Origin of the sequence: Rhodococcus sp. IEGM 27, from assembly GCF_033142305.1 — a bacterium.
Classification (GTDB): Bacteria; Actinomycetota; Actinomycetes; order Mycobacteriales; family Mycobacteriaceae; genus Rhodococcus_F; species Rhodococcus_F oxybenzonivorans.
This window is the reverse complement of record NZ_JAWLSG010000004.1, coordinates 404,597-631,555: the sequence shown is the minus strand read 5'-3', so window position 1 is coordinate 631,555 and position 226,959 is coordinate 404,597. Positions and strand designations below refer to the sequence as shown.

The 226,959-nt window shown below is 65.2% G+C and carries 215 protein-coding genes, 1 tRNA gene and 5 pseudogenes (1 of these 221 running past the window's edge); 112 read left to right on the top strand and 109 right to left on the bottom strand.

Going from position 1 to position 226,959, the window contains the following annotated elements; translation table 11 throughout:
* Positions 1-127: 127 nt before the first annotated feature.
* Positions 128-364: a hypothetical protein gene (locus R4P95_RS17755; protein ID WP_317745747.1), complete on the top strand. Its 237-nt coding sequence runs from the start codon at positions 128-130 to the stop codon at positions 362-364.
* 160 nt (positions 365-524) lie between these two features.
* Complete coding sequence (locus tag R4P95_RS17750) at positions 525-1,010, top strand: hypothetical protein (RefSeq protein WP_317745748.1); 486 nt, start codon at positions 525-527, stop codon at positions 1,008-1,010.
* Here R4P95_RS17750 and R4P95_RS17745 read toward each other — a convergent pair.
* Together R4P95_RS17745 and R4P95_RS17740 are read right to left on the bottom strand one after the other, a co-directional pair.
* On the bottom strand, positions 965-1,294 hold the full coding sequence (locus tag R4P95_RS17745; protein ID WP_213576402.1) for a hypothetical protein: 330 nt from the start codon (positions 1,292-1,294) through the stop codon (positions 965-967). The genes R4P95_RS17750 and R4P95_RS17745 overlap by 46 nt on opposite strands.
* 189 nt (positions 1,295-1,483) lie before the next feature.
* Positions 1,484-2,518, bottom strand: coding sequence for a hypothetical protein (locus R4P95_RS17740; RefSeq protein WP_317745749.1), 1,035 nt, complete (start codon positions 2,516-2,518; stop codon positions 1,484-1,486).
* 503 nt (positions 2,519-3,021) lie between these two features.
* Here R4P95_RS17740 and R4P95_RS17735 point away from each other — a divergent pair.
* Positions 3,022-4,308 carry a lactate 2-monooxygenase gene (locus R4P95_RS17735; RefSeq protein ID WP_317745750.1) on the top strand — a complete coding sequence of 429 codons (1,287 nt, stop codon included), beginning with the start codon at positions 3,022-3,024 and terminating at the stop codon, positions 4,306-4,308.
* A gap of 3 nt (positions 4,309-4,311) precedes the next feature.
* Here R4P95_RS17735 and R4P95_RS17730 read toward each other — a convergent pair whose 3' ends face one another.
* Entirely contained in the window at positions 4,312-4,599 is a 288-nt protein-coding gene (locus tag R4P95_RS17730; RefSeq protein ID WP_201453408.1) for a LuxR C-terminal-related transcriptional regulator, read from the bottom strand.
* A 126-nt stretch (positions 4,600-4,725) separates the two neighbouring features.
* Positions 4,726-5,802 (bottom strand): DUF1524 domain-containing protein, encoded by a 1,077-nt coding sequence (locus R4P95_RS17725; RefSeq protein WP_317745751.1) that lies wholly within the window; start codon positions 5,800-5,802, stop codon positions 4,726-4,728.
* Positions 5,803-5,939: 137 nt separating this feature from the next.
* Between R4P95_RS17725 and arfB the strand changes: the two genes are divergently transcribed.
* Both arfB and R4P95_RS17715 read left to right on the top strand, forming a co-directional pair.
* On the top strand, positions 5,940-6,401 hold the full coding sequence (gene arfB, locus R4P95_RS17720; RefSeq protein ID WP_317745752.1) for an alternative ribosome rescue aminoacyl-tRNA hydrolase ArfB: 462 nt from the start codon (positions 5,940-5,942) through the stop codon (positions 6,399-6,401).
* Positions 6,402-6,472: 71 nt separating this feature from the next.
* Complete coding sequence (locus tag R4P95_RS17715; RefSeq protein WP_213576407.1) at positions 6,473-6,952, top strand: sigma factor-like helix-turn-helix DNA-binding protein; 480 nt, start codon at positions 6,473-6,475, stop codon at positions 6,950-6,952.
* A 7-nt stretch (positions 6,953-6,959) separates the two neighbouring features.
* Here the strand turns inward: R4P95_RS17715 and R4P95_RS17710 are convergent, their stop codons facing one another.
* The 7 genes from R4P95_RS17710 to R4P95_RS17680 all read right to left on the bottom strand — a co-directional run bounded on the left by R4P95_RS17710 (position 6,960) and on the right by R4P95_RS17680 (position 12,460).
* Complete coding sequence (locus R4P95_RS17710) at positions 6,960-7,307, bottom strand: VOC family protein (protein ID WP_109335346.1); 348 nt, start codon at positions 7,305-7,307, stop codon at positions 6,960-6,962.
* 40 nt (positions 7,308-7,347) lie between these two features.
* Positions 7,348-7,911 (bottom strand): SRPBCC family protein, encoded by a 564-nt coding sequence (locus R4P95_RS17705; protein WP_213576408.1) that lies wholly within the window; start codon positions 7,909-7,911, stop codon positions 7,348-7,350.
* Positions 7,908-8,225 carry an ArsR/SmtB family transcription factor gene (locus R4P95_RS17700; RefSeq protein WP_213576409.1) on the bottom strand — a complete coding sequence of 106 codons (318 nt, stop codon included), beginning with the start codon at positions 8,223-8,225 and terminating at the stop codon, positions 7,908-7,910. Before R4P95_RS17700 ends, R4P95_RS17705 begins: the two co-directional genes overlap by 4 nt.
* Before the next feature lie 90 nt (positions 8,226-8,315).
* Positions 8,316-9,287, bottom strand: coding sequence for a non-homologous end-joining DNA ligase (gene ligD / locus R4P95_RS17695; protein ID WP_317745753.1), 972 nt, complete (start codon positions 9,285-9,287; stop codon positions 8,316-8,318).
* 46 nt (positions 9,288-9,333) lie between these two features.
* Positions 9,334-9,729: a DUF1801 domain-containing protein gene (locus tag R4P95_RS17690; RefSeq protein WP_213576411.1), complete on the bottom strand. Its 396-nt coding sequence runs from the start codon at positions 9,727-9,729 to the stop codon at positions 9,334-9,336.
* A gap of 59 nt (positions 9,730-9,788) precedes the next feature.
* A complete protein-coding gene (locus tag R4P95_RS17685) occupies positions 9,789-11,213 on the bottom strand; it encodes an amidohydrolase family protein (protein ID WP_317745754.1) in 1,425 nt (474 codons plus the stop codon).
* On the bottom strand, positions 11,210-12,460 hold the full coding sequence (locus R4P95_RS17680; RefSeq protein ID WP_317745755.1) for a CoA transferase: 1,251 nt from the start codon (positions 12,458-12,460) through the stop codon (positions 11,210-11,212). Before R4P95_RS17680 ends, R4P95_RS17685 begins: the two co-directional genes overlap by 4 nt.
* Before the next feature lie 69 nt (positions 12,461-12,529).
* On the opposite strand from R4P95_RS17680, the gene R4P95_RS17675 reads away from it, so the two are divergent.
* Positions 12,530-13,594: an enoyl-CoA hydratase/isomerase family protein gene (locus tag R4P95_RS17675; protein WP_317745756.1), complete on the top strand. Its 1,065-nt coding sequence runs from the start codon at positions 12,530-12,532 to the stop codon at positions 13,592-13,594.
* A gap of 16 nt (positions 13,595-13,610) precedes the next feature.
* On the opposite strand, the gene R4P95_RS17670 is transcribed toward R4P95_RS17675, so the two are convergent.
* Positions 13,611-14,468 (bottom strand): ABC transporter permease, encoded by an 858-nt coding sequence (locus tag R4P95_RS17670; RefSeq protein WP_109333217.1) that lies wholly within the window; start codon positions 14,466-14,468, stop codon positions 13,611-13,613.
* The gene (locus tag R4P95_RS17665) at positions 14,465-15,451 is read right to left on the bottom strand and encodes an ATP-binding cassette domain-containing protein (protein WP_213576414.1); all 987 of its coding nucleotides are present in this window, start codon (positions 15,449-15,451) and stop codon (positions 14,465-14,467) included. The genes R4P95_RS17670 and R4P95_RS17665 overlap by 4 nt, the downstream gene beginning before the upstream one ends.
* Before the next feature lie 379 nt (positions 15,452-15,830).
* Here R4P95_RS17665 and R4P95_RS17660 point away from each other — a divergent pair, with 379 nt between their 5' ends.
* Together R4P95_RS17660 and R4P95_RS17655 are read left to right on the top strand one after the other, a co-directional pair.
* A complete protein-coding gene (locus tag R4P95_RS17660) occupies positions 15,831-16,508 on the top strand; it encodes a formylglycine-generating enzyme family protein (protein ID WP_249354365.1) in 678 nt (225 codons plus the stop codon).
* Between the two features lie 165 nt (positions 16,509-16,673).
* Positions 16,674-17,834, top strand: a complete 1,161-nt coding sequence (locus R4P95_RS17655) for a glycerate kinase (RefSeq protein ID WP_317745757.1) — start codon at positions 16,674-16,676, stop codon at positions 17,832-17,834.
* Between the two features lie 25 nt (positions 17,835-17,859).
* Here R4P95_RS17655 and R4P95_RS17650 read toward each other — a convergent pair whose 3' ends face one another.
* The 3 genes from R4P95_RS17650 to R4P95_RS17640 form a co-directional block, all read right to left on the bottom strand.
* A complete protein-coding gene (locus tag R4P95_RS17650; protein WP_213576416.1) occupies positions 17,860-18,639 on the bottom strand; it encodes an enoyl-CoA hydratase/isomerase family protein in 780 nt (259 codons plus the stop codon).
* A gap of 63 nt (positions 18,640-18,702) precedes the next feature.
* Positions 18,703-19,731 carry an acyl-CoA dehydrogenase family protein gene (locus R4P95_RS17645; protein WP_317745758.1) on the bottom strand — a complete coding sequence of 343 codons (1,029 nt, stop codon included), beginning with the start codon at positions 19,729-19,731 and terminating at the stop codon, positions 18,703-18,705.
* Entirely contained in the window at positions 19,731-20,882 is a 1,152-nt protein-coding gene (locus R4P95_RS17640) for an acyl-CoA dehydrogenase family protein (RefSeq protein ID WP_317745759.1), read from the bottom strand. Before R4P95_RS17640 ends, R4P95_RS17645 begins: the two co-directional genes overlap by 1 nt.
* A 166-nt stretch (positions 20,883-21,048) precedes the next feature.
* Between R4P95_RS17640 and R4P95_RS17635 the strand changes: the two genes are divergently transcribed.
* Positions 21,049-21,804, top strand: a complete 756-nt coding sequence (locus R4P95_RS17635) for an IclR family transcriptional regulator (RefSeq protein WP_397517733.1) — start codon at positions 21,049-21,051, stop codon at positions 21,802-21,804.
* A gap of 50 nt (positions 21,805-21,854) precedes the next feature.
* On the opposite strand, the gene R4P95_RS17630 is transcribed toward R4P95_RS17635, so the two are convergent.
* From R4P95_RS17630 to R4P95_RS17600, 7 genes are all read right to left on the bottom strand, one after another.
* Positions 21,855-22,811, bottom strand: a complete 957-nt coding sequence (locus R4P95_RS17630; protein ID WP_317745760.1) for a PDR/VanB family oxidoreductase — start codon at positions 22,809-22,811, stop codon at positions 21,855-21,857.
* Positions 22,812-22,815: 4 nt separating this feature from the next.
* Entirely contained in the window at positions 22,816-24,060 is a 1,245-nt protein-coding gene (locus tag R4P95_RS17625) for a cytochrome P450 (RefSeq protein WP_317745761.1), read from the bottom strand.
* Positions 24,061-24,559: 499 nt separating this feature from the next.
* Positions 24,560-25,660, bottom strand: a complete 1,101-nt coding sequence (locus R4P95_RS17620; protein WP_317745762.1) for a hypothetical protein — start codon at positions 25,658-25,660, stop codon at positions 24,560-24,562.
* The gene (locus R4P95_RS17615; protein ID WP_317745763.1) at positions 25,657-27,030 is read right to left on the bottom strand and encodes an MFS transporter; all 1,374 of its coding nucleotides are present in this window, start codon (positions 27,028-27,030) and stop codon (positions 25,657-25,659) included. The genes R4P95_RS17620 and R4P95_RS17615 overlap by 4 nt, the downstream gene beginning before the upstream one ends.
* A 13-nt stretch (positions 27,031-27,043) precedes the next feature.
* On the bottom strand, positions 27,044-28,243 hold the full coding sequence (locus R4P95_RS17610) for an FAD/NAD(P)-binding oxidoreductase (protein WP_317745764.1): 1,200 nt from the start codon (positions 28,241-28,243) through the stop codon (positions 27,044-27,046).
* Between the two features lie 2 nt (positions 28,244-28,245).
* Positions 28,246-28,449, bottom strand: a complete 204-nt coding sequence (locus R4P95_RS17605; protein ID WP_250777964.1) for a ferredoxin — start codon at positions 28,447-28,449, stop codon at positions 28,246-28,248.
* A 6-nt stretch (positions 28,450-28,455) separates the two neighbouring features.
* Complete coding sequence (locus R4P95_RS17600) at positions 28,456-29,637, bottom strand: cytochrome P450 (RefSeq protein ID WP_317745765.1); 1,182 nt, start codon at positions 29,635-29,637, stop codon at positions 28,456-28,458.
* Between the two features lie 277 nt (positions 29,638-29,914).
* Between R4P95_RS17600 and R4P95_RS17595 the strand changes: the two genes are divergently transcribed.
* A complete protein-coding gene (locus R4P95_RS17595) occupies positions 29,915-31,060 on the top strand; it encodes an LLM class flavin-dependent oxidoreductase (protein WP_213576427.1) in 1,146 nt (381 codons plus the stop codon).
* A gap of 16 nt (positions 31,061-31,076) precedes the next feature.
* Here the strand turns inward: R4P95_RS17595 and R4P95_RS17590 are convergent, their stop codons facing one another.
* A complete protein-coding gene (locus tag R4P95_RS17590) occupies positions 31,077-31,985 on the bottom strand; it encodes a LysR family transcriptional regulator (protein WP_213576428.1) in 909 nt (302 codons plus the stop codon).
* Positions 31,986-32,186: 201 nt separating this feature from the next.
* Between R4P95_RS17590 and R4P95_RS17585 the strand changes: the two genes are divergently transcribed.
* The 7 genes from R4P95_RS17585 (at position 32,187) to R4P95_RS17555 (ending at position 39,170) form a co-directional block, all read left to right on the top strand.
* Positions 32,187-33,122 carry an ornithine cyclodeaminase family protein gene (locus R4P95_RS17585; RefSeq protein ID WP_317745766.1) on the top strand — a complete coding sequence of 312 codons (936 nt, stop codon included), beginning with the start codon at positions 32,187-32,189 and terminating at the stop codon, positions 33,120-33,122.
* Positions 33,119-34,048, top strand: a complete 930-nt coding sequence (dapA, locus tag R4P95_RS17580; protein ID WP_317745767.1) for a 4-hydroxy-tetrahydrodipicolinate synthase — start codon at positions 33,119-33,121, stop codon at positions 34,046-34,048. The genes R4P95_RS17585 and dapA overlap by 4 nt, the downstream gene beginning before the upstream one ends.
* The gene (locus R4P95_RS17575; RefSeq protein ID WP_213576431.1) at positions 34,048-34,884 is read left to right on the top strand and encodes a fumarylacetoacetate hydrolase family protein; all 837 of its coding nucleotides are present in this window, start codon (positions 34,048-34,050) and stop codon (positions 34,882-34,884) included. The genes dapA and R4P95_RS17575 overlap by 1 nt, the downstream gene beginning before the upstream one ends.
* 19 nt (positions 34,885-34,903) lie before the next feature.
* The gene (locus R4P95_RS17570) at positions 34,904-35,416 is read left to right on the top strand and encodes a flavin reductase family protein (RefSeq protein WP_213576432.1); all 513 of its coding nucleotides are present in this window, start codon (positions 34,904-34,906) and stop codon (positions 35,414-35,416) included.
* Positions 35,416-36,672 carry a bifunctional 3,4-dihydroxy-2-butanone-4-phosphate synthase/GTP cyclohydrolase II gene (locus tag R4P95_RS17565; protein WP_397517732.1) on the top strand — a complete coding sequence of 419 codons (1,257 nt, stop codon included), beginning with the start codon at positions 35,416-35,418 and terminating at the stop codon, positions 36,670-36,672. Before R4P95_RS17570 ends, R4P95_RS17565 begins: the two co-directional genes overlap by 1 nt.
* The gene (locus tag R4P95_RS17560; protein ID WP_317745769.1) at positions 36,669-38,243 is read left to right on the top strand and encodes an AMP-binding protein; all 1,575 of its coding nucleotides are present in this window, start codon (positions 36,669-36,671) and stop codon (positions 38,241-38,243) included. Before R4P95_RS17565 ends, R4P95_RS17560 begins: the two co-directional genes overlap by 4 nt.
* Before the next feature lie 228 nt (positions 38,244-38,471).
* Positions 38,472-39,170 (top strand): type 1 glutamine amidotransferase domain-containing protein, encoded by a 699-nt coding sequence (locus R4P95_RS17555; RefSeq protein ID WP_317745770.1) that lies wholly within the window; start codon positions 38,472-38,474, stop codon positions 39,168-39,170.
* Positions 39,171-39,321: 151 nt separating this feature from the next.
* Here R4P95_RS17555 and R4P95_RS17550 read toward each other — a convergent pair whose 3' ends face one another.
* On the bottom strand, positions 39,322-40,161 hold the full coding sequence (locus tag R4P95_RS17550) for an alpha/beta hydrolase (RefSeq protein WP_317745771.1): 840 nt from the start codon (positions 40,159-40,161) through the stop codon (positions 39,322-39,324).
* Positions 40,162-40,262: 101 nt separating this feature from the next.
* Between R4P95_RS17550 and R4P95_RS17545 the strand changes: the two genes are divergently transcribed.
* Positions 40,263-40,820 carry a TetR/AcrR family transcriptional regulator gene (locus tag R4P95_RS17545; protein ID WP_213576435.1) on the top strand — a complete coding sequence of 186 codons (558 nt, stop codon included), beginning with the start codon at positions 40,263-40,265 and terminating at the stop codon, positions 40,818-40,820.
* A 53-nt stretch (positions 40,821-40,873) separates the two neighbouring features.
* On the opposite strand, the gene R4P95_RS17540 is transcribed toward R4P95_RS17545, so the two are convergent.
* From R4P95_RS17540 to R4P95_RS17530, 3 genes are all read right to left on the bottom strand, one after another.
* Positions 40,874-42,064 carry a lipase family protein gene (locus tag R4P95_RS17540; protein WP_411567409.1) on the bottom strand — a complete coding sequence of 397 codons (1,191 nt, stop codon included), beginning with the start codon at positions 42,062-42,064 and terminating at the stop codon, positions 40,874-40,876.
* A 211-nt stretch (positions 42,065-42,275) separates the two neighbouring features.
* Positions 42,276-42,782 (bottom strand): hypothetical protein, encoded by a 507-nt coding sequence (locus R4P95_RS17535; RefSeq protein WP_159924251.1) that lies wholly within the window; start codon positions 42,780-42,782, stop codon positions 42,276-42,278.
* Between the two features lie 231 nt (positions 42,783-43,013).
* Positions 43,014-43,154: a hypothetical protein gene (locus R4P95_RS17530; protein ID WP_317745772.1), complete on the bottom strand. Its 141-nt coding sequence runs from the start codon at positions 43,152-43,154 to the stop codon at positions 43,014-43,016.
* 16 nt (positions 43,155-43,170) lie between these two features.
* Between R4P95_RS17530 and R4P95_RS17525 the strand changes: the two genes are divergently transcribed.
* A complete protein-coding gene (locus R4P95_RS17525) occupies positions 43,171-43,629 on the top strand; it encodes an FAD-dependent oxidoreductase (protein ID WP_317745773.1) in 459 nt (152 codons plus the stop codon).
* Here the strand turns inward: R4P95_RS17525 and R4P95_RS17520 are convergent.
* The 3 genes from R4P95_RS17520 to R4P95_RS17515 form a co-directional block, all read right to left on the bottom strand.
* A complete protein-coding gene (locus R4P95_RS17520) occupies positions 43,585-43,860 on the bottom strand; it encodes a DUF3263 domain-containing protein (RefSeq protein WP_213576437.1) in 276 nt (91 codons plus the stop codon). The genes R4P95_RS17525 and R4P95_RS17520 overlap by 45 nt on opposite strands.
* 107 nt (positions 43,861-43,967) lie before the next feature.
* The gene (locus R4P95_RS33605; protein WP_213576438.1) at positions 43,968-44,288 is read right to left on the bottom strand and encodes an MmgE/PrpD family protein; all 321 of its coding nucleotides are present in this window, start codon (positions 44,286-44,288) and stop codon (positions 43,968-43,970) included.
* Positions 44,289-44,426: 138 nt separating this feature from the next.
* The gene (locus tag R4P95_RS17515; RefSeq protein WP_317745775.1) at positions 44,427-45,245 is read right to left on the bottom strand and encodes an SDR family NAD(P)-dependent oxidoreductase; all 819 of its coding nucleotides are present in this window, start codon (positions 45,243-45,245) and stop codon (positions 44,427-44,429) included.
* Between the two features lie 261 nt (positions 45,246-45,506).
* Here R4P95_RS17515 and R4P95_RS17510 point away from each other — a divergent pair, with 261 nt between their 5' ends.
* Positions 45,507-46,850, top strand: coding sequence for an MFS transporter (locus tag R4P95_RS17510; protein WP_317753883.1), 1,344 nt, complete (start codon positions 45,507-45,509; stop codon positions 46,848-46,850).
* Between the two features lie 211 nt (positions 46,851-47,061).
* On the top strand, positions 47,062-47,976 hold the full coding sequence (locus R4P95_RS17505) for an NAD-dependent epimerase/dehydratase family protein (RefSeq protein WP_317746097.1): 915 nt from the start codon (positions 47,062-47,064) through the stop codon (positions 47,974-47,976).
* Between the two features lie 128 nt (positions 47,977-48,104).
* On the opposite strand, the gene R4P95_RS17500 is transcribed toward R4P95_RS17505, so the two are convergent.
* Positions 48,105-49,571 carry an ornithine decarboxylase gene (locus R4P95_RS17500; protein WP_317745776.1) on the bottom strand — a complete coding sequence of 489 codons (1,467 nt, stop codon included), beginning with the start codon at positions 49,569-49,571 and terminating at the stop codon, positions 48,105-48,107.
* Positions 49,572-49,786: 215 nt separating this feature from the next.
* Between R4P95_RS17500 and R4P95_RS17495 the strand changes: the two genes are divergently transcribed.
* The 4 genes from R4P95_RS17495 (at position 49,787) to R4P95_RS17480 (ending at position 52,728) form a co-directional block, all read left to right on the top strand.
* The gene (locus R4P95_RS17495; RefSeq protein ID WP_317745777.1) at positions 49,787-50,842 is read left to right on the top strand and encodes a C45 family peptidase; all 1,056 of its coding nucleotides are present in this window, start codon (positions 49,787-49,789) and stop codon (positions 50,840-50,842) included.
* A 137-nt stretch (positions 50,843-50,979) separates the two neighbouring features.
* Positions 50,980-51,231, top strand: a complete 252-nt coding sequence (locus R4P95_RS17490) for a hypothetical protein (RefSeq protein ID WP_317745778.1) — start codon at positions 50,980-50,982, stop codon at positions 51,229-51,231.
* Between the two features lie 169 nt (positions 51,232-51,400).
* Positions 51,401-52,159 carry a ParA family protein gene (locus tag R4P95_RS17485; RefSeq protein WP_213576444.1) on the top strand — a complete coding sequence of 253 codons (759 nt, stop codon included), beginning with the start codon at positions 51,401-51,403 and terminating at the stop codon, positions 52,157-52,159.
* On the top strand, positions 52,159-52,728 hold the full coding sequence (locus R4P95_RS17480) for a hypothetical protein (RefSeq protein WP_213576445.1): 570 nt from the start codon (positions 52,159-52,161) through the stop codon (positions 52,726-52,728). The genes R4P95_RS17485 and R4P95_RS17480 overlap by 1 nt, the downstream gene beginning before the upstream one ends.
* A 127-nt stretch (positions 52,729-52,855) precedes the next feature.
* Here R4P95_RS17480 and R4P95_RS17475 read toward each other — a convergent pair whose 3' ends face one another.
* Entirely contained in the window at positions 52,856-54,289 is a 1,434-nt protein-coding gene (locus tag R4P95_RS17475; RefSeq protein WP_317745779.1) for an MFS transporter, read from the bottom strand.
* 242 nt (positions 54,290-54,531) lie between these two features.
* On the opposite strand from R4P95_RS17475, the gene R4P95_RS17470 reads away from it, so the two are divergent.
* The 3 genes and pseudogenes from R4P95_RS17470 to R4P95_RS17460 all read left to right on the top strand — a co-directional run.
* A complete protein-coding gene (locus R4P95_RS17470; protein ID WP_213576447.1) occupies positions 54,532-54,945 on the top strand; it encodes a hypothetical protein in 414 nt (137 codons plus the stop codon).
* 29 nt (positions 54,946-54,974) lie between these two features.
* The gene (locus R4P95_RS17465) at positions 54,975-56,579 is read left to right on the top strand and encodes an MFS transporter (RefSeq protein ID WP_213576448.1); all 1,605 of its coding nucleotides are present in this window, start codon (positions 54,975-54,977) and stop codon (positions 56,577-56,579) included.
* 231 nt (positions 56,580-56,810) lie between these two features.
* A pseudogene (locus tag R4P95_RS17460) lies at positions 56,811-58,589 on the top strand (glycoside hydrolase family 15 protein); the annotation flags it as partial.
* 36 nt (positions 58,590-58,625) lie between these two features.
* Here R4P95_RS17460 and R4P95_RS17455 read toward each other — a convergent pair.
* The 5 genes from R4P95_RS17455 to R4P95_RS17435 all read right to left on the bottom strand — a co-directional run bounded on the left by R4P95_RS17455 (position 58,626) and on the right by R4P95_RS17435 (position 62,903).
* On the bottom strand, positions 58,626-60,341 hold the full coding sequence (locus R4P95_RS17455) for a SulP family inorganic anion transporter (RefSeq protein WP_317745780.1): 1,716 nt from the start codon (positions 60,339-60,341) through the stop codon (positions 58,626-58,628).
* Positions 60,338-60,505, bottom strand: coding sequence for a hypothetical protein (locus R4P95_RS17450; RefSeq protein ID WP_317745781.1), 168 nt, complete (start codon positions 60,503-60,505; stop codon positions 60,338-60,340). Before R4P95_RS17450 ends, R4P95_RS17455 begins: the two co-directional genes overlap by 4 nt.
* Positions 60,506-60,530: 25 nt before the next feature.
* Positions 60,531-60,929 carry a hypothetical protein gene (locus tag R4P95_RS17445; RefSeq protein ID WP_317745782.1) on the bottom strand — a complete coding sequence of 133 codons (399 nt, stop codon included), beginning with the start codon at positions 60,927-60,929 and terminating at the stop codon, positions 60,531-60,533.
* A gap of 162 nt (positions 60,930-61,091) precedes the next feature.
* Complete coding sequence (locus tag R4P95_RS17440; RefSeq protein WP_317745783.1) at positions 61,092-62,498, bottom strand: hypothetical protein; 1,407 nt, start codon at positions 62,496-62,498, stop codon at positions 61,092-61,094.
* 6 nt (positions 62,499-62,504) lie between these two features.
* Complete coding sequence (locus R4P95_RS17435) at positions 62,505-62,903, bottom strand: hypothetical protein (RefSeq protein ID WP_317746098.1); 399 nt, start codon at positions 62,901-62,903, stop codon at positions 62,505-62,507.
* A 201-nt stretch (positions 62,904-63,104) separates the two neighbouring features.
* On the opposite strand from R4P95_RS17435, the gene R4P95_RS17430 reads away from it, so the two are divergent.
* The 3 genes from R4P95_RS17430 to R4P95_RS17420 all read left to right on the top strand — a co-directional run bounded on the left by R4P95_RS17430 (position 63,105) and on the right by R4P95_RS17420 (position 66,417).
* Positions 63,105-64,535 carry a DUF2252 domain-containing protein gene (locus tag R4P95_RS17430; protein ID WP_317745784.1) on the top strand — a complete coding sequence of 477 codons (1,431 nt, stop codon included), beginning with the start codon at positions 63,105-63,107 and terminating at the stop codon, positions 64,533-64,535.
* On the top strand, positions 64,532-65,881 hold the full coding sequence (locus tag R4P95_RS17425; RefSeq protein ID WP_317745785.1) for a diacylglycerol kinase family protein: 1,350 nt from the start codon (positions 64,532-64,534) through the stop codon (positions 65,879-65,881). Before R4P95_RS17430 ends, R4P95_RS17425 begins: the two co-directional genes overlap by 4 nt.
* Before the next feature lie 131 nt (positions 65,882-66,012).
* Positions 66,013-66,417 carry a hypothetical protein gene (locus R4P95_RS17420; protein WP_317745786.1) on the top strand — a complete coding sequence of 135 codons (405 nt, stop codon included), beginning with the start codon at positions 66,013-66,015 and terminating at the stop codon, positions 66,415-66,417.
* 67 nt (positions 66,418-66,484) lie between these two features.
* Here R4P95_RS17420 and R4P95_RS17415 read toward each other — a convergent pair whose 3' ends face one another.
* Positions 66,485-67,957, bottom strand: coding sequence for a CYTH and CHAD domain-containing protein (locus R4P95_RS17415; protein ID WP_317745787.1), 1,473 nt, complete (start codon positions 67,955-67,957; stop codon positions 66,485-66,487).
* Between the two features lie 196 nt (positions 67,958-68,153).
* Here R4P95_RS17415 and R4P95_RS17410 point away from each other — a divergent pair, with 196 nt between their 5' ends.
* From R4P95_RS17410 to R4P95_RS17400, 3 genes are all read left to right on the top strand, one after another.
* Positions 68,154-68,642 (top strand): hypothetical protein, encoded by a 489-nt coding sequence (locus R4P95_RS17410; protein WP_317745788.1) that lies wholly within the window; start codon positions 68,154-68,156, stop codon positions 68,640-68,642.
* Between the two features lie 158 nt (positions 68,643-68,800).
* A complete protein-coding gene (locus R4P95_RS17405; protein ID WP_317745789.1) occupies positions 68,801-69,133 on the top strand; it encodes a three-helix bundle dimerization domain-containing protein in 333 nt (110 codons plus the stop codon).
* 124 nt (positions 69,134-69,257) lie between these two features.
* The gene (locus tag R4P95_RS17400; RefSeq protein ID WP_397517722.1) at positions 69,258-69,731 is read left to right on the top strand and encodes a hypothetical protein; all 474 of its coding nucleotides are present in this window, start codon (positions 69,258-69,260) and stop codon (positions 69,729-69,731) included.
* Between the two features lie 77 nt (positions 69,732-69,808).
* Here the strand turns inward: R4P95_RS17400 and R4P95_RS17395 are convergent, their stop codons facing one another.
* Positions 69,809-70,630 (bottom strand): MBL fold metallo-hydrolase, encoded by an 822-nt coding sequence (locus R4P95_RS17395; RefSeq protein WP_317745790.1) that lies wholly within the window; start codon positions 70,628-70,630, stop codon positions 69,809-69,811.
* A gap of 34 nt (positions 70,631-70,664) precedes the next feature.
* On the opposite strand from R4P95_RS17395, the gene R4P95_RS17390 reads away from it, so the two are divergent.
* The 5 genes from R4P95_RS17390 to R4P95_RS17370 all read left to right on the top strand — a co-directional run bounded on the left by R4P95_RS17390 (position 70,665) and on the right by R4P95_RS17370 (position 75,821).
* Complete coding sequence (locus R4P95_RS17390; protein WP_317745791.1) at positions 70,665-72,698, top strand: phage holin family protein; 2,034 nt, start codon at positions 70,665-70,667, stop codon at positions 72,696-72,698.
* Positions 72,699-72,778: 80 nt separating this feature from the next.
* A complete protein-coding gene (locus tag R4P95_RS17385; RefSeq protein ID WP_317745792.1) occupies positions 72,779-73,231 on the top strand; it encodes a DUF6325 family protein in 453 nt (150 codons plus the stop codon).
* Between the two features lie 33 nt (positions 73,232-73,264).
* The gene (locus R4P95_RS17380; protein WP_317745793.1) at positions 73,265-73,546 is read left to right on the top strand and encodes an SHOCT domain-containing protein; all 282 of its coding nucleotides are present in this window, start codon (positions 73,265-73,267) and stop codon (positions 73,544-73,546) included.
* 30 nt (positions 73,547-73,576) lie between these two features.
* Positions 73,577-73,954, top strand: coding sequence for an SHOCT domain-containing protein (locus tag R4P95_RS17375; RefSeq protein WP_213576465.1), 378 nt, complete (start codon positions 73,577-73,579; stop codon positions 73,952-73,954).
* A gap of 151 nt (positions 73,955-74,105) precedes the next feature.
* Positions 74,106-75,821 (top strand): alpha/beta hydrolase, encoded by a 1,716-nt coding sequence (locus tag R4P95_RS17370; protein ID WP_317756817.1) that lies wholly within the window; start codon positions 74,106-74,108, stop codon positions 75,819-75,821.
* A gap of 20 nt (positions 75,822-75,841) precedes the next feature.
* On the opposite strand, the gene R4P95_RS17365 is transcribed toward R4P95_RS17370, so the two are convergent.
* The 11 genes from R4P95_RS17365 to R4P95_RS17315 form a co-directional block, all read right to left on the bottom strand.
* The gene (locus R4P95_RS17365; protein WP_317745794.1) at positions 75,842-76,672 is read right to left on the bottom strand and encodes an alpha/beta fold hydrolase; all 831 of its coding nucleotides are present in this window, start codon (positions 76,670-76,672) and stop codon (positions 75,842-75,844) included.
* Positions 76,669-77,121, bottom strand: coding sequence for a MaoC family dehydratase (locus R4P95_RS17360; protein WP_317746101.1), 453 nt, complete (start codon positions 77,119-77,121; stop codon positions 76,669-76,671). The genes R4P95_RS17365 and R4P95_RS17360 overlap by 4 nt, the downstream gene beginning before the upstream one ends.
* Before the next feature lie 26 nt (positions 77,122-77,147).
* Positions 77,148-78,845, bottom strand: a complete 1,698-nt coding sequence (locus R4P95_RS17355; protein WP_317745795.1) for a PHA/PHB synthase family protein — start codon at positions 78,843-78,845, stop codon at positions 77,148-77,150.
* Positions 78,846-78,861: 16 nt separating this feature from the next.
* Positions 78,862-80,433, bottom strand: a complete 1,572-nt coding sequence (locus tag R4P95_RS17350) for a long-chain fatty acid--CoA ligase (protein ID WP_317745796.1) — start codon at positions 80,431-80,433, stop codon at positions 78,862-78,864.
* A 35-nt stretch (positions 80,434-80,468) separates the two neighbouring features.
* Positions 80,469-81,116 (bottom strand): CoA transferase subunit B, encoded by a 648-nt coding sequence (locus R4P95_RS17345; RefSeq protein ID WP_317745797.1) that lies wholly within the window; start codon positions 81,114-81,116, stop codon positions 80,469-80,471.
* Between the two features lies 1 nt (position 81,117).
* On the bottom strand, positions 81,118-81,876 hold the full coding sequence (locus R4P95_RS17340; RefSeq protein ID WP_317745798.1) for a CoA transferase subunit A: 759 nt from the start codon (positions 81,874-81,876) through the stop codon (positions 81,118-81,120).
* Positions 81,873-82,481, bottom strand: coding sequence for an RBBP9/YdeN family alpha/beta hydrolase (locus R4P95_RS17335; RefSeq protein WP_317745799.1), 609 nt, complete (start codon positions 82,479-82,481; stop codon positions 81,873-81,875). The genes R4P95_RS17340 and R4P95_RS17335 overlap by 4 nt, the downstream gene beginning before the upstream one ends.
* A 27-nt stretch (positions 82,482-82,508) precedes the next feature.
* The gene (locus R4P95_RS17330; RefSeq protein WP_317745800.1) at positions 82,509-83,840 is read right to left on the bottom strand and encodes an MFS transporter; all 1,332 of its coding nucleotides are present in this window, start codon (positions 83,838-83,840) and stop codon (positions 82,509-82,511) included.
* A gap of 106 nt (positions 83,841-83,946) precedes the next feature.
* A complete protein-coding gene (locus R4P95_RS17325; RefSeq protein WP_317745801.1) occupies positions 83,947-84,999 on the bottom strand; it encodes a 3-keto-5-aminohexanoate cleavage protein in 1,053 nt (350 codons plus the stop codon).
* Positions 85,000-85,047: 48 nt separating this feature from the next.
* Positions 85,048-85,962, bottom strand: coding sequence for a TauD/TfdA dioxygenase family protein (locus R4P95_RS17320; protein WP_397517721.1), 915 nt, complete (start codon positions 85,960-85,962; stop codon positions 85,048-85,050).
* Positions 85,963-85,996: 34 nt separating this feature from the next.
* Entirely contained in the window at positions 85,997-86,971 is a 975-nt protein-coding gene (locus R4P95_RS17315; protein WP_317745802.1) for a quinone oxidoreductase, read from the bottom strand.
* A gap of 202 nt (positions 86,972-87,173) precedes the next feature.
* Between R4P95_RS17315 and R4P95_RS17310 the strand changes: the two genes are divergently transcribed.
* The 3 genes from R4P95_RS17310 (at position 87,174) to R4P95_RS17300 (ending at position 89,577) form a co-directional block, all read left to right on the top strand.
* Positions 87,174-88,184 carry an AraC family transcriptional regulator gene (locus R4P95_RS17310; protein WP_213576477.1) on the top strand — a complete coding sequence of 337 codons (1,011 nt, stop codon included), beginning with the start codon at positions 87,174-87,176 and terminating at the stop codon, positions 88,182-88,184.
* A gap of 152 nt (positions 88,185-88,336) precedes the next feature.
* Entirely contained in the window at positions 88,337-89,158 is an 822-nt protein-coding gene (locus tag R4P95_RS17305; protein ID WP_317745803.1) for a class II glutamine amidotransferase, read from the top strand.
* A gap of 56 nt (positions 89,159-89,214) precedes the next feature.
* Positions 89,215-89,577, top strand: coding sequence for a PH domain-containing protein (locus R4P95_RS17300; protein WP_317745804.1), 363 nt, complete (start codon positions 89,215-89,217; stop codon positions 89,575-89,577).
* A gap of 92 nt (positions 89,578-89,669) precedes the next feature.
* Here the strand turns inward: R4P95_RS17300 and R4P95_RS17295 are convergent, their stop codons facing one another.
* The 5 genes from R4P95_RS17295 to R4P95_RS17275 form a co-directional block, all read right to left on the bottom strand.
* Positions 89,670-90,050 carry a hypothetical protein gene (locus R4P95_RS17295; RefSeq protein ID WP_317745805.1) on the bottom strand — a complete coding sequence of 127 codons (381 nt, stop codon included), beginning with the start codon at positions 90,048-90,050 and terminating at the stop codon, positions 89,670-89,672.
* A 115-nt stretch (positions 90,051-90,165) separates the two neighbouring features.
* The gene (locus R4P95_RS17290) at positions 90,166-90,540 is read right to left on the bottom strand and encodes a hypothetical protein (protein WP_317745806.1); all 375 of its coding nucleotides are present in this window, start codon (positions 90,538-90,540) and stop codon (positions 90,166-90,168) included.
* A 362-nt stretch (positions 90,541-90,902) separates the two neighbouring features.
* Positions 90,903-91,934 carry a patatin-like phospholipase family protein gene (locus tag R4P95_RS17285; RefSeq protein WP_213576496.1) on the bottom strand — a complete coding sequence of 344 codons (1,032 nt, stop codon included), beginning with the start codon at positions 91,932-91,934 and terminating at the stop codon, positions 90,903-90,905.
* A gap of 435 nt (positions 91,935-92,369) precedes the next feature.
* Complete coding sequence (locus R4P95_RS17280) at positions 92,370-92,777, bottom strand: hypothetical protein (protein WP_317745807.1); 408 nt, start codon at positions 92,775-92,777, stop codon at positions 92,370-92,372.
* Positions 92,777-93,403, bottom strand: coding sequence for a nucleotidyltransferase domain-containing protein (locus R4P95_RS17275; protein ID WP_317745808.1), 627 nt, complete (start codon positions 93,401-93,403; stop codon positions 92,777-92,779). The genes R4P95_RS17280 and R4P95_RS17275 overlap by 1 nt, the downstream gene beginning before the upstream one ends.
* 394 nt (positions 93,404-93,797) lie before the next feature.
* Here R4P95_RS17275 and R4P95_RS17270 point away from each other — a divergent pair, with 394 nt between their 5' ends.
* Positions 93,798-94,157 carry a hypothetical protein gene (locus R4P95_RS17270; RefSeq protein ID WP_317745809.1) on the top strand — a complete coding sequence of 120 codons (360 nt, stop codon included), beginning with the start codon at positions 93,798-93,800 and terminating at the stop codon, positions 94,155-94,157.
* A gap of 704 nt (positions 94,158-94,861) precedes the next feature.
* On the opposite strand, the gene R4P95_RS17265 is transcribed toward R4P95_RS17270, so the two are convergent.
* From R4P95_RS17265 to R4P95_RS17230, 8 genes are all read right to left on the bottom strand, one after another.
* Positions 94,862-95,689 (bottom strand): sugar phosphate isomerase/epimerase family protein, encoded by an 828-nt coding sequence (locus R4P95_RS17265; protein WP_213576500.1) that lies wholly within the window; start codon positions 95,687-95,689, stop codon positions 94,862-94,864.
* A complete protein-coding gene (locus R4P95_RS17260) occupies positions 95,686-97,410 on the bottom strand; it encodes an FAD-dependent oxidoreductase (RefSeq protein ID WP_317745810.1) in 1,725 nt (574 codons plus the stop codon). Before R4P95_RS17260 ends, R4P95_RS17265 begins: the two co-directional genes overlap by 4 nt.
* The gene (locus tag R4P95_RS17255) at positions 97,407-98,504 is read right to left on the bottom strand and encodes a Gfo/Idh/MocA family oxidoreductase (protein ID WP_317745811.1); all 1,098 of its coding nucleotides are present in this window, start codon (positions 98,502-98,504) and stop codon (positions 97,407-97,409) included. The genes R4P95_RS17260 and R4P95_RS17255 overlap by 4 nt, the downstream gene beginning before the upstream one ends.
* A complete protein-coding gene (locus R4P95_RS17250) occupies positions 98,504-99,301 on the bottom strand; it encodes an aldo/keto reductase (protein ID WP_317745812.1) in 798 nt (265 codons plus the stop codon). The genes R4P95_RS17255 and R4P95_RS17250 overlap by 1 nt, the downstream gene beginning before the upstream one ends.
* Positions 99,298-101,247 (bottom strand): FAD-dependent oxidoreductase, encoded by a 1,950-nt coding sequence (locus R4P95_RS17245; RefSeq protein WP_317745813.1) that lies wholly within the window; start codon positions 101,245-101,247, stop codon positions 99,298-99,300. The genes R4P95_RS17250 and R4P95_RS17245 overlap by 4 nt, the downstream gene beginning before the upstream one ends.
* Positions 101,244-102,146 carry a shikimate dehydrogenase gene (locus tag R4P95_RS17240; RefSeq protein WP_317745814.1) on the bottom strand — a complete coding sequence of 301 codons (903 nt, stop codon included), beginning with the start codon at positions 102,144-102,146 and terminating at the stop codon, positions 101,244-101,246. The genes R4P95_RS17245 and R4P95_RS17240 overlap by 4 nt, the downstream gene beginning before the upstream one ends.
* A gap of 29 nt (positions 102,147-102,175) precedes the next feature.
* On the bottom strand, positions 102,176-103,540 hold the full coding sequence (locus R4P95_RS17235; RefSeq protein ID WP_317745815.1) for an MFS transporter: 1,365 nt from the start codon (positions 103,538-103,540) through the stop codon (positions 102,176-102,178).
* Positions 103,541-103,693: 153 nt separating this feature from the next.
* Positions 103,694-104,587 carry a LysR family transcriptional regulator gene (locus R4P95_RS17230; protein ID WP_213576507.1) on the bottom strand — a complete coding sequence of 298 codons (894 nt, stop codon included), beginning with the start codon at positions 104,585-104,587 and terminating at the stop codon, positions 103,694-103,696.
* 132 nt (positions 104,588-104,719) lie between these two features.
* Between R4P95_RS17230 and R4P95_RS17225 the strand changes: the two genes are divergently transcribed.
* Both R4P95_RS17225 and R4P95_RS17220 read left to right on the top strand, forming a co-directional pair.
* Positions 104,720-105,412, top strand: coding sequence for an SDR family NAD(P)-dependent oxidoreductase (locus R4P95_RS17225; protein ID WP_317745816.1), 693 nt, complete (start codon positions 104,720-104,722; stop codon positions 105,410-105,412).
* A gap of 195 nt (positions 105,413-105,607) precedes the next feature.
* A pseudogene (locus R4P95_RS17220) lies at positions 105,608-106,055 on the top strand (aldehyde dehydrogenase family protein); the annotation flags it as partial.
* Between the two features lie 116 nt (positions 106,056-106,171).
* Here R4P95_RS17220 and R4P95_RS17215 read toward each other — a convergent pair.
* Positions 106,172-106,245, bottom strand: a tRNA-Gly gene (locus tag R4P95_RS17215).
* Between the two features lie 96 nt (positions 106,246-106,341).
* Positions 106,342-107,166 (bottom strand): oxygenase MpaB family protein, encoded by an 825-nt coding sequence (locus R4P95_RS17210; protein WP_213576509.1) that lies wholly within the window; start codon positions 107,164-107,166, stop codon positions 106,342-106,344.
* 86 nt (positions 107,167-107,252) lie between these two features.
* Between R4P95_RS17210 and R4P95_RS17205 the strand changes: the two genes are divergently transcribed.
* On the top strand, positions 107,253-107,900 hold the full coding sequence (locus R4P95_RS17205) for a TetR/AcrR family transcriptional regulator (RefSeq protein WP_317745817.1): 648 nt from the start codon (positions 107,253-107,255) through the stop codon (positions 107,898-107,900).
* 17 nt (positions 107,901-107,917) lie between these two features.
* Entirely contained in the window at positions 107,918-108,487 is a 570-nt protein-coding gene (gene dcd / locus R4P95_RS17200; protein WP_109333019.1) for a dCTP deaminase, read from the top strand.
* Between the two features lie 13 nt (positions 108,488-108,500).
* On the opposite strand, the gene R4P95_RS17195 is transcribed toward dcd, so the two are convergent.
* Positions 108,501-108,923 carry a hypothetical protein gene (locus R4P95_RS17195; RefSeq protein ID WP_317745818.1) on the bottom strand — a complete coding sequence of 141 codons (423 nt, stop codon included), beginning with the start codon at positions 108,921-108,923 and terminating at the stop codon, positions 108,501-108,503.
* 198 nt (positions 108,924-109,121) lie between these two features.
* Between R4P95_RS17195 and R4P95_RS17190 the strand changes: the two genes are divergently transcribed.
* The 6 genes from R4P95_RS17190 (at position 109,122) to R4P95_RS17165 (ending at position 124,259) form a co-directional block, all read left to right on the top strand.
* The gene (locus tag R4P95_RS17190; protein WP_317745819.1) at positions 109,122-111,752 is read left to right on the top strand and encodes a helix-turn-helix transcriptional regulator; all 2,631 of its coding nucleotides are present in this window, start codon (positions 109,122-109,124) and stop codon (positions 111,750-111,752) included.
* 83 nt (positions 111,753-111,835) lie between these two features.
* Positions 111,836-113,239, top strand: coding sequence for a lipase/acyltransferase domain-containing protein (locus tag R4P95_RS17185; RefSeq protein ID WP_317745820.1), 1,404 nt, complete (start codon positions 111,836-111,838; stop codon positions 113,237-113,239).
* Between the two features lie 12 nt (positions 113,240-113,251).
* Positions 113,252-116,221, top strand: coding sequence for a CHAT domain-containing protein (locus R4P95_RS17180; protein WP_317745821.1), 2,970 nt, complete (start codon positions 113,252-113,254; stop codon positions 116,219-116,221).
* 71 nt (positions 116,222-116,292) lie between these two features.
* Positions 116,293-118,329 carry a DNA/RNA non-specific endonuclease gene (locus tag R4P95_RS17175; RefSeq protein ID WP_317756818.1) on the top strand — a complete coding sequence of 679 codons (2,037 nt, stop codon included), beginning with the start codon at positions 116,293-116,295 and terminating at the stop codon, positions 118,327-118,329.
* 163 nt (positions 118,330-118,492) lie between these two features.
* A complete protein-coding gene (locus R4P95_RS17170) occupies positions 118,493-121,612 on the top strand; it encodes a DUF4185 domain-containing protein (protein ID WP_317745823.1) in 3,120 nt (1,039 codons plus the stop codon).
* A gap of 79 nt (positions 121,613-121,691) precedes the next feature.
* Positions 121,692-124,259, top strand: coding sequence for a LuxR C-terminal-related transcriptional regulator (locus tag R4P95_RS17165; RefSeq protein ID WP_317745824.1), 2,568 nt, complete (start codon positions 121,692-121,694; stop codon positions 124,257-124,259).
* Here R4P95_RS17165 and R4P95_RS17160 read toward each other — a convergent pair.
* From R4P95_RS17160 to R4P95_RS17145, 4 genes are all read right to left on the bottom strand, one after another.
* Entirely contained in the window at positions 124,256-126,853 is a 2,598-nt protein-coding gene (locus R4P95_RS17160; RefSeq protein ID WP_317745825.1) for a LuxR C-terminal-related transcriptional regulator, read from the bottom strand. The two genes, R4P95_RS17165 and R4P95_RS17160, sit on opposite strands and share 4 nt — an antisense overlap.
* Positions 126,854-126,930: 77 nt before the next feature.
* A complete protein-coding gene (locus tag R4P95_RS17155; protein WP_249354381.1) occupies positions 126,931-127,356 on the bottom strand; it encodes a hypothetical protein in 426 nt (141 codons plus the stop codon).
* 142 nt (positions 127,357-127,498) lie between these two features.
* Positions 127,499-130,369: a TIR domain-containing protein gene (locus R4P95_RS17150; protein WP_317745826.1), complete on the bottom strand. Its 2,871-nt coding sequence runs from the start codon at positions 130,367-130,369 to the stop codon at positions 127,499-127,501.
* A 217-nt stretch (positions 130,370-130,586) separates the two neighbouring features.
* Entirely contained in the window at positions 130,587-130,742 is a 156-nt protein-coding gene (locus R4P95_RS17145; protein ID WP_317745827.1) for a hypothetical protein, read from the bottom strand.
* Between the two features lie 269 nt (positions 130,743-131,011).
* Here R4P95_RS17145 and R4P95_RS17140 point away from each other — a divergent pair, with 269 nt between their 5' ends.
* The 3 genes from R4P95_RS17140 to R4P95_RS17130 all read left to right on the top strand — a co-directional run bounded on the left by R4P95_RS17140 (position 131,012) and on the right by R4P95_RS17130 (position 134,161).
* The gene (locus R4P95_RS17140; protein WP_317745828.1) at positions 131,012-132,487 is read left to right on the top strand and encodes an MFS transporter; all 1,476 of its coding nucleotides are present in this window, start codon (positions 131,012-131,014) and stop codon (positions 132,485-132,487) included.
* Positions 132,484-133,128 carry a TetR/AcrR family transcriptional regulator gene (locus R4P95_RS17135; RefSeq protein WP_317745829.1) on the top strand — a complete coding sequence of 215 codons (645 nt, stop codon included), beginning with the start codon at positions 132,484-132,486 and terminating at the stop codon, positions 133,126-133,128. Before R4P95_RS17140 ends, R4P95_RS17135 begins: the two co-directional genes overlap by 4 nt.
* Before the next feature lie 133 nt (positions 133,129-133,261).
* Positions 133,262-134,161 (top strand): alpha/beta hydrolase, encoded by a 900-nt coding sequence (locus R4P95_RS17130; protein ID WP_317745830.1) that lies wholly within the window; start codon positions 133,262-133,264, stop codon positions 134,159-134,161.
* A 224-nt stretch (positions 134,162-134,385) separates the two neighbouring features.
* Here R4P95_RS17130 and R4P95_RS17125 read toward each other — a convergent pair whose 3' ends face one another.
* Positions 134,386-135,585 carry a Fic family protein gene (locus tag R4P95_RS17125; RefSeq protein WP_317745831.1) on the bottom strand — a complete coding sequence of 400 codons (1,200 nt, stop codon included), beginning with the start codon at positions 135,583-135,585 and terminating at the stop codon, positions 134,386-134,388.
* A 149-nt stretch (positions 135,586-135,734) separates the two neighbouring features.
* Here R4P95_RS17125 and R4P95_RS17120 point away from each other — a divergent pair, with 149 nt between their 5' ends.
* Positions 135,735-136,508: an alpha/beta hydrolase family protein gene (locus R4P95_RS17120; RefSeq protein WP_213576524.1), complete on the top strand. Its 774-nt coding sequence runs from the start codon at positions 135,735-135,737 to the stop codon at positions 136,506-136,508.
* Positions 136,509-136,548: 40 nt separating this feature from the next.
* On the opposite strand, the gene arsA is transcribed toward R4P95_RS17120, so the two are convergent.
* From arsA to R4P95_RS17090, 6 genes are read right to left on the bottom strand one after another with little or no spacing between them, the layout of a single operon-like run.
* Complete coding sequence (gene arsA, locus R4P95_RS17115) at positions 136,549-138,312, bottom strand: arsenical pump-driving ATPase (RefSeq protein WP_317745832.1); 1,764 nt, start codon at positions 138,310-138,312, stop codon at positions 136,549-136,551.
* A gap of 15 nt (positions 138,313-138,327) precedes the next feature.
* On the bottom strand, positions 138,328-138,732 hold the full coding sequence (arsD, locus tag R4P95_RS17110) for an arsenite efflux transporter metallochaperone ArsD (RefSeq protein WP_317745833.1): 405 nt from the start codon (positions 138,730-138,732) through the stop codon (positions 138,328-138,330).
* A 20-nt stretch (positions 138,733-138,752) separates the two neighbouring features.
* Positions 138,753-139,169: a low molecular weight phosphatase family protein gene (locus R4P95_RS17105; protein WP_317745834.1), complete on the bottom strand. Its 417-nt coding sequence runs from the start codon at positions 139,167-139,169 to the stop codon at positions 138,753-138,755.
* Positions 139,170-139,184: 15 nt separating this feature from the next.
* Positions 139,185-139,595 carry an arsenate reductase ArsC gene (locus tag R4P95_RS17100; protein WP_317745835.1) on the bottom strand — a complete coding sequence of 137 codons (411 nt, stop codon included), beginning with the start codon at positions 139,593-139,595 and terminating at the stop codon, positions 139,185-139,187.
* A gap of 29 nt (positions 139,596-139,624) precedes the next feature.
* Entirely contained in the window at positions 139,625-140,737 is a 1,113-nt protein-coding gene (gene arsB / locus R4P95_RS17095) for an ACR3 family arsenite efflux transporter (protein WP_317745836.1), read from the bottom strand.
* Positions 140,734-141,123, bottom strand: a complete 390-nt coding sequence (locus R4P95_RS17090) for an ArsR/SmtB family transcription factor (protein ID WP_213576566.1) — start codon at positions 141,121-141,123, stop codon at positions 140,734-140,736. The genes arsB and R4P95_RS17090 overlap by 4 nt, the downstream gene beginning before the upstream one ends.
* A 115-nt stretch (positions 141,124-141,238) precedes the next feature.
* On the opposite strand from R4P95_RS17090, the gene R4P95_RS17085 reads away from it, so the two are divergent.
* Together R4P95_RS17085 and R4P95_RS17080 are read left to right on the top strand one after the other, a co-directional pair.
* Complete coding sequence (locus R4P95_RS17085; RefSeq protein ID WP_397517731.1) at positions 141,239-141,556, top strand: ArsR/SmtB family transcription factor; 318 nt, start codon at positions 141,239-141,241, stop codon at positions 141,554-141,556.
* Positions 141,556-142,257, top strand: coding sequence for a cation diffusion facilitator family transporter (locus R4P95_RS17080; RefSeq protein ID WP_213576568.1), 702 nt, complete (start codon positions 141,556-141,558; stop codon positions 142,255-142,257). Before R4P95_RS17085 ends, R4P95_RS17080 begins: the two co-directional genes overlap by 1 nt.
* Positions 142,258-142,299: 42 nt before the next feature.
* Here R4P95_RS17080 and R4P95_RS17075 read toward each other — a convergent pair whose 3' ends face one another.
* Both R4P95_RS17075 and R4P95_RS17070 read right to left on the bottom strand, forming a co-directional pair.
* Positions 142,300-143,265: a bile acid:sodium symporter gene (locus R4P95_RS17075; protein ID WP_213577727.1), complete on the bottom strand. Its 966-nt coding sequence runs from the start codon at positions 143,263-143,265 to the stop codon at positions 142,300-142,302.
* Between the two features lie 215 nt (positions 143,266-143,480).
* Positions 143,481-144,344: a helix-turn-helix domain-containing GNAT family N-acetyltransferase gene (locus tag R4P95_RS17070; protein WP_317745837.1), complete on the bottom strand. Its 864-nt coding sequence runs from the start codon at positions 144,342-144,344 to the stop codon at positions 143,481-143,483.
* Between the two features lie 102 nt (positions 144,345-144,446).
* Here R4P95_RS17070 and R4P95_RS17065 point away from each other — a divergent pair, with 102 nt between their 5' ends.
* The 6 genes from R4P95_RS17065 to R4P95_RS17040 all read left to right on the top strand — a co-directional run bounded on the left by R4P95_RS17065 (position 144,447) and on the right by R4P95_RS17040 (position 149,944).
* Positions 144,447-145,778, top strand: a complete 1,332-nt coding sequence (locus R4P95_RS17065; protein WP_317745838.1) for an NAD(P)-binding domain-containing protein — start codon at positions 144,447-144,449, stop codon at positions 145,776-145,778.
* 185 nt (positions 145,779-145,963) lie between these two features.
* A complete protein-coding gene (locus R4P95_RS17060) occupies positions 145,964-146,347 on the top strand; it encodes a TA system antitoxin ParD family protein (RefSeq protein WP_317745839.1) in 384 nt (127 codons plus the stop codon).
* Positions 146,344-146,934 carry a zeta toxin family protein gene (locus R4P95_RS17055; protein ID WP_317745840.1) on the top strand — a complete coding sequence of 197 codons (591 nt, stop codon included), beginning with the start codon at positions 146,344-146,346 and terminating at the stop codon, positions 146,932-146,934. Before R4P95_RS17060 ends, R4P95_RS17055 begins: the two co-directional genes overlap by 4 nt.
* 169 nt (positions 146,935-147,103) lie before the next feature.
* The gene (locus R4P95_RS17050) at positions 147,104-148,033 is read left to right on the top strand and encodes an ATP-binding cassette domain-containing protein (RefSeq protein WP_317745841.1); all 930 of its coding nucleotides are present in this window, start codon (positions 147,104-147,106) and stop codon (positions 148,031-148,033) included.
* The gene (locus tag R4P95_RS17045; RefSeq protein WP_317745842.1) at positions 148,030-148,842 is read left to right on the top strand and encodes an ABC transporter permease; all 813 of its coding nucleotides are present in this window, start codon (positions 148,030-148,032) and stop codon (positions 148,840-148,842) included. The genes R4P95_RS17050 and R4P95_RS17045 overlap by 4 nt, the downstream gene beginning before the upstream one ends.
* 478 nt (positions 148,843-149,320) lie before the next feature.
* Complete coding sequence (locus R4P95_RS17040) at positions 149,321-149,944, top strand: sigma-70 family RNA polymerase sigma factor (RefSeq protein WP_213576575.1); 624 nt, start codon at positions 149,321-149,323, stop codon at positions 149,942-149,944.
* Positions 149,945-150,058: 114 nt separating this feature from the next.
* Here R4P95_RS17040 and R4P95_RS17035 read toward each other — a convergent pair whose 3' ends face one another.
* Entirely contained in the window at positions 150,059-150,235 is a 177-nt protein-coding gene (locus R4P95_RS17035) for a hypothetical protein (RefSeq protein WP_162603283.1), read from the bottom strand.
* Positions 150,236-150,608: 373 nt separating this feature from the next.
* On the opposite strand from R4P95_RS17035, the gene R4P95_RS17030 reads away from it, so the two are divergent.
* The gene (locus R4P95_RS17030; RefSeq protein WP_213576576.1) at positions 150,609-150,905 is read left to right on the top strand and encodes a SelT/SelW/SelH family protein; all 297 of its coding nucleotides are present in this window, start codon (positions 150,609-150,611) and stop codon (positions 150,903-150,905) included.
* Between the two features lie 4 nt (positions 150,906-150,909).
* On the opposite strand, the gene R4P95_RS17025 is transcribed toward R4P95_RS17030, so the two are convergent.
* Positions 150,910-152,304 carry a wax ester/triacylglycerol synthase family O-acyltransferase gene (locus R4P95_RS17025; RefSeq protein ID WP_317745843.1) on the bottom strand — a complete coding sequence of 465 codons (1,395 nt, stop codon included), beginning with the start codon at positions 152,302-152,304 and terminating at the stop codon, positions 150,910-150,912.
* Positions 152,305-152,629: 325 nt separating this feature from the next.
* Between R4P95_RS17025 and R4P95_RS17020 the strand changes: the two genes are divergently transcribed.
* Together R4P95_RS17020 and R4P95_RS17015 are read left to right on the top strand one after the other, a co-directional pair.
* On the top strand, positions 152,630-153,301 hold the full coding sequence (locus R4P95_RS17020; protein ID WP_317745844.1) for a type 1 glutamine amidotransferase: 672 nt from the start codon (positions 152,630-152,632) through the stop codon (positions 153,299-153,301).
* A gap of 96 nt (positions 153,302-153,397) precedes the next feature.
* Entirely contained in the window at positions 153,398-153,802 is a 405-nt protein-coding gene (locus tag R4P95_RS17015; RefSeq protein ID WP_109332955.1) for a VOC family protein, read from the top strand.
* Positions 153,803-153,805: 3 nt separating this feature from the next.
* Here R4P95_RS17015 and R4P95_RS17010 read toward each other — a convergent pair whose 3' ends face one another.
* The 3 genes from R4P95_RS17010 to R4P95_RS17000 form a co-directional block, all read right to left on the bottom strand.
* On the bottom strand, positions 153,806-154,786 hold the full coding sequence (locus tag R4P95_RS17010; protein ID WP_213576579.1) for a sigma-70 family RNA polymerase sigma factor: 981 nt from the start codon (positions 154,784-154,786) through the stop codon (positions 153,806-153,808).
* A 61-nt stretch (positions 154,787-154,847) separates the two neighbouring features.
* Complete coding sequence (locus tag R4P95_RS17005) at positions 154,848-155,342, bottom strand: SRPBCC family protein (RefSeq protein WP_317745845.1); 495 nt, start codon at positions 155,340-155,342, stop codon at positions 154,848-154,850.
* On the bottom strand, positions 155,339-155,656 hold the full coding sequence (locus R4P95_RS17000; protein ID WP_317745846.1) for a metalloregulator ArsR/SmtB family transcription factor: 318 nt from the start codon (positions 155,654-155,656) through the stop codon (positions 155,339-155,341). The genes R4P95_RS17005 and R4P95_RS17000 overlap by 4 nt, the downstream gene beginning before the upstream one ends.
* A 143-nt stretch (positions 155,657-155,799) precedes the next feature.
* Between R4P95_RS17000 and R4P95_RS16995 the strand changes: the two genes are divergently transcribed.
* Positions 155,800-157,215 (top strand): alkaline phosphatase PhoX, encoded by a 1,416-nt coding sequence (locus R4P95_RS16995; RefSeq protein ID WP_317745847.1) that lies wholly within the window; start codon positions 155,800-155,802, stop codon positions 157,213-157,215.
* Between the two features lie 46 nt (positions 157,216-157,261).
* Here the strand turns inward: R4P95_RS16995 and R4P95_RS16990 are convergent, their stop codons facing one another.
* The 3 genes from R4P95_RS16990 to R4P95_RS16980 all read right to left on the bottom strand — a co-directional run bounded on the left by R4P95_RS16990 (position 157,262) and on the right by R4P95_RS16980 (position 160,742).
* The gene (locus tag R4P95_RS16990; RefSeq protein ID WP_397517720.1) at positions 157,262-159,202 is read right to left on the bottom strand and encodes an MDR family MFS transporter; all 1,941 of its coding nucleotides are present in this window, start codon (positions 159,200-159,202) and stop codon (positions 157,262-157,264) included.
* Positions 159,199-159,708, bottom strand: a complete 510-nt coding sequence (locus R4P95_RS16985; protein WP_213576583.1) for a MarR family winged helix-turn-helix transcriptional regulator — start codon at positions 159,706-159,708, stop codon at positions 159,199-159,201. The genes R4P95_RS16990 and R4P95_RS16985 overlap by 4 nt, the downstream gene beginning before the upstream one ends.
* 425 nt (positions 159,709-160,133) lie before the next feature.
* Complete coding sequence (locus R4P95_RS16980) at positions 160,134-160,742, bottom strand: TetR/AcrR family transcriptional regulator (RefSeq protein WP_213576584.1); 609 nt, start codon at positions 160,740-160,742, stop codon at positions 160,134-160,136.
* Between the two features lie 166 nt (positions 160,743-160,908).
* Between R4P95_RS16980 and R4P95_RS16975 the strand changes: the two genes are divergently transcribed.
* The 4 genes from R4P95_RS16975 (at position 160,909) to R4P95_RS16960 (ending at position 165,271) form a co-directional block, all read left to right on the top strand.
* Positions 160,909-162,672 (top strand): CocE/NonD family hydrolase, encoded by a 1,764-nt coding sequence (locus R4P95_RS16975; RefSeq protein WP_249354404.1) that lies wholly within the window; start codon positions 160,909-160,911, stop codon positions 162,670-162,672.
* Between the two features lie 89 nt (positions 162,673-162,761).
* Positions 162,762-163,544 (top strand): cyclase family protein, encoded by a 783-nt coding sequence (locus R4P95_RS16970; protein ID WP_317745848.1) that lies wholly within the window; start codon positions 162,762-162,764, stop codon positions 163,542-163,544.
* On the top strand, positions 163,541-164,485 hold the full coding sequence (locus tag R4P95_RS16965; RefSeq protein ID WP_213576586.1) for a fumarylacetoacetate hydrolase family protein: 945 nt from the start codon (positions 163,541-163,543) through the stop codon (positions 164,483-164,485). The genes R4P95_RS16970 and R4P95_RS16965 overlap by 4 nt, the downstream gene beginning before the upstream one ends.
* Before the next feature lie 147 nt (positions 164,486-164,632).
* Entirely contained in the window at positions 164,633-165,271 is a 639-nt protein-coding gene (locus tag R4P95_RS16960) for a hypothetical protein (RefSeq protein WP_317745849.1), read from the top strand.
* Positions 165,272-165,329: 58 nt separating this feature from the next.
* Here the strand turns inward: R4P95_RS16960 and R4P95_RS16955 are convergent, their stop codons facing one another.
* Positions 165,330-165,521: a hypothetical protein gene (locus R4P95_RS16955; protein ID WP_317745850.1), complete on the bottom strand. Its 192-nt coding sequence runs from the start codon at positions 165,519-165,521 to the stop codon at positions 165,330-165,332.
* Between the two features lie 327 nt (positions 165,522-165,848).
* On the opposite strand from R4P95_RS16955, the gene R4P95_RS16950 reads away from it, so the two are divergent.
* On the top strand, positions 165,849-166,634 hold the full coding sequence (locus tag R4P95_RS16950) for a class I SAM-dependent methyltransferase (RefSeq protein ID WP_317745851.1): 786 nt from the start codon (positions 165,849-165,851) through the stop codon (positions 166,632-166,634).
* Positions 166,635-166,924: 290 nt separating this feature from the next.
* Here R4P95_RS16950 and R4P95_RS16945 read toward each other — a convergent pair whose 3' ends face one another.
* Entirely contained in the window at positions 166,925-167,083 is a 159-nt protein-coding gene (locus tag R4P95_RS16945) for an RGCVC family protein (protein WP_249354601.1), read from the bottom strand.
* Positions 167,084-167,564: 481 nt separating this feature from the next.
* Positions 167,565-168,116 (bottom strand): helix-turn-helix domain-containing protein, encoded by a 552-nt coding sequence (locus tag R4P95_RS16940; RefSeq protein WP_317745853.1) that lies wholly within the window; start codon positions 168,114-168,116, stop codon positions 167,565-167,567.
* Between the two features lie 126 nt (positions 168,117-168,242).
* Here R4P95_RS16940 and R4P95_RS16935 point away from each other — a divergent pair, with 126 nt between their 5' ends.
* On the top strand, positions 168,243-169,172 hold the full coding sequence (locus R4P95_RS16935; protein ID WP_317745854.1) for an alpha/beta hydrolase: 930 nt from the start codon (positions 168,243-168,245) through the stop codon (positions 169,170-169,172).
* A gap of 147 nt (positions 169,173-169,319) precedes the next feature.
* Here the strand turns inward: R4P95_RS16935 and R4P95_RS16930 are convergent, their stop codons facing one another.
* On the bottom strand, positions 169,320-170,333 hold the full coding sequence (locus R4P95_RS16930; RefSeq protein WP_317745855.1) for a hypothetical protein: 1,014 nt from the start codon (positions 170,331-170,333) through the stop codon (positions 169,320-169,322).
* A 154-nt stretch (positions 170,334-170,487) separates the two neighbouring features.
* Between R4P95_RS16930 and R4P95_RS16925 the strand changes: the two genes are divergently transcribed.
* A complete protein-coding gene (locus tag R4P95_RS16925) occupies positions 170,488-170,847 on the top strand; it encodes a hypothetical protein (protein ID WP_317745856.1) in 360 nt (119 codons plus the stop codon).
* Positions 170,848-170,998: 151 nt separating this feature from the next.
* Here the strand turns inward: R4P95_RS16925 and R4P95_RS16920 are convergent, their stop codons facing one another.
* The 4 genes and pseudogenes from R4P95_RS16920 to R4P95_RS16905 all read right to left on the bottom strand — a co-directional run bounded on the left by R4P95_RS16920 (position 170,999) and on the right by R4P95_RS16905 (position 173,708).
* A complete protein-coding gene (locus R4P95_RS16920; RefSeq protein WP_317745857.1) occupies positions 170,999-171,403 on the bottom strand; it encodes a histone-like nucleoid-structuring protein Lsr2 in 405 nt (134 codons plus the stop codon).
* 230 nt (positions 171,404-171,633) lie between these two features.
* Positions 171,634-172,595: pseudogene (locus R4P95_RS16915) on the bottom strand (IS256 family transposase).
* Positions 172,596-172,708: 113 nt separating this feature from the next.
* Positions 172,709-172,855, bottom strand: a pseudogene (locus R4P95_RS16910) (IS256 family transposase); the annotation flags it as partial.
* 511 nt (positions 172,856-173,366) lie between these two features.
* Complete coding sequence (locus R4P95_RS16905) at positions 173,367-173,708, bottom strand: hypothetical protein (protein ID WP_317745858.1); 342 nt, start codon at positions 173,706-173,708, stop codon at positions 173,367-173,369.
* 194 nt (positions 173,709-173,902) lie between these two features.
* Between R4P95_RS16905 and R4P95_RS16900 the strand changes: the two genes are divergently transcribed.
* Entirely contained in the window at positions 173,903-174,184 is a 282-nt protein-coding gene (locus tag R4P95_RS16900) for a hypothetical protein (protein WP_317745859.1), read from the top strand.
* On the opposite strand, the gene R4P95_RS16895 is transcribed toward R4P95_RS16900, so the two are convergent.
* Positions 174,181-174,678, bottom strand: a complete 498-nt coding sequence (locus tag R4P95_RS16895) for a MarR family winged helix-turn-helix transcriptional regulator (RefSeq protein ID WP_213576594.1) — start codon at positions 174,676-174,678, stop codon at positions 174,181-174,183. The two genes, R4P95_RS16900 and R4P95_RS16895, sit on opposite strands and share 4 nt — an antisense overlap.
* 89 nt (positions 174,679-174,767) lie before the next feature.
* On the opposite strand from R4P95_RS16895, the gene R4P95_RS16890 reads away from it, so the two are divergent.
* The 4 genes and pseudogenes from R4P95_RS16890 (at position 174,768) to R4P95_RS16875 (ending at position 178,175) form a co-directional block, all read left to right on the top strand.
* Positions 174,768-175,700, top strand: a complete 933-nt coding sequence (locus R4P95_RS16890) for an NADP-dependent oxidoreductase (RefSeq protein ID WP_317745860.1) — start codon at positions 174,768-174,770, stop codon at positions 175,698-175,700.
* A 295-nt stretch (positions 175,701-175,995) separates the two neighbouring features.
* A pseudogene (locus R4P95_RS16885) lies at positions 175,996-176,853 on the top strand (IS630 family transposase); the annotation flags it as partial.
* Positions 176,854-176,895: 42 nt separating this feature from the next.
* Positions 176,896-177,039, top strand: a complete 144-nt coding sequence (locus R4P95_RS16880; protein WP_213576596.1) for a hypothetical protein — start codon at positions 176,896-176,898, stop codon at positions 177,037-177,039.
* Positions 177,040-177,398: 359 nt separating this feature from the next.
* Complete coding sequence (locus R4P95_RS16875) at positions 177,399-178,175, top strand: VOC family protein (protein WP_317753857.1); 777 nt, start codon at positions 177,399-177,401, stop codon at positions 178,173-178,175.
* Between the two features lie 293 nt (positions 178,176-178,468).
* Here R4P95_RS16875 and R4P95_RS16870 read toward each other — a convergent pair whose 3' ends face one another.
* On the bottom strand, positions 178,469-179,479 hold the full coding sequence (locus R4P95_RS16870; RefSeq protein WP_317745862.1) for an NADP-dependent oxidoreductase: 1,011 nt from the start codon (positions 179,477-179,479) through the stop codon (positions 178,469-178,471).
* Between the two features lie 234 nt (positions 179,480-179,713).
* Here R4P95_RS16870 and R4P95_RS16865 point away from each other — a divergent pair, with 234 nt between their 5' ends.
* The 9 genes from R4P95_RS16865 (at position 179,714) to R4P95_RS16830 (ending at position 187,157) form a co-directional block, all read left to right on the top strand.
* Positions 179,714-180,682, top strand: coding sequence for a polysaccharide deacetylase family protein (locus R4P95_RS16865; protein ID WP_317745863.1), 969 nt, complete (start codon positions 179,714-179,716; stop codon positions 180,680-180,682).
* 44 nt (positions 180,683-180,726) lie between these two features.
* Positions 180,727-182,247: a long-chain fatty acid--CoA ligase gene (locus R4P95_RS16860; protein WP_317745864.1), complete on the top strand. Its 1,521-nt coding sequence runs from the start codon at positions 180,727-180,729 to the stop codon at positions 182,245-182,247.
* An 86-nt stretch (positions 182,248-182,333) separates the two neighbouring features.
* A complete protein-coding gene (locus R4P95_RS16855; RefSeq protein WP_317745865.1) occupies positions 182,334-183,287 on the top strand; it encodes an AraC family transcriptional regulator in 954 nt (317 codons plus the stop codon).
* Positions 183,288-183,421: 134 nt separating this feature from the next.
* Positions 183,422-184,258: an SDR family oxidoreductase gene (locus R4P95_RS16850; protein ID WP_317745866.1), complete on the top strand. Its 837-nt coding sequence runs from the start codon at positions 183,422-183,424 to the stop codon at positions 184,256-184,258.
* A 395-nt stretch (positions 184,259-184,653) separates the two neighbouring features.
* Entirely contained in the window at positions 184,654-185,427 is a 774-nt protein-coding gene (gene fabG / locus R4P95_RS16845; RefSeq protein WP_317745867.1) for a 3-oxoacyl-ACP reductase FabG, read from the top strand.
* Positions 185,424-185,879, top strand: coding sequence for a MaoC family dehydratase (locus R4P95_RS16840; RefSeq protein ID WP_317745868.1), 456 nt, complete (start codon positions 185,424-185,426; stop codon positions 185,877-185,879). Before fabG ends, R4P95_RS16840 begins: the two co-directional genes overlap by 4 nt.
* 252 nt (positions 185,880-186,131) lie before the next feature.
* Entirely contained in the window at positions 186,132-186,656 is a 525-nt protein-coding gene (locus R4P95_RS16835) for a transposase (RefSeq protein WP_317745869.1), read from the top strand.
* A 28-nt stretch (positions 186,657-186,684) separates the two neighbouring features.
* Entirely contained in the window at positions 186,685-186,987 is a 303-nt protein-coding gene (locus R4P95_RS33600; RefSeq protein ID WP_397517719.1) for an integrase core domain-containing protein, read from the top strand.
* Between the two features lie 32 nt (positions 186,988-187,019).
* A complete protein-coding gene (locus tag R4P95_RS16830; RefSeq protein ID WP_317745870.1) occupies positions 187,020-187,157 on the top strand; it encodes a hypothetical protein in 138 nt (45 codons plus the stop codon).
* A gap of 158 nt (positions 187,158-187,315) precedes the next feature.
* Here the strand turns inward: R4P95_RS16830 and R4P95_RS16825 are convergent, their stop codons facing one another.
* From R4P95_RS16825 to R4P95_RS16800, 6 genes are all read right to left on the bottom strand, one after another.
* Positions 187,316-188,359 carry a ferredoxin--NADP reductase gene (locus R4P95_RS16825; protein WP_317745871.1) on the bottom strand — a complete coding sequence of 348 codons (1,044 nt, stop codon included), beginning with the start codon at positions 188,357-188,359 and terminating at the stop codon, positions 187,316-187,318.
* 75 nt (positions 188,360-188,434) lie between these two features.
* Entirely contained in the window at positions 188,435-189,142 is a 708-nt protein-coding gene (locus tag R4P95_RS16820; protein ID WP_317745872.1) for a TetR/AcrR family transcriptional regulator, read from the bottom strand.
* A 77-nt stretch (positions 189,143-189,219) separates the two neighbouring features.
* The gene (locus R4P95_RS16815) at positions 189,220-190,713 is read right to left on the bottom strand and encodes a pyruvate, phosphate dikinase (RefSeq protein WP_317745873.1); all 1,494 of its coding nucleotides are present in this window, start codon (positions 190,711-190,713) and stop codon (positions 189,220-189,222) included.
* Complete coding sequence (locus R4P95_RS16810) at positions 190,710-191,516, bottom strand: coniferyl-alcohol dehydrogenase (RefSeq protein ID WP_317745874.1); 807 nt, start codon at positions 191,514-191,516, stop codon at positions 190,710-190,712. The genes R4P95_RS16815 and R4P95_RS16810 overlap by 4 nt, the downstream gene beginning before the upstream one ends.
* Positions 191,513-192,943 carry an aldehyde dehydrogenase family protein gene (locus R4P95_RS16805; protein ID WP_317745875.1) on the bottom strand — a complete coding sequence of 477 codons (1,431 nt, stop codon included), beginning with the start codon at positions 192,941-192,943 and terminating at the stop codon, positions 191,513-191,515. Before R4P95_RS16805 ends, R4P95_RS16810 begins: the two co-directional genes overlap by 4 nt.
* Complete coding sequence (locus R4P95_RS16800; RefSeq protein WP_317745876.1) at positions 192,936-194,138, bottom strand: cytochrome P450; 1,203 nt, start codon at positions 194,136-194,138, stop codon at positions 192,936-192,938. Before R4P95_RS16800 ends, R4P95_RS16805 begins: the two co-directional genes overlap by 8 nt.
* A 149-nt stretch (positions 194,139-194,287) precedes the next feature.
* Here R4P95_RS16800 and R4P95_RS16795 point away from each other — a divergent pair, with 149 nt between their 5' ends.
* On the top strand, positions 194,288-195,793 hold the full coding sequence (locus R4P95_RS16795; protein WP_317745877.1) for a phage tail assembly chaperone: 1,506 nt from the start codon (positions 194,288-194,290) through the stop codon (positions 195,791-195,793).
* 41 nt (positions 195,794-195,834) lie between these two features.
* Positions 195,835-196,467, top strand: coding sequence for a MarR family transcriptional regulator (locus R4P95_RS16790; RefSeq protein WP_317745878.1), 633 nt, complete (start codon positions 195,835-195,837; stop codon positions 196,465-196,467).
* A 150-nt stretch (positions 196,468-196,617) separates the two neighbouring features.
* Here R4P95_RS16790 and surE read toward each other — a convergent pair whose 3' ends face one another.
* A complete protein-coding gene (gene surE / locus R4P95_RS16785) occupies positions 196,618-197,406 on the bottom strand; it encodes a 5'/3'-nucleotidase SurE (RefSeq protein WP_317745879.1) in 789 nt (262 codons plus the stop codon).
* Between the two features lie 393 nt (positions 197,407-197,799).
* On the opposite strand from surE, the gene R4P95_RS16780 reads away from it, so the two are divergent.
* From R4P95_RS16780 to R4P95_RS16750, 7 genes are all read left to right on the top strand, one after another.
* Positions 197,800-199,542, top strand: coding sequence for a PEP-utilizing enzyme (locus R4P95_RS16780; RefSeq protein ID WP_317745880.1), 1,743 nt, complete (start codon positions 197,800-197,802; stop codon positions 199,540-199,542).
* A gap of 301 nt (positions 199,543-199,843) precedes the next feature.
* A complete protein-coding gene (locus tag R4P95_RS16775) occupies positions 199,844-200,863 on the top strand; it encodes a porin PorA family protein (protein WP_317745881.1) in 1,020 nt (339 codons plus the stop codon).
* 74 nt (positions 200,864-200,937) lie between these two features.
* Positions 200,938-201,258 carry a hypothetical protein gene (locus tag R4P95_RS16770; RefSeq protein WP_317745882.1) on the top strand — a complete coding sequence of 107 codons (321 nt, stop codon included), beginning with the start codon at positions 200,938-200,940 and terminating at the stop codon, positions 201,256-201,258.
* On the top strand, positions 201,251-202,333 hold the full coding sequence (locus tag R4P95_RS16765; protein ID WP_317745883.1) for a TIGR03857 family LLM class F420-dependent oxidoreductase: 1,083 nt from the start codon (positions 201,251-201,253) through the stop codon (positions 202,331-202,333). Before R4P95_RS16770 ends, R4P95_RS16765 begins: the two co-directional genes overlap by 8 nt.
* Before the next feature lie 211 nt (positions 202,334-202,544).
* Complete coding sequence (locus R4P95_RS16760) at positions 202,545-203,066, top strand: hypothetical protein (protein WP_317745884.1); 522 nt, start codon at positions 202,545-202,547, stop codon at positions 203,064-203,066.
* Entirely contained in the window at positions 203,063-204,232 is a 1,170-nt protein-coding gene (locus tag R4P95_RS16755) for an acyl-CoA dehydrogenase family protein (RefSeq protein WP_317745885.1), read from the top strand. Before R4P95_RS16760 ends, R4P95_RS16755 begins: the two co-directional genes overlap by 4 nt.
* Positions 204,233-204,234: 2 nt before the next feature.
* Entirely contained in the window at positions 204,235-205,374 is a 1,140-nt protein-coding gene (locus R4P95_RS16750) for an acyl-CoA dehydrogenase family protein (RefSeq protein WP_317745886.1), read from the top strand.
* 62 nt (positions 205,375-205,436) lie between these two features.
* Here R4P95_RS16750 and R4P95_RS16745 read toward each other — a convergent pair whose 3' ends face one another.
* Together R4P95_RS16745 and R4P95_RS16740 are read right to left on the bottom strand one after the other, a co-directional pair.
* Positions 205,437-206,588 (bottom strand): CaiB/BaiF CoA-transferase family protein, encoded by a 1,152-nt coding sequence (locus R4P95_RS16745; protein WP_317745887.1) that lies wholly within the window; start codon positions 206,586-206,588, stop codon positions 205,437-205,439.
* A gap of 1 nt (position 206,589) precedes the next feature.
* Positions 206,590-207,903, bottom strand: a complete 1,314-nt coding sequence (locus R4P95_RS16740; RefSeq protein ID WP_213576616.1) for an oxygenase MpaB family protein — start codon at positions 207,901-207,903, stop codon at positions 206,590-206,592.
* A 215-nt stretch (positions 207,904-208,118) separates the two neighbouring features.
* Here R4P95_RS16740 and R4P95_RS16735 point away from each other — a divergent pair, with 215 nt between their 5' ends.
* Positions 208,119-208,823: a nitroreductase gene (locus tag R4P95_RS16735; protein ID WP_213576617.1), complete on the top strand. Its 705-nt coding sequence runs from the start codon at positions 208,119-208,121 to the stop codon at positions 208,821-208,823.
* A gap of 5 nt (positions 208,824-208,828) precedes the next feature.
* Here the strand turns inward: R4P95_RS16735 and R4P95_RS16730 are convergent, their stop codons facing one another.
* Both R4P95_RS16730 and R4P95_RS16725 read right to left on the bottom strand, forming a co-directional pair.
* The gene (locus tag R4P95_RS16730; RefSeq protein ID WP_317745888.1) at positions 208,829-210,157 is read right to left on the bottom strand and encodes an NlpC/P60 family protein; all 1,329 of its coding nucleotides are present in this window, start codon (positions 210,155-210,157) and stop codon (positions 208,829-208,831) included.
* Entirely contained in the window at positions 210,147-211,187 is a 1,041-nt protein-coding gene (locus R4P95_RS16725; protein WP_317745889.1) for an ABC transporter ATP-binding protein, read from the bottom strand. The genes R4P95_RS16730 and R4P95_RS16725 overlap by 11 nt, the downstream gene beginning before the upstream one ends.
* Before the next feature lie 352 nt (positions 211,188-211,539).
* Between R4P95_RS16725 and R4P95_RS16720 the strand changes: the two genes are divergently transcribed.
* From R4P95_RS16720 to R4P95_RS16665, 12 genes are all read left to right on the top strand, one after another.
* The gene (locus R4P95_RS16720) at positions 211,540-212,766 is read left to right on the top strand and encodes an acetyl-CoA C-acetyltransferase (protein WP_317745890.1); all 1,227 of its coding nucleotides are present in this window, start codon (positions 211,540-211,542) and stop codon (positions 212,764-212,766) included.
* A 22-nt stretch (positions 212,767-212,788) separates the two neighbouring features.
* Entirely contained in the window at positions 212,789-214,996 is a 2,208-nt protein-coding gene (locus R4P95_RS16715; RefSeq protein ID WP_317745891.1) for a 3-hydroxyacyl-CoA dehydrogenase NAD-binding domain-containing protein, read from the top strand.
* A 113-nt stretch (positions 214,997-215,109) separates the two neighbouring features.
* On the top strand, positions 215,110-215,970 hold the full coding sequence (locus tag R4P95_RS16710) for an alpha/beta hydrolase (protein WP_317745892.1): 861 nt from the start codon (positions 215,110-215,112) through the stop codon (positions 215,968-215,970).
* Positions 215,971-215,985: 15 nt separating this feature from the next.
* On the top strand, positions 215,986-217,287 hold the full coding sequence (locus tag R4P95_RS16705; RefSeq protein WP_317745893.1) for a TetR/AcrR family transcriptional regulator: 1,302 nt from the start codon (positions 215,986-215,988) through the stop codon (positions 217,285-217,287).
* Between the two features lie 791 nt (positions 217,288-218,078).
* The gene (locus R4P95_RS16700; RefSeq protein WP_317745894.1) at positions 218,079-218,492 is read left to right on the top strand and encodes an oxidoreductase family protein; all 414 of its coding nucleotides are present in this window, start codon (positions 218,079-218,081) and stop codon (positions 218,490-218,492) included.
* A 178-nt stretch (positions 218,493-218,670) separates the two neighbouring features.
* A complete protein-coding gene (locus R4P95_RS16695; protein WP_317745895.1) occupies positions 218,671-220,641 on the top strand; it encodes an NAD(P)/FAD-dependent oxidoreductase in 1,971 nt (656 codons plus the stop codon).
* Positions 220,638-222,047 carry an aldehyde dehydrogenase family protein gene (locus R4P95_RS16690; protein ID WP_317745896.1) on the top strand — a complete coding sequence of 470 codons (1,410 nt, stop codon included), beginning with the start codon at positions 220,638-220,640 and terminating at the stop codon, positions 222,045-222,047. Before R4P95_RS16695 ends, R4P95_RS16690 begins: the two co-directional genes overlap by 4 nt.
* Positions 222,048-222,159: 112 nt before the next feature.
* On the top strand, positions 222,160-222,951 hold the full coding sequence (locus R4P95_RS16685; RefSeq protein ID WP_317745897.1) for an ABC transporter permease: 792 nt from the start codon (positions 222,160-222,162) through the stop codon (positions 222,949-222,951).
* Positions 222,952-222,956: 5 nt separating this feature from the next.
* Entirely contained in the window at positions 222,957-223,817 is an 861-nt protein-coding gene (locus R4P95_RS16680) for an MlaE family ABC transporter permease (protein ID WP_213576628.1), read from the top strand.
* Between the two features lie 11 nt (positions 223,818-223,828).
* On the top strand, positions 223,829-225,037 hold the full coding sequence (locus R4P95_RS16675; RefSeq protein ID WP_317745898.1) for an MCE family protein: 1,209 nt from the start codon (positions 223,829-223,831) through the stop codon (positions 225,035-225,037).
* On the top strand, positions 225,034-226,056 hold the full coding sequence (locus R4P95_RS16670) for an MCE family protein (RefSeq protein WP_317745899.1): 1,023 nt from the start codon (positions 225,034-225,036) through the stop codon (positions 226,054-226,056). Before R4P95_RS16675 ends, R4P95_RS16670 begins: the two co-directional genes overlap by 4 nt.
* Positions 226,053-226,959, top strand: partial view of an MCE family protein gene (locus tag R4P95_RS16665; protein ID WP_317745900.1) — the 5' portion only. The gene runs 317 nt beyond the window's last position; the window shows 907 of its 1,224 coding nt (coding positions 1-907); its start codon is at positions 226,053-226,055; the stop codon falls past the right edge of the window. Before R4P95_RS16670 ends, R4P95_RS16665 begins: the two co-directional genes overlap by 4 nt.

Below are 226,959 nucleotides of genomic sequence, written 5' to 3'. Positions count from 1 at the left end.
AATCCGGCGTTGATCTCATAGCTACCGCGGATGCCGTCACACGGGGATGACAGCGCACCGCCTCACTGCGCAACGCTCAGAACAGGCATTATTTGAAGCGGAGAACCCGCACGGCACCATCACCGGCATGTTGGAGATGTTGCCGTGGTCCCTGTATGTGATGGCGGGGTGCGTGCTTCTGCTGCTCATGGCACCCGCGCGCGCGGTTCTGTCCGAGTCCCGCGCGAGGGCCCTCGAACGTCATCACACCGCGCGTTCGCGTGTCGTGGCCCGGCGATGGCAGCAGGCAGCGCTCGTGTGTTGGTCGGCTTGCGTGATCTTGTCGGCCGCGATGCCGCTGTGCTTGGTGCTGTTGGCCCTATGAAAATCCTGCGGCTACTGTTCATCCGCGACCCGCTCCTCGAACGACGCCGGACCGTCATGTTGGTCCTTTGGGGCTTCGCCGCCGTAACCCGCGACCCCTACTTCCAGAGCTGGATCGCACCGCATCTGACCGATCTGTCGTTGATCCGCCAGGTCACGCATTGCTTCGCGATGCTCGCCAGTGGAGCAATGCTCGGTGTTGTCATCGTCTGGGCACTGGAAGCGAAGACGACACCTGGACCACGGAGCCGACGAGTAGAGCGCGGCTCGACCCGCAACCCTTCATCTATGCCGCGATCGTCGTCTTCGGATTGGCACTCTTCTGGCTGTCCGAGCCTTCCCGCGCGGCAGGACAAACACTCGAGCAGTACGGAGGATGGCAGGTCATCGCCTACATGCTGCTGTACACCTTGCCGACCATCGTGGCGGTGACCGCTGCCGGCCTGCTGGTGTTCGAATCGTTCCATGGGGCGGCATCGCCAGTCCTGAAGGTCGGCACGATGGCGATCGCGCTGGCATGCCTGTTCTCGCTTGCCGATGCCATCACCCGCGTAGACAACGCCATGTTCGTCGCCGGGCACCACGTCTACTTCCTCACTGATTACAGGCCGTCAGGTGGGTCAGAATCGGATTCGAGTTCACGATAGAACGCGTTCAGGTCGATCTCCCGCAATAGGTAGCGGGTGTCGACCTCACCGGTCTTGAAGTATCGATGGAAAATTTCGGCAGCTTCCTCGGCGACGAACACCTCATCCGGATACACCTGAAGAGTGCGGTTGCCGTGCTGGAACGGTATCGCGACACCCGGTTTACCTCGCCGCACCCCCGGGCGTCCCACCGTATACAGGTGATATGCCCCAGCGGCCTTCTGACGGAGTTCGATGGACAATGCGTTTGCGGATCCGGCGCACTGCAGATAGGTTTCCGCCATCTCTCGTCTCTCCGCCTCAGACAAGTCCTCGAGCCACTTCCCCCTGGGGATTTTCATGAGATTGAGCGAAAAGCGCTCCTCTCCATTGAGTCGACGCAACGGCCGAAGAAAGTCCTCGGGCCCATTGTCTGCCGAGAATGCGGTCTGGAAACTGCCGCTATAGGTCAATAAGTGTGTCGGTCGCATTGCTCACCCAGGTATCTCGAGGACTTCGGTGATCTTGATGATTTGGTCGCCGATCCTCGCCGTAGCTGGATAGTCGGCACTGACAGATTCGTCGAAGCTTCGTTGGCTCCTACTCTTGGTGGCGGTTCCACTTTTCACTTCTATCCCTACGTATGTTCCATCCGCCTTCTCGACGAGGCCGTCATAGTAGCGACCGCTGGGGCGGTCGGGAGTTGTTGCTCGTACTTGTTGTCGTTCCACACTCAGGCCAGTCTGGTCTTCGTAACGGTCAAGCGCCGCTTGCTCCTCTGCTTTACCGCTGATACCGGGATTTCCATCCGCGTAGTGCCCGAGTTCGTCGCGGCCGTCTCCCCGGTCGGCGGCCATTCCGTAAATGAGTGCACCGGCCGCCAGAATTCCCAGGGCCACGGCAACTGGTATCCCTACTCCGGTTTCTGCTGTACCCGCTGAGGCCATGGCAAGCCCTGCCGCCGCCGACGTTGCCGCATTTCCTGGCGGCGTGGGGTTCGGCTCGGCATCACTCGCAGCGGAGTCAGAGGATGAGGCCATTCCAAGGTCGATTTGGCCGTTTCCGTCGTGTTGCACGGCGGCAGCACCGTCGAAGGGTAGGGGAATGTCGGCCTCTTCGGCTTCCGTGGCATGGGGGTCGCGGTTGAGGTTGTCCAACGCCCGCTGCGGGTACCCGCCTTCGGTGTCGGAATCGGATGTACTCCGCGTCTTGCCAAACCTACTTTTGCTCGCCGCCACGTCTTGCCGTTCGCCGGTCGGTGGCGGGTCGGTGAGGATGGGGTATGCGGTGTCTGCGTCGGCGTGCACCTGCTGGATCAGTTGCCCGTCGCGGACCACATAGTGGGTGGGGATCGGGTGTCCGTTCGCGTCGTAACCCCAGGGCGCGGCCATCTGTGAGACTTCGTTGCCGGTGGCGTCGAGGATTGATGCGGTGCCGTCCTGATTGGTTCGGATGGATCCGCCCGGTGGAACGTCGGGGGTCTCGATCACGGCCTCGTGGAGTGAGGTGGGATCGTTGATCAGAAACACCGTCCGGTCTCCGCCGTGGCCGTTCCGGGATCACCACCCGTTCCGTGCCGCCGGGGGCGTACCGCATGAGCGGGGTGACCGCGGTGCCCACAATCTGGGAGAGGGCCGACTCCGGTGTACGGGCGGCACTTTCTTCCGAAGGCGAGGAGATTCCGTCGGCCACGCGCTCCCGCGCCGCCGGGCGTGGGCGCGGATCTTCGCCGTGAGGGGCATTACGCGCTCATACGAGGCAGTGCGGAGAACCAGAAGATGATCGAGGCGATTCGTATGAAGGGTGAGGTGGACCGCTACGGAATGACCTGTGCGGGGTCGGAACTGGTGAGGTCGATCCAACAGGGTGCGCCGGTGAGGGACTGTCGATCGGGCATCTCGGACTCCTGGAACGTCGGTGGTGGTGGACGCGGCAGTGCTGTGGTGAGACAGGTCTGCAGGAGGTGGTGCCGGTACTGAACATACGCGTCCGATCGACTCTGCGCCCTCGTGCTCTGTGCAAGACTCGGCGCATGGCTGTGAGCGAGAACCAGGACAACCCGGGCCGGGCCCGCCAGAACGTGATCTACCGTGACGGTGTTCTGGGACGCACACCCACTGTCCCGACGGACTTCGCGACGCTCGAACGCCGTGCCCGCAGGAAGATGAGTCCCAAGGCCTGGGCGTACGTTCACGGCGGCGCCGGGCTGGGCCGGACCATGCAGGCCAACCGTGAGGCGTTCGACTCATGGCAGATCGTTCCGCGCGTGCTGCGTGACGTCTCCCGCCGCGACATCGGCGTCGAAGTGTTCGGACGACGGCTACCCGCACCGGTCCTGCTGGCACCGGTGGGCGCCGCGGAACTGGCGCACTCCGAGGGTGACGTCGCGATCGCGGCGGCGGCGGCCGAACTGGGTGTCCCGTACATCTTCTCGAACCAGGGCTGCGCGCCCATGGAAGACAGCGCCGCGGTGATGGGTGATGCGCCCCGCTGGTTCCAGTTGTACTGGAGCACCGACGACGAGCTGGTCGACAGCCTTCTGCACCGTGCCGAGAAGATCGGGGCGGATGCTGTGGTGGTCACCCTGGACACGACGATGCTCGGCTGGCGGCCGGAGGACCTCAATCTCGGTTCGCTTCCGTTCGCGCAGGGGCAAGGCATCGCGCAGTACACCTCGGACCCCGTATTCCGCCGCATCGTGCGTGATCGAATCGCGGCGGCAGCGGCCAAGCCCGACGTCGAGGTGACACTCGGCGCGATCCGATCCCTCGTGTCGATGACCCGGCGATTCCCGGGCCGGTTCCTCGACAATCTCCGATCACCGGAGCCCCGTGCGGCCGTCGAGACCTTCCTCGACATCTACTCTCGGCCGTCGTTGAGCTGGAGCGACATCGAGACGCTGCGTGAGCGGACCAGCCTTCCCGTCCTCCTCAAGGGTGTGCTTCATCCGGACGACGCCCGGCGCGCTCTGGACACGGGTGTCGACGGCATCGTGGTGTCCAATCACGGTGGGCGGCAGGTGGACGGCAGCGTCTCGGCGCTCGACGCTCTCGCAGACATCGCGCCTGTTGTGGACGGCAGGATGACGGTGCTCCTCGACAGCGGTATCCGTACGGGGGCCGACGTCTTCAAGTCGTTGGCTCTGGGGGCGGACGCGGTCACCCTGGGCCGGCCACACCTCTACGGTCTGGCCCTCGCAGGCCGGGACGGCGTCCGCGACGCCACCGCGAACGTGATCGCCGAATTCGACCTCACGCTGGGGCTGAGCGGCCTCACCTCGGTCGGTGAGATCAATCGGGACGCTCTGCGGAGGGCGTAGGCCTCAGAGTTCGGCGATGGTGATGATGTCGTCCTGAAGCGCCCGGACCAGCAACGCCGTCTTGGTGGTCGCGTCACGCCCCACCAGCGCGTACTTCTCGCGGATGCGGCTCAGGTGCGTGTTGACCGTGCCGAGAGCGATGTGCAGGTCACCGGCGACGGCTAGCTTGGAATCGCTGCGCAACCAGTGGCGCAGGACTTCCACCTCACGAGCCGACAGAGCAGGCCTGGTCAGCGCGGCGGGGGCCGTCGGGGGAGAGGGGGTGCCGACTTCGTCGGGTGCAGCGGTCATGCCGATCTCATCTTTCTGACATGTACAACAGATCTACAGGTACCCGACGTCCCTGCAGGCCACTTCACGATAACGGGTGCCGTGGACGCGTGCCTCGTCAGGCTCGGGTCGCAGGCGTATTTCGGGTCAGTTCTCGCAGCCGACGCCGTCGCCGTCACGATCGAGGTGTGACGCATAGCCGGGGTCACCCGTGCGCACCGGAGCGGCGCCCGCGGCCCGGGCCGCCGAGCAGTTCTTGTAATACACCGCGCTGGGGGGTGCGGGTTCGGCGAAGGGGACGGGCGCTGGAGCCGGCACAGGGGCGGGGGCTGGCGCAGGGGCGGGTGCGGGGGCTGGCACAGTCGCTGGAGTCGGCGCGACGACGGGAGAGGTTCCGCCGCAATCTTGGAGGACCCGCGCTATCGCGTCGTGCTCCGCCTGGGTGACCCACAGCCCGTAGGCCGCTTTGACTTCCACCTGGTCGGCCACGTACGTGCAGCGGAAACCTCGGTTCGGCGGCAGCCACGTCGCGGCGTCGCCATCGGACTTCTGCTGGTTGGTGGGTCCGTCGACCGCTCTGAGGTTCCGGGGGTCGTTCGCGAAGTTGCGACGTGTGGCGGTGTCGAGCTGCTGGGCGCCCTTCTGCCACGCGTCGGAGAGCGCGACGACGTGGTCGATCTGCACGGCGCTCGAGGTGGTCTCGCCACGCACGAAGAAGAGGGTGTTCCCGGTGTACGGGTCGTGCAAGGTCCCGCTCTGCACCGCACAGTCGCGGGATCCGGGTTTGAATACGATGTTCCGAAGGTCGCGCCGGAGGATGTCGTTGCGTGTGTCGCAACCGTTGTGGCCGCCCTCCACCGTCACGTCGTCCGTCCACGACTGTCCGAAGAGTTCGCGGTCGTAACCCGTTTTCGGGGCGCGGCCCTTGATCGCCAGGGTATCGAGCAGGCGAAGCGCATCGCTCGCTCGAGTTCCGTCGACCATCCGGGGTTCGACGGCGGACAGATCAGGATCCGACGGCAGCGCCGCCTGCGGGGAGGCCGGTGCAGTCGTGGTCGGCGACGCTACCGAAGTTTCGGAGGCGGATACCGCCGCGGCGCCGGCCGAGTGGTCGTCCTCGGTCGGACTGAGGAAGGTGATCGCGGCGATCACCGCGACGATCGCGCCGGTGATCCATGGCCACTTCCGCCGGGTCGCGGATACGGGTGGTGGAACGTGAGTCATTCGGTCCTTCGGAGATATTGGAAGTCCGGGGGATATCGCGGCTCGGGGCTTCTCTGTTACGTCGGTGTGCCGCTACCGGCACTCGTGCGCGGGTTCTGGGATGTGTGCGTTGTCGTCCCCTCGGGCACACTGTGATCATGAGCGACGGACCCCGGGCACTTCCAGGGAGTGACGTCACCGACGACCTCGAGATCACTCGATCGCTGATCGTTCCTGCCGTAGAGTTGCAGTGGCGGTTCTCTCGCTCGGGGGGTCCCGGTGGGCAGGGCGTCAATACGACGGATTCGCGGGTGGAGCTGTCGATCGACGTGCGTGCGTTGTCGATTCTCACGGCGGAGCAGTACGAGCGATTGCAGATCGGTCTGGGGCACCGACTCGTCGACGGGGTGGTGACGGTGACTGCCTCCGACACTCGGTCTCAGTTGCGAAACCGCCGAGCGGCACGGGCTCGGATGTCGGCCCTGTTGCGGGCGGCACTCTTGGCCGAACCCCGCCGGCGGCGTCCGACAACCGCGACCAAGGGCTCCCATCGGCGCAGGCTCGAGGCCAAGAAGCAACGCGGACACGTGAAGAACCTGCGACGCAAGCCCGAATTATAGGGACTTCTACGCATCTCGAGATGGGGATAATCCCTGATGTGTCGTCGTCGGACGTATCGGAGGATGGACGTATGTTCGGTGACGATGTGCGTTCCGCGGCAACTGCCGCTACATCAGGGGATCGTGCCGGCGTCGAACGGTTGACCACGTTGCTGTGGCCGTACGTGGTGCGGTACTGCCGTGCCAGGTTGGGGAACGGTCGTGAGGCATCGCGTCGGGTCGGCGAGGTGGCGCAGGAGGCGTTGCTCGTCGTCGCCCGCGACGTATCTTCGCTTGCTGCTCACGAGTTTCCGGTGCGCGAGGTGTATCGACGGATGGCCGGGACGGTGAACCGTGCGCGCGCCGACGCCGAATTCGGCATTGTCGACGCACCTCGGGAGGTATCGCAGCTCCTGCAGCGCCTACACCCCGTTGCTCGGGAGATCATGCTGCTGAGAGTGATCGACGGACTGTCCGTTCACGACACGGCGGGGGTCGTCGGCGTCCCGGTGGGCCGGGTACTCGTCGTTCAACACGAGGCTCTCCGGGATCTGCGCGGGGCGACTGTGTGAGTGAGCGTTACCGACTTCGGAGAACACAGAATTCGTTGCCCTCCGGATCGGCGAGCACGACCCAACTCTCCTGTCCCTGACCGACGTCTGCGTGTCTTGCGCCCAGGGCGAGGAGTCGCTCGACCTCGGCCTGTTGATCGTCGGGCCGAAAGTCGAGATGCAGCCTGTTCTGTATCTGCTTGGGTTCCGGAACGGCGACGAACAGGATTTCCGGATGGCTCTCCGGTGTCGGCCGGATATGGACATCCCCTTCGATGTCGGTAACCAGCCCCCAGCCCAGGGCGGCTGCCCACCACTGTCCGAGAGCGGCCGGATTCACCGCGTTGACGACAACAGATTCCCATTGCAGTCTCATGGTTTCGACCGTACTGGCGCAGTCGGGCACTGTCAGCGGTTCACTCGAGTGTCGGGTCGATCGGCTCGACTCCGAGCAGTGCGGAGTACTGCTCGTTGAGTTCGCGCCAGCCGTAGTTCATCGCGTCACCGCCGACAATGGGCCCGATCGGGCTGCCACCCAAGAGTGCTTCGGCCACGTCGAAGCACATGTGCCAGCCGGCGGCCGTCATTGCAGTGGTGCGTTTGTCGTCGAGCGTGTGGCGGAGTGTCAGTCGCGTTCCCGACTCGGTTTCGTCGATCTGCCAATGCAGGACGTCGTCGCCCCACGCGTGTTCGAGGACGTGCGGGGCGTCCGCGCGTGTGACGTTGCCGTCGAGTTCGGTTCGCTCTTCCCCATCGACCATGACGAGCGTGGCAGGGCCGAGTGTTCCGAGGTTGCGGCTCGCCGTGTACGGCGCCCATTGCGGCAGTTCCGCCGGATCGGTCAGCGCTGTCCACAGCGCTGACGGGGAATGTGGGAATTCGCGAACGAACGTCAGCGTCCACCGGTCGCCCTCCGGTGTGGTCTCGACTCGACCGAGTGGTCCGGGGCGGTACGCGCTCCGGCGATTGGTCTCTGTCATGTCCTGTTCTCCTTCGAATCGAGGTGATGTCCGAGTGCGTCGAGGTGGCGATCCCACTGTTGGCGGTACGGCCGGAGCCACGCCTCGAGTTCGTCGAACGGGTCGCGGTGCAAGCTGTAGATACGGTGCTGCGCCGCCGTGCGGCACGTGACGAACCCCGCCTGGCGCAGTACCCGTAGATGCTTCGACACCGTGGGCTGCGAGAGGTCGAGCACGTCGACCAACTCTCCGACGCTCGCCTGGCCGCGGCGCAACTGTTCCAGAATCCGGCGGCGCTGCGGCTCGGCTACCACGGTAAACACATCGAGCGCCATGATTCGAGTATGCCTCTTTGGGTATATACGCGTCAAGGCATATGAGTGCGCCTCGCGACCATCGCGCCGGATGGCTGATGGCGTCGGCGATCAGTCCTCGGCGCCACCGGGATCGGGTTGGCCGGCGGCTTCGTCCCGCTCCGCCCATTCCAGCAGGGGCGCCAGCGAAAACACCGCATCGTCGATTCCGGCGTGTAGGTCACCGAGTTCCTCGAAGCGGGCGGGAACCGTGGCGATGGTGAATTCCCTCGGGTCGACATCGTCGATCTCGTCCCAGGACACCGGCGTCGAAACCGTTGCCTCGGCCACACCCCGCACCGAATACGCACTGGCGATGGTGTGGTCGCGGGCGTTCTGGTTGTAGTCCACGAAGACCTTCTCGGGGTCGCGGTCCTTACGCCACCACGTCGTGGTCACATCTTTCGGCGCCCTCCGCTCGACTTCACGGGCGAAGGCCAGCGCCGCCCGGCGCACGTCGTCGAATCCGTAGTCGGGCTGAATGCGCACGTACACATGCACGCCGGATCCGCCGGAGGTCTTCGGCCAGCCCGTCGCCCCCAGTTCGTCGAGCACCTCGTGCACGACACCGGCGACGCGCTGCACCCTGTCGAAACCGCAGTCGGGCATCGGATCGAGATCGATCCTCCACTCGTCGGGTTTCTCCACGTCCGCTCGGCGGGAGTTCCACGGGTGGAACTCCACTGCGGACATCTGCACCGACCAGATCACGTCGGCCAGATGCGTCACGCACAACTCGTCGGCGTGACGCCCATAGCGGGGGAACGTCACCCGCACCGTCTGGACCCAATCCGGTGCGCCGCGCGGCAACCGTTTCTGATGAACTTTCTCCCCGCTCAGTCCGTCCGGGAAGCGATGGGTCATGCAGGGCCGCTCCCGGAGCGCGCGCACGATGCCGTCGCCGACGCTCAGGTAATAGTTCGCGAGATCGAGTTTCGTCGCCCCCGTGGCCGGAAAATACACGCGTTCCGGATGAGAAATTCGCACGGTGCGATCACCGACCGCCAGCTCGACAGCGGGAGACTTGCTCTTGCCGGTCGCCATGCAGCCAACCTAACCCGCAGAAGGCACCACTCGCGCACTTTCCGCGCTACATCTCCCGCTTCAACTTCCGCCACCCGCCCGCACGGTTATTAGCGATGATCTGCTGAAACATCGCCAGCAGCGGCGGTGCATCGATCTTCTCGCCTTCCCGGAAGGCCACCGTGCGCGCGGTCTTGTTGTCGTGGCCGGCGGTGATGATTCCGTCCGGATCGGGGACGATACCGCCGTCGTACAGGAACACGTTGACATGATCTTTCGCCGCCAGCAGTGCGCACACATTGCCCTGCAGCACGAAGTACGGCTGGACGGTGCGCTTGATTGTTTCGGTGACCTCCGGATCCGCCTCGTGTACGAGCTCCCGGACTTCGCTGCAGATCGTCTGCTGCCACTCCGGCAAGGCATCGATGTAGGCGTCGACACGCGGATCGGGTGTGTACGTCATCGAAAACACGATAGCGCCGAAATGCTCGATCGGCGGCGAATCCGGATCGACTCCTCGACTTAATGGGAATTGCCCACGGACGCAGCGTAAGTGACGATTCCGTCCAGCACGGTGTTCCGAACGACCTCGGAGCTGAGTACTCGCAACGCTTCCTCGAGCGGAACGTGCAACAGCACCACGTCGGCGGGTTCTCCCACGGTGAGTCCGCGGGGCCGGCCACCCGGGTCCCCGGCGGGCGTGAGGTAGCGGTCCAGGGCTTCGGCAGCGGTGATGCGCTCGTCGATGCCCACGATGTCGCCGGTGGGTGCGCGGCGGTCGACGGCTGCTGCGATCACTTGCCATGGGTCGAGGGGACCGTAGGGGGCGTCACTCGACAGCGCGAGGGGGACGCCGGCGTCGATCAGCGAGCGACAGCGGTAGAGATCCGAGAGGTCCCGTGGGTCGACGTCGCGCAGGTAGTCGTCGCCGCGGTGGGCGAGGAAGCCCGGCTGAGTGACCACCCGCAATCCCCGTCGGCGAACGTCGTCGAGGCTCTCGCGGGGGATGAGTGCGCCGTGTTCGATCCGGTCACCCGGAACTGTGCCGACCTCCTCGAACACGCTGAGAAGAATGAGCAGCGCTTCCCGGCTCACGCAGTGGACGGCGACGGCGCGGCCGAGCGCGTGAACGTCGCGGATGAGGTCGGCCAACTCCGTGAGGTCCGGAAAACCCGAATCGGCCAGCACGATCTTGTACGGGCCCACGCTGACGCGTCCCGCCACGGTGTCCGGGTCGCCTCGAAGCGGCGCGCCGAGCAGATACACCCGCTGGGGAAGTTCGCGAGAGCGGACGGCCGATCCGATGGCCTGCTGCGACTCGGCGGAAAGGTCGGGGGTGGCGTCGGTGACGGTCGTGATCCCGAAACGGGCCAGCGCCGCACCGATGTTTGCCAACCGGGGCGGTTGTGAGCGTGGCAGGCGTTCGCGCAGCCAGGTATCGGCGCGCCAGACGCGCCCGGTCGGGGTTCCGGAGCGGTCGCGCTCGACTCCTGGGTGGTCGGCCTCTGCGAGGCGCGCGGCCGCCGTAGCGGCGCCGTTCAGCACCCACATCGCCCCGCTCCGATGTTGAATCCGCACCGGCCGTTGCCCGTGCAGGGCGTCGAGAACAGAGGAATCCAGATCGCCGGCAACGGTTTCGATGTATCCGACGCCGCGCACCCACCCGTTGTCGTCGGCCTGGGCACGTTCGAGTGCGCGAATGAGATCCCCGCGATCGCGAACGTGGGGAGGCCCGCACCGAACCGAGACGGCGTCGGCGGCCATGGCGTGCAGGTGCAGGTGATGGTCGGTGAGTCCGGGCAGCACAGCGCCACCGTCGGCGTCGATCACCTCGGCTCCTGCCGGGGTGATTCCGTGGCCGATCTCGGTGACCGTTCCGCCGGAGATACGTATGTCGACACCGGACACGCCGCCCAGTTCCGCGTTGCGAATGACGAGGTCGCTCATGGCACCGGAATTCCGAGGTTGCGGAGAGCGTCGACAGTGTTCTCTCCGACATTCGCGACCCGCCCTCGCGGTGTCCGGCGGTGCGGATGCGCGACCTCGGCCACACCCGACTCCGTCACGAGGACCCAATGACCGCTTCGCCGTTCGGACTGCACCTCGGGCTCGCCGGTCAACGTGGCCGCCACGACCGCGGACATCGAGATGTCCCACAGGTACCCCGATCCGTCGGCGGGAGCCGACATCGCCAGTGCGGCGGCGGTGAGACCAGTGAGGGGGTCGGCGATCGCGTCACCGACGAACAACGGGGAACCGTCGGTATCGTGCGCGACCAGGCCGGCGGACGCCGCGAGGTCGTCGCCGAAGCCGATCCGATCCGACCCGCGCCCGGCCGCGGTGATCGACACCCACGTGGTTCCCCGCGCCACCGCTTCGTCGGCATCGAGGCCGAAGCGCCGGAGCGCGCGCGGCCGGGATGCCTCGATGACGATGTCGGCCGCCTCGACCAACAGGGCCAACGACCGCCTGCCCTCGACGGTATCCGGGTCGAGAACCACCGCCTCGTGCCCGCCGTGCAGGAGGGCGTAGAAGTCGGCGTTGCCACGGCGGGCGCCGTCCGCGCGGGTCGGTGTCTCGACCTTGACGACGCGGGCGCCGGCCAACCCGAGGAGATGAGCACACAGCGGTCCCGCCCACAGGGCGCTGAAGTCCACGACCAGCAATCCCTGCACCGAACGAGGTGCCAGCGGCACGAGAGGACCAGGGATCGTGTCCGTGGACCGGAGCGAACCCGCCGCGACGCCCAGCAGTTCCGCCCGCTCGTCCAACTCCGATCCGGTGTGGGTCGTCAGCCACTCGGCAACAGCGGGCCACGGATCGGACTCGTCGACGGCGCGGCTGATCAGCGCCCCCAACAGGCTGGGATCATCGGGTCGCGCACAGGACACCGCCGCCCACCCGTCGGACGTGGGCAGGAGGCGACAACTGCCGCCGACCGAGATGTCTCCACTCCGGCTGTGTCCGGTGAACGCGGCCCGTTCGGACAGGAGTCGCGGACCGTCGACAAGCACGGGATGCGAGCTGTGTTCCGTGACCTCGGCGATCCACGAGGCCCTTTCCTGCGCCACCGTCGCGGCTCGCCCCGGCGGCACGATCGGGGGACCGCCGTGGCGGCCGGTGAGTGCGACCACGCCACTGTCGGCCCAGTCTCGCACCGGGTCCGAGGGATCCGTCGTCGAGGGGGAAGGCACGGCGTCGATGCTACGCGGTCGACGAAACCCGGCTGCACGCAACCGATATGGAGCTGGCAGGCTGTATTCATGGGTAACGACGTCCGAACGATCACGCTCGAGCAGTTGGCCGACGGTGCTGCGGACCGCCCGCTGCTGTCCGTGGGCGCCGAAATCGACAGCCCGATGCTCACGGTGAACCTCGACGGCGCCGCCGAGTCGGTCACCTGCGTGCGCGCCGCGGACAGGGCACGCGTCAGTGACCGGATACTCGTCGGCCTGCACCACGGCGGCCAGGAGTTGTCACCAGATGTGCAGAAGGTGGCGTCCGCCCTCGATGCGACGATCGTCGCGGAGTCGGCGCCGGGCAACCGCGTCGCGGTGTCCGTGCCGGACCCGGATGTGGCAGTCGGAGAATTGCACCGCAAGGTCGCCGACAACCCGCACTCGACGCTGGTACTGGCCCAGGTGCTGAAGCTCTCCGAGCACCTGACGGTGCCTGCCGCGATCGACGTCGAATCGCTCGCGTATTCCACCTTGCTCGGGGGCCCGGAGTTTCGTCGATGGCTCGAGCAGCGCGGGCCGCGCCCGTTGCCGCCGCCCTCGCCGCAGGAACCGGTGCTCGTCCGGCGGGAAGACGACGCGCTTCTTGTCACATTGAATCGGCCCGAACGCCGCAACGCTTACGGCGCCGAGGTCCGTGACGGTCTGGTCGAGGCGCTGCGGCTCGCACTCGTGGACACCACCATCACGAAAATCGTGCTCGACGGCTCCGGACCTTCCTTCTCCGCGGGGGGTGACCTCGACGAATTCGGCACGACACCCGACCTGGCCACCGCCCATCTGATCCGCACCCGGGCGGGCGCCGGCCGGCTTGTCGCGCAGCTCGCCGACCGGATCGAGGTCCGCGTGCACGGTAGCTGCGTGGGGGCAGGAATCGAGGTTCCCGCGTTCGCCGACCGAATCGTCGCCCGGCCGGACTCCCTTTTCCGGCTTCCCGAGGTGGCGATGGGGCTGATCCCCGGTGCCGGCGGCACCGTCAGCGTGCCGCGGCGGATCGGACGCTGGCGTGCCTTCTGGCTGTGCGTGACCGGCGTTGCCCTCGACGCGCAGACCGCGATGGTGTGGGAGCTGGTGGACGAGGTGTCGGGCTAGCTGCCGTCCGTATCGGTCAGTCACGGGTCCTGTTCAGGAAGGCTCGCACCGCGAGGGGCGCGAAGATCGCGATCAGTAGCAGTGACCAGCCGATCGTGACCGGAACCGCGTGATGCAGCGGCCACGCCGCGCCGGCGGGTGCTGCGGGAGCGTTGCCCCAGAGCTGGCGCATGGCCTGCACGAGCGCGGAGATCGGGTTCCATTCCGCGATGGTCCGCAGCCAGGTCGGCATCTGCTCGGTGGGTGCGAAGGTGTTGGCCAGGAACGTGATGGGGAACATCGAGGTGAACATGAACCCCTGGACCGCCTCGACCGAGCGCATCAACGATCCGACGAGGATGCCGAACCAGATCATCGCGAAGCCGAACAGCAACAGCAGCGCGAACGCGAGTACCGCCTCACCGAAGCCGTTGTGGATGCGCCAGCCGATGAGGAGGCCGGTCAGCGACATGACGACGACGCCGATGCTGGAGTGGATGATGCTGGACACGCTCCGGCCGATGAGGATCGACGACCGCGAGATCGGTAGTGACCGGAAGCGGTCGACGATGCCCTTGTCGAGGTCCGAATTCAATCCCACGGCGACCACGAAGCAGGAGAACACCATGGTCTGAGCCATGATGCCCGGGAGCAACCATTCGCGGTAGTTCGCGCCCGACGTCATGATCGACCCACCGAAGACGTAGGCGAACAGCAGAACGAACATCACCGGCTGGATGGTGACATCCAGCAGCATCTCCGGCATTCGTTTGATGTGGGTGAGGTTCCGCCGCACCACGATCCACGATTGACGTGCCAGTCCCGCAGGCTTGATGTCGGGACGAGTCAGCCGGGTACCGATCGCGGTGGGGTTCAGTGTGGATGTGGTGGTCATCTGGCTGTCTCCAGGTCATCTGAGGTACGTGCGGTTTCGACCGTCTCGGCGCGGTGACCGGTCAGGCTCAGGAAGACATCGTCGAGGCTCGGACGTTTGAGACCGATGTCATCGAGAAGGATGGTGCTGTCGTCGAAAAGATTCGCGATACGCGTCATGTCGCGTAGGCCGTCGGTCGGCGCAGACAGTTGCCGGGCCGACCTGTCGACCCGCACGTCTGAGACGTGCTGGCGGAGCATGCGCTCGGCCTCGTCGAGATCGGCCACGTGCGACACCGTCAGAACGAGACTGGCCTTGCCGGATTGGTCCTTCAGTTGCACCGGGGTGCCCGAGGCGATGACCTTGCCCTTGTCGATGACGACGATCTTGTCGGCAAGTTGGTCGGCTTCCTCGAGGTACTGCGTCGTCAGCAGTAGTGTCGTGCCGTCCTCGACCAGTTCCCGGAGTACATCCCACAATTCGATCCGACTGGCCGGATCGAGTCCGGTGGTGGGTTCGTCGAGGAACAGCACCGGTGGTGTGGCAACGAGGCTCACGGCGAGGTCGAGGCGCCTGCGCATTCCACCCGAATAGGTTCGAGCGATCCGGTCACCGGCGGCGGTGAGGGAGAACCGTTCGAGAAGTTCGTCGCTGGCACGGCGTGCTGCCTTGCCCGACAGCCCGTAGAGCTCGCCGATCATCCGGATGTTCTCACGTCCGGTCAGCAGTTCGTCGATGGTCGCTGCCTGGCCGGTCAGTCCCATGCTCAGCCGCACGGCCCCGGGGTCGGTGACGACGTCGTGACCGGCCACCCGCGCAGTTCCGCTGGTGGGGATACTCAGGGTGGTCATCATCCGCACTGTCGTGGTCTTGCCCGCGCCGTTGGGGCCGAGCAATCCGAGAACGGATCCCTGCGGAACCGTGAAGCTCACCCCATCGACGGCCACGTTGTCGCCGAATCGTTTGACCAGCTCTATTGCCTCGATCGCCGCTTCGGATGTCATGAGAATCTCCCTGCCTGAAGTGACGGCGAACCGTCACAGTGTTGTGCGCCTGAATGTGTGTGCCGCAGCGCAGCGGCGGCGCACGGTGAAGCCCGCACGCTTCGATGTTTGTTACGAATCACGTCGTCCCCCGTCGATCGCAGACCAACTTACAGGTTGTCCGGACGATGTCGCTTGTATATTTCGGACGGCTGAACACCTGATGATCATGCTCGGACGCTAATACCTCGAGTTCACTCGAGGTCAAGGGAACGGCGGCCTTCCTGTACCGGTGACGGACAGGTCGGCCGAGTAGAAGCCTTGACCGCGTGATGCCCGCTGGGTCTAATGCCTTGAAGAATGTTGCACGGTAATCCAGCTGATTGCGAAGGGTCGTTTCATGTCGAATCCGAGGGTCGGCCTCGACGTCGCGATGGCCCGAATCCCTGCCGGCGAAGTTGCGTTGAGAGACGACCGAAGGAAGACGGGGTGGACGGTGGAACTCGAGAGCTTCCTCCTCGCGCGTAGTCCCGTCACCGCTTCGCTGTATTCCCGCATCATGAACGATTCCGCGAAGTCTTCCTCCAATGGCGCCGCGCCGGTGGTCGACGTCTCCTGGCACGACGCCGTCGATTTCTGCAATGTGCTGTCGCGGGAATCGGGGCTGACGGAGTACTACTCGGTGACCGACGGCGGCCGGCAGGTTTCGTGCACTCCCGAGTCCGACGGATACCGCCTGCCCACGGAAGCGGAGTGGCAGTACGCCTGCAAAGCGGGAACATCCGGATACCGATACGGCGAGCTCGACGACATCGCTTGGTACAGCCGCAATTCCGGCGGACACATCCATGGGGTGGGCGGAAAAGCGCCCAACGCGTGGGGCCTCCATGACATGTTGGGGAACGCGTGGGAGTGGTGCTGGGATGTCTATGACGCCGAGGTGTACGGCTCGTACCGAACCTTCCGCGGCGGGAGCTGGGCCGAGGAAGCCCGAGGTTGTGGGGCGACGTGCCGTCGTCGTAGTCACCCGTCGTTCTCCATCGACGATCTCGGATTTCGAGTGGCACGGTCGCTCTGACCTGCGCGGAGCGAGCGTCATCGGATCTCCTTTCATTCGGTTGGCATCAGGCTATGAGCCATTCAGGACAGCTACTGTCCTCGATGCCTCGAGCCTCGTCCGGCCGGATGAAATCTGGTTCCTCTGCCCCTGCGAAGGTTCCGATAGTGACCTAGGCTCCGTCGCATGCTTCGTCGTCACCCCACGGTCGTCATCGCGCCCGACTCCTTCAAGGGGAGTCTGACGGCTGCCGAGGTGGCCGCAGCGATGGCCGAAGGTGTGCGAAGTGCGCTCGGTCCGGACGCGGTCATCATCGAGTGCCCCCTCGCCGACGGCGGCGAGGGCACCCTGGATGCACTGCTCGCCAACTGGCACGCCGTTCCTCGTTTTCTCGATACGATCGACGCGGTGGGGCGGGCACGGACGGCTCGATACGGGATTTCGAATGACGGAGTGGTCGGCATCATCGAAGCCGCCGAAGCGAATGGTCTTCCGCAGGTGTCCGATATTCCCCTGCAGCCCATGCGCGCAGACAGCTACGGCGTCGGTGTCATCGCGCATACGCTGCTGGACCAGGATGTCGGCGAAATCGTGCTGTGCATCGGCGGATCGGCGAGCACCGACGGCGGGACGGGGTTTCTCCGAGCACTCGGGATGCGGTTCCTCGATTCCGACGGTCGTGAGGTGGAACCCGGTGGAGCCGGCCTTGCGGGTATCGCGTCTGTCGATGATTCCCAGCTTCATCCGCGCGCCCGTCACGTCCGGTGGCGCGTCGCCACAGACGTCGACAACCCATTGTGCGGATCATCCGGCGCGGCAGCGGTGTTCGGTCCGCAGAAGGGGGCGACACCACAGAACGTGATCGACCTCGACGCCGGGCTGGAGCACCTTGCGCGGATCATCCGAGCCGAGACCGGTATCGACATCGCCCAGCATCCAGGAGCGGGCGCCGCTGGTGGAATGCCGGCCTGCCTGGTGCCACTTCTGGGAGCCGAACTCACACCCGGAGCCCGGTTGGTCACCGACGTCGTCGGCCTGCGTGACCTCTGCTCTAATGCAGACGTGGTTCTGACGGGCGAGGGTTCGTTCGACTCGCAATCGCTGCGCGGGAAGGTCGTCCGCGGCGTCCTCGACGTCACCCCACCGAGTTGCCCGGTCGTCGTGATCGCGGGAACGGTTCAGCTGTCGGCTGCCGAAATTGCCTCGTCTGGAGTCCTTTCGGCGTTCTCCATCGCCAAGGGGCCTTCGAGCCTCGCGGACATGGTCGCGAACAGCGCCCACCTCGTTCGCGAAGTTTCGGCGCAGATCGGTGGTCTCCTCGGTGCCGCTCTGGGCGCTCGTGAGTGACTGCCGATGCGTTCGGTGACTTCTGTTACTCGCCGACGAAGGCGGGTGCGCGCTTCTCACGGAAGGCCGCGACTGCCTCTGCGGAGTCCTGGGTCGACTGCACGACGGCTTGCTCGGCGGCCACCATCGACAGCGACGTTCTGAAGTCGACGTTCTCCCCATTCCGCACGAGACGCTTGATGGCGCGGATCGCGACCGGGGGACCGTCGGCAAGGCGTCGGCACAGATCGTGCGCGGCTTCGGGCAGTTCCTCCGTGGAGTGTACTGACAGGACGATTCCCAGGTCGAGGGCTTCTTGGGCCTCGACGAAGCGTCCGGTCCACAGCAGCTCGAGAGCGCGTGCCTGACCGACGATGCGGGGCAGCAGGTGGGCACCACCGTCACCGGGGATCAGCCCGACCCGTACATACGCCTCCGAGAAGCGCGCCCGAGTCGAGGCGAGACGGATGTCGCAGGCCAGGGCCATATCCATGCCTGCGCCGACCGCGACACCGTCGACGGCGGCGATCAGTGGTTTGTCGAGGTCGAGGGCAGCCGCGGCTACGCGGTGAACGCGGTCCTGCAGTACTTGCTGACGACCGAGTGTGGAGGTGATCTCCGAGAAGTCGTCGAGATCGACTCCGGCGCAGAACGATCCTCCGGCACCCGTGACGAGCACGACGCGCACGTCCGGGTCGGTGCGTGCCGACCGCAGCGCCTCGGCCCAGGCATCCAACATGTCGAAGGTGAAGGCGTTCTTACGGTGTGGGCGATTGAGCACGATGGTGCCGACGCCGCCGGTAACGGTGTATTCCAGGTCAGCCATGTTGTATTCCTTGTCAGAGTCGAGCGTCGACGCGCAGGGTGTCGGCGAGGCGGAGCCAGGTGTTCAGGCGGTGACGAGGGCCCAGAGGCCCTCGCGCCCTGCTTCGAGGGCGGCCGCGGTCAATTTTTCGTCCCAGTAGTGGACCGAGCCGAACTCCGAACGCCAGGCGAGAGCGGGTGTGGTGAATTCGTGCAGTCGGTGCTCGCGAGTGGTGCCGATCGCGCCATGCACCTGGTGGGCGTTGCGTACCACCACGGAGGTGGCGTGGCCTGCGCAAGATCGGGCAGCGGCGACGAGGAACTCGAGGTTGGGTCCGGACCAGTCGGTGCGGACAGCTTCGATGAGGGCGGCGTCGGTAGCGGCGCGGGCAAGGGCGACTTCGGCGGCGATGTCGGCGACCAGGTTCTGGACGGCCTGGAACTTGGCGAGTGGACGCCCGAACTGGGTGCGTTCGGTCGTGTGGGTGATCGAGAGGTCCAGGATGCGTGCGAGTGCGGCGCACGTTTGCAGTCCGCGTGCCAGTGCGCCGCGCAGCAGTAACTGGTCGACGACGGCATCCGCGACCGGGGTGCCCGACAGAACGGTGGTGTCGGTGGTGACGGTGTCGCGCGGTTCGCCGGCAACGTTGGTGCCGGGAGCGATGTCCAGCGTCGAGGTTTCGACGTCGGCGACGTGGTAGGTGTCGCCATTCCGCCAGACGAGAACGACCTTGTCGGACTGGGCTGCCCAGGGCACGCCGGAGGCCATTCCTTCGTTGTCGAGCACGCATACCGTGCGGCGCGCTGCATCGACAGGAGAGTCGGTGACCTCGAGAAGCCACCCGGCCAGCAAATCGTGTTCGACCAATGGAATTCGGACGCCGTTCGAGGCGGACGCGCGGATCAGCTCGGCGGCCTCGAACCAGCCCGCGCCGCTGCCCCCGTTTTCTTCCCGGCCGGTGAGCCGGACCAAACCCAGCTCGTCCAGCCGGCTCCACAAGCCCATATCCCAGGGGGTGGTGCCGCTCTCCGGCTCGTTCTGTTCGCGGTGGTTCGCGAAGACCGCAGACATCATCTCGACGAGGTCGTGGTCGACCGTCAACGGTGCAGTCATCAGCGCATCCCCAATCCTCGCGCGATCACGCCGCGCAGAACTTCGTTGGTTCCGCCACGGAGAGTGAATCCGGGGCGTTGCACGACGGCGTCGTCGAGCATGTCGTGGTATTCGGCCCGGTCCGGCGAGTAGTCACCGGTGAGCAGGTCGGCGAAATCGGCGATGTCGCCCTCGGTGGACGTGCCCAGGACCTTGACGACGGCGGCAGCTGTATCGGCCGGTTCGCGGCGTTCGAGCGCGCCGGCGACGGCGGTCGACATCTGATGCAGACCGGCGATGCGGGCGACATAACGGCCGAGGTCGGTATGCCGGGGGATCGCATTGCCGCGCATCTGCTCGGCGGTTTCTGCCAGCAAGGTGAACGTGGACAGGAATCGCTCGGGACCGCTGCGTTCGAAGCTCAGTTCGGAGGTCACCTGTTGCCAGCCGTCGCCGATGGTGCCGAACACCATGTCGTCGGCGACGAAGACGTCGTCGAGTATGACCTCGTTGAAGTGGTGCTCGCCGTTCATCGACACAATGGGCCGAATGTCGACACCCGGGGAATGAAGATCGACGATGAACTGGCTCAGTCCGTCGTGCCGGTGCGCGGGATCGACCGCGGTGGTGCGGGCAAGGCAAAAGAATGCGTGAGCACGGTGTGCGCCCGAGGTCCATACCTTGGTGCCGGCGATCGACCAGCCGCCGTCGACCCGGGTGGCCTTGGTGCGAACGCTCGCCAGATCGGAACCGGAATCCGGTTCGCTCATACCGATACCGAAATAGCACTCACCACTCGCAATGGCCGGCAGGTATTGATGCTTCTGATTTTCGGTGCCGTACTTCAGAAGTGACGGAACGATCTGCCGATCGGCAATCCAGTGCGCTGCGACGGGTGCCCCGGCAGCCAGCAATTCCTCGGTGACGACGAACCGCTCGAGGTGGCTGCGGCCGTGTCCGCCGTACTCGACGGGCACAGTCATGCCGAGCCAGCCGCGGGCGGCCAGGGCGCGGGAGAAGTCCTCGTCCCATCCGGTGAGCCAGCAGTCGACGTCCCGGCCGATCTTGCCCTCGGCGCGTTGGCCGGCGAGGAATTCGCGAACCTCGGCGCGCAGGGCGTCCGCGGCGTGGGGATCGGCGGAGACCGGGGGAACCAGTCTGAGGGTGGTCATGGTGGTGGTCTTTCCGTTCAAGCCGACATGGGTTCGTTCGAGGTGGCTTCAACGACTATGGCACCTCGAGCCACGTCTACGCAATACTGGAGTTGATTACGTATATACGTAGATGATAGGGTGGGCCGCAGTCGCGCCGGGCGACTACCGAGGAGGAATTGTCGTGGTGCAACCGGAGGGCGCAACAGGGGCGCGGGCCCGCGCTCGTCATCGCACCGTGGATCGCATCGCCTCGATCCTCGAATGCGTTGCGCGGGCTCGTGGCGGAATCACCCTCAGCGAGATAGCAAAAGAGCTGTCAGCCCCGATCAGTTCGGTTCAGGGCTTGGTCAACGGTCTCGTCGCCACCGGATATCTGGGCGAACACGACCGGCGCTACTCCCTGGGCAGTGCGCCGTATCTGCTCAACCGATTGGCAGGGCGGCAGCCCGTCTCGACGGTGACGCATGCCGACCTCGAAGAGGTGCACCAACGGGCCGGCCTGACGACCGTGCTGTCCATTGCAGTCGGACCGGACATCTTCTACGTCGACTACTGCTCGTCCGACCCCCGGTTCGCCTACCTCGCCGAGAACTACGTGCGGCGTTCCCTCATCCGCACGTCCGGCGGTTGGGTATTGCTCGCGGGCATGGAGAAGCGGGATCTCTGGGCGTACCTCAAAAATGTCAGCGAGGATGAGCAACCCCTCGTCGACAGGTTTTTCGCGGCGTTGCCCGAGATCGAACAAACCGGGATCTGCGCTTCCCCCAATGCCTCCGAGCAAGGTGACGGTGTCTCCATTGCAGTACGAGACAATGGAAAGACCGTTGCTGCCGTGGGCGTCATCGCGTCGCACGAAGTGATCACTCAGCAGCGCGACACGCTGGTGGACGTTCTCACGGAGTGTTCCCGGAGCTGGGATCAACGCAGCGTTCAGTGGTGAACCTTGCATCGGACTGAGCCGGCCATTGCGTGACGGCTTGAATTCCTCGCTCACAAATCCAAGACGAGGGTGTCGGAGAGGCACCGGGAAACACAGAGCATCATGTATTGCCCTTCCTTACGCTCCTGTGGGGTCAGCACCGAGTCGCGATGGTCGGGTACACCCTCGAGCACGGTCGCCTCGCAGGTGCCGCAGGTGCCCACCTCGCAGGATGAAACCACGTCGACGCCCGCGTCTGTGAGAACCTCGAGGATCGTGCGGTCACGTGGCACGTGATATGTGCCGCCGCTGCTTGCGAGACGTACGTCGAAGCCACGCTCGGTGTCTGTGTCGAGCGCAACGCGGCTGAACCGCTCGACGTGCAAGGAGCCGTCGGGCCAGTGCTCGCTGGCGCCCGCCACCGCGTCGAGTAACGGCGTCGGACCGCAGCAGTAGATCTTGGCGTCGCGGTCTGGTTTCCCGAGGGCGTCGGCCAGCGGGATTCGTCCCACCTCGTCCTGGGGGTGAATCCTGACCCGGTTGCCGTGACGGCCAAGTTCCGCCACGAAGGCCATGCCGGCGCGGGTGCGGCCGCCATAGTGCAACATCCAGTCGGCGCCGCGGCGTTCGGCCCCGGCCAGCATCGGCAGGATGGGCGTGATCCCGATGCCTCCGGCGATGAAGACGTAGCGCGATGCCGGCTCCAATGCGAAGGTGTTGCGCGGTCGCGAGACCCACAGAATGTCGCTCGGTTCCAGTGTGTCGTGCAGGTACGTCGACCCGCCGCGGCCGTCCGGCTCTCGGAGCACGGCGATCTGGTAGCGCTGCCGGTCGTCCGGGTCTCCACACAGCGAGTACTGGCGTCGGAGATCACCGCACTGGACATCGATGTGTGCGCCTGCCTCCCACTGCGGCAGCGGCTCGGCGCCGGCGCCGGCGAGGATGATCCCGACGACATCGGTGGACAGTCGAATCTTGGAAACGACGGTGAGTGGGAGGTCGGTAGCTTCGTCCTGCACAGTAGTCATGGCGTCACCGGGTCTTCAGCGGATGCAGCGTCACGGGAAGTGAAATCAGTGCCGGGAAGATCAGATCTGGGAAGCGCTGCCCGGGTTTCCGCAACTCGATGGATTCGAAGGTGTTGATCAAGCCGCGAATCGTCTCCTGCAGTTGGATGCGGGCAATCGGGGCACCGAGGCAATGGTGCATCCCGCCACCAAAGGCTACGTGCGCCTTCGCGTTTACTCGTTGGAGATCGAGAATGTCAGGTTCGACGAATGTGTCGGGGTCCCGATTCGCGGCAGAAAGCAGAACGAGCGCCCGAGCACCGGCGGGTAGGACCGTCCCATCGGAGGTCCGAAACTCCTCGACGAGGTAGCGCTCCCGGACATGTAACGGTGTGCGGAACCGCAGCAACTCCTCCACCGCGCCCGGCACCAGGTCCGGGTCGGCTCGAAGTTGGTCGAGCACATCGGGTTGCTGTGCCAATATCTCCACGAGGTTGGAAATTGACGTGCGGGTCGTTTCATAGCCTGCGTCCAGGATCGTGTGCATCAAAGAGAGCACCTCGAGGTGGCTCAGATCCCCCGACCGCTCCGCCTCGAGCAACAGTTGCACGAACGGGCTGTGCTGCTCGGCCGGGCGGCTGGTCAGAAACTCGTCGAAGTAGTCGAGGTAGAACCGGGTGATGTGGTTCAGGGCAGCGAGCTGAGCACTGTCGAGAGGCGTCGGCGAAAAGATCTGCAGAAAGGTGTGCTGGTTGGCTGTCAGCCGTTCCCAGTCGTCCTCCGCGATGCCGAGGAGCCGGCAGATCACACCCCTGGGGATGGCGACCGCGAGGCTCTGCACTGCGTCGACCGAGCAGTCCTGACTCATGACATCCGCAATCGCGCGGCGCACGGATTCTGTCGCGAACTGGCGGAACTGCTCGACGCGACGTGGGATGAACATCGGTCCCACCACAGTGCGCAACCGACTATGGTCAGGCTCGTCGATCTGAACCAGATTGGCTCGAAACCGGTCCAGTGCCGGACCTTCGAGCCACGGCGGACTTGCCGTGCCCAGGGGCTGCATCCGTCCCTCGGGCAGGCGCAGAATCTCACGTACGTCGGAGTAACGGCTCACCACCCAGGTGGGATAGCCGGGCCCCAGATCGAGCGGTAGGGCGGCACCGGCGTCCCTGATCTCCCGGTACTGCTCTGTGCGGTCTCCAGTGAGGAAATCAATATCGGAAAGGTCGATCGGAAAGGTCGCCGGGTGGGCTTCCGCGTGTGACATTTTCTCATTCACTCTCGTATAGGGCGGATAGTGGAGCGTTCCTGACGCGGTGCACGTGGCCGACGTGGGTGTCAGGTCGGGACAATGCCGACCGTCGCGCACACCCCACACGCGCAGCGCTGTTGTGGCTCGCTCTGACAGAGCACGAACTGTGGGTTCATCGAGCAACCACGTCCATCGTCGATAGCCGAGCAAACTCGAGATGCGTTCCCAGAACTGTGTTCCATCCATGCCGAATCGAACCCAGATGTCCTCTGACGAGGGTCCGTTGAACGGCAACCATTCAATGGCGAGTTCGATGATCAGTCGATCCTCGCAAAGGCGAGCGGCAGCCTTCGAATCTCTGCCACTGCTGCCCTTGTTTTGATGTTTACTACTCATACGGATGTTCAATCTGTGAGGCGTCCACGGGGGATCGACGACCACGAAGTCGAAGGCCGGCGCGGCTACTACGAGCGGGTCGCGTCGGAATGACTTTTGCGTTGGCGCGAACTCGGGCCTATTGCTGTGTGGCGTACTCGGCGAGGTTGGTCTCGAAGCCGGTTTGTGTTCCGAGAGCCAAGACTTCACCGTTGTCGATGTCTTCTTGCCAGACGAGCGATCCCGTCGAGGCGTGTAGAGGATGGTCTTGAACGGTGAGGATGCGGGCTCCTTCCCCGCTGATGGTGTGTGCATGCGCCGCCCATCCGGGTGCGGACAGCATCAGGTCGCCTGCGGCCCAGTCGAAGCGCTGGCCTTCGACGATGCTGTATCCGCTGCCGGCGAAGTGGTAGTTGATGGCGGAGCTCATGTGCCGGTGGGTTCCGCCGGCGAAATCGCCGCCGATCGCGGTGATGGTGGCGAAGAATGACGGTGTGGTGCCGTTGAGGCGTCCGGTCGCGGGGTTGTACAGACAATACAGTGGCCGACCCGTGTATCCGGTCTTGAGGCCAAGGACCCCGGTGAGGTGTTGGCTGACCTCCGACCAGGCGAAGAGGAGGGGTGAGTCCGTGATCGGGTCTGGGTCGATGATGTGTTCGTAGGGGAGAAGTTGGCTGCCGTCATCGCCTAGTGCGATGGCGGGTGCCAGGTCTTTCGCGCGGCGCCCCGATGCAGGAGCGGCTTCGTGGGCATGAGTGTCGACCGTGCTGCCGAAGTCTTCGTAGTAGGCAGAAATCGATTCCAGCAGGGCGGCATTGGTGTAACGCAGATACCGGAAGGCGGTTGTGCCGTTGTTGGTCAACGCCTCGAGATTCATCGACGGCTTGGTCCACACGTCTTGCTGGACCACGTGCATCGTGCGGGCTCCGATGTGAACCGTGCCGCTGCCCGCCAGGCACATCGTCAGGCCAGTGGTATTGGCGCGGACAGGGACGGTGGATTCTCCGGGCAGCAGCATACCGAGGCTGACCTGTGTGGCGGGGGCAAGGCCACGGGCACCTTTCGGCGCCTGCGGATGCACGATCAGCATTTCGCGGCGGCCGCGGTCATCGGGTTCGCCTGCCTCGAGTGCGGCGAAGGCGGTGTCGATCTCGGTGGCGCTGATCATCAGCGGAGACCACTGTTCCCGCTGGTATCGGGGTGTCTGGCGACTGTCGAGCAGGTGGGCGTGCGGGCTCATTTCTTCTCCTGGATCTGATCGGTAGTGTCGGGTGTGGTGGGTTCGAGCGATATGCCGGCGGTCTCGGGGGTGAACCGCATGACGAGGGCGCCGAGGAGAGCGGCCGACGCGAGGTAGCCGACGAACAAGAAGGCAACGTTGTGCTGTGCGGTCCATTGCTGCAGATAAGGGGCGGTGCCGCCGAACACGACGGCGGAGAGCGCGTAGGGCATGGCGATGCCTGAGGCGCGTACGCCGGTGGGGAACAGTTCGGACAGGACAGCGGGCAGGATCGAGGCGACGAAGGCGAACAGCACGAGCGCGATCGTCATGGCGATACCGAATTGCCATGCGCCTTGTCGGGCGAGGTGGTCGAGGGGGAATGCAGTCACGGCGACGCCGAAGCCGTAGATGTAAAAACTCCGGCGTCGACCGATACGGTCCGACAGGGAACCGAGGAGCGGCAGGACCGACGCACTGACGGCGAGCGCGATCACTCCGCCCCACAACGCTGCCGTGGGGTCGATGTGGGCGACGGAGATTGCCCAGGTCGGTCCGCTCACTGCCCAGGCGTAGAACATCGCGGTGACCGACGCCATGAGAAGGAACACCCGTGTCCCGGCGGCGCGGTAGGTCCACAGATTCGCAATGAGAGAGGATGACGAGACAGCCTTCGCCGCAGCGGATGTGAAGGCGTGGGTCTCTTCCATGCCGCGGCGGAGATAGAGGGTGATCAGGCCGAGGGCAGCACCGATGAGGAAGGGCAGGCGCCAACCCCACGTGGCCATCTGGTGGTCACTGAGTGCGGTGGTCAGAAGGGCGCCCATGGTGGTGGCGGCCATGATCGCGAGGAAGCCGGATACGTAAATCGAGGAGGACCAGAGGCCTCGCCGGGCGGGAGGCGCTTCTTCGGCGATGTAGGTGTAGGCAGCGGCGACTTCCCCGGTATGTGCGAGGCCCTGCAGCAGTCGAGCGGCGAGAAGGATTGCGCCGGACAGCACACCGACGGAGGCGTAGGTCGGGGTGAGACCGATGAGAAGCATTCCGGTCGAGGCACAAGCGATGGCTACGAGCAGTGAGTGCTTGCGGCCGAATCGATCAGCCATCCATCCGAAAAGGAGCCCGCCGAAGGGGCGGATTGCAAATCCGACGCCGAATACCACCAGGGTGGAGAGCAGTGCCGAGGTGGCGTTCGCCGGGTTGAACAGTGCCTTGGCGAAGAAGGGCGCGAACACGGCATAGCAGGTCCAGTCGAATACCTCGAGACCGTTCCCGAGTGTGACGCCGATCAGGCTGCGCCGTCGCCGCAGTGCACTTTCAGGCGTCTCGGCGGGGTGTCCGGGCACCTGAGTCGTACTCGGGTCAGGACGATCGGTGGGCGGTGCAGTCATGGCACGTCCTCGTTCAGTGATGGGTGTGGTCGCGGTGCAGCGAAGGTGCGCGCTGGTCGACAAGTTGTTTGCGAATCTTCGCCAGGGCGCCTTGTGCATTGAAGCCGGTGGCTCCCACTGTGATTCCGCCGCGCGAGTAGGTGAACACACGAGTGGAGTGGGAAAGTTCGACCGCGTCGATGTCCACGGCGGTCAGGTCTGGGTCGCCTATGTGCTGAATTCGGGTGCCGTGCTGATCGGACCAGACGAACGGCACCGTCGACGCGTGGCGTGGCGCGTGCGGATGCACGATGTTGTGCGCGGCGACCGCGGCGTGCTCGCGGGCGTTGGTCCAATGCTCCACCCGCATCTCGTCGCCGTAACGGGGGTTGAACCAGCGCGCGACGTCACCGATGGCGTAGAGATTCGATGTGCCCTTTACCCGCAGGTCGGGGCCGCACACGAAGCCGTCCCGGATGGGGAGCGAGGAGTCGGCTGCCCAGTCGGTGCAGGGCGTGGTCCCGATCCCCACCACCACTACGTCGCCGACGACGGTGTCCCCGTCGTCGAGGTTCAACTCGACGGCTCGCCGGTCTGCGTCATAGGACGCACCGTGCACGACCGTTCGGCATCGCACGGTCACGCCATGGAGTGCGTGTAGTGCCGCCAGCGCGTGGGAGACCGGTTCCGGCAGCACCCGGGCGGCCATCCGTGCTCCGGCTTCGATGATGGTGACGTCGAGGCCGAGTTCGCGCGCACTGGAGGCGACTTCGGAGCCGATGAATCCGCCGCCGACGACGATGACGCGTGGGCGGCGACGCAGGTCGTTGCGGAGCGCAGTTGCGTCGGCAAAGGTTCGCAGATAGTGCACGCAAGGTATGCCCTCGAGTGCGGGCAGATGGCGTGGTGCGGAGCCGGTGGCGAGGATGGCGTTGTCGTAGCGGATGACGCTCCCGTCACCGAGGGACAGTGTCGACGCCGCGGTGTCCACGGCGACGGCTGGTGTTCCCTTGCGGTAGTCGATGCCGTGTCCGAAGTGGTCGGTCAGATGCGGTGACGGGAGGTCGGTGTTCGACAACACTGCCTTCGACAGTGGCGGCTTGTCATACGGCTCTTCGTTTTCACCGTCGACGAGGATGATGCGGTGGTGAGGGTCGTTGTGTCGTAACGCCGCCGCCGCTCGGATTCCGGCAACGGAGGCACCGACGATGACAGTGGTGGCCGCGGCGTGCATGGTCAGGACTCGGAGATCCGGATCGCCCGGACGGGGCAGTCGGCTTCGGCTTCTCGAAGGGTGTCCTGGTCTGCGTCCGTGGGGTGGCCGGGCCGGGTGAAGGCGATGTTGGTGTCGGGGTCGAGGTCGAACACGTCGGGTGCGGCGACCAAGCAGTTCCCGTAACCGTTGCAGGCCGCAGTGTCGATGTGGATGCGCGGTGTCATAGTGTTTCAGCTCCTGGGTGCAGAGTCGGCGAAAGACAGCGGGAGCTTTCGTAATCCGAAATGTGTCCCGGCCTCGATGGCCGTGAAGGTGGGGTCGGCCGCCAGCGTGATCGGCGGATACTGGCAAAGGGTTTCGAGGAGGATGCGCAGTTCGGATCGGGCAAGTGCAGATCCGACACATTGATGAATGCCCCACCCGAACGCCAAGTGGCCTCTTGCGGAACGGTGGATATCGAACTCGTTCGGGTGCTCGAATTGCCGGAAGTCACGATTGGCTGCGGCATTGAGAAGCAGCACCCATGAGCCTTCCGGGATGGTGGTACCGCCGACCTCGACCTCGCGAGTGGTGCGGCGAGCAAACATCTGTGCAGGAGTGCGGAGTCGCAGCATCTCCTCGACGTACAGTGGCGCCACACCGGGGTCCGCGCGAAGGCGCTGCTGCAACGATGAATCCGAAGCCAGTAAATACAGCAGTGTGCTCACCGAATTCAACGTCGTCTCATGGCCGGCGACGGCAAGAGTCAACAGCACCGAGTGTATTTCTCCGATGTCGATCGGGCGTCCGTCGACTTCGGCATCGAGTAGCCAGGTGAGGTAGTCGTCGGGCCGACGGGCGCGGTGCTCGTCGATGTCGCGGTCGACGGCCTCGACAAGCGCTGCGCGGCCTCGAAGTTGGGACTCGGCCGTCCCGTGCCTCCAAATATCCTCGGTCAGTTCACGAAAGCGTGCCACGGTCGCAGGGGAGAAACCGACGATCTTGGTGAGCACGCGTAGCGGAATCGACAGCGCAACGTCGGCCACCGCGTCGCCTCCACCGGACTGGTGGAACGATGCGAGCACCTCGGAGATCATCGAGGTGAGCCACGGCTGTAAATCCCGTATCGAGTCGGGAGTCAACGCCCGCGTCAGCAACGACCGGTAATGGGTGTGTAGCGGGGGGTCATAGTCGATCGGTATCGATGACATGCCGTCCACCATCGGGATCCGGTGTCCGGAGGCCGAGGAGAAGGTCTGATGATCGCGAAGCGCCGCCTTGACGTCCGAGTAGCGACTGATGATCCAGTATCCGCCGTGGAGTGGCGAGTAGATCGCAGGGCCGGCCGACAACAAGCGCTCGTACGCGTCCCAGAGCGTCGAGTCATTCCAGCTCGGGCTCAGGTGATCGAATCTTTCGATCGGCGAGGCCATTTGCTCGCCTTCGGTGGTGTTTGTTGTAATGACGACCCCTCCTCGAAATCAGTGCTTCACGTCACAGTAAGAGGGCGCCGTTATATAAACAATTACCGAATTGGAGATAGGAACATAACCCTCTGCTTATTCCGCAGCAGTCACCTAAATAACGGCTCGCTTATGCGCACATCAGGAACATCGTCTTTGCCTTATGGGGAAGGGGCGATAGTGTGATTGCTATCACTGTCAATCGCTGTGCGGGGAGTTCCGTGCAGCAGTCTTCGAAGGGGACCCCATGAAGCCGAGAACCGAAGACCCTTCGCAGCTGAGCCTCGGGTACTTCTTTCCCAGCGGAAAGACCAATTTCCTGTATTCGGACGAAGCTGCTCGGCGAACACCGGCGATGACGAAAGCGAACCTGGTCGCCCTCGCGCAGGCAGCCGAACGGGTTGGCTTCGATTCCCTGTTCATCGCCGACAACTGGTCCGGGCACCAGCGGGTCGCCGAGGAGTTCGGGCACCAGTCGCCGGCATTCCATGCGCCACTACTGGCTATGGCACTGCTGGCCACGACAGAACACATCGGCGTCATTTCGACGTTCCACACTACTCACCACAAGCCCGCCCACGTCGCCCGGATGGGCGCCACACTCGATGCGTTCAGCGACGGGCGGTGGGGCTGGAACGTGGTGACGGGATTCAGTGCCGACGAGGCGGCACTGTTCGGTGAGCCGTTCATCGATCACGACGAGCGTTACGTCATGGCAGCGGAATTCGTCGACATCGTCAAGAGGTTGTGGACCGAGCAGGAACCTATCGACGTCGACGGGAAGTACTACCGGGTGACCGGACGGATCAAAACCCCTCGGCCCGTGCAGGACCCGCACCCCTTGCTGGTCAGCGCGGGTGCATCCCCGGCGGGCGCAGAGTTCGCGGCAAGGTTCTGCGATCAGTTGGTGACGTTGGCCAACACCGAGGAGCTGGTGCGTGAAGTCGATCGTCGATTGGCTGCGCTGACCGAAAAGAGTAAACGAGTGGTGGGAACGTGTCCGTTCTCGATGGCTATCGTGCGCCCGAACGAGGGCGAGGCCGAGGAGGAATATGCGCGACTGTTGCAGTCTCTCAACGTCGAGGCCACCAAGGAGATCGCCGCCGATGTGCTCGGATCGATCGAATCCTCCCGGTCGATGTACGAGAAGATGGGGGAGGAAGAAGCAACCCGCGCGTTCGGCGGCGCCGGATCGGTCTTGCAGCTGATCGGAACCCCTGAACAGGTTGCGGAGAAAATCATTTCCCTGAAGAGCACCACGGCGACAACGAATGTGCTGATCAACTTCCCGCTGTGGAGCCCGCACGAGCTGGAATCATTCTCCTCCGTGCTGCCGTATCTGCGTGAAGCGGGGGTCTGGTCGCCACCGCAGGACCGCAACTGGTCGTGGTGAAGTGCGTTCGGTGGCGTCACCGGGAGCGAAGTGCGGCACGAATTTCGTCGACGGCCGCTTGCTGGAGTGGGGAGAAATACTTGTCTCGCCGCCACAGCAACGCAATACGCTCGGAAAGTTCGAGGCCGGGAACGATCAGCTCCTGTAGTCGACCTGTAGCAAGGTCGGATTCGACGACGTAACGCGGAGCGAAAATCGCCCAGGCGTTGTCGGCGGCTGCCTGCTTCATCGGCTCGGCATGTCCGAAGCGGATGACGAAATTTGGTTCGATGTCACTCAGTCGGGTGAGCTGTTCCATCAGGTTTCGTTGGTAGATCACCTCGCGTGGCGCGCCGACGAAAGGCAATGCCAAGGCCCCGTCGAGGGACAGCGTTGTGGAGGGGGCGACGAGGCCCGGTCCGGCGCAGAGGGTGATCGGCTCGGTGCGAACGACTTCGGAGGACATGGTGTCCGGTAGGTGCCGCTGGTCCCAGGTCACCACCGCGAAGTCCGCCTCACCGGTTTCGACCGCGCGCAACGCTTCGTTGGGTTGCGAGCTGGACAGGGTGAGGTCCGCACCGGGTCGGCCACGCTGGAACCGGCTCAGAATCGGGGGTAGAAGGTAGCTCCCCACCGCCATGCTCGACGCGATGGACGCGGCGCCACCGCGCCCCGAGCCGAGTTCGTCGACGTCGCGCCTGATCTGCGCCGCCGAGGCCAGCATTTCCTTGGCCCATTGATTCGCGCGTTCCCCCGCTTCTGTCAGCAGCATGCGGTTTCCGCGGCGGACGAAGAGCTTGGCGCCGAGCCATGATTCGAGAGCGCGCAACTGCCCCGAGACGGCCGGCTGGGCCACCATCAGCACTTCTGCGGCCCTAGTGACACTGCCCTCTTCGACGACGAGGCGAAAGACTTCCAGACGCTTGAGTGAGAGCTGTGCTTCCATAACTCCTAATATAAGCAATAGGTGATGCGTATATCGAAATCTTGATATTTGCTTTATATCACGGAATCTCTATCGTTAACTGCATCACAGCCGCAGTGGTTTGGATCGCGATCCGTTCCGCGGGAACGAGGACCCAGCGCCGTGAGTCCACGGGCGCGCATCGGTGCAGCCCCCTCGAACACACAACTGGCAAGGACGACGATGAACGTACCGTGGATAACGGAACAGCAAGTGCAAGAAAAGGTCTCGATATCCGATGCGATCGAAGCGATCGCCGGATCGCTTACCCGTGAGGTCGACGGGACCGCCCGAAACATCCCCAAGACGATGACGACCTGGGAGCCGGCCAGCAGCGCCCACGCGCTCGGCGCCTATGACGAGGGAGGCGGTCTCGTCGCTTTCAAAACCTGGGTCAATACCCCTGAGGGTGCATCGGCGCTGCTGACGCTGTTCGACGCCACTACCGGTACCCCCCGCGCGGTACTCGAGGCCGGCGCGCTCGGTGCACTGCGTACCGCGGCGGTTTCCGGGTTGGCGACACGCCTGATGAGTGCTCCCGATGCCGCTGAGCTGGCTGTGATCGGCAGCGGTCGTCAGGCGTTGGGCCAGGTTGCCGCGGTATGTGCAGTGCGCCCGATCGCCCGGGTCCGGGTGTGGAGTCGGTCCGAAAGCAGCCGGATCGGATTCGCCGCCACCGTGCGCGACACACTGGGGGTGGATGCCGTCACGGCCCCGACACTCGCGGAGGCGGTCGACGGGGCGCCGATCGTCACCCTTGTCACGCGGGCGACGGAACCGTTCCTCAGCCCAGGAGTGTTGTCTGCGGGAACACACCTCAATGCGGTCGGGGCGATTCTGCCGCACACAGCCGAGTTCGATCCTGCGCTGCTGGCCGATTCCGATCTGACGGTCGTCGACAGCCTCGCCAACGCGCGTCGATCGTCTCGCGAGTTGACCGAGTACTACGGCGAAGACTGGGCTCCGGTGAAGACGCTCGGTGATCTTCTCACCGGTGCGGTGGTGAGGCCGCTGAACCCTGCTTTGACGATCTTCAAAGGACTCGGGATGGGGCTGGCCGATCTGGCTGTCGCTGCAACGGTGCTCGAGTCGACCCACCGCGAAGGAGCACTGGCATGAGATTCCGTACCGACACCGCACTGATCACCGGATCGATCGCGCCCTTGATCACCCCATTCACCGATAGCGGAGCCTTGGACACAGCAAGCCTACGTCGGCTGGTCCGGTGGCAGATCGCCGCCGGATCGCACGGCCTGTCGATCGGTGGCTCCACCGGAGAGCCCAGCGCTCAGACGGTCGCCGAGCGGATCGAGGCGATCGAGACCGTTGCCGACGAGAACAATGATCGAGTTCCGTTCATCCCCGGAACCGGCTCGGCCAAGCTGGACGAAACCCTCGAGATCACCGCGGCCGCGCGGGCCGCCGGCGCCGACGCGGCGCTGATCATCACCCCCTACTACGCGCGCCCCACCCAAGAGGCGCTCTACCGGTGGTACGGCACCATCGCAGGGGAGTTCCCGGACCTGCCGATCATCATGTACAACGTCCCGTCGCGGACCGCCGTCGACCTGGATCCGTCCACGGTCGCCCGCCTCCACCGGGACTTCGACAACATCGTCGGTATCAAGGAAACGACGAAGGACTTCGAACACTTCTCCCGGGTAATTTGCGAAGCGGGAGAGAGTATCTCGGTGTGGTCCGGCATCGAACTGCTCTGTCTGCCGCTGCTGGCACTCGGCGGTGTCGGGTTCGTCAGTGCCGCCAGCAACATCGCACCCCACACGGTCGCTCGGATGTACGAGCTGTGGACAGCAGGTGATCACGACGGGGCCCGCGCACTGCATTATGCGCTGCATCCGCTGGTCGACCTGCTGTTCGTCGAGACCAATCCGGCGCCGGTCAAGTGGGTCCTGCACCAGCAGGGGCGGATCGCCTCACCGCACGTGCGGTCTCCGCTGATCACGCCCACACCGGCGGGCATCGACAAGATCGAGACCCTGCTCGGTCAGGCCTCGACCATCCTGACCGAAGAGAAGGCTTTCTGATGCGCGTGGCAACGGTCGAACACGGCGGCGATCGGCGGACAGTCGTCCTCGACGCAGACGGCCGCTCACGGGACGTCACCGGGCTCACCGGTGTGGTGGCCGCGGACGTCGACATCGAGAAATTCGCTTCTCTGACCGAGCAGGATCTCCGTGGATGCCCGTTGATCGATCTGGACGAGATCACCCGTTGGTTACCACCGGTCACCGATCCGCGGCGGATACTCTGCGTCGGCTTCAATTACCACAACCACGCCGTCGAGATGGACAAGGAACCCCCTCGGTACCCCACCTTCTTCGTCCGTTTCCCCTCGTCGCTCGTCGGGCACGGAGAGCCGATCGAACGATCCCCGATGTCCGACAGTTTGGACTGGGAAGGGGAGATCGCGATCGTCATCGGCCGCGGTGGCCGCAACATCCGCGCCGAGGATGCGGCGGATCATATTTGGGGTTACACGGCCTTCGCGGACAACAGTGTTCGGGAATACCAGCTTCATGGAACCCAGGCCACGGCGGGGAAAAACTTCGACCGGTCCGGGTCGATCGGCCCGTGGCTGGTCACCTCGGATGAGATCGCCGACCCGAAAGCCCTGAGAGTGCAGACCTATCTCGGTGACAGCCGAGTGCAGTCCGGAGTTCTCGCGGATCTGGTTTTCGACGTTCCCACCGTCATCGAGTACGTGAGTACATGGACGACACTGACCCCCGGAGACATCATTGCCACCGGCACGCCCGCGGGGATCGGTTTCCGACAGGACCCACCCCGGTACCTACAGCCCGGGGAAGTGTTGACCATCGACATCCCCGGCGTCACTCGACTCGTCAACCACGTCAGATGACGTAGCGAGGAGGAAGAAAATGGCAACAAGCTCGATCGCTCAGCACGAGGACATCGCAGCATCGCTGAAGGAGGTCATGGCTGCTGTCTGTACCCCGGTCTCGGTCGTGACGGCCATGGACGGAGACCGACCCCACGGGACTACTGTCAGTGCTTTCACGTCTCTGTCGATGGCGCCTCCCATGGTCCTGGTTTCTCTCGATCGCTCCTCGGCGCTTCTCGGAATCATCCGACGCAGCGGACGATTCGGCGTCAACATCCTCGGTAGCGCCCAGTCGGCGGCGGCCACGGCCTTCGCCTGCAAAGGGGCCGACAAATTCGCCGACACACCGTGGACACGGGTCAGTGGTGTTCCCCGCTTGGACGGGGCTCCGGGATGGGTGGTGTGTGACGCGTCCTCCTTCGTCGAGGGCGGAGACCACATTCTCATATTGGGTGAGGTTCGTGAGGCGGTAGCTCACGACGGACCACCACTCACCTATTTCCGCCGCGATTTCGGCACGCACATGCTGCTCGCCCAGGAGCACCGGTGATTCCGTCACGCTCCGGTGATCACGCGGTAGACCGGGCCGTCACGGCCTTGAGGGCCGGCGGCATGGTCGTCGTGGTCGATAGCGAGGACCGCGAGAACGAGGGCGACCTCGTGGCCGGTGCCGACACCGTCAGCGCCGACCAGATGGCCTTCATGGTCCGCCACACCACCGGCATCATCTGCGTCCCGATGACGACCGAACGAGCTGATCAGCTAGGGCTTGCACCGATGGTGCCGATGAATACCGACCCCCACCAGACCGCCTTCACCGTCACAGTCGACCACACAGGCGCCGGAACCGGTGTGTCGGCCGGCGACCGCGCGATGACCGTGCGGGCCCTCGCCTGCTCGACCAGTGTGCCCGGTGCTTTCCGTCGCCCCGGACACGTTTTCCCGCTTCGCTCGCGACCGGGAGGGGTCCGCGAGCGGCCCGGGCACACCGAGGCCACAATCGACTTACTCACACTCGCTGACCGTGCTCCTGTCGGCGTGATCGGGGAAATCGTGGCAGAGGACGGTTCGATGCGCCGGGGGTCGGATCTGCGCAAATTCGCGAACAACCACGGATTGCCCTTGGTCACGATCGCCGATCTCGCAGAGTTCCTGCGACCGAAAGCAACACCCGTGGAGAGACTCTCCACCTCACGAATGCCTACCGCCTTCGGCGAATTCCAAGCAATCGCCTACCGCGCGAGCGACGACGGAGTCGAGCATCTGGCGTTGGTCATGGGCGACGTGGCCGCGGCCGCCGATAGCGAACCCGGTGCCCTCGTTCGCCTACACAGTGAATGCCTGACAGGGGACATTCTCGCCTCCACCAGGTGTGACTGCGGTAGCCAACTCGAGCAGGCACTGGTGGCGGTCAGTCAGGAGCACTGTGGCGCGGTGATCTACCTACGGGGGCACGAGGGTCGTGGCATCGGGTTGGCACACAAGATCAACGCCTACGCGCTCCAAGACAGTGGTCTGGACACCGTCGACGCCAACCTGGCGCAAGGTCTCTCCGCCGATGCCCGCTCGTACGCGGTCGGAGCCCATATTCTCGAAGACCTCGGCATAGGCAGAGTTCGCGTCTTGACCAACAATCCGGCCAAATGCGCGGCTTTGACCAGCTATGGGCTCGAGGTCGTCGACCGCGTCGGACTCTCGAGTAACGCAACCACCGACAACGTGCGTTATCTCCGCACCAAACGTGACCGTATGGGCCATCTCCTCGACATCCCCGATGTCATCGACTCTGAAAGAAGTGTGCTGTGACCGCAGATCTCGGCGATCAGGTTCTGACACCCCTGAACTTTCTCGAACGTGCGGAGGCCATCCACGCCGATCGCACCGCCATGACCTACCGCTCCCGGTCGTGGTCGTACGGTGAGTTCGCGGTCACTGCCCGCCGCATGGCCGGCACCCTCGCAGGCCACGGAGTCACACCCGGTGACCGCGTCGCCGTCCTGGCATCGAACACCCCACTGATGCTGCTCGCACACTTCGCCGTTCCCTTGGCAGGCGGTGTGCTCGTCACCCTGAACCACCGCCTGGCTGGACCGGAACTCGCGTACATCGTTCAGCATTCCGGCGCATCTCTCGTCCTATTCGACGACGAATTTCGTTCCCTCGCAGACTCCTTCGGGATCCGGACCCTTGCGGTGGGCGAGGTGCTGGAAGCCGGCGGACCCGAATACGCCCGCTCGGTTGATGACGAGCGCAGCCTCATTTCGCTGAACTACACCAGCGGCACGACCGGCCGGCCCAAGGGCGTCATGTATCACCACCGCGGCGCCTACCTGCAGGCGCTTGCCATGATCCACCACGCCCGACTCGGTCTCGACACCGTCTACCTGTGGACGCTGCCGATGTTTCACTGCAACGGTTGGTGTTTTCCTTGGGCGCTCAGCGCCGCCGCAGGAACACAGGTCTGTCTCGATCGACCCGACCCCGACACGGTATGGCGGCACCTCCGCAGTGGCGGCATCACCCACTTCAACGCCGCTCCCACCGTCCTCACCAACCTGGCTCAACATCGTGAGGCGGCAAACGGACCGCTGGGAAGAACCGTCGAGGTAGGGGCCGGGGGAGCGCCGCCGTCGCCCACCCTCCTGTCGGAACTGACCGCACTCGGCATCCACACCACCCACCTGTACGGACTCACGGAAACCTTCGGCCCTGCCGTGGTGAACGAACCACGCCCCGAATGGAACAGTCTCAGTCACACTGATCTGTCCAAAGCGATGGCCGTGCAGGGAAACTCCAATATCGTCGGCACAGGTATCCGGGTCTTGGACACCGTCGGCAAGACCGACGACGCCCCGGTCGTCGACGTCACCGCTGACGGCACAACCCTCGGGGAGATCGCTGTTCGCGGAAACACCGTAATGCTGGGCTATTACCACGACGACGCGGCGACCGAGGCAGCCCGCATGGGCGAGTGGTTCACGACCGGCGATCTCGGCGTCATGCATCCAGACGGATCGGTCGAGATTCGGGACCGGGCGAAAGACATCGTGATCTCGGGCGGAGAGAACATCGCCACGGTCGAAGTCGAGCACGTACTCACCTCCCATCCCGCGGTCGCCGAGGCGGCCGTCATCGGAATCGCAGACCCGAAGTGGGGTGAAGTCCCGGTGGCTGTCGTCACGCTCCGGCCGGGCGCGGAGGTGTCGACCGAGGAACTCATCGCCTTCACCCGTACCCAACTGGCGGGTTTCAAGACGCCTAAGCACGTCTACTTCCGCGAATTGCCCAAGTCTGGGACCGGAAAGATCCTCAAGCACCGGCTCCGCGAGCTCATTTCACCGGAAGCTCCGCAGGCGCTGTCGGCGACGGTGGAATAGCGCGGCTCGCTGCTCTCCGCCGTAAAGGGCCACCGACCCCTACGCGAAACAAGTCCTGTGACGACTACTGGGTCGCGTACGAACACAGGCTCATCCGCCGAACTCTTGGTAACGTGCAGTTGAAGGCGGCGACACTTTCCCTGAGGGGAGAAGCACCGTGGTACCGAATGTGGGTGAGGCCGCAGTGCCCGACGCCGCTGAGACCTCGCACCCGATCAGGAGACCGCAATGGCCACCAAGAACCGCATCCTCATCGTCGTGACGAACGTCGCCGAGTACCAGAAGGTCGGCTACCGGACAGGTCTGTGGCTGGGCGAACTGACGCACTTCTACGACTACGTCACCGATAACGGCTACGAAGTCGACATTGTCAGTCCTGCAGGCGGTTACGTACCGATCGACCCGGAGAGCCTCGCTCACGACGTGCTCGGTGACCTCGGCACCGACAAGCGCTACCGCGACCGCGAGTTCATGGATCTTCTCCGTGACACGAAGAAGGTCACAGACGTCGACGTCGAGGAATACGACGTCATCTACTTCACCGGCGGCCATGGTGTGATGTTCGACTTCGGCGGTGACGACCTCGGTGCAGTGACGGCGAAATTCTACGAATCCGGCCGGATCGTGTCGGCGGTGTGTCACGGACCGGCCGGCCTGCTCAACGTTCCCCTGAGTGACGGCACCCCACTTGTCAAAGACAAGAATGTCACCGGCTTCTCCTGGCCGGAAGAGGAGGCGGCACAACGGGCCGACGCCGTCCCGTTCAGTCTTCAGGACGAGCTGAAAAAGCTGGGAGCGAACTACAGCATCGCCGACGAACCGTTCGCAACCTATGTGGTCGAGGAGGGGACGCTGATCACGGGGCAGAACCCGGGGAGCGCCCGCGCTGTGGCGGAAGCAGTGGTGAAGAGGCTCCACACCCGATAGCGCCCTGATGTTCGGTGCCCCTCCGTCTTGTCGAAGAGCATTCCTACTGTGTGCCTACTGTCACTTCACCGGCCCGCCGAGACCGTGAAGCGGCTGTCGGCCTCTTCACGGATCTGCGACGGCGCCGGATGCGGAAGGACGCCCGCTTCGACTACTTCACGAAGTCGAGCAGGGCGTCGTTGACCTCCTGGAAGTGGGTCCAGAGCAGGCCGTGCGGGGCACCTTCGACCTCGACGTACTGCGCTTCGGGAAACGCTTCGTGGAACGGACGCCCGGCGGCATCGATCGGGAGAATGTTGTCCTTCGTCCCGTGCAGGATCAAGGCAGGTTTGCCCGACTCGCGCACCTTCTTGATGTCGGCACGGAAATCTTCGATCCAGCTGGACACGACGGCATACGCCGCAACGGGAGCGCTTCCGGCTGCCACATTCCAGCTGTTGCGGACGGCGGCTTCGCTGATCCGACTGCCGAGGTTCTCGTCGAGGTTGTAGAAGTCTTTGTAGAAGTTGTCGAACCAGGCGAATCGGTCTTCGCGGGCTGCGGCCTCGATGCCGTCGAATACCGACTGCGGCACGCCTGTCGGGTTGTCGTCGGTCTGCAGGAGGAAGGGCTCGAGGGAGGCGAGGAAGGCGAACTTGGCGACGCGATCAGTGCCGTAGATGCCGGCGTACCGGGCGAGCTCGCCAGTGCCCATCGAGAATCCGACGAGAATGACGTCGTTCAGGTCCAGTGTGGTCAGCACGGTGTTCAGATCCGAGGCGAACGTGTCGTAGTCGTAGCCGGTGGTCGGCTTGCTGGACTGCCCGAACCCGCGACGGTCGTACGTGATCACCCGGTATCCGGCTTTCAGCAAAGCTGCCGACTGGCGCTCCCAGGAGTTGCCGTCGAGTGGATAGCCGTGGATGAGGACGACTGGTTGTCCTGTGCCGTGATCCTCGTAGTACACCTCGATGGGAGTGCTGTTCTCGGTGCCGACCTCGATATATGCCATGGTGACGCCCTTCCCTGATCCTCGACTCACCGAGAACGTGCGTTCTCCGGTGCGTGGACTACTCTAGAGAACGCTGGTTCTCTGAGCAAGGGGTAAGTGACGTGGATGTAGACGCAGCGAAGGCGGCGGTGCTCGAATCGGCCGATGCGCTCTTCTATGCGCGCGGCATCCAGTCGGTCGGCATGGACGAGTTACGCACCGCCGCCGGGATCTCCCTCAAGCGGATGTACGCACTGTTTCCGTCCAAGGCTGCCATCGTTACCGGAGTCCTCGAAGGCCGTACCGCGATGTGGAATGACGGCATTCGCGCGGAGGCGAGCCGATATGACACTCCGCGCGAGAAACTGTTGTCGATATTCGACTTTCTCGACGCCTGGTTCCACGAGGACGAGTTCCGCGGTTGCGCCTTCATCAATTCGTTCGGTGAGCTCGGCAGCACCATGCCCGCGGTCGCGGCGGCAGCACACAGTCACAAGAAGCAGTTCATCGACTATGTCACCGACCTGGCGGTACAGGCCGGATGCGCGCCGATTGTCGGGCTCCAAATCGCGTTGCTCGCGGAGGGGGCGCAGACAACCGCCGCCATCTCCGAGTCGCCCGAATCTGCTATCGCCGCGAAAGCGGCCGCGGCCATACTCCTCGACAACTGTGCGCCGTGACGAGGCTGAAGGCCAGGACTGTTCGGCTCACCTCGCTGTGTCGAAGCCCCGCCTCAGCACCGCGTCGGCGCGGGCTCGCCTCGGAATCGCGCCGCGATGAACTCGTACGCATCAGGGAAACCCACCACGGCAGTGGTCATGTGCTCCGAGATTTCGTACGGCACGAACGTCAGGTTTGCTCCGGCCGAGCAGTATCGACGGGCCACCTCTGCCACCGAATCAAAGGGCGTGAGCCCATCGAGCGTGCCGTGCCACATGTAGACCGGCGCCGTCGGCACACCCTCGAAATAGCGGAGACTGTTCTCGCGTAATACCTGGCGTGCGGTCGAACTCGCCATAAGACTGGTCGACGCGGCCAGCTGCCCGGCGTTCCGGAAAGCGCCGTGGAACAGAAGGAATCGCCGGCACTCGTTGCTCATCCATTCGCGCAGCCACAGACCTGTTTCGTTGAGCTGCGACGACACCGGCAGCCGCTCCGGGTACTCACGCTCGAGGCCGACGGCCGCCGCGAAAGCGAGCCCGAACCCGGGGTGCGGGTTGAACCCGAGCCCCTCGGCCATCTGTTCGAGATCCGCCGGGATTCCGCCCTGCACCACAGCGGCAAGCTCGAGCTCGGGAGCATAGGTCGGCGCGAGCGCCGCCGCCCAGGCGCTCGCCATTCCGCCGCCGGAGTAGCCCGCCAAAGCTACGGGGCTGTTCGTGAGGCCCAATTCGGATACTCGCTGAACCGCGCGAATGCTGTCCAAGGTAATCATGCCGCCGAGTTTGGCGGCACCGTACGCACCGGTCGGGCCGAGGTGGTCCGGCACCGAAACGGCCCATCCCCGCTGCAGGCCCAGATACATCCCCGGCGATTCCTGCATCTCCAGGTTGAACAGAGCCCGGGAGGGCGCGCACTTGGTGCCCAGTGAATTGACGATCGCCTGATACGACACCAGCGGTGGATTCACGACGCCCCGGGGGAGCAGCACCGTCGTGACCGCCAGGATGGGATTTCCGGCGGAATTCGTCGAACGGAACGCGATCTGCCAGCCGTCCGAGTTGGCGTACATCCACGTGTCGATCCGTCGAGTGCGAACCACGTCGCCCGGCTGAATTGCCGCGAGATCGGCGGGAGCGAGGTAGAACGGATCCGGGTCGGGCCAGGGATAGAGCGGTTCGGCGCTTGCCGGTACCGGAACTGTCATTGCAAGGAAGATGGCACCGAGCATCGCCGCCATCAATGCCCTGAAGGCTCGCCGCATGAATTTGCTCCCTCTGCGCCGTATCGTCAAGACGCTGTGACTGTATACGAGCAGGGAGAGGCTCCGTTACAAATGTGGTCACGGCACGGACCATCCGACACGCATGTGGACGAACGCCCGACAATGCGCTGTCACCCGGGCAGATGACTGCCGGTCGACGCAGCGGGTGGCGGTGGCCAGGTCCGAGACGTGGCCACCGCCGCTCCAGCTGTTAGCTACCGAATCCGCTGAACAGCTCGAGGAGACCGTCGAGACCGAAGTCCAGGCCGCCGCCGCCCGGGGTGGTCGAGCTGACAGTGACCCGCACGGGGGCGATGGGGTCCTGGTAGTCGACGTCGCCCTCCTCCTTGCACTTCGTGCGCACCTGGTACTCGCCGTCGGGGAAAACAGCCGAGGTGCCGACGCCGGACGCGTTGGTCAGCACCTGACCGGCCACCATGGTCGGACCGGTCACGGGGAAGCTCTGGCCGACCTTCGTCGTGGAGTCGAGGACCGTTGCGTCGGCGCTGTAGACGGTGCCCTCGCACTTGACGAACGGCTTGGTGGTGTTAAGTCCGGTGATCGAGGTGGTGATCGTGCCTGCACCGGCGTCCGCGGTCACGGTCGCCGCACCGGTGATCGCTGCGGAACCGATGGCGGGGTTTGCGATCAGCGTGAGCGCGGAGAGTCCGGCGATGATGCCGGCGCCGGCCAGGCGCCGCTTGGTGGAAGAAGCCACGAGAGTTGTCCTTGTCGTTAGTCGCCGGGCCCCCGCACGCGGCGCATGTGATTCTTGCGTGCCAGCTCCGGATCACCCGGGGGTGAGCTCGGCTGAAGCACAAGAACGGTTAGCCTGCCCTCTGTGAGGGCTGCCTAAGTAGATGGTGTGAAGCTGCCTGGAGTCAACAGATGTGACAGGGGTCACCATGAGCCTGTGAGTACTTATCAACCGCCCACGGTTAATAAGTGCTCACAGGTGCCCCTCGACATCCAGCCAGGGGCGCGTCACCCACATCGGCACCCGGTCGTCGCAGAAGTGAGCGGCATTCGGATAAGACGCGCGCAAAGAGGACAGCTTCACCGCTTCGGTGTCAATAGTGTTGTGGCTCACACTCGAAGGGAATGTGATGCACAACGAATTCGATGCCGTCATCGTCGGTTCCGGAATCAACGGACTCGTCGCCGCGTCCATGTTGTCGCGATCTGGCTGGAAAGTGGCACTCCTGGAGAGTAATCCGGAGATCGGTGGGTTCGTCGGGAGCGGTGAGCGCACGGTGACCGGCTATGTGCACGACACCTTCTCTTCCTGGTACCCGCTGTTCGTGTCGGGCCCCGCGCACACGGCGCTCGGCGACGACCTGGCCCGTCACGGGCTGCGGTTCTGCAACACCGACGAGGCCGTGACCGCGAGCGTTGCCGACAGCGGCCGCGCTTCTCCGTGCAGTACCGAGAGAAGTTCGGCGAGACGCCATCGGCAACGCTCCGGCGATGACGGTGCCTGTTGCCCGTGCTCGACACCGCCACGGAATAGGAAGGTGCGATTACTCCTCCGCTCGAGGTCGACCTGTGTCGTCGTGGCAGGATAGTTCGGTGCCGAGGCGACTGGCGCAGAGCTCGTTGAGTTCTGAGATCACTCTGATCTCCAGCTCGGTGGGGCCGCGGAGAATTCTGAGCAGGCGCATGAAGTACTGCCTGGGGGAGAGTCCGAAGTTTACGTAGATATCCTCGTTGGAACCACCGCCGTAGTGTTGCCATTGGAGCGCGAAACCGAGGATTCGCGCCTTTTCGGTGGGTCGAACATTGCTGGTGTCTGGCATCTTGTGTGTCTCCTCCCTCAGATAAATCGATGCGGCAGGGCTGCTCCGCGATGTCGTACACTCACCGCGTCCGTGCTGACAGAGCATTCAGCAGCGATTCAGGGCTTTCAGCTGAGGGGAGGCGGGCGACATCTTCCACGATGCGGTGTGCGGCAGCTCGACCCATCACAGGGTCGACGAGCGAGTGGAATTTGGTGACGAGGGTGTCCCAGCGCCGATCCAAGTGACGTGCGGGCGTCGATCTGGACTCGATCGCGCAGAGCGACCACCTGCGGGTCGATCAGCGACACCGGCGAGAAGGCCTGTTCGCTGAGATCGCCCGTCACAAACGCCATGGCAGTAGTGAACCGCAGGCTGAACTTTCCCTCGAGCGGTGTGGAAGGCTCCCGGAGTCGGTCCGAGATCGACTGGGCGCAAAAAGGACTCATTTTCCTTGACGAGCTTGCGGGCACCGAGTCGTCACCGCCGGATCACGACGATGACAGCGCTACCGAACACCCGGTCGCTCTACATTCGTAATCCGGCTCGGGCTGGACGACTGCGGCCGGCGGCTATTCCGTTTCTGGTCAAGGGTTTCGGGGGCGGTTTGTCCAGCCACCGGTCGGGCGCGGCACCCAGCCTCCGGCACCGTGCGTGCCGCCGTCGACGTGGATAGTGCTGCCAGTGACGAACCGGGACAGGTCGGAGGCCAGAAACAGCGCGGCACCCGCGACGTCCTCGGGTTTACCGGGTCCGCCGAGCGGTGACCACAACGGCCACAGTGCGCGGTCCGGCTCGGGCACCAGGTTCCCATAAGGAACTTGTGCTGTCTCGATCAGGTCCGGTGCAACCGCGTTGACCCGGATTCCCGCTGGACCCACCTCGGCCGCGAGCGAGCGGGTGAATTGCATCAGGGCCGCCTTGTACGCGGAGTAGACGGTGTGCCCCGGAATTGCTCGGTGCGCCTCGACGGTGGTGAGGTTTACTACCGCTCCGCGCCCGCGCTCGGTCATCCCCGGAAGTAGTGCATGCGTGAGCCGCAGCGCATGGGCGAAGTTCACCTCATGTAGGCCGGCCCACTGCTCGGCGGTGTCGGTGGTGAATTCTTGGGGCGCGCGTACGAAGTGCCCGACGTTGTTGACCAGGATGTCCGGTCGGTGCTCGACCAGTGCTGGTTCTACCTGCGAAGAGCAGACGTCGGCCACGATCGCGTCCAGTCGCCCACCGGCGGCACCGTCGAAGTCGACGTCTCCGATGGGGTTCACGTCAGCGATGAGGACATGCGCGCCGTGGGCCGCGAAGCCGCGCGCGATTGCGGCTCCGATGCCGGCCACACCGCCGGTGACGACGGCACGCCGGCCGCGCAACAGTGCGCCTGGTGTGAAAGTGAGGGTCATGCTTGTCATCTCAGGACATGTCGGTGCCGCGATGCCCCTTTGCTCCCGGTCACCGGGAGGATTACACCGCTCCACACGGTCTTTCGGATTTCATCGAGCCCGTGGGCAATGCAAAAGCACGCCGGACTCCGTGCAACGTGAATTACGTTGACCGACGATGGTGAATCGGTGAAATGACGTTTGCCTTAACCCTACTGGCGAAATTACCCTCCGATCCGATCGGTTCGGGTGCCCATCGCCAGTCAGCTTCAAATCTGAAAGGAGCACCTGATGGCGAATCCGCCCCAAGTGCCGCCCGCACGCCTAGCGACACCCACCGAGAACCGCCTTTCCTCGCACGACGGATCCCTGCTCCGCAAGGTCGCATTGTCGAGCCTCCTGGGAACAACGATTGAGTATTATGACTTTCTCCTCTACAGCACCATGGCTGCCCTTGTATTCGGGCAACTGTTCTTTCCTGCCTCGAATCCGGCTGTCGGTACAGTTGCCGCATTCGGTACCCTCGCGGCCGGTTATGTCGCGAGACCGCTCGGCGGTGTGATATTCGGGCACTTCGGTGACAAGCTCGGCCGAAAGTCGATGCTGGTGATCACCATGACCACGATGGGTATTGCCAGTGTGCTGATCGGAATGCTGCCCACATACCAGGGGATAGGAATCCTCGCGCCGATCCTGCTTATCGTCCTTCGCGTTATTCAAGGCATCGCGGTGGGTGGGGAATGGGGAGGTGCGGCGCTCATGGTCGTCGAACACTCGGACGCGGACCGCCGCGGGCGGTGGGCCGGGATCATGCAACTCGGAACACCGTTCGGCTTTCTTCTGTCGACGGCAGCGATTGCGGCCGTGACCCTCCTCCCGGAATCCGCGCTCTTGACCTGGGGATGGCGAATTCCCTTCTTGTTGAGCGCAATCCTGATGGTGATCGGACTCTACGTCCGACTCCACGTGGTCGAGAGCCCCATTTTCGTCGAGGCATCAGCCAAACGAAAGGACCGGCGCAGTCCCGCCCTGGAGGTGCTCCGCCGTCCGAAGCAACTCGTCTTGGCGGTGGCCGCCGGCCTGGCTCCGTTTGCCCTGACCTCCCTGACAAGTACGCATGTTGTGGCTTACGCATCCGGAATTGGCTATGCGGTCTCCGATGTCATGGGTGCGCTTCTCGCAGTGGTCGCCATATCGATCGTCTTCATTCCCCTGTTCTCGACCCTCTCAGACCGGCTTGGTCGACGTCGAGTCATGATCTCCGGGGCCATCGGAACGGTGTTGTTCGCGTTTCCTCTGTATGCGATGATCAACACGAAATCCATGTTGGTCATGGTCGGCGCCTTGATGTTTGCGCAGCTCCTGCAGAATGCAATGTACGCGCCGCTGACGCCGCTGCTGTCCGAAATGTTTGCTACCCCTGTGCGCTACACAGGTGTTTCCATGGCTTACCAGACCGCAGCCCTTCTCGGTGCCGGATTTACTCCCCTGATCGCCAGCGGCCTGGTCGCGGCAACCGGGTCAAGTGTGCCGTTGAGCTTGATTGCCGCAACCACCGCTCTCGCCTCGATTGGAGCACTCGCACTCACTCCCGAGACCAATGGGCGTGATCTGAATCAGAATCTCGTACCGTAGTGTTACTGCAGCATCCATATCCAGGGACCAGCCACACGCCCCACCGATGACCACTGAGTGGGAATCCGAATAGAAGCACCGTGATCAACGGCTAGGTTGGGCGATGCACCCGGCCATCCACGCCGAGGCCCAGAAAACTCACACGCATACCCCGCTGCTCCCTCAGTCAGCAGCGCTGGGCGCGGGCGCGAACGCGAGAAGGGCGAACATGATGAAGGTTCTCATCGTCGGCGGCACCGGAATGATCGGCGCCTACGCCGCACTACATCTGCGTGAGCAGGGCAACGACGTCACCGTGGCAGCGCGTAACGCTCTCGGCGACGAGTCCCCGGTCCGAGACTTCCCGGCCCTGCTCGGTGACTACACCGAGCAGACCTTCACCGTCGAGCAGCTTTCCCCTTTCGACGCCATAGTCTTCGCCGCCGGCCAAGACGTGCGCCACATGAGCGGAGACGTTGATCAAGCGGCGTTCTGGGAGAAGACGCAGATCTCCGGCATTCCCCGCTTCGCTGCGCTCGCCAAGCGCGCCGGTGTACCGCGCTTCGTCCAGGTGGGCAGCTACTACCACCACCTGCGTCCAGACCTCGCCGAAACCGTCCCCTATATCGCGGCTCGGCGTGCTGCCGACGAGGGTGCTCGGGCGCTTGCCGACGCGTCGTTCAACGTCTCTACTCTCAATCCACCATCGATCCTCGGCGCCATCTCCGGAGTCTCCGCGCGGCGGTATGGGCGGATGATCGCGTGGGCAGCCGGTGACTTGCCCGACATCCCGGACTTCGCGCCGCCCGGGGGATCGAACTATATGTCGGCTGATTCTCTTGCACAGGCGATCTGGGGCGCACTTCAACACGCTGAACCGGGCAAGGCGTACCTCGTCGGCGACGAGAATCTGACCTTTCGCGAATACCTCCAGATGCTCGTCGACGCAGCGGGCGGTACACGCAGCATCGACGAACGGGACGAGGAGCACCCCCTGCTGCCCGACGCCCTGATCGTCCAGGGCCGGGGCAACACCATGCACTACGAGCCTGACGCAACCGAGACCGCGGTGCTCGGTTACACGCGAGCAGATTGCAGCCGTGCGATCGCGCAGATCGTGCACACCGCCCGTCGCGCTTCTGTATGAGACCGCACACAGCACAAGGGTCTCCCGCACACCCGCTCGATGGCCATCCGATCCGCAGGTCGACCAGCGGGCGTAGCGGTACACCCTTTGTCGTCACCCGAACGGACGGCGGGACGGGTTGTCCTACATCAGTTGTCCACAACGACCCGGAATTGCTGGAGTGAGGCATCGGTTGCGTCCGGAATGTTCATTCCCGCGTCCACACCGCTGCGCAGATAGTCGACGACGGCCTGATCGAGCCGCTCTCCCGGCACCACCGCAGGGATACCCGGCGGGTACGGAGTGATCTGCTCGGCTGCGATTCGGCCGGCCGCCTCACCGGCGTCGACCATCTCGGCCTTACCGAAGAACGCGTCCCGGGGCGACATCACCGATTCGAGCTGCAATTCTTCGGGTCCCGGCAACGAAATAGGCGGTGGTGGATCGAATGTGGTTGCGGCTCGAGCCACTTGGTCGAGCGCGGTGACCAGCCGGTCGGCGGTGTCGTCATCGTCGGCCATCGACATGGTCGCCATGATCCGGCGATGATCGTGCATGCCGAGGTCGAGGTGGCAGTTCTCGCGCACCCAGTCGGTGCACTGGAATCCGGACACACCGAGTTCGCTGACGTCGATGAGGATCTGCAGCCGGTCGAGGTCGTGCGACGCTTCCTCACCGAGTAGCCGGTCCTCGAGCACGGTCAGTCCGTCGATTTCGGCGATCCGTTCCCTGGTGCGGCCGGCGAGCGCGAGAGCACGGCCGAGAAGGTCCGCGCCGCGCTCTACCATCTGCCGCCGCCACCCGTCCATGGCCGAATACAGCATCACGTTCGGGCTCGTCGTCATCAGTAGGTCCGCGCAGGCGGACAGATGAGTGCCGTCGACGAGGTCACCCTGCACGTGATACACCGAGCCTTGCTCGAAGCCCGCCCCCATCTTGTGGATGCTCACCACGCACACATCGGCGCCGGCGTCCATCGCCCAGGTCGGTAGGTCGTCGTGGAAGGGGAGATGTGCACCCCAAGCCTCATCGACAATGAGCGGCTTGCCGCGCTCGTGGCACACCTGCGCGATAGCTCCGATGTCCGCACACGTGCCGTAGGGGCTGGGACTCACGATCAGGGCACCGGCCGCGTCGGGATACTTCTCCCACATGGCCCGCACCTGGTCCGGGGACGGAGGATGAGAGAAGTGCATCTCCTCATCCCAACGTGGGGTGATCCACCGGGGCGTCACACCGCTGAACACCAATCCCGCCACGATCGATTTGTGCGAATCACGTGAGACCAGCAACCCGCCGGGATCATTGCCCGCGACGGCCATCATCGCGGCCTTCACCGACAGCGAGCTGCCGCACGTCGAGAAGAAAGCCTGCTCCGCTCCTACCGCCTCCGCCATCAGCTGCTCGGCCTTGGACAGGTAACCATTACTCGACTTCCGGTCATCCAGACCGCCGGAAGCGAGCACGTCCGAGCGGAACGGATCGGCGCCGAGGACCTTCGTCACCCGCTCGTCCGCGCCCCGCCCCAGACGATGCCCCGGCGGGGAGAATCCGTATCGGTCGAGCCGATGATACTCCTCCAACGCATCCAACAACGGTGTCTGCGACTGATCCATACCGAGAGGTGTACCCGCACCGTCAAGTCCTGAACACCGACGCGTCGGATGCTCCTGCCAGACCCACCGGTCGCGTGGCCGGCGTACCGTGCGTCGTGGTCCCGACTTCGTGTACAACCGCAGTCGGTCAGTGACTTCGGGATCCCGTGGGGGCTGCATGCCTGAGTGCCGCCGTTCACCGCGCGGGCGGTCGAAAATGATCGAGAGGAGGTCCGATGACGGTCATCGATTGCGCCGGAAACGGGCGGGCACGCGGCCGCGCCCACGGCGAGCAGGCCCGCGACTCGGTACATGCTGCACTCGATCGGTGGCGAGTGGGTACGAGTGCTCGGAGTCGTCGGCACCTCGCTGCGACGGGGCTGCTTGCCACGGTGGAGGCCGCGGTTCCCGACCTGGCCGAGGAGATGCGCGGCATCGCGGAGGCGGCAGGGGTCCCGTTCGCGGAAGTCCTTGCCTACAACTTCATGGACGAACAGTGGTGGGTGCACCGGGAACACCTGGAACTCGGCTGCAGTGTCCTCGGAAAGGCCGGCACCGATGGCGTGCTTCTCGCCCAGAACATGGACTTGCCCGATTTCATGGACGGATCTCAGATCGTTCTGCGCATCCGTCCGGACGTAGGGCCCGCGGCACTCGTGCTCAGTTCGGCGGGAATGATCGGATTGACCGGAGTCAACGATGCCGGCGTCGGCGTCTGCGTCAACGCCCTCGGCATGTTGCGCCACAACTCCGCCGGGCTGCCGGTGGCCGCTGCGATTCGGGGTGCACTTGCTCATTCATCCCTCGACCAAGCGGTCGACTTCCTGCACCGCATCTCACATGCGAGCGGTCAGCACTACGCCGTGGGGGATGTGAACGGATTCCACGGTGTCGAGTGTTCGGCCGATGAGGTGGTGGTCAGTTGCCCCGCAGGCTCACCGCTCTTGCTGCACACCAATCACCCGCTGGCCAACGGCGACATCGATCCGGACGCCGCGCGAGAACTCGCGAGGGAAGGACGGATTGCCGATTCCGTGGCTCGCCTCGACTTCCTCCAGGCGAACACCAACAGGTCGTGTGATCACATCACCGCCGAAGTGCTTCTCGCCGACCGCACCGCACCCCTGTGCGTCACACCTCGGCAGGGACGCCGGACCCAGACGTTCGGGGCCGTCTCCTTCGAGCTCGGCACAACTCCGCCCACGGCACGCTTCTGCCTCGGTCTCCCGGACCAGCAACCCTGGATCGAACCCGGATGGCACGCGCCACCTTCGACCGACCACTCCGCATAGACCGCAGACACCACTGAGCGAAACGCCTCGGGTCGTCGGGGTCTGCGGCCGTGCAAGCGATGACCGGGTGTGAGGAATTCTGTGGGATGCGGCGTGTCGGTTAGGTCGTTCGACTTTCTGGTCCCAGAATTGCGGGCATGGCCGAGATTGTTGCTTCCCGCCGCCGAGGGCGGCCCAGTAAGGGAACCCGTGCTGTAGTCAAGGCGCTGGTGCCACCGGAGCTCAAAGAAGCAGCTGCCAGCGCCGCGAAGGCGCACGGCATGACTGCGAACGACTACATCGCGGGGCTGATCGCGGCCGACACCGGCCTGACCGAGTTAATGGCATCGATTCACGAGAAACGTTCCGCCACACGCCAATCTGTGGAACCGCGGAGGTCAGGCCCGTGACGGATCACCGGTCTGGGCAATCAGTGGCGGCCGGTTGCTCGTCGCGATAGTCACAGTAAGTCTGTCCTCGGCCAGAGACGGTCTCAGGACTGAAAAAACTCAACGCGACACGTACGCCGTCACGGATGAGTACTTTTACGTCACAATATTTTCACGAAGGGACAGGCCCATGACCCGCACCATCGCAGTGGTCAATCATAAAGGCGGCTCCACCAAAACCACGAGCACGGTCAACCTTGCCCAAGCCCTCGTCGAAGCCGGCTACACCGTCCGTGTCGTCGACCTCGACCCACAGTGCAACGCCACCACCTGGCTCGGCGCCACGCCCGAAGCCGTCGACAACGATGTCCTGTCGGTACTCATGCTGGTGTCGAGCATCGAAGACGCCACCACCATCACCGCGTCCGGTATCCACCTCGTTCCTGCCACCAAGGAACTCGATTCCGTCGGGCCTTACTTCCTCAAGAAGCCCGGTGCACACGGCATCCTGCGCAAAGCCCTCGCCGGCGCCCCCGACGTCGACTTCAACCTGATCGACTGCCCCGGAGACTTCGACCACCTGACCATCAGCGCACTCGTCGCCTGCACCGAAGTGCTCGCCGCTGTCATGACGGGGGCCATGGAACTCGAAGCGCTCATGCGGATCGAGAACTACATCACCCAGCAGGTCGAGCTGCTCAACCCCACTGCAAAGCTCAATCACATCCTGTGCGGCCGCGTCGAACTCGGACAGGTCATCGACCAGCAGGTCCTCGCCGCGCTCCGCGAGACCTATCCCGACCAGACGATGCGCACCATTATCCCGAAGTCCGTCCGTGTCAGCGAAAGTTACAGCGCCGAAGAACCCGTCGTCAGATGGGCACCGTCCTCGTCCGCAGCACGGGCCTACCGCGATGCCGCCCAAGAACTCGTCGAAAGGACCTCGTGATGAGCGCGACACGTAAGCCCGGACTCGCCAACAACCCCCTCGAACGCCGCCACCAGACCCCCGCAGGCGCTCACCCGGAGGGGACGTACTCGAGAACTCGTCGCATGGACGTGCTGACGAGCGTCGCACGTAAGCCGGGACTCGCCAACAACCCCCTCGAACGCCGCAAACCACGACTGCCGAATCTCGTCGAGCAGGGGGTGGACGTCGCAGGACCGGCCAACAATCCCTTCGAACGCCGCAGACGACGCTTGCCGAACCTCGTCGAACAGGGAGTGGGCGTCGCACAGGAAGCAGCCGCCACCGCCGAACCGGTGGCTCCTGGGGAGGAGAGGAAGACTCCCACACGGGTCTCCGCAGACAAGAAACAGGAATCCGTCTACATCAAGCGCGCCAAGGTCGAGGATGGCAAGAATGCCGTCGCCGCCATCGGCCACATCGCCGGCGCCCCCAACAGCTGGTCCAACCTCGTCGACGAAGCCCTCGCCCACTACCTGGCAGTTCTCGCACGCAAGTACAACAACGGCGAACCCTTCCCGCCGCGCAACGCCGAACTCGTCCGGGGGTAGTCCCGCCAATCGCGCCAGGCGGGAGAATCACGGAATGCTCTGCAGTGAACCGCTTTCCGTGAAGGAACCCTGGAGTCTCCGAAATGTGTAGGTCGGTCTCGAGCGCCTGCTCTATCGGCTGGCAGCGTTATGTTGCGGGTGGTCGTGGGGGGTCGCCGTCGGGCTGGAGCGGCGGCGACAGCGTGCGGGGGAGTAGGACGGACGCGGCGAGCCCGACACATCCGACGGCCGCGAGGACGATCATGGCGAGCGCGTACGAACGCTCGGGGGTGGTGGTGATCCCGGCGACGAGAACGGTGCCGGCGATTGCGGCGCCGAGGGAGGACCCGAGATTGGATACGCTGCGCGAGAGCCCGGAGATCTCGCCCTGTAGCTGCTCGGCGAAACTCGACTGCACGACGTTGACCGACGGGGTCAGCATGACACCGAGACCTAGCCCGATCAGTAGCAGTCCCGGCGCGAACGCCCAGACGTTCGGGGTGCCGCTCACCAGCGCCAACAGGACGGCGATGCCGCCGATCACGACGAGGAATCCGGCGAGGATCAGGGTGCGTTGCGCGCGGCGCTTCGCGAACCGTTCTGCAGCGAGGGAGGCGGCCAGCAGACCCGCCGTTTCCGCAGTGAAGATCACGCCCGTCTCGATCGCGTCGTAACCGCGCACGACCTGAAGGTAAGCCGCGACCACGAACGAGACGCCGGTGAGCAGCAGCCACTGGGTGTTCTGGGTGATCAGGCCCAGGTTGGAAGTGCGGTTGTGGAACAAGGCGCTCGACAGCAACGGTTCCGCGCCGGCGCGTTCCTTGGCGCGCACCGACCAGAAAAACCACACCAGCACGACGGCACCTGCAAGTATCAGAATGATCGTCAACCAGATATTGTTGTCCGCGGCAAGGATTCCGGTCACAACAAGGATGAGGCCGACCGCGGAGAGGGTTGCCCCGCCGACATCGAACGGACGGCTGCGGTCCGGCGGCAGCGGATCGGTGATGTTGCGGGCCAGCACCACGATGACCGCGACGACCAGCGCCTGGAACACGAACGCCGCCCGCCAGCTGAGCGCCGAGGTGATCAGACCACCGATCAGCGGCCCGGCAGCCGCACCGATGCCACCCATCGCACTGATCGCCCCGAAGGCGCGTGCTCGGGAGGTGACTTCGGTGAACAACAGGGTGGTGAGGATGTAGACCGGCGGGATCAGGAGCGCCGTGCCCACACCTTCGAGAATGGAGTTGCCGAGAATGAGCACACCCAGACCGGGGGCTGCCGCGCTCATGAGGGCACCGACACCGTAGACAACCAAGCCGACGGTGAAACAACGCTTGCGCCCGTATTTGTCGGTCAGCTTTCCGCCGGGAATCATCAGTGCCGCCATCACCAGTAGAAAGATGGTGATCGCGACCTGCACACCCTGCACGCTGGTGTCGAGGTCTTCGCTGATGTCGTTGATCATCACGTTCATGTTGGAGCCGGCGAAGCTGCAGATGAACTGGGCAAGCGCCAGCGGGATCAGCACCCGGCGCAGGGCGGCCGAGCGGTGAGCTGCCTGGTCTCGTGAGTCCATCTCGCACCTGCTTCGGGTCGCAGCGGTGTCGAACAACCGACGCACTCCACGAATCCGATACCGCGAACGGTCCGTCCGTGCGTGGGGATCTATTGCTCGATAACCCTACCTGCACGGAACTTGCCATGACCGGTTGTTGGCGGTGGTGCACCCCTGCCGCGAAGTGCCACCATTACCGGCCGGTTCGGAGGACAATGATTTCGCCGGAACACTTCACGCATCTGCCCGGGAAGGGAACGGTCATGTCCGAGAAATCTCTGGTCAGGCAAGGTGCGGGAACCGTAATGGGCGGGGCGGTGTTGCTCGTCACCGTCGGTGTCCTCGAAGTACTCCAGGGCCTGTCCGCGATCGCCAAGGACGAAGTGATCGTCAGCGGAACCGATTACACCTACCAATTCGACCTCACCTCGTGGGGATGGACGCACCTGGTGTTGGGGGCGATCGTCACCGCAGTCGGGATCGCCCTGTTCGCCGGTGCCGGCTGGGCGCGAGTGGGCGCCATCGTGATCTGCGCCGTGTCGATCCTCGTCAACTTCCTCTGGTTGCCCTACTACCCCATGTGGGCGATCACCATCATCGCCCTCAACGCCGTGGTGATCTGGGCCGTATCGGCCTGGCACCGTAATACCGTGCAGAACGGTCAAATCGCCAGATGACGTTCTTCGACGAGAGAACGGTGTGATCGATGACCGGAGGACCGAAGACCAGCAATTCGTCGGAGAAAGCAGCGGGCTCACAGCGCATGCTGGGACTACTGCTGGCGATGGCGATGTTCGTGCTTGTCGTGGACACGTCACTGATGAACGTGTCGATCTCCTCGGTGGTTCGCGACCTCGAGGCCACCGTCAGCGGCGTTCAGGCGGCGATTGCACTCGAGGCGCTGGTATCTGCGGCGTTCATCCTGATCGGCGGCAAGGTCGGCGATCTCATCGGACGCAAACGCGCCTATGTGTTGGGCCTGCTCGGCTATGCAATTGGTGCGTCGGCGATGGCACTCGCGCAGAGCCTCACCGCGATAATCATCTTCTGGGCAATACTCGGTGGCATCGGCGCATCACTCCTCCTGCCCGCCATGCAGTCCCTGATCCACGGTAACTTCGAAGGGGCCGCCCAAAAGAAGGTCTACGCCCTGGTCGGGGCGGCCGCTGCGATTGCCGCTGCCGTCGGACCGCTGCTCGGCGGATTCATCACCACCTATCTGTCTTGGCGCGTCGGGTTCATGCTCGAAGTCGTCATCATCGCCGTTGTGCTTTCCGGCGTTCGGCTCGTCCAGGATGTTCGGTACACCGGACCCCGGGTCATCGACATGGTGGGCGCGGCCCTCTCCGTCCTGGGCATGGGCGGTATCGTGCTGGGCATTTTGGTGTGGCAGGAGGGCGGCGAAGCCGTAGGTGCGCTACTGGCGCTCGGTGCAGTAGCGATGGCGGGGCTGGCGTACTGGCTCGTGCGGCGCAAACGTGGCGGTAAGCCGACACTGTTGGACCCTGATCTGTTTCGCTCCAAAGTCTTTCGCTTGGGTATCACCGGGCAGATGCTCCAGCAGATCGCCCTCGGTGGCACGATGATAGCGCTGCCGATCTACCTGCAGATGGTGCTCGAGTACAACGCGATGCAGGCGGGATTGTCTCTCGCACCCCTCTCCCTCAGCATGTTCGCAGTGGCGTTGCTCGCAGGCAAGAAGGCGGGCGATCGACGCCCGAGCAGCATCATCCGGTGGGGATTCGTGCTTCTGACGGTCGGGATCGCGGCGCTGATCCCGCTGGTGCCGCGTGCCGAGTTCGGCTGGGGCTTGGTGATTCCTTTGGTGATTGCCGGATCCGGATTGGGATTGCTGGTGTCACAACTCAACAACTACACACTCGCGCCGATCGAGGAGGAGCGGATCAGTGAAGCCGCCAGCGTCAATTCCGCGGCGGGATCGTTCGGGCTCTCGTTCGGGCTGGCGTTCGCGGGCGCCATCATGCTGGCAACGTTGTCCCTCACCTTCACCGCGATGGCGCAGTCGAGCAACGTGCTCCCGCCCGCAGAACAGCAACAGGTGGCGCGGGTGCTCGAGGACGACGCCGAGGTCATGAGCAACACCCAGCTGGAGCAGTTGCTCGTCGGCCAACCCCCCGAAATCCAGGAGGAGATCATCCGCATCAACACCGACGCGCGACCTCTTGCCCTGCAATTCGCCCTACTCATTCCTATTTTCGCGGGCCTGATCGGGGTGTTCAACTCGTTCCGCATGAGACGCATTCTGGACCTCGCACCGAAGAATTCCGGTGAAAGCCCACAGGAAGACTGACTCGCAGTCACAGGCGCCGGGATGGGACGTACGCCCTTCTCTGTGTTCTCGTCACCGGGTGCCGATCTCGTCGACTTCCCCTGCTTGCCCTACGACGCGCGATATTCTGAAAGCCTGACGCACAGTCGTCCGCTCTCGAACGTGCATCTATGAGGGGAGATCAGATGATCGTTCTCCTCACGCTCTGATGTGGGCTGCAACGGTGACGAATGAGGACGACGGTGGGATAGGGGATCGATCATGCGTATCGAAAATTACGGGCTGATCGGAGATTTGCAGACCGCGGCGCTCGTCGGCGACAACGGCGCCATCGACTGGCTCTGCCTGCCCCGCTTCGACTCCGCGTCGTGTTTCGCCGCTCTGGTCGGCGACGAACGGCACGGCCGGTGGACCCTTGCGCCGACCGGTGAAACGCGGGTCAGTGCCCGTCGTTACCGTGCTGGCACGCTGGTGCTCGAATCGGACTTCGAGACTGCTGATGGCATGGTGCGCATCATCGACTTCATGCCGCGCCGTGGCGACGGTCCACCGCGGGTGATGCGAATCGTGCAGGGTGTGCGTGGCCGGGTGCCGATGCGGATGGAACTGGTGATTCGCCCCGACTACGGATCCATCGCCCCGTGGGTGGAACCGGCTCCGGACGGGATCCGCGCTACCGCCGGACCGGACACCTTCCGCCTCAGCACACCCGTGCCGCTGCACATCGGCAAGGGCACCGTCGGGGCCGAGTTCGTCGTCACCGAGGGAGGTCGGGCACGTTTCACCCTGTGCTGGCACTCCTCCTTTGCACCGGCACCGATCATCGAGGACGCCGATTCGGCGCTGGCCCGTACCGAAGCGTGGTGGCGGGAGTGGAGTGGGCGTTGCACCTACTCGGGCCCCTACCGCGATGAGGTGCTGACCTCACTGATCGCCTTGAAGGCGATGACGTCGGAAAATACCGGCGGAATGGTCGCCGCGCCCACGACCTCACTGCCGGAGGATATCGGGGGCGTGCGGAACTGGGACTACCGCTATTGCTGGCTGCGTGACTCCGCGCTCGCCCTCGAGGCGCTGCTTGCTGCCGGATACACCGACGAGGCGCTCGCCTTCCGCGATTTCCTCACCCGCGTCGGTACCGGCGACCCGACGAACATTCAAATCATGTACGGAATCAGCGGGGAGCGGCGCCTGACCGAATTCGACCTCGACGGCTTCCCCGGCTACGAAGGCTCCGCACCGGTCCGGGTGGGCAACGCCGCCTCCGAACAGTTCCAGCTCGACGTCTACGGCGAGGTCGTCGCCATGCTGTACGCCGGTGCGCAACTCCTCGGCCGGATCGACCCCCAGCGTTGGCCACGGTGGCGCACCGTGGTCGAGTACATCGAAACGATCTGGCGCGAACCCGACGACGGCATCTGGGAGACCCGCGGGCCACGCCGACACTTCACCCATTCCAAGGTCATGGCCTGGGTGGTGTTCGACCGGGCCGTGCGCCTCGCCGAGGAATTCGAGCTCGATGCTCCCGTCGAACGTTGGGCGCAGGTGCGCGACGAGATTCATCGTGAGGTCTGCGAACACGGTTTCGATGCCAAACGCAACACCTTCACCCAGTTCTACGGGTCCGAGGAACTCGACGCCAGCGTGCTCACCATTCCTCTCGTCGGGTTTCTACCCGGCACCGACTCCCGCGTGAGCGGAACGATCGACGCGATCACCCGGGAACTCGGCCGCGACGGGTTCGTCTCGCGATACTCGACTGCACAGACCGACGACGGACTACCCGGCGACGAAGGACAATTCCTTGCCTGCTCGTTCTGGTTGGTCAGCGCACTGGCCCTCAACAAGCGCACCGACCAGGCGCGAGCATTGTTCGAGCGGCTCACCTCACTGTCCAACGACCTGGGCCTGCTGGCCGAGGAGTACGACGTCCGCCTGCAACGACAGGTCGGAAACTTCCCGCAGGCGTTCAGCCATCTCACCCTCATCGGCGCGGCCTATGCCATCGCCGGTGCTGTCGCCGACGCGTGACGGGAGATGCTGTCGAGCTGGACCGGTGCGGTCGGTTTATTCGTCGGCCGGATCGGCAGGGTTGTCGGCTCGGTTGCGGAATGCAGTCACGGCGGACTCGACAGTGGGATAGAAATGGGTCGAATCGAACCGGTCACCGACGCCGAACCGGATGAGCCGGTCCTTGATCGGTCCCTTCATTTCCGCGAAAGCCAGCCGGATCCCCTTGCTTTCCAGATAGGTGTCGAGGTCGACGAGTTCGTCGACGGCGGTGGTGTCGAGTCCGGTGATGGGTTCGGCGGCGACTATGACCCACTCGACCGGGGTCGGCGCCGTGGCCACGACCGAGCGCACGTACTCGTCGAAGATTTCGCCGTTCGCGAAGAAGAGGGGCGCGTCGAACCGCACCAGCACGAGTCCGGGGATGCGTTGCCCCTCGGGGTGGCGTTCGATGTCGTGGAAGCCGGGACGATCCACGGTCCGGACGAGCTCGGTTCGGTACGGCTGCCAAGCTTGCGCGATGACAGCGACGAAGGACAGTCCGATCGCGACGAGGATTCCCTGCAGAACCCCCACCAGGGCGACTCCGAGAAATGCGGCGATGGCGAGACCGAACTCGACTGTGCTCATGCGCCACATCCGGACCAGGCCGTCCACGTCCACCAGTGCAGTGGCGGCGACGATCACCACGGCACCGAGTGTCGCGTCGGGAAGGTAGGTGGTGACCCCGGGGGCGACGAGAACGAAGGCCAGCACGGCGAGTGCGCCGACGACGCACGCCAATTGGGTACGGGCACCGCTCTGTTCGGCCACCGGGGTCCGCGACCCGCTGGCGGAGATGGGGAACCCGCCGAAGAGTCCGCCCGCGATGTTGGCAACGCCGACCGCCTTCATCTCCGTGCTGCCGTTGACGTCGTCACCGCGCCGTGCGGCGAACGTGCGGGATAGCACCCCGGTGTCGGCGAACGCGATCAGCGCGATGCCGGCCGCGGGACCGACGAGCTGTCCCACGTCTCCCCAGTCGACACCGCCGAATGAGGGCAGTGGCAGGCCCGCGGGCAGGGCTCCGACCATCCCGATGTCGTCGGTGAGTCCGAGCGCAGCGGACAGGATGATCGCCCCGATCACGGCCACGAGGACGCCCGGGATGCGGGGCAGCCAGATGCGGAACCCGACGATGACGGCGAGGGAACCGATGCCCATCGCGGCGGCGACGGGGTCGATCTCTCCCCGGACCACGGACTGCCCGATCTCCCCGATCTCCCTGATCAGACCGGACGCGTCGACTGAAAACCCGAGGAGCTTGGGAAGCTGACCGACCACGACTATGAGCGCGATCGCGTTCAGGTAGCCGAGCCGGATGGGCTTCGACAGCAGCTCGGTCACGAAGCCGAGATGCAGGAACCCGCCGACGAGCAGGATCAACCCGACGAGAACCCCGAGGATTCCGGCGAGTGCGAGGGCACTTTCCGGGTCGTCGGCCACAGCGAGGGGCAACACTGCCGCGGCGATGAGTGGTGCCAGTGACGAGTCCGGGCCTAGGACGAGGATTTTCGACGGACCCACCAGCGCATAGGCCAGGAGCGGGATGATGGTGGCGTAGAGGCCGGCGTAGGCGGGCAACCCGGCGGCCTCCGCGTACCCCATCCCGGCGGGAATCAGCAGGGCGGTGAGGACGAGTCCGGCGATGATATCGGGGCGCAGCCACTCCCGGCGGTATGCCCGTGCGGTCGCGATGCCCGGTAGCTGCGCGAGGCTTCCTGCCCAGGTCATGACGCGAAGTCGGCGTGCGAGTTGCGGGACGACGGTGGCAACTCGCCGTTCAGCGGACGGAGAAGCCGGTGATGATTCTTGTCCTGCACCCGTGAGGCGGTCTCGCCGGCGTCCGGCCGGGGCAGGTCGACCCCGGACCCCTCGTGTTTCGAGTTAAAACCCACGGTGACTCCCCGGACCGCCGAATGTTCAGACCCGGTCCGGCTTCCAGGTCGAGACCGCCCAGATCACCACGATGTCGAGGGCGATGATGAGTACCGACCACCACGGGTAGTAGGGCAGCCACAGGAAATTGGCGAGAATCGAGATCGCTGCAATCACGATCGCCGTCACTCGCGCCCATCCCGCACCGGTGACCAATGCGAGACCTACCGCTGCAACGACCGCACCCAGCACGATGTGAATCCAGCCCCACGTGGTCAGGTCGAACTTGTAGACGTAGTCGACTCCCGCCACGAACACTTCGTTTTCGGCGACCGCGGCGATCCCCTGGCAGAACTGAATAATGCCCACGGTCACCATGATGATGGCCGCCCCGATCGAAGTGCCTGCTGCGACGCCCTGCTTGACCGACCTTGTCTCGGACATGACCGTCCCCTTCCTCTACCGAACCGGGCGGCCCGGTACGAACATTGTCCGCCGTTTCTACGCCGCTGTGGTGGTAAACCTGCAATCCCGGCAGACGGGTCGAAAATAATAGAGCGACGGATTATTCGGCGTTTGGCGGTCTGTCCCGCGGACAGTCAGTGATCAAAGCGATGCCACTGACCTGGATTCGGCGTTCTGTGGAGTGGCTGTTCGCGCGGGCCGGATGAGCAGTTCGAGTGCCGCGAGCGCAAGCAGGGCGCCGAGAACAATCCACAACACGACCAGTCCGGTGGGGTAGCGCCAGAACATCAGCAGCAGCGCGGCGACACCGATAACTGTGCATTGCAATGGAACTCGAAGCTGATGTGCCCATCGTTCGATCTCGTTCGGTGGACGGCCTCTGTCGGATCGGCGGGCGAAGTCGAGTGCCTGCCCGTAGCCGCGGCGCACGGTGGTGGCGGACGACGAGCCGCCGGTGAGGTAGGCGCCGAGGGCGATCACCAAGCCGAGGACTGCGACGGCGCGCAGACTCGTGCGCAGCGGTACCAGCACGGTGTCGATGACGGCTGTGGCCGCGTCGGGCGACAGAATGTCCGGTGGGACGCTGTCGAGGTAGATAGCGCGTCCGATGAGGATTGCGATCGCAAGGAGAAGCATTCCCACTGCGATCGACAGCCCGACGAGGGCGAGGGCGCGGAGCCGGCGGCCGGTGGGGGCGACGGCGACCGCGGCGGCAGCACATGCGATTCCCAGCCACGGCAGGATCGCCGACACTTTGTCGAGGGCGGCGACGGCCCGTTGCGCCTTCACCAGCTCCGGTGACTGGAACAGTACGAACTGCTTGTCGACGGACGGGATCTTGTCCGCGAACGCAAAGCCTCTCTCGTTCAGTGCCGCCTTCACCCTGTCGATGACGGTGCCGAGGGAGATGCTGACGGTGCCGCTCTGGTCGACTTCGACGGAGCTGAGGCCGTAATTCCCCGTCATCACCGCGACGAGCGTGTTGTGGGCAGACCGGTTCGCCTGGATCCAGAGGTCTTCGAATTGCTGGGACTGCACGAGTGAGCTGACGGTGTCGTGGACGAAGTTCCTTGCTTGACTGGTGAGCACGGGTGCGAGGCCGACGACGGCCTTGTCGAGCCGGGGGGCATTGGTGGCGAGGTTCGAGACGTCGGTCAGTGCGGTCAGGGCGTCTTTGGTCAGTCCCTCGACGTCGACTCGGGTGAAGATTTCGTCCGTGATCTGGTTGGTGATCTCGGCTTGGACAGCCGGATCTTCGCCCAGAGGTGCCACGGTGCTGACGTAGCGGTCGGTGTCGAGGATTTGGCTGCGAGTGAAACGTGCGGTTACCGAGGCGATTGCGAGGACGGCCACCAACACGAGCAGAATGGCGACGGCAGCCCAGCGCAGGCCGTGCCGGGGTGGCCGAGCCGTTCGTGGGGGAACGTCGGTGGTGGTGCCGGTGGTGTGTCCGCGCAGCGCCGCGACTTCCTCGCGTAGGCGGAGGAGTTCGGCGCGTTCGTCGTTGTCGAGTGAGCTACTGGCGGGAGTGCCGGTGCCGTCGGTCATCGCCGCTCAGATCTCGTCGGGGTTCCAGGTTGCGACCGCCCAGATCACGACGGCGTTCAGGGCGATGATGGTGATTGCCCACAGTGGGTAGTAGGGCAGCCACAGGAAGTTCACGAAGATTGAGAGAGCACACAGGATCATGGCACCCACTCGAGCCCACGTCGCCCCGGTGAAGAGCACGGCACCGACGGCCGCGACGATCACACCGAATATGAGATGGAACCATCCCCAGGTGGTGACGTCGAACTGGTAGGTGTACTCGATGCCGACAACAATGACATCGTCCTTGGCGATCGCGGAGATCCCCTGCAGGAACTCGAGCACACCGACCGTGACGAGCAGAACCGCCCCGCCCATCGACGTTCCCTTAGCCACGGCCTTCTTGACCAACGAGTCCTCGGACATCATCGTTCCCTTCCCGGGCGACGTGTGAAGTGGTCCCATTGGACTTCAGTGTCCTCCGATCCCGCAGACGGTGGCTGCATTTTCGCGGACCCACTCCGATCGGGCACGCGCGGCCGCAATCATCCGGCTCGAGACCGATTGCACCCGAAACGCTGACGTGAGGTCGGAGTGCGCGAGATCATGGGGGTGGAGGCACACGCTATGACAGAGCGAGACACTTTCCCGGATACGGGACACGTCGGCGTCGTCGATCAGCCGACGCGGGCGGATCGCCTCGAACACGGCGAAAAGGTTCGGCGCCGAATTCCGTTCGCTGCAATGGCCGAACATGCTCCGGCACGCGACCGGAACCCGATCGGCTTGCTCGAATCTCAGGCAGCGGAACGAGTTCCGGATCTGGTTCCCATCCGCTATGGGCGAATGGCGCAGTCACCGTTCGCGTTCTACCGCGGGGCGGCGCTGGTGATGGCCGACGACCTCTCCCGAGCCCAGTCCACCGGACTGCATACCCAGTTGTGCGGAGACGCGCACCTGAGCAACTTCGGACTCTTCGCCACACCCGAGCGCACACTCGCGTTCGATGTCAATGACTTCGACGAAACGTATCCCGGCCCGTTCGAATGGGACGTCAAGCGACTGGTTGCCAGCTTCGCCGTCGCTGGACGGAGCAACGCGTTCAGCGGTAAACAACGCAAACGAATCGCGCTCGCCTGCGCCGCGGAATATCGCGAAACCATGTCGTCCCAGGCGGAGCGCACTGAGCTGGAGGTGTGGTACTCCCACATCGACGCCGCTGCCCAGTTGGACGAGCTCCGCGACGTCCTGGACTCCTCGACTCGCAGACGCGTCCAGAAGACGATCGACAAGTCCCGGGGCCGCGACAGCGTGCAGGCACTGTCGAGACTGACGACCATGGTGGACGGGCGGCCGCGGATAGTGAGCACACCGCCCCTGGTTGTACCGATCGAAGAGATCTTCACCGGCACCGAAGCCCACGAGATCGACCGGGAGCTCAACCGACGACTGCGCGAGTACCGTGGCACCCTGCCGCCCGCCCGCCGCGTGCTGCTCGATCGATACGAGTACGTCCAAACCGCACGGAAGGTAGTCGGGGTGGGCAGTGTCGGCACCCGGGCCTGGATCGTCCTGTTGCGCGGCCAAGGCGGTGACCCACTATTCCTTCAGGCCAAGGAGGCGCAACGGTCGGTCCTCGAGAAGTACGTCGCCGGAGAGTCGTGTGCGAACAACGGCGAGCGCGTCGTGACCGGGCAGCAGCTGATGCAAGCGGCGAGTGACATCTTTCTCGGCTGGCAGCAAGGACCCGACGCCGCTGGTGTGATGCGGGACTTCTACGTGCGCCAGTTGCGTGACGGCAAGGGGTCGGCGGTCGTGGAAACCATGAAACCCGACCTCATGATGATGTACGGCCGATTGTGCGCCCGGGTGCTTGCGTATGCGCACGCACGCGCCGGCGACCGGTTCACCATCGCCGGGTACCTCGGTTCGGACGAGAAGTTCGATAAAGCGTTGGCCGCCTTCGCCGAGGCTTACGCCGACCAGAATGAACGCGATTTCGCGGTGTTGCGGAAGGCAATCGAGGACGGCCGCATCACCGCACACTCGGGGACATGATGGTGAGCGACAAAAGCTCCGCCGTACCCGCAACCGCCCACGCCGCGACCGGCTCCCGGCGCTGGTGGGCCCGGGCAGCGTTCGCATTCGCGTTCCTCGCCGCGGCGACTCCGCTGGTGTTCGCCGGTCTACTCGGCACCGTTGGGCTGCTCCTCGTCGGAGTCGGTGGGGTCGTCGTCACAGTCGCCGCCCTGTACTGGTTCATCGCCAGCCGCGGTCTCCTGCGCTGGGTGTCGCTGACAGTCGCGGTGCTGTCGCCGATCGTTGTGCTGATTCTGTTCACTCGCGCCGACCTGCTGGTCTTCGTGGTCGCCTCCGTTGTTCTCGCGTTCCTCTCGGTGCTCTGCGCCCGCGCGGCCCTGCGTGGACGGCCGTCGGACACTACAGTCCGAGAGGTGGCCGGCCCGCCGGCGCGGCATCCGGTGCTGATCATGAATCCGCGCTCCGGTGGGGGCAAGGTCGCGAAGTTCGACCTGCAACGCAAGGCCGAGGAACTGGGCGCCGAGGTGGTCCTGCTCGAAGGCCCAGGCGCCGTCGATGTCACCGACCTGGCCCGGCAGGCAGTCGAGCGTGGAGCCGACCTGCTCGGTGTCGCCGGTGGAGACGGGACGCAGGCACTCGTAGCGGGGATCGCGGCAGAGAACAACCTGCCCTTCCTGGTAATCAGCGCGGGGACCCGAAACCACTTCGCGATGGACCTCGGCCTCGACCGCACCGATCCGAGCCGGTGCCTCGACGCCCTAGTCGACGGCGTCGAGGTTGCGGTCGACCTCGGTCGGATCAACGGCCGCCCGTTCGTCAACAACGCCTCCTTCGGCGTCTACGCCGAGGTGGTCCGCAGCCCGGCGTATCGCGACGACAAGGCCGGCACCGTGCTGCAGATGCTGCCGGATCTGCTCGCCGGACAATCGGGAGCCCCACTCGTGACCCGGATCGGGGACGTCACGGTGCGAAACCCGCAAGCAGTGCTAGTGAGCAACAACCCTTACGGCACCAGCGATCTCGCCGGCCTGAACCGACGAGACCGACTGGACCGCGGGGTCCTCGGCGCTGTGACCGTCTCGGTCGCGAGCGCCCGCCAGGCTATCGCGCTGTTGCGACGCGCCAACGTGCGCGGATTGACCCAGCACACGACCACTGAGGTGATCGTCGAGTCGGACACACCCCAGACGCCGGTGGGCGTCGACGGCGAATCGCTCCTCCTGCCGACGCCGGTGCGTTGCACGATCGAGCCCGGCGCCCTCCGGGTCCGGGTTCCCCGTGACCGCCCGGGAGTGCGCCCCGCCGCACCCACCATCGACTGGGTCCGACTCCGCGAACTGGCGTGGCATCGGCAACCCGGCTGACACCTGTGGCACATGAGCCGAGGCCGATCGAGCGACTGGCGTGAAATGCGCGAATTTGGGGATGGCGTCCCCGGTGTGCGGCGCACACTGGAAAAGAACTTCGCAGTATCCGAGCCCGAGAGGTGACCGTCGTGACCGACAAGTCGATCCGCAGGCAGGAGATCGCGGCCGACACGATGATTGGTGCCGCGATCTTGCTGATCACCATCGGCGTCTTGCACATCGTTCAGGGGATCGCCGCGGTCGGCAACGACGCCGTCGTCACAGCCGGCCCCGAGTACACCTACGAGTTCGACCTGACCGTCTGGGGTTGGATCCATATCGTGCTCGGCTTGTTGGTCGCGCTGGTCGGCGGCGCCCTGTTCCGCGGTGGACTGTGGGCGCGCACGTTGACGGTCACGATCGCGGCAGCATCGATCGTCATCAACTTCCTGTGGTTGCCCCACTACCCGGCATGGGCGATTCTGATCATCGCCCTCGACACGGTCATGATCTGGGCGGTCATGACTGCAATTCCCGATTCCGACTGGCACTGATATGGGCACTCGACGTTCACTGCCGTACCGGTGGTGGTTTGCGCCGATCACCAAGCCGGGTTGCAGATCAGGTGGCGAGCTGGGCGGCGTCCTCGCGGGCACGTTGGGCAGCCAGTAGCTCGCGCCCGTAGAGCAGCCCGAAGGTGAAACCGTTTTCGCCTTCGGTGGTCCCTGCGCGGGCGCCGAGGGCGCGGAGCGTGCCGAGCGCCACCACGCTGTCCTGATGGTCGCCGAGAACCTGCTGAATCTTCTTGTACTCGGTCACCTTCTTCTTCCCCTTCTTCTTCCCGACTACGCCGCGGGTGAGCTCGGCGGCGTAGCGGGCGCGTTTCGCGGCCTTGCGGGCGCGGTGCAGTCCTTCGTCGTCTCCGTCGTCGAGAGCGGCGGTCAATCTTCTGTCGGCCTTGCGGCGAGCCTTCCTGGCGGCTTTCTTCAGTACCGTTGCCCCGGATCGGGCGTCGTCTGTCAGCGGGGGTGCGGTGCGCCACCGCGCCAGTTCGGCGAGTACCGCCCGGTACCGCTCGGTGTCGAGGGTCGCCGTGACCTCGGCCCGGTATCTGAGTTGTTCGGCGAGTAGGTCGCTCTCGATACGGGCCGTGACCGGACCGAGTACCTGCTCTTCGGGCAGGTCGGTCACTGCGGCGACGAACCGGGAGCGCTGGACCTCCCGGTCCCGGACCTCACCGAGCACTCCTGCGTACCAGGACAGTTCCTCGTCGAGACGCGCACCCGCGTCGGGGTCCAGGAGATTTTTGAAGACCCGCAGAGTGCTTCGGAAACGCCGGATAGCGACCCGGGTGGGATGGATCGGGTCCAGACCGCGGCGCAGTTGCACGTCGCCACCGACTATCTCCTGGACCTGGGTGTCGAGGTACGCCGTCAAGGATTCCCGAACCGGGTCCGCGCCGGAAGTGACTCTGCCTCCGGTGCCGTGAGGCGCAAGCGTCCGAGACAATTTCGATGAGTACTGCGAGGGTCGGGCACCGGCACGGGTCAGTCGCTTGCCGATCTTTCGGAGCAGGGTCCGATCGCCGGCAGCGCCCAGTTCGACCAGGACCTCGCGCCAGTTCGTGGCAATCGCCGCCTCCCCGGCGCAGGCACCGGCCGCGGTAGTCTTCACCGTGTCGTCGGAGAGTTCGGCGAGCAGGTTCCCGTCCGCATCGAGGATGCGGTGGCGGCGGCGGACGGTGGCTACCGTGGCGACCGGGTGCACAGGTTTTCCCAGCGCGAGCCCCGAGACCAGATTTGCCAACTCGTCGGGCACCGCGTCGTCTGTGATCAGCGGAAACCGAATCTCGTTGTGGGCTTTGTGATCGGGCACTTTCAGGCGCCATCCCCCGCCGAGGTCTCCGGACCTGCGGCGCAAGCTCACATGATGGGCGAGCAGATCCCGAGCCGCAGTGTCGAAATACTCACTGTGCAGGGTGACAGTATCCTTGTCGACCTGGCCGCCGGGTGGAACCACATCAGCGAAGTCCGGTACCGCGAAATCGGCGTCAGCGTCGTACTTGTCGTCCCGTTCTCGCTGTGCGGTCTTCATGAATCCAGACTTCCATACCACCAAGCCGTTAACCACGCATAGCGTCGATCACTTCGGGTGGTCGGTGCACGGGCGATCCGGCCCGTTCGTGCACCCGGCCGGATACCTCGCCGCGAGTCGGATCACCGTCGACGAAATCTGTTGTCTGTGCGCCCAATTCTTCCCCGATGAACCGTGAATGATGCGATGATGAGGCATGTGCCGCCATCGCTGGTCGGCTCTCACGCCACCCACGGATCGGGGCCTTCGCATACAGGCCCCGATGCCGATCGTCGCCGAGAAAGACCTGATCCTCGAGCTGTCCGCGGTCACCGCATTCGCGTCCGGGTTGCTGCTGCAACTCGCGATGAAGGTAACCGGGATCCGCGCCGACTTCGCCCGCTATGAAACCCGACCCCTGACCGACCCCCACGACTGGTCGGCGCGGTGGTCTTATCTCACCGTGCTGGTCAGCGCCGACGAACTCGACGGCCCTGCCGACCCGATCCATTCGAGCGAACCACCCACCGGCGAGTCCGGGCTGTACCGGACGACGCCGTGGTACTGGATCGGCGCCTACCCTCGCACCGGGTCGCTGACCGTCACCACCAGCTGGACCGAAATCGGACTCCGCCCAGCCTCGATTGTCGTCGCTCTCGGCCCCAGCCCCTTCACCACCGCCTCCGAATCCGGCGCGGGACGATAACTGCAGCAGTCGTTGCCGCATACTTGTCGGCATCCCGGGTGTCGATGCGCGCAAAAAAGGGAACTAGGCCGACCCGCGCCCACACTGAAATAGAAACCGTCGAAATGATATCGAAAAGTGTGTTCCCGCCAACCCGGCCGAGCAGGACAATTCTTCTCATGGACGACACTGAGGAACGCGACATCGACGTCGTCCGCACCCGACTGATTCAGCGGTTCCCGGACCTCGAGCCGGGCGTTGTCGAGGACCTGGTCGTGGCCACGCTCCACCGGTTCGACGGATGCCGCATCCGGGACTTCGTCCCTTTGCTGGTCGAACGAGCAGCCACACGCACGCTCGACGCCACGTACAGCCGTGCACCGATGCTTGCGGAACCCGCCCTCACAACCGAAGTTCTCGCCACCTCGCACCCCGATCCAGTTGCACGGCCGTTGACCAGCAGCGGGAGAGTGCGGGGTGTGTTCGCACGTCGTTCACCACGCCTGTCGTAGATCGTGACAAAGCGACGGCGAGGTCGCGGGGCTCGTTTATGGGAATTGCAATTCCGCCGCGAACGCACTACGCGGCGAAAGATAATTGTGGTACCGGTACATCGTAGCTCGGGAAGGGTCAGCCATGTCCGATCGCACCACCGGAAGCAATCCGGCGAGTTCTGAGTATCCCTCCGGCAAACAGGCTTTCGCCGCCGGCACGTCGATGGCGGCCGCCGTCATCATGGTCACCGTCGGCATCATCCAGTTCTTCCAAGGCATCGCGGCGGTCGCCGAGGACGAAGTATTCGTCAGCGGCATAAATTACGTCTACAAATTCGACCTCACGACGTGGGGCTGGATCCACATCATCCTCGGCGTCCTCGTCGCGATCGTCGGCCTCGCCCTATTCACGGGCGCCGGGTGGGCCCGAGTGTCGGCAATCATCGTCGCGGCCATCTCGATAGTGGCGAACTTCCTGTGGTTGCCCTACTACCCGGGTTGGTCACTGTTGATCATCGCTCTCGATATCGTCATCATCTGGGCTGTTTCGACGTGGAATCCGGAGAGAGAAGTAAGAGACGCGAACCTTCCCGGTACCGGCACTGCGACGCGGTGAATTGACCAGACTGATCAGATAACAAAACTCGGTCCGAATTATCGACTCTGGCGGTCGCGAGGGCTCGGGCGCGAGAGTTACACGCCGTGGATACCCGGTGAACCGAAGCCTGCGCTCGACTCGCCGAGTTCGTCACCGGGGTGTAACTCCACCGCAACCACCCCTTCCCGGACGGCGTGGTGGACGAACTCGGCGCCCGGACCGAAGAACAGCCGCGGGCGGACGGCGTCGAAGCCGATGGGCCACAGCGTGCCGTAGTGGATGGGTACAGCCAGGCCGGCCTGCACCAGACGTGCGACGACCGCGGCCCGTGGTGGATCGAGGTGACCCTTGCCGAGTGTCGGGCCCCAGCCCCCGACGGGTAGCAAGGCGAGATCTACCGGGCCGACATGGTCGGCGAGGTCCGGATACAGGTCGGTGTCACCGGCGAAGTAGGTTCGCCGATCTCCTTCGACGACATACCCGAGCGCCGGCGCGAGCTGCGGGCCGCGGCGCCAGCGCCGGCCGTCGTGTCGGGCGGGCACGGCGCGCACCGTTATTTTGCCTATCGCTATCTGTTCGCGGGGCCGCAGCGGTAGCAGGCGATCGGCGAACTCGCGCAACGCGGGCAGGCCGTCGACCGCTCGCCATGGCGCCACGATCGGAACGTCCGGATCGAGCAGCCGCAGTGACGGCAGGTGGGTGTGGTCGGCGTGCAGGTGTGAGAGCAGGACTGCATCCGGGTGGCGCACGTGAACTCCGCTCGGCGTGGGGCCTGTGCGGCGGCGCAGGTGGGCGACGCGGTCGGTCAGCACCGGATCGGTCAAGATGACCGTCCCGCGGTCCACGATCAATGCGCTGGCATGCCCGAGCCAGCGCAGACCGAAAGCTCTGTCGTCCGGCCCCGCCGTTGCGCTCATAACCCTTACGATTCCAGATGACGAAGGAGCTGTGATGCGCACAGTGAGCGGTGTGGTGCGAGTGTTCGTCGAGTTCCTTGTGCTCTGGGGGTCGTCAGCGCTCGCGATCATCGTGCTCGACCGCCTCCTCGGCGGGATTTCCCTCGACGGGTCGAGCTTCACTCCGATACCGACCCTGCCGGCTGCGCTGGTTCTCGCGTTGGTGTTCGGCGTACTCAGTGCCGCCCTGTGGCCGGTGATGATGTGGCTGATGTCGTGGATCGGTCCGGTGCTGCTGTTCGTCGGGGTGTTCCTCGCCGGCGGCGTGATCATGCTGTTGGCGCTGTACCTGGTACCGGTCGCGGTCGTGGACCAACCGCGCGATGCATTCGTCCTCGCAGCGCTGCTCTCGTTGTTCACCTCCGTAGTGTCGGGTGCGATCGCGTCTCGCTCCGATACCGCGTACCGAGTGATGCAGGTGCGGCGTCAGCGATTTCGGCTGCGGCGCAACGTCGTCCTCGGGAACGCGTCCCCGGGGCTGTTGTGCATCCAGATCGACGGCCTCGGTTACGACGTGCTGCGTCGCGCGATCGCCGATGGCGTCACGCCCGGACTGGCGAAGTTGGTGCGCCACACGCACAAGCTGCGTCCCTGGCACACCGATTGGAGCAGTCAGACGGGTGCCACCCAGCTGGGTGTGCTGCACGGTTCCAACCACAACGTGCCGGCGTTTCGTTGGTACGACAAGGCGACCGGGCACATTTCGGTATTCAGCAATCCGGCCGACAACGAGCGGCGCGAACTCGAAAGAACCGACATCCCCGGCCTGCTGGCACACGACGGATCGAGCCGCGGAAACCTGTTCACCGGCGGTGCGAACGACAACGTGCTGGTCGTGAGCCGCATGCGCGGCGCGCGCCTCGGCGGCGGTGCCGGCTACAGCGACTATTTCGCCGACCCGGCGAGTGCGCTGCGCACGTCGCTACGAATGTTCGGCGAGGTGCAGCGGGAAATACGCCAGGCACTACGGCAAAAGCGTAAGGACATTCAACCGCGGGTGCCGCGGGGTGGCGTTTATCCGTTCGTGCGGGCGTTCGCTACCGTGCTCGCCACCGACGTTTCCGTCGCCGCAGTGGTCGGCGATCTGATCAAGGGACGCAGCGTCGTCTACGTCGACCTGATCGGCTACGACGAGGTATCGCACCACTCCGGCATCTCCCGGCCCGAGACCCTCGCGGTGCTGTCCAAACTCGACGACATCGTCGAGATGCTGCTCGCCGTCGTGGAACAGGCCGACCGGCCCTACCGCGTCGTCGTGCTGTCCGATCACGGGCAGAGCCAGGGCGCGACCTTTCTGCAACGCTACGGGGAAACACTGGGGCAGTTGGTCATCCGGCTTGGTGCGCAGCGAGAACCGACTGCGGTCAAGCATCACTGGTACGAGCGCGAACCCGACGTCTCCGCACAACCCGGGGCCGAGGGTCGGGGCTACGCCGCGGCGAGCGTGCACGCATCGACGGCCGGCGAGGAAGCGCACGCTCCTGCCGGCGAGCCGATCGTGCTCGGCTCGGGCAACCTCGGTCTCATCTACTTCCCGGACTTGCCCGGACGAGCCGACGTCAACGCCATCGAAGACGCCCACCCCGGCCTGCTCACCGGTCTGCGGGAACATCCCGGAATCGGTTTCCTGCTGGTCGCTGCCCCCGGCGGGTCCGTCGTTTTCGGGCCTCGAGGTCAGGTCGACGTCGCAACAGGGGAGGTCACAGGGGAGAACCCGCTCGCGGTGATGGGCCCTGACGCGCTGGAGAAGGTGCGCCGCACCGACAACTTCGACAACGTTGCCGACATCATGGTCGGCGGTGCCTACTGGCCCGACACCGACGAGGTCGCGGCGTTCGAGGAGCAGGTCGGCTCGCACGGCGGCATGGGAGGACCGCAAAGCACTCCGTTTCTCATCTATCCAGCAGACCTGCCCGCACCGCCCGACCCGCTGCACGGCGCCGAGGCCGTGCACAAGGTGCTCGTTGGATGGCGGGATCTCTCCCTCGAGGGCGGGCAGCAGACACTCACAGGCGAGGTCGTGCTCTAGCGCCGCCGTCCCCGGCAGGGTGATACTGAGATGACGCCCCGCGCGGCTGTCGCTGCCGTCTTCAGAAGAGAGGTCTCGCAGTGAATGACACCGATATCGACGAACTCGGGCCCATCGACTACCTCGTCGTGGAGTTCCCCAGTGATCGGCAACCCGACGGATCGGCGCTACCTCACCTGATCGACCTGGTCGAGCGAAACATCATCCGGGTGTACGATCTCGTCTTCGTCCGTAAGGAAACCGACGGATCGACATCCGGTATCGAGATCGAGGATCTCGGATTCGAGGGCGGCGTGGACGTGACGCTGTTCGCCGAGGCGGCGACGGGCCTGGTCGACCCAACGGACCTCGAGGAGGCGGCCGCCGTACTACAGCCAGGTTGTTCCGGCGCGATCCTGGTGTACGAGAATCGCTGGGCCGCACCGTTCGCCTCGGCACTGCGGCGCGAGGGCGCCCAGCTCGTCGCGTCCGGGCGCATCCCCGTCCAAGGCATTCTGGCAGCGCTCGACGCGCTCGACGACACCGCACGCTGACGCACCGAGTACTGAAAGAGCTGAGGAAATATCATGCCAGGACTTTTGCGCGGGATGGCGCGGACCGCCGTCGTGGCGGGCACCGCGACCGCAGTCTCCAACCGGGTATCGCGACGGCAGGGACAGCGGTGGGCGGCGAACCAGCCTGCACCACAGCAGGAAGCGGCGCCACTTCCTCCGTCGAACCAGCCCTCACCGCCCTCCGGTGGCATGGATCGCATTGCCGCCCTGAAGCAACTCGGTGAACTCCGCGATCAGGGAGTTCTCACCGAGGAGGAGTTCAACACCGAGAAGGCCAAAATCCTGGCCTCCTGACCGCAACCGTGAGTGGACGGAGCTCCGAAAATGGAAGGCTTTTGGGAATTCTTCTGGTTCATCTTCGTCTGTTTCGCCTTCGCGGCGTACCTGACGGTGCTGTTCTCGATCATCACCGATCTATTCCGCGACCATGAGACTTCGGGGTGGGTGAAGGCGATCTGGATTTTCTTTCTCTTCATCATTCCCTTCCTGTCGGCGCTGATCTACCTGATCGTCAGGAGTGACGGCATGGCGAAGCGATCGATGGCCGCTGCCCAGCATGTCAAGCAGGCCCAGGATTCCTACATCCGGGACGTCGCGGGGCAGTCTCCTGCCCAGCAGATCGCGGATGCGAAGGCGTTGCTCGACTCCGGGACGATCACCGACGCCGAGTTCCAGGCGATCAAGGCGAAGACACTGGCGTAGATTCGGTGGGTGGCGCCAGTATCACGGGCATGTCCGTGATAGTGATTTCTCGGTCGATTCGATAGGCCCCGACCCTTGCAAGACGGAGAATGGTAACCAGCGGACGAGGTCACCCGAGGGTCCGCCCGTCATGGAGAGGACGCGACGAGCCATGGCGACCGATGTGATCGACAGTGCACCCGGACGCGACACCGGCGCGTCCCGGCCGCCCCGGCGTCGACGCTGGCTTCCCGACAGGTACGCATTCGGCGGACTGGTAATCACAGTGCTGTTCGTGTGGCTGTCGTTGACGCCGACGCTTCTGCCCCGGGGGCCGTTCTTCCAGGGACTGGTCACCGGTGTGTCGGCTGCAATCGGTTACGCCGTCGGTTTTCTCGGCTCCAAGTTCGTGCGCTACCTCGTGGGGCGCGAGGCATCGGACCCTGTGAAGACGATGGTTCGCCGGACGGCGGCGGTTATCGGTCTCGTCGGGACCGCAGTGATGCTGGTGTGGTTCGCGAGCTGGCAGGACCAACTGCGAGAAATCATGAGCGCCGCGCCCTTCCCGTGGTGGGGCTATCTCGCCATGGGGGTCGTGGCGTTGCTGGTGTACGTCGGGTTGGTAGCCACAGCGCGGGTACTGCTGAGGGCCGTGCGGTGGGTCGAACGCAAGATCAGCCGTGTGGTACCCCGGCGAATCTCGGCGACCGTGATCGGAGTACTGGTGGTGGCGCTGGTTTTCGCACTGATCAACGGGGCTGCCGTACGTGCGATCATGTCGGGCCTCAACTCCTCGTTCGCCGCCGTCAACCAGGAGACCAAGGCCGGTGACGAGCCACCCACGTCACCGCTGCGTTCGGGTGGACCGGAGTCGTTGGTGACGTGGGATTCACTGGGACGGCAGGGCCGCTCCTTCATTTCGCGAGGCCCCTCCGTAGATGACCTGTCCGCGTTCAATGGCGGTCGAGCCGCGGTGGAGCCGATTCGAACCTACGCGGGCCTCGCCAGTGGCGGCGATTCGATCCGCGAAAACGCACAGGTGGCAGCGGACGAACTCGAACGCGCCGGTGGGTTCGATCGTGCGGTGGTGGGCGTGGCGACCACCACCGGCACCGGGTGGATCAATGAAAGTCTCGTCTCCTCGCTGGAGTACATGTACAACGGTGACACCGCGATGGTCGGGCTGCAGTACTCGTATCTGCCGAGTTGGCTGTCGTTCCTCGTCGACAAGGAACGCGCCCACCAAGCCGGAGAGGCCTTGTTCGACGCCGTATACGACAAATGGAAGAAGTTGCCGCCAGAGTCTCGTCCGAAGCTGGTCGTGATGGGGGAGAGCCTGGGCTCCTTCGGCGGCGAAAGCGCATTCGGCAACGTCGACGACGTAGAGGCCCGCACCGACGGTGTGCTATTCACGGGACCGCCGAATGCGAACGAGATCTGGACCGACGTCACCACGAACCGCGATCCGGGCTCGCCCGAATGGCTTCCGGTCTACGAGCAAGGAGAGACCGTGCGCTTCGGAGCGCGGGCGGCGGAGGATCTGCCGCGTCCCGATGCCCCGTGGGGGCAGCCGCGGATGGTCTATCTGCAGCACCCGTCGGACCCGATCGTCTGGTGGTCGCCGGAGTTGCTACTGCGCGAGCCGGACTGGCTGAAGGAGGAGCGCGGCTACGACGTTCTCGACAGCACGCAGTGGTTCCCGTTCGTGACGTTCTTCCAGGTCGCCGCGGACATGGCGGTATCCACAGGCGTCCCTGACGGACACGGACATTCCTACGTCGTCGATATCGCCGATGCGTGGAGTGCGATATTGCCGCCCGACGGCTGGACTTCGGCGGACAACGAGCGCCTGCGGACCGAGCTCGCCGAGATGGGTGCCGACGGTTGACCCGAGTCCCGGCTCGACAGCTAGCGTTCCGCGAGGAATGACGTCACAGTGGGTGCGAGTTCGACTGCCCTGGTGAGGATGTCGACGTGGCCCCCGGCATGCACCTGCACAGTCGCGTGCGGCAGGAGCGCATCCATGATGCGAGCGTTGAGGACGGGAATGATCGGGTCGTCGGTGCCCGCGACGATGAGTGTGTGTTGCCGGATTAAGGGCAGCACCGGAAGGCTGCTCCACGTCGCCCCCGCGAGAAGCTGGTGGATGTAGCCGATCCGAGACCCTGAATGGTTCTGTATCCGAAAAATCCGCGCAATGTCGGCACCGCCCCGTCGTGCGGTGCCGCCGTACAGGTCGCCGGCGATGGCCGCCGCGTAGCCGGTATCGGTGAAACGCCTCGGTGTCAGCATCTTCGCGAGGACCCGAGGATGGCCGGGAACCATCAGGGCACCGGTCCCGGTGGCGACGAGGACGAGGCGGCGGCAGCGCCGCGGATTCTGCAAGGCGAACTGCTGGGCGAGCGCGCCACCCCAGGACAGGCCGAGAACGTCGACGACACCGCAGCCGATCTTGGTGAGAAGCCGGCCGAGACCGCACGCGAGTGCGGGAAGTCCGTACGGCACAGGTGATGCCGGTGAACCGCCGGTGCCGGGGACGTCGAAACGGATGACCGTCGTACACGGATCGAGCGCGGCGACCAGTGGGTCGAGCACTTCCAGGCTCGCTCCGATCCCGTTGCACAGGACGAGCGGCACACCGGTGCCCCGGCGGACCCGTACCCTGATCCGCCACCCGCCGACCGTCACGACGCTGTCCTCGAATCGGTCGCTTCTGCAGAATATGTCGGTCACGGTCACGTGTAGAGGACCACGACGTCCGCGACACAGACCGGGCGGGTCCCGCCGTCGACCTGGTAGGTCAATCCGAAGACCGCCTCGACACCAGCCGGTTTCCGTTGCGCCGCGGCCACGGACACCGTGACGCGCAGCGCCGAACCGACGGGCACCGGCGCCGGGAACCGCACTTTGTTCAGGCCGTAATTGAGGGCGGCGTGCACCCCGTCGACGGTGAGAACTTCGGCGAGGACACTCGGGGCCAGTGACAGCGTGAGATAGCCGTGCGCGATGGTGCTGCCGAAGGGACCACAGGCAGCGCGTTCCGGATCGGTGTGGATCCACTGGTGGTCCCCGGTCGCGTCGGCGAACAGATTCACCTGATCCTGGGCGATTTTCAGCGTGCCGGTGGTTCCGATGGTCTGTCCGACCAGACCGAGGAGATCGGTGGGGTGGGCAAGGTTCATGGTCATGGTGTGCCTCAGACGTGTCATGCGGGTCAGCTGTGGTGGACGTAGGTGCCGGGGGCGGGCCCGAGCGGGGGGAACTGCCGGGCGCCGAGGCCGCCGGGGGCGTCGATGTCGGGTCCGCTGCGCTCGGCGAGCCACCGGGCGTAGTCGGGCCACCACGAGTCCGGTGCGGTCTCCGCCGCGGCCAGCCACTCGTCCGGAGTCTCCGGGGTGGGCTGCCCGAATCGGAAGGACGCTCGCGGGTTGCCCGGCGGGTTCACGAGCGAGGCGATGTGACCGTTCGACGACAGCACGAACCGGGAGTCCTTGCTGCCGAGCAGGCGGGCGCTCCGGTACGTGGACTGCCACGGGCAGAGGTGGTCGGCGGAGCCGCCGACGACGTACGCGTCGGCGGTCACGGTGGCCAGGTCGACGGGTGTGCCGAGCATGGTCGCCGCGCCCGGCGTCGTCAGCGCGTTGCGCAGTCCGAGCAGGACGAGGTCACGGTGCAGTGCCGCCGCCATGCGGGTGGTGTCCGAGTTCCAGAACAGCACGTCGAAGGCGGCGGGAGCCCGGCCCTGCACGTAGTTGTTCACCCAGTACCGCCAGACCAGGTCGGTCGGACGCAGCCAGGCGAACATCTCGGCGAGGGTTCGGCCGTCGAGATATCCTTTGGCGGCCGAGTCGCGGATCGCGGCTGCGGCGGCGCGCTCGCTCAAGACGGCCGCCGCCGTACCGGCCTGGGTCTGGTCGAGGACGGTGACGGCCAGGGTGAGGCCGGCGACGCGGTCGCCCTCGCCGATATCGGTGAGATGTGCCGCGATCATCGCCGCGAGAATCCCACCCGAGCAGGTGCCTAAGATATGTGCGCTGTCGGCCCCGGTGATGCACTGCACCGTGTCGAGCGCCTCCACGATCGCCCCGCCGTACGTGTCGGCATCCCAGTCCCGGTGCCGGGCGTGGGGGTTGCGCCAGGAGATCGCGAAGACCTGCTGCCCCTGCTGCAGGAGGTACTCGATCAGGCTGCGGCCCGGTGCGATGTCGAGGATGTAGTACTTGTTGATGACGGGCGGGACGATCAACAGCGGTGTGGCGTGCACCTTTTCCGTCTGCGGCGTGTAGTGGATCAGTTCGAAGGTGCGGGTCTGCAGGACGACGGCGCCCTTCGTTGTAGCCACGTCCTCCCCGACGGCGAACGCGTCGGGTTCGACCATTGCAGGCACACGAGGTTTCGACAGCACGTCACGTACGAGCGCGCGGACGCCGCGTGCCGCACTGAGACCGCCGGTGTCCACCATTGCCTTCCAGCCCAGCGGGCTGAGAAGTGGATTGTTGGTGGGAGACAGGCCTTCGACGAGGTTGTCGAGAACGAACCGCATCCGCTCGTGGTCACGCCAGTCGAGTTCGGCGTCGTCGAGCAGGGCGGCGGCGGTGTGCGATGTCGCGAGGTACGCCTGCATCGCCCGGCGCAGGGCCGGATTCTGCTGCCAGGCGGCGTCGCCGAAGCGCTTGTCCGCCTTCGCGGGAGATCGGTCCGAGGTGCCGGCGGCAATGGCGCCGAGTTCGCGGACGAGGGCTCCGCCGCGCCGGGCGACAGTACGCGGGCGGCCGGCGAGGCTTCGCCCGAGGCGGGTCCACGAGCTGTCGGGGAGCATGCGGGCGGCGACACCGCGCGTTCCGCTGGTGAGGAGAAGGTCGAGGGGAGCGGTGAGCTCGTCGGGGACGGTCGGGAGGGGAGTGTTGCTCACGCTGGTGCTTTCGGTATCAGAGTGCGGCCGGGGCGCGGCCGAGTTCGCGTTTGAGGATCTTGCCGGTGGCGGTCATCGGAAGGGTGGCGACGAATTCGACGGTGCGCGGGTACTTGTAGCTCGCCATCTGCTGCTTGGCCCAGGCGATCAACTCGTCCTCGGTGACCTGTGCGCCGGGCTCGAGGATGACGTACGCCTTGATCTCCTCGCCGTGGCTGTCGTCGGGGACGCCGACGACGGCGGCGAGGGAGATGGCGTCGTGGCCGAGGAGGACTTCTTCGATTTCGCGGGGGTACACGTTGAATCCGCCGCGCACGATCAGGTCCTTGGCTCGGTCGACGATGTAGTAGAAGCCGTCGTCATCGACGCGGGCGAGATCACCGGTCCGGAACCAGCCGTCACGCAGCACTTCCGCGGTGGCGTCCGGACGGTTGTAGTACCCCTTCATGATGTTGTGGCCACGCAACGCGATCTCGCCGATCCGGTCGGCGCCGGTGACGGTGTTCCAGTCCTTGTCGACGAGCCGGGCCTCGATGCCCCACACGGGGACGCCGATCGATCCGGGCCGGGGCTCGCTGCCGGGGTCGCTGAAAGTCGCGAGCGGCGACGTCTCGGACAATCCGTATCCCTCGAGGATCTGCACCCCGAAGCGTTCGGCGAACCGGGTGAGGATCTCCACCGGCAGTGCGGCGCCGCCGGAGATCGCGAGACGCATGTTGGCGGCGATACGATCGATGTCGGCGGGGTGTTCGTCGAGGGCACCGAGCAGACCCCAGTACATCGTGGGCACGCCAGCGAAGACGGTGATGTTCTCCCGTTCGATGAGGTCGAGTGCGGCGGCGGCCTCGAACCGGGGTAGCAGCACGAGGGTCGCCCCTACCGCGATCCCGGCATTGAGGGTGACGGTCTGGCCGAACGAGTGGAACAGCGGCAGCGTCACCAGGTACCGGTCGTGGGTGGCTGGTGTGCTGTCGAAGAGCCGGTTGGCGGTCAGCGCGTTCAGCACCATGTTGGAGTGGGTGAGCTCGGCGCCCTTCGGCTTTCCGGTGGTCCCGCTGGTGTAGAGGATGACGGCGGTGTCGACGGGCTCGCGCGGCACGGTGTCGCACTGGGTGGCGTGATCGGCGACGGCATCCGCGAGCGTTCCGATACCGTCGATCGTGGCGGGGGCGGTCGGGTCGGCGGCGATGCGGAACATGGTGCGGCAGTCGGGACTCTGCGTGAACGCCGAGCGCCCGTACTCGCCCATCGGCAGGTCGGGGGTGCCGTCGTAGCAGAAGTACGCCTTGGCCTTGGAATCTGCGAGATGGTAAGCGATCTCGCGGTCCTTGAGCAACACGTTGAGTGGCACGACCACGGCGCCGGCCTTGAGGATCCCGTAGTAGACGACGGGGAACTGGGGGATGTTGGGGCAGGAGAGGGCGACCGTGTCGCCGGGTTCGATGCCCTCCGCCACCAGCAGGTTCGCGACCTGATTCGACCGGGCATCGAGGTCGGCGTAGGTCATCCGCTCGTCACCGAGAATCAGGGCGTCACGGTCGCCGAACCGGCGGGCGGAGTCTTCGAGGAGTACGCAGAGGTTGAGCACGGGAGACTTTCTCGTGGTGGGACGGGGGAGAATCGCTACGACAGGGGAGCAGCGGTGGCGGTGCGGACCAGGTCTTCGGTGACCCCGGGTGCGCACTCGCGCAACACGAGACCGGAACCGGTGACGTCGATGACGGCCAGGTCGGTGATGATCCGGTGTACGACTCGGCGGCCGGTGAGCGGCAGGGTGCAGCGTTCGACGATCTTCGGGGCACCGGACTTGTCGCAGTGCTCCATGACCACGATGACCTTGCGGGCACCGTGCACGAGATCCATTGCGCCACCCATGCCCTTGACCATCTTCCCGGGAACCATCCAGTTTGCGAGGTCGCCGGCCGCGGACACCTGCATACCGCCGAGGACGGCGGTGTCGATGTGGGCGCCGCGGATCATCCCGAAGCTGAGCGCCGAATCGAAGAACGACGCGCCCGCGTTGACGGTGACCGTTTCCTTGCCGGCGTTGATCAGATCCGCGTCGACGGCCTCCTCCTCCGGGTAGGGACCGGTGCCGAGGACCCCGTTCTCGCTGTGCAGCGTCACCTCGACCCCGGCGGGGAGGAAGCTCGGGATCAGGGTGGGTAGCCCGATACCGAGGTTGACGTACTCGCCCGGCGACAGTTCCTCGGCGGCACGGGCAGCCATGCCCTCGCGTGTCCAGCCGATCGTCTCGACGGTGGTGGTCATGTCAGTCCTTCCTCGCGGCGACGGTGCGCTTCTCGATCTGCTTGTCCTGAATCCCGGTGTGGACGATCCGGTCGACGAAAATTCCCGGCAGGTGCACCCGCGCCGGGTCGAGGACCCCGGGCTCGACGAGCTGCTCGACCTGGGCGATACAGATGCGGCCGGCCATAGCGGCGAGCGGATTGAAGTTGGCCGCTGCCTTGGCGAAGACGAGGTTGCCCTCGGCGTCGCCGATGCGGGCGTGGACGAGTGCGAAGTCGGCCGTGATCGACTCCTCCAGCACGTACTGGCGGCCGGCGAACTCGCGGACCTCCTTCGGCGGAGACGCGACTGCCACCGATCCATCGGCAGCGTACCGCCACGGCAGCCCGCCGTCGGATACTGGCGTTCCGACCCCGGCAGGGGTGAAGAACGCGGGGATCCCAGCACCGCCTGCCCGCAGCTTCTCGGCCAGGGTTCCCTGCGGCGTCAGTTCGACTTCGAGCTCACCGGACAGGTACTGGCGCGCAAATTCCTTGTTCTCCCCGACGTATGACGCGGTGACGCGTCGAATGCGCTTGCGGGCGAGCAGGATACCGAGTCCGTGACTGTCGACACCGCAGTTGTTGGAGAACACCTCCAGGTCGGTGGCGTCACCGGCGGCGATCGCGGCGATCAGCTCGTCGGGAATGCCGCACAACCCGAACCCACCGACCGCCAGCGACGCACCGGACCCGATGTCCGCGACGGCGTCGGCGGCCGAACCGTAGACCTTGCGCGTCATCGGGCATCTGCGTTCGCGAGACCGGGGACGACCGTACTCTCGATGAGGTCTCGGAGCAGTTCCTCGGCGTACGGCCAGTACCCGTAGCCTGCGGCCGGATTGAGGTGGCCGACGGCACCCAGGTCGACGAGCTTGCTGCCCCACGACTCGGCCATCCCGGCGACCCGACGGAATCGGGCCATCGGATCGTTCGTGCTGGCGGCGACGACGCTGGGGAACGGCAGTCGGCCCCGGGGGACGGGATCCCAGCCACCCTGCTCGAGTTCGCCGGGGGTGGGATACCCCGCGGGCAGTGGTTCCTCGAGGTCCGGTGGGGTGGCGAGCAGGGCGCCCTGGATCGGGCGGGTGGACTGCTGGGCCCAGTGGACGGTGATCGCCACTCCCGCACTGTGGGCGACCAGCACGACCGGGCCGTCGATGTCGGCGAGGACGGCGTCGAGTGCGGCGACCCTGGCCGCGAGGCTGAGCTTGTCCTGTTCGAGCGGCGGCACCGTCCGCACGGTGTCGAGTCGCTCGGCGAGCAGCGTCTGCCAGTGGTCGGCGACGTGGTCGCGCAGTCCCGGCACGATCACCACGGTCGGTGTAGTGGAGGTGGAGGTGGTCACGGTCGACTCCAGTTCTTCGGAGGTGGATCAGGCGGGCACGGCGGTGAGGGCGGCGAGTTTGCGGCGTCCGGCGGGATAGGCGCGCTTGCCGAGGACGAGGGCAATGATCGCGACGATGTAGATCAGGGGAGCGATTTGCAAGGCGGTGACGAGTCCGAAACGGTCGGCCAGCACCCCTACGACGAAGGGTCCCAGGGCCAGTCCGAGGAGGTTGTTGGCCAGGGTGAGCGTGCCGAAGGCGGAGGCGCGCACCGACGAGTGCGTGAGGTTCGCGACCATCGCAGCGATGGGGCCGGACGAGCCGGCGGAGAAGAAGGCACCGATGCCGATCAGCACCAATTGGAGGGTCCCCGTGGGCAGCTGGAATCCGGCGCCGAGGAAGACGAGGGAGATCACTCCGAAGACCACCGCGGTGGTCCATTTCCGAGCAGGGTCGTTGCGGCTCACGCGGTCGGTGATGATGCCGCACACCACCATCCCGCTGCCGACGAGGAGAACGAAGATCGACGCCATCGCACCGGCCTTGTCGAGTGCGAGGCCGTAGGACCGATTGAAGAAGCTCGGCAGCCACGCGAGCAGGACACCTGCGGTGAACATCTGGAGACCGCCACCGATGTAGGCGAATACGACGGCGGGAGTGGTGAAGAGGCTCGAGATCGGAGCTCGGAATCCGGTGGGACCAGGTGCGTCGGCCGGGTCGTCGTCGGCCGCATGCTGCGCCAGCTTCCGTTCGGAGACGAGAGCCCGGAAGAGCGCGACGAGCATGAGCCCGAAGACGGCCATCGCAGCGAACGACCAACGCCAGCCGAGGTTGACGGCGATCACGCCACCGAGTGCGACGCCGATCACGGACCCGAACGATCCGCCACCCATGAAGGCGCCGCTGAGCGTGGAGTGCACCCGAGGGGCGAACACGCTGAGGACCACGGCGATGCCGACGCTGCCGTAGGCGGCCTCGCCCACACCGACCAGGAACCGGGCTCCGAGCATCTGCTCGTAGCTGCTTGCCACCGCACAGAGCAGTGTGGCGATGCTCCAGAGCACGGCCATCAGGACCAGGCTCTTCACCCGGCCCCACCGGTCGGCCAGCAGCGACAGCGGGAGCGTCAGCAGGCCGACCATCAGTGCGACGATGCTGCTGAGCGACGCCAACTGTGAATCGGTCAGCGTCCATTCAGTTTTGAGGAGCGGGAAGACGGCACTGAGGACCTGACGGGACATGTAGTCCGACAGCAACAGACCGAAGGTGAGTGCGAAGACGATCCACGGATAGAACCGGGACCGGGAGGCCGGGGCGGTGTTCCCGGGGGTTGTCTTCGGGGTGGTGGTGTTCAGGGCTGTGATGGCAGGCAGTCCCATGAGGCCTCCTATGGCCGTCAGGAGTGATATAGGGGTGGGGGGAGAGAGCGAGCAGCGGGCTACCCGCTCTCTCCCCGATCGTGACCGAGATCCCCGGCGCCGGAACTCAGGCGTGGTGGGTGAAGCCCACCTGGCCGCGGCGGCGGTTCGGTGCATAGCCGAGCTTGGCGAGGGTCTCGTCGGCATCGGCGTAGGTCTGACCGATTCGGTAGATGTCGCGGGCCTCCTTGCCGGTAGCAACCTCGCGGCCCAGTTCACCGGCGACGCGGACCAACTGCTCGACCTGCTGGACAGAGGTCATCTTCTCGCCCCTGCGTCCCCAGAGGGTGTCCTCGTTACCGCAACGGGGGTGCAGGCCCATCGCGATCGCCATCGCGTTAACCGGCAACACGCTGCGCATCAGGGTCTCGAGGGTCAGGCAGGCGCCATCCGGGACTCGCTGGATGAAGTTCATGATGTTGTACGGGTTGGGGCCGTCGAAGCCGCCGCCGATGCCGACCCAGGTCAGGTTGAGCGGACCGGTGTAGATCCCGCGCCGGATGAGCCGCTCGACGGTCTCGAGCTGGGGGATGCTCGAGAGCTGGAAGTGCGGCTGAATTCCGGCCGTCTGCAGGCGACGCAGATGCTCCTCGACCCACGCCGGGCCTGCCGGGACCGTCATCTCCCGGTACGCCTCGGCGAGCTCGGGCCGCTCCATCGAGGTGCCGGCGATGTCGTCGGCGGTCATGAGTTCCATGATGTTCATCTGCGAGGTGTTGATCGCGATCGTCACCTGGTCGGGTGCGGGATCGAGGTCGGCCAGCATGTGCCGGGTGTCGTCCGAGAGCCACTTCGCGTCCGCGCCTTCGCCTTCGGGTGCGAAGGAGATCGATCCGCCGACCTGTAGGATCATGTCCGGCACCGCCTGGCGCAGTCCGGCGAGCAACTCGTTGAACTTCGAGAGCCGCTTGGAGCCCTTGCCGTCGAGTTCGCGGACGTGGATGTGCAGGACGGTGGCGCCGGCCTCGTAGCAGTCCACAGCTTTTTGGACGTGCTCGTCCATCGTCAGCGGCAGGTCTTCGCGGAAGTCGTCCGGCTCCCACTCGGGACCGTACGGGGCACAGGTGATGACCAGCTTCTCCTGAGTCTCGGGGAAGAGGGCGTCGTCGTGGAAGTGCATGGGTGTTCTCCGTTCGAAATCAGTCGGATGAGAAGGGGAGAGAAGGTTTCAGAAGGGCCGGTCGCCGATGATCCCGGCACGTTCCATCTTGCGGACGGCGGGCCAGTAGTCCTGGACCGCGTAGTGCTGGGTGGACCGGTTATCCCAGATCGCGACGCTGTTCGGGGTCCATCGCCACCGCACCTGGTACTCGGGGATCGCGGCCTGGCTGATCAGGTAGTTGAGCAGATTGCTGCTGCCGGGTGCGTAGTCGATGCCGTACCGGATGTTCTCGGGGGTGTGGTAGTTGACGAAGTGGGTCGCGAAAGCGTTGACGAACAAAATCTTTTCACCGGTCTCGGGGTGCGTGCGCACCACGGGGTGCTCAGCGTCCGGGAACCGCTGGTGCAATGCGTGCCGCTGTTCCGTTGGCTGTGCGGCGCCGAACGACGCCTCGATGCTGTGCCGGGCACGGAGTCCGTCGATCTGCTTCTTCACCGCGTCCGGGAGTTTCGCGTAGGCCTCGGCCATGTTCACCCAGATGGTGTCGCCGCCGACCGGGGGCGTCTCCACGCAGCGGAGAACACAACCCATGGGCGGGTTCTCCCGCCAGGTGGCGTCGCAGTGAAAAGCGTTCTCGTAGTGCTCGGCCGGGCTGTCGAGGTCCTTGTAGATCTGCACGAGCCCGGGATGATCCGGGTCGCTGCCCGCGACGGGGTGATCTTCGAGCGGACCGAACCGTTCGGCGAGCGCCACGTGCTCACCGCGGGTGATGTCCTGGTCGCGGAGGAAGAGGACTTTGTATTCGGAAAGCAGTTCCCGAAGTTCGGCGAACAGTGCGTCGTCGCGGGAGGCGTCGCCGAGGTTCACGTCGAACAGTTCGGCGCCGAGGGAACACGTCATCGGTGCCAGCCGGAAGGAACCGGACGGGGAGAGGATCGTGTGCCTTTCGGGTGAATGCGTCAGTTGCGCAGTGTCGTTCATGGTGGTGTCTCCGTCGTGGTGAAAGGTGTTGCGCTCAGAGGCGGAACACGGAGGAGCCGATGCTGCGGCCGGACTCGAGATCCCGGTGTGCCTGGACCGCGTCCTCTAGTCCGTAGCTCTGATTGATCTCGATCCGGATTCGTCCCGCCTCGACGTGGTCGAAGAGTTCACCGGCGAGTTCGGCGCGCTCGGCAGGGTCGGCGATGTAGTCGGCGAGCGCGGGGCGGGTGACGAACAGCGAACCCTTGACTGCCAACTGCATCGCGTTGATCGGGGGAATCGGTCCGGAGGCCGTTCCGAAGCACACCAGCAGGCCGCGCCGGGCGAGGCAGTCGAGCGAGGTCTGAAACGTGGACTCACCGATGCTGTCGTACACAACCGGGACGCCGGCGCCGCCGGTAATCTCTCGAACCCGCTCGGCGACGTTCTCGCGGGTGTAGACGATCACGTGCTCACACCCGTGGGCGCGTGCGATCGTCGCCTTCTCGTCGGTGGAGACCGTGCCGATCACGTTGACGCCCAGCAGCTTCGCCCACTGCGTGAAGATCAGACCCACGCCCCCGGCGGCCGCGTGCAGCAGCACGGTGTCGCCCGCCTTCAGCGGATGAATGCGGCGCAGCAGGTACGCCGTGGTCAGACCCCGCATCGTCATCGCCGCCGCGGTGTCGAAGCGGATAGCCCGCGGCAGCGGGATCAGCGGTGCGGCCGGCATAACGCGTTCGGTGCTGTAGGCGCCGAGGGGGCTGCCCGTGTAGGTGACGCGGTCGCCGACCTGCACGTGGGTAACCCCGGAACCGACCTCTTCGACGACGCCGGCCGCCTCCACACCCATGCCCGCGGGCAGTTCGGCTGGGTAGAGGCCGGTGCGGAAGTAGGTGTCAGCGAAGTTCAGTCCGACGGCCTCGTGCCGGATACGGACGCCGTGGGGGCCGGGTTTTCCCACCTCGACGTTCTCCCACTTCATGACCTCCGGAGCACCGTGCTCGTAGAACCGAACTGCTTGTGCCACAATGTTTCTCCTCTTCGATGTGCTGATCGGTGCGGTGCCGCGGCCGGACGATCGCGGCCGTTTGGCGGGGATGATCCGGTGTGGCCGATCACCTCTCCGCACCGCTTCTATGATGCACCTAACAGTACGGCTACATTGAGCCGTGCGCTTATCCTGACGGGACAGTCGGCCTATCATTCTGGGACAGGCAATCGGAGGTGGCATGAAACCCCTTGCTCGCTACGCGTCGCTGAACGGCTACCTGGAGCTGTGCCGGTCGCTCGGGATCGATCCGGCGCCGTTGATGAGATCCGCGGGTCTCGATCCGTCCGGTCTGGCACTTCAGGACCGGTGGGTCCCGGCCGCGGCGATCGCGCGCCTCCTCGAGCAGTCGGTAGAGAAGTCCGGGCGCGAAGACTTCGGGGTGCGCCTTGCCGAACGCAGACAGTTCTCCAACCTCGGCCCGCTCAGTCTCGTCGTCCGCGAGGAACCCGACGTCCGCAGCGCACTGCGCGTGCTCACCCGGTACGCACACACGTACAACGAGGCGTTGCGGACGCGGATGTCCGAGGTGAACGGCCTGGTGACCCTCCGCATCGAACTCGATCTCGGCGAGGCACTCGAGACTCGGCAGTCCATCGAACTCGCGGTCGGCGTGCTGCACCGGTTGCTGCGCGACTTCCTCGGCGGCGGCTGGAGACCACTCACGGTGTGTTTTCCGCACACGGCGCCGGCGGACACGGCAACGCATCGGAGATTGTTCGGTCCGGTCGTGACGTTCGAAAACGAGTTCGCCGGGATCGTCATCGAGGCGACCGACCTGGACGCGCCGAACAAGATGTCCGACCCGCTCCTGCGCCCCTACACGCAGCAGTTGCTGGACTCCTGGGAACCGGTGGACGACGTGACGATCGTGAGTCGGGTCCGCGAGCTGATCGAACTGCTGCTCCCCACCGGCCGCTGTTCCGTCGAGCAGGTGGCCCGCAGTCTGGGTGTGGATCGGAGAACCGTGCACCGCAGGCTCGCGGAGAGTGGGGAGTCGTTCTCGACGGTCCTCGACAGCACCCGCGCCGAGCTCGCCGAACGGATGGTGGCGAACCCTCGGCTGAGTCTCACCGAGATCGCGGATGTGCTCGCTTTCTCGGCGCCGAGCAACTTCTCACGATGGTTCCGCGGCCACTTCGGGGTCAGCCCCAGCCGTTGGCGGGAGCAGCGAACGGGTGAGCGCGGTTAGCCCATGCCTTCCGGGCTCGGGCAGGTGAAGGGGCGTCCGTTGATGGTGCCCAGCTCGACGCGCACCACAGGAGAGCCAGCTGTCGAAGAGGATTTCCCGGTTCCGGCCCCGCGGCCGGCGGCGAGTGCTTGGATTGAGGTATGTGCCGGTGGATGGCCTACTCGGGTGAACCGATCCTCGCGGAGGACCTGTTGTTCCGCCCTAAACACTCGCTGATCGATCAGAGTCTGCACTCACGCCTCGGGGCGACGACCACCAATGGTGACGGATTCGGTGTCGGCTGGTACGGCGAAGGCAGTGAGCCGGCGGTGTACAAGAGCATCGAACCGGCCTGGAACGACAGCAACCTGCGGGAGATCGCCGGGCAAGTGCGAACGGGAATGTTACTTGCTCACGTGCGGGCCTCGACCGGAACACCGGTGCAGCGCAGCAACTGTCACCCCTTCCGGCACGGGCGATGGTTGTGGGTACACAACGGCGCCCTGCGGGGTTTCCACGAGGTCAGACGCGACCTGGTGATGGCCGTCGACCCGGCCATGTTCCTCGACATCGAGGGTTCGACGGACTCCGAAACGTTGTTTTTCCTCGCCCTGACATTCGGCCTCGCCGACGATCCCTTCGGCGCGGTTGCCCGCGCGGTCGGCTTCGTCGAAGACGTCGGCCGTGCACACGGTGTCGACCATCCGGTGCAGATGACCGTCGCCACCACCGAGGGTGAATCGCTGTGGGTTTTCCGGTACTCGAGTGAACGGCAGTCGAGGTCGCTGTTCTTCTCCACCGAGATCGCGAAGCTGCGCACCCTGCACCCCGAAGTCGAGGTCCTGCACGAACTAGGTGGGGAGACTCGTTTCGTGGTCTCCGAACCCCTCCGCGACCTCGAAGGCGCGTGGAACGAGGTGCCCGAGTCCTCCGCCGGGGTCGTTCGACCCGGGCAGGACGAAATCCGCCCATTCGAGCCGATTTCACCCGGCTGAGTGCAGGGCCTCTTTCTGCGAGAATGGACTGCCGCACCGACATCGAAGGAGTCACCATGACTGAACCGATCTTCGACAAGTCGGAGCAGCTGAAACAAGTCGAACAGGGAATCCTTCCTGGTGAGCAAATCATCGCCGTCTACGACTGCATCGGCGCGGGTACCGGTTTCCTCGGGATGACGAACCTGCGTGTCGTGATCCAGGACAGGAGCTTCGTCGGGAAACGCACCGCGATCACGTCCATCCCCTACAAGTACATCCGGTCGATCTCATTCCTCAGCAACAAGTCGTGGGCCGGCCAATTCTTCTCCTCCAGCAGCATCGCCCTCGCGGTCGCCGGGACCACATACGAAGCCGACTTCCGCGGCGTCGACAAGGCCCACCACGTGCACACGGTGATCCTCGGAAACATCACGTGATGTAGCGGAAACTGTATGTTCTTCGACCTCGCAAGGTGACGTGCCTTGCGACCGGGATCAACGCACCCGGAGCACGTCGCGCAGGGCTTGCGCTATGCGACGTCGCCGTGGTCGGTGATCGTCGCGTCGGCCTGGAGGTTGAAAACCTTTCGCGCGTGAAGGTGGTACTGGTGCGGAGGGGTCGCCTTCCGTAGGAGTTGTTCGGTTCTATCGAGTTCGGGAGTGTGTTGGGCGCCGTTGCGTCCCATGCCGCCGTAGGGGTCGTTCTGGTCGCCGAGCGCGGCGACGTTGTCGCGGGCGATGCGTGAGGCCAGCGGGTAGGCGACGCCCACGGCCAGGTCATTCTTGGTGTGGGTGATGACGACCGGCCCGTTGACACGGCGCTCGCCGAGGACGGTACGGAACGCGCCGTCGTGCTGTCCGTCGAATCGTTGTGCCAGGCCGTTGTGGGAGGGAAGGATAGGCGGCTGCAACTTGGCAACTAGGGCGGTGTCGGGCGCGCCTCTGACGGCGGCGGAAACACTTGGTGTCGCGTCACCTGTGTGCTCCGGCGGCGAGGGGGAACTCGGCGCCGGAGCCCGGCGGTGGTCACATCCAGGGCATGTCGGGGTCGAGCGAATGAGAGATCACGCCGTCGTCGGGTTCGAGGGGGTAGTTCGCGGCGTGGTACGTGGCGCTGGATGATCCGAAGAGGTCGACGCCTCCCGGCTGGGTGAGTGAGGTGCCCGGCTCATAGAGTTCGACCTGCTCGGGGACGTCCTCGTCGGGGGCATCGCAGGCGACCATGGGCCACGCGTTGGCGCATCCGATGCGGTCGCGCACCTGGAAGGTGTGCGGGAAATTCGGTCCGGCGGCATCGGTGGGTACTGCTGCGGCGGTGGCACTCTGGGCCAGCACGGCACCGAATGCGAGGGCGACGCCGGCTGCGGCTGCGGCTGCGGTGCGTGTTGTGGTCGAGGACATTCTGTGGCTCCTGAAGTTCGGGGTTTTGGTGTTCTCGGACGACTACTAGTTTTCGCCGGAAGCCGGCGTTCGATAACTCCCCGGAGGGGGGTGGTCGGTGACCCGGAGGGGGAAAGAAAGTACCCCTGGGAGGGGTTCCGCGGAGACCGCACAATGTCTGTTTCGGCTCGGCAGGCGGATTCGATCCGGACGGGAGCGGAGACGCCGATTGGCTCAAGGACGACTTCTGCTTCGGGCTCGACCGCATGCTCGATGGCATAGACCGGTTGGTGGAGCAAACCAACGCCGGATGACGCCGCCGCGGAGTTCGCTTCGGACCGTGACCGAGGCCGGTACCGGGGCGGACGCGCAACTGATGGGAGCTACCCGGGCGGCATCGGCCGGAACCTCTGAACGTAGGAATTCCAATTCCAGGTGGATAGGAAGGCTTGTGCCGCTTCGTATCCGTTCCGGTGGAGAGCCTCGACGTCTTCCTGGTGAATGTCGAAGTCGAGAGCCCCCACATCGGTGGAGTCCACCCGAATTGCACGGGCACTCACCCACGGCTGGTTCAGGTACGCCTGATCGCGACCCACGAGCATGGTGCTGAGAACGCTCTCGAACAGGTGCGGTGGTCCGAGAAGGCGCAGGAGTCTGAGAGCGGGGATGACGTCATCGTTTCCGGCCGGCAGATTGGGCAGGACGGTGACCCCGAAGGTGGGCCATCGCGGCAACTGTCCATCGGTCCGATCCAGAGAATCGATCGGGAAGTTCGAGAGCACTCCGCCGTCGACCAGCGTCGAGGTCATTCCGGCGGCACTGGTCAACGAGACAGGACGGAAGAAGAACGGGATTGCCATGGACGCCCGTACCGCGTCGGCTACGGACTGTGCGTTGGGGTCGAGGCCGTAGACCCGTTCGAAGTCCCAAGGCAGTCGCACCAGTTGCCCGGTCGTCACGTCGGTGACGGTGACCACCAGCCTGTACCGCTGGTTCGGGGGCAGGGTGTCGTCGTCGATCTGCAGATCGTGGAAGGTCGAGACACCGAGGCGCTCGAGCGTGTCCTTGATCCACTGGTGGACACGATCGCCCCGGTAGAGTCCGGTGCCCCGCAGCAGCGCCCACGATTGCCCGACGATCGGGATGTTCTCGAGGAGGCCAGGATCGAGAAACTCTCGATAGTTGAGATGGGTGAGCCTCTTCAGCTGTTCGCCGGTCACAGGTTCCCCGCTGGCGGTGACGGCCGCGAGGATGGCACCCACCACCGCGCCCGCCGAGGTACCGGACACGCGATGAATCGTGTAACCGGCATCGATGAGCGCAGAGGCGGCGCCGACCAACCCGATTCCCTTGACGCCGCCACCTGCTAGGACGAGGTCGGCTTCTTTGCTGTCCCCTGACGCGGTCACATCCATCTACCCCCTGGCCGCTTGTAGATCCGTCCCGGTCGCACCTGACGCGGACGCTGGTGACCGCGCTGGTGCCGCCGGAGTGGCAAAATTAAGCTCTGTTGCTATCGTCCTCGCTCCGTCGCCGGGGAAGGGCGGATTCGAGAGTTTCCGTACATGGCCTCCGGATCTTCCGGTCCACCAGTATCACCGGACAGGCCGACACTCACATCGTCCGGTGTCTGGCACGTCTGCAAGCGCACTCGCACAGTCGCATCATCGTGGAATCTCACCAAGACGGCAGAATCGTCCGTCTCACTTCCTGTAATCGCCTGTCGCTGAGAGCGTCCAGCCGAGCTGGTCGAGAGTCCATTGCGCCTTCGCGGGGTTGCGCAACATCGACGTACTCGTTCGGTGCCGCGGACCCGTACCCCATCAGGCGCTCAATCGCGAGTCTTCTGTTCAGTTTCCGGCCTGAGCGTGCGCTCGACGGGCCGCCTCGATGAGCGCTTCTGCGGCACTTTCGGCGCGCTTCGATTCGGTACGGCTGGTCGGCCTATCCGCGTAACCGGACCGTGTCTTCAGGTCAAGTAGCACGCTGAGGTGTTTCGCCGTGGCCGGGTCGACGGACCGGAGCAGCGTGACGGCATCCTTGTGGTCCTCGCCCTGCGCATGCTCACCCAGTCGCGCGCAGCAGATGACGTCCGAGGCTGCGATGCCCGCGTGCACCCACAGCGTCACGACCGCATCATCGACACCCTCCGGCTCGTCGGCGAAGTCGCGACCGATCTCGGCCAGGTGAAAGAACTGTTCGGCTTTTCTCAGCCGCCCGCGGCGGACTGCCTGGTCGCACGGCCGCGTCCGCCCCACTACCGATTACCTTGACGCAGCAACCGGGTGAAACCAGCCCGCGAACCGGCCACCGTCAGCCCCTCTTTCGCCACATCTCGCAAGACTGGCTCCTCCGTGCCGCGGCCGGCGATCTCACTCTGCATGAACTGGAGATCTCGCGCGTCGTTGCCGGTCCATCTGATCACCTCGGCCATCAGCTCTGCCACCTGTTCATCCCACTCCTCGTCTGCGACGGCATCCGGCCGGACAAGGAAGATGTCGATGTCGCTGTCGATCGACATCGTTCCGCGTGCAGCGGAGCCGAACACGGCGGCATACACCGGGGGAATCTCCCAGCTGGCCAACCGCGCCTCCAACCTGCGCAGGAATTCCCCTGACAAACCGGCGAGACCGATGACATGAGGGAAGGCCAAGTGCTCACGATTGAGCTGATACACGAACGCGTTACCCACCCTGGAAGACAGTACGGTGCCCTGCTTGCTCAATCGTTGCAACACCTTTCGTATCCCCTCTTCCGAATGGCGCGGCAGCACCCGGTGCAGCTGGCCGGTCGTGAAAGTCGCCTCGGACGCGGCTGCCAGCGCAGCGAGCACATCACCGTCGAGCGTGGGCGTCACTGTCTGTAGCGGGCGGCTCAGATCCATAGTTCCGTTTCCCTAACGACTCGCGCGAACGTACTATTGTACGTCTACCCGTACTATAGTACGGGATCGCCCCGGGGTGGAATGTTGGTGTCACTCGTCGAACCACGCACTCCGCAGAGCGAGATCGAGCGCGACCGCTCTAGAGATCAGACGGGCGAACCTATTAGGCATCTATCCGCCACTCACGAGCAGTACGCGTTCTGTCCGCTTTGCGCCGTAAATCGGCCGTCGACGAAGATCGCCGGGGCCCGGGGGCATGTCAGGTTAGCGTCAAAAACGTTGTGTACGACTTCGGGTGCCTCGATTTCAGGTGTTGGCGGATGAGCAATGAGACGTGATAGCGGAGTCATGGCCGTGTCATCCAACGATCGCGGCCTGGTCGACTTAGGCTCAGATGATGGTGCGCGCAGCCGACTTCATCAAGCAGGTGGTCTCCTCGACGCTCTACCGCCCGGACGGGGCAGTGGAAACGACCCGAGATCCGGCGGTCTGGACCCTGGCTCACCGCGGATACAGCGGGTCTGGTCGCCTCGACGTGTGGGCCTACCGAACACAGGCCGACGCACTTCGAGCGGGTGCCGTCCTGGCGATGGAAGCCGGTATGGACGAAGACCCTCAATGTGCAGAACTGTTTGCGGCAGGCCGCTGGTCGGAAGTGATGGAGCGGTATGAAGAGCTGAGCCCAGAAGGTCATCTGTTGCGAGTTCAGGCCGCGTTCCTGCAACTGGACGACGGTAAAATTGATAACGGCTGACCACCAGAACCCGCGCATCCGGAGGGTACGACCGTGATCATTGGTCTGCGCCCGCAGCCGCAAGGCCAGGATCGCCGTAGCCCTCGACGGAGAACTCCTAGACGCCCTCCTTGGCTGGCTCGGTTCCACCCGGCAAGACTGGTGTACCTGGCAGCCACACGCTTCCTCCGGCACCACACCGACATCGAGACCCGGATGCTCGACGAGATGTAGCGAGCCCCCGATAACCGGCAGAAACTGATCTCCAGACATGCCCGTCGCGAGCGTAGGCGCCGAACAGGCCACGGCGATGGGGCTTGACTGCGAGGATGGTGCGTGGGTCGGGGCCCGCACCACCGGAGGATTCCATGTCTCGGTTTCTGCGGCTGACTCTGACCGCGTCCACGGTGGCCGCCGCCTTGTCCCTGACCGCGGCGCCCGCACATGCAGCACGCACCACCTGTTCCGAGTGGATGCGCACTGCAGTACTTCGTGATCGGTGCCATGTCTAAGTGTGATCCCGGGACTGTGAACACTCATCAGGTGGATTTACATTGCCGGCTACTCGGTCCGTTCCCCTCTATGCACTTGTCGCACCGTGAAGTTCGCTCTGGCTGATGTGATCCGCCTGATCCTCGGCCTGGCCCCGCGCAATCCCACAGCACGTCGTCGACGGTCCCCAGCTCGCGAGATGCAGGGCCGCCTTCGTGTCGCATCGATTGTGGTCAGTGGGCTGGAGTGGTGCGATTCGTGTCGAGAACTCTTCGTGTCTGGGTGACGAGTCGGTCGAGCCACGCATCGGTGCCGACCGCCCGGCGGAGGGGTTCGTTGGGCAGTTCGACGCTCACGGGGAGGTCGGGGGGCAGTGTCGACCAGATGTCGGTGAGGTTGATGCCCCCGGTGCCGGGCACGAGCCGTTCCTCCCGCGCGTGGCGGACGAGTTCGGCGTCGTTGGTCGGTGCAGGCACCGAACCGTCGCACATCTGCGCGTAATGCAGCCACTCGCGTGGGATCGCCGCCAGGTCGCCGAGGGTCGTCGTAGAACGGGCGGCATGCAGAGCGTCGATCAGTACGCTTCGCGCCGGCCCATCGGCCTGCGACACGATCTCGACCGCGGTGGTCGCGTCGGGCACAGCCGTCCACGGCATGAACTCGAGGCTCGCGACGATGCCGTACTGCCCGCACAGTTCCGCCAGCCGGGCATAGGAGTCGGTGAGCCGGGCCCGGTCGCGGTCGTCGCCGCCGACGAGCACGGCCTTCGCGCCGAGGCGTGCGCCCGCCTCGAGCAGCGGAACGTACGACTTCGGGTCGAAATCGACTCCCAGTCGGACGATTTCGAGATCGAACACCTCGATCGGCGAATCGTCGAGGCGACGGATCAGTGCATCGAGGGCGGCGTCGTCCTCGTGCAGAGGGTAGGCGGTGGTGCCGGGCGCGGCGGGCAGCAGCCGGATCCCGATGGTGTCGAAGCCGTGCTTCTCCGCGAGGTCCACCTGCTGCAGCGGCGCGGTGTCGAGCACGGTGAGTGCGGCGAGTCCGAGTGGGGCGGTCATCGCAGATCTCCTGTCGGCGAGGCGAGGTGGCGACCGGTGAGGTAGCCGAAGGTCATGGCTGGGCCGAGGTTGATACCGCCGGACGGGTAGTGGCCCCCCATGACGCTGGACTGGTCGACCCCGACGGCGAACAGCCCGTCGATCGGCTGGTCTTCGTCGTTCAGTACCCGGGACATGCTGTCGGTGACCAGACCGGCGAACGTACCGAAGCTGCCGGGCACCACCTTGACCGCGTAGAACGGGCCTTCTTCGAGCGGTGCGAGGGAGGGGTTGGGCCACGGGTTGTCGGGGTCGCCGGAGCCGACGGTGAAGGGTGTGGTGCCGCGGCCGAACTCGGGGTCGATGCCGTCGCGGGCGCCCTCGTTGAACGCTGCGACCGTCTTCTCCAGGCCGTCGGGGTCGACGCCGATCTTCTCGGCCAGCTCGCGCACCGTGCGGCCGCGGGTGAGGTAGCCGGATTTCAGGTACGGCCACGTCGGGATCGGCAGCGGCTTGGCCATGCCGAGCGGGAAGTACCGCAGGTACCGCTGGTCGGCGATCAACCAGGAGCAGACCTCGTCGCCGTCGGGGACCTTTTCGACCATCGCGAGGGTGTAGTCGTGGTAGCCGAGGGCCTCGTTGACGAAGCGGCGGCCGTCGGCGAGAACGCCGATGACGCCGGGCTTTCCGCGGTCGAGGATGTGCGGGAACACACCCTCTTTGCCGTTGCGGTACCGGATGATCGACACCGGGCAGTACGCCACCGGGGACGCGACCGAGCGGTCGAGTCGGCCGCCGACCGATTCGCCGAGGGTGATGCCGTCGCCGGTGGTCGTGGGCGGGGTGAGGGTCCAGTGTTCACGGCCCGTGGGTGTGCGGGGAAAAAGCTCGCGGCGCCGGTCGACGTCGCGACTGAAGCCGCCTGTCGCGAGGACGACTCCGCGGCGGGCGGACACGGAGTAGGCACCGTCCGGGCCCTCCAGCCGGACACCGGTGACGGTGCCCGCGGAGTCGGTGGTCAGCGCGGTGGCCGCCGTGCTTACGCGGATCTCGACGCCGGCGTCGAGCGCGGACCGCAGCAGCCGGCCGACGAGCGCGGTGCCGTTGACGAGTTGCTGGCCGCGGCGTGTGGTGGCGAGGTCGAGCAGGTGCGTGGACACCCTGCGGGCGCAGTGCGCGAACGCCTTCGCCGAACGGGTCGAGTGCAGGAAGGCCTGGAGGTCCGGGCCGGCCATGATGCCCATGCCGAGGAATGACGTCTCGTAGAGCTGGCGACGCAGGAGCGCCGCGACGTCGGGGCCGAGTTTCCGGAGGCTCACCGGCTTCGGCCCGACGGAGCGGTGCCCCGTGCCTGCACCCGGTGTGTCGCCGTGGATGTCGGCGATCTTCGCGCCCGGAACGAACTGTAGCGCCGTCTTCTTCTCGAAGAACTCCACCATCTCGGGTGCGCCGTCGAGCAGGGCGTCGACCTTGGCGGCGTCGAAGTTCTCGCCGAGTCGGTGCTCGAGATAGGTGCGCGGCAGCGAGCGGTCCTCGTTCACGCCGTCCGCCTGCGCGAACAGGTTCCGCGGCGCCCACATCCAGCCGCCGGACCATGCGGTCGCGCCGCCGCACGTGTCCGCCTTCTCGACGACGAGGACGGAGGCGCCCCCGTCGGCTGCGGCGACGGCGGCGGACAGACCGCCCGCTCCGGAGCCGATGACGACGACGTCATAGGTGGCGATGGTGTGTTCGGGGGTCATAGCGTCTCCTGAGCGGATGTTGTTGCGAAAGTCGGTGCGGGCGTGAGGTCGACGACCCGGCCGGTGCGCGAGGACTCGTAGATCGCCGCGATGATCGCCAGCGAGGCGCGCGCGTCGCGTCCGGTGACGGCAGGGTCGCGACCGGTCAGGACGGCGTCCGCGAAGTCCTGCACCTGGAGTGTGTGGAAGTCGGCGAGTCCGGCGTTGACTTCGGTGACGTCGAGATTGGCGCGGACGCCGGGCGTGAACGGGGCGCGGAACTCGACTTCGCCGGGGACCGTCCAGATCTCGTTGACACCCTCACGGCCCTCCGGGAACTCGAGAACGCTCGCGATCGCACCGGTCTGCCCGATCACGGTGACCCGGTTGCCGAGGTTGTGGTTGGCGCCGGTGGTCGCGGTGACGGTAGCCGTGCCGCCCGACGCGAACGAGACGACGGCGGACGCGCTGTCCTCGGTCTCGATGTGGTCGCCGTGTGTGTGGGTGCGGATGACGCCGCTCACCGACACAGCCTCACCCATGAACCATTGGAGCATGTCGATCTGATGCACGGCCTGTGTCATGAGGACTCCGCCGCCGTCGGTGTCCCACCGTCCGCGCCACTCGTCGGCGGAGTAGTAGGTCGACGGGCGGTGGAGAAGCACCGACGCCTCGCCGAGCACCGGAATACCGATGCGGCCGTCGTCGATGGCCGTCCTGATGCGCTGCGCGGCCGGCCAGAACCGGCGCTGGAACAGCACACCGAACGTGATGCCCGCGAGCTCGGCGGCCGCGATCATCCGGTCGGCCGCGGCGACGTCGACCGCGATCGGCTTCTCGCACAGCACGTGGATCCCGGCCTCGGCAGCCGCGACGACCACCTCCTCGTGCACCGGATGCGGGGTGCAGACGGTGCACGCGTCGAGGCGGAGTGCGATCAGGTCCTCCACCGAATCGACGGCCCGCGCGATGCCGTGCGCGGATGCGAACTCGTGGGCGCGGTCGATGTCGGGGTCGCAGCAGCCGACCAGCTCGACGCCGGGCACCTGCTGCAAGGCCCGGGCGTGGTTGCCGGCAATCTTGCCGCAGCCGACGATGCCGATACGGAGGGCCATCAGTAGTGCTCCTCGGTTTCGACGTCCCGGGCCGCGGACTCGCCGCGGTCGAGACGGTTCAGGGCGGCCACGTCGTCGGTGGTGAGCCGCACGCCGAGGGCGGCCAGGTTCTCGGCCTGGCGCGCACGATTCGCGGATCTCGCGACCGGCACGACACGCTGCGCGAAGTGCCAGGCCAGGACCACCTGTGCGGGGGTGCCGTCGAGACGCCGGGCGATGTCGGTGACCACAGGCGAGTCGAGCACCTCGCCGCGGCCCAGCGGGCTCCACGACTGCGTGAACACGCCGAGTTCGTCGTTCACGCGCCGGACGGGTAGCCGGGCGAGCGACGGGTCCATCTGGATCTGGTTGACTGCCGGCGTTTCCCCGGTCTCGGTGACGACGCGTCGCAGGTGCGTCTCCAGGAAATTGGAGACGCCGACGTAGCGGACGAGGCCGGCGTCGCGGCACGCGAGCATCGCCTCGAACGCCGCCACGTACCTGTCGTGGCGTGGCAGCGGCCAGTGGATGAGGAACAGGTCGAGCCGATCGAGTCCCAGATTCTTCAGGCTGCGCTCGACCGCGCCGCGGATGTCGCCCGACACGTGATCGCTCCCACGCAGTTTCGTGGTGACGAACAGGTCCTCGCGGGGCAGACCGCACTCCGCGAGCGCCACACCTACTGCCTCTTCGTTGTCGTAGATCGTGGCGGTGTCGATAAGCCGGTAGCCGGCCTCGATACCGGACAGGACGGCCCGTGTGGCGTCCGGACCGGTCAGTGGCCAGGTCCCGAGACCGAGGGGCGGCATGTCGATCATGCGCTGACCTCCTCGCGAGCATCCGCGGCCGCGGTGATCTTCGCGGCGACGTCGGCTGCGGTGACGAGAGCGGCGTGGATGGAGCCGCCGTCGCCACTCGCGTCACCGACCGTGTGAACGCCGAGTCGCGGTGCCAACGCCCGCACTGCGGCGAGCAGGTCGGTGCGCGGCTCGACGCCGTGTGAGATCAGCAGTTCGCCGGGAGCGTCCACCACCCGTTCGTCTCCGGCGGTCGAGATCACCACCCGGTCTTTCTCGATCCGTGTCACGATCGACGACAGGTGGGTGGTGAGGTTCGCACTCTCCGCGAGCCGCGGCAGCAGCACGATCTTTCCACGCCGGCCGACGTCGTGGGCGATCGTCTCCTGCGGGCCGATCATGACCACTTTCGTGCCGTGCTGGAGCAGGTCGTCGGCGACCGCGGCCGCTTCCCGGTCGGCGCCGAAGATCGTGATCGCCGCGGGTGCGGGGTCTCCGGATTGCAGGAACTCGCGGACGTCGCGGATCCTCCGGGTGTCGTCCCCGGGGACGTCGACCTCGGGTCCGCGGCCGCCCGTCGCGAGCACGACGGCGTCGAAGTCCAGGCCGGCCAGTGCGGCGGCATCGACCCGGGTGCCGGTGTGGCAGGTGATGTCGAGGTCGGCGATCTCGGCGACGTACCAGTCGACGATCCGTGAGTACTCGGGGTACTCGTGCAGTCGCGAGGCCAACGCGAAATCTCCACCGAGACTGCCGCGTTCGTCGTAAAGGTCGACACGGTGCCCGGCGAGCGCGAGGTCGCGGGCGGCCGCCATCCCAGACGGCCCGCCGCCGACGACGGCGACACGCACCGCCGCGGCCGCCGGTTTCGCCGGCTGCTCGAGTTCTCGGCCCACCCACGGATTGACCGAGCACGGAACGGGTCCGGCGGCGAGGCTGTCGATGCAGTAGTTGCAGGCGATGCAGGGCCGGTACCGGCCGCCGTCCAGGGCGCGGTTCGGGAAGTCCGGGTCGGCGTGCAGGGTGCGGGCCATGCTGACGAAGTCGGCCTGCCCGGATTCGATGATCTGCGCCGCGACCTCGGGTGAGCTGATCCGGCCTGCGACTCCGACGGGGAGGTCGAAGTCCCGCGTGTACTGCTCGGAGAACGGGGCGAGGAGCCCGCGCGGCCACTCGCCGGGTTGGATGATCCACTGCCCGGATTCGTAGTTGCCGGCGGAGACGTCGAGGAAGTCGAGCCGGTCGGTGTCGATCGCGTCGATCCGGGCGCGAGTCGTCTCCGCGTCGAGACCGCCGTGGGCGGCCTCGAACGCCGAGAACCGCAGTCCGAGAGCGATACCCGGCGCCATCGCTCGCACCGCGTCGATCACCTTGTTGACGAACAGTGCCGGATCGGCCCACTCGTCGTCGCGGTGGTTGTACGCCGGCGAGAGAAACTGGTGGATGAGGTAGCCGTGGCCGCCGTGCAGCGAAATCACATCGATCCCGGCCTGTTGACAGCGCGCGGCGGCCTCGCCGAAGCATTCGATGATGTGCTCGATGTCGTCGCCGTCGAGTTGCTCGGGCATTTCGCCGCCGACCACCGCGCACGGGATCGGTGACGGTGCGACGGGGACGAATCCGCTGACGGAACCCTGCGCGGTGCGGCCGCCGTGATTGAGTTCGACGCCGACGAGCGCGCCCTGCGCATGGATCGCCTCGGCCATCTTCGCGATGCCCGGGATGCGCTCGTCGACGTCCACACCCATCTGCCGGATACGGCCCTTGCCGTCGGCCCGCACGTAGCTGGCCTCGGTGAAGACGAGAGCTGCGCCGCCCGCCGCACGGCGCTCGAGGTACGCGATGTACTCGTCGGTCATGGTGCCGTCGACCTCGCAGTAGTTGCGCTCCATCGGCGCCGACACGAAGCGGTTGCGGAGTCGCACGTTACCCAGGTCGAGTGGTGCGGCGAACGGACGCGCGGTCATCGGGACTCCTCGAGAACGGTCGGGGCGCACTGATCGGTGAGTAGTTCGCCGAGGTGACGTCGCATGCGGTCGGGGTCGGGCGTGATGCCGGTGAGGAGGGCGAACGTGTCGGCCGCCTGAGCGACGAGCATCTGACCGCCGTCGAGCACATCACAGCCGAGAGCGGTTGCTGCCGCGACGAGTTCGGTTTGCAGCGGGCGGTAGACGATGTCGGCGACCCACAATCCGGGATGGAGCGCGTCGGTGTCGAACGGCGTTCCAGGATGTCCGACCATGCCGATCGGGGAGGCGTTGACGACGCCGTCGCAGTGTTCCAGGTTCGCTTCTATCGCGTCGAGGGAAATGGCCGTGACCCGCGTCTGCGGGAAGCCCGCCGCGAGGCGCGCGCAGACATCCGCCGCACGGGCCGGGTCGAGGTCGGCGACCCGCAGGTCCGTCACTCCGGCGGCGGCGAGCGCGTAGGCGACGGCCGAACCGGCACCGCCCGCACCGGCGAGGACGACGCGGCCGAGCCTGGCCTCGGGCAGTCCCCGGCGCAGCGCCGCGAGGAATCCGCTGTGGTCGGTGTTGTGACCGATCAACCGCCCGTCACGAACGACGACGGTGTTGACGGCACCGAGAAGTCGCGCGTTGCCGGACAATTCGTCGAGGGAGTCGATGATCACCTGCTTGCACGGATGGGTGACGTTGAGTCCGGTGCAACCCGCTGCGACGGCCTGCCGCAGCGCCTCGCCGGAACGGTCGACGGGAATGCCCTCCGCCGCGACGTCGATCAGGTCGTATCGGTAGTCGGTCAGGCCGACGGCGGCGGCCTCGTGTTCGTGCAGCGCCGGCGACAGGGACGTGGCGATCCCTGCCCCGACGAGGCGGATCCGGTGTCGGGTGGATAGGGGGTGCATGAAAATCTCCTGCAGTGGTGAACGTCCGGTCAGGCGTCGGTGCGGACGAGCGCCTGGTGCCGCGTGCCGGCCGTTGTCGTGCCGGGTTCGCCGAGCTGCTCGGTGGGTGTGCGGTACGTCTCGGGACCGGTGAGCGCGGCGACCGACGACAGCAGCGCGAAGCCCATGCACATCCAGGCGACTGGGGCCCAGTTCGCGGTGTCACCCGCCGACAGCCACTGCGCGATGGCCGGGGTGAAGCCGGCGACCAACAGTCCCAGCATGAGACTTACGGCCATTCCGGTGTACCGGACCTTGGCGGGGAACTGCTCGGGGAAGTACGCCGGGTACACGCCGTTGGGCATTGCGTAGAACAGGCCGATCAGAACGATGCCGGCCGCGAACACCATTGGCGCGCTGCCCGTTCCGATCGCGTGAAAGAACACGAACACCATGCCCGCGGCACCGACGGCGCCCGTCACGAACACCGGTTTGCGGCCGATCCGGTCGGCGAGCATTCCGAACAGCGGCTGGGTGAGGACCGCGACGAAGTTGGCGACGGCGATGGCCCACAGCATCGTGGAGCGTTCGAGCCCGGCGACCTGCACCGCATACGCCAACGCGAACACGTTGACGATGGTGTTGATCATCGCAAACGTCGCGCTGAGGCTGATGCGGATCACAGTGCGCCAGTGCGAGCGAAACATCTCGACCACGGGGATGCCCGCCGTGTCGTCGTGTTCCTTCAGCTCTTCGAAGACCTCGGGCTCGTCGAGCTTGCGACGCAGCCAAACCGCAACGCCCGTCACGAAGATGCTGAGCAGGAAGGGCACACGCCAACCCCACGAATAGAGCGCGTCGTCCGGCAGCGCGGCCACGGGAATGAACACCAGGCTCGAGATCACGATGCCGAACATGATGCCGCTCATGGTGAACGAGGTGTAAAACGAGCGACGGTTGTCCGGTGCGTGCTCGAGCGTCAACGCGGAGGATCCCGGTGATTCGCCGCCTGCCGACAGGCCCTGCAGCAATCGCAGAAACACCAGGATGATGGGTGCGGCGATGCCGATCTGGTCGTATGTGGGCAGGCAGCCGACGACCACTGTCGCGATACCCATGAGCAGGAGGCACGCCAGCAGCGAATTCTTGCGCCCGTATCGATCCCCGAGATGTCCCCACAGCACTGCGCCGAGCGGACGCGCGATATATGCGACACCGAGCGTGCCGATCGACAGCAGGGTCGCCGTGGCTCCTCCGCCCGGGAAGAAGATCCGCGGGAAGACCAGCGCGGCCGCGGACCCGTAGATGAAGAAGTCGTAGTACTCCAGCGTGCTGCCGAGGAACCCCGAGACGGCGGCCCGGCGGGCGTTCTCGTTCGGTTGTCCCCCGGTGTCACGAGTAGACGTGCTTGCCATGGTGTTCCTTTCGTCCCAGGGGTCCGGTGCGCCGTGAAGCGCTTCTTCGGAGGTGATCCACCTCACACGAAGTTCCGGACCGTGACGAGCGTGTCATGGCGGACTATGCGCAGTCCAGCGCAAAAAAAGTCTTAGATATAGATCGAAAATGTCCTAATCGGGGGTAGGGAGAATGTCCTCCGACACCGCGAGGGCCACCCGGAGCGCGTCGGATACCCGACGCGGTGACCAGGCCAGTCCGTGGTTCATGTAGATCGGCTCGCCGGTGAGCGGCACGAACACCGTGCCCGGGGGCGTGAGCGCTGCAATGCCCGACGTCATGAGCGCCACGCCGACACCCGTCGCCACCAGCATCAGGATCATGTACGGGTCGGTGATCTCCTGCACCACGCGGGGACGGAATCCCGCATCGACACAGGCTCGCATCGCGACCTCCTGCAACGCCGAGCCGGCCGACAGCGGTGTCGTGACGAACCCGTCCTCGGCCAGGTCGCGCAAGTTGATCTCCGACTCCGACGCGAGCGGGTGGTCCGCCGGGAGCACCGCCCCGAATGGCTCGCGGCGGATCAATCGGGTCGACACCGAGGCAGTCTCGACGGGAAGTCCGACGAACGCGAGATCGAGTGCGCCACTATCTAATTGAGAGAGAGCTTCACGAGTCATAATGCGCCCGACGAGGGTGAGTTCGATGTCGGGATAACGCTGCCGGAGCGCGCGGGTGAGCGGGGGCAGGGACAGGTGATTGAGCACGCCCGTGAAGCCGATCTTGATCCGGCCGTACACGCCCCCGGCGGATGCTCGGGTGGCTTGCCGCGCGATGTCGACACTCTCGAGAATGCGGTAGGCGTGCGGCAGAAACGCATGGCCGGCCGACGTCAGCGCGACACTGCGGGTGCTTCGCTCGAATAGCGGCACGCCGATGTCCTTCTCGAGTTTGCGTACCGTCTGACTCAGCGGCGACTGGGCCATCTGGAGTCGCGCGGCAGCCCTGCCGAAATGCAGTTCTTCGGCGACGGCGACGAACGCCTGCAGCCAGCGAATCTCCATCGGTTTCCCTTCGACGAGTTGGACAAGAGTGGTCCAGGCCATATATTCCAATTCATACACAGTGCGTAACCAATCATTCTGATTTCGCACATAGAAAAAGACTAATGCGCACACAGTCGCGAGGAGAAACCCATGGCCACCTATCCCGAGGGCGCGAGGGCGCTCGTCACCGGCGGCGCGAGCGGAATCGGCGCGGCGTGCGCGAAACGCCTCGCCGGCGCCGGGGTTCGCGTCGTCACCGCCGACGTCGCAGCCGGGGCCGACGAGTGCCTCGACGTCACCGACGCCGACGCCGTCGAGAAGCTCGCCGCCCGGCTCGGCCGCGTCGACATCCTCGTCAACAGCGCCGGCGTCGTGGGACCGTCCGCCCCTCTGGTCGACGTCGACCTCGAGGACTGGCGCCGCACGTTCCGCATCAACGTCGACGGGACGTTCCTCCTCTGCCGCGCGTTCGTTCCGGTCATGGCCGACGCCGGCTGGGGCCGGGTTGTGAATCTGGCGAGCATCGCCGCGAAGGATGGTAATCCCAACCAGAGCGCCTACTCGGCGTCGAAGGCCGCCGTGATCGCGCTGACGAAATCACTCGGCAAGGAGGTCGCGAAGACCGGTGTCCTGGCCAACGTGGTGGCACCCGCCGCGGTGGAGAGCCCGATGAATGCCGGCACCGACCCGGCAATTCTCGCGCGGTCGCGGAGCCTGACCCCCATGGCCCGGATGGGACGGCCCGAGGAGATCGCCGAACTCGTCGCATGGTTGTGTTCGGAGGCGCTCAGCTTCTCGACCGGCGCCGTCTACGACGCCAGCGGTGGCCGGGCGTCGTACTGAGGGGATGCTTGCAGGGTCGTGCGGACCGTCTCGATCGCATACTTGCCCACAGAAAACAGCTTGCCTTCTCTGAGGATTCGAGATCTGCCGTCGACGCGCATCGCCGCCTTCCCGGCGCTACGTGGGAGGCGAAGCCGACCATGCACCGACCCGTCCGCTGAGGGCGGGCAGCCCGTACCACCCAGTCCGCGGGTGTTGGAGTCCCTGGTGACGGAAAGCATCAGCGCGAGCGCAACCCTCGCCGCGGGCGGTGTCTACGACGATCATTTCTACCGGCCCACCGTGCTCGCACAGACACCGTTGACTGCCCCTGCATTCCAAGACGAGGTCTTCGGCCCGCCCGGCGGCCCCAGCGGCCGCGTGCACCTCGGTCGAGGTAGTCGTGGCGATCGCCAACAGCTCCGATTACGGACTGTCATTGAGCATCCTGACAGCCGATGCCATGAAAGGTCTCGAACTCGCGCAGCGGATCTCGGCCGGATTGGTGCACATCAACGACCAGACCGTCGGTGACGAGGCAGTCGTCCCGTTCGGCGGCGTCGGGTCCTCCGGTAACGGCGGTCGGGTCGGCGGCATCGGCGCCAATCTCGATGCTCCCACCGAAACACAGTGGGTCACCGCGCAAAGCACGATGCCGGTGTAGCCCGTCTGACGAACCCAGCGGGGACTGTCCGGTAATTGGTTGATCTGAGTGGAGGTACTGGCTACAGCCTTGGCTGCAGTGTCCAGGTACGGAATCGCTCTGACCAGGCCTTTTGGTGGAGCCGATGACGGGAATCGAACCCGCGTATTCAGCTTGGGAAGCTGATGTTCTGCCATTGAACTACATCGGCGCGCATGATATTGGGCGCCCGTAGGCAGGCCCAACACCCTGCGGGGCAAACATTAGCAGATGATGTCGGTCTCGCTGGAGGCGCACACGCCGATGCTCAGACGAGTGGTCGGCCGGACTTGATTCGCCACCGCAGGTCGCGCATGAGCAGGTTGTAGGGGAGTTCGCGCAGGGCGTTGGGCAGGCGGCGGCTGACGGCGCCGATGGTCCGGAGGATGCGGTCGAAACGTCGCTGGTCCTTCTCGCTCCAGGTCAGCTGCATTTCGTCGCGGAAGTGTTGGGGGAGGAAGCCTCTGGTGAAGAACAGGTTCATCGGGCCGAAGAGGCGCGAGATGATTGTGGGCAGAAATTCGAGTCGTGCGATGGAGAGGACGTGTTCACGGATGGTGTCGTCGATCGACACGTTGGCCAGCGAACGGTTCCAGTACTCCTCGAAGGCGGCGCGGTCGGCTGGCCACATCTCCGGTGGGACCTGCAGGGTGGTGCCGAAAGTGGCGCCTTCCTTGTAGAAGTACGCCGACGCCTCCGGGGAGAGGTCGCCGTGCAGGGCCCGGGTGACGTCCTCGAATCCGCGGTAAATGCAGGCGGCCACCCAGAGCTGCAGTTCGGGGTCGAAAGCGTCGTACTGGACCGGACTGTCTGCGGTGGACCGCACCTTGGCGTGGGCGCGGTCGACGCCTCGACGGAAGACGGCTTTCTCCTCGTCGGTGCCCCGTGCGGCGACCACGAGGTAGGTCAGCGTGGTGCGGGATCGTTTGATCGGATGCCGGAAGAGCTGCCCGCTCTCGACTCGACTCTCGTACACGCCGTACCCGACTCCGGGATGTGCCAACTGCATGATGATGTTGGCGGCGCCCGCCAGTAGGCCGGCACCGTCCATGACCTGGTCGAGGCGGTCGGGTGCGTCGAGTGACGTCGACATAGTTGCTCCTGTTATCCATCCACGGGACGTGATCTGAATACGACCGTACTCACATATATGTTCGCCGTCCAGAGTTCGGTGGAAAGATGGTCGCCATGGTTACGGCACCGTCAGGTTCGACAGGTGGTCGCATGTATGGCGGTCAGGAGGGCGATGCGCGCCGCGCCGAGCGTCGTGCGCAGCTGATCGAGGCCGGACTCGACCTACTCGGCAGCGACGACGGCGACCACACGCTGTCGGTACGCGGAGTCTGTAAGCGGGCCGGACTGGCCACTCGCTACTTCTACGAAAGCTTCACCGACCGCGACGCGCTGATCGTCGCCGTCTACGACCATGTCGTGCAACGCATCGCCACCAGCACGTTGGAAGCTGTGTCGACGGCGGGGCCCGGCGAACGCGAGATCGTCGAAGCAGGCGTGCGCAACATCGTCCGGGCGGTCGCCGAAGATCCCCGGCACGGCCGTCTCATGTTCTCGGTGGCGCAGTCGAGTGAGGTGCTGGCGCAGCGACGGCTCGACAGTTCGCGCCTGTTCGCCGGCCTCGTGACCAAGCAGACCGTCGGGTTCTACGAGGTGGCGGAGAGTCCCCGTCTCGACCTCGCCGCGCATTTCATGGTCGGGGGCCTGGCACAGACACTGACGGCCTGGTTGAACGGCACCGTGACACTGCCCGAGGAAGACCTCGTGAACACCTGCACCGATCTGCTGCTCTCGATGGCAATCCACACCCGCTGACCCGTTAACCTCTACCTGTGCTTCTCTCCGACCGCGATCTCCGTGCCGAAGTTTCCGCTGGACGTCTGGGCATCGACCCGTTCGATCCCTCGATGGTTCAGCCTTCGAGCGTGGACGTGCGCCTCGACAGCTTGTTCCGGGTGTTCAACAACACCCGCTACACCCATATCGACCCAGCTCAGCGGCAGGATGAACTGACCACGCTGGTCGAACCGGCAGAGGGAGAGCCTTTCGTTCTGCATCCCGGCGAGTTCGTTCTCGGCTCCACGCTCGAGGTGTGTTCGCTGCCCGACGACCTTGCCGGGCGACTCGAGGGCAAGTCGTCACTCGGTCGCCTGGGTCTGCTCACACATTCGACCGCCGGGTTCATCGATCCCGGGTTCAACGGTCACATCACCTTGGAGCTGTCCAATGTGGCGAACCTGCCCATCACGCTCTGGCCGGGAATGAAGATCGGGCAGCTGTGCCTTCTGCGGTTGTCGAGCGCGGCGGAGCACCCGTATGGCAGCTCGGCCGCGGGCTCCAAGTATCAGGGGCAGCGGGGCCCGACCCCGTCCAAGGCGTACCTGAACTTCGCGCAGGACTGAGCGCTCGCGGACCTCACGCCCGCGCGTTCCATTCAGCGATCACCGAGTGCACTCCGATCGAGTCGATCGTCGATCGGAGTGACCCCTCGACGGCCGTCCGGCTTTCGAGATTCCGACGGCCGATGTCGGACGCACTCGGTGACTCGGCAACGCCGATCAAAATTTCCGGAAACATGGTGCGGCTGCCCTCGATGAGAAGAGCCTCCTCGTCGACTGCTCGCACGGTGACGGGCGCACTGCCGGTGACGTTGCCGACGAGGAGCGCAAGGTAACTCGTATCGGTGTACTCGTCGCGGACGACGATCAATCGTGCGTCGTTGTCGCCCAATCGTATCGACTGGTCGAGTATCCATGGAGCCGAGCATGTTTCACGGTACGCGGCGCGGTCGGCTGGCCGCTCCGTGTCACTGGAGATTCGCTCAGGCAGAGTGTTCATGACCATCTCCTGCACCTCGGAAGTCCCTCTGTGGGGTCCTGAGCCCAGTCTGCCGAATGTACCCAGTCCAATCATGGGTAGTGGACTACCTGTTCTCTGTGTATGGGTGCCAGACGAGGTCGTAATGAGACCGTACATTCGTTATGAATTGCAGCGGAGGGGCTGAGAACGAGGGCGTCGACAAACTAGACTTCGAGAATGAGTCAGAGGTGGCCCCTGATTCGAAGACAAGCCGAGTTCGACGTCATCACCGCGTCGCTGAAGGCCCGGTCCGAGTGTTGCGGGGTGGTCCTTACCGGCGATCCCGGCGTGGGGAAAACCACCCTCGCCCGGTTCGCGACCGAATCACTGCCCGGCGAGGTGCGCTGGGTTGCCGGGACGGAATCCGCCCGAAGCATCCCGCTCGGCGTTTTTGCTCACCTGGTGGGTGCGTCGACCTCCCGGGATCCGGTCACGCTACTTTCCACGGCACGGCAGGCCCTCATTCACGACGGCGACACCAACCAGGACATGGTGATCGGTGTCGACGACGCCCACCTGCTCGATCAGCTCTCGGCAACATTCCTGCACCAATTGGCCCTCGATCGGGTGGTCAATATCGTCGCGACCGTCCGGAGCGGTGAGACCGTGCCCGACGCGATCACGTCGCTGTGGAAGGACGGGCACCTTCTCCGGCTCGAGTTGATGCCGTTCACGCGGGAGCAGAGCATCGAACTGGTCGAGTCCGTGTTGGACGGCCCGCTCGAGGGGCTGAGTGCCGACATGATCTGGGAGGCGTCGGGGGGCAACGCCCTGTTTGTCCGGCATCTCGTCGAGGGTGCTCTGGAAGCGGGGACACTCCGCCGGTCCGGCGGAGTGTGGCAGCTGCGGGGGCGCGCCGCGATCACCTCCGAGCTCGCGTCGCTGCTGGAAACCAGGATCGAGAAAATTCCGCCCGATGTGCTGCAAGCTCTTCAACTGCTGACCTTCTGCGAGCCGCTCGATCTCGATGTTCTGTGTGCTCTCGCCGGGGAGAACGCAGTGGAAGAGGCGGAACGACGCGGCTTGGTCAGGATCGCCGAGGAGCGACACCATCTCGATGTGCGCTACACCCATCCGCTCTTCGCCGAGGTGATTCGCCGACGGGTCGGTCGTGCGGCAGGACGCCGGTTACGCGGGAAGCTGGTGCAAGAGCTCAGTAATGGTCCGGTGACGGGTGCGGCACATCGGATACGTCTCGCCGAGCTTGCACTCGACAGCGACCGCTCCGTGGACCCGGCACTGCTCGCGTCGGCGGCTGCGGATGCCATCGGGCTGGCCAATGTCCCGCTCGGTGAACGTCTGGCACGTGCAGCGTTCGAAGAAACCGGTGATTTCGGGGCGGCCGACCTCCTTGCCCGGGCATTGCTGTGGCAGGGGCACGCGGCCGAAGCCGAGGCACTGTTGCTCGCATTTTCCCCCGACTCGTTGACTCAAGCACAGTTGGTGCGCTGGGGGACATCACGTATCGCGAACCTCTTCTGGGCACTCGGCGATTCGGAGAAGGCGGACGACGTGCTCGCAGTGCTACGCGAGCGCGTCACCCAACCGAGTCTTCTTCCGGTCGTCGAGGGAATCGGATCTGTGTGCGCGGTCTTCGAGAATCGACCGCAGGAAGCGGTGGACGCCGCGTGCGTTGTTCTCGCCTCGGAGCGGCCGTGGGCGGTCGAATGGGCGTTCTTCGGCGGGGGACTGGCGCTGGCGTTGATGGGACGCGGCGACGAGGTTCCCGCGTTGGCGGCGCGGAGCGCGGCCGTTGCCGAACAGATCGATGGATTGCTGCGCTTTCCCGCCGGGCACGGCGAAATTCTGGCTTTAACCATGACCGGGCAGTTCGATAGGGCGCAGCGCCGAGCCGAACAGTACCTCGCCTTCGCGTCGAGTGGCCGCTACCTGGCATGGGGACTGGCAAATATCCTGGTCGGGACGGTGGAACTCGTCCGGGGACGGTTCACCGCCGCGGCTCAGCGTCTCGAACAGGCGATCGCAGCACTCGACGTGGGCGATACCGCCGACGCGGTGTCCTGGAGCGTCCCCGCCTACATTGCTCTGGGGCAGACGTACGCCGTGCTCGGCCGCATCCACGAGGGGCAGCGCGTCATCTCGGAGGCGCGAGCCCGCAGTGGACGGCACGTGGCAGTGTTCGGCCCCCAACTCGAACTGTCTGCCGCGTGGCTCGCCGCGGCACAGGGTGAGACTTCGCAGGCCATCGCGCTCGCACGGTCCGCCGCTGAAACAGCGGCCGCTGCAGGACAGTTCGGTGTCGAGGCGGCCGCACTGCACCTCGCCACTCGATTCGGTGACCATTCCACTGCTCCACGACTGGCGGCGCTCGCCGAACAGTGCGACGGCGAACTCGTCCGAATCGCGGCAGCACAAGCATCCTCGTCAGCATCCGCCGACGGACCGGGGCTGGCGGCGGCAGCGGACAGATTTCGAACGGTCGGTGCACTTCCCGATGCCGCCGATGCCTATGCGCAGGCCGCGATCGCCTTCCACCGCGCGGGCGTCAAACGTTCCTCGGTCGAGTGCGCCGCCACGGCCGCAGCACTGGCGGACGAATGCGACCGGATGTTGTCTCCCGCTCTCGCGGAGGCTGCACATCCACTTCCGCTCACGATTCGGGAACGTGAGATCGCATCGATGGTTGCGGCAGGATTATCGAACCGGCACATCGCCGATCGTCTCTTTCTGTCGGTCCGAACTGTCGAGGGACACATCTACCACGCGTGCATCAAACTAGGTGTCGAGGACCGTAACGGGCTCGCCCAATTGATGAACCTCACCACACGACCAACTAAAAACGAGTAGTCGGCTACTCGTGTGCTCCTTCGCAGACCTGAGAACACTGGGGTCGGAACGGACCGTTGCCGGTGTTCGGTGTGGAGGCCGCCATGAAAGACGTCGTTGTGTTGATACCAGGGATCACGGGATCAGTTCTGGCACGGGACGGCAAGGACGTGTGGGCGTCGACTCCGGGGGCTGCACTGCGGGGAGTGCTCTCGCTCGGCAACAACATCAAGCGGTTGCAGCTCGACGGGGACGATCCAGAGGTCGACGATCTCGGTGACGGCGTGGTAGCGACCCGGGTGATGCCGGACTTCCATGTGCTACCGGGCTTGGATTGGAAGATCGACGGCTACACCAAGTTCCGCGTTGATCTGGTGCGCCGGTTCGGGGTGGTACCGGGCGAAAACTACTTCGAGCTTCCGTATGACTGGCGGCGTGACAATCGGGTGGCAGCCCGCAAGCTGGCGCGGCAAGCTCACGGATGGTTGACGCGCTGGCGGGAGAAGTCGGGCAATTCCGATGCACAGTTGATCCTCGTGGGTCACTCCATGGGTGGCATCGTTGCCCGCCTCTACCTCGAATTGCTCGAGGGGTGGAAGGACACCCGGACACTCATCACGTTCGGCACGCCGTACTCCGGGTCGATCAACGCGCTCGAGTTCCTCGTCAACGGCTTCCGCAAAGGATGGGGCCCGTTCACCGTCGATCTCGGCAACCTCATCGGTTCCTTCACCTCCGCCTATCAGCTGCTGCCGTCCTATCGATGTCTCGAAGGCCCGAATGCGTCGTGGTCGAACCTGGACGACAAGATGGACGACTGGACGGGGACCGGGCTGGACGCCGCCCGCATGAAGGACGCGGTGACGCTGCACCGGCAGCTGCGCACTCAGGTGCAGGAGCGACTCGAAGCAGACAGGGACGGGGGCTACGACATCCGTCCCATCATCGGCGACTTCCAGCGCACACACTGGGCTGCCCGGTTGATGGACGGAAAGATCGTATCGCTGTCCGTGCGCGGACCGGGCGAAAGCGGCGGCGACGGCACAGTGCCGAAGTTGTCGGCGACCCCACCCGAACTCATGAAGGGGTGGAAGAACGCCGCCTTCTTCAGCCAGAAACATGCCTCGCTGCAGAACGACGACCCGGTGCTCGACCACGTCGGCGGGGTATTGAACATTGCGGTGATCACCCCGCCGAACGTATTTCCTGCGGTGAGCGAATCGGTGTCGCTCGAAGTCGACGACGTGACGACCGCCGAACCACTGGTGATCCGCGCGCGGACCGACGACCCTGGCGCCGAACTCGTCGCACACGTCGAGCCGACCGTCGGCGGGCCGGTCCGGGAGCATCGGCTCTCGACTTCAGTCGACGGTTGGCAGCAGGCGACTGTCGAGGACCTCGCAGCTCAGGACTACCGCATCACGGTCGGTGCCCCGGGAGTGCACCCCGTCACGGACCTGGTGAGCGTTGTCGACTTGGATGAGGTAGCACGGACAGCGGATATGTAGGAGCTGAAAGGCATGATCCCGCTATCGAGGCGCGGTTTCGAAGAGCTGGAAATCAGCGTCCTCGAAGCCGGGGACCACATGTGGCTCTCGGCGAGATCCCCGCAGGGTTCGGTATTCGCGGTGAAACGACCCCTACCCGAGTGGAAGCTACCCCGCGATGTCACCGGCAGGCCGGTGGATGAACCGGGTGAATGGCTCACCGATGCCGTCCGGCACGCTCGCCCGGACGCCGGCCCTGAAGCGCTCGAGGTGGGCAGGGTGCTGACGGACCTGGTGTTCGGTGTGCCGGAGATCGGCACGCTTCTGCAGCAGACACGTGGCACGGCAGGGACCGCGGGGAACCAGTTGCTCATTCGGGTACTCGCGGCGCCGAGCCGGATCGCCGCATGGCCGTGGGAGTTGTTGCTCGATCCTCAGCGCCCGGACAGGTTCCTGTCCATGGCGAGGGACGTCCACGTGGTGCGGTCGGGACGATCGCGCACATACCCGATCCGGCAAGCGCCGATCGATCCACCACTCAATCTGTTGCTGGTCATGTCGAGTCCCCTTCGGTCGGGCCCGGACGAGTCCGAGGCACCGTTCGACCTCTATGCAGAAAAACGCAGTCTGCTGACGGAGTTGCAGCCGATGGTCGATCGAGGCCTGTTGCGTGTGGTGGTGGAGGATCGCCCCTCGGTCGAGCGTCTGCGGACTCGGATGGGGATGCAACGCCGCGGCTTTCATCTGTTCCACTACCTCGGGCATGCCAATCCCCACGGACTCAAGCTGGAACGCCGCAACGGTCGTGGAACGCTTCTGCCGAGCCAAGATTTCGCCCTTTTGCTGCAACAGCTTCCGGATCTTCGACTCGCGGTTTTCGCGGGATGTGAGACGGCACGCGCGCCGGGTGTCTCGGCGGCGGACGAAACGTGGCCGGGCCAGCTGTCTTCGGCGGACTACTGTGTGCGGGATGCCTGTCCGATGGTAATCGGGATGCAAGCCGTGTTGCCCTTCGGGACGGAGCGACTGTTCACCCGCTTCTTCTATCAGGGACTTACCGCCGGGCAATCCGTAGCCGAAGCACTGCGTTTGGCGCGTCTCGCAATCAACGGCGACGAGAACAGCGGTGATCCTCTGCTGAACTGGGCCGTGCCCTGTCTGTTCGTCGGCGGAAGCGATCCCGGTGCGGTCATCGACCCGGACGCGAAGGCCCGGCCGAGGCCCGCACCGCGCAAGGTCAGTCGCCACCTGGGCGTACGTCAAGGTGAACTGCGCTTCATCTCCCGGCTCACCGAGTTGCGTGAGGCCGTGGACGTGTTGTCCGGAAATACATCGGCGCGGCTTCTGCAGGTGGTCGGCATGCCGGCCACCGGGAAGACCTCACTTCTCGACAGGGTGCTCGAAGAACTCGATCCGGACATCGCGCAGCTTTTCATCAGCGCCAAACGTCTGCTCGCGGAACCCGACCCGGTCCGCGAACTGGCCTGCCTCGTCAAGGAACTGATCGACGGCAAAGGTCTTCGCGCGGTGCCTGCGGGTCGGTTCAGCGCCGACGACTGGTGGGAACGGTTGATCGGGGATCTCGGGGCCGTGCCGGCCGCGATTGTGATCGACGATGCGGACTTGCTCGCAAGCGAGTCCGCCGGAGCATCTGACCTCTTGAACGCACTCGTCACCCTCACCGGACGACGCGGCCGCGCAAGGTTGTCGGTGGCCACCACGAACGATCTCGATCAACTGACGCAGTCGCTGCGACCGTCCGAAGTGCGCACGATCCGCCTCGAGGCACTCTCCTGGCCCGAGGTGTGGCAATGGATCCGCCGCAATCTGCCGACACTCACTCGATTCTCCGAGACGGAACTGTCGAAACTGTACGGCCAACTGCGCCATCTCGAATTGTGGGAACAGCTGGCCGATCTGGTTGGCCAGAGCAATTCGTTCGATGCGGACGATCTGCCGGCCCTGGTCAAGCAAGTCGCGGTTCCACCCGGCAAGGTTTCTACGGCAGCGGCGATCGGCAGCGACTTCTTCGGGACGTCGACCGAACTCGAAGCCGACGTAGGACGACTGTCACACGCGACTCCGGTGAAGCGCCCATTGCAGCTGGCGGTCGCCGGGCCGTTCACTGCCCGGCGCCGTCAGGAGGTCGCCGTCGCACTCACTCAGTGCGCCATCAACCATGGAGTACCAGGGCGGGTCGTCGCCGGCGAAACAGGAGTTGATGAATCTGCACTTGCCGAACTGCTTTCACACGAGTTGGCGTTTACGGACGGTGCGCCGTCGGAGCGCGAAGTCTATCTGTGGTTGGAAGAGGCGGGGCGAGCCGGCGCCGACATCATCGTCCTCGACTACGGGAACGCGGAGCCGACCGACACCCAGAACACGATCATCGCCGATCTGGTCGGAGAGGGTCGACTGGTGATCGCAGCAGGTGATCACTCGGACGAGCCCAGCTTCCCTGCGTGGAGCATCGACGCACTTGCGGTCGGTGCGGTCGAGGACGACGGCACCCTCACCCACGAGACGCCGTACTTCTCCCGAGAGGGCAAGCCGGATATCTTCGCGCCGAGAACAATCTCCGGGACCACCTGCGAACAGATTGTCGATGAACCGGAAATGGAGGGGACGACCTTCGCCGCGCTGTACGTGGCTGTCGCTGCCATGCTGGTGTGGGCAACCGACCGGAATCTGACGGCCTACGAGGTCCGTGCGCTGCTACTGGATACGGCATCCGCGATACCGGCGGGGCGTGGTGAGTCCGCGAAGCGGCTGGACATGGAAGCTGCACTGGACCGAGCCCGCCGCAGGCTCATCGTCGGCGCGCTGGGAACGGAGGCGCTCGAACTCGGGCAACTACTCGCCGAAACGCCGATCCGCCCAGAATTGGCGGTACCGATCCTCGACGCCCTCGTGGCCGAGGGCGGTGCCGTCCGCAAGGTGGTCCGCAACGGTGTCGAGCAATTCGAGCGCAGCGATTCCGCGGTCACGCCGAAGTACGAGTAGCGGACTACTCATGACTGCCATACCTGACGGGGCAAGGCTGGTAGCAACCGGCCAGTACTACCCGAGGAAAAATGATGACCACCGTCAACAGCATGGGAAGCAGTCGAGTTCGACTCGATTCGCCCGCAACGACATTCGCGAGCGAGAAACAGCGGCAGACCGAAGCGGCCGAGCACCGCGCACGGGAGAGGGCCTCGCAGAGACGCGAGCATGTGGACGCGCTCGCCGGTCCCGGTGGAATCGCTGCCGTCGAGAGTCTCGAGCGAATCGCCACACGCCTGGATCGGCTCACCCGCTATTACACGGGCGAGGATGTACCGCAGGAGACCCCCACCGCAGCGTCGGGTGTCCTCGTGGAGGAGGCACTCGACCGGGTAAGCGAGTGGGTGGATAATGACGCGTCGGCCGATCAGGTGCTAGAGAAAATCATCAACACCTCCGATTTCGTGGGAGTGCGCTATCTCGATGCCGGGGTGGCGGCTGCACGGTCGATCGGAAGGGTGCACATCCGCGATGTTCGGGGAAAACTGCAGGGCTACGGGACAGGCTTTCTCGTTTCGCCGACCTTGCTTCTGACGAATCACCATGTGCTGCCGAGCGCCGATACGGCACGCAGTAGCGTGATCGAGTTCGATTATCAGGACGGTATCGACGGTAACCCGCTTCCGGTGCAGGTCTTCCCGTTGGATCCGGGCCGGTTCTTCCTCGCCGATCGGGAGCGCGACTTCGCCTTGGTGGCGGTTCGGGCACCTGCGCGGGTTCTCGCCCAGTTCGGATTCAACCGGCTGTTCGAAGCCGAGGGCAAGGCTGTCATCGGAGAGTTCGTGACCATCGTGCAGCATCCGCGCGGAGACAAGAAGCAAATTGCCCTGCGGGAGAATCGTATCGTCGATATTCCCGAACGATTCCTGCACTATGCGGCGGACACCGAACCGGGCTCCTCGGGCTCGCCGGTGTTCAACGACCAGTGGGAAGTGGTTGCGCTCCACCACGCGAGCGTACGAGCACCGCAGCACACCGAGTTCGGCGGGATCCTCAACGAGGGGGTGCGGATCAGTCGGATCCTGAAGTTCGTCGCCGACCAGGACATGCCGCGTGACTGGCGCGCTCTCGTCGACGAGATCGTCGGCGCGCAGCAGGAATTAGCGACTTCCTCTTCATCGCTCCGGCTGGACGTAGTGTCCAGGGAGGAAATCATCGTGCGCGTTCCGTTGGAGATTACTGTCCGCCTCGGTTCCGCCGAACCTCGCAGGGCCGTCGGCGGTGAACCGATGGACTCCGAGGCTATTTCGATCGACCCCGACTACAGCAACCGCCGTGGTTACGACCCGGGGTTCCTGCGAGTTCATCTACCCTTGCCGGTGCCCGGCCCGCAAGTGGCTTCGATTGCGTCCGAAGAGCTCCGTTACCACCACTTCAGCGTAGTCATGCACACAGAGCGGGCTCTTGCGCTGTTCACGGCTGTGAACATCGACGGCAAGCAGTCACAGAACCCGAAGCGGGACCGTGACCGCTGGATACTCGACCCTCGGCTCCCGGCACACCAACAGACCGGTGAGCGTGTGTACGAGGACAACCCGCTCGACCGAGGGCACCTCGTGCGCCGACTGGACCCCGCCTGGGGCCCGAATGCGAAAGCAGCGAACGACGACACGTTCCACTTTACGAACTGCACTCCGCAGCACCATGACTTCAACGCGGGCAAGACGCTGTGGCTCGGACTCGAAGATTACGTGCTGAAGAACGCCGACAACGCCGATCTTGCCGTGAGCGTCCTGACGGGTCCGGTGCTCGCCGCCGACGACCCCCGCTACCGTGGGGTGGCGCTTCCGCGTCAGTTCTGGAAGACCGTGGCGATGGCCAAACGAGACGGCGGCCTCTCGGTGACCGGCTACCTGCTCACGCAGGCGGCACTGCTGGACGAGTTCACGGAAGGGGAGGAGTCGTTCTCCTACGGCGCGTATCGAACGTTTCAGGTTCCGGTGCGGAGGATCGCCCAGTTGACCGGGCTCGACCTCGACGCCTACGTGGCGGCCGATCCACTCGAACAGGTCGAGGGCACCACTCTGCCCCGCGAATTGATCCGCCCCCAGGACCTCATCCTCTGACGTCGACGACAACTGGCTCGAGAATCGAGTACCGGACTACTCACGACGAACCCACGCGGCAGGGGAGAGGATCGAACTATTCAGCGCAGTGGGGTGATTGGTCCGACATGGAGCACCCCGGCGTTGTCGCGGACCACAGTTCCATCTCACTGGTGAGGAAATCATGAATCGCTACCATCCGTTGGCCCCCGGAACCTACACCGGCGTGAGCAGCGGCTACCGAACTCCGGACCGGCCGGATCATCGCGGCGTCGATATCGCGGCGAACAACGGCACGCCCATCTATGCACCGACAGACGGCACCATCGCTCATGTGGGAATCGACGACGACCCTCAGGGCTACGGCTCCTGGCTGGTGATCGACTCCCAGACTCAATGGGGTTTGGATTTCACGTTCGGCCACACGCCCCCATCGTCGTTCATCAACCCACACACTGGGCAACAGTGGAAGTTCGGCGATCCAGTGCACGCGGGTGAGCAGATAGCCGTGGTCGGCTCGGAGGGTGGTTCGAGCGGCCCTCATCTGCATTTCGAGACATTCGGTGCGCCGGGCCGCTTCGGCGGACCCGATCTGGATCCCGACTCGACATGGCTGAAGGAGGCCAAAGATCCGCGTGAGGCGCCGAAGGACAACGGACACACCTCGTTGGTAGGCAAGCTCCTGGTCGACTTCTCCGCTGGTGTCCCCACAGCTGCTCAGATCCAGTCGGGCGGATTCGCCGGTGCCATTCGTTACATCTCCGACCCGAGGGCGGAATGGATGCTCGGCAAACCGCTGCGGAGGGAGGAGGCCGACGCCCTGCGCGCACGCGGTATGGTCGTCGTCTCCAACTTCCAATTCGGTAAGTCCGACTGGCTCGGTGGAGCGGAGCAGGGTCGACGGGACGCCGAGCGGGGCATACAGATTCACCGTGAGGCCGGTGGCCCCGAGACGGCGGCAATCTATGTGTCGGTTGACGCGTCGCCCAGCGAGGAACAGTGGAATACGCTGGTTCGCCCGTACCTGCTCGCGTGGCAGGAACGGCTCGGCAAGACCAGGATGGGTGTCTACTGCAACTACCCGACCATCGAGTGGGCGCTCCGCGACGGCGTCGGCACCTACTTCTGGATGCACAATTGGGGCAGCAACGGTCGTGTACACCCCGCGGCGCACCTGCACCAATTCGAGATCGACAAGCAGAAGGTGGGAGGCGTCGGCATCGACCGGAACCGTATCCTCAAAGAGCGATTCGGCCAGTGGGACGGTGTCGCCGCGGACATTCCGACCCCGGTCGTCGAACCAGTGCAACCGCAGCCGGTCACGTCGCCCACTGGATACCCGATCGCGTGGTACGGAGGCCCGGGGTATGACACCGGTCACGGTGCATATCTGCGTATCTATCTGCACACCACCGAGAACCAGGACTGGGTGGCCCGTGCCGAGAATGTCGCCAACTACCAGGCCGGAGCGCAGAACGGCAGCTACCACTACCTGATCGACGATCACCACATCATCAACACCGTCAGCACCAAGAACACCGCTTGGGGCGTGCTCAGCGACAACCGTGTCAGCGTCCAGATCGCGATGGTGGGCACTTCGGGAAACACTGAAACCTGGAGTGGCGCCAATCCGAACCGCGAGGAACGGCCCAAGTCGCGCGAGCAGTGGCTCGCTCACACGAAGATGCTCGACATGGTGGCTTTCGTCATCGCCAAGGTCGCCACGGAGTACGACATTCCGATCGAGCGCGTCGACATCGGCGGGGTGGGCCACAATCGCAAGGGAGTGAGCAGCCACAACAACTACACGTACGGCTCGCGCGTTCTCAAAGGTTTCAAGGATGGGACGCACTGGGACGTCCCCGACACCTTTCCCTATGACGTCGTGCTGACCGCGGCGAAGCGGTACGCGGGACTCCCCGACGATCCCGATCGCTTTCCGCTACCGCCCGGTCACTACTGGGGGCCGCTGGACGGGCCCACCGAATCGTGGTCGAACACCTTCGGCAACGAACCGCAGTCCTCGAAAGACGGCCTGAAGCGCTGGCAGCAGACCATCGGTATTCCCGGCACCAGCATTTTCGACAAGGCCACCCAAGATGTAGCGACGCGAATGCAGCAGCTGTGGGGATGGCCGGTCACCGGGAACGTCTATGAGGGTGAATGGAACGAAGTCATCCATAACGGGTGGCGGTTGCCGGCACCGGAACCACCCCGGCCGGCGGTTCCGATCGAGGCCGGGCCCAAGGTGCACCACTCCAAGAAGATCAAGGAGGTGACGGGTCCGGGGCTGACCGACAGGTTCGGCATGGCCGCAACCGATCTCGGCGTGATGGCACGCACGCCGTCGGGACGACTACTGGCAATATTCGGCGACACCTTCCGCGGACCCCGAGTAGGTGAAGGTGACTGGCGTTCGCCGGTAGCGCTGTTCTCCGACACCAAGAAGCTCGACGAGGGAATCGTGTGGAGTGAGGCCGCCGGCGGCGACCCCCGCTATGCGCGACAGCTCTGGGACTACCAACACGACAATCCGTTCTTCTCGACAGTTCTCCCGTCCGACGTCGTCACCATCGGTGACACGATGTACCTGCATGCCATGGTCAACAAGGGCCTCGGCAACGTCGTCTGGACCGAAATCTGGAAGTCGACCGACGACGGACACACCTGGCAGCACACCGGGGCGAAATTCGATGCGGGGATCCACCGCGGGCTTGCCCAGCTCTGGACGTGGGATGCTCCCGGGGACGGATGGGTCTACGTGTTCTCCACCGGCTTCCAGCGTGACAAACCCCTGATCCTCAGGCGTGTGCGCGAGGACAGGATCACCGACCGGAATGCGTACGAGGGGTGGGGTTGGAAGGACGGCGCGTGGCGCTGGGGCAACGAGCCGACCCCGGTGCTGGAGAGAGCGCACTCAGCCGCCAAGTTCGGTGAAATGTGTCTGCGGGCAATCCAGGGTAAGTGGGTACTGGTCACGTTCGACAGCTCCGACGCGGGCGGCTACGACATCGACGTGCGCGTGTTCTCGGAGATCACGGACAACCTCTACGAGGCACACAAGAGCACGCCCTTGCGCGGGGTCGGCTGGGGACAGGAGGGAGACGACGCCGTGGCACAGCTCTACGGTCCGTCGATCGTCCCCGGTTCGAAGTTGGACGGTGGGTTCCATATCTTCGTGAGTCAGTGGAAGACGGAGGGCCCCGACAAGGGATGGCCGTACAGGGTGCTGCAGTTCAAGATCCCCGTGTCGAGCCCCGGGTTCCGTGACGACGGGGGCGTCAACCCCCACGACGGCCGGTAACGGGTTGCCTCCCGATCTGCGGATCGGGAGGCAACCCACCTCCTTCCCCCGCGCTTCTGCCACACCTAGACTGAGTTTCATGGTCCTGACGTGGCCATCCATCCCGCGGGGGTCCGAGATCAGCGCCCTCGCGCGGGATTCGACGCGCGGTATCGTCATCGTCGGCGCGGCTGGGGTGGGAAAGACCACCTTGGCGCAGAAGATCGTGTGCGAACGTGACTGCGAGGCAGTCTGGGTCGTCGGGACGGACTCGTTACGTGGCGTCCCGCTGGGTGCATTCGCTCCGGTGGTGAATATCGGTGCGGCACCCGATCCGGACATCGCACTCACGAGCGCTGTAATCGCACTCCAAGGATTCACGACAACCCTCGTCGTCGACGATGCGGACCGGCTCGATCCGCTGTCCACCACTCTGCTCCGAGGTCTGATCGACGATGGCGGTGTTCGACTCGTGGTGACGCTCGGCGGCGGTGGCCCAAGCCCGACCACCGCGTTTCTCGCCGACGGCGTCCTGCATCGAGTCGAACTCGACGCGTTCACTCGTGTCGAAGCGGTGCGGGTGATCGAAACTGCTCTCGGCGGGCCGATGGACGACGTCGGCGCGCAATGGTTGTGGAATATGTCGGAGGGAAACCCGCTCTACCTACGGCATCTCGTCGAAGGATCATGGAAGTCCGGCCTGTTCGAGCGGTCCGACGGCGTGTGGAGATTGCGATCGCGGCCCATTGTCAGCACTGAGCTGGCATCGCTGCTCGGGTCGCGGTTACGGAACGTGCCTCCCGACGTGCTCGACGTCCTCCGGCTGGTGGCTCTGGAAGAGGGCATCGACGTCGACGTCCTCCAGCGCGTTACGTCACCTGACGCCGTCGCTGCCGCACACTGCAGCGGACTTCTGCGGTTTCGCTCCGAGGGCCTGGGCTGCGTCACGACACTCAGCCATCCGATCCTGGGGGAGGTGCTGCGTGAGCAGACGGGCGTGCTGGCCGCCCGCGTACTGCGAGGACGGATTGTTCGCGCCCACCTTGCAAGTGAATTGCCGGGCGACACGTTGCGGCTGGCGACGCTCGCGCTCGACAGTGACGCCGAGATCGATGTCGCTCGAACGATCGAGGCGGCCGAATCCGCGCTCGACCTGTGTGAGTATGCGCTCGCCGAGCGCCTCGCCCAGGCGGCCCTGTCCCGAGGGGGCGGAATCAGAGCGGCCATGGTCGCGGCGCGGGCGATGACGTGGCAAGGACGGGTGAACGATGCCGACACGCTGCTCGCCGCCGTTAGTCCTGCGGAGATGTCCAAAGCCGAATCGCTCACGTGGGGGATGTGGCGTGCCACGGCCTTGTTTTTCGCCGACCGCGAGGCCGCCGCGCGGGAGAAACTGGCCGACATGCGTGCTCGCGTGACGGGCCGCCACGGACGGGATGTTGTCACATCCGTGGAGTTGACCTTCGACTTCTTCGCCAATGACGTGCCGCGATCGCTCGAGTTGACTCGAGCCCTCTTCGGGCCCGAAGGAGGTACACCGTCGGCTTTGGCGCTGGCAGCGTCCACCGGTGGCGCAGCGCTGGCACGGGCGGGCCGCACAGATCAGGTCCCGGGTGTCACCACGTGTGGTGCGGAGGCGGCGAAGGCGGTGGGATTCATGCTCGGGCACACGCAGATCGGTGTTGCCGAGGTGTTCGCCGCCACCGTATCAGGACAGCTCGACACCCTCGATTCGGTGCTTGAACGCTACGTGACGACCCGCCCGGGCAGATCGAACTGGGTGGTCGACATGTACATTCGCGGTCTTGCTCATCTCGCAGTGGGTCGAGCGGCCGACGCAGAGGATCAGTTCCGGCGCGGTCGGGCCGCGGCGATGGGCGGGGGACCCCCGATCTGGCTGACGTTGAGCCTAATCGGTTTGTGCCAAGCTCTGGGCATGCAGGAGCGGACCGATGATGCCACTGAAGCACTTGCTGCTGCGGAGTCGTCGTTCGGTGTCCACATGGCGTCGTTCGAACCCGACCTGTTGCTCGCACGCGCGTGGATGCTGGCGGCGCGTGGCGAGCAACGTGAGGCAATCGCGGCTGCGCGCAAGGCGGCGAGGCTGGCTCACGCCGGGTCGATGTTCGGTGTCGAGACGGTGGCGTTGCACACCTCGGTTCGATTCGGAGACCGATCTGCCACGGGCCGACTGCGGGCACTGACCCATTCGGTGGATGGTCCCTTGGTGCGCGTGGCTGCGGCTCAGGCGCACAGCTTCGGTGTGCGGGATGGTCATGGATTAGACCGCGTAGCAGCGAATCTCGAAAGGATGCATGCCTACCTGCTCGCAGCTGATGCGGCCGCGCAGGCTGCAATCGTGCATCGGCGGCATGGTGACGATGCCAGTCGACAGTTGTCGACGGCAGCAGCCCGTAGACTCGCCGGCCTGTGCCCAGGTGCGAGGACACCCGCGTTGCGTGCACTTGATAGTCCTTCGTGGCTGACACCTCGCGAAGTCGGCATCGCCTCGCTCGTCGTGATCGGTATGACCAACCGGGAGATCGCTCAACGATTGACCTTGTCGGTACGCACCGTCGAAGGTCACGTGTATCGGATGTCCACAAAACTCGGCGTCGACAATCGGAAATCGCTGGTGAGCAGACTCATGATCGGCCCCGACGCCTAGCGGCAGGTCCCCATCGCGACAGTCTCGGCCATCTCTTCGCGATCGCGCACATCGAGTTTCATCAGCACGTGGTAGACGTGTCCTTCGACCGTGCGTGCCGAAACCCCTAGTCGGTGAGCGATTTCCTTATTCGTGAGCTCGCCGGCTGCAAGTGCAGCGACGGCCCTTTCGCGGGGTGTCAGCGGGAACGGGGCCGCCGAGGCGAATATTGCGGGGGTCCAGGCGTCGTCACACTTCTGCGCCAGTGCGTAGGCCCGCGTGGATGCGCGAAGTTCGTCACGGCGATTACCGACATGACGGTATGCCCCCGCAGCGTGGGCGTACGCGTCCGCAGCCAGAAGATAGGCACCCAGGGATTCGAATTTCCTGGCAGCAGCAAGCAATCCATCACCGTCAGAGTCGGCGAGTGCGGACGCGTGGTCCACCATCGGACCGATCAGCAGCCCGTCGACGGCAGTCGAGAGTGCGCGCAGCTGAACGACCGAAGCGCTGTCCCCGAACCGGACGGCCGTATGCGCTGCCTCCGCGGCAACGGCGAGAAGGCCCGCCTCCTCGGCGTCGGCGGCAGCACGACGTGCCAAACCGATCGCGCGGCCGAGGTTACCGGAAGCGGCCGAGATCCAGGCTCGCGAGATCACAACGTCGGATCGGTAGAGATGTCGGTGTTCGCCCAACGACGTCTCGGCCTGCTCGAGCGCGCCAACTGCCTCCTGGGTCTGTCCCGAGACAGCGAGGACTCGGGCCAGGAGAAGGTGGGTGACGACCCGCCGTTCGGGACTGGATGTGTCGAGGACCGCTGCGGCTTCTGACAACCTCTTGTGTGCGTCACCGATTCGTCCCCGGGTCAAGCTGAGTTTCCCGACCAGCGAGCTGATGCCGAACCATGCGGCATCGTGGTGTCGCGCCAGCTCTAGGTAGCGGTCGGCAGCCAGTTCTGCCTCTGTGAATCGACCTGTGTAGATGAGCGCCGTGATATGCCCGTGGCCGATGGAGAACCGCAGCACAGCTGTGTCGGGTTGAGTGAGGTGGAGCGATTCATCGGCCAGGGAGGCCGCCTCGTCTCCGTGCCCCATCATCGCGAGACCCATGCAGCTCGCGCTCGCCGCCCACATTTTCGCGGCTGAGGGAGCGTTCGGAGCGTGGCGAACCCGAGCTGCGGCCTTCGTTGCGGCGACTACCCGGCCGGCCGAAACGTCGATGGCCGCGCGCGCCGCCTCTACACAGTGGCGTCCTGCTGGACTGGTGACATGTGCGTAGGCAGTTCTCAGGATCCTGTATGCGCTGGGGAGCGCGTCGAGGTTCCAGAACAGGTTTCCCGCCCTCAGCACTGCCCACCGGGTGTAGTCGGATTCCGGCCTGTTCACCGGATCGAGTGAGGCCAGGACTTGTTCCGCCTCGCCGCCTCGGTCCGTCCACGCCAGTGCGCCTGCGCGAAGGAGCTGAGCCCGAAAGCCGGCGCCCTCGGCCGAGGCCGCACGCGCGAGTTCTTCTGCGCTGGCGAAGGAGCAGAGCGCAGTCGCATCCGCGGCAGCCGCGGTGAGTGACTGCGGACTTCGATGATGGTCGGTACCGATGGAGAGTGCAGCAGCCCGAATTCGCGTGAGCGGCTCCCTGGCGTCCGCGCCGAGTAGCGTCGCGAGTTCTCCACGGATGCGGCGTGCCTCCGCACCATCCACCTGCTGTCGCACAACCTCCCCGAGGAAGGGCTGAGCCAGCCGAGCCACAACAATCCCGCCTTCTGTGCCGAAACGGACCAATCCGGTGCATTCGACCGCCAGCATCGACTCTGTGCTGGTCAGCGCCTCGAGAACTGCCACGTCTAGAGGTTCACCGAAGGCTACTACCGCCAGAGCCCGCTCGGCCGCCGCCGGTACTGCTGCACACAGGTGACGCAGATGCAGTGCGCATTCCTCGGTGATGGTCGGCTCGCCGCGCAGCTGCCAGATTCCGTTGCAGCAAATCAGGCGGCCGTCGGCCAACGAACCCTCCACCAGGTGACGGAGAAAGCGGGGATTTCCCTCCGATGCCGCCGCGATCCGCACCGAAGTCTTGCTGTCCACAGGGCCCCCGAGTGCGGCGACCAGGACAGTATCGATCTCGTCGAGGTTGAAGCAGCCCAGGGTGACTCGGGAGAATCCGCGGTCCTTCCAGAGTGCCGAAATCGCCTCGGGTACCGGATTTCCGGTCTGAAGTGTGATCACCAATGAGAGGGTGTGCGTGGTGGCAATTTGGTTCAGAATGTCGGCGGATAGCGGGTCGAGCAGGTGGGCATCATCCACCACGACGGTCCCGTCCCTATTTCCATCTGTGACCGTCCGGCAGATTTTCGACAAGGTCACTGCCACATCCCAGGCGTCGGGGCTGTCGATCACACGAGAGAAGGCCCCGAACGGAGTGCTACTCGTGGTCGCGTTGCCGGCCAGCCAGGTTGTCGGGCCGACACAAGACTTCAGGAATTCCGACAGAAGTGTCGTCTTTCCCGCGCCCGAGACGCCGTCGACGATCACTCCCCAGGGGCCGGTGGCGCAGCCTGTGGCCTCGGCGATCGCTTGTGCCTCCGCGCGCCTCTCGATCACCGGCCACGGCTGGTGCATACCAACGAGCCTAGTCGGTTTGTTTCAAGTCTGAAACTGTGCCGACCTCGGTGGAAGCCAAATCCGACGCAGCTAACTCACGTGAAAGTGATGGCGAGAAACGCGGAGATGTAGGCAAGCCCGAAGAGAATCGGGATCCACTGCTCGATATGGGACAGGGGCCAGTACCGGGACCGGTCGTTCCCCTCACCCAAGGCCCACCATTCAGCACGCCAGAACGGCGAGGCCGGGAGGCGTTCCTCGAGGGCGCCGACGACCTGATATTTCGCGCTGTTCAGGAGGCGGTAACTCCGAACCAGATAGAACCAGGCGAAACACTGACCGAGCACCGCGATCAGCGGAATCACCAGCCACCACGTCCTGTCCGGAAGTGGGATTTTTCCGAAGGCGGCGACGAGGGCGAAGATGCCGGTGTTGAGGCTCAGGAAAAACGAGTTCGTCAAGCCTCGTCGGGCGCTGACCCGGTCGGCCATCTCTACGTAGATCCGGTATTGATCGAGCACCGCGCTTTCATAAGGGATGGCTCGGCCATGAGGTCCCGTCTTGTCTTGCGGGTCGTTCCAGAGTCGGTGGCACAGCTCGGATCGGTGACCGTCGGCTTGCATCGTCTACCTCCTACCGGCATCGGCCGGATTGTGCGTGCCATCAGTTCCCGGGTGGGGTGTCGTCGGCGGGAATCGGAAGTCCGGGGCAGAGTTCGACATAGTCGATGTCGGGGGAAACCCACTCGCGCCACTGCCGGTGGCTCATATTCATCGTGAGCTTGCCGCATAAAGTGGCTGTCCAATCTGCAGGTGTAATGGCCCATTGCCAGATCTGGCCGTCGACACCGCCGGAGACCACAGACCCTCCGTCCGGGCTGAATGCCACACTGCGCACCGCATCCGTATGTCCACTCATGGGCGGGCCGATCGGCATGCCGGTGTCCGCATCCCACAGCCGTACCGAGCGGTCATAACCGGCGTAGGCGATGCGGCGGCTGTCCGGGGCGAAGGCCACGCTCGCAAGCGGACCCGCCTGCCCGTTCAGAGGTTCGCCGACCGGTTGCCGCGTCTCGGGGTCCCACAGCCGGATGGTGCCGTCGAGACCGCTGGAGACTATGCGCTGCCCATCCGGCGCGAATGCCACGGTCGTGACCTCACCCTGGTGTCCGGTCATCGGTTCGCCGATGGGTTGGCGAGTGTCGGGGTTCCACAGTCGGATGGTGCCGTCGCTGCCGCCAGAGGCGATGCGCCGCCCGTCCGGGGCAAACGCGACGCTCACCACTGCATCCCGGTGTCCCGTCATCGGTTCGCCGATGGGTTGGCGGGTGTCGGCGTCCCACAGTCGGATGGTGCCGTCGCTGCCGCCGGAGGCGATGCGCAGCCCGTTCGGCGCGAACGCCACGCTGAATACGTGGCCCTGGTGTCCGGTCATCGGTTCGCCGATGGGTTGGCGGGTATCCGCATCCCACAGTTGCACGGTGCCCGACTGGGCAGTCGTGCCGTCTGACGCTGGGGCGAAAGTGCCAGAGACGATGCGCCGCCCGTCCGGGGAAAACGACACGCTCATCACCACGCCTTGTTCGGCCGTCAGCTCGCCGATCGGCGAACCGGTATCCGCGTCCCACAACTTCAGGGTGCCGTCAGCACCGGCGGAGACGAAGCGCCGCCCGTCTGGGGCGAACGCGACGCTCATAACACTGCCTTGGCCGGCCGAACCGATTTCGACATCCCACACCCGCACCGTGCCTTCGTCGCCACCACCGGAGATGACCCGTTGGCCGTCAGGGCTGAATGTCACAAACAAGACCCAACTTTCGTGTCCCGTCAAAGGTTCGCCTATGGGTTCTTTGGTATCGGCGTCCCACAGCCGTACGGTGCCGTCGGCGCCGCCTGAGACGATCCGTGCCCCGTCGGGAGCGAAGGCCACACTCGCTACTGCACCCGCGTGTCCGGTCATGGGCTCCCCAATGGGTGCTTCGATGTCGGCATTCCACAGCCGTACGGTGCCGTCGGCACCACCTGAGACGATGCGCTGACCGTCTTGGGCGAACGCCACGCTCACGACCATGCCGTCATGCTCGGTCATGGGTGCGCCGATGGGTGCTCCGGTGTCTGCATCCCACACCCGGACGGCGCCGTGGACGGGTCCGCCGGAACCGACAACGAGTCGGCGCCCGTCCGGGGCGAATGCCACACTCACGACCATGCCGTCATGCTCGGTCATGGGTGCGCCGATGGGTGCTCCGGTATTCGCGTCCCATACCTGAACTGCACCGCGATTGACTAAACCGCTCGAAGTCACCTCACTCGAGCCAATGACGATCCGCCTTCCGTCCGGACTGAACTCCACGCTCGACACCTCGCCCAGGGCCACGGTCATCGGTGTGCCGAGTGGTGCTCCGGTGTCCGCATCCCACACCCGCACCGTGGTGGCACCGCCGGACGCGATGCGCCGCCCGTCCGGACTGAACCTCACAATGACCACCTCGCCCTGGTTTCCGGTCATGGGCGCGTCGATCGGCTTGCCGGTATCGGCTTCCCACAGCCGTACGGTGCCGTCGACACCGCCGGTGACGATGCGGCGCTCGTCCGACGAGAGCGCAATGTCCTTCACACCCGCTGCTGTGGTCTCGGCGATGTCGAGTAGTTCCTTCCGTGCGAGCACGGCGTCGAGCAAGGCAGCCTGCTCTGGTTCGGCGCCGATCGACTGCGCGGCCAATATCTGTTTCAGCGCGCGTGCGTCGCCACCGGGTCGGGCGCCGGCGAGCATGGACTGGGCTTCCGATACCAGCCGCACGGCAATCGCCTGGTTCCGCTGACGTATCGACTCCTGCCGTTGCACGAATGCGAGCGTCGCCGCGGCGACCGCGAGGACAGTCAACAGGACCAGACCGGTGATGGCGGCTCGCCGTAGGCGCCGGAAGCGTCGTTGTTCGCGTAGATCCTCACCGGCAAGTTCGTACTTGGGCTTGCCGTGGATGGGAGCGGCCAGATCGGTAATCTTTTCCCGGAACATCGGTGACGCGGGATCCCACGGCGCGTCCTCGGTGACGTCGACGTAGAAGGGCTCGGCGGCGAGAATCCCCGGCTGGGTCAAGACCGGCAGGGCAACATCCGACCGGTCCGGGTCGAACCGTCCGGATGCCTCGTCCCAGATCAGATGCCCGTCGGTAACGACGAACAGCAGCCGGTCCGGTCCATGCCGCTCGAGCCAGTGGGTGACCTCCTTGTTCACCCAGCCCGACGCGACCGAATGGGGCGACAGCACCACGATCAGGTACCGGGCGCGGCCCATCTCCTCGGTTACCCTGCCCCACAGGTCGGGACTGGCGATCAGATCGGTGGCATCGCGGAATACCCGCAAGGCATGCAGCTGTCCCATTCGACGGCCGATGCGGTGGAGACCCTTCTGGATGCCGGCGGCGACCGGTCGATCATCGTGGGCGTAGGAGATGAAGGCGTCGTATTCGAACCGCTCTTCTTCCCCGCGGGTCTGCCGCTGCCGCGGAGCCTGCGCAGCCTGAGCACACATGGGTGATTCCTCCGCTCTCGAGCCGGTGCCGAGTCACGTGGACGGGACTATTTTGAGCCTGGCGTAAACGAGCCCGGATATCGCGAGTAGTCGACTACTCGGCTTTTCGCGGAGTGCTTGCCGCTGGTGAGTTTCGCCAGGTTGTGACCCAGCAGGATCTGGATCGGCGCAGTTGCGGTGCCCTGAATCCACAGTGGGGAGCGAGCACCGACCGCATTCATCCTCGGCGGCGTTTGGCGCGGGCGGCGAATTTGTCGAGGACGCGGACGACGTCCTTGGCTTGCCAGATCCGGTTGCGTCGTCCGTCGGTGATTTGGGTGAGTATTCCGGCGTCACTTCGTCTGGATCGTGGATCGATCGCGATGGCCGCCACGGAGCGAACGCTGCGGACAAGGCACGGTCCAACCCCGCGACCCGGACGGACTCGCGCAGCAGCAGCGCTCCCGACGACGAGATCAACGACTCGCGGCCGCGGTCGAGAACCAGACTCGGATAGGGGTTGGTGAAACTCCGCGGAAATAGGCGTCGCCCAGACGATGAAGCGCCTATGTGACGCTGATCTCTCAACAGGAGAGAGTCGATTAGGCCTGCTAAGTTTCCCTGTATGCGGAGTGAGCGCTCCGGTTGTTGTAGGGAGAATCTATGGAAACCGCTTCACGGCGGGCGCATTATCAGCTGACGTTTGCGGTTCTGACTGTTGGGGTCGGTGCCTTTGCCCTGCTGCAGTCACTGGTGATGCCGGTGTTGCCGACCCTCGAGTCGGCGCTGGGTACGACACAGGCCGACATCACGTGGGTGTTGACTGCCTACCTGTTGTCGGCGTCGATCTTCACTCCGGTGATGGGACGCCTCGGTGACATGCACGGCAAGAAGCGTGTGTTCGTGGTTGCCCTTGTTGCGCTGGCGGTGGGGTCTGTGCTGGCGGCCCTGGCCACGTCGCTGTCGGTGATGATCGCGGCTCGGGTGATACAGGGGATCGGTGGCGGGGTGTTGCCGTTGGCGTTCGGGATCATCCGTGACGAGTTCCCGGAGGAGAAGGTGGTGGGAGCGGTTGGCATGATCGCCGCGCTCACTGCTGTCGGCGCCGGTCTCGGCATCGTCCTTGCTGGTCCGATAGTAACCGTGCTGGGTTACCACTGGCTGTTCTGGATTCCGCTGATCATGGTCGTGCTGGCGGGGGTGGCCGCGCAGATCCTGGTCCCCGAATCCCGTGTTCGCACTGCCGGGAAGATCAACTGGCTCACCGCACTGCTGCTGTCGGGGTGGCTGGTCGCGTTGTTGCTCGGGGTGAGTCAGGCACCCGCGTGGGGTTGGGGTTCTCCGATCGTCATCGGGCTGCTGGTGGCTGCCGCGGTCATCGTGGCGGTCTGGGTGACGGTGGAATCGCGGTCGGCCAATCCGCTGATCGACATGAAGATGATGCGGATCCGCAGCGTGTGGGCCGCCAACCTGTTGGCGCTGTTGATGGGGGTCGGCATGTACGCCGCGTTCGGCTTCCTCCCGCAATTTCTGCAGACACCCACGTCGGCCGGATACGGCTTCGGTGCCTCGGTCACCGAGTCGGGTCTGATGCTGCTGCCGGTGAGCGTGGGCATGTTCGCGCTCGGACTCGCCTCCGGCCGCCTGGCGGCGCGACTGGGTTCGAAAAACCTGCTGATCGCCGGGTCGATCGTCAGTGCGGCCGGGTACTTCGTGGTGGCGTTTCAGCACGACACCGAAGTGGACATCTACCTCGCCATGTCGTTGGTCGGTATCGGTTTCGGCCTGGCCTTCTCAGCGATGTCGAATGTTGTCGTCGCCGCGGTGCCACCGGAACAGACCGGTGTCGCGAGCGGCATGAACGCGAACATCCGCACAATCGGCGGCGCACTGGGGGCGGCCTGCATGGCCACCGTTGTCACCGCCGGGGCGTCCTCGTCGGGGGTTCCGCAGGAATCCGGCTACACAAACGGATTCCTCATGCTGGGTGTGGCAGTTGGTCTCGGTGCCGTCGCGGCCCTGTTCATCCCGGCAATGCAGCGGAACACGACCACCAATCTCGAGCAGTCGCCCGGGTTGCGACACCCGGAGCTCGCGATGGTCGCGGGAGGCACGCTGGTGGGCGACGAATCCGAATGAGGTCCGATGTGAGCGTTCAGGAGACCGGCAAGGCGCTGCGCCGCGACGCCGCGGAGAACCGACAACGGCTCCTCGATGCGGCGGCGACCGTGTTCAGTGCGCGCGGCCTCGATGTCGGTGTCGACGAGATCGCCCGGGTTGCCGGCGTCGGCGTCGGCACCCTCTATCGCCGGTTCCCCACCAAGGATGCGTTGATCAGTGAACTGGTTCGTCAGGTGCTCGAGGACTTCGTCGCCCTGGCCCGGGAGGCCAGTTCCGCGCCGGAGGGCGAGGGTCTGGAGCAGCTGCTCTACGGCAGCGGTGCCATTCTGGCGTCGAACCGCGGATGCCTGTCGCGTATGTGGAACGACGACGAGACCACAGTTCTCAAGAATGAATATCGTCGGATCCTGATCGAGTTGCTGGCGCAGGCCAAGCGGCACGGGCGCATCCGCGAGGATGCCACGGACGCGGACCTGGAGTTGATCCTGTGGTCGCTACGCGGTGTCGTCGCGACGACCCGCGGCGTCACCGACACGGGGTGGCGGAGAATCCTGGCCGTGATGGTCGCCGGATTGCGGCCCGGCGCAGAGACACTCGAAGTGCCGCCGATGGACTCCGAGCACGTCGCGCACATCAAGGAACTGCTCGATACTCGATAACGGCTGCGTCCGGTCCCGGCCGGGGTGCGCGGCGAAATCTTTTGTCGCAACGAATGCGAGGTGAATCACTGTTCTTCGCGTGGTGCACCATGGTGGAAAATTCTCGACTCGACGATGTTGGTGAGGAAGTTTGATGAATCCCGTAGTCACACAACCCGAATTCCGTGGTGCCGGTGTCACCCTTGCCGCCGACCGGTGGGATCCACCGACGGCTGATGCCGGTGGATCAGGCGTCGACAGGAAGGGCTTGGTCCTGTTGTTGCACGGCGGCGGGCAGACCCGGCATTCCTGGCGGAACACCGGGCGCAGCCTCGCGGCGGACGGGTGGTCCGCGATCGCGGTGGACGCACGTGGGCATGGAGACAGCCAATGGGCGCCGGACGGGGACTACGGCATCGATGCGCTGGTCGCCGACCTGACCTCGATCATCGGCGAGCTGGGGGAGAAGCCGGTACTCGTCGGTGCCTCGATGGGCGGGATGACGTCGTTGATCGGGCAAGGCGAGAACCCGGATCTCGCGCGCGGTCTGGTTCTGGTCGATATCGCACCGAAGGTGGAAACGGCCGGCACCGCGGAAATCATGGACTTCATGCGCAGCGGCCTCGATGGATTCGGCAGCCTCGACGACGCCGCAGCGGCGATCGCGGCGTATACACCGAACCGGGTTCGCAAGCCCAACCCGCAAGGGTTGCGCAAGAACCTTCGCCTGCGTGATGGTCGCTGGTATTGGCACTGGGATCCGGCGTTCCTACGCCAGGGTGACGAACCCACTCGCCAAGCCGACTCGATCGTGCGCTACGAACGCGCCCGGGATGCCGCCGCCGCGATCACCGTGCCCACGATGCTCGTGCGTGGCAAGCAATCCAATGTCGTCAGTGAAGAAGGCGCCAAGGAACTACTCGAGCTGATCCCGACCGCCACACTGATCGACGTTGCCGGGGCCGGTCATATGGTTGCCGGCGACGACAATGATGTCTTCAGTGGGGGATTGAAGGAATTTCTCGACGAGGACGTTGCCGCATCGCGTCACTGATAGAAAATGCAGCGGCCACGGTGGGGATTTAAGGTGCGCCAGCACGGTCCGCTGCACAAGAGTCGGGGGCGTCGTCAGGACTGTTCGGTTCACGAACTCGCGCGGCGTTGGGGCACGCCCACAACGCGGTACCTGTGGCACACAGCCCAGCGTGGCAATTGGGTGGTGTGTTCGTGCGAGTGCGTCGAGTTGCCAGTCACCGGCGGAGTGAGCACCCACCGCATTCATCCTCGGCGGCGTTTGGCGCGGGCGGCGAATTCGTCGAGGACGCGGACGACGTCCTTGGCTTGCCAGATCCGGTTGCGTCGTCCGTCGGTGATTTGGGTGAGTATTCCGGCGTCGACCAGGCGGTCGATCGCGATTTGCGCGTTGGCGCCGGTGACCCCCAGCGTGGAAGTGACGAGCTTGCTGTCGACGACCGGTTGGCGCAGGAGGAGGTCGGCGAGGCGGTGTACCGCCGCGTCTCGTCGCGCCGTCACCCGGGTGCGCCAGTCGGCTCGAACCGATTCCAGGTCCCGGACGAGGGTGCGGCCGTTGGCGACGGCGGCGAACGATGCTTCCGCGATCGACTGCACGATCGGCTCGAGGTTGCCCGACCGGTACTCGCCGAGGGCGTGGAAATAGGTGGCGGTGTCGTGCAGCAGGCCGGCGGACACCGGTACGGCGACGCTGCGGGTGAGCTGCCCGCCGCGCAGCATCGCCTGGATCAGGGCGCGACCGACGCGCCCGTTGCCGTCAGGGAACGGGTGGATGGTTTCGAACTGTGCGTGTGCGACCGCTATTTGGGCGACCACGGGTACGTCGACCCGGTTGGCGAAGGCGATCAGGTCGTCGATCAGTTCGGGAACGCGGTCGTGATGTGGGGGGACGAATTGTGCGGTGTGTGGTCCGAGGCTTCCGCCGCCGATCCAGACCTGCTGTTGCCGCCATCGGCCGGCGGTGTTCGGATCGCCGTGTTCGAGCAGTGCCCGGTGCATTTGCAGGATCGCGTCGGCGTCGATGCGGTCGGACAACTCCAATGCGGCCTGCATGGCCCGGACGTTTCCGACGATCAGGCGGGCGTTGCGGGAGGTGTGCTCGCCGAGTTCGGCCAGCGCGATCTGGCGTGCCCCGCTGGTGAGGTTCTCGATCTCCGAGCTCGATGCACTCTCGGTGCGCAGCAGAATGGATGCGAACGGAGCGGTGATGTGGCCGACCTCGGCGTCGAAGCGGGTGAGTTCGGTCGCCGCTTCCTCCGTCAGCGCCTGCAGTTCGCCGGTCAGTGAGATGGTCCGGTTCGCGATGAATGGCGGTACCGCCGCGCGGTAGGGGCCGGCGGTGAGGCGACGTTCGCGTCGAGATCCGTAGTCGCCGGTGGTGCTGACCCAGGGATGGTCCTCGTCGGCGACGGGCGGCCATCGCTGTCCGTCATCAACCGATGTCATACCCGGACCATACTATTGGTTACCAATTTATCCAATGGTATGGGTGGTGTACGCGGTGAGAAACGGATCATGATGAACAGGCGTAAACCGCTGGGTGTTCGCCAGGTTGTGACCCAGCGGGATCAGAGCGTCCTTGCTAGCGTGACCGCGTGAGAGCTCGTGAGGAATCAGCTGTGCCGCTCGAGCGGTGCACGGCCGGCCTCACGCGGTACGACGAGTACGCGGTAACCATTCCGGCATCCGGTGACCGCGCGCTCGTCCTGGTGCCGCAGGGAGTGGCACCGTCTGCAGCCGTCTACTACCTTCACGGACGCACGGCCGATGAAACGTCGATCGATGAACGGGCCGGCGTACGCGACGGTCTGCTCGACGGCGGGTTTCTCGTCGTCAGCCCCTACCTGCACGGCGATCTGTGGGGAAACCGAGATGCCCAGGACGCGTTGGGTGCCCTCCACGACTGGGTGTCGTGCCGGTGGCCGCTCTCGCGCCGGTTCCTGATCGGCGAGTCGATGGGCGCCACCACCGCCGCCAACGCGATCCGCCTGCGGGAAATGCAGTGGGAGGGAGCTGTATTGGTCGCTCCGTCATTGTCGATGCGAGCGGTCTGGGAGCGGGGAGAGCACGGCCGCGTCACCCTCGCGGCTGCGTACGGGCTGTCGGCCGACGGGCACGACCTGGAGTCGAAGACTGAAGCATGGGATGTCGTCCGCCACGAGCCGGACGCCTATGCGGGCGTGCCGATCCGCGTGTACGCGTCGCCGGAGGATGCGGTGGCGAACATCGCCGAAGTGACCGGGCCGTGGGTGCAACGGCTGCGCGCCGCGTCGATGGCCGCGGAGTTGATCGTCGTGGGCGGCGAACACGTGTCGCCCGACCACTTCCGCGTCGACGACATCGTGGCCTTCTTCACGAATCAGTCGTGAGCATGCGATAGCGCTATGACCGTTGGCCGATCCCAGGCGGCTAGGTCGCGAGTCCGAACACCTCAGCTTCGACCAACGCGGTCAACGCTGCTTCGCCGACCGGCTCTGTGGGTTGCATCGGAACGACCGCGACCCGCGGGTGCGCGACCACATCGATTTCCGATTGCTCCGCCGCAGCCCGCCGCCGGAGCAGGTCGGACATCGGTTGTGCGGCGGCAAGGGAGTTGTTGATTATCCACGCCCACGGCGTGATTCCTGCGCGTTGCAGGTCGGCTTGCAAGTCTTCGGCCTCGAGCCGCGGGACGGTTTCGGCGAGGGTAACCAGCAGGATCTTCGTCTCCTCCGGGTTTTGCAGCCGCATCAAGGGAGTCGTGAAATTCGTGCTGTCACCCATCTGGCGGGCGATCTCCCGGTGGTAGGACCCGGTGGCGTCGAGGAGTAGCAGGGTGTGCCCGGTGGGGGCGGTGTCGACGACGACGAACTTGCGGCGAGATTCGTGGATGACCCGGGAGAATGCTTGGAAGACGGCGACTTCCTCGGTGCACGGGGAGGCTAGGTCCTCGGCGAGGGTGGCGCGGCCCTGCTCGTCGAGGGCGGCGCCTTTGGTGGCCAGCACTCGATCCCGATACTGCGCGGTGGCCTCGGACGGATCGATCCGAGACACCTCGAGGCCCGCGAGGTGTCCGTCGAGGGTGTCGGTCAGATGGGCAGCCGGATCGGTGGTGGTCAGGTGCACCTCATGTCCTCGCTGCGCCAGGGCGACAGCGATCGCGGCGGCGAGGGTGGTCTTGCCGACCCCGCCCTTGCCCATGCACATGATCAGCCCGTGATCGGCTTCAGCGAGTTCGTCGATGAGGGCGGACAGCGGCGCCTGCGGCACCGATGTTGCTTCTGCTGCGATGGCCTGCGGTGTGGCCGCGGGGTTCGCCGTGAACAGGCTCTCGAGTGCGCTGATGCCGACCATGTTGGTGGGCTTGAGCTGGACCTGATCGGACGGCAGAGCGCACAGCTCACGGGGAAGATCATCGAGGGCGGCCTGTTCGCGCCGGTAGATCGCTGCAGAGAGCTCGTCCCCGTTCTCGGGAGCGGGGAGGACACCGTTGATCACGACGTACTGGTGGATTAGCCCGATGTCGGCGAGTTCGGTATGGGTGCGGGCGATTTCGGCGAGCGGGGACCGCTGCGCCCGGGCGACCAGAACCAGCCGGGTGCGCTGCGGGTCGGCGAGGGCGGCGACCGCGTCCGCGTAGATGCTGCGTTGCTTTTCGAGCCCGGACATCGGGCCCAGGCAGGAGGCATCGCCTTTTCCGTCGTTCAGGAAGTCGGTCCACGATCCGGGCAGTTGCAGAAGCCGGATGGTGTGCCCGGTGGGTGCAGTGTCGAAGAGCACGTGGTCGAAGTCGGCGACGGCGTCGTGGTCGGTGAGCAGGGCGGTGAACTCGTTGAACGAAGCGATCTCGGTGGTGCACGAACCCGACAGCTGCTCGGTGATCGACGCCAATTCCTTCTCCGGCAACAACCCCCGCACGGGTCCGATGATGCGTTCGCGGTAGGCGTCGGCGGCCTGCTCGGGGTCGATCTCGAGCGCGGACAATCCGGGCACGGTGAGAACCTCGGTGATGGTGTTGCCGATAGTCAGCCCGGACACTTGCCCGACATTCGACGCCGGGTCGGTGCTCACCAACAGGACCTTGCGTCCGGCGCGGGCGAGGTGAATCGCGGCGGCGCAGGCGATGGAGGTCTTTCCGACCCCGCCCTTACCGGTGAAGAACAGGAAGCGGGGCGGGGTGTCGAGAAACTTCATAACAGGCAGAGCCTTTCAGCAGCAGCTGGTGCTGTCGTCCTCTGGGGCGCAGCAGGATCCGGCGTCGGTGAGCCCGAGCATGGCAATCCCGGCCGGTGCCGCAGAAGGGCTTTCAGTGTCGAGCCCGGCCCACTTGGCGAGTTGGATGCGGTCGGGGTAACGGCCGGTCTGCGCGGTGACCCCGTCGACGAGCACCAGCGGTAGACCCTCGGATCCGGAAACCTGCAGGAACGCCTTCACCGGTTCCCGCTCGGCGAATGCGAGGGGTTCGCTGGCGAGGTTGAACCGGGCGATGTCTCCGCCCTGGGAGCGGACCCAGTCCATGTCGGCGGAGAAGGTGACCAACGCCTGGTCGACGTCGTCGCCGCAGACGCCGGTATTGCAGCACAGGGCGGGTTCGAAAATTTCGATGGTGCTCACGAGCAGGTTCTCCTCGGGTATCAGGGCCGGGTGGTACGGAGTTGGGCGGCGAGCTGATCGACGCGGGCGGCAATGTCGTCGCGGATCAGGTGCATCCGCTCGATCCCGTCGATGCCGCGGTCGGCCGGCTCATCTGTGTCCCAGTTCTCGAACCGGGTCCCGTCCACGGGGGCGACGTGGGCTTCGCGGCCGAGGGTGACCACCACATCGACGTCTCGAACCACCTGCGGATCAACGGATCTCGGCGTTTCGCCCGTGATGTCGACACCGACCTCGAGCAGGGACTGCGCGGACAGGGCGTTGACGGCGGTGCCGGGTTTGGTTCCGGCGGAGTACACGTCGACGCCGTTGCCGGTGACTTTTCGCATCAGCCCGGCTGCCATCTGGGATTTGCCGCCGTTCTTCACGCACACGAACAACACGGAGGGTTTCGTCATCGGTCTGTCCCCGTCTCAGGCGGTGGCGGGAACGAGTTCGGCGATCAGCGCCTCGACCCGGGAGCGGATGTCGTCGCGGATCGGACGGACCGCCTCGACGCCCTTGCCGGCCGGGTCCTCGAGGGCCCAGTCGCGGTAGCTGACCCCGGGGAAGACGGGGCAGGCGTCGCCGCAGCCCATGGTGATGACCACGTCGGAGGTGTGGACGGCGTCGGGGGTGAGGATCTTCGGGGACTGGCCGGAGATGTCGATGCCGATCTCGGCCATCGCCTCCACGGCGGCGGAGTTGATAGTCTCGGCCGGGGCGGATCCGGCGGAGCGGACCTCGATCCGATCGCCGGCGAGGTGGGCGAGGAATCCGGCGGCCATCTGGGAGCGGCCGGCGTTGTGGACGCAGACGAACAACACGCTGGGTCGGGAAGCCATGCGAAATGCCTTTCGGAGGTAGGTGTCGATCAGGAGTCGTGATTGTCGAGCGTCACGGCCGGCGTGGGCGTGCGCTGCTCGGCGAATCTCCCACGCAGAGCGAGCGAGACGTACACGAGTCCGACGAGGACGGGCACCTCGATCAGTGGGCCGACGACACCGGCGAGGGCTTGGCCGGAGGTGGCGCCGTAGGTGGCGATGGCGACGGCGATGGCGAGTTCGAAGTTGTTGCCCGCTGCGGTGAACGCCAGGGTGGTGGTGCGCTCGTACCCGAGACCCATTGCGGCGCCGAGGAGGTAGCCACCACCCCACATGATGGCGAAGTAGGCGAGTAGCGGGATCGCGATGCGGACGACGTCGAGCGGCTGGGACGTGATCTGCTCGCCCTGCAGGGCGAAGAGGATGACGATGGTGAACAGCAGCCCGTAGAGCGCCCACGGCCCGATGCGGGGGATGAACTTGGACTCGTACCAGGTGCGGCCCTTTGCCTTTTCGCCGTAGCGGCGGGTGAGGTAGCCGGCGAGCAGCGGGATGCCGAGGAAGATGAGCACCGACTTCGCGATCTGCCACGGCGAGGTGTCGATGGTGGTTTGCTCGAGGCCGAGCCAACCGGGCAGGACCGAAAGGTAGAACCAGCCGAGGACGGCGAACATGATCACCTGGAACACCGAGTTGATCGCCACCAGCACGGCGGCGGCCTCGCGGTCACCGCAGGCGAGGTCGTTCCAGATGATCACCATCGCGATGCAGCGGGCCAGCCCGACGATGATCAGGCCGGTGCGGTACTCGGGCAGATCCGGCAGCAGCAGCCAGGCCAGGGCGAACATCAACGCCGGGCCGAGTACCCAGTTCAGTACGAGGGACCCGACGAGGAGTTTGCGGTCGCCGGTGACGGTGTCGAGACGGTCGTAGCGGACCTTCGCCAGCACCGGGTACATCATGATCAGCAGACCGAGGGCGATCGGCAGGGAAATTCCGTCGACCTCCACCGCGGACAAGGCATCACCCAGACCGGGGATCATCCTGCCCAGCAGCAGCCCGGCCACCATGGCGACGCCGATCCACACCGGCAGGTACCGGTCGAGGGTAGACAGTTTTCCGACGACGGCCGGGTGGTGTTCGGTGGTGGTTGCCTCGCTCATGCCGGCACCTCCGCCGCGCACGTCTCGGACGGTACGACGGGTCCACCTTCGGTGAGCAGCACCGCGGACAGCTGCTGCAACGCGGACGGAACCACCCAGTAGTAGACCCAGGTGCCGCGGCGTTCGCAGTCCAGCAGTCCCGCCGACCGGAGCACCTTCAGGTGATGGGAAATCGTCGGCTGCGACAGGTCGAACGTTTCGGAGATGTCGCACACGCACGCCTCCCCACCTGCATGAGAGGCCACGAGGCTGAGCAGGCGCAGGCGGACCGGGTCACCGAGGGCCTTGAACATTCGGGCCAGATCGCCGGCCCAGTCCTCGGTCAACGGTTCGCGTACCAGCGGTGAGCAACACGCACCACTCTCCGGCAGTTCCTGATTCGACATAGGTCGATATTGACAGACGTCGAATCAGTCCACAAATGAACAGTCGATGAATGGGCTTGGGTACATGCTTTTCTGGATACAGAATAAGATGTATCGTTTGGGTGTGGACACTCTGATGCACGGTGATGCACTTGCCCGTTTCGGGTACGCGCTCTCGGATTCGACACGCACGCAGATCCTGCTGCGTCTGCGGACAGCGCCGGGCTATCCGTCCGAGTTGGCCGAGCAGATCGGGGTGTCGCGGCAGATCCTGTCGAATCATCTGGCGTGCCTGCGAGGCTGTGGACTGGTGGTCGCCGTCCCCGAAGGGCGACGGGCTCGCTACGAACTGGCGGATCCTCGTATCGGGCGTGCGCTCGACGACTTGATCGGTCTGGTCCTGGCCGTCGATCCGTCCCATTGCCCGACAGCGGATGCGGAAGGGTGCTGCTGATGGCTTCCGATCTCGGTACACCGGGGATGCGGCCACCCAGTCTCTCGGCGGATCGTCGCCAGTTGCTCTCGCGCCGGATTCGGTGGTTGGTGGCCGCGACGATTACTTACAACGTGCTCGAGGCGGTCATCGCGCTCACCGAGGGCACTCGGGTGTCGTCTGCCGCGCTGATCGGATTCGGGCTGGACTCCGTGATCGAGGTGTCCTCGGCGGTCGCCGTGGCCTGGCAGTTCGCGGGCAAAGATCCCGAAGCGCGCGAGAAGATCGCGCTGCGGATCATCGCTTTCTCTTTCTTCGGACTCGCGCTGTATGTGAGCGTCGACGCTCTCCGGTCACTGATGGGGCTGGGCGAAGCGCAACATTCGATTGTCGGAATCGGTTTGGCTGCTGTGAGTTTGGCGGTCATGCCGGTGCTGTCCTGGGCGCAACGGCGAGCCGGACGTGAACTCGGCTCCCTCTCGGCGGTCGCGGACTCCAAGCAAACCCTGCTGTGCACCTACCTGTCCGCCGTCCTCTTGGTCGGCCTGCTGGTCAACAGCCTGTTCGGCTGGTCCTGGGCGGATCCGATCGCCGCGCTGGTGATCGCGGTGATCGCCGTCAAGGAAGGGCTCAACGCCTGGAAGGGCGAGAGCTGCTGCGCCGCACCGGTCAATCCCACCCCCGATACCGCAGCGCACGACTCCGAGTGTTGCGGCGAGTGAACTGAGGCGCTCGAATCCGCGCCGCCGTGGCGTAATCCCGGCTCAGGCCGGTGCGGGAGAGGTATCGGTGGCCGCGGGCAGCAGACGCGGCACCAACCGGACGTAGATCACCATGCCGACGACCTCGACGAGGGTCTGGGTGACCACGACCACCGCGGCGACCGCGAGATGGTCGGGCAGGGCCAGCGCGAGGGGCAGCACGACCAGGGAGTTGCGGGTCGCTCCGCTGAACACCACGGCCCGCCCGGCCGGCGGGTCCAACCGACACAACCGGGCGACCAGCAGTCCCGCGAACGCCATCACCACCAGGAACGCCACGTAGAAGGGGACCACCGCGGCCACATCGGCAACCTGGCCCTCGAGCTTCGGCACCTGGGAGGCGACCACCACCAGCAGGGTGGCCGCCATCAGCGGCACCATCAGTGCGGTCGCCGCCGCCGATGCGCTCCGCCCCGATTGCGTACGCGCCGACCAGAACTGGGTGGCCCACGCCAGCGCGAGGGGGATGACGATCAAGACGATGAACGCGGTGACGAACGGTCCGACGTCGACGATATCGGACAGGTCCGAACCGAGAAACAGCACGAGAAACACCGGGAGCAGCAGAATCTGGGTGAGCAGCAGCAGCGGGGTCGCCGCGAGGAGACGGCGGCTGCTGCCGCCGGCCAGCCCGGAGAAGACGATCACGTAGTCCACGCACGGGCACAGCAACACCAGCAGCACACCGATCCGCACCGCCTGGTCGGCGGGCAGGAAGGTGAACATCGCGGCGACGACGAGCGGGACGAGCAGGAAGTTGGCCGCCAAAATGGCCGCCAGGAACCGGCCGTCACGCAGTGACTGCAGCAGTTCGGCGGCCGGCACCTGCAGGAACGTCACGAACAGCAGCGCGCCGAGGACCGGGTTGATCGCGTGCTCGAGGCCAGGGCCCGCTGCCGGTGCGGCCCAGCCGATCCCGGCGCCGGCGACCATCGCCGTGAGGTAGATCGCCACCTGGTGCTGTTCCATTCGCGCGACCACACCCTGTGGCTGTGCCACTGCTCGTCTCCCTCGTCGGTTCTTTTTGCCTACGCCCAAGGCGCGGTCATTGTCGCGCACTTGGGTCGGCGACCGGTCATCGCCGGCCGGTCACCGTCATGCCCTTACTCCGAACAACTCGGTCACCACCGGCTCGGCCGCCTCGGGGGCGCGCACACTCGACACCGGGGCGCCGCGGACACCGTTCAGGTCGTCGTTGCGCTGCGGCGTTCGAGGAAGACGGTGTCGCGCCACACACCGTCGAGTTGGGCGATGCGTTCGCGGACGCCGACGGTGCGGAATCCGGCGGAGTGGTGCAGGGCGATGCTCGCTCGGTTTTCCGGGAAGATCGATGTCTGCAGCGTCCAGATTCCGGCGCCGTCGGCGGCGATGACCTGGGTGCGCAGCAGGGTCTTGCCGACGCCGCGCCCGCGCATGCCGTCGGCGACGTAGATCGAGTTTTCGGCGACGCCTCGGTAGCAGTCCCGTCCGGACGTCGGGCTCAGCGTGGCCCAGCCGGCCACCGTGCCGTCGATCTCGGCGACCCACCGATGATCGGGGAGCCACTGTGCGTCCAGGGATTCCCGGGTGGGCACTTCGGTGGTGAAGGTGGCGGTGCGAGTGGCGATGCCCTCGCCGTAGATCCGGCGCACGTCGTTCCAGTCCTCGTCTGTCATGGGGCGGACGGTTATATCGCCGGGTAGGTCGTCCGGGCAGCACGGACGCGAGGTCAGCACGCCCATGACCGCGTCCGCGGCGTGTGGCAGCCCGGTGCAGCAGGAGGGGTTGACCGTGACGACGGTGCTTGTGCGGCTTTTGTTCACGGTGACGAAGCCGACGTCCGCGAGCTTGCGGACGTGATGCGAGACGGTGGGCTGTCCTATGTCGAGGGCGTCGGCGAGCTCGCCGACCGTGATCCCGGCAGGCCGGGATGCGACCTGGTGTAGCAGCCGGACCCGGGTGGGGTCGGCCAGGCAGGCGAACCAGCCGGCGTAGGTGACCGCATCTTCGGTCGCCAGCGCATCTTTCGGGTGGGTGGTCGGGGCGGCCGGCATCTCCACGGAACTCATGAACTTCACTATATCGATATACATCGATGGTTGAATTCATCGACGAGCATCGATACTCTCCGAAATCGGTAGATCGATGAACGTCGATGAAAGGATTTCGAGATGAGTGCTTTGCCTGTGGTCGTAGTGGGTGCAGGGCCGGTCGGCCTCGCCGCCGCCGCCGAATTGCGTGAGCGCGGCCTGACTCCGCTGGTCTTCGAGCGTGGCCCGGTCGCCGGTGCTGCCGTCACCGAGTGGAACCATGTGCGATTGTTCTCCCGTTGGGGGGAGTTGATCGACCCCGCCGCTCGCCGACTGCTCGAGGCGGCCGGCTGGGCAGCCCCGGACGATGACGCATATCCGACCGGCCAGGACTGGGCCGAGAACTATCTGCAGCCGCTGGCATCCGCGCTCGACGACGTGGTGCAGCTGGGCACCGAGGTGACCGGGGTGGCCCGCCGCGGCCGGGACCGGGTGGTCGACGCCGGCCGCGACACCGAACCACTGTCGGTGCACCTTCGCCGCGCCGACGGCACCGAGGACCGCATCATCGCTCAGGCGGTCATCGACGCCTCTGGAACCTGGGGCACCCCGAACCCGCTCGGCGGCGAAGGCCTGCCGGCACTCGGCGAGAAGGCTGCCGCCGACCGGATCGAGTACCGGGTCCCGAACCTTGCCGACGCTGCAGTGCGAGCAAGGTATGCGGGCAAACACACCGTCATCGCCGGCAGTGGCCACTCCGCGCTGACCGCGATCGTCGCGTTGGCCAGTCTGGAGAAGCAGGCCCCGGGCACCCGCATCAGCTGGGTGTTGCGCCGCGGTGACGTCGGCTCCACGTTCGGCGGCGGCGAGGACGACCAGCTACCCGCCCGCGGCGCCCTCGGCCTGCGTGCCAAGGCGGCCGTCGATGCCGGATTGTTGCAGGTGGTTCCCGGGTTCCGCACCGCGACAGTCGAACCCGCCGGTGAGCAGGTGGCGTTGATCTCCGACGCCGGGGCTCGCATCGAGAACGTCGACCGGGTGGTGGTGCTCACCGGGTTCCGGCCGGACCTGTCCTGGCTGTCGGAGATCCGACTCGGGCTGGATCCCGTGCTGCAGGCCCCGACCCAGTTGGCGCCGTTAATCGACCCGAACGTGCACTCCTGTGGCACCGTCTATCCGCACGGGGTCGCCGAACTGTCACATCCCGAGCCGCATGTGTTCCTGGCCGGGATGAAGAGCTACGGCCGTGCCCCGACCTTCCTGGCAATGACGGGGTACGAGCAAGTCCGCAGTATCGCCGCCGCCCTGAGCGGGGATCACGACGCCGCGGTCCGAGTCGAGCTGACCCTGCCCGAGACCGGGGTGTGCGGGGGCGCCGGGGTGTTCGACGAACCCGAACCCGCCACCGTGGGTGGCCGCGGCGCCGCACCGACTCCGCAGCTGGTCGCTCTGTCTGCCCGTCCGAACGGATAGTCCGTGACCGAGAGCGCGTCGGGTCGAGCGGAAACGTGCAGCTGAGGGGCCCCTAGGTTGACGCCCCGCCATCCACGATCGGTCAACCGAACCGGGAAGGCCGGTGAGCGTCCGCGATCCCCGACAATGATGTAGCTATCAGCTACGCTTGTAGCAAACAGCTACACCACATGGGGAGCGAAGCGATGCAAAGCAGTGCGGACAAGGTCACCCGCCTGGCAGCCGACCTGGTAGCCAGCGCCATGGCCGAGGGAGAACGGCAGCACCGCACAGGACGCCAGCAACTCGAACACTGGGCCCGGGTGGGGCGTGCGGTCTCGAGCCGGCAGACCGCGGCTCGCCGCCGAGTAGAAGACGCTCTCGCCGGCCGGTTGCCGATCGGTGAACTCGGCACCGAGGAAGGCACGGTGTTCAACGCCGAGATCAACGCGGCGATCGAGGAACAACTGGCCACCGCCCATTACGGCACCGCGCTCGCGGCCCAGGGAATCACCACCGTCGCGCTGTCCGAGGACGGTCAGATCGTCGAGTACCGTCCCGACGGCACACACGCAGTCCTGCCCGAGTGAAACGTCTCGACCTGGTGGTCGGCTGCAACGGCGCCGGCAAGTCCACCTTCGTGGCGCTCACCCTCTCTCCCCTGCTCCCGGCCCACCCGTTCGTCAATGCCGACGAGATCGCCAAACAACGATGGCCGGAGAATCCGGCTGCCCACTCCTACGACGCGGCAGAGATCGCCGCGAAGACCCGGACGCACCTCCTGGCCCTGGGGAAATCGTTCATCGCCGAGACGGTGTTCTCCCATCCGTCGAAGCTGGAGCTGATCGACGAAGCGCGCACACACGAGTACACCGTCGTCTTGCACGTGGTGATGATTCCCGAGGAGTTAGCGGTCCAGCGTGTGCGCTACCGGGTGCGAGCCGGCGGGCACGATGTGCCCGAAGACAAGATCCGCCAGCGATACCGAAGACTGTGGGGTCTCGTCGCTCAGGCATTCCCACGTTGCGATCATGCGACCGTGTACGACAACAGCTCGATCACAGGCCCGCGCATCGTCGCACAGTTCACCGACGGACACCTCGTCGGCGAAGCCACCTGGCCTGCATGGACACCCGCAGAACTGACCTCGCACACGAGCCGAAGTGACCAACTATAGGCGCAGCAATAGCCTGGCGGATCCTGTTGCGTCCAACTCTCGGTTGCTTCGTCTGAGGAAGCGGACTTCCACCCACCACCGGGTGGGAGCGCATTCTCCGCGAGAGGACCCTTCCGATGACCACCCACTTGTCCGCCCATCCCGACGCCGGTCACGCCGGGTGTGTGCGATGACCGCCCCCGCTGTCCTCGTCGAGGACCTGCATGTCGCCTACGGCAAAACCTGGGCCCTCGACGGAGTCGACGTCGCTGCCGCGGCCGGGACCACCCTCGGGGTACTCGGCCACAACGGCGCCGGTAAGACCACCTTGATCCGTACTCTGACCACCCTGGTGCGCCCCACCATCGGCCGGGTGGAGGTCGAGGGTCTGGACGTCGTCGCCGACGCTACCGAGGTGCGCCGCCGGATCGGGGTGACGGGCCAATACGCCGGACTCGACGAATTCCTCACCGCCAGAGAGAATCTGGAGCTGATCGGCCGCCTGACCGGGTTGCGCCGCACCGCCGCCCGCGCACGGGCCGACGCGCTCATCGACCGACTCGGGTTGCACGAGTACGCGACTCGGCGGATCGGGGAACTTTCCGGTGGCTCCCGCCGTCGGGTCGACCTGGCCGTCAGCCTCGTCGGATCCCCGTCGGTGCTGTTCCTGGACGAACCGACCACCGGTCTCGACCCGATTGCCCGCGCCGGCCTGTGGGACGTCGTCGACGAGCTGACCATCAGCGGCACCACCGTCGTGCTCACCACCCAGTATCTGGAGGAAGCCGACCGACTCGCGGACCACATCGTGGTCCTGAGCCGGGGTCGCGTCGCCGCCCGCGGCACCCCGGCCGAGCTGAAACGGATCGTCGGCGGCAAGGTCCTGACCGCGACCGTCCCCGCCCACCAACTCGGCAGCCTGCCGTTCATCCCGGACACCGATCACCGTCTCGACGACGGCAGAGTTCGGGTGTCGGTCACCGTCGACGACGCGCCGGCCGCGGCCGAACTGGTCGCACACCTGCACCGAGGCGGCGTCGAGGTCACCGACCTGGACGTCACGTCCCCGAGCCTCGACGACGTCTTCACCCACCTCGCCCACACCGGAGCTCACCGATGACCACCATTCGCACCACCACGACGGGGCGGTTCCCGATCGGGGACCAGCTCGCCGCCCTCACCGTCCGCAACCTGCGCACCAGCGCCCGCGTTCCGCAGCTGCTGATGTTCTCGTTGACCATGCCGATGGCGATGCTCGTCCTGTTCAGCCAGGTCTTCCGCAGCGTCGCCGCCGGGCCGGGCTTTCCACCCGGGGTCAGCTACATCGTTTTCCTCACCCCGGCCATGCTCGCCGTGTCCACCGTGATGGCCGGCACGAATGCCGGAGTGTCTGCGGCGATCGATCACACCAACGGCCTGCACGATCGCTTCGCGGCCCTGCCGGTGCGCGCGGCGTTGCCGGGGGTGGCCCGCACCGTCAACGAGGCGGTCTTCACTCTCGCCCGGGCCGCGCTGCTCGGGATCGCCGCGGTCGCTTTGGGATTCGAGTTCTACGGCACCGCGCTCGATGCCGCCGCCGCGGTCGTCGTGCTGGTGGTGCTGGCCGGGGCGATGAGCGCCTTGTTCGGGCTCATCGGGGACCGGCTCCGCCGCCCGGATGTGGTGCAGTTCGCCGGAATGATGGTGATGATGCCGCTGATGTTCATCTCGAGTGCCTTCGCGCCGATCGAGACGATGCCCGGCTGGATGCAGGCTATGGCGACGGTCAATCCAGTCGCGCACGCCACCGACGCGCTGCGCGGGCACGTGCTCGGCGCCGCGACCATCGGTGACACCGCCGCAGCCCTGGTCGCGGCGATCGGGTTGTGGGCGGTGGTCACCGCCGTCCCGATTCTCACCCGCCTGGTTCGGTCAGCGCGCGCCCGCTGAACGAAGACTTACCTGCCCCGCCCTTTCCCTTCCGCAGGGAAAGGGCGGGGCAGGTTCGTCATGTGCACTGCTGGTCCGGAGCCGGGCACTCTTCTGGCCCCCACCCTGCGAGAGGGTAGGGGCAAGTCCGGGGGTGCTGGAATCAGCGGATACGCCCGAGCAGGGCGACGACAGCGCTCATGCGGCGGCGCCGAGCAGATGCAGTTCCTCCGCCACGATCAGATCGACCTCTTCACTGGTCAGACCCGAAAACAAATGTGTAGTCAGCATCGCTCTCACCTCCTCACGCGCTTCAACTGGTACGTCGAAGCGGAGAACCCGTCATCGACATCGACACCCATACAGACGAGGAACCTGGCTTTCGGACGCACGATGCGTCCGAAGGCGATGACCGTCGTCCGTACCTGAAAGATGACTCAGAGGGTCGTCACCGCGCCGTCAGGCGAGGATGCTGGAGACGGAGAGGAACCGGAACATCATGAGCGAGGACACTTCCACCACGACGACATCCCAGGCGCCGGCTGATCTGGACCAGCTCTGGCGCCGCTTCTCGAGCGATCTGCGGGCCTTCATCGCCCGCCGAGTCTCGCGTCCCGAGGACGCCGACGACATTCTGTCGATCGTGTTTCTGCGGATGGCCAAGAGTCTGGACAATTTACGGGAGCAGGACCGCCTCCTCGGATGGATGTATGCCATCACCCGTAACGCGATTACCGACTACTACCGGTCGGCGCCTCATCGGCGGGAACTCGCCGTCGACGCCGTCCCGGACAACCCACTCGCCGGCGAACCCGATCCCGACGAGGCGGCGGCGAAAGAGCTCGCCTCGTGCCTGGTGCCGATGCTCTCCGGGCTGCCCGCCGAGCAGGCTGCGGCGGTGAAGATGGTCGACCTCGACGCCCGAACCCATGCCGCTGCGGCCAGCGAGGCGGGAATTTCGGTGTCCGGGATGAAGTCCCGGGTCCAGCGCGGCCGTGCAACTCTTCAAGCTCGGCTGCACGCTTGTTGTCAGATCAGCCAGGACCGCACCGGTCACGTACACGACTACCAGCCGCGCGGCGGAGCCTGCGCCTGCGGAACCACGCCACCGGACGATCAGTAGGCCTGGCAATCCAGTGGGTCAACTCCGGTCATCCGCGCATCACCACGCACAGACAGCGGTGCGGTGCGAGCCCACTTTCGCTCACACCGCACCGCCGTGTCGACTGGTCGAGAGCTATTGGCAGCCGCATCCGCCACCGGCCGTCGCCGCCGGACCACAGCACGTCGACTTCTCGCTCTGATCGCAGCAGGTGGTCTGCCGTTCGGTGCTGCAGCACGTCGGTGCGGCAGCCTGGGATGGTGCGTCCGTCCGATCCGTCGTCGGGGTCTCGAACTCGTTGGTGCCCGTCATGGTGACTCCTTGATCCGTAGGGATGGGTACCAGATCAGACGGAGCAGGACGAGAAAGGACGCAACGCTGCCACGACGGTGGCGTCGGACGGGTGCGCTACTTCGCGGTGTCCAGGCGGAAGATGTTGGTGAAGAAATCCTTGATGGCCTGAATCTTCTCGTTGGTCAATTCGATGGCGTGGCGACGTGATTCTTCGAGTGCAGTAGACATGGGAAATTCCTTTCACAAGACGGGCACGGTCTGACGATCGACATTGTGCAGTTCGTCGGTGACATCCAGATGACGAGACGATGGCATCGGTGTAGATTCGTCGGCTCACCAATCGGCAAGCGTCCGAGTGAGTTCGGGGCGCCTGGTCGGCTACATTGGCCCGATGACGACGAGCAGCCCAGGTAGCCGGGTCGAGATCACTTACTGCACGCAGTGCCAGTGGTTGTTACGCGCAGCATGGATGGCGCAGGAACTTCTCGGCACCTTCGGACAAGACCTCGGCGAAGTCGCGCTCGTACCCGGCACGGGCGGAATCTTCCGTATCGCCGTGGACGGTGAACTCATCTGGGACCGCAAGGAGAAAAGCGGATTCCCCGAGATCACCGTCCTGAAGCAACTGGTCCGTGACCGGGTGGCTCCCGACCGCCACCTCGGGCACAGCGACCGCGCCGAAACCTGACCGGTCAGATTCCCAGCGACTCCTCGAGGACGCGCAACTCGTGGCCGAGCCGGGCCGGAATCGACTTCAGGTCGGGCACCGCGCTGCGGCAACCGGTGACTCCGAAGGAGATGGTGTCGTCGTTGCTCGTGCAGGTGATGTTCAGCGCCTGACCGTCCACCGGAATGGACAGCGGGTAAATGGCGTCGAGCCGTGCACCGTTCCAGTACAGCGGGGAGCTGGGCCCGGGAACGTTCGAGATGATGAGGTTGAACGGCGGACGCAGCCGCGAGTTGTGCCCGAAGAGCATGCTCGCACCGACCGGCGCCGCACCGACAGCGCTCATCGCCAGGATCTGGGTGGCGCTCATCGACTCCAGCGCCTCTTTGCCTTCGCACATGCTGGTGCGAATCGTGTCCAACCGATCCGCGGCATCCGGCTGGTGCGTGCCGAGGTTGCACATGAGGACACCGATGTTGTTCCCCGTCGCCGCCTGGCGTTGGTTCTGCAGGGACACCGGCACCATCGCGACCAGGGGTTCCGCCGGGAGCGCGTCGTGATCCTCGAGGTAGCTGCGCAGCGCACCCGATGACATCGCGAGGACGACGTCGTTGATGGTGGAGTCGGACAGTTTCGCCACCAGGCGCAGGCGTTCGAGCGGCCACGACTGGGCAGCGAACTGGCGTGCACCGGTGATCGGAACGTTGAAGGGAGTTCTCGGAGCGGACAGGGCGAGCGGACCACCCTTGTCCCGGAACGCCCGAGTGATCGTTCCGGCGAGTGCGGGAACGAGTCCGGCAACGTCTCCGGCGGTGTCGCGCGCGGTGCGCAGCGTGGCGCCGGCAAGGTTGGAGAGGCTGAATCCGCCCGAAGACTGCGCGCGGGGCGGTCGTGTGTGTGCCCGCTCCCACGGAGCGGGCATATCGCGCTCCTCGGAGTCTTCACTGAGCGCGTTGCGCAGCATCTTCATCGCGGTGACGCCGTCGGCCACCGAGTGATGGATCTTGGTGTAGACAGCGAAGCGTCCGTCGCTCAAGCCCTCGATGAGGTGCATCTCCCACAACGGCCGGCTCCGGTCGAGGAGCGATTCGTGCAACCTCGAGCACAGCGCCATCAACTCGGCCTCGGTGCCCGGAGCGGGCAGGGCGTCGTGGCGGATGTGGTGCTCGAGGTCGAGTTCGTCGACCGTCTCCCAGCTCCACTGACCGAACGAGGACAGGGACCGGCGGGCACGCTTGGCCAGTTTCGGGGCAATTGTCCCGGTGCTTTCGGCGAGCGCGCGGTCGAGCATGGCGCGGATGTCGTGCGTGTCGGCACCCTCCGGCGGCTGGAAGATTTCGACACCGCCGACATGCATTGGATGCTCGCGAGACTCGCCGAGGAGGAACATCGAGTCGAGAGGTGACATGGGGAGCGGCATCTATTGCCCTTTCCATCCCGGGGACGGTTTCCCGGATCGCGGGAGGTTTCGTCTCTGGTTTGAGGTGACGGCGGGGACGGTGGCCACCCTTGTCGGGCGCCACCACTAAATAACTAATCGATATGGGACGGGTCACGAATCAGTGACGCTGGTATTTGTACCAGGTTTTCGGTGAGCCATGCCACTAGACAAGCGTCCAACTCCAGGTGGCTGCGCGGGGTATGTGACACCCACGTGAACACGCGAAAATTGTGCACTCAGTGCGGAATTCGATTGAGTGTGCCCTGGCTAGAGTCGAAAGTCCCATATCAGCGACAATCGCGGCATGGACAAGCAGTGGGCGGTAGTGAAACACGTGTCGTTCGAGGGGCCGGGATTGGTTGGGGCCCTTTTGAAGAACCGCGGGATTTCTTACGTCGAGTACCCGATGTATCGCGCCTTCGAACTTCCCGCCGCCGCCGACATCGGCGGTCTCGTGGTGATGGGCGGTCCGATGGGTGCGTTGGACGATGTTACCCACCCGCAACTTCCGCGAGAGCGAGAATTCATCCGGGATTCAGTCGCCGCCGGGCTCCCGGTGCTCGGAATTTGCCTCGGCGCCCAACTTCTCGCCGCTGCCTTCGGCGGTGAAGTTCGGACCGGTCCGGTCCCGGAGCACGGTGCCGGACTGGTGACGGTGACCGACGAGGGCGCCCGCGATCCCGTGTTCGGTTCGGCCGGAAGTCAGTTTGCCGTCGTTCACTGGCACAACGACACCTTCGATCTTCCGGAGGGGGCGACACGGCTCGCGAGTAGTGACGCCTACGAGAACCAGGCCTTCAGGCTCGGTCGCCGCGCATACGGGTTGCAGTTCCATGTGGAGCTGACGCGCGAGCACCTATCGGTGATGCAGAACCACATGCCCGCGGGCACGGCACCGTCCGGAGAGCATATGGACGAAGTGGCTGCCGTCGGGCGAGTGGTGATCGGCGCGTTCCTGGACCTCGCCGAGAGCTGAGAAGAAACACTTTCCGGTCACCGATGAGTTTCGAGGACGACGGCAGTCTGTATCGATGACCTTCCGCTGGGGAAGGACTTCGAGAAGGAGATTGCGATGTCCCGGATGCTCTTCGTCAACCTGCCGATCAAGAATCTCGACGCCACCAAGAAGTTCTTCGGTGATCTCGGGTTCGAGTTCAATGCCACTTTCAGCGACGATTCGTGCGCCGCGATGGTGATCAACGAATCCACGTCGGTGATGTTGCTCGTCGAGCCGAAGTTCCGGGACTTCATCGAGGTCGACATCTGCGACACCTCGAAAGCGGTCGAGGCCCTCTTGTGCATCTCGGCCGAAAGCCGCGAGGAGGTCGACGCCCTGGTGGACAAGGCCCTCGCCGCAGGCGGAAGTGCATGGGGCAAGTTGCAGGACGAGGGCTTCATGTACGGCCGGGCGTTCCGCGACCTCGACGGTCACGTCTGGGAGGTCATGTGGATGGATCCGACGGCCGTACCCGCGTAAGGATCAGGTCGGTGGAGTCTGCGGCAGCCCGAACTTCTCGAACAGGTCGAGATCGAAGAAGCAGACGACGTGCGCGACTCCACCGGCCGTGACGTCGAGGACGTGGAGCTGGAACGGCCGGTGCACGCCGTCCTCGCCTCGCATGTAGAGGCCGAAGGCGGGCTGGCCGTTCGCCCACGAGGGGAGCAGGCGCATGTCGCCGGCGCGTTGCGCCGGACAGTTGTTGCTGATGAGCCGGCCGATGTTCTCACCACCGAGGTACCAGCCGTCGAAGGGCGGCATCTCCCACACGGCGTCCTTGGTGAAGATCTCCACGATCGCCTCGACGTCGTAGTTCTCGAAGGCCGTGACGTACCGCTCGAGGAGGGCCTTTTCCTCCGGGGATTCCGGTTCGACGAGGGTGTCGGTGGTGGGCATGGCCAGTTCGAGCTGCGCGCGGGCCCGTTGCAGCAGGCTGTTGACCGCGGGAGTTGTGCTGTCGAGAGCCGCGGCGACCTCGGACGCCTTCCACTGCAGCACGTCGCGCAGAACCAGGACGGCGCGCTGGCGGGGAGGCAGGTGCTGCAGGGCGGCGATGAACGCCAGCCGCACCGATTCGCGGGAGGTGACGATGTTCGCGGGGTCGCTTGCGTCGTCGTACACGGTATCGGGAATCGGCTCGAGCCAGGGCACCTCGTGCCGTTGTACCAGCTCGGCAGTGGGATCCGAATCGGGCGCACCCAGCCCGCTGGGCAGGGGTCGCATGGACCGGCTCTGCAAGGCCGTCAAGCAGGTGTTGGTGGCGATCCGGTAGAGCCAGGTGCGCAGCGACGACTGCTGCTTGTAGCCCCCGTACCCGCGCCACGCGCGGATGAACGTCTCCTGCATCTGGTCTTCGGCATCGTGGAGTGAGCCCATCATGCGGTAGCAATGGGCCAGTAACTCACGTCGATAAGGGTCGGCGAGGGCGAGGAAATCCTCGTCGAGCGACTGCGCGGCCGTCATAGTGGGCAGCTTACTGCTGCCCACCGACGAGTGTCGGCACTCGCGCGCACCGACCCGATGTTCAGCCCCAGTTCACCATCGGCTCTCCCGTCTCGAGGAGTGTCTTCAGTCCGCTCAGGACCTCGTTCCAGCCACCACCGGCGCCTTCCGGTTCGTGCTCGCCCGCGACCATCCGTGCCATCTGCGGGGCGTTGGTGAGATCATGCGTCACAGTCAATTTCGTGACTCCGGGTCGACTCGACGGCGCAATGTCGTAGGTGAGAGTGGTGAATCCTTCGATGTTGTCGGGGTCCATCAGCATGCGCCACGTCTGGACGAGCTTCTTCGGCGGATCGCACTCGAGCACCTCACCGTCGACGACGACGTCGGGCACCCCGGGGTGGGCCTTCATCTCTTCACTGGCGCGCGACTCGTACTTGCCTCCGGGCCGGAGGTCGTAATGCACGTGTCCGCCGTACCCGTACCTCTCCGACCACTCCGGCTTGGTGACGGCCTCCCAGATCGCCTCGGGCGTTGCCTTGATGTACACGGCATAAACCTGCACGAGTTCAGTCATTTCTCTTCCTCCAGTTCGGCTTTCAGCTGAGCGAGCGCCGCGGCATGGTGCTCGGTGTACTTGTCGATCCACCTCTGGTGGATCAGCTGGATCGGCACGGGGTTGAGATAATGCAGCTTTTCCCGGCCGGCACGACGCGTGACCACCAGGCCCGCGTCTTCGAGTACGCGCAGATGCTTCATGACCCCGAACCGGGTCATCTCGACCTGTGACTCGAGTTCGGTCAGCGTCTGACCGTCATGGGCGAACAATCGATCGAGAATCAGGCGGCGCGTCGGATCGGCCAGCGCCTTGAAGACGTGATCGTCGTCCATGGCTCCACGATAGGTGACCATTTGGTCACATGTCAACGAATTCGCGTCCAGTTCACCTCGGTGACACGGTGCGACGCCGAAGTCGGACATGTTCGCTCCCTAGCGTCCGGATGTCCCGTTGGCATGCATGGAGGTAACAGACAGTGACCACAGCACCACTCAATCGCCGCGGCTTCCTCGGCCGGACCGCGCTGACCGGCTTGGGCGTGGCGCTCGCCGGTAGTGTCGAGGCCTTCGTCCGACCTGCTGTGGCGTCCGCGGTGCCCGGTCGGGCGATCGGCTACGGGCCGCTGATTCCCGACCCGAACAGAATTCTCGCGCTCCCGGCCGGCTTCTCGTACACGGTGGTGTCCCGATCGGGCGACACCAGGTTGGACAGCGGTGAGTCCGTGCCCAGCGACTTCGACGCCAACGGAGTGTTCGCCCGGCAAGGTGGGGGATCCACTGTGGTCAGCAACCACGAGATCGGCAAGGACGAGCCGTTCGGCGTGCCCGCAGTCGAGGGGCTCACCTACGACACGGGTGCGCGCGGCGGTACCACCACCACAACGGTGGACGCGGAAGGGAAGTGGCTGGGTCAGTACGTGAGTGTGGCGGGGACGGTGAATAACTGCGCCGGCGGGATCACGCCGTGGGGCACATGGCTGACCTGCGAGGAAACCGAGGCCCGCGCAGGAACGGGCGGATTTCTCCTCGACCACGGGTACGTCTTCGAGGTCGATCCGGCCGGACAGGACGCCAACCGGGGCAAAAGCCCGGTGCCCTACAAATTCCTGGGCCGGTACGCACACGAGGCAGTCGCCGTCGATCCGGCGACCAATGCCATTTACCTGACCGAGGATGCCTCCGGTCCGAACGGCCTGTACTACCGGTGGACGCCGCCGCAGGGTTTCCGCGGGGGACCCGGCGCGCTCCGCGGACTGGCGCAGTCGTCGGGCGGGGATACCGCAGGCGCACTACAGGCCATGGCGTGCTTCCAGGACGGTGTCCACGTACGCGACCTGTCGCAGGCGACGGAACCCGGTGTCCGGTACGCGGTGCAGTGGGTGGACGTGCCCGACCGTGACGCCAAGAGCACCCCGGTGCGCAAGCAGTTCACCGACGACCAGGTGACGCGCAGCCGAAAGTTGGAGGGGCAGTGGTGGGGTGACGGTGGCGCCTACTTCGTCGCCAGCTTCGCGCGTACCGGCGACGGCAGTGCCGCCGAGCACGACGGCCAGGTCTGGTTCTACGACCCGGCAACGGAGACCATCACGCTGAAGACGTTGTTCGGCGTCAACCCGGACCCGGCCGTGGACACCGGAAACTACGACGGCCCCGACAACATCACCGTGTCACCGCACGGCGGTGTCATCCTCGCCGAGGACGGCGACGGCATCAGCCATCTGGTGGGGGTCACGGCGGAGGGCGAGCCGTTTGCGCTTGCCCGTAATGAATTGAACGACAGCGAGTTCTGCGGTCCGGCGTTCAGCGCGGACGGGAAGACGCTGTTCGCGAGCATTCAGTCGCCCGGGCTGCTTCTGGCGATCCGTGGTCCGTGGCGCCGCCCCGTGCTGTGAGCACTTGTTAACAGCGGGGTGTTAACAAGTACTCACAGGGGGTCATTCAGCGGAGGAGAACGCCGTTGCCGGTGTCCGTGACCGGGGTGCCGCCGAGCACGCCGGCCACCTGGTCTTCGCTGAGTCCGAGGTCGCGCAGGCGATCCCAGACCGCATCGAATTCGATGAGCTTGGCGTTGAGATCGTTTCGGAGGCGGTTCACCTCGTCACGAATCTTTTCGGCCTCGTCGATTGCTTCGAGGGTCTGCTCGGGCTGAGGCAGGAGCAGGGAAAGGAGCCGGTCACGAGCGTCCGCGCTGAGGCCTGCGAACGGTTGCTGGTCGGCGGGCGCCTCGTGCCTGCCTCCGCGGGAATCGGCGGACGGGATCGGCGTGGTATCCGACTCCGATGCCCGGTCGGCCGCCATGGCGTAGTCCGGTTCCTGCACCGGATCCTGGTCGCTCGACAGGTCGATGGTGCGACGCAGCGGGCGGTTGGGCAGCAGGATGACGGCGAGCAGGGTGACGAGGGCGACGAGTGCGGCGATGAGGAAGATCCGGCCGGTCGCGTCTCCGTATGCAGCACGAATGACGCTCTGCACGGGTGCGGGCATGGACGTGAGGTCCAGGCTGCCGCCACCGCTGCTCGACCCGGCCGGGATGCCGAGCTTGGCGAATCCGTCGGCAGAGAGGTCCGAGACCCGTGTCGCCAGGACCGAACCGAGAACCGAGACGCCGATGGCGCCACCGAAGGTTCGGAAGAAGGCGACCGAACTCGAGGCCGCACCGATGTTCTGGACGCTGACAGTGTTCTGCACGGCGAGCACCAGGTTCTGCATCAGCATGCCCATGCCCAGACCAATGATGGCAATGTAGAGGCTGACGAGGGTCAGGCTCGTCTCGTGATCGAGGGTGCTCAGCAGCCCGAAACCGATGATCATCAATACGGCGCCGCCGACGACGAACGACTTCCACTTCCCGAACCGGGTGATGAGCTGCCCGGAGCCGACCGTGCCGATGAGCATCCCGGCGACCATCGGAATGGTGAGGACGCCGGCCATCGTGGGGGTGTAGCCCCGCGAGGTCTGGAAGTACTGCCCGAGGAAGGTGGTGGAACCGAACATTCCGACACCGACGGCGACGGACGCGATGATCGCGAGGCCGGTGGTCCGCTCGGTGACGATCTTCAGCGGAATGATGGGAGCCTTCGCCTTGGCTTCGACCAGGACGGTTGCCACGAGGAGGAGCACACCGGTGCCGACGTACAGCGCCGTCTCGCGGGAGAACCACTCGTAGTAGCCGGCCTTACCTGCGAACGACACCCAGATGAGCAGGATGGACACGCCCGCGGTGAGCAGCAGCGCTCCGAGCCAGTCGATAGAGACGTCGTCCTTCTTCTCCGTCGGGAGGTGCAGTGTGCGCTGCAGCAGGAACAGTGCGACGACGGCGAGCGGGACGCAGACGAAGAACGTCCAGCGCCAGCCGAGGGGGCTGTCGACGATGACTCCGCCGAGGATCGGGCCGCCCGACATCGAGACCGCCATGACGGCACCCATGTAGCCGGAGTACCGGCCGCGCTCGCGGGGCGAGACGATGGTGCCGATGATGGCGACGACGAGCGCGGTCAGACCGCCCATGCCGACGCCCTGGATGACCCGTGCGGTCAGCAGTAGCGGCACGTTGTGCGCGAATCCGGCGATCACCGAACCGATGACGAAGATGACGATCGCGCTCTGGACCAGGACCTTCTTGTTGAACAGGTCGGAGAGCTTGCCCCAAATGGGCGTCGAGGCGGCGTTGGCCAGCAACGCGCTGGTGATGACCCAGGCGTACGCGGTCTGCGTCCCTTTCAGGTCACCGATGATCGTCGGCAGGGCGGTGGAGACGATAGTGGTGCTCAGCAACGCCGTGAAGAGGGCTGCGAGCAGGCCGGTGAGGGCTTCGAGAATCTGACGGTGGCTCATGGCCTGCGGTTCGCCGACCGGCGTGCGGATATCTGTTTCGGTCATACGCTTTGTGTTCCAATCGGGTTCGAGCTCGAGACGATCCGGTGCTCGGCATCGAAGAGTGTTTCCTTCAGATGCCGGATCGAGTCGAGGGCCGTGGCTGCCTCGGTTTCGTTCCATCCGGTCAGCATTTTTTGCATGCGTGCGGCGCGTCGTGTCCGTACGTGTTTCACGTACGCCGAGCCGTCGTCCGACACGCGTATTCGGAAGGCACGTCCGTCCGCAGGGTCCGGATGCCGGGTGACGTACCCGGCGTCGACCAGATCGGTGATCTGGCGACTGAGGGAAGACTGACTGACGCACATTTCCGTGGCCAGTTCGTTCTGCCGGCATTCACCCCTCCCGGCCAGGACGAGGAGAACTCCTGTCAGGGCGCGGGGGAGGTGGTCGTCGGCTTCCGACGCCAGGGCATCACGAAGCACCCGACCGAAGAGGAACACCTCGTCGATCAGAGCTTCGGTCGTGCCGAGCGAAACGGACGACACGGAAGACGCGGATGGCGTGGACATGGCAACAACCCCTGAGGACGAGTTACTTTCTGCATGCAACTATATACATCGTTACCCCAAGCAAGTAACTGATTTCGCTGTCTTTCGCGTCACAGAGCGTTGGACGAGGTGTTTCTGTGTCTCGTGGCCGATGACATTTCGAGACGGACGACCTCAACCTGATGCCACTTCTTCAGCGCACCTTTGCCCCCACCAGCTGCCTGTCCCGTGGTTCCACGTTGGTTTTGAGTAGCTGACGGCGGGATCCCGACCGTTCGGAGATGTCCCGTTTGACGGCCCGAAAGCAAAATCATCACCGGACGGGGCTATCGGGTTCGTGCTGGTCAGCGAGTTTCGGTCAGGGGGCGCCTTTCGGGACGTACCGGTCAGCGGTCCGTTACCGGAGATGACCACGTCGCGAATCTGTTTCGAGGGGCGACCAGGGATTAAGGCGCTGAATTGTGGTTGCCGGTGTCAGTGAGCCCGTACAGAAGTGAGTCGACGAGACGTTCGGAAAGAGCCGGGTCGAGCCGTTCTCGGGTGAGCACGACCTTGAAATGCAGGGGGGCGACGAGCATTTCCACCGCGAGGCGGGGGTCGGTGGTGTCTGGTAGTTCGCCGCGGTCGATTGCCCGGGTGATGATCTCACCGGAGTGTGCATAGCGGGTGTCCCAGTACCTCTTTCGCGCATCGCTGGCCGCCGTGTCGTCGCCGGCTGCGGCGAGCGCTCGATCGAAGGCGTTGCCCTGGGGGGTGCTCAGGTATGCCGTCAGCGAGGTGAGGTAGGCGGTCAGGTCCTCGCGCAGCGATCCGGTGTCGGGGACCGGGAGCAGTTCTTCGGCTTCCTCGAGCAACGCATCGATCATCAGGTTCTCGCGGGTGCCCCAGCGGCGGTAGATCGAGGTTTCGTGCACGCCGGCTCGGGTCGAGACGTCGGCCACGGTCAACCCGTCCATGCCGTGCGCGTGCAGCAGCTCGAGGGCGGCATCGAGTACTGCGCGACGGACCCGCGCGGATCGGCCGCCGGGACGAGGCCGGGTACGGGGTTCGGTCATGACCCACACTTTAACGCAAGACTCTTGCGTTAATGCTGTGACGCGGCGCATACTCACTAATGCAAGCAACTTGCTTTTAGGAGGCCGTGATGTGTTCACCGCAATCGATCCATTCCCACATCGGGTGCGCCGTGCGCTACGCGCGGTGCGTCACCGGGCACCTGGCATGACCGCGCCTGTCGGTGACCAGATCGCCGAACGCAGCGAGACAACGAACGGGATGCAAATCGACTGGGACGTGCCCGTGCCCCTGTCGGACGGCGTCGTACTGCGGGCGGATGTGTTCCGCCCAGATGACGACGGCGTGTACCCGGTGCTGATGACCCTCGGTCCGTACGGCAAGGGTCTCGCGTTCCAGGAGGGTTTCGCCCCGATGTGGCAACGCCTGGCCGCTGCGTATCCCGACGCGCTGGCCGGCTCGACCAACGCCTATCAGGTGTGGGAAACGGTCGATCCGGAGAAGTGGGTTCCGGACGGATACATCTGCATCCGGGTCGACTCCCGCGGCGCCGGCCGTTCCGCCGGGCTGCTGGACATGCTCGGTGAGCAGGAGGCCCGTGACTACTACGAGGCGATCGAGTGGGCCGCCACCCGAACCTGGTCGAACGGTCGGGTCGGCCTGCTCGGGATCTCGTATTATGCCGCCAACCAGTGGCTGGTCGCGGCGCTGCGGCCGCCGCACCTGACGGCGATCTGCCCGTGGGAGGGATTCACCGACTTCTACCGCGACCTCAATCGGCACGGTGGCATCTTGAGTCGGTTCGGGCAGGTCTGGCAGGACCACCAGATCTTCACCGTCCAACACGGGGTGGGTGAGCGCGGCCGGTGCAACCCCAACACCGGCGAACTCGTCGCCGGCCCCCCGACACTGAGCGAGGACGAACTCGCCGCGAACCGGGTCGAAACGATCGGCGAAGGCAAACGCCGAGAGCTGCTCGACGAGTTCAGTCGGGTCCGCACCCCGGACCTGACCCGCATCGACGTGCCGGTGCTGTCCGCCGCGAACTGGGCGCACCACCTGCATACCCGCGGCAACTTCGATGGCTATGCCCAGGTGTCGTCACCGCAGAAATGGCTCGAAGTGCACGGTCGCGAGCACTACGCCGAGTTCTACACCGACTACGGTGTCTCGCTGCAGAAGCGGTTCTTCGGCCACTTCCTCAAAGACGAAGCTACGGGCTGGGACCAGCAACCCCCGGTGCGGCTGAACGTGCGCCACGTCGACGGATCCTTCGAGGGTCGCGACGAACAGGAGTGGCCGCTGGCCCGGACCCGGTGGACCCGCTTCCACCTCGACGCCGATTCCCGGGCGTTGAGCACCACCGAGCCGAGCGCCGACCACACGATCGAGTTCCCGGCGCTGGGACCGGGGGTGGACTTCTGGACCGAGCCGCTGACCGAACCGTTGGAGATCACCGGACCGGCCTCCGCCCGGGTGCGCCTCGCGTCCTCGACCACCGATGCCGACCTCTTCGTCACCCTGCGCGTGCAAGACCCCGACGGAAACGAGGTTTCGCTGGTGTCCGCCATCGACGAACACGGTGTGCTCGCGGTGGGATGGTTGCGTGCCTCTCACCGTGAACTCGACGAGCAGCGCAGCGTGCCCCACCAGCCGCGGCATCCGCACACCCGCACCCTGCCGCTGATCCCCGGTCAGGCCGTCGACCTCGACGTCGAGATCTGGCCCACCTCCCTCGTCGTCCCGCCCGGCTACCGGCTCGGGGTTACCCTGTCGGGCCGCGACTTCCAGATGCCCGGCGACGGACCGTGGCCGGTGATCTACGGCATCGAGCAACGCGGAAACGGGGTCTTCGTGCACGACGACCCGGACGATCGCCCCGCCGGGATCTTCGACGGGATAACCACCCTGCACACCGGCCCGGACTCGGGAACCTCACTGCTGCTGCCCGTGATACCCGCTCAGGTATGAGCCGATTGCGTCGAGTCGCGCCGGTTCGGCCGTCCAGCAAGGCTCGTGCATCCGACTTCTCCTCCGCCCCAACCAACTAGGAACGCACAATGCGACGAATAGTCGACCTGTCCGTGTCATTGCAGGCAGGCATCGCCTCCGACCCACCCGGTCATCTGCCCGAGATCGACTACCTCGACCACCAACACACCCGTAAGGACCTGCTGCAGTTCTTTCCCGGCGCTCGGGTCGACGACCTGCCCGACGGGGAAGGGTGGGCCATCGAACGCGTCCGGCTGTCAACCCACAACGGCACCCACCTCGACGCCCCCTACCACTACGCGACCACCATGGACGACGGCCAACCGGCCATCACCATCGACGAGGTCCCGCTCGAGTGGTGCTTCGGGCGCGGCGTCAAACTCGACTTCCGGCACTTCGACGACGGCTACGTCGTCACCGCCGCGGACATCGACCGCGAACTGGACCGGATCGGACACACCCTGACCCCGTTCGACATCGTCCTGGTCAACACGAGCGCCGGCGCCCGGTACGGCCACGACGACTACGTGAACAGCGGCTGCGGCATGGGCCGCGAGGCGACACTGCACCTGCTCCGTCAGGGTGTGCGGGTCACCGGCACCGATGCCTGGAGCTGGGATGCGCCCTTCGTCCATACCGCCCGCCGGTACGCCGAAACCGGTGACGCCGGCATCATCTGGGAGGGCCACCGCGCCGGACGGGAAATCGGGTACTGCCACATCGAGAAGCTCGGCAATCTCGAATCGATCCCGTCCTCTGGTTTCCAGGTGGCGTGCTTCCCGGTGAAGATCCACCAGGCCTCGGCCGGATGGACCCGCGCAGTGGCGATCTTCGACGAGGAGCAGGCATGAGAATCGGTTCCCTGGTCGTCGACGGTGTCCAGCGCTACGGCATCGTCGACGGTGACCACATCACCCTGCTGGCGGAGTCCGCCGACGTCTTCGGCGTGCTCGCCGCCGGCGACCCGAAGGCGGCCCTGACCGGTCACCGGCTGCCCTGGGATCCGACCACCGAACTGGCGGTGCCGGTTCCGGTCGGAAGCATCCGTGACTTCATCACCTTCGAACAGCACACGGCAGGCTCGCTGCGCGCGGTCACCGGGGCGGACGCGATCCCGGACGCCTGGTACGAGGCACCCGCCTTCTACTTCACCAACCCGCATGCGGCGATCGGCTCGGGCGCCACGGTGCCGATGCCGCCGGGTTGCGAGGTACTCGACTTCGAGCTGGAAGTCGCGGTGGTGATCGGCGAAGCCGGCTACAACCTCTCCGTGGATGAAGCCTTCGATCACGTTGCCGGGTTCACCATCCTCAACGATTGGTCGGCCCGCGACCTACAGGGCCGAGAGATGCGCGTCGGGCTCGGACCGGCCAAGGGCAAGGACACCGCCACCACCCTCGGGCCGGTGCTGGTCACCGTGGACGAGTTCGTCGACCACGAGGTCGATGGTCGCTTCGACCTCGACATGGATGTCTTCGTCAACGGCACCCGCATCGGCGGCGACACCCTGGCGAACATGGCATGGACCTTCGCCGAGTTGATCTCCTACGCCAGCCGCGGCACCTGGGTGCGGCCCGGTGACGTGCTCGGTTCCGGAACCTGCGGTGCTGGCTGTCTCGCCGAACTATGGGGATGGCGCGGCGAACAGCATCCACCACCCCTGCGCATCGGGGACACCGTCACCATGACCGTGGAAGGGATCGGCACGATCCACAACACCGTGGTCGACGGCCCACCCCTACACACAGTTCCACCGGCCCGCCGGAAAGTGACCCGCTCAACTGACGCCTAGTTGAGGATCGCGCCGCTCAGGGATCCGCTAACGGAACGGGACCGAAGAGCCGCCGGCATGCGCACCACTTCGTCCCGGTGCTGGTTCCTGAATCGGGATAGCTGCTCTCGCCGACGAGGTGGATTGGGCCGGTGACATCATCGTCAAGTGAGACTGACAATTTTTCGAGAGCGCTCAGCGGCGTCTGTGGTCTTGGTTTTCACTGGGCTCGGCGCGCTGCTTAGTGTGCTCGGACTCTTTGCATGGCGGCACGCGACTCCCCTGGGTAGGCCCGTCGACGTGGGCATTCCACCGCCACCACCGCCGCCCATGGATGACGGCAAGATCGGCTACATGTACATCATCGATGGCTATGCCTATATCGATGGACCTCACTGGTTCCCGGCAACTGCCTGGTTCCTCTTAGCCGGAACCGCAGTAGCGCTCACTATCTCGGCGTTGCTGGTTCGAACGGGCTGGAGGCTCGTCCATGGCGCATCGGGAGAGCCGGGGGAACGGTGGCCGATCGTTACCGCCCTATTAGCATTCGGCGGGCTCTTCGGCCTCGCGGTATCGATCGCTGGTCGAGTCGCCCAGCCGCGGGCCTACTCAGTCGTTCAGGCAGAGCCGCGTGACCCTGAAAATCCCTATCCCGACTCGAACTTCATTCACTACGACGTGGGTCCGACCTGGGTGACGTTCACCGGCGTGGGTGCCGCCGCCAGCCTCATAGTGGGAAGCGTGCTACTTCTAGCCAATCTACGAGCCGCGCACACTGACGGCGGCGCGCAGGAGTCAGCGTCCTAGGTCGTTCCGATCGGCTATCGTGTACCGGGAAGTTGAGGCCACCGCGTATCGGTCAGTCCTACTCAAGCTCCGGGTGCCGCCGCAGCAATTCATGTTCCACTCGGCGGAGCGAGGTGATTTTCGCGGTCACGTCGTCGAGCCGCCGCTTTTCCTTCTCCAACCGGCCCTCGAGCTCTCTTACATCAAGCAGTAGCTGGTCTCGCTCAACCGATAGTCGGGTGATCTGATCGGCGGCGGGGTTGCTGCTCATCAACCTACGGTAAGTGGAACGCCGCCAGGTCTTGGCGATCTGTCATCGTTGTGAGACCCGCGAGTCGAACGGTGACCGGTCATCGATCCGCTTGCGGAACGGGACCGGAACAGCCGCCGGCGTGCGCTGGGGCGCGACTTCGTCCCGGTGCCGGTTCCGTTTGCGGAACGTCATTGGCGGCTGGCTGAATCCGTGTTGATGTAACGCGTGTGCCTGTTCCCTGCTCCTGGCGCCGCGCGCTGGAGGCACAGGCGTGCGTCGGGAATGACCTCGCGTTATCCCAGAGCCGCCCTTGACGTGAGCGTCCGCGTCGGCTTGATTTGCTTCATGCAGTTCGCCGCGCCAGCCGAGCACTATGACCGCTTCATGGGGCGCTACGCGCCGTCACTGGCAGCAGTGTTCGCCGATGCCGCCGGCGTGACGTCGGATCAGCGAGTCTGTGACGTGGGCTGCGGGCCGGGCGGCCTCACACGGGAACTCGTCGCACGGGTAGGTGCGACGAACGTCGCGGCAATCGACCCGGCACCACAATTCACGGCGGCGTGCCGCGAGCGCAATCCGGGTGTCGACGTCCGCGAGGGCGTGGCCGAACAGCTGCCCTGGGCGAACGCAGAATTCGATATCACGCTCTCCTCGCTGGTGCTCGGCTTCATGAGCGATGCCGAGCAAGGCGTGCGGGAGATGGCACGCGTCACGCGGCCGGGCGGCACCGTTGCTGCCTGCATGTGGGACACCGCGACAGGCGGTATGACGATGCTCCGGGTGTTCTGGACCGCGGTGTGCCAGTTCGACGCCGGCGTGGAGGGCGAGTCCCAGATGGCGGGTACCGCCGAAGGCGACATCGCGGAACGGTTTCGCCGAGCCGACCTGACGAACGTGGTCGGCGGCCAACTCACCGCCCGTGCGGACTACGTCGACTTCGACGACTTCTGGCAGCCATTCACATTTGCGGTGGGCCCCGCCGGCCAGTACCTGCAGTCCCTGTCCGGTGAGCGACGGGCGAGTGTGCGCGAGGCGTGCCGGGCAGCCCTCCCTCCCGGGCCCTTCTCTCTGGATGCCCGCGCCTGGTACGCGCGTGCGACAGTCCCCATCGAGGCCGTTTCCCCTGAATGAGTCGATCGTCGAGGAGCGGCCGGGGCGTGTCTCGTCAGCGCGCTAGCGAACGCACGCCGACAGGTGGACTTCGCCTGCTGGCCCATTCGGACCGGTGATTGCACCTGTCACCCATCGACTAACGCTCATCGCCGTCGTGGTCCTGCTCTGACACACGGTCGGATGCCAGCTCAGTCCAAGCTGGAGCGGCGTGGGTTCGGACAAACTGGCGAAATCGAGATCCTCAATCCACCCAACATGCCGTGCCCCCGGTACCACCGGCGAAGGTCCCGTTTGGGTGAACTTGTCGTTCAGTACCGGGAGTAGTGCTGTCCAGTCGCCTGTTCACCAGCGCAGATGCACTTTCGGTCGAGCTTTCGGTCCGAGGTCACGGCGCAAAACCGAATACCGAGCGCATCGTGGGAATCCGGGCTGTGCGGACATGCCGTGCAGGACAGCGTCGATTCCATTGCCAGTGCAGGGCTAGGTGACTCGGAAACTGCTAGAGAGTTCGACACATCGGTCGGGTTCGACGCCATGGCGGCGCTCCAGTTCTCGGCCCTTTTGACTTAGGACCGGTTTGGGCGCCGAGGACGACATGGCTTGACCGCGCATGTTCGAATGGCCCTCGACATCCACGAGGCTACACTTCCCGCCGCACTTTTAGCTCCGCGGGTGAACGACCCTCACACAGCAGAGGTGTCAGCGCACGAACCGTGATGCGGGGCCGCGTCGACGGTTCACAACGTCCCGACGACCCCTTTCGACCCTCGGCGATCCTGTCGCAATTGCACTCGAACGAGTCCTCGATGCTTCGTTGCGGAATCTGCGCCGTAAGCGGATCGCTGACCGGCTAGTGGTCTAGTGCTTCGGGCCGCGCAACGGCTACGGGCGACCGCTGACGCTTGGAACGGGCGACTTTCGCACGCGACTGGATAAGGGACTGCCTATCTAGCTTGTCGGCGGATCGACCATGCGTAGAAGGACGTCGACGGTTGCTCGGTTCTCGAGCTCCGTGTTCGGGTGGGTGAGCATGCTCTCGATGACGAACACGATCACGCGAGTCATCGGCTCGATGTCGGCATCGGACACGCCCAACAGGGTGAGATTAGACGCGAGCCACCCTTCCCATGTCGAATGGAAAGCGTTGTGCCAGTCGTCTATTTCAGGTGACTGAGCCTTGCGCACATGAACGGTGTCGACCAGTCGGTGGTATCCGGTGAGCTCCCGGACCGCCCAGAGAATGCGGTCTCCGAGCGGCAGCTCACCCAGGGCGGTGAAGCGGATGAGGGTCTGGGCGTGAACGTCGTCAAGCACACCGATCAGCAACTGGTCCTTGTCTCGGAAGTACCAGTAGATGGTGTTCGCGGTCACCCCAGCCGCGGCCGCGATCTTGCCCATCGTCGTGTTGTCGTAACCGTCGTCGACGAACAACCTGGTCGCAGCCGTGACGATCTCGGCCCGCTTCTCGGTTCGGTCGACGGGCGCGCGGTTCCGGGGCATGCGGAAACTTTAGCTTGATTGCCGATCAAGACACTGCTACCGTCCCCTTGAATGTCAATCAAGAACGCTGGGACCGCGCGGCGGATGCCACCGGAACAGCCCTCACCGAGAAACGAGAGTCGCGCCATGCACACCGGGGACGATGCCACATACTCGCGCACTGACGAATGGTTCGAATCCGAGGGCGTGCGCTGCGCGGTAACGGTGTTCCGTCCCGCTGCCGCCACGACCGACACGCCCGCCGTGGTGATGGCTCACGGCTTCGGCACACCCCGCGCTTTGCGCCTTTATGCGTACGCGGACGTTTTCGCCCGTGCCGGGTACACGGTCCTCGTCTTCGACTATCGGCACTTCGGTGAAAGCGAAGGCGAGCCGCGCCAGCTTCTCGATATTCCCAAGCAGCACCAGGACTACCGCAACGCCATTGCCTACGCCCGATCGCTGGACGGGGTAGATGCGCGGCGCATCGTCGGCTGGGGCACCTCGTTCGCGGGCGGTCACGTGCTCACCCTGGCGGGAACGGGCGAGGACTTCGCGGCCGTCATCGCGCAGGTCCCACACGTCAGTGGTCCTGCGGCCGTGCGCGCAACCGGCCTGCGCAACACGCTGCGCGTTCTGCCGTCCGCCGTCATCGACCAGACGCGGGCTTTACTGAAGCGATCACCGCGCTACATCGACTCCATAGGTCGACCGGGAGATACGGCCGTGATGACCTCGCCCGACGCGATGGACGGGCGCGACCGGCTCCTTGCTGAATCCGGCCTGAAGGATGGCGACTACCTCGAGACCGTGGCCGCACGCATTCTTCTGAAGATCGGTCTGTACTCCCCCGGCCGCACCGCGGGTGCGATTTCGTGCCCCACACTGGTTCAGATCATGGCCGACGACGCGGTCACCCCGGCCTCGGTCGCGCAGAAGACGGCATCAAGGATCCCGCACGCGACCGTCCACGTGCACCGCGGTGGCCACTTCGACCCCTACGTCGAACCGATGTTCCCGATCGTGATCGACGAGCAGCTGTCGTTCCTGAAGACAGCAGTGCCGCTGACGCCCTGAAAGTGGCAACCCCTCCCGAGAAGGCCGAATGCCGGGGACACCCGGACATACGACAAGAGCGAGGCGTCTCACCGTTGAGCGTCTCTGGCACGACCGTTATCGGGAGCTGGTCACATGAGACACCACAAGGGGATCCTTCTCCGGAGCTCAGACTCGTACCCAGTGATCGTCGCATCGTCGCCACAAGGCTGGCTCGTCTTCGACGTGAGCGACGTCGTTGTTCAGCCACCACGTTGCGTCCGGGTTCCAACCGGCCAGGACAGTTGCACCCTCGTTGTTCGCCAATGGGATTGCGAGACCGGGTGTGGTCAGGTAGCCGTGCAAAGTCAGGTGCACAGCGTCGTAGTCGTCGGCCACCGCAACCCAGTCAGGAATGAACCAGTCGTGATACTCGCCGGTGGTGTCGAACCAATCGGAGCGCTTGGACTCGGGCACGAACAGGGGATACGCGTCGACCAAACGCGCCCAGTCCGTCGGATTCGTGATCTCGTATACCCGCGGTGTTGTACTACGGACCGAGACCGGCCAGACCCGCGCTTCGTCCCCGCCGAACGAGTCCTCCTCCAGGAGCAATTCCAGTGCGCCCACGTCATCCCGCGCCCGGCTGGTTTCCAAGGCGGCACTGGGTAACGGTGTCGACCACCATTCACCACCGATGGCATTGTCCGGACGCTCCGCGCGCCAAGTACGAAACCGTGCTTCGCCCGCGAGGACGTGGTCACGCCAGTGATCGAGGCCGACGGCAGCACTGCGGTACGGCAGCGTCGATTCCGGCCACTCCTCGTTCGAAGGCAGATGGCCAACCATCCGCTGGTTGTCGAGATCGAGCGGATCCGCCCACCACCGGGTATGCGGGGAGTCCAGAACGGCGGCAGCTACCGGATGTAAAGCCGCCACGGTGTCCGGTCTGGCGAACATGACGTCCTGCTCGTCCGGCGGTTGCCAGTACCGTGCCCAGTCGGTCGCGAACGCGAGAGCGTTGAGTAGGTCCAGTTCGGACAGCCGCGAGATGGCTCGAGCGTCGACTGCCTGGATGACCTCGAGCACGTCTGCAGGCGCTCGTGGACGGGCGGCTCGCTGGTCCGTACGGCACATGTACGCGACGTTCGCGCAAAAGAATCGCCCGCGTGGTGACGCGAGAACGAGAGTGACCAGGTCCATCAGTGAACGCTATCGAACCCACCCCGCAAGTGGATCCGATTGAGGTAGCGTGCCAGCGCACGTTCGGCGGCGACCCGCCCTCGTCTCGAAAGTGGATCGATGAGCGGGCACAGATCGGCAATCGAAAAGTGAGAGGCACCGATATGGTTCGGTGGTGGCCGAAATTGCCAGCCGGCGCCGCACCCAACCACCGCCGCCTCACATCGTCTACGAAGCCCTCACCGACCCTGACCGTGACCCCGTTCGTCGGTGGCTGATCCTGCACAACGACGAACAACGTCCCACGATCACAGAAGCGGTCGAACCGAACCTCGTCGTATGGACTTCGATCTGGCCGTGGCGTCCGGACGCACGGATCCGCTTCGACATCGTTGGCCCACCCCACGGCAGCACCACTCTGTCCTGGACGTTGATCGTCGACAACCCGGTCCCGGACGTGGAGACGACCGTCCGCATGCGCAAGCGAGTGAACGAACTCATCAACGCGAACCTGCGCTTCACGTTCGGGCAATAGTCAGCCGATCGGGATTGAGGACCGTTTACCGATCCCTCACCGGTTGTCGATCCGCTCTCGGCACGAGCGCCGACCCGTGCGGATGCGCGCTGGGCGCCGATCTCGTCCCGGTACAGGTTCGCCTATCGGAGCACCGGATGACGATGGGCTACTACCTCAGTGCGCGTGGCCGCCTCCTCCGGGGACCAGTAGCGACCTTCGAGGACAGCCACAACCTGAATGCTTCGGCCGTCGCCGCCTGCACAGTCGTCCCACGGGCGGCTACTTCGATCTTCATCTGCTGCAGCAAGTCTGGGTCCAAGCGGGCAGCGAACTGCACACGCGTCGTAGAATCCGCAGACGTTGGAGCGGACTTGGATGAAGTCTTCGGCACGAGCGAGCGGGTGGCATGCTCGATGAAGTAGCCGACCTGTTTGTGGAACTCGCGGGTGTGCTCGTCCTTCAGGTCGAACTCGTACTCGACACCGTTGACCGCGAAGGTGATCTTCTCACCTTCTTCGCCGAACACTGTCCAGTCGATATCGTCGACGAGTTCGACAACTACCTTGCGCGCCACAGTTCTCCCGATGCCTCATGGACGTCTTGATACAGCCACAGTATTGGGAGCTGCGCGAAAACGGGTTGACCGCTGAGGGACGTGTCCGAACGGGAATGGGTGGTGAACTGCACGAATGATCGCCTGCGAAGCAGACCGATGCAGCTATAAATTCCAGGTGACTGGCGGAGATGCAGTGGTCAAGTCCCAGGGCGTGGTGTACGACGGTCGTCGCGTGACTCCTCGTGGGGTTATGCGGTCAGAGCCGCCGGCGTCGCCTCCTCGGTAGGTTCGGGTGTTGCGTGGGTGCCGCGGGAGCGGGCGAGCACGTCGAGGCCGAGATAGCGGCGGGCTTCGATCCACTCGTCGTGCTGCTCGGCGAGGACGGCTCCGACGAGCCGGATGAGGGCGGTGCGATCGGGGAATATCCCGACGACATCGGTTCTGCGGCGGATCTCCTTGTTCAGCCTCTCCTGGGGATTGTCGAACCAGATCTGCCGCCAGATCTGTTTCGGGAAGGCCGTGAAGGCGAGGAGGTCGGCCCGCGCGGAGTCGAGATGATCGGCTACCTTTGGCAGCTTCTCCGACAAGGCGTCGATCCCCCGATCATATTGAGCACGAACAGAATCGGCGTCCGGCTGGTCGTAAACGGAGTGCAGGAGCGCACGCACCCAGGGCCACGAATTCTTCGGCGTCTGGGACATGAGATTGGTCGAATAATGCGTCCGGCACCGTTGCCAAGCGGCCCCGGGCAGGGAGGCGCCGATCGGCGACACGAGGCCGGCGTGGGCGTCGGAGGTCACCAACCGCACCTCGGACAGGCCGCGGGCGACCAGCGACCGGAAGAACGCCAACCAACCGGCCCCGTCCTCGGCGGAGGTCACCTCGATTCCCAGGATTTCCCGGTAACCCTCGGCGTTCACTCCGACCGCGACCAGGGCGTGCACGTTCACCACCCGCCCGTTCTCCCGGACTGGGTGTCGAGGTCCTTCGCCATCACCGACACCTGGGATTTCGACAGTGAGGTGATACCGAGCGAGTCGACCAGTTTCGCATCCGTGGATCGAGACGCCGAGCAGGTACGCCCCCAAGCACTTCGTGCAGGGAGGCACCCCCGGTGGCCACCACCGACGTCAGGGCGCGTTCGGCACGCTTGCGGCTGCAGCAACCAGTCCGGAAAGTACGAGCCGGACCGCAGCTTCGGGATCGCCACGTCGAGAGTCCCGGCGCGGGTGGGGGTACCTCCCTGCACGAAGTGCTTGGGGGAGCGAAATCCCGGTGGCGATAGCCGTTCCGGGAGTTGGTGCGGTTCTCCGAGCGCTCACCGAAACCGGCGCCGCACAGGCTGTCGGACTCGGCGCCCATCAGCGCATCGATGAACGTGGACAACAAACTCCGCAGCAGGTCAGGGCTGGCGTCGGTTTGGCGATCGGTCAAGAACTGGTGCAGGTCGATATCGTGGGCACTGGTCATCGCGTGGTCCAACACCCGAGTGACTTTGGTCGGTCTCTCGAAGAGTCACGCGATGGCCGCCTTCTTGGGCTACGACACGCCGTTCCGATGCGCATCCGGTTCGTACACCATCATCGTGGACGCAACCCTCCACCTCGGCAGTGTCGGCTGAGGCCACCGCATGGAGATCTCGGTGTTGTTGCAGGTCACGCTATCGAATAAGCAGGTTTAGGTTGCTGGCTACGCTGGGGGTATGGAGCACTACGTTCGCAAGGAACCTATTCCGTACGGGTCTGCGGCTGCCCCGGTTCGTTCGGGAAATCGGTTCTGGAGGACCCTCCAGGGATTGGGGATCACGCTTCGAGGGTTGATGCAGGACCGGAAGCCGAGTCCTTACTCGTCACTTTCTCCTCGACGCATGGACGGCTCGCATACCGACATCTTTCCCTTCAACAGCAGTGGTGGAGGAGCAGGCGGCGGCGGGGCCGGTTGATACTCGAAACCGTCGGTTGATGTGCCACTGGTGCCCGCTTCAGGGGCTGCCGTCACTGTCCTGCACTTCAGATCCGATGCCGTCGCCGGCGGGCGGCGATGCGTTCTGAAGTAGGCGGTAGGTAGCAGCACCGCTTTTGACTTCGTCGGAGGTGACGGAACCAGTGTCTCCGAAGATGACCACTCTGTCGCCCGGGGCAACACGATTCGCTCCGATGGTGCACTCGCCGGATTCGGCCGATGCCAGGTTGGCTTCGCCGGTGACGGTCACCGTGGCGGCGGAGGTTTCCGGCACGTCGGTTGTGGTCGAGCAGCTCGTCAGGATCAGTACTCCGGCAGCTGCCGTGGCCGCGCCCGCGATCTGACCCAGTCTCTGCCTCATATGCAGTCACGATAGACAGTCTGAGTTGTGGTCGTGGTTGGACTCCGAAAGGAGATGCAGGGAAGATAGTTTGACCTCCATCTGGAGTTCCAATTGGCGATCGGTGACGGTCACCGACGAACGCCGGCGTCCGCACGGTGCCGTCCAGCGAAATTGTCTCGCCCATGCTGCTGCTTGGGTGACACACTCACCTCATGGGCGCGGTCGGCGATGTCGCAGTGTCGGTGCTCCAAGAGGCAGGCGTGACACTTGCTGCTGGACTCACCGATTCCGAGATTGATTCTGTTCATGCCTGTTTCGCCTGTGTTCATCTGGATCTGTTGAAGACTGCGTTGCCCCTCTGGGAAAGGTGTCCGGACTGGCGTGAGGGCGACGACGCTGAGCTGCAGCGCATGCTGGCCTGGCCGGTCGAAAGCTTCGTGTGGGACGTGCTCCACCAGCCCGATGCCTCGTGCACGCCGCGTGGGGTGTGCTAGGGCTTCCGGCGGCGGGGGTTCGCGGAGCGGGGTGGATTCGCGCGGAGGTGATCTGCGGCTCGACCGAGGATACGCGCGAGCTCGTCCACGTCTTGGTTGGACAGAGCCGAGAAGAGCAGGCGGTGAAGAGCTTCGATGTGCCCGGGGAATACCGTCGTCAGGACGGCGCGGCCGGCGTTGGTGATGGCGACGTCGATGCTGCGCTCGTCCTCGGGTGAGGGTGTGCGGGTGACGAGCCCGCGTTGTTCGAGTTGTTGCGCTTGGTACGTCAGTCCGCTGCGGCTGTAGACCACCCCGTCGGCGAGGTCTGTCATGCTCTGTCGCCCGTCGGGCGCGTCGCCCAGGCGGGCCAGGAGCTGGAACTGTACGTAGCTCAGGTCGCCGGCATCGCGGAGCTGCTTTTCCACGGCATGGCGAAGCAGACTGCTCACCTCCGTGAAGGCGAAATACGCCTCGAGCTGTGTCTCTGAGAGTGCTGGGGGTGTGTCGGTCATGTGCCACATCATATGTTGCTTCGAGTTCGAAGCAGTGCTACGTTCGTTCTATTGCTTCAAATTCGAAGCAAATGGCGAAAGGGAAAACCATGAAGGCAGTGAGGTTTCACGAGGTGGGCGGACCCGACGTGCTCCGGTACGAGGAGATCGAGACACCGGAGCCGGCGACCGGACAGGTCCGGTTGCGTGTTGCAGCATCCGCATTCAATGCCGCCGACAATGGCATGCGGGCCGGGTTTCTGCCGATCCCAGTGGTGCTGCCGCACGTGCCGGGTTACGACGTCTCCGGCGTCGTCGATGCGATCGGTGACGGTGTCGACGAGGTCGCTGTGGGCGATGCGATTATCGGATTCCTGCCCATGGAGCGCGACGGTGGCGCTGCGGAGTACGTCATCGCCCCGGCCGACGCTGTTGTGGCTGCCCCGAAGAGTATCCCGCTCGTCGATGCCGCGGCTCTGCCCTCGGTGGCACTGACTGCGTGGCAGGCGCTCTTCGACGCCGGCCGGCTCGAAGCGGGGCAGCGGCTGCTCATCGTCGGCGCAGGCGGCGTCGTCGGCAAGTATGCGATCCAGCTCGCGAAACGGGCCGGCGTCTACGTCGTCGCGACCGCGAGCCCGCGCAGCATCGACGCAGTGCGCGCAGCCGGCGCCGACGAGATCATCGACCACACCGGTACCGACCTGCGTAGCGCCGTCGAGGGTCAGGTCGATGTGCTGCTGAACCTGGCCCCGATCGAGCCCGAGGACTTCGCCTCGCTGGTCGCGCTCGTGCGCGATGGCGGCGCAGTGGTCAGCACCACCGCGTTCATGGCCACTCCGGGTGACGACGATCGTGGGGTGCGTGCAGCCACCGTCTTCGTGCTGCAGAACCGTGAACGACTGACCGAGCTGGTTTCCCTCGTTGACGACGGCGAGCTCGTCGTGGAAGTCACGCGGCGAATTCCCCTCACTGAGCTGGCCGCACTTCACGCCCAAGCCAGCACGGACCGTGTTCCGGGCAAGGTGGTCGTTCTTGCCGAGTGAAGCCCCGCGAGGAGCATCGTGACCCTTGCGAACGACGCCACAGGTGTCTGTTGTTGCGGGCCGTTGTCAAGCACGTCTTCGACAAATTGAGCATTTGTGTAGTCAGTTGTCAATAACGAGGGTGCCCTTCTCGGCTGTGGAGGAGAAGGTGATCGAACCGGTACGGAGGGCGCCGGGAACGTGGAACTCAGACGCCACTCGGGTGAGAAGTTGTTCGGCCACGCCGCGAACTTTGACGTTCGCTTCCTGGGAAGATGAGGTGAGGACGTCGAAGGCTCGAGCAAGTTCGGGACCGGGGACCGCGGGGCTCGAGGACGAGTTGCGGTAGGGGCGGCCTCGGAAGGTCGACCACGCCGCGACTGTGACCGCGACGTTGGCTCCGCCGCCGAGGAATCTCGGGGTGACGCACTGGAGCAGCCGGTTGCTCGCCGACCGATTGAAGATCAGTAACACCACGGTCGCGGCGGCATGGCGCGAGTACGGTGTCAAGCCTTGGCGCAGTGCGACGTTCAAGTTCTCTACCGACCCGGAGTTGGGCGCCAGGGTCACCGACATCGTCGGGCTGTACTTGAATCCGCCGGACAACGCGATCGTGCTGTGCGTGGACGAGAAGTCGCAGATCCAGGCCCTGGACCGGACGGCACCGATGCTGCCGATGAGGATCGTTTCGGTCGAGAAACGTACCCACGACTATGTCCGACACGGCACCTCGACCCTGTTTGCAGCCCTGGACATCGCTACCGGAAAGGTCACCGGGCTGTGCAAACCGAGGCATCGTCATCAGGAGTTCCTCGTCTTCCTCGAGCACCTCGCCCGCGCCTACCCGGAGCGGGAGCTGTATCTGGTGATGGACAACTACGCCACTCACAAGAAGGTCGAAGTCCGGGCCTGGCTGGCCGAACATCCCCGTATTCATGCGCATTTCACGCCCACCTCGGCATCTTGGATGAACCTGGTGGAGGTGTAGTTCGGGATCATCGAACGTCTGGCCATCCACCGCGGAACCTTCGGTTCCGTCAAGGATCTGACCACCAAGATCCGCGCCTTCATCAACGGATGGAACACCCGATGCGCGCCGTTCGTCTGGACCAGGACTGCCGACCAAGTCCTTACCAAGGCAAACCGTCAAGAGACTTCAACAACAAGCCACTAGTATGTTCGGGATATCAATACGTTCCGATGTGCACCGGTATAGATGCTTTTCTATGCATTTCAGGGGACGCTAGGCGAGGGGCGCCCCGCAGGCGGAATCAACCAGCGGGACGGTCACTGCGGATTGATCGTCGCCACCGCACCGCTGCTGGTCTGGGGACTCGTCGTGGTCCCGACATCGATCTGATCAAAACGATCGTCAGATTCCGCCTCAACAGGTCGCCTTTGCCACGCCGCGTACGAGCACCCAGCTCGGCGGCGAGACATGGCAATGGTCAATGAAAGGCTCCACGCAATAACGGCGACGACTGACGGCCGAGACCGAGGGTCTTTACGGTCATGAGACAGCGATGTCAGCGATGCCGCTTCGTCTTCGGGCCCGTCGGACCGTGACGTGGCGAGGACGTCACAAGCGACCGCACCCAGGACTCCGTCCTGTCGATTGCAGAGTGGGGTCGCGGAGCGGACAGCGAATCGCGGCTCTGGCGTCGAATGTCGGTGCCGCAGGTTAGCCTCGAGTTGGTACCCGACAGCTGAGGAGCAGCGATGAGCGCGGTCACGACGAATCAACCACTCGGCACCCCCACCTGGATCGATCTGGGCATTCCCGACCTCGACCGGGCGATGACCTTCTACGGTTCGGTCTTCGGCTGGGAATTCGACGTGGGTCCCGAGGAGTACGGGCGGTACACGATGTGTCTGCTCGGCGGCAAGAAGGTCGCCGCGCTGATGCCGAATCCCGACGAGAACGCCGCCGCGTTCTGGTGGAACGTCTACCTGGCGACCGACGATCTCGAGGCGACTCTCGCTCGCTCCGCGGACGCGGGCGGCACGCTGCTGATGGAGCCCATGGACATCGCCGACCAGGGTCGGATGGCGATGGTGCGGGATCCGTCGGGTGCGCAGTTCGGCTTGTGGCAGGGGCGGGCCCACGTCGGCTGCGAGTTGGTGAACGAGCCGAACACGTTGTTGCGCAACGACTTGGTGACACCGAATCCCGGCCCGGCGCGGGACTTCTACTCGGCGGTGTTCGACTTCACGCTGGACGGGAACGACGACCTGCCCGGAGTGGATTTCACCTTTCTGCGCAGACCCGATGGGCACGAGGTCGGTGGCATCGTGGGCGACCCGGCCGCCTCGGAGTCCTCCTGGGGCACCCTCTTCCAGGTTGCCGATGCGCACGCGGCCGTTGCCGCCGCCCGGGCCCACGGGGGCACTGCGGAGGACCCGACGGACATGCCGTACGGGCGGACCGCGGATGTCACCGATCCGTTCGGGGCGACGTTCACGGTGGGTTCCCCGCTGCCGGGTGGGCAGGGGTAGCGGGGTCTCGGGGAGGTAGTTATCCGGTTCGGGAAGTGCGGGCGCCGGTCGGTCGCGTCCGAGTGAGGCAAGGGACGTGCCGGTCTGTCGGTGTGTTCTCGAGGTGAAGTGGGGCTCCCGGGGTTGCGGCAGTCGATGACAACATCGATCTGACGTGCAAATCCCGTGATGGAATGTCCCTTTCCCGGTCTGGGTAAAAGTCGGCCGGATAGTCCTTGCATGCGTCGGAGGCTGCATCCCGGCCGCGCGGTGACGGGATACGCCCCTCCGCCTGAGGTGACCTCAGAGGCTGGCTACGCAGTCAGGTCGATGATGATCTTGCCTGGTTGGCCGTGGGAGAACGAGTCCACGAAGGCGGCCGGCAGCTGTTCGAATCCGGGCAATACGGATTGCACGGCCTCCAGCTGTCCGGATTTGTGGAGTTTGCCGAGCGTGGCTTCAACTTCTGCTGCGCGGTCCATGTAGTCGAGCACGATGAATCCTTGTGTGAGGATTCTCTTGGTGAGAAGTTGCCCGAAATTGTGTGGTCCGGCGGGTCTTTCGGTCAGGTTGTAGCCGTCGATCAGGCCACACAATGCGATGTGTGCGTGGTTGTTGAGTCGGGTGATCGATGCGTCGAACATCGGGCCTCCCGAGTTTTCGAAGAGGCGGTCGATGCCGTCCGTTGTTGCCGCCTCGAGCTGGTCCTTCCAATCAGGGGCCTTGCGGTCGATGACGGCGTCGGCGCCGAGTCGGGCGACCATCGAGCACTTCTCGGCGCCTCCTGCGATGCCGACAACGCGTGCGCCCGTCTGCTTCGCGAGCTGGACGGCCACGCTGCCGACTGCGCCAGAGGCGCCGGAGATCAAGACGGTGTGTCCTGGTTCCGGCCGCAGGATGTCGCATACTCCGGCCCACGCGGTCAGGCCCGTCATCCCGAGAATGCCGAGGTAGTGCTCCAAGGGGACGTCCTCGCGTGAGGTGATGCGGTCCCAGTCAGTGCCGGGCGAGTTGACGATCTGGCGCCGTTGCCAGCCGACGAAGCCACGAACGATGTCGCCTGCGGTGAAGTTGCTGTTGCGTGAGGCGCTCACGCGGGCAAGACCGAAAGCGCGAACCGGCTCTCCGATTGCCACTGGCGGAAGATAACTCGGTCGGTCGTCGAGCCATCCCCTGATGGCCGGATCGATCGAGATGAAGAGGGTTTCGAGTGCGACGTCGCCGGCCTGGAGTTCGGGCAGGGCGACGTCCTCAACGCGGAAGTCCTCCAAGCTCACCTGCCCGTGGGGGCGCTGCGCCAGGACGATCTGTTGTGATGAATTCACGGTGTGCTACTCCTTCGTCACCGACGACGGTAGAAGTCATGACACGGCGAAACTTGGCCCTATGCGCACGGGGTTCGACGAGCACGCACAGCGCGCATTTTAATGTTGGATGCGTGTGCGCCTGATGAAAGCAGATGCGCGCAAACAGCCAAGACGTGACGTCCGCCACTTCGTAGTGTCGGTGAGACATGGGCTGCGCGCCGAGGAGCCCTCCTGGAAGATCCGGAGTCAGGAATGAATGACATACGCGCCGACCGACCTCTCGAGATTGCGGTCACGATCGATGACTTCGTCCTGTGGGACGGCGTTCCCATGCCGGACGAGACCACTCCCACCGACATCACGCGGTCTGTGGCGAAAACGCTGAACGACTACGGACTTACGGGGACCTACGGCTTCTCTCACACATACCGGCTCGAGAACGAGCCGGAGCAAATGGAGGCCTTCGAGGCGTGGGCCGAAGCGGGCCATCACCTGGGTAACCACACTCACCAGCATGCTCCACTGCGCTGGATGTCCGATGCGGCATTCCGATGCGATTTTGAGACGGCCGAGAAGTACATCGGTCATCTGATCGACGCTGCACCGTCGAAGTACTTCCGGTACCCCATGGACATGTCATCAGGATCCGAACGGCGTCGAGGAGAAGTCGAGACGTACATCGCAGATCTCGGCTACCGCACTGCCCCGATCACGAGTTGGTTCAGTGATTTCGCGTTCATCATGCCGTACTTCCGCGCGGTGACCCTTGGCGACAAGGCCGTGCAGAAGCAGGTACGCGACCTGCACGTGTCGACCGCGGTTGACATGCTCTACAAGCACGCGGATACCGCGCGTACCTTGTTCGGTGCCGACGCGCCCCTCATCTGGCTCGTACACGGCACCACGATCTCTCGTGACACCCTCGCTCCGATCCTCGAGGCCTTCCTCGAGCGTGGCGTGGAATTTGTCACCCTCGATGAGGCGATGAAGCATCCGGTGAACTTCGGGAAGCCGCCGTGTAATGAGAGCTTTACCAACCAGCTACAAAGGTTCGCGCTTGCTGCGGGCTTGCCGAAACCTGAACTCGACGTCGAGCGGCTAGCCGAGATCCTGAACCTCGCATCCATTCCCGGCCTCGACACGATGGCGACTTACGAAGAGCGCATGTTCAAGCCGCTGGCGAAGCGGGTGGGAGCGAAGTACGACTGGGATTGGTCCTGAGTCGGCAATCCACCTTCACAACGTCATCATCTGAAAGCAGGATCATGCTCAACCTGGCCACCATGCTTGCCGACACCGCTCGACGCACTCCCAGCAGAACCGCTGTCATCGAAGGTGACCGAACCCTCACCTTCGGTGAGATCGATGCGGCTGCGAACAGTGTCGCCCATCTTCTCCTTTCACGGGGGTTGCGCCCAGGCGACCGCGTCGCCCTGACGATCGCGAATGTTGTCGAGTTCCCGATCGTCTACTTCGGCATCCTCAAGGCCGGTGGAGCCGTCGTGCCGCTCAACACGATGCTCAAGCGGGAGGAGGTTGCCTACCACCTCCGTGACTCGGGCGCGACTGCCTACTTCTGTACCGTGCAGGGGCTCGACGACGAGGCGTGGCGCGGATTCCAGGACGTTGAATCCTGCGAGTATTTGGTCACCCTTGGTTCCGCAATGCTCGATGAGCCGGACGTGGGAACAACCTTGGCTGACGCATTGGCCGAACACCCGGCGGAAGACGTCCTGCTGGTGACCGAGGCAACGGACACGGCGGTGGTCCTGTACACGAGCGGGACGACCGGCAAGCCGAAGGGGGCGGAGCTCACCCACGCCAACATGGTCCTCAACGCCATCGGGCACAACCAACTGCTCGACGCCCGAGCCGACGACGTACATCTGGTCACTCTTCCGCTCTTCCACTCGTTCGCACAGACCGTACAGCTGAACGCCGGCTTCGCAATGGGTGCCACCCTGGTCCTGCTGCCACGATTCGACGCAGCTGAGGCCCTGGCGTTGATGACACAGCACGGGGTAACGGTCTTCGCCGGTGTCCCGACGATGTACTGGGCCCTGCTCAACAAGGCCTCTGACGGAATAGATGTCGATCTGGCCGGTCTCCTGCGAATCGCGCTTTCCGGCGCAGCTGCCATGCCCGTCGATGTGCTGGAGCGGTTCAGGGATGTCTTCGGTGTCGGGATCCGGGAGGGCTACGGACTCTCCGAAACCAGTCCGACTGTCACGTTCAACCCGCTCGACCAACCGAACCGGTCGGGATCGATCGGCAAACCGATCTGGGGAGTAGAGGTGAAGCTCATCGACGATCACTGGAACGAGGTTCCGGCCGGTGAGCCAGGAGAACTCGCCGTACGTGGATACAACGTGATGAAGGGATACCTGGGGCGGCCCGAGGCGACCAAGGATGTGATCCGCGACGGCTGGTTCCGCACGGGCGATATCGCAACCCGGGACGAGGACGGCTACTACTTCATCGTCGACCGCGCCAAGGACTTGATCGTGCGGGGAGGCTTCAACGTCTACCCGCGTGAGCTCGAAGAGGTGATCATCGGCCATCCAGAGGTCAGCCTCGTGGCCGTCGTCGGAATCCCCGACGAGCGAATCGGTGAGGAAGTGAAAGCCTTCGTCATCCGCGAGCCCGGATCGGAGTTGAAGGAGGAAGACCTGATCGGCTGGTCACGGGAACGGTTGGCCGCTTACAAGTACCCGCGCCTGGTGGAATTCAGGGACACCTTGCCGATGAACGCGACAGGAAAGCTCCTCAAGCGGGCTCTGCGATGATCACGCCGTTGGCGTGGGCGCCGGCGCGCGCTAGCGTCGACTGTGGCACGAGTCGTAATTTCGGCATACCGGTGTGAGTAGGTGTTGTGAGCTTGTATTCCGTCGATACGTTGCGCAGCAACGAGCACGACCAGCGCGAGCGCGGTGATTGGTGGCGCGATCAGGTCTCGTCGATCCACTGTCCGATGGCCTTTTCCCTTGCGGACAGCTACCAGGGAACCCTTCAGCATCAACATTCGGACACGTACCAGCTAATTCGCTGGTGGGGGGAAGCGGAGGTCCTCTCCCGGACGGCAGCCGACATCCGTCGACATCCACATGGCGCCTACGAACTGCTCATGCCGGTCCGGGGTGAAGTGATCCTCGAGCAGGATCGTCGTGAAGCCACGATCACACCGGCGGTCATGGCCCTCACATCGCTGGACACCGCGACTGTTCTGCGCCATGGTGATGGCTTCTCCTCGGTTGCATTCGTGATTCCACGTGACCGGATCGAGGCGCGGGTGCCGACATTGCCGCAACCCGGCACCGTCCTCGATGCAACATCGGGATTGGGACGCATCGTTGTCGACGTGGTCCGTAGTCTGCGGAGGGAGCGGCACGAGCTCACCGGCAGTCAGTTCGACGCGATCGCCGACCGAATCGTCGATCTCGTGGCGCTCGCCTACAACGCAGACACGGCCGCCGCATCCGTCGATGTTCAGGAAGGGTTGGTCACCGCCATCCGGCGCTTTGTTCGAGAGAACGCACACGATCCGAACCTCACAGGAGCCGTGGTCGCCACGCGCCTCGGCTGGTCGCTCCGGCACGTTCAGGCCCAATTGCAGCGGATCGGGACAACACCGTCGGACCTCATCCGAGAGGAGCGTTTGGCGTTGGCCCGGTTGCGTCTTCAGGACCGTGGCTGGAGCCACCAGAGCGTGACTCAGGTGGCATACTCCTCAGGATTCGGCGACCTCAGCACCTTCAGTAATGCGTACCGGCGGGCCTTCGGTGAGCGCCCGTCCGACACCCGTGCTGCGGCATCCGAAAACGGCTGAACCAGCAGACCCGCGTGTCGGCTCAGGCTCGACGACGGGCCTGCCCCGCGAGTCTGCTCATGCCTTGCGCGCGGTGCAAGCGGAATGCGCTGCGCCCCAAGCGATAATGCCAATGCGGTCCTAGCGTCGATAGCATGAATAGTGCAACGACCTCCGAAGTGCGACCGGGATTCGACTCCCTCTTCTCCGTCGCCGGGAGGACCGCCGTCGTAACCGGTGGCTCACGAGGGATCGGCGCCATGATCGCCCGCGGCCTGGCACTGGGCGGTGCCCACGTAGTCATCACCAGCCGAAAGGAAGAACAGTGCCGCGCGACGGCCGAAGCCATCAATGCTGAGGCAGACGCTGCCGGAATGGCAGGACGCTGCACCCCCGTCGCCAGCGACCTGTCGTCGGCCGAAGGGATGACCAATCTGGTCGACTGGCTCGGCGAGCACCTGACAAGCGTCGACATCCTGGTGAACAATGCCGGGGTCACCTGGGGTGCGCCACTTGAAGAGTTTCCCCTCATCGGGTGGACGAAGGTGCTCAACACCAACCTTGTCGCTCCGTTCTACCTCATCACGGGCACGCTTCCGCTTCTGCGCAATGCAGCCCGTCCCGACCGGCCCGCTCGTGTCATCAACATCGGCAGCGTGGAGGCCTTGGCAACGCCGAGCTGGGAGAACTACTCCTACAGTGCGAGCAAAGCCGGGCTGCACATGCTCACCCGCCATCTGGCCAAGCAACTGGCGTCCGACGGCATCACCGTCAACGCCATCGCCCCCGGCCCGATCCTGACGGACATGCTCGGACACGTCGCGGCGGATCCAGAGGTCGAGTCCGAGCTCCTCGAGCGCGTCCCGCTGGGCCGCTACGGACAAACTGACGACCTGATCGGCGCGGTCCGGTTCCTGGCCTCCCGTGCTGGCTCTTATCTCACCGGCACCATCATTCCGCTCGACGGCGGGATCTCCGGCTGCGCCGGCTGAAAGTGAACCTCCGCCTGCACCGTCTTCCACACACAGCAATCACCGATTCGAGGAACAACCGATGCCTGAAGCCGTTATCGCCGCCACCGCCGTTCACCGATCGGGAAACGATCGCGGGGTCATTGACGGACATTCGGCCCGATGACCTCACCGTCCAGATGGCCAATATCACTCCACTTGCGCGCATCGTCAACGTGTAGGCCCCAAGCCCGCACCGAGCGCTTCTCAGCGCCAACGTCACCGGTGGGGCCGTCGCAGGAGGTCGAACCTGGGCAGACTTGCGCGAAGCTCGGCCTCGAAACCATGTGCGTAGCGGAGGGCAGGGCATGGCCCTGCTCCTCGAACGGCTCTCCTGATCCGAAGTCACATCTAATCCCTGGAAGGAAACCCATTTCGTGAGCGCATCGCTTCATCCCGAACGCCGTCGCACCGCCATCGTCACCGGTGCCGCACGGGGAATCGGCGCCGCTGTCGCACAGCGGCTCGCAGCAGACGGCCACGCTGTCGCCGTCCTCGACCTCGACGAAGCCGCCGCCCAGAACGTGGTCGACACGATCACCCAGGCAGGGGGCACCGCGCTTGCTGTCGGCGCAGACGTCTCCAACGGAACTGCTGTCGAAAAAGCAGTGGACAAGATCACGGCAGCGCTTGGGGCACCGGTCGTTCTGGTCAACAACGCGGGCATCACCCGCGACAATCTTTTGTTCAAGATGTCGGCCACCGACTGGGATACCGTGATGAACGTCCACTTACGTGGCTCGTTCCTGATGACGAGAGAGGTCCAGGGACACATGACTCAGGCTGGTTTCGGAAGAATCATCAACCTCTCGAGCGTGTCGGCGCTCGGAAACCGCGGTCAAGCAAACTACGCCGCAGCCAAGGCCGGGCTGCAAGGTTTCACCAAGACTCTCGCCCTCGAACTCGGCAAGTTCGGCGTTACCGCCAACGCGGTTGCTCCCGGTTTCATCGAGACCGAGATGACCGCCGCGACGGCAGCCCGAATGGGAATGAAATTCGACGAACTCAAGAAGAGGGCGGCTGCTGACATCCCCGTCGGCCGAGTGGGGATCCCCGGCGACATCGCACACGCGATCTCATTCCTTGCCAGTGAGGGAGCCGGATTCGTCTCCGGGCAGGTTCTCTACGTCACCGGAGGGCCCAAGATATGAAGACGCTTAACGGAATCCACGAACTGCACGCGGTCGCGAACACCCGGGTCGGCCACTCGTCATGGCACACCGTCACCCAGGAGAAAATCGACGCATTTGCTGACGCGACGGGTGACCACCAGTGGATCCACGTCGATCCCTCACAGGCTGCTGACGGACCCTTCGGCGCCACCATCGCCCACGGGCATCTGCTGACCTCGATGATCCCGATGCTTGTATGGGAGGTCTACATCGTCGACGGCGTCCGGATGGGAATCAACTACGGGTCGAACAAGGTTCGATTCCCAGCACCCGTACCCGTCGGCTCACGGATTCGGGCTGCGGTTGACATAGCGAACGTTGAAACCGTTCCCTCGGGCGTCCAGGTTGTCACGGCCGTCACGATCGAACGCGAGAATGCGGACAAGCCGGTTTGTATTGCAGAGATTGTCAGCATCTACGTACCGAATTAACGTCGCAAACTTGGGAATCCCACCGGATAGATTGCACGATGACAAATGATTGAAGGGGCTGCACTCGTTCAGCGGGGCTCCGCGCTGCGGCGACCACGTCGCGGCGGAAACTCTTCGGGGAACGGCTTCGGGGATCGCGAAAGACTTCGGGATCTCCGTGCCGACCCTGCACAACTGGGTCAAAAATGGCCTCGGTGAGGAGGAAAGTGGGGAGTGAGGCTCCGGTGAAGACGTCGCCGAAGGAGATCGTGAGTGGGCGTTCAGAGAGGGGAACGAGGTGTCGTCCGCGGCCCAGCAGACCCCGATGCCGCTCTGAGAGCGACGCTGCGCGAATACGCCCGCACGCACCCGCTGCATGGTTTCCGTCGCGCCTGGGCGCACCTGAGGCACGACCAGGCCGCCGTGGTGAACAAGAAAAAGGTCCACCGGCTGTGGAAGGAGGAAGGCCTTCAGGTTTGGATTCATCATCCACGCACACGGTCCGGTGTCAGCTCGTGCCCGCAGATCGAAACCGACGCCCCGCATGTGGTGTGTGCTGTGGACTTCCAGTTCGACTCCACCATCGACGGCAAGCCCATCAAGATCGCCTCGAGGATCGACGAACACACGAGGCAGTCGCTGCTGAACATCGTGGAGCGTTCAATCACGGCGCAGCGGTTGACCGACGAGCTGGACAAGGCATTCGCGATGTGGGCGGAGCGCCGCTGGTGCTTCGAATGGACAACGGACCGGAGTTCATTTCCACTGTGCTGCAGCAGTTCTGCAGTGATCGGGTAGGAATTTCGTACATTCCGCCGGGGACGCCGTGGAACAACGGGCACATCGAATCGGGGGGTACCTCCCTGGACAAAGTCCTTGGGGGATCAATAATCGTCTACGGAAGGAATGCCTGAACCGGAATCACTGGACAAGCCTGCTGGAAGCTCGGGTGGTGATCGAGGACTTCACCGGCGACCACAACCATAGGCACAGGCCCTCGTCGCTGGGCTACCTGACGCCGGCCTGGGGTCCCTCCCGCTTGCGGGGGCGTACGCTGCCCACTGCACCCACACCCACCAACCGGTGGACGGGTGCGAGATCGACTGAACTTACACAATCGCGACTCTAGGACGCCGTGGTCCGACTATCGGGGACCTGCCAGTGGCAGTGCGGCCCGGTTGCGGCGGCTCGAACACATCCGCCGGTGCGGTGCACATCTGCAGCCGGCGCATCTGGGCCCGGACGTACGCGATCTCCTGGACCATCTCGCGGAAGCTGATCGTCAACCTGCCCCCGTGAAGGAGTCGGAGCAGTGCGATGACGGCGTGGAGCATGAGCGTTAGCATGTGTGCCTCCTAACGGCCAGTCTGCGCAGCACTCGGTTCGCCTACCGAACGCGAACACACATCAGGGCACGCCGGGATATCGAAGAGTTTTGTTCCGCGGCGATCGAAAGGTCAGAATTCGACCTTCAGTATCGGGCTGGTCGGCTTGGCCTGGCAACCGAGGATGTAGCCGTCGGCGACATCGTCGGGGTCGAGGGCGTCGGTAACGCCGGGATCAACGGTCCCCTCCACGAGAGTGCAGGCACACGAGCCGCATTCGCCTTCGCGGCAGGAGTACGGGGCATCGATCCCGGCGTTGACCATGACGTCGATCAGGGTGGCATCGGCCGGCCAGGCGAGGGTGTGGGTGTCGCCGTCGAGGGTGACGTCCACGGTCGAGGACTGGGTGTCGTCGGTGCCGGAGATCTGCTTGATCGGCGTGAAGGGGTCGCCGTCGAGGGAGCGGAATTCCTCGATGTGGATCCGGTGCCGGTCGTAGCCGATGCTGGTCATCGTTTCCTTGACCATGGCCATGAAGGGTGCTGGCCCGCAGACGAAGACGGTGCCGTCCTGGCCGCCCTCGGCGAACCCCTTCAGGCTGTCCGGGGTGGGTAATCCGGCCTCGTTTTCGAGCCGGTGTTCGATGGTGAGTCGATCCGGGTGCTTCTTGGCGAGATCGGCAAGTTCGGCGTCGAAGATGATCGACTCACGGTCCCGGTTGGCGTAGTACAGCGATACGGTTCCGGTCGCGGATGCCAGGACGGTCTTGAGGATCGACATCACCGGGGTGATGCCGCTCCCGGCGGCGAAGAGCCGGAAGTCGCCGTCGAGGCTGTGCGGGGTAAACGTGCCCGACGGCGGCAGAACGTGGACGTCGTCCCCGGCAGTGATGTGGTCGCACAGCCAGTTCGAGCCGTAGCCGTCGGCGGTGCGTTTGACGGTCACCTTGATGCGGTCGTCGGTGGCGGGGGAGCTGGCGATGGAGTAGCAGCGTGCCACCGAGCCGGTGCGTTCGCTGGGGATCCGGATGGTGAGGAATTGTCCGGGCCGGTAGGCGAATCGGTCGGCGAGGTCCTGGGGGACGTCGATGACGAGGGAGGCGGCGGCGGGTGTTTCGGCGATGACGTCGGCGACGCGGACGGTGTAGCCGAGGGAATCGGAGGCGACGGAGGTCATGGGTGCATCTTTCGTTGCAGCTCAGAATGGGAGAACGAGATCGAGTCGGCGCCGGGGGAACCGGCGCCCATGCAATCAGCGCTCGGCGGACGGCGCGGCCGGGGGCAGCGCCCGGAACCAGACCTCACCGAGGGAGCGGCCGAGTTCGTCGATACGTTCACGTTTGGGCGTCGAGGCGGGCAGGCCCACGTGCACGTAGGCCATCTGCTCGGTCATGCAGCCGAGGGACTCGGCGAGCAGATCGAGGTTGGTGTCCCCGATCTCCCCGCGGTCGTGCAGTTTCTGCAGCCAGCGGCGAGTGCGTGCGATGAAGTCTGCGCGAAGTTGCAGCCACAACTGCTGAAATCCCTCGTTGGCGCTGGCGGCGGCGGCTTCACGCAGCAACCGCAGGATGTGCCGGTGCCGGGAGTAGGCGTGCAGGTAGGTGATGTTGACCTCGATCAGCGCTTCGAGTTCCCCGCTGGTGGTCGCCTTGCGGCTGGTGGCTTCGGAGAGCTCCTGCAGGCCGGTGTGCATGGCGGCGAGGAATACGTCGTCGAGGTCGGTGAAGTGCCGGTAGAAGTTCCCCTGCGCGGTCTTGGCGCGGTGGGTGATGTCCGAGACCCGGGTGCGGGTGTAGCCGTATTCGCTGAAGCATTCGATGGCGGCCTGCACGATGCGTTCGCGGGTGAGTTCCCCGCGCTTGTTGGGACGCTTGGGGGCAGCCGCGCCGGGTTCGACGAGGCCGACGTGGGTGTAGACGTCGTCGAGGGTGCGCGGGGTGGCCGGATGTGGTGTGGTCATCCGTGCCTCCTCTCCGACGCCCTCGTTTGCGAACACGATATCACTAAAACCATTTGTCGCATCGTGCTGACCTCACGTTATGCCCGTTCCAGGTGCGCCGAGCGCAGGGAGGCGAGCGGGTGATTTGCCGGGACGGTGTCGGGCAGGAAGCCGAGCAGTGCGGTGAGGTATTCGTCGACGGCGGCCTGGTCCGGGGTGTGCAGGGCGTCGCCCTCGTACACCGATCCGGTGGCGCCGTCGACGGTGACGGTGAGCCCGGTCAGCTTCGCGACCGCGCCAGCTCCGGCGCCGACCACACACGGCAATCCGATCTCCCGGCACACCAGCGCCGCATGCGAGGTGGCGCCGCCGAGTTCGGTGACGACCGCCACCGATTCGAACATCGCGGGCACATCGTCCGGGGCGGTGGAGGGACGCACCAGCACGACCGGGGTTCCGGCCGCGGCGAGGTCGAGGGCCTGGTCGATGTCGCTGACAGCCTGGCCGACGGCGACACCGGGGCCGGCGCCGAGGCCGGTGGCCAGCACTGTCCGGTCGGCGTGCACGGCGTGGGTCGTCGCCAGGCTGGTGGCCTGTTCGGCCGAGATTCGGGTGACCGCCTCGTCGGCGGTGATGAGGCCCTCGCGGACCAGGTCGACGGCGATCCGGACCGCCGCGCGCGGGGAACGCTTCCCGGCCCGGCACTGCAGCACGTACAACCGTCCGCTTTCGACGGTGAATTCGATGTCGACCAGATCGTGGTGCTCGCGTTCGAGAACGTCGGCGATGCGCTCGAGTTCCGGGTAGACCTCCGGCAGGATCTCACCGATGGTGACGAGGGGGTGCGGGGTCTTCTCCCCGGACACGACGTCCTCGCCCTGGGCCTTTGCGAGCCATTCGCCATAAAGCGTGTTGTCGCCTGTAGCGGGGTCCCGGCTGAACATCACTCCGGTGCCGGACTGTTCGTCGCGGTTGCCGAACACCATCGCCTGCACGGTCACCGCGGTGCCGGCGCCGGCGCCGAGGTTGTGCCGGGCCCGGTAGGCCTTGACCCGCTCGTTGGTCCAGGAGTCGAAGACGGCGCCGATCGCCGCGCGCAGTTGCTCGAACGGATCACTCGGTGGCTGCGCGTCCGGGTTATCGGCGACGATGGCGGCGTAACTGTGGCAGAAGCGTTCCCAGGTGTCGGTCGCCCACTGCTGGTCACCGGTCTCGGTGGCGAGTGCCTCACACAGCTCGGGGGTGAGGCCGAGGTTGAGGACGGTGTCCATCATGCCGGGCATGGACTGCGCTGCGCCGGAGCGGACCGAGACGAGCAGCGGGGAGGGTCCGGCACCGAAGCGGCGGCCGGTTTCGGTCTCGATCCCGCGCAGGTGCTCGAGGACCTGCTGCCAGATTTCGTCGGGCAGGGAGCGACCGTTGTCGTGGTAGATCGCACAGACACCGGTGGGCAGGACGAAGGCCGGAGGCACCGGCAGTCCCATGGCCCGCATCTTGTTGACGCTGTACGCCTTGCCGCCGAGTATTTCCCGGGTGCCGGTGCGGGTGCCGTCGAGGGAGATCACGTGCTCTGTGGGGGTAGGGGAGTTCATAGCGAGAGTCCTTCGAAAACTAGGGATTTGGCGGCCGCGCGGGTGGCGAACAGGCCACCTTCGACCGGGATGTCGATGCCGTTGAGCCAGGACGCGGCGGGGGAGAGGGCGAACGCGACGACAGCGGCGATCTCGTGGGGGTAGCCGTGTCGGCCGACGGCGTTGTGGGAACGGGCCATCGCGTCAGCGCCCATGCTGGCCTCGAAGTCGACGAGGATCGGTGTCTCGACCGGGCCGGGGCTGACCGAAAGGGCCCGGATGCGGCGTCCGGTGAGTTTCGCCGACAGCAGCTGTGTCCAGTCGATAAGGGCGCGTTTGGAGGTGTCGTAGGCGGCGGGGCCCTTGACCGGGTGGTCCCGAAGCCAGGTGTTCAGGTCGGCGTGGTCGCGAACCTGCAGCAGTGCGTCGATCGACTCCGGCGTCTCGGTGTTGCGGTGCGCGGCGACGGAGGCGACGTTGACGATCGCCGATCCTTCTGCCATCCGCGGCAGTAACAGCTCGGTGAGCAGGCGCGGCCCGAGCAGGTTGACCGCCAACACGGTCTTGGCGGCGGCGGTGCCCGGGACACCGGCGACATTCGCCAGCCCGGTGATCTCGTCAGGCAGGGCCGCGACGGCGTCGGCGATGGAGCCGGGATCGGCGAGGTCACACAACAGGGTGCGTACCGATCCGATCGGGCAGTCGCGCCGGTCGAGGGCGTAGACCGCGATACCGGCTGCACTCAACTGGTCGGCGAGGGCGAGACCGATTCCCGAGGCGCCACCGGTGACGACGACGTTTCCGTTGAAAGTGGTGTTGGTCATGACATTACCGCCGTCACGTCGGTGAACTCCTCGATGCCGAGGTGGCCGAGTTCGCGGCCGTAGCCTGAATCCTTGACGCCACCGAAGGGGACTGTGGGCCGGTTGCGGGTGCGGACGCCGTTGATCTTGACCTGGCCGACGTCGAGGCGGCCGGCGAGCGCGCGGGCGCGGTCGACGTCGGCGGACCAGACCTCGGCGGACAGCCCGTACGCGCAGTCGTTGGCGATCCGTGCCGCGTCGTCGACGTCGGTGTAGGTCTGCACCGCGATGACCGGGCCGAAGATCTCCTCGCGGATCGCGCGGGCGTCCTCGGGCAGGCCGGTGACGATGGTGGGGTCGACGAAGAAGCCGGTCGGGGACACCTCGGACGGTTTACCGGTGCCGGTGATCAAATGCCCGCCCGCGGTGACGGCGTCACCGATGTAGTCGAGGACCCGGTCGCGCTGTCGCGCCGACGCGAGCGGACCCTGCCGGGTTCGGGGATCGGCGGGATTACCGAGAATGTGCTGCGCGACCGCCGCTTTCAGTATGTCGGTGGCGTCCGCGGCGCGCGCCTGGGGCAGCAGCAGCCGGGTGGTGGCGTTGCACGCCTGCCCGGAGTTGACCAGACCGGAGGCGACGACCCCGGTGAGCGCGGTCTCGAGGTCCGCGTCCGGTAGCACCACCGCGGGCGACTTTCCGCCGAGTTCGAGGGTACAGCGCGTCAATGTCTGCGCCGCGAGGGATGCGACCGTGCGGCCGGCGACGACGCTGCCGGTGAAGGAGACGTGCGCGAGCTGCGGATGCGCGACGAGGGCGGACCCGGTGACCGCACCGGTGCCGGTGACGACATTGAACACCCCGGGCGGGCAGCCCGCCTCGAGGAACAGCGCGGCGAGGGCGTTCGCGTCGTACGGCGTCATCTCCGACGCCTTGAGCACCACCGTCGATCCGGCCGCCAGCGCGGCGGAGACCTTGGCGACGATCTGGTGGACCGGCATGTTCCACGGGGTGACCGCGGCGATGACCCCGCTGCCCCGGCGCACCAGGGTCGCACCGTCGATGTCCTGCGACCACGGGAAGTTGCCCGCGGTCCGGGCGGTGGCCCGCAGCACATCCGCGGGAAGCTGCGCCTGGGTGACCTGTGCGAGGGAGATCGGCATCCCCATCTCGCGGCTGACGATGCCCGCGACGGCGTCGGCGTCCCGGGTGAGCAGATCCGCGGTCCGGTCGAGCAGTGCGGCGCGTTCGGCGACGTCGGTCGCCCGCCATGCCGGATGGGCGGCCGCCGCTGATCGGACGGCGGCGTCGATGACCTGCGCCCCGGCGTCGACGACCTCGCCGATCACCGTTTCGGTGTACGGGTCGATCACCTCGAGCACCGGCCCGTCCGGCACGAACCAGTCGCCGTCGATCAGACATCCGGCTCGGTCGAACGAGTCAGCCATGGCGCTGCTCCAATCGCACGGGAAGGGTTTTGATGCCGCGGAAAAAGTTGCTTTGCAACCGTTTCGGGGTGTCGACGACGGTGAGGTCGATGCCGCGCTCGATGAGTTTGGTGAAGAACAGTTTCGCCTCCAGGCGGGCGAGGTTGGCGCCGAGACAGGCATGATCACCCCACCCGAAACCGAGGTGCTCGTTCGGGAATCGGTCGGCGCGGAAGGTATTCGGGTCCTCGAAGACCCGTTCGTCCCGGTTCGCCGAGCAGAACCACATGACCACCTTGTCGCCGGCCTTGATGGTCTTGCCGTGCATTTCCACATCTCGGGTGGCGGTGCGCCGCATCGACAGCACCGGCGAAATGTAGCGCACCATTTCCTCGACCGCGGTGCGGATCTTGCCCGGATTCTCGCGCAGCATGTCCCACCACTGGGGGTTCTCGTGCAGGGCAAGGACACCGCCGGAGAGCAGGTTCCGGGTGGTTTCGTTGCCGGCGACCATCAGGATCAGGTAGTAGGCGTCGAGGTAACCGCGGGCCAGGGGGACGCCGTCGAGTTCGGCGGCGGTCAGCACGCTGATCAGGTCGTCGGCCGGGCAGGCGCGCCGCTCGGTCTCGAGGCCCCGGAAGTAGGTGAACACCTCGTCACGGGCACGCACCGCGGTTTCGGGGCCCTCGGAGTAGTCGGGATCCTCCGAGGCCATCTGGTTGGTCCAGCGCAGCAGATTGGGGCAGTCCTCGAGCGGGGCGCCGAGCAGGCGGCCGATCATCACCAGCGGAAGCTGAGCGGAGATGTTCGCGACCAGGTCGATCGGCCCGGCACCGACGGACTGATCGAGCAGCTCGTCGATCACCGCCTCGATGTCCGGAGTCAGCGTCTTCACCTTGGCCGGGCGCACGTGCGGGGTGACAATCTTGCGCAGCGGCCCGTGCTCGGGCGGGTCGACGTGATGGATGCTGCGGGCGCCTTCGCCCTCGGCGCGGCGGCTCGCGATCTGGGTACCTTCGGTGACGGTGAAGGTCTCGTGGTCCGAAGCGACGGCTTTGACGTCGGCGTATCGGGTCACCGACCAGAATCCCGGCCCGTTCGGTTCCTCGTTCCAGTGCAGAGGGTCCTCTTCACGCAGCTGCGCGAAGACCTCATCCGCGTAGCCGGATTCGAAGGCCCTCAGGTCCATCAGGTCGATACCACTGCTGGTGGTCATTGGATGTCTCCCGTCACGGTCACGTCCGTTTGTGACATGAGTGTCACTAAATCACAGATCCGTCAATTTGAAAATACCCCTTGTAAGATGAGTCGATTCACTTGTAGCCTGACCTTGATAGTGACGAAACATTCACAAAAAGAGGCCCTGTGTACCCACCCGCAATCGCCACCGAGCACCCGGACTCCCTCGCCTTCGTGATGGCCGGCTCCGGTTCCTCGCTGACCTACCGTCAGCTCGACGAGCAGTCCAACCAACTCGCCCACCTGCTACGCGCTCACGGCGTGACGGCCGGCGACTCCATCGTCCTGGTGATGGAGAACCGGATCGAGTGGCCGGTGGTGGTCGCCGCCGGAATGCGCGCGGGCCTGTACGTCACCCCGGTGAACTGGCACCTGACCCCCGCCGAGCTCGCCGCGCTTTTGACCGAAGCGGCGCCGGCCGCGGTGGTCACCAGCGGCTCGTTGGCCGAAGCCGTCGCCGCCGCCCTTCCGGACGGGCCCACCGCGCTCAATCTGTGCACCGATCCCGCACCCGGATTCGAACACCTCGCCGCCGCGATCGCGAACCAGCCGGCCACGCCCATCGCCGACGAACGGTTCGGTGCCCGCGTCCTCTACAGCGGTGGCACCACCGGCCGGCCCAAGGCATTCCGGCAGAAACTGCTCGACATCCACCCCGCCGAGGCCCCGACCCGCCACGCGGGCCTGGTAGAGAAACTGGGCATCGACTCGAACACGGTGCTGCTCTCGCCCGCCCCGAACTACCACGCCGCACCATTCACCTTCCAGCTGATGACAATGGCCGCCGGCGGCACGGTGGTGTGCATGGAACGGTTCGACGCCGCCGCCGCCATGACGGCGATCGCCACCTACGCAGTCACCCACTCCCAGTGGGTGCCCACAATGCTGCTGCGGATCCTCGCCCTGCCCGACCGGGACGCCATCACCCTCTCCACGGCGCACACCACCGCCGTCACCTCCGGCGCGCCGTGCCCTATCGAGGTCAAAGACCAGATCAACGCGTGGTGGGGGCCGATCCTGCACGAGTACTACGGCGCCTCCGAGGGCTACGGGCACACCTACATCTCCGCGACCGAATCCGCCGACCACCCCGGCTCGGTCGGCCGCCCCCTGGGCGGCACCCGCGTGCACATCACCGACGACGACGGAAACCCGCTGCCGGCAGGGGAGATCGGCAAGGTGTGGTTCGAGCCGCCCACCGCCTCCGCCTACGTCAACGCCGCTGACAACACCACCGATACCTGGAAGAGCATGGGCGATCGGGGCTATCTCGACGAGGACGGCTTTCTCTACCTTGCCGGACGGGAGAGCTTCATGATCATCTCCGGTGGAGTCAACATCTACCCCGAGGAGATCGAGGCCGCTCTGGTGCGTCACCCGGACGTCGTCGACGCCGCCGTCTTCGGCATCCCCGACCCCGAATTCGGGGAACAGGTCAAGGCGATGGTGGAGCTGCGCGAGGGTGTGGCGGCCGATGAAGCCACCGCTTCGAACCTCATCGATCACTGCCGTGCCAGCCTGGCCAGCTTCAAAGCCCCCCGGTCGGTCGACTTCGTGGACCGCTTACCGCGCCTGCCCACGGGCAAACTCAACAAAAAGGCCCTCCGCTCGCCGTATCTGGCGAGCTCGTGACCGACCTCCATCCCACCGATCGATCCGAACAGGAGCCAGATATGGTTCACACCCAGAACGACCAGCTCACCTTCGACGTCCTGCATTCACTGCGAGTGAAGGGGCTTGCAGGCGACGCGGTGCTCAGCGCCCTCTCGGGCGTGCCCGTCGAGGACCTGCCCGCCATCCTCGACCCGCTCGTCGAGCAGGGGCTGGTGGTACGCCGGGAAGGACGGATGCCGGGATCAATGCTGACCCCCGCCGGCAAGACCGAACATCTGCGGCTGCTCGAACAAGATCCGGCCACCACCGGCGCGGCCGACGCGCTGAAAGCCTTCTACGAACGCTTCCTGCCCATCAACTCCGACTTCAAGAAGATCTGCCAACGCTGGCAGATGCGCAGCGACGACACCCCCAACGATCACAACGACCCGGCCTACGACGGCGAGGTCGTCGACCAGCTGGCCCGGACCGACAAACAGCTCCGGGTGCCGCTACAAGAACTGGCGAACACACTGCCGCGGTTCGGCCGGTACATGCCCCGCCTCTCCGCCGCCCTCGACCGGGTCCGCGCCGGCGACAATGCCTCGTTTGCGCGGCCGATGTACGACAGCTACCACGACATCTGGATGGAACTGCACGAAGACCTCATCCTCAGCACCGGCCGCACCCGAGGCGCCGCCGACGAAGGCTGACACCAGCGCAACAAGAAACGGCGGTCCGGTCGATGACCGGACCGCCTCTTCTTGTGGAGCGAATGATGCTGTTGCACTACAGAAGAACAAGGAAGAAGGTTCGATCGACCACAGCATGGCGTGGTCGGTCGAACACTGGGTGCGCGCGTTCTAGGACTCGGTGACCGCGGCCGGGAGGGGCAGGCACCCCTCGACATGCGCCGCGACGTCGGAACCCTCAGAAGTGGCCTCCACGGCCGTGATCGCGCTGATCGACACGTAACCATCACGCACGAGGGCCGAGTCGGTGCCGGTGCCGAGTCGTTCGGTATTGGCGAAGCGCAGCAGCCGCACCACCTCCGAGGTCTTGTCGAAGGTCAGGCCGAGAAGTCCGCGCGGTGCCAGCGGCGCCATCCGCACGCCCTTGACGTCGCTGACGTCGAGATCGGGCACGTTGATGTTCAGCACGGTCCGCCGGGGACTGTGGGCGAGCATCCACCGTGCTGCCGACACCGCGATCCGGCTGGCGGTATCGAATCGGTGATCCGGTGGAAACCCGCAGCTGACGGCGAGACCGCGGACACCGAGGGTCGACGCGGTTAACGCAGCGGCCACCGTGCTCGAATTCAGGATCATCCGGCCGGTGTTCGGACCAGGATTGATGCCACTGACGACCAGGTCCGGCGGGGCGCCGAACACTCCGGCGCAAGCCGCGAACACCGCAAACGCGGGCGGGGCGTCGTAACTGATCGCCTGCACTCCCGGCAGATGCGCGAACCGGCGTTCCACGTACGAGATCTCCGCCTCGTGCTCGAGGGTGCCCAGTGACGAGCCACTACCGCTGCGTTCGTCGCGTGGTGCGGCGATCGTGATCTCGTAACCGTCGTCTGCCAGGGCAGTGGCCACCGCATGCAGGCCGGGGGCATCGATGCCGTCGTCGTTGGTGACCAAAATGCGCATCTGAGCGCTCTCCTTCCACGCCGACCTCCACAAACAGACGCCAGCTCAACCTCGTATCCAAGGATTGTGACTTAGGGTTCACACTTTTGTCTACCGTTGACTCCGTCGGAAAGTTGTGAGACTCGGGACTGGTACCCCTCTGGCTACCTCGATCGGAGAAGGTCGCATTCTGAATGTCCCGTGCATTTCAGGGTCACGCAGCAGAAAGTGAGGGAGTGGGACCTTCTCCGGTTTGTCCCACGGATCGACACGAAGGTTGGCTGGAGGGTTGACAGAGTGACGCCACTCACATAAGAATGTGAATTCACAGTCGCTAACACGGGTGGTGACGTGCACATCGTTCCGGCAAGAGACCGGTATACCCCACACTTTCTGTCTGGAAGAAGGCATCACATGGCTGAGTGGCCAATCAACGACACTGTGTCGAAGGTGTTTCCTCTGTACTCCCGCGCGAACGTCGGCGAGATCTTCCCCGATCCGATCAGCCCGTTGAACGCGTCGGCAGGGTTCCAGCACAATCTCGAACCGGGTTGGCGGGATGCCTTCGTCGCCTGCAAGGTTTGGGATCACGACCTCTACGACGCGAACGTCGAGAAGAACATCCTCCCGGCCTTCGGCAGCTACCTGTACATCAACATGTCGCTGATGCGGCTGTTCGGCGTCCGGGTGCCGGGAATGTCTCCCGAAGCGGTCGATCTGCAGTACTTCGGCGACATGCCCGGCATTCCCAGCTATGAGAGTGAGAAGCGGGACTTCGACGAGAACCCGGACTTCGCTGCCCGCGCCGGTTCCTGGCTGGTCGAGGAGGTCATCGGGGCCACCGGTCTGCCCGAGTACGACGCCGACCGCCAGGACGTGCTGCGCATCCGCGCCGACCGGCCCGACATGAGCACACTGACCGATCAGCAGCTGCGCGAGCGCATTACCTCCTTCGATTACATCCTGCGGCCGCTGTTCAAGCGCCACATCGAGGCCAGCCTGAAGTCCGGTGTCGGCCTGGGTGCGGTCGCCCAGATCGCGGCGGCGGTCGGCCGCCCCGAGCTCGCCCTGACCCTGGTCGGCGGCATCGGTGACGTCGACTCCACCGGACCCTCCAAGCGGATGTGGACCCTCAGCCGCGCCGCCCAGGATTCCGCTGTCGCCGCCGTGTTCGACGAGGGTGTCACCGGTCTCTACGACCGCCTGGCAGCGAGCACCGAGCCCTCTGTCGTTCAGTTCCGCGCCGATCTCGACGCCTTCCTGTCGGACTGGGATTTCCGCGGTCCGGCCGAATGGGAAATCCGCGCCCAGACCTGGGGTGTGAAACCGGAACTGGCACTGGGCACCATCGACCGCATGCGGCAAGTCGGTGAAAACGAGGCACCCGAAGGTAAGGGCACCATCCGGGGTGAGGAACGCGAAGCGGCGGCAGCCCTGGTCCGCGAGCTTCTCGCCGGTGATCCCGAGACTCTCGCCCAGTTCGAGGCGACCCTGTCCGCGGCCGCGCTGTGGTTGCGCGGCCGTGAACGCGCCCGCACCACCGCAGCCATGGTGATCCATGAAATTCGGCTTCCGGCACGCGAACTCGGTCGTCGCGGGGTCGAGGCGGGAGCGCTCGACAGTATCGAGCAAATCTTTATGCTCTTCGCCGACGAGCTGGACGCCTACATCGCGAACCCGGCAGCATTCACCTACACCCTCCGCGAGCGGGAGAAGAGCTACATCAGCCTCTTCGACGTCAAGCCGCCGTTCGTGGTGTCCGAGGAAGTGCCGCCGCTCGAGAACTGGGAGCTGCGTAGCGGCGCCGCCGGCGCCATGCTGACCACGGGCGAGTCGATCGTCGGTGTCTCCGGCTGCACCGGTACCGCCCGAGGTGTGGCCCGGGTGCTGACCAGTCCGGACGACCCGTCGGCTCTCGAACCGGGCGAGATCCTCATCGCACCGATCACCGACCCGTCCTGGACTCCGCTGTTCGTCGCCGCCTCCGCGGTGGTCGTCGACGTCGGAGCCCCGTTCTCGCACGCAGCTATCGTCAGCCGCGAGATCGGTATCCCGTGCATCGTCTCGGCCACCGATGCGACCAAGCGGATTCCCAACGGTGCTTTGGTCGAGGTCGACGGCACCACCGGCATCGTCACCGTGATCGACACCCCCTGAGCTAGTTCCTGTAATACACCGGGAGCCGGGTGGTTCCGCGGCGGCGACAGCCCGCGGAACCACCGGCCCGACCACTCGTGCCCCTCGCGCGGCGCACCCCGCACTACCCGGTCCCGCGCACCGCGGTCGACCTTCTCGTGCCACCGGCGGATTTCGTCCACGCGCCCACACTGCTGCGGCGCGGGCCCGCACCTCCGTCACGCGCGGGTCCCTCACTCCGCACACCGCGTCTGTTCCGACACTTCCGTGACACCCAACCTTTGGCAAGGAGTTCTCCCGTGCCGAGGGGCGTTCCTCGAAAATGCTTTTCGTAGTCGGCCTGCTACTCGTCGCGGCCGCGGCCGCGATCCGCTTCCTGCTCGTCCCCAGCGCCACGAAACTGCCCACCGACCTCGACAGCACCGCTCAGTACACCGGCACCGCCGACCTGCTCAACGCACAGGCGTTGGAAAGCGGCGACATCGCCAACGCCGTTGCCCGCGACGTGCCCGTCACGATCGATCGCCACATCTACGTCTCGAGCAGCACCGGCGACACCGCCGTCACGCACGACGACACCACCTTGAACACCCCGAGCGGGGCCATCCCCAACGATCACACCTACGCTCTCGACCGCACCACCCTCGACAGTGCACCGGCCCCGTCCGGCGAAGCCGTCGAAGACCACGCCGGTCTGACGATCTCCTTGCCCCTGCACCCCGCGGCCTCCTCCGACTTCCAGTTCTACGACACTGCCACCCGTACCACCGTCCCGTTGACCTACGTCGACAGCGGTACGGTCTCCGGACGCGACGTGCACAACTACACCGTCGACGCCCAGGGCCCGCTCGCCGACCCCACCGTGGCCGCCAGCCTGCCACCGGCACTGCCGAAGTCGCTGCTGACCAACATCCTGCCGCTGCTGCCGGCGAACACCGCCGCCGAGATCGGTGGCGCCCAGGACACCCTGGCTGACCCGGTACCACTGAACTACACAGCCGAGACCGCCATCACCCTGGCCGCCGACACCGTCACCGGCGCACCCCTCGACGCCACCCTGAACCAGAAGGTCATCGCGAACCTCGACCTCAGCGGACGCACTGTCAGCTTGATGCCCGTGCTAGCCATCGACACCGAACTGACCGATGCCTCCGTCGCCGCCAGCGCAGCAGCCTCCGCCAAGGCCAGCTCCCAACTGACGATGATCGGCACTTACGCGCCGCTGTCGTTGCTCCTACTGGGTGCGGTGTGCATCGGGGTGGCCTGGATTCGCCGCCACTCGAAGCGCACGTCCGTAACCAGTTCCCGGCTCGACGAAGACGAAGTGGCACCGCTCGGCTGAGCGCAATTCCGCGGTAGGGGCGCGTCGCGGCATCCGCCCGACGCGCCCCACCGCCCTTGTTCGGAAAGGCCATCATGCACGCCAACGACCTCACCGCAGCGGGGGTGCAAGCCCGGCTACACGCAGCGAATCAACTGCCCACTGGCACCTCGATCACCGCGATCGACGTTCACCCGGTGGGTACCGGGCACGTTGCCGACAGCTACCGGATCACTCCGACCTACACCGACGCCGGGGGAGGGCCGTCGAGCATCGTCACCAAGGTCACCGCGGACGGCCCGCAAAGCCGCGCCGCCGGCCGCAGCGAATTGAACTACGTGCGCGAAGTCCAGCACGCCCGCGACTGCAACGCCGCCGGCGAACTGGACCTCGAACCTAAGCCGGCCGATGTCTGACCCCCGCACGGCACCCGGACTCGACCAACTCGGCTTCTACACACTCGGTGGGCATGTCGAAAATCCCCGGCAGATGCTCACCGAACTCGCCCAGGCCGAAGACCTCGGACTCGGTCAGGCGTTCCTGTCCGAACGCCTCAATGTGAAAGAGGCCTGCGCACTGTCCGGTGCCGCCGGCGCGAGCACCGAATCGATCGGGATCACCACCGCCGCCACCAATCACAACACCCGGCACCCCGCCATCACCGCCGCATTCGCCACCACGATGCACCGGCTCACCGGCGGCCGATTCACCCTCGGACTCGGCCGTGGCCTGCGCCCCCAACTCGCCGGACTCGGCCTACCGCCGGTAACCACCCTTCAACTCGAGGCCTTCGCCGCGCTCATGCGCAGACTCTGGCGAGGCGAGACGATCCGTGACTACGACGGTCCCCTGGGGGCCTTCCCCAAAATCACCCTCAACGAGGACTTCGACGAGCACATCCCACTCGGAATCACCGCCTTCGGTCCCTCCACCCTGGCACTGGCCGGACGGGCATTCGACGTCGTCGTCCTGCACACCTTCTTCAGCGACGACACCGTCCGCCGATGCGTCGAAGCAGTCCGGACAGCAGCCGAGCAGGCCGGCCGCGACCCGGCCGCGATCAAGATCTGGTCCTGCTACGCCACGGTCACCACCGATCTGGGCGAGGAAACGGTCCTGCTCAAAACAGTCGGCCGCATGGCCACCTATCTGCAGGTCTACGGTGACCTGATGGTGCGGACCAACAACTGGGACCCCGCCGACCTCGACCGGTTCCGCAACGCCGACGTCGTCCGCGGACTCGGGCGATTGGCCGATGAACTGCGCCACATCGACACCCTGAGGGCGCTCGAGAAGACTATTCCCCGTTCGTGGTTGGACTGCGCAGCAGTCGGGACCGCGGCCGAATGTGCCCGCAAGGTACGAGGTCAGTTCGATCTCGGTGTCGACGGCGTCATCATGCACGGGGCAACTCCCCTCGAGCTCACTCCGATCGTCCACAGCTACCGCGATCAATTCGCAAGGCCCACAGCAGCGATCGAATCCGTCTGAATCGCTCACTTTCGGACGGGGTCGGCGGGGCACGCCGACCCCATCCGCGTCGTCCCGTGAAAACATCCGTGAGCCCGGACGCGCCTCCGGCCCAATTGGACCGGAGGCCGGCACCCGCACCACGCCCGCATCGAAGCCCGCCGGCTACCGCTCCGCCGCCACGTACGACGATCGCGCACAGGAGCGTGACTCGGCGCGGGAGCTGGACAGGATGGTCGAGGACGCCGAACTCACCCGTGCTCGGAAAGACTTGGAGCGGGCCTTCCCGCGAGCAACCGTGCCCGAGGTCTCCGAACGTAAACGCGGGGACTTGCCGATTCCGGATTCGATTCGCCAGCCGCCGAGTTCACGTCAGCGCAAGGTGCGCTCGGTCAATAAGCACGAGGCGCAGTCGCGGTTGCCGGCCGTCGGTTACACCGCGGTGAAGACCCTGATCGACGACCCGGACCGGTGGAACACCGTCGGCGAGGCGTTGTCGACGGCACGCGGAGACGCCCAGCAACTCGAGGAGGAGACGCGGTCCCAGGTCCAGCGCGTGGACCGGGCAATTCGGACCGCGGAACGGTGGGGCGACCGCGGCCACATCCTCTACTGCGCGGTCACCCTCCCACACCAGGTGCCTCAGGAAGCGGTCAACCTTCCCTCGACCCTGCAGCCGGGTGCGCGACTGGATTTCGAGCATACATCAAGGCTATACACCGTGTATGGATTCCTTGTACGATGCTGGTCATGAGTAATGACAAACCCGCGCGCGCTCGCCGCGCCCTGTTCGACGACGAACACGAAGCCTTCCGTGACAGCTTCCGCGCCTTCCTGGAATCGCGGGTGGTGCCGCAGTACGCCCAGTGGGAGCGCGACGGCATCGTGCCCCGCAAGGTATTCCGCGAAGCCGGCGACCTCGGCTTTCTGGGAATGGAGATCCCGGAGGAGTACGGCGGTGGCGGAGTATCGGACTTCCGTTTCAACGCGGTGATCGCGGAGGAGATCGCTCGCACCGGGACGGTCTCGGTCGGCATCAACTTGCACAACGACATCTGCGTCCCGTACTTCCTCGCGTACGCCGACGACGAGCAGCGGAGACGTTGGCTGCCTGGTCTGGCGTCGGGCGAGCTGATCGCGGCGATCGCGATGACCGAACCGGGCACGGGTTCGGACCTTGCGGGCATCGGCACCACGGCGATCCTCGACGGTGACCACTACGTGCTGAATGGCAACAAGACGTTCATCTCCAACGGGCACAACGCCGATCTGGTGATCGTGGCGGCCCGCACGGAGCGCGAGGCTGACCGCCACGGCGGTCTGTCGCTGATCGTGGTCGAGCGGGATACTCCCGGCTTCGAGCGGGGGCGCAACCTCGAGAAGATCGGTATGCACGCGCAGGACACCGCGGAGCTGTTCTTCGACAACGCCCGGGTTCCCGCGGCGAACCTGCTCGGCAAGCCCGGCAGCGGTTTCCGCTCGCTCGTCTCAAATCTGGCCCAGGAACGCATGACGATCGCCGTGGCGAGTATCGCGTCCGCCGCGCAGGCCCTGGAGTGGGCAGTGGACTATGTGAAAGAGCGCCGCGTCTTCGGGCGCAGCGTGGGGAGCTACCAGAACACCCGATTCGTGCTCGCGAGCATCAAGACCGAGGTGGAGGTGATGCAGGCCTTCGTCGACGGCTGCGTCACCGAACTCGTCGCCGGCACGTTGACGCCGGAACGGGCAGCGATGGCCAAACTCGCGGCCTCCGAGCTGCAGGGCACCGCCACCGACCGCTGCCTGCAGTTGTTCGGCGGCTACGGCTACATGACCGAGTACCCGATCGCGCGGGCCTACGTCGATGCCCGGATCGGGCGCATCTACGGGGGCACGAGCGAGGTCATGCGGGAAATCATCGGCCGATCGATGGGCCTGTGATCATGAAGCGCACCATTTTCGAACCCGAACACGAACAGTTCCGCGAGGCGGTTCGCGCCTTCCTGATCAAAGAAGCAGTGCCTCACTCCGACGAGTGGGAAGAAGCGGGGATGGTCGACCGCGATTTCTGGCGCCGGGCGGCGGCACAGGGTCTCGTCGGATTCGCCGCACCCGAGGAATTCGGGGGCGGCGGACTGCGCGACTTCCGTTTCAACGCGGTACTGAACGAGGAGGTCGTGCGGACCGGGACTGTCGGTGACGGGTTCTCCCTGACGAACGATATCGTCCTCCCGTACTTCCTCGACCTCGCCGACGAGGCGCAGCAGAAACGCTGGCTGCCCGACATCGTGAGCGGTGAGCGCACGATCGCTGTGTCGATGTCCGAACCGGGGACCGGATCGGATCTGCGCGCGATCAAGACGACTGCGCGCCGCGAGGGACCCGGCTGGCGGATCACGGGGTCGAAGACGTTCGTGACCAGCGGCATGCAGGCCGACCTCGTGATCGTCGCCGCACGGATCCCCGACGAGGACGGCGGCGGCTTCGGCCTTTTCGTCGTCGAGGATGGGCAGCCGGGCTTCGAACGCGGACGCAAGCTGTCGAAGATCGGGCGCAAGGCCCAGGACACGGCCGAATTGTTCTTTCAGAACGTCGAGGTGCAGGCCGAGAACGTGCTCGGCGAACCGGGCAAGGGTTTGCGCTATCTGATGGCGAACCTCGCCCAGGAGCGGCTGTCGATGGCCGTTGTCGCGGTGGCGAGCGCCGAGTACGCCCTCGAGCTCGCGTTGTCGTACGCCAAGGAGCGGCGCGCTTTCGGCAGTCCCATCGGCAGCTTCCAGGCAAATCGGTTCACATTGGCCGAATTGTCGACCAAGGTGCAGATTGCGCGGATCTATCTCGACCGCTGTCTCGACGCGCATGGGAACGGTGAGCTCACCGCGGCCGATGCGGCAGGGGCCAAGTTCTGGACCACGGAGCTCGAATTCGAGGCCCTGGACACGTGTCTGCAGTTGCACGGCGGGTACGGCTACATGGAGGAGTACGAGGTGGCCCGGCGCTGGCGGGACTCGCGGGTACAGCAGATCTACGGCGGTACCAACCAGATCATGCGCGAGATCGTGGGACGCTCCCTGGGACTGTGAGAACACCACATGAGGGCGGGCCGGGGAAGAATTCCCGGCCCGCCCTCATGTGGTTGCGAAAACTATTCTGCAGCAGCGCCGCTGGAGACTAACCTCTCGATCTCGGCGGCGCCGTAGCCGGCGTCGATGAGGATCTGGCGGGTGTCGGCACCCGGCTTGCGCGGCGGTCCCGGTTTGGTGGCCGGTGCCCCGTCGAAGCGGGGAGCCGGGGCGGCTTGCACGACGCCGTCCACCTCGACGAACGTTCCGCGGGCGACGTGGTGGGGGTGTGCGGCCGCCTCGGCGAGTGTGAGGACGGGGGCGTAGCAGGTGTTGCGGCCGAGTAGCAGGTTGTCGAGTTCGGACCGGTCGAACGTGGCGATCCGCCGGCCGAGGATGTCGCGGAAGTCGTCCCATCGGGTGGTGTCGAACTGGTTGTGGCGCACCTCGGCCGGGAGGTCGAGTGCGTCGCACAGGTCGTGCCAGAACTGATCCTCGATGGCGCCGATGCTGACCCACTTCTCGTCCCGGGTGCGGTAGACGTCATAGAAGAACGCGCCGGTGTCGAGGAGGTGGGTGCCACGGTTCTCGCTGAACGCTCCCTCGCCCCGGAGGCCGTGGAACATTGCCATGAGGGCCGATGCGCCGTCGATCATGGCGGCGTCGACGATGCGTCCCACACCGGTGGTCCGCGCGGACATGATTCCGGCGAGCATGCCGACGGTGAGCAGCATTCCGCCGCCGCCGAAGTCGCCCACGAGGTTCAGCGGCGGGACCGGTGCTTCGCCCCGGCGTCCTATCGCGTGCAGTGCGCCGGTGAGCGCGATGTAGTTGATGTCGTGTCCGGGCATCGACGCCAGTGGGCCGTCCTGACCCCATCCGGTCATTCGGCCGTATACCAGTGCAGGATTGGCCGCCATACAGTCGGCAGGTCCGACGCCGAGGCGCTCGGCCACACCGGGACGGAACGTCTCGATGACCCCGTCCGCACTCGTGCAGAGCCGGCGCATGATCTCGGCGCCGTCGGACGATTTGAGATCGACCGCGATCGACCGGCGACTACGGAACATCACCCCGTGTCCGCTGGCGGCCCAGGGGTTTCCGCCGGGGCGGTCGACGCAGATCACCTCCGCGCCGAGGTCTGCGAGCATCATCCCGGCGAACGGGCCGGGCCCGATCCCGGCGAGTTCGACGATCCGGACACCGGCGAGGGGAGCCTGAGTCGTATCTGCCACGTCAGCCTGCCTTCGCGACGACGGGCATTCCGCCCTTGTTGGCTGCGGCATCGGCCCCGACCTCGTCGGGATTGGCGACGGCCTTCGCCTTCTCCGACTCCGGAACTGCGATCGCGGCGTTGAACTGCTTCAGGATTCGGAAGGTGGCCGCCTCGTCGTCGTGCGGAAGGATACGTCCGACGCGGTTGGACAAGGTCAGCAAAGGCTTGACCGCCGGCAATACGAAACGCCACGGTGTGGGTTCGATGTGCAGGTCCTTGATGACACTCGCCGGCAGCCAGGTCGACAACATTCCGTAGGCGAGCTTGAGGCGGCGGTCGGTGGTCATGAACTTGGCGACGGGTGCGGGCAGCACCTCCACGTCTCCCGGAGGATTCTCCACGCTGAACTTGATCACGGAATGGACGACGTCACGGCACAGGTCGTCGGCGGGCTGCTCGACGAGGGTGTGGAAGTCCGTCTTCTTCCGGGCGTCGTCGTAGTCGGTGTGCAGGATGTCTTCGGGAACCCCGATCACCCATCCCACGTAGCGGCTGAGGGCGAAGATGTCCTCGATTTCCCTATCGGTGAACCGGATTCCGGAGCTGTGCACGGCATCGAGGAATTTCACGCCGAACTGGCCGGCCTGGGTAACCATGGAGTCGAGATTGTTGATCGGGATACCCCAGTTTTCCCAGTCCCAGGCGTCCGATCGGCTCAGGCCGTGACGGACTGCCGCGTGAATCATGCGGACCTTCGCGGTGAGTCGGAATCCCTCCTCGAAACGGCCCATGCCGCCGGGTGTGTAAGCGGCGACGACGTAACGAAAGCTCTCCACAAGACGGGTACCGACATGGTCGGCCTTCCGCAACCGGCCACTGAACAGGACCGGCCGGGTGGCGCTGTACATCGAGAATCCGCCGGCGATGGTGGCCCAGGCGAGGATGGGCGGAACGATGGGCCCGGCCCGCCAGAAGGCGACGGCGCCGCGGTAGAGCTGGTCGAAGTCGACCCAGTCCGGGATGTGATCGAGCTGCCGGAACAGCTCCACCATGCCGGCGGGCGGGTCGTCCAGGGCATCGATGCCGTGCTCGAGCGCAGTGTCGAAGGTGCGCCAGTTGGCGCCCGTGGACTTGTCGCGGAAGTCGCGCATGGCCCGGTACGCGGCGTCGTCCGCGAGAAGCGCGTGATCGGTCAGCTTCTCGGCGAATTCGCGGCCGTACATGGCGATTGCCCTGTCCCGATTGTTGATCCGGCCGAGATCGATGCCGCGTGGCAGACCCTCTGGCACGTCGAGTGCGCCCTCGCGTCGTGGTGTCTCGGTGGTGGCAGTCATCCCTACTCCTCACGTCTGAGCTGTGTATTCGGCCGGACGGATGGGCGGGCACTTCCGCCCGGCCCGCCCCCTGTGACCTCCATTACAAACAGCGTAGGGCAAACTGAACACCTTGTCTACACGCACTGTATGGTGCTGTTATTCAGTGGTACTGCGAGCTCGAATCCGAGCTCGGTCGTAGGTGGTCGTCACCATCGGAGAAACGAGGCACAGTAATGACACGACATCTGGTCGAGCCCGTCACCGCCGGTCACGAGGTTTTGCACACTCTCATGGAGAGTCGATGGAGTTGCCGGGGGTTTCGGCCCGACCCCGTGCCGAGGGAGGTGATCACCGCGATCCTCGACACTGCCCGGCGGGCCCCCTCGTGGTGCAACACGCAGCCGTGGCATCTCCATATCGCGGAGGCGGAGGCGACGAACCGCTTCCGCGCAGCACTGACCGAACACGTCGGGCAGGCACCGGCAGAGAACCCGGACATCCCCTTCCCGAAGGCATACGAGGGGGTCTACCAGGAGCGCCGGCGTGCCAGTGGATGGCAACTGTACGAAAGCGTGGGTATTGCCAAGGGGGATCGGATCGCGTCCGCGCGTCAGATGATGCGCAACTTCGAGTTGTTCGATGCGCCGCACGTCGCCATCGTCACCACCGAGGCCGCGCTCGGGACGTACGGCGCCGTCGACTGTGGGGTTTTCGTCAACAGCTTCCTGCTGGCCGCGCACAGTCACGGTATCGGCACGATTCCCCAGGCCGCGCTCGCCAGCCAGGCACCCTTCATCCGCGAGTTCTTCGACATCCCGGAAGGTCGTCAGGTGCTTCTGGGCATTTCCTTCGGATACCCGGACACGGACCATCCGATCAATTCGTATCGGACGGAGCGGCAGTCGAGCGACGAAGTCGTGACCTGGCTGGAGAGCTGAGCCGGTCAGAAAATGCGCCGGGCCTTCATCTCGGGAAAGACGTCGGCGATGCGCACGACGTCACCCGTGGTGGGGGCGTGGATCATCTGACCGTTACCGATGTAGATGGCGACGTGCCCGGGACCGCCGGACTGCCAGTTGCCGAACAGCAGGTCCCCGGGTCGCGCCTGATCCATCGGTATCTCCTGCCCGACGTTCCACTGGGTCTCGGATGTCCGTGGCAGCGCGATGCCCGCGGCGGCATGGACCGCGAACGACGTCAGGCCGGAGCAGTCGAATCCACCCCCGGAGGGGCCGTTGACGTTGCCGCCGCCCCACACGTAGGGCAGACCGAGGTAGCGGACGGCCGATTCGACCACCCGCCCACCCACGCCGTCGCCCAGCGGAATCCCGATGAGCGGCGCGAGCAGCTGCGCGAAGGACAGTTCACTGCCGCGGATCTTTGCGACGTACGGCTTGGTCTGGTTCTCGTAGTCCGGGCTGCCGGACGGCATTCCGCCCGACCGCAATACGGCACCGGATCCGGCGTTGTACGCCGCGATGGTGAGGTCGAGGGTGTCCCCGGATACCCGGCCCTGGCGTTTCCAGGCGTCGATCTGTTCGTAGGTGTCGCACAGCAGGTTTCCCGAGGCCATCACGGGGTCTGCGATGCCGAGCACGTCCGCCTTGCCGTCCTCGTCGGCGTCCTTGCCGTAGATCGCCCAGGTGCCGGGCATGAATTGTCCCGGCCCGAGTGCGCCGGCCGGGGACACCGGTGCGGTGGGCCCGTACCGGAATCCGTTCTCGGCGGCATACAGCGCTGCGAGGGTCGCGGGCTTGATTCCGTCACAGATCGCACCGGCCTTGCGCAACCACGGTGCGAACAGTGCGATCGCCCCCACCGGGGCGAGCGAGGCGCGCGGAAAGGCGGCCGGAACCGGTTGCAGCACAGCACCGTCGCCGATCGAATCCCCTTCCGGTGAGGGCGGGCTCGACAGGAACATCAGCGCCGGCGGAGCGGGGTCCGGCACCGGGGTCTCCATGACCGGCTCCGCAGGCGCCGCCGGTTCAGGAGCGGGTGCCGGGGGAGTCAGGGCACCGGGTGGCAGATGTGGTTCGAGCGCAGCCGCTGCTGCGGCAGCGATGTCGTCCACCGCCTGCTGCGTCGGGGCGCGTACCGGCTCGGGCAGCGCCGAAATCAGGTCGGACACCTGCTGGTCCGCGGTGGCCGGCGAATAGGACTCGAGGGTCTGCGTCGCCTGATCCTTGATTTCCGGTGGGGCAGCGGTGCCTTGGATGAACGCACCTGCTGCCGCGACCGCGGCGACGATCAGGGTCGACGGATCAACGGACATCGACCGCACCTTCCAACGGCGCGGTGCTGTCGTCGTACAACCAGCCACCGGAATTCTCGTCGAGGCTTTCCTGGATCGCGATCTGAGCGTTCTCCGGCAACGTGTGCATGATGTGCCGGACCCGCTCCTGCCGGCGGGCGACGGCCTGCCGGTACGGCATCCCCGGGGTGGCCTTCATCTGCGGGACGATCCCCTCGACGTCGTCGACGCCACCCGCGTGGTGGCCGGCGTCGACCATGGCCTGCTCGGCGGCCATGGTGGCTTCGTCCTTTTCCTCGGACATGCCGATCGGGCCGATCATCGTGCCGTTGAGGAACTGCTTGACGACTGGCTGGTCACTGGTGAGCAGCACCTCGCGGGGTCCGAACATCACCAGTTTCCGGCGGAAGAGCATGCCGATGTTGTCGGGCACCGTACGGGCGAGGTTGATGTTGTGCGAGACGATCAGGATTGTTGCGTCGATCTCGGCGTTGATGTCGATCAACGTCTGCGAGATGTAGGTAGTGCGGACGGGGTCGAGACCCGAGTCCGGCTCGTCGACGAGGATGATCTGCGGGTCGAGGACCAGGGCGCGGGCCAGGCCGGCACGCTTGCGCATACCACCGGAAATCTCCCCCGGCAGCTTCTCCTCGGCCCCGAGCAGGCCGACGAGTTCCATCTTCTCCATCACGATCTTGCGGATCTCGGATTCGGACTTCTTCGTGTGCTCGCGCAGCGGGAACGCCACATTGTCGAAGAGGTTCATCGACCCGAACAGAGCGCCGTCCTGGAACAGCACACCGAACAACTTCCGGATCTCGTAGAGCTCCTTGGACGAGCACTCGAGAATGTTGGTGCCGTCGATCACGATCGAGCCCTGCTCCGGGCGGAGCAGACCGATCAACGACTTCAAAAACACCGACTTACCCGTACCCGACGGGCCCAGCAACGCACTGACTTCACCGGCAGGAAGCGTCAGCGTGACGTCCTGCCAGATCCTCTGCGAGCCGAACGACTTGGTCAGTCCTTCGACGGATACTTCGACACCCACGACAACCTCCAGTGATTAGGGACCGGTCCGAATGGCTCGGACCGGGGTTGGCTGGGCGACGAGTGTGCACGCAGGACGAAGCGGCGCCATGGGATTGCATGGGGCTCGTCCACTGTGGCGAATGCCCAGCGTTGATCGACTACCGAGATATACCACCACACGTCGTCTCGGCGTAAGGACCAATTTGCCGATATTCGGATCCAGTTGCATCGAAGGCTCTCTCGACGGGGCGAGCGATTTCGTGTCTTCGGCCCGCCATTCCTGAAGGGTATAGACAGAGAATATGAACACAATGTATGGTCGCGATGTGCTGCGGCGAAGCAGCCATTCAGCGAGAACAAGGAGTCTTTCGATGCCGGCCACTGAAGCGCTGATCTTCGACGCGATCCGGACGCCACGGGGGAAGGGGAAGCCGGGCGGTGCTCTGCACACCGTCAAACCGATTGATCTGACCGTCGGGTTGATCGGTGATCTCCTCGACCGCAATCCCAGCCTGGATCCGAATCGTGTCGACGATCTCGTGCTCGGTGTGGTCTCCCCGGTCGGCGAGCAGGGTGGAAACATCGCTCGCACAGCGAGTATCGCTGCCGGTCTGCCCGACACGGTCGCAGGGGTGCAGCTCAACCGTTTCTGCGCCTCGGGTCTCGAAGCCGTGAACATCGCAGCTCAGAAGGTCCGTTCGGGATTCGAAGACCTCGTGTTCGCCGGTGGAGTCGAATCGATGTCCCGGGTACCGATGGGGTCCGACGGCGGTGCGTGGATGGACGACCCGGCCACGAATTTCGCCAGCCATTTCGTGCCGCAGGGCGTGGGTGCCGACCTGATCGCGACGATCGAAGGCTTCACCCGCGAGGACGTCGACGCCTACGCCGTTCGTTCCCACCAGCGCGCAAGCCGGGCTCAGCAGGAGGGGCGATTCGACCATTCGACCGTCCCCGTCCGTGACCTGAACGGCCGGGTGGTGCTCGATACCAACGAGATGATCAGGCCGAGTACGACGGTCGAATCGCTCGGTGGTCTGAAACCGTCGTTCGCCGCCCTGGGCGAGTCGGCCGGGTTCGATGCGGTTGCGCTGCAGAAGTTTCACACGGTCGAACGCATCGACCACGTTCATCACGCAGGTAACAGCTCCGGAATCGTCGACGGTGCTTCGCTGTTGGCGATCGGAAGCGAGGACGTCGGGCGCGAACTCGGGCTCACGCCGCGCGGACGCATCGTGGCAACCGCGGTGTCCGGTGCCGATCCCACCATCATGCTCACCGGCCCTGCGCCCGCCTCGTGGAAGGCGCTGGCGAAGGCCGGACTCACGCCGGCCGACCTCGATCTGGTCGAGATCAACGAGGCCTTCGCCTCGGTCGTCCTGCGATTCGTGCGTGATCTCGACCTCGACCTCGACAAGGTGAACGTCAACGGCGGCGCCATCGCGATGGGGCACCCACTCGGTGCCACCGGCGGCATGATCGTGTCCACGCTCCTCGACGAATTGCATCGCACCGGCGGACGGTACGGCCTGGTCACCCTCTGCGTGGGCGGTGGCATCGGCATCGCGACCGTGGTCGAAGCACTCCAGGCAAGCTGAAACCGGAAGGACCACAAAGGCTATGAGCCAGAACACAATCATCGGCTGGGAACGTGACGACGACGGCATCGTCGTGCTCACGATCGACGACCCGACTCAACGCGTCAATACGATGAATGCAGGATTCGTCGACGCGCTCGGCGCGGCACTCGACCGCATCGAGAACGAGCGCGACACCATTACCGGTGTCGTCGTCACGTCCGGTAAGGACACCTTCTTCGCTGGGGGAGATCTCAACGATCTGCGGGACGCATCCAAAGATCGCATCGACGAGTTCGCGACCTTCGTGGACCGCAACAGCGCGCTGCTGCGCCGCCTCGAAACAATCGGACGGCCCGTCGTCGCGGCGGTCAACGGTTCCGCGCTCGGCGGCGGACTCGAACTCGCCTTGGCTGCGCACCACCGCGTCGCGCTGGACGGCCCGCGCAGCTTCGTCGGATTGCCGGAGGTGACGCTGGGTCTGCTGCCCGGAGCCGGCGGCGTCGTCCGCTCGGTGCGGATGCTCGGCGTCGAACGTGCACTGTCGGAACTTTTGCTGCAGGGACAGCGCCGCACCGTCCGATCGGCGCACGAACTCGGGATCATCGACGAGCTCGTCGAGTCGAGGCCGGACCTGATTGTCGCGTCGAAGAAGTGGATTCTCGCGCACCCGGACGCGGTCCAGCCGTGGGACGTGAAGGGATTCCGCATTCCCGGTGGAGCGCCCGGTGACCGCAGCGGACAACTGCATTCCCGGCTCCCCGCGATCCCCGCGCTGCTGCGCAAGCAGTTGAAGGGAGCGCACTACCCGGCCCCGCAGAACATCGTCGCGGCAGCCGTGGAGAGCGCGCAGGTCGACTTCGACAACGCGTTGCGGATCGAGGCCCGCTACTTTCTCGACCTCGCGACCGGGCAGATCGCCAAGAACATGATTCAGGCGTTCTTCTTCGACATGCAATCCGTGAATGGCGCTCGCGGTCGCAGCGCCGATCGCACGCCGTGGCGCGCGCAGAAGGTCGTCGTCCTCGGGGCAGGCATGATGGGTGCCGGAATCGCGTACGAGTGCGCCCGAGCCGGAATCGACGTCGTCCTGAAGGATGTGACACTCGACGCCGCGGAGCGAGGGAAGGGCTACTCGCGCAGGCTGATCGACAAGCAGATCGCAACGGGCAGGACGTCGACGGAGAAGGGTGACGCGCTCCTCGCGCGCATCACGCCCACCGACCGCCCGGAGGAAGCCGAAGGCGCCGATCTGGTGATCGAGGCCGTGTTCGAGGATCCCGCCGTCAAGGCCCAGGTGCTCGCCGAGATCGAACCCCACCTCGCAGACGGCGCCCTCATCGGATCGAACACGTCCACCCTGCCCATCACGGGGCTCGCCGAGAACGTCGGCCGACCCGAAGATTTCATCGGACTCCACTTCTTCAGCCCGGTCGACCGTATGCCCCTGCTGGAGATCATCAAGGGGGAGAGGACCTCCGCCGATACGCTGTCGCGGGCACTGGATCTGGCGAAGCAGATCGCGAAGACCCCGATCGTCGTCAACGACAGCCGCGGATTCTTCACGAGCCGCGTGATCGGCACATTCATCAACGAGGCCATGGCGCTGCTCGGGGAGGGGGTGCCGGCGACGACGATCGAGCAGGCGAGCTCCCAAGCCGGGTACCCCGCTCCCGTGCTCCAGCTGACCGACGAATTGAACCTCGAACTGCTGCGCCGGGTCCGCGACACGGGTAAGCAGGCCGCCGAGGACGCCGGCCTGGCCTGGATCGGCCATCCCGCCGAGGCCGTTCTCGACCGCATGCTGTCCGAGTTCGGGCGGGCGGGCCGGCTGGCTGGAGCCGGGTTCTACGAGTACGACGAGAACCGCAAACGCACTCGACTCTGGACCGGACTGACGGACGCGTTCGGCGGCGAGAACACCGACGTCCCGTTCGGCGACGTGGTGGAGCGGCTGTTGTTCGCCGAGGTGATCGAGACGGTCAAGTGCCTCGACGAGGGCGTCCTCGAAGCGGTCCCCGACGCCAACGTCGGCTCGATCCTCGGCATCGGATTCCCCGGGTGGACCGGTGGAGTGCTGCAGTTCGTCGACGGATACGACGGCGGTGTGGCGGGCTTCGTCGCCCGAGCCCGGTACCTCGCCGAGACCTACGGCGAGCGCTTCGCCCCTCCGGAATCGCTGCTGCAACTGGTGGACGCGGGCACGACGCTCGCGCGGTCCCGGTCCGCCGAGTTGGTCGGCGCCCCCTAGGCGGCCAGGCGGGCGGGAGCCGATCAGGCCCCGTCCGCCCGGCTTTTCCACGTCTGCCGGCCGCGCGGCCGCGAAGCACGAAGATCGGCCGCGAAGCACGAAGAAGGAGAGAAATGAGTTCGACGATGGTGGAGGTCGAGCCCGGCGTGCGGGTCAAGGTACTCGAGCTGGGTGCCGGCGACCCGGTGCTGCTGATCCACGGTTGGAGCCTGAGCTCCGCGGTCTGGGACCGCCAGATCCGCGTGCTCGCAGAAGCGGGGCACCGCGTGCTCGCGATGGACCTGCGTGGGCACGGTGGATCCGACGCACCGTGGGGTCGCTACGACATCGACCGTCTCGCCGACGACGGCGCGGCAGTCCTGGATGCGTTCCATGTCCGCAGCGCGACCGTTGTCGGCTGGTCGCTGGGCGGTATGACCGCACTGCGGATGGCCCACCGCTACCCGAATTTGGTGGATCGCCTCGTACTCGTCGCCTCCAACGGGGTGGCCGGCGCCCGTCAGCCCGACTACCAGTTCGGCGTGCCGGCCGATGCAGTCGAGGGCGGCATGCATGCGGCTGAGCACTCGGGGCGCTTGGACTACCGGAGACGGGCTGTCGGCGATCCGTTCGGAACACCGCCGGACGCTCAGACCCTCGACTGGCTGCAGCGCATCTCCTTGCAGACGCCGAGCTGGGCGGCCAACGCGTGCATGACCACACTCCTGCGGACGTCCCAGGCGTTCGTCCTGGACGACCTCGATATTCCGGTTACCCAGATCATCGGGACCTCCGACCCGGCGCTGTCCGTCCGTGGGGCGCACTGGGTGCAGGAGCGGATCGGCAGCACCTTGGTGGAACTCGACTGCGGGCACTATCCGATGCTGGAGCAGCCGGACCTGTTCGACGAGGCGCTGTTCCGCGCGGTGACCTTGGTGAAGGAGCCGCACGTTCGACTGGCCGAGGGCCCGTCCAGTCATAGTGTACAGACATAGGATATTCTCGAAATCGTGAGTACACGGCCGGTAGCGCGACAACGACCACGCGCCCACGACGGGCAGCGTGGCGCCGAGGTGGCAGTGTTCGAGGCGACGGAGCAGTTGCTGCAGGAAACCTCGATGCAGGATCTCACCGTCGCGCAGATCATCAAGCGCGCCGGCCTGTCGCGGGCAAACTTCTATCACTATTTCGCATCCAAGTACGACGTCCTCGTCGCGATGATCGCGCGACTGTTCGGCGACGCGTATTCGGAGGCCGTTCCCTGGCAGGCCCCACCCGGTAGGACCCGTGCCAAGTCGATGGATGCGAGCCTGCGGGGCACCATCGACATGTGGTCCGGGCACGGTGGGGTGATCTGCGCCGCGGTGGAGCAGATGCACAGCGTGCCTGCCGTCGCCGCGGCGTGGAAGGTGATGCTCGAGCAGTTCGTCGACGCTGTCGCGGAACAGATCACCCACGAGCGTGCCAACGGTGCCGCACCCGACGGTGCACCGGCGGAAATGATCGCCACCATGCTCGTCGGTGGTGTCGAGCGAACATTCTATGTCGGCTCGAAGGGCCTGGACGAGCGGTTGCCGTCCGCCGAAAGTGCGGTCGAGTCGATCGTGGCACTGACGTTTGCCGCGATCTACGGCAATCAGCGGCCGGTCAAACGCAGGAAGCGGAAAAGGTCGGCGGCGAAGAGTCAGACGGCAGTGCCCACCACCCCTCCCACCGCCGCCGGAGAGGTCACGGCGAACACCGACACCGCAGCCACCATCCTGAAAGCGGTCAATGACCTGCTTCAGGAGGAGAACCTGGACGAACTCAGTGTCGCCCAGATCCTCGAACGGGCCGACGCGTCCCGTGGAACGTTCTACTTCTACTTCGGGAGCAAAGACGACGCATTCGTAGCGTTGTTCAAGGAATTCGCCGAGCGGATCGCAAGCGGATTCGAACTGCTGGTGCAGGTGGACCGGAACGACCCGGCCCGGATCCGGGATCTGGTGGCCGACTGGCTCGACCTCGACGAGGCCACCCTGGCGGTCGCCCGCAACGCCGTCCACGAATGGCCCCGACGTCCGGAACTACGACGTCACTATCTCGACACCATGACGCGCATGACCTCGGCGCTCCAAACCATGATCGAAGCCGACCGCGCGGCCGGAATCGCGGTCGACGGCCCTCCCGCAGCGGAATTCGCTGCCGTGTGCATGTGGACCATCGAACGAACCGTCGCCGGTTCGATGGCGAAGGAAGAGCACCTCGAAGACCTCGGCGCCGTGACCAAACTGCTCGGCGAATTGCTTGTCTCCGCCATATACGGTCTCTGACCTGTGAGTACTTATTAACCGTCGGCGGTCAATAAGTACTCACAGGCCGCAAGGCACGCCTCCTCGCGAAGCGTGCCTTTTTTTGTTTCGGGGGCAGTTGGCGCCGCCTCAGATTTCATTGACATCGCGTCTGAACACTTTGTATTGTCGGTGACATGACTCACACCGTTACCACTCCTGCTGTCGGCGCCGGCGCTATTACGGCCCGCCTCGTCCGTGCCATCGAAGAGCTGACACCGGAATGGATGACCGCAGCTCTCGGTGCCGGCCGACCGGGTGTGCGAGTGACCGCAGTGGATATCGATCGCGTCATCTGGGGCTCGGCAACCAAGGCATTCGCACGGCTCACCTTCGACGGCGATTCGCAGGGACTTCCCGAAAAAGTGTGCATCAAGGGTGGTTTCGATAGCGAAGTCGCGCGTTCGGACTGGGGGCAGCCTACGAACTGGAGGGCTACTTCTACCGCGACCTCGCACCGAACCGGAGCAGGGCATCGTCATCCTCGAAGATCTCACCCCGCGTGGGGCCGAATTCGGCGAAGCGACCAACCTCTGGTCGACCGACAGCGTCGCCGAAACGCACGAGGTGCAGGCCAGCTGGCACGGACCGCTGTGGGGAAGCACCAAGGGTCGGTACGAGTGGCTCCCGATCGGTGTCGAAGCGGCCCGGCAGGCATTCCAGGTCATGCTCAGCCCCGAGCAATTCCACACCCTGATCAGTCGTGACGAGGTTCCCGAACTGTCGCCCGGCCTGCGGGACGACGAAAGAGTCCGACGCGCATTCCGCGCGCTGTGGGAGCACGACGACAGCGCAGTGCACACCATCAACCACGGGGACGCACACTCGCTCAGCTGTACCGGATTCCGGGGCAGGTACCGGCGTTCCTCGATTGGCAGACGGCATGCCTGGCACCGTGGTCGCACGACGTCACCGACTTCATCGGCTCGGCGCTCAGCATCGAGGATCGCCGCATGCACGAACGTGATCTCCTGGCTCACTACCTCGACGCTTTGAAAGCTCATGGCGGTCCGCACATTTCACGAGACGATGCATGGGACGACTACCGACGGCACACCTTGCACGGGTTCGCGTGGATGTGTGTTCCGACGGTGATGCAGCCATCGGAAACCGTTGCGGCCATGGCACATCGATACGCGGCGGCCATCGAGGATCACGACCCGTTCGCATTGCTCTTCGAGGACTGACTTCCCGTCGCCGGCCCGTTGCCGGTCGAAGGTTCCATCGCGCTTCGAGGGGATGGGCCGGAGAAGGTCTCACTGCTGTGTGCACCAGGACTCTTACTGGCCCATCCCCATTTTCGTGTCCGGAATTACTCACCCCCAGTGATTGACATCACGTATGAACACTTTGTATGGTCACTCTATGCAGCAGACCACGACGCCGGGACCGGCGCCCGATTCCTTCACTGACCAAGACCTCCGCGACGCGCTCGCGTCGGCGAATCTGCCCACCCTGCTCGCGGCGCTCGCGCACTTGACCGGCGAGGACCGCTGGATCGAAGAACCCTACGTTCCGACACCGCCGGCGGACCTCGGCGATCACGACTCCGGCGGATTCACTCACGAAATCCAGGACCGTATTCGCGGGGAGGCCTTCGAGGTACTGCGCCGACACCGTGACGGCGAACTCGAGCCCGGTCCAACGCCGGACCCTGCGCGCCTGGTCCGGATACTGAGCGTGGCGCTCGGTGAGCAATTGCCCGCCGACTACGGCAACCTCCTCGGCGAGGAACTCGGGATCTACCCCCGGGCGTCGGTCCCCACGACGACATTCGACGGGGAGGCCCCACTGCGGGTCGCCATCATCGGGGCGGGGCTGTCGGGGCTGTGCCTGGCGATCCGCCTCGAGCAGGCCCGCATCCCCTATGTGATCATCGAGAAGAACGACGACGTCGGGGGCACGTGGCACGAGAACGTCTATCCGGGTTGCGGTGTGGACACTCCGAGCAACTTGTACTCGCTGTCGTTCGCGCTGAACCCGGACTGGACGCGCTTCTTCGCGGGGCGCGACGAACTCGCCGAGTACTGGCGCTCGCTCGCGGACCGGTGGAACATTCGCCGGAACATCCGGTTCTCCACCGAAGCGGTGTCGGCCGACTACGACGAGAGCCGGGCAGTCTGGAAGATCGTCACGCGCGGCGCCGACGGACTCGAGGACGAACTGGACGCGGACATCCTCGTCAGCGCAGTGGGTCTACTGAACCGCCCCAGCGTCCCCGCCATCGCGGGTCTCGACACCTTCGAGGGCCCCTGCCTGCATACCGCGCGCTGGGACCGCGACATCGACATCGAAGGCAAACGCGTCGCGGTGATCGGCACCGGAGCGAGCGCCATGCAGTTCGTGCCCGCCGCCGCCGGAGTGGCGAGCAACGTGCGTGTCTTCCAGCGTTCCCCGCAATGGGCCATGCCGCACCCCAACTACCGTCGGGGCATCCCCGAGGGCATCGCCTTCCTGAACCGCCATGTCCCGCACTACCAGGGCTGGTACCGCCTCCGACTGTTCTGGCGGATGGGCGACAAACTGCACGGACTCCTGCAGATCGATCCCGAGTACCCGCACGCCGACCGGGCGATCAACCGTAGTAACGACAAACTGCGCAAGATCCTCACCGCGCACATCGAGAGCGAACTCGACGGCCGCCCGGACCTGCTCGAGAAGAGCCTGCCCTCGTACCCGCCCTATGGGAAGCGTCTCCTGATCGACAACGGCTGGTTCCGCACGATCCGGCGCGACGACGTGGACCTGGTGACCGAGAACATCGACACCGTCACCCCGCGTGGTGTCCGCACCGCCGACGGCACCGAGTACGAGGCCGACATCATAGTCCTAGCAACCGGATTCGATGCGGTCCAGGTGCTCGGATCGGTCGACATCCGCGGTCGGGACGGACGGTCCCTGCGGGAGTACTGGGGTCACGACGACGGCCGCGCCTACCTGGGCATCACCGTCCCCGGGTTCCCCAACTTCTTCTGCCTCTACGGTCCGAACACCAACACCGGTCACGGCGGCACCGTTGTCGCGGGCACCGAAATCCAGGTGCAGTACGTCACGAGCGTCCTCGCCGAGATGATCGACGAGGGTCTCGCGAGTGTCGAGGTTCGGCAGGACACCTTCGACAAGTACGACGAGGAACTCGGTGAGGCGTTGTCGCGGACCATCTGGACCCACCCCGGCATGACCACCTACTACCGCAACAGCCGGGGACGTGTGGTGACCAACAGTCCCTGGCAGTACATCGAGTACTGGCGACGCACGCACCAGCCGGACATGAACGACTTCGACGTGGAATCAGCGCTGTCGCCGGCAGCCCGCATGGATGGACGCTCAGCATGAAGACCGCAACCCGCACCTCCACCCCTCCCACCCGATCCGCCGTAGCGGCGGTAGACGCCGCCGGCCAGGTCGCCTCGCTGCGATCAACCTTCCGCAGCGGACGCACCCGCTCGCTCACCTGGCGTCGCGCCCAACTCGAGGGTCTCGCCCGGCTGCTCTCGGAACGGGAGAAGGACCTCGCCGCCGCAGTCGAACAAGATCTCGGTCGGTCGGCGATCGGGACGTTCATGGGTGACCTCGCCCCGGTGCGGGCCGAGATCCGTCACACGCTGAAGAACCTCGAGCGGTGGGCACGGCCGCAACGCACCGCGCTGCCTGTAACGCAGCAACCGGGGAAGGCGTGGACCGTGGCGGAGCCGAAGGGTGTGGTCCTGGTGATCGGTGCCTGGAACTTTCCGCTTCTGCTCACCCTCCAACCACTCGTGAGCGCGCTCGCTGCCGGCAATGTGGTGCTGGTCAAGCCGTCGGAGTTGGCCCCGCGCACCGCGCAGGTGCTCGCCGACCTGCTACCGAAGTACGTCGACCCGTCCGCGGTGGTCGTCACCACCGGAGGCGCCGAGATGAGCACCGCGCTCCTGAAGGAGAAGGTCGACCACGTGTTCTTCACAGGATCAGCGCGTGTCGGCCGCCTGGTCGCGACAGCGGCCGCCGAGCACCTCACCCCGGTGACGCTCGAACTGGGCGGCAAGAGCCCGGTGATCGTGGCAGCCGACGCCGACCTCGATGTCGCCGCCCGGCGCATCGCGTGGGCAAAATGTGTAAATAGCGGGCAGGCCTGCATCGCACCCGATTACGTTCTCGTCGAGGACTCGGTGCGACCTGCGTTCGTCGAACGGCTGCTCAGGGAGCTCGACAGGGCGTGGCGCGCGGAACCGACCCGCATCGTCAACGAGAACCACTTCGATCGCCTCACCGCGCTCCTGGACGGGCACGGCGGCGACCCTACGGGCGGGCAACGTGATCGTGGAACCCTCCGGTTCGCCGCCACGGTGGTCACGGACCCCGATCTCGACTCGCCGCTGATGACCGAGGAGATCTTCGGGCCGATCCTGCCGGTGGTCACGGTGAACTCGGTCGACGACGCCGTCGATCTCGTCAACAGCCGGCCGAAGCCACTTGCGCTGTACCTATTCACCGAGGACGACGGCACCGTGCAGACCGTCCTCGGTAACACCTCCTCCGGCTCCGTCGGTGTCAATCACCTCCTCTACCAGCTACTCGTCCCCGACCTCCCGTTCGGCGGCGTCGGTGCCTCCGGGACGGGCGATTACCACGGCGAGCACGGTTTCACGACTTTCAGCCATCGAAAGTCCGTACTGCGCAAGCCGACCAATCCCGATCCGTCCTTCGCCTACCCGCCCTACGGAGCTTTCGCGACCCGACTGCTCCGCCGACTCATGGGTTGATTCCAAGGTAGTGACGCTATCGAACTCTTCTCTGTAGCAAAGGAAACAGAGCGTTGCCGTTTCGTGTATCACGCTGTGTCCGCACAGCCTCGTCGTCCAGGAAGGGCCGGTCATGACCACACCCGTTCGTGCGAAGCTCGCCGACCGTGTCGACACCGGCCTGCGCGCGGTCGGCGGCTTCTTCGAGTTGTGCGGTGAGACATTCCGTGCGATGACGAAGCGTCCCTTCCAGTGGAGGGAGCTGGTGCTGCAGTCGTGGTTCATCGTGCGTGTCGCGCTGTTGCCGACGCTGCTCGTCGCGCTGCCGTTCACCGTGCTCGTCGTGTTCACCCTCAACATCCTGCTGGTGGAGTTCGGCGCAGCAGACCTATCCGGCGCCGGGGCCGGGCTCGGCGCGGTCACGCAGATCGGACCACTCGTCACCGTGCTCATCGTGGCGGGCGCAGGTGCGACGGCGATCTGTGCCGATCTCGGTGCCCGCACCATCCGGGAGGAGATCGACGCGGTCCGGGTGCTCGGAATCGACCCGATTCAGCGGCTCGTCGTCCCGCGCGTGCTGGCGTCGATGTTCGTGGCAGTTCTTCTCAACGGCCTCGTCATCACGATCGGGCTCATCGGTGGGTTTCTGTTCTCGGTCTACATCCAAAACGTCACCCCCGGCGCGTACGTGTCTTCGCTGACGTTCGTGACCGGGCTACCCGAGGTCGTCATCTCGGAAGTCAAGGCGACCCTGTTCGGGCTGATCGCCGGCCTGGTCGCCTGCCACCGCGGGCTCACCGTGAAAGGCGGCCCGAAAAGTGTCGGCGACGCGGTCAACGAGACCGTCGTCTACGCATTCATGGCCTTGTTCGCGGTCAACGTCGTGGTCACCGCCATCGGCGTCAAATTCGGAACGGGAGCCTGACAGTCATGACAGTGCACAAGAGCGTTGTCGGAACTCACCACCCCAAACTGGCCGCTGCGGCGGGTGTCCCGGTCCGGATCCTCCGGGCGATCGGGCATCAGGCCGACTTCTTCGGCAAGACCATCCGGCTCGCCCCGCACGCAATCTCCAGCTACAAGAAGGAGACCGTGCGACTGATCGCCGAGATCGGCATGGGGTCGGGCGCGATGGCGATCATCGGCGGCACCGTCGTCATCGTCGGATTCATGACGCTGTCCGGCGGAACCCTTCTCGCGATCCAGGGTTTCAGCTCGCTCGGGAACATCGGTGTCGAGGCTCTGACCGGATTCTTCGCGGCGTTCATCAACGTGCGCATCGTTGCGCCGGTGATCTCGGGCATCGCGCTCGCTGCCACGATCGGTGCGGGCGCCACAGCACAGTTGGGTGCGATGCGGATCAGCGAGGAGATCGACGCCCTCGAGGTGATGGGCATCCGGTCGATGTCGTATCTCGTGTCGACGCGCCTGATCGCCGGCATGATCTCGATCGTCCCGCTCTACTCGATGGCCGTGATCATGTCGTTCGTAGCGTCCCAGTTCACCACCACGTACGTGTACGGACAGTCGTCCGGCGTGTACGACCACTACTTCACCACCTTCCTGCGGCCCACCGACCTGTTCTGGTCGTTCCTGCAAGCGGTGGTCATGGCGCTGGTGGTGATGCTCATCCACTGCTACTACGGCTACCACGCGTCCGGGGGGCCCGCCGGTGTGGGAGAAGCGGTCGGACGCGCGGTCCGGACATCGCTGATCGCGGTTGTCTCGGTCACCCTCATTGCATCCCTGGCGATCTACGGAGCGTCCGGCAACTTCAATCTTGCGGGATAAGGGTAAGGATCATGATCTCGAGAAGAAGTGCCAAGTCGCACTATCATCCACCGCCTCTGAAAACGAAGGGCGCGTTGCTCGTTCTCGGACTCGCGGCAATTCTGTTCGGCTGCCTGCTGTCCTTCAAGGGGGCATTCAACAGCACGGTTCCGCTGACCGTCGTGTCGGACCGTTCCGGCCTGGTGATGGATCAGGGAGCCAAGGTGCAGCTGAACGGAGTCCAGATCGGCAAGGTGAGCGAGATCGATCATGTCGCCGACGGAGCGAGTCTCCAACTCGACATCGACGAGCAGTGGTTCGGACTCCTCACCGCCGATACCGTCGCGGAGATCAAGGCCACCACCGCATTCGGGTCGAAGTACGTGGCGCTCGAGGTTCCGGACGGAGCGTCGCGCGAGCCGCTCGAGGCAGGACAGGAGGTGCGCTCGCGCAACGTGACGACCGAGATCAACACGGTGTTCGAGAACCTGACCTCGGTCACCGAACACGTCGATGCAGCGAAGCTGAACGCGACACTCGGCGCGCTGGCCACCGGCCTGCGCGGTCGAGGAGATCAACTCGGCACCACCATCACCGACGCCAACACCTTCCTCTCGGCCGTCAATCCGACCCTGCCGACCCTCGCGAACGACTGGCGCGACACCACCATCACCGCCAATACCTACACACAGGCGGTGCCCGACTTCATGGCACTGCTCGGCAACGCAAGCGTCACCTCGGACACCCTGGTCGCCGAGGAGAAGCCGCTCGAGTCCACGCTGCAGGCCTTCCGGGCGATGGGCGACGAGGGATTCGGCATCACCTCCGAGAACGAAAAGAACTTCCTCGACACCATGAGACTGTTCGTACCCACCACGGCGCTCCTGGCCGAATACAGCCCCGAGTACGCATGCCTTTTCCAGCAGGCCGCAACGACAGCCGAAGCTGAACAGCGCTTCGGTGCCGGAAACACCGGCTACTCACTCGAATTGGATGCGGGCATCATGCCCGGCGATGACAACTACTCGTACCCCGAGAATCTCCCGATCGTGCAGGGTCGGGGTGGCCCCGGCGGCGCACCCGGCTGCTACCCGGAGATCACCAAGGAGATGTTCCCCACCCCGCACCTGGTAGTCGACGGCGGTGCGAACATCGCGAATGCCACCGCACCCCGGGCGGGTTCCCCGAGCTTCGTGGAGTACCTCTTCGGCGCCGCTGTGGGAGGGGTGGCTCCGCGATGAATATCTCCGCAACCGCCACGAAACTAGCGATTTTCACCATCGTGATGGTGATGTTCACCGCAGCGGTCGTCATCGTCTTCGGGCAATTCCGCTTCGGCAGCGAAAAGCAGTACAGCGCCGTGTTCTCCGATGTGTCCGGCCTCCGGGACAATGAGTTCGTCCGCGTGGCCGGCGTCGAGGTCGGCAAGGTGACATCGGTCGACGTGCGGGAGGACTCGACGGCGATGGTGACGTTCGCGCTGACGAAGAACGTTCCGCTCACCGAGTCGACCCGTGCCGCAGTGAAGTTCAGCAACCTCATCGGCGATCACTACCTCGAACTCGTCGAAGGGTCCGGTCCGCTCACACCGCTCGCCGAGGGCGACACCATTCCCGTCGAACGCACGGTTCCTGCGCTGGACCTCGACGCGCTGATCAACGGTTTCCGGCCGCTGTTCAAGGCACTCGATCCCGAACAGGTCAATGCGCTGTCGACCTCACTCGTCGACGTCTTCCAAGGGCAGGGTGGCACCATCGACCACTTCCTGCAGCAAGCCGGACAGCTGACGTCGGTCCTGGCCGACCGCGACCAGCTGATCGGAGCGGTGATCGGCAACCTCAACACCCTGCTCGGGACCGTCGACCGGCGAAACGCCGAGTTCAATCAGGGCATCGACCAACTCCAACAACTCGTCACCAGGTTGGGGGAGCAGTCGGACCCGCTCGGTGACGCCCTCGTCCACATCGACGGCGCGTCGAGTTCGATGGCGGCGCTCCTCGAGTCGACGCGTCCGGATCTCAAGGAAGACATCACCCAGGCCGGCCGGCTTTCCGGCCAGGTGGTCGCAGATCAGGACTACATCAACTGGGCATTGAATTCCCTTCCCGCGGCCTACAACAAACTGTCGAGGCTGGGCCTGTTCGGCGACTTCTTCACGTTCTACCTCTGCGATGTGCAGCTGAAAGTGAACGGTCCGAACGGAGACCCCGTATACATACCGATCGTCGGCCAGCGGGCCGGGAGGTGCACTCCACAATGATTCGCTCCAAGACCGCACGAATGGGCCTGATCGGCATTGCGATCACTTTCATCGTCGTCCTCACCTCCATGAACTTCGAGAAACTGCAGTATCTGACGACGTCCTCCCACTATTCGGCCCACTTCGGTGACACCGGCGGCCTGCTCAGCGGCGACAAGGTCATGATCGCCGGGGTCGAGGTCGGCAAGGTCCACTCCGTCGAACTCGACGGAGACAAGGTTCTCGTCGAATTCACGGCGGACGGAGTTCGCCTCGGCAGCAAAACGGAACTGTCGATCAAGACGCGGACGGTGCTCGGCAACAAGTATCTTCAGGTCACGCCGCGCGGCGACGACGATCTCCTCGCGACCGGCGACGTCATCCCCCTCGCCCAGACCACCACGCCGTACCTGCTCACGGACGCCCTCGGCGACCTCACCACGACGATCAGTGGACTCGACACCGACAAACTGACCGGCGCACTGGACACGCTGGGCGAGACGCTCGATCAGACCCAACCGAACCTCAGTGCAGCACTGGAGGGAATGTCCCGGTTCTCGGACACCGTCAGCTCCCGGGACCAGCTGATTCAGGACCTGGCCCACAACGCCGAATCGGTCACGCGGGTGCTGTCCGAGCGGAGTAATCAGATCGACAAGCTGCTCGTCGACGGCAACACGTTGTTCGCCGCGCTCGAGCAGCGCCGCCGGGCAATCGACACACTGCTCGGCAATGTCACGGCGGTGACGGCGCAGGTGAATGCGCTCGTCGACGACAACGAGGCGCAGCTGCGGCCCGTCCTCGACCAGCTGAACACGACAACCGGCCTGCTGAACCAGCAGAAGGACAACCTCGCGGCGTCACTGAAGCCGTTGTCGCAGTATGCGACCTCGCTCGGTGAGTCCGTGGCCTCCGGTCCGTTCT

What these genes read in the sequence shown, in the direction of transcription:
- R4P95_RS17755 (WP_317745747.1), top strand. Translation starts at nt 128, where the DNA reads ATGTTGGAGATGTTGCCGTGGTCCCTGTATGTGATGGCGGGGTGCGTG.
- R4P95_RS17745 (WP_213576402.1), bottom strand. Translation starts at nt 1,294, where the DNA reads ATGGCGGAAACCTATCTGCAGTGCGCCGGATCCGCAAACGCATTGTCC.
- R4P95_RS17735 (WP_317745750.1), top strand. Translation starts at nt 3,022, where the DNA reads ATGGCTGTGAGCGAGAACCAGGACAACCCGGGCCGGGCCCGCCAGAAC.
- R4P95_RS17730 (WP_201453408.1), bottom strand. Translation starts at nt 4,599, where the DNA reads ATGACCGCTGCACCCGACGAAGTCGGCACCCCCTCTCCCCCGACGGCC.
- R4P95_RS17725 (WP_317745751.1), bottom strand. Translation starts at nt 5,802, where the DNA reads ATGACTCACGTTCCACCACCCGTATCCGCGACCCGGCGGAAGTGGCCA.
- arfB (WP_317745752.1), top strand. Translation starts at nt 5,940, where the DNA reads ATGAGCGACGGACCCCGGGCACTTCCAGGGAGTGACGTCACCGACGAC.
- R4P95_RS17715 (WP_213576407.1), top strand. Translation starts at nt 6,473, where the DNA reads ATGTTCGGTGACGATGTGCGTTCCGCGGCAACTGCCGCTACATCAGGG.
- R4P95_RS17710 (WP_109335346.1), bottom strand. Translation starts at nt 7,307, where the DNA reads ATGAGACTGCAATGGGAATCTGTTGTCGTCAACGCGGTGAATCCGGCC.
- R4P95_RS17705 (WP_213576408.1), bottom strand. Translation starts at nt 7,911, where the DNA reads ATGACAGAGACCAATCGCCGGAGCGCGTACCGCCCCGGACCACTCGGT.
- R4P95_RS17700 (WP_213576409.1), bottom strand. Translation starts at nt 8,225, where the DNA reads ATGGCGCTCGATGTGTTTACCGTGGTAGCCGAGCCGCAGCGCCGCCGG.
- ligD (WP_317745753.1), bottom strand. Translation starts at nt 9,287, where the DNA reads ATGGCGACCGGCAAGAGCAAGTCTCCCGCTGTCGAGCTGGCGGTCGGT.
- R4P95_RS17690 (WP_213576411.1), bottom strand. Translation starts at nt 9,729, where the DNA reads ATGACGTACACACCCGATCCGCGTGTCGACGCCTACATCGATGCCTTG.
- R4P95_RS17685 (WP_317745754.1), bottom strand. Translation starts at nt 11,213, where the DNA reads ATGAGCGACCTCGTCATTCGCAACGCGGAACTGGGCGGCGTGTCCGGT.
- R4P95_RS17675 (WP_317745756.1), top strand. Translation starts at nt 12,530, where the DNA reads ATGGGTAACGACGTCCGAACGATCACGCTCGAGCAGTTGGCCGACGGT.
- R4P95_RS17670 (WP_109333217.1), bottom strand. Translation starts at nt 14,468, where the DNA reads ATGACCACCACATCCACACTGAACCCCACCGCGATCGGTACCCGGCTG.
- R4P95_RS17665 (WP_213576414.1), bottom strand. Translation starts at nt 15,451, where the DNA reads ATGACATCCGAAGCGGCGATCGAGGCAATAGAGCTGGTCAAACGATTC.
- R4P95_RS17660 (WP_249354365.1), top strand. Translation starts at nt 15,831, where the DNA reads ATGTCGAATCCGAGGGTCGGCCTCGACGTCGCGATGGCCCGAATCCCT.
- R4P95_RS17655 (WP_317745757.1), top strand. Translation starts at nt 16,674, where the DNA reads ATGCTTCGTCGTCACCCCACGGTCGTCATCGCGCCCGACTCCTTCAAG.
- R4P95_RS17650 (WP_213576416.1), bottom strand. Translation starts at nt 18,639, where the DNA reads ATGGCTGACCTGGAATACACCGTTACCGGCGGCGTCGGCACCATCGTG.
- R4P95_RS17645 (WP_317745758.1), bottom strand. Translation starts at nt 19,731, where the DNA reads ATGACTGCACCGTTGACGGTCGACCACGACCTCGTCGAGATGATGTCT.
- R4P95_RS17640 (WP_317745759.1), bottom strand. Translation starts at nt 20,882, where the DNA reads ATGACCACCCTCAGACTGGTTCCCCCGGTCTCCGCCGATCCCCACGCC.
- R4P95_RS17630 (WP_317745760.1), bottom strand. Translation starts at nt 22,811, where the DNA reads ATGACTACTGTGCAGGACGAAGCTACCGACCTCCCACTCACCGTCGTT.
- R4P95_RS17625 (WP_317745761.1), bottom strand. Translation starts at nt 24,060, where the DNA reads ATGTCACACGCGGAAGCCCACCCGGCGACCTTTCCGATCGACCTTTCC.
- R4P95_RS17620 (WP_317745762.1), bottom strand. Translation starts at nt 25,660, where the DNA reads ATGAGCCCGCACGCCCACCTGCTCGACAGTCGCCAGACACCCCGATAC.
- R4P95_RS17615 (WP_317745763.1), bottom strand. Translation starts at nt 27,030, where the DNA reads ATGACTGCACCGCCCACCGATCGTCCTGACCCGAGTACGACTCAGGTG.
- R4P95_RS17610 (WP_317745764.1), bottom strand. Translation starts at nt 28,243, where the DNA reads ATGCACGCCGCGGCCACCACTGTCATCGTCGGTGCCTCCGTTGCCGGA.
- R4P95_RS17605 (WP_250777964.1), bottom strand. Translation starts at nt 28,449, where the DNA reads ATGACACCGCGCATCCACATCGACACTGCGGCCTGCAACGGTTACGGG.
- R4P95_RS17600 (WP_317745765.1), bottom strand. Translation starts at nt 29,637, where the DNA reads ATGGCCTCGCCGATCGAAAGATTCGATCACCTGAGCCCGAGCTGGAAT.
- R4P95_RS17595 (WP_213576427.1), top strand. Translation starts at nt 29,915, where the DNA reads ATGAAGCCGAGAACCGAAGACCCTTCGCAGCTGAGCCTCGGGTACTTC.
- R4P95_RS17590 (WP_213576428.1), bottom strand. Translation starts at nt 31,985, where the DNA reads ATGGAAGCACAGCTCTCACTCAAGCGTCTGGAAGTCTTTCGCCTCGTC.
- R4P95_RS17585 (WP_317745766.1), top strand. Translation starts at nt 32,187, where the DNA reads ATGAACGTACCGTGGATAACGGAACAGCAAGTGCAAGAAAAGGTCTCG.
- dapA (WP_317745767.1), top strand. Translation starts at nt 33,119, where the DNA reads ATGAGATTCCGTACCGACACCGCACTGATCACCGGATCGATCGCGCCC.
- R4P95_RS17575 (WP_213576431.1), top strand. Translation starts at nt 34,048, where the DNA reads ATGCGCGTGGCAACGGTCGAACACGGCGGCGATCGGCGGACAGTCGTC.
- R4P95_RS17570 (WP_213576432.1), top strand. Translation starts at nt 34,904, where the DNA reads ATGGCAACAAGCTCGATCGCTCAGCACGAGGACATCGCAGCATCGCTG.
- R4P95_RS17555 (WP_317745770.1), top strand. Translation starts at nt 38,472, where the DNA reads ATGGCCACCAAGAACCGCATCCTCATCGTCGTGACGAACGTCGCCGAG.
- R4P95_RS17550 (WP_317745771.1), bottom strand. Translation starts at nt 40,161, where the DNA reads ATGGCATATATCGAGGTCGGCACCGAGAACAGCACTCCCATCGAGGTG.
- R4P95_RS17540 (WP_411567409.1), bottom strand. Translation starts at nt 42,064, where the DNA reads ATGCGGCGAGCCTTCAGGGCATTGATGGCGGCGATGCTCGGTGCCATC.
- R4P95_RS17525 (WP_317745773.1), top strand. Translation starts at nt 43,171, where the DNA reads ATGCACAACGAATTCGATGCCGTCATCGTCGGTTCCGGAATCAACGGA.
- R4P95_RS17520 (WP_213576437.1), bottom strand. Translation starts at nt 43,860, where the DNA reads ATGCCAGACACCAGCAATGTTCGACCCACCGAAAAGGCGCGAATCCTC.
- R4P95_RS33605 (WP_213576438.1), bottom strand. Translation starts at nt 44,288, where the DNA reads ATGAGTCCTTTTTGCGCCCAGTCGATCTCGGACCGACTCCGGGAGCCT.
- R4P95_RS17515 (WP_317745775.1), bottom strand. Translation starts at nt 45,245, where the DNA reads ATGACAAGCATGACCCTCACTTTCACACCAGGCGCACTGTTGCGCGGC.
- R4P95_RS17510 (WP_317753883.1), top strand. Translation starts at nt 45,507, where the DNA reads ATGGCGAATCCGCCCCAAGTGCCGCCCGCACGCCTAGCGACACCCACC.
- R4P95_RS17505 (WP_317746097.1), top strand. Translation starts at nt 47,062, where the DNA reads ATGAAGGTTCTCATCGTCGGCGGCACCGGAATGATCGGCGCCTACGCC.
- R4P95_RS17500 (WP_317745776.1), bottom strand. Translation starts at nt 49,571, where the DNA reads ATGGATCAGTCGCAGACACCGTTGTTGGATGCGTTGGAGGAGTATCAT.
- R4P95_RS17495 (WP_317745777.1), top strand. Translation starts at nt 49,787, where the DNA reads ATGACGGTCATCGATTGCGCCGGAAACGGGCGGGCACGCGGCCGCGCC.
- R4P95_RS17490 (WP_317745778.1), top strand. Translation starts at nt 50,980, where the DNA reads ATGGCCGAGATTGTTGCTTCCCGCCGCCGAGGGCGGCCCAGTAAGGGA.
- R4P95_RS17485 (WP_213576444.1), top strand. Translation starts at nt 51,401, where the DNA reads ATGACCCGCACCATCGCAGTGGTCAATCATAAAGGCGGCTCCACCAAA.
- R4P95_RS17480 (WP_213576445.1), top strand. Translation starts at nt 52,159, where the DNA reads ATGAGCGCGACACGTAAGCCCGGACTCGCCAACAACCCCCTCGAACGC.
- R4P95_RS17475 (WP_317745779.1), bottom strand. Translation starts at nt 54,289, where the DNA reads ATGGACTCACGAGACCAGGCAGCTCACCGCTCGGCCGCCCTGCGCCGG.
- R4P95_RS17470 (WP_213576447.1), top strand. Translation starts at nt 54,532, where the DNA reads ATGTCCGAGAAATCTCTGGTCAGGCAAGGTGCGGGAACCGTAATGGGC.
- R4P95_RS17465 (WP_213576448.1), top strand. Translation starts at nt 54,975, where the DNA reads ATGACCGGAGGACCGAAGACCAGCAATTCGTCGGAGAAAGCAGCGGGC.
- R4P95_RS17455 (WP_317745780.1), bottom strand. Translation starts at nt 60,341, where the DNA reads ATGACCTGGGCAGGAAGCCTCGCGCAGCTACCGGGCATCGCGACCGCA.
- R4P95_RS17445 (WP_317745782.1), bottom strand. Translation starts at nt 60,929, where the DNA reads ATGTCCGAGACAAGGTCGGTCAAGCAGGGCGTCGCAGCAGGCACTTCG.
- R4P95_RS17440 (WP_317745783.1), bottom strand. Translation starts at nt 62,498, where the DNA reads ATGACCGACGGCACCGGCACTCCCGCCAGTAGCTCACTCGACAACGAC.
- R4P95_RS17435 (WP_317746098.1), bottom strand. Translation starts at nt 62,903, where the DNA reads ATGTCCGAGGACTCGTTGGTCAAGAAGGCCGTGGCTAAGGGAACGTCG.
- R4P95_RS17430 (WP_317745784.1), top strand. Translation starts at nt 63,105, where the DNA reads ATGACAGAGCGAGACACTTTCCCGGATACGGGACACGTCGGCGTCGTC.
- R4P95_RS17425 (WP_317745785.1), top strand. Translation starts at nt 64,532, where the DNA reads ATGATGGTGAGCGACAAAAGCTCCGCCGTACCCGCAACCGCCCACGCC.
- R4P95_RS17415 (WP_317745787.1), bottom strand. Translation starts at nt 67,957, where the DNA reads ATGAAGACCGCACAGCGAGAACGGGACGACAAGTACGACGCTGACGCC.
- R4P95_RS17410 (WP_317745788.1), top strand. Translation starts at nt 68,154, where the DNA reads ATGTGCCGCCATCGCTGGTCGGCTCTCACGCCACCCACGGATCGGGGC.
- R4P95_RS17405 (WP_317745789.1), top strand. Translation starts at nt 68,801, where the DNA reads ATGGACGACACTGAGGAACGCGACATCGACGTCGTCCGCACCCGACTG.
- R4P95_RS17400 (WP_397517722.1), top strand. Translation starts at nt 69,258, where the DNA reads ATGTCCGATCGCACCACCGGAAGCAATCCGGCGAGTTCTGAGTATCCC.
- R4P95_RS17395 (WP_317745790.1), bottom strand. Translation starts at nt 70,630, where the DNA reads ATGAGCGCAACGGCGGGGCCGGACGACAGAGCTTTCGGTCTGCGCTGG.
- R4P95_RS17390 (WP_317745791.1), top strand. Translation starts at nt 70,665, where the DNA reads ATGCGCACAGTGAGCGGTGTGGTGCGAGTGTTCGTCGAGTTCCTTGTG.
- R4P95_RS17380 (WP_317745793.1), top strand. Translation starts at nt 73,265, where the DNA reads ATGCCAGGACTTTTGCGCGGGATGGCGCGGACCGCCGTCGTGGCGGGC.
- R4P95_RS17375 (WP_213576465.1), top strand. Translation starts at nt 73,577, where the DNA reads ATGGAAGGCTTTTGGGAATTCTTCTGGTTCATCTTCGTCTGTTTCGCC.
- R4P95_RS17370 (WP_317756817.1), top strand. Translation starts at nt 74,106, where the DNA reads ATGGCGACCGATGTGATCGACAGTGCACCCGGACGCGACACCGGCGCG.
- R4P95_RS17360 (WP_317746101.1), bottom strand. Translation starts at nt 77,121, where the DNA reads ATGACCATGAACCTTGCCCACCCCACCGATCTCCTCGGTCTGGTCGGA.
- R4P95_RS17345 (WP_317745797.1), bottom strand. Translation starts at nt 81,116, where the DNA reads ATGACCACCACCGTCGAGACGATCGGCTGGACACGCGAGGGCATGGCT.
- R4P95_RS17340 (WP_317745798.1), bottom strand. Translation starts at nt 81,876, where the DNA reads ATGACGCGCAAGGTCTACGGTTCGGCCGCCGACGCCGTCGCGGACATC.
- R4P95_RS17330 (WP_317745800.1), bottom strand. Translation starts at nt 83,840, where the DNA reads ATGGGACTGCCTGCCATCACAGCCCTGAACACCACCACCCCGAAGACA.
- R4P95_RS17325 (WP_317745801.1), bottom strand. Translation starts at nt 84,999, where the DNA reads ATGCACTTCCACGACGACGCCCTCTTCCCCGAGACTCAGGAGAAGCTG.
- R4P95_RS17320 (WP_397517721.1), bottom strand. Translation starts at nt 85,962, where the DNA reads ATGAACGACACTGCGCAACTGACGCATTCACCCGAAAGGCACACGATC.
- R4P95_RS17310 (WP_213576477.1), top strand. Translation starts at nt 87,174, where the DNA reads ATGAAACCCCTTGCTCGCTACGCGTCGCTGAACGGCTACCTGGAGCTG.
- R4P95_RS17305 (WP_317745803.1), top strand. Translation starts at nt 88,337, where the DNA reads ATGGCCTACTCGGGTGAACCGATCCTCGCGGAGGACCTGTTGTTCCGC.
- R4P95_RS17300 (WP_317745804.1), top strand. Translation starts at nt 89,215, where the DNA reads ATGACTGAACCGATCTTCGACAAGTCGGAGCAGCTGAAACAAGTCGAA.
- R4P95_RS17290 (WP_317745806.1), bottom strand. Translation starts at nt 90,540, where the DNA reads ATGTCCTCGACCACAACACGCACCGCAGCCGCAGCCGCAGCCGGCGTC.
- R4P95_RS17285 (WP_213576496.1), bottom strand. Translation starts at nt 91,934, where the DNA reads ATGGATGTGACCGCGTCAGGGGACAGCAAAGAAGCCGACCTCGTCCTA.
- R4P95_RS17275 (WP_317745808.1), bottom strand. Translation starts at nt 93,403, where the DNA reads ATGGATCTGAGCCGCCCGCTACAGACAGTGACGCCCACGCTCGACGGT.
- R4P95_RS17270 (WP_317745809.1), top strand. Translation starts at nt 93,798, where the DNA reads ATGATGGTGCGCGCAGCCGACTTCATCAAGCAGGTGGTCTCCTCGACG.
- R4P95_RS17265 (WP_213576500.1), bottom strand. Translation starts at nt 95,689, where the DNA reads ATGACCGCCCCACTCGGACTCGCCGCACTCACCGTGCTCGACACCGCG.
- R4P95_RS17260 (WP_317745810.1), bottom strand. Translation starts at nt 97,410, where the DNA reads ATGACCCCCGAACACACCATCGCCACCTATGACGTCGTCGTCATCGGC.
- R4P95_RS17255 (WP_317745811.1), bottom strand. Translation starts at nt 98,504, where the DNA reads ATGGCCCTCCGTATCGGCATCGTCGGCTGCGGCAAGATTGCCGGCAAC.
- R4P95_RS17250 (WP_317745812.1), bottom strand. Translation starts at nt 99,301, where the DNA reads ATGATCGACATGCCGCCCCTCGGTCTCGGGACCTGGCCACTGACCGGT.
- R4P95_RS17245 (WP_317745813.1), bottom strand. Translation starts at nt 101,247, where the DNA reads ATGACCGCGCGTCCGTTCGCCGCACCACTCGACCTGGGTAACGTGCGA.
- R4P95_RS17240 (WP_317745814.1), bottom strand. Translation starts at nt 102,146, where the DNA reads ATGCACCCCCTATCCACCCGACACCGGATCCGCCTCGTCGGGGCAGGG.
- R4P95_RS17235 (WP_317745815.1), bottom strand. Translation starts at nt 103,540, where the DNA reads ATGGCAAGCACGTCTACTCGTGACACCGGGGGACAACCGAACGAGAAC.
- R4P95_RS17230 (WP_213576507.1), bottom strand. Translation starts at nt 104,587, where the DNA reads ATGGAGATTCGCTGGCTGCAGGCGTTCGTCGCCGTCGCCGAAGAACTG.
- R4P95_RS17225 (WP_317745816.1), top strand. Translation starts at nt 104,720, where the DNA reads ATGGCCACCTATCCCGAGGGCGCGAGGGCGCTCGTCACCGGCGGCGCG.
- R4P95_RS17210 (WP_213576509.1), bottom strand. Translation starts at nt 107,166, where the DNA reads ATGTCGACGTCACTCGACGCACCCGACCGCCTCGACCAGGTCATGGAC.
- R4P95_RS17205 (WP_317745817.1), top strand. Translation starts at nt 107,253, where the DNA reads ATGGTCGCCATGGTTACGGCACCGTCAGGTTCGACAGGTGGTCGCATG.
- R4P95_RS17195 (WP_317745818.1), bottom strand. Translation starts at nt 108,923, where the DNA reads ATGAACACTCTGCCTGAGCGAATCTCCAGTGACACGGAGCGGCCAGCC.
- R4P95_RS17190 (WP_317745819.1), top strand. Translation starts at nt 109,122, where the DNA reads ATGAGTCAGAGGTGGCCCCTGATTCGAAGACAAGCCGAGTTCGACGTC.
- R4P95_RS17185 (WP_317745820.1), top strand. Translation starts at nt 111,836, where the DNA reads ATGAAAGACGTCGTTGTGTTGATACCAGGGATCACGGGATCAGTTCTG.
- R4P95_RS17180 (WP_317745821.1), top strand. Translation starts at nt 113,252, where the DNA reads ATGATCCCGCTATCGAGGCGCGGTTTCGAAGAGCTGGAAATCAGCGTC.
- R4P95_RS17175 (WP_317756818.1), top strand. Translation starts at nt 116,293, where the DNA reads ATGATGACCACCGTCAACAGCATGGGAAGCAGTCGAGTTCGACTCGAT.
- R4P95_RS17170 (WP_317745823.1), top strand. Translation starts at nt 118,493, where the DNA reads ATGAATCGCTACCATCCGTTGGCCCCCGGAACCTACACCGGCGTGAGC.
- R4P95_RS17165 (WP_317745824.1), top strand. Translation starts at nt 121,692, where the DNA reads ATGGTCCTGACGTGGCCATCCATCCCGCGGGGGTCCGAGATCAGCGCC.
- R4P95_RS17160 (WP_317745825.1), bottom strand. Translation starts at nt 126,853, where the DNA reads ATGCACCAGCCGTGGCCGGTGATCGAGAGGCGCGCGGAGGCACAAGCG.
- R4P95_RS17150 (WP_317745826.1), bottom strand. Translation starts at nt 130,369, where the DNA reads ATGTGTGCTCAGGCTGCGCAGGCTCCGCGGCAGCGGCAGACCCGCGGG.
- R4P95_RS17140 (WP_317745828.1), top strand. Translation starts at nt 131,012, where the DNA reads ATGGAAACCGCTTCACGGCGGGCGCATTATCAGCTGACGTTTGCGGTT.
- R4P95_RS17135 (WP_317745829.1), top strand. Translation starts at nt 132,484, where the DNA reads ATGAGGTCCGATGTGAGCGTTCAGGAGACCGGCAAGGCGCTGCGCCGC.
- R4P95_RS17130 (WP_317745830.1), top strand. Translation starts at nt 133,262, where the DNA reads ATGAATCCCGTAGTCACACAACCCGAATTCCGTGGTGCCGGTGTCACC.
- R4P95_RS17125 (WP_317745831.1), bottom strand. Translation starts at nt 135,585, where the DNA reads ATGACATCGGTTGATGACGGACAGCGATGGCCGCCCGTCGCCGACGAG.
- arsA (WP_317745832.1), bottom strand. Translation starts at nt 138,312, where the DNA reads ATGAAGTTTCTCGACACCCCGCCCCGCTTCCTGTTCTTCACCGGTAAG.
- R4P95_RS17105 (WP_317745834.1), bottom strand. Translation starts at nt 139,169, where the DNA reads ATGACGAAACCCTCCGTGTTGTTCGTGTGCGTGAAGAACGGCGGCAAA.
- R4P95_RS17100 (WP_317745835.1), bottom strand. Translation starts at nt 139,595, where the DNA reads ATGGCTTCCCGACCCAGCGTGTTGTTCGTCTGCGTCCACAACGCCGGC.
- arsB (WP_317745836.1), bottom strand. Translation starts at nt 140,737, where the DNA reads ATGAGCGAGGCAACCACCACCGAACACCACCCGGCCGTCGTCGGAAAA.
- R4P95_RS17090 (WP_213576566.1), bottom strand. Translation starts at nt 141,123, where the DNA reads ATGTCGAATCAGGAACTGCCGGAGAGTGGTGCGTGTTGCTCACCGCTG.
- R4P95_RS17085 (WP_397517731.1), top strand. Translation starts at nt 141,239, where the DNA reads ATGCACGGTGATGCACTTGCCCGTTTCGGGTACGCGCTCTCGGATTCG.
- R4P95_RS17080 (WP_213576568.1), top strand. Translation starts at nt 141,556, where the DNA reads ATGGCTTCCGATCTCGGTACACCGGGGATGCGGCCACCCAGTCTCTCG.
- R4P95_RS17075 (WP_213577727.1), bottom strand. Translation starts at nt 143,265, where the DNA reads ATGGAACAGCACCAGGTGGCGATCTACCTCACGGCGATGGTCGCCGGC.
- R4P95_RS17070 (WP_317745837.1), bottom strand. Translation starts at nt 144,344, where the DNA reads ATGAGTTCCGTGGAGATGCCGGCCGCCCCGACCACCCACCCGAAAGAT.
- R4P95_RS17065 (WP_317745838.1), top strand. Translation starts at nt 144,447, where the DNA reads ATGAGTGCTTTGCCTGTGGTCGTAGTGGGTGCAGGGCCGGTCGGCCTC.
- R4P95_RS17060 (WP_317745839.1), top strand. Translation starts at nt 145,964, where the DNA reads ATGCAAAGCAGTGCGGACAAGGTCACCCGCCTGGCAGCCGACCTGGTA.
- R4P95_RS17050 (WP_317745841.1), top strand. Translation starts at nt 147,104, where the DNA reads ATGACCGCCCCCGCTGTCCTCGTCGAGGACCTGCATGTCGCCTACGGC.
- R4P95_RS17045 (WP_317745842.1), top strand. Translation starts at nt 148,030, where the DNA reads ATGACCACCATTCGCACCACCACGACGGGGCGGTTCCCGATCGGGGAC.
- R4P95_RS17040 (WP_213576575.1), top strand. Translation starts at nt 149,321, where the DNA reads ATGAGCGAGGACACTTCCACCACGACGACATCCCAGGCGCCGGCTGAT.
- R4P95_RS17035 (WP_162603283.1), bottom strand. Translation starts at nt 150,235, where the DNA reads ATGACGGGCACCAACGAGTTCGAGACCCCGACGACGGATCGGACGGAC.
- R4P95_RS17030 (WP_213576576.1), top strand. Translation starts at nt 150,609, where the DNA reads ATGACGACGAGCAGCCCAGGTAGCCGGGTCGAGATCACTTACTGCACG.
- R4P95_RS17025 (WP_317745843.1), bottom strand. Translation starts at nt 152,304, where the DNA reads ATGCCGCTCCCCATGTCACCTCTCGACTCGATGTTCCTCCTCGGCGAG.
- R4P95_RS17020 (WP_317745844.1), top strand. Translation starts at nt 152,630, where the DNA reads ATGGACAAGCAGTGGGCGGTAGTGAAACACGTGTCGTTCGAGGGGCCG.
- R4P95_RS17015 (WP_109332955.1), top strand. Translation starts at nt 153,398, where the DNA reads ATGTCCCGGATGCTCTTCGTCAACCTGCCGATCAAGAATCTCGACGCC.
- R4P95_RS17010 (WP_213576579.1), bottom strand. Translation starts at nt 154,786, where the DNA reads ATGACGGCCGCGCAGTCGCTCGACGAGGATTTCCTCGCCCTCGCCGAC.
- R4P95_RS17005 (WP_317745845.1), bottom strand. Translation starts at nt 155,342, where the DNA reads ATGACTGAACTCGTGCAGGTTTATGCCGTGTACATCAAGGCAACGCCC.
- R4P95_RS17000 (WP_317745846.1), bottom strand. Translation starts at nt 155,656, where the DNA reads ATGGACGACGATCACGTCTTCAAGGCGCTGGCCGATCCGACGCGCCGC.
- R4P95_RS16990 (WP_397517720.1), bottom strand. Translation starts at nt 159,202, where the DNA reads ATGACCGAAACAGATATCCGCACGCCGGTCGGCGAACCGCAGGCCATG.
- R4P95_RS16985 (WP_213576583.1), bottom strand. Translation starts at nt 159,708, where the DNA reads ATGTCCACGCCATCCGCGTCTTCCGTGTCGTCCGTTTCGCTCGGCACG.
- R4P95_RS16980 (WP_213576584.1), bottom strand. Translation starts at nt 160,742, where the DNA reads ATGACCGAACCCCGTACCCGGCCTCGTCCCGGCGGCCGATCCGCGCGG.
- R4P95_RS16975 (WP_249354404.1), top strand. Translation starts at nt 160,909, where the DNA reads ATGACCGCGCCTGTCGGTGACCAGATCGCCGAACGCAGCGAGACAACG.
- R4P95_RS16970 (WP_317745848.1), top strand. Translation starts at nt 162,762, where the DNA reads ATGCGACGAATAGTCGACCTGTCCGTGTCATTGCAGGCAGGCATCGCC.
- R4P95_RS16965 (WP_213576586.1), top strand. Translation starts at nt 163,541, where the DNA reads ATGAGAATCGGTTCCCTGGTCGTCGACGGTGTCCAGCGCTACGGCATC.
- R4P95_RS16955 (WP_317745850.1), bottom strand. Translation starts at nt 165,521, where the DNA reads ATGAGCAGCAACCCCGCCGCCGATCAGATCACCCGACTATCGGTTGAG.
- R4P95_RS16950 (WP_317745851.1), top strand. Translation starts at nt 165,849, where the DNA reads ATGCAGTTCGCCGCGCCAGCCGAGCACTATGACCGCTTCATGGGGCGC.
- R4P95_RS16945 (WP_249354601.1), bottom strand. Translation starts at nt 167,083, where the DNA reads ATGGAATCGACGCTGTCCTGCACGGCATGTCCGCACAGCCCGGATTCC.
- R4P95_RS16940 (WP_317745853.1), bottom strand. Translation starts at nt 168,116, where the DNA reads ATGCCCCGGAACCGCGCGCCCGTCGACCGAACCGAGAAGCGGGCCGAG.
- R4P95_RS16935 (WP_317745854.1), top strand. Translation starts at nt 168,243, where the DNA reads ATGCACACCGGGGACGATGCCACATACTCGCGCACTGACGAATGGTTC.
- R4P95_RS16930 (WP_317745855.1), bottom strand. Translation starts at nt 170,333, where the DNA reads ATGGACCTGGTCACTCTCGTTCTCGCGTCACCACGCGGGCGATTCTTT.
- R4P95_RS16905 (WP_317745858.1), bottom strand. Translation starts at nt 173,708, where the DNA reads ATGAGGCAGAGACTGGGTCAGATCGCGGGCGCGGCCACGGCAGCTGCC.
- R4P95_RS16900 (WP_317745859.1), top strand. Translation starts at nt 173,903, where the DNA reads ATGGGCGCGGTCGGCGATGTCGCAGTGTCGGTGCTCCAAGAGGCAGGC.
- R4P95_RS16895 (WP_213576594.1), bottom strand. Translation starts at nt 174,678, where the DNA reads ATGACCGACACACCCCCAGCACTCTCAGAGACACAGCTCGAGGCGTAT.
- R4P95_RS16890 (WP_317745860.1), top strand. Translation starts at nt 174,768, where the DNA reads ATGAAGGCAGTGAGGTTTCACGAGGTGGGCGGACCCGACGTGCTCCGG.
- R4P95_RS16880 (WP_213576596.1), top strand. Translation starts at nt 176,896, where the DNA reads ATGCTTTTCTATGCATTTCAGGGGACGCTAGGCGAGGGGCGCCCCGCA.
- R4P95_RS16875 (WP_317753857.1), top strand. Translation starts at nt 177,399, where the DNA reads ATGAGCGCGGTCACGACGAATCAACCACTCGGCACCCCCACCTGGATC.
- R4P95_RS16865 (WP_317745863.1), top strand. Translation starts at nt 179,714, where the DNA reads ATGAATGACATACGCGCCGACCGACCTCTCGAGATTGCGGTCACGATC.
- R4P95_RS16860 (WP_317745864.1), top strand. Translation starts at nt 180,727, where the DNA reads ATGCTCAACCTGGCCACCATGCTTGCCGACACCGCTCGACGCACTCCC.
- R4P95_RS16850 (WP_317745866.1), top strand. Translation starts at nt 183,422, where the DNA reads ATGAATAGTGCAACGACCTCCGAAGTGCGACCGGGATTCGACTCCCTC.
- R4P95_RS16840 (WP_317745868.1), top strand. Translation starts at nt 185,424, where the DNA reads ATGAAGACGCTTAACGGAATCCACGAACTGCACGCGGTCGCGAACACC.
- R4P95_RS16825 (WP_317745871.1), bottom strand. Translation starts at nt 188,359, where the DNA reads ATGACCTCCGTCGCCTCCGATTCCCTCGGCTACACCGTCCGCGTCGCC.
- R4P95_RS16820 (WP_317745872.1), bottom strand. Translation starts at nt 189,142, where the DNA reads ATGACCACACCACATCCGGCCACCCCGCGCACCCTCGACGACGTCTAC.
- R4P95_RS16815 (WP_317745873.1), bottom strand. Translation starts at nt 190,713, where the DNA reads ATGAACTCCCCTACCCCCACAGAGCACGTGATCTCCCTCGACGGCACC.
- R4P95_RS16810 (WP_317745874.1), bottom strand. Translation starts at nt 191,516, where the DNA reads ATGACCAACACCACTTTCAACGGAAACGTCGTCGTCACCGGTGGCGCC.
- R4P95_RS16805 (WP_317745875.1), bottom strand. Translation starts at nt 192,943, where the DNA reads ATGGCTGACTCGTTCGACCGAGCCGGATGTCTGATCGACGGCGACTGG.
- R4P95_RS16800 (WP_317745876.1), bottom strand. Translation starts at nt 194,138, where the DNA reads ATGACCACCAGCAGTGGTATCGACCTGATGGACCTGAGGGCCTTCGAA.
- R4P95_RS16790 (WP_317745878.1), top strand. Translation starts at nt 195,835, where the DNA reads ATGGTTCACACCCAGAACGACCAGCTCACCTTCGACGTCCTGCATTCA.
- surE (WP_317745879.1), bottom strand. Translation starts at nt 197,406, where the DNA reads ATGCGCATTTTGGTCACCAACGACGACGGCATCGATGCCCCCGGCCTG.
- R4P95_RS16780 (WP_317745880.1), top strand. Translation starts at nt 197,800, where the DNA reads ATGGCTGAGTGGCCAATCAACGACACTGTGTCGAAGGTGTTTCCTCTG.
- R4P95_RS16775 (WP_317745881.1), top strand. Translation starts at nt 199,844, where the DNA reads ATGCTTTTCGTAGTCGGCCTGCTACTCGTCGCGGCCGCGGCCGCGATC.
- R4P95_RS16770 (WP_317745882.1), top strand. Translation starts at nt 200,938, where the DNA reads ATGCACGCCAACGACCTCACCGCAGCGGGGGTGCAAGCCCGGCTACAC.
- R4P95_RS16765 (WP_317745883.1), top strand. Translation starts at nt 201,251, where the DNA reads ATGTCTGACCCCCGCACGGCACCCGGACTCGACCAACTCGGCTTCTAC.
- R4P95_RS16760 (WP_317745884.1), top strand. Translation starts at nt 202,545, where the DNA reads ATGGTCGAGGACGCCGAACTCACCCGTGCTCGGAAAGACTTGGAGCGG.
- R4P95_RS16755 (WP_317745885.1), top strand. Translation starts at nt 203,063, where the DNA reads ATGAGTAATGACAAACCCGCGCGCGCTCGCCGCGCCCTGTTCGACGAC.
- R4P95_RS16750 (WP_317745886.1), top strand. Translation starts at nt 204,235, where the DNA reads ATGAAGCGCACCATTTTCGAACCCGAACACGAACAGTTCCGCGAGGCG.
- R4P95_RS16740 (WP_213576616.1), bottom strand. Translation starts at nt 207,903, where the DNA reads ATGACTGCCACCACCGAGACACCACGACGCGAGGGCGCACTCGACGTG.
- R4P95_RS16735 (WP_213576617.1), top strand. Translation starts at nt 208,119, where the DNA reads ATGACACGACATCTGGTCGAGCCCGTCACCGCCGGTCACGAGGTTTTG.
- R4P95_RS16730 (WP_317745888.1), bottom strand. Translation starts at nt 210,157, where the DNA reads ATGTCCGTTGATCCGTCGACCCTGATCGTCGCCGCGGTCGCGGCAGCA.
- R4P95_RS16720 (WP_317745890.1), top strand. Translation starts at nt 211,540, where the DNA reads ATGCCGGCCACTGAAGCGCTGATCTTCGACGCGATCCGGACGCCACGG.
- R4P95_RS16715 (WP_317745891.1), top strand. Translation starts at nt 212,789, where the DNA reads ATGAGCCAGAACACAATCATCGGCTGGGAACGTGACGACGACGGCATC.
- R4P95_RS16710 (WP_317745892.1), top strand. Translation starts at nt 215,110, where the DNA reads ATGAGTTCGACGATGGTGGAGGTCGAGCCCGGCGTGCGGGTCAAGGTA.
- R4P95_RS16695 (WP_317745895.1), top strand. Translation starts at nt 218,671, where the DNA reads ATGCAGCAGACCACGACGCCGGGACCGGCGCCCGATTCCTTCACTGAC.
- R4P95_RS16690 (WP_317745896.1), top strand. Translation starts at nt 220,638, where the DNA reads ATGAAGACCGCAACCCGCACCTCCACCCCTCCCACCCGATCCGCCGTA.
- R4P95_RS16685 (WP_317745897.1), top strand. Translation starts at nt 222,160, where the DNA reads ATGACCACACCCGTTCGTGCGAAGCTCGCCGACCGTGTCGACACCGGC.
- R4P95_RS16680 (WP_213576628.1), top strand. Translation starts at nt 222,957, where the DNA reads ATGACAGTGCACAAGAGCGTTGTCGGAACTCACCACCCCAAACTGGCC.
- R4P95_RS16675 (WP_317745898.1), top strand. Translation starts at nt 223,829, where the DNA reads ATGATCTCGAGAAGAAGTGCCAAGTCGCACTATCATCCACCGCCTCTG.
- R4P95_RS16670 (WP_317745899.1), top strand. Translation starts at nt 225,034, where the DNA reads ATGAATATCTCCGCAACCGCCACGAAACTAGCGATTTTCACCATCGTG.